The following is a 177500-nucleotide window of genomic DNA, read 5'->3' as shown; positions in this document are numbered from 1 at the left end:
GCTTCTCTATGTCTCTGCGACCTTCGGCGGCACGACACGCAATTTCTACCGCTTCCAGATGCAGGACGGCAGCACGGACTATTTCGACGAAGACGGCTCGAGCGCCCAGCAGTTCCTGCTGCGTAATCCGCTGCCCGCCGGAAAATTCCGCTCCGGCTTCGGCGCCCGCAAGCATCCGATCCTCGGCTATGTCCGCATGCACACAGGCGTCGACTGGGCAGCCCCGATCGGCACGCCGATCATCGCCGCCGGCAATGGCGTCATCGAGAAGGTCGGCTGGGCCGGCGGCTATGGCAAGCAGATCATCATTCGCCATGCCAATGGCTACGAGACCTCGTACAATCACCAGAGTGCCTTTGCCAAAGGTATGGAGCCGGGCATGCATGTGCGCCAGGGACAGACTATCGGCTATCTCGGCCAGACCGGCCTCGCCACAGGCCCGCACCTGCACTACGAGTTGATCGTCAATGGCACCAAAGTCGATCCGATGCGCGTCCGTCTACCGGTCGGCAAGGTGCTGAAGGGCGACGATCTCGTCGCCTTCAAGCGCGAGCGCGAGCGCATCGACGATCTGCTGAAACAGGAAGATGGCAATTCGCTGAAGGTCGCCAGCGCCAAGATCGAAGGCTGAGACTCAGCCTTCGCCCTGCCGAGGTTCGGCGCGCCGCGACCACGGCAGCGCTTCGCCCGAAATCGTCATCCAGGCAATGACAGCGGAAAGCAGGCATAGCAGCGCCGTCACCAAGGAGATGGCGGAAAAGGCTGCGTCGCTGGCGGCGATCCTCGCCGCATCGAGTGCCGGCGAAAGTCCTGCTGGTGGCGGTTCGCCGAAGCCAGGCACGCCGGGCGCGGCATTTACCTCCAGGGCATTGGCGTAGATCCAGGCAGCGAGCGACCCCATCGCCGCCACCGCGATCAAACCGCCGATGCGTGAGACGGCGTTGTTGATGCCGGAAGCCGCGCCGGTGTCCTTGTCTTCCACCGCCGTCATGATCGCGGTGGACAATGGCGATACGACCAACGCCATGCCGAGCCCCATCAGCGCCATCAAGGGGAAGATGCCGGTCCAGAAATGGTGAAAGCCGGCATAGGCGAGCAAGGCCAGCCCGGCGAAGGCAACCGCCACGATCAGGCTGCCGCAGGCAATGGGAAAACGGGGCCCGATCCGGTCCGACAGCTTGCCGACGGGTCCCGACAGAAGCGCGATCGCCGCCGACAGCGGCAGGAAGATGAAGCCGACCTCGGCGGTGCTCAGTCCCCAGCCTGCGATCAGCAGCATCGGCAGATAAAAAAGATTGGCTGACAGTGCGAAATAGAGAAAGAACGTCGCGACGTTGGCGCCGGCGAAAGCACCGATGCGAAACAGGCTGAGATCTATCATCGGCTCGCGCTGCCGCCGCTCGAACAGGATGAAGACGACAAGCAGCACGGCGCCGGCGGCAATGCTTGGACCGGCCATGTGGCTCTCGCCGCTGGCGCTCACTGAAGTCAGCCCATAGGCGAGCGCGCCGAAGGCCAGCGTCGCAAGCGCCCCGCCGGCAAGGTCAAGGCTGCGTTTCTCCGTCGGCGCATCGGCCGGAATCTTGGCGAGCAGCAGATAGATCGAGATCAGGCCGAGCGGCAGATTGACGGCAAAGATCGCCCGCCAGATGCCGCCGCCGAAAGCCGAGAGCACCAGGCCGCCGAGCACAGGGCCGAGAGCGGTGGTCAGCGCCGAGGCCGCCGCCCAGATGCCGATCGCCCTGCCGCGTTCCTTCTTCGGATAAGCCTTGGCGATAATGGCGAGACTGCCCGGCACCATGATCGCGGCGCCGATGCCCTGGAGCGCGCGAAATGCGATCAGCACGACAGCGTTCGGCGCCAGCGCGCAGGCAAGCGAGGTCACGACGAACAGCGCAATGCCGGCCACGAAAGCATGGCGCAGCCCGAACCGATCGCCTGCGGCACCGCCGGCAAGGATCAGCGCTGAGAGTGTCAGCGCATAGGCATTGGAAATCCACTGCGCCTCGGCAAGGCTGGCGCCGAGGTCGACGCGGATCGCCGGCATGGCTATCGCCAGGATCGATCCGTCGATGAAGCCGAGCGCCGAGGCCAGGATCGCCGCGATCAACACATAACGCCGCTGCGATTGCGGGCAGAACGTGCCGTTCGCGACCGGAGCGGTCAGCGGAACGGCGGCGGCTTGATTGGGCGCATGCATGCCACCCTCATTAGACCGTCGGCGCGGCGGCAACAACCGGCCAGCGGCTTGTTGTCCTTGAAACCAGCCATATTGCCAGGGATTGCATCTGCCCCGATGCAAACCGCGGCAGTCATGCTAATGCATGTCGCGCAGATGTGACCTCGGCTTTTGCGACAACGACATGCATCAGGCAAGATTTAAAGCGCGTCGCATGAATCCGTTTCGACGAGACGCGCTTTAGGTTTCCAGGACCCGCGGGCAGGAGAAATCGATGAAGCGTCCGCTCGAAGCATCGGTTGAGGGGCGCGGCCGTATTGTCGGTATCACCGATGGCGTGTTCGCCATCGCGCTCACCCTGATCGTGCTCGAGATCAGGGTGCCAGCGCATGAGGTGATCCACTCCGAACATGATCTGCTCGCCGCCATCGCGGCACTCGCGCCACGCTTCCTCACCTATGCCTTGAGCTTTCTGACCCTGACCATCTTCTGGTTCGGCCAGCAGGCCCAGCATGGTCTGATCGCCAAATCCGACAGACGGCTGGCCACGCTGAACCTCTGCTTTCTCGCCTTCATCGCGCTCTTGCCGTTCTCGACCGACCTTCTGGCCGATTTTCTGGAATTCAGGACCGCGGTGCTGGTTTACTGGCTCAACCTCTTGATGCTCGGCATCACGCTGTTCGTCAGCTGGCGGTATGCGGAGAAGAGCGGCCTTGTCGCGGAGGACGTCGACGCGGAAACGAAACGCACGGTCTACCTGCGCATCGTCAAGGCGCAGATCCTGTGGGCCGTCGGCGCCGCACTTTGCCTGATCACCCCGTTGGCGAGCGTAGGCTTCATTCTGGTGGTGCAGTTGATCTACGCGGCAACGCCGAATGTGAAGTGGGTGCGCAGGATCATTGGTTGAGATTTATGTTGAGATTCAGGTCAGGCCGGCATCGCCTGAATATCGACATACCTACTCGACGAACTCCACCGGCACGCCCGGCGAGACCAGCTTGGCCAATTCACGCGCGTCCCAATTAGTCAGGCGCACGCAGCCATGGCTCTCGGTCTTGCCTATCTTTGAGGGCTCTGGCGTGCCGTGGATGCCGTAAGTCGGCTTGTCCAGGGCGATCCACACCGATCCGACCGGGCCATTCGGCCCAGGCGGAATGGTCAGGATCTTGTTGTTCTCGCCCTGCTTGAAGTTGATGTTGGGGTTATAGGTGTAGTTCGGATCGAGCGCGACACGCGAAACGGCATGGATGCCGGTCGGCGACGGCGTGTCCGACGAGCCGATTGTGGCGGGGTAGGCCGCGACCAGCTTGCCGGACGCATCATAGGCAAAGACTTCCTTCTTGCCCTTGTCGGCGACGATGCGGGCAACCGGGGCAGAAACCAGTTTGCCGAAATTCGCGACCTTGATGATCGTGCCCGGACGATTGAAGTTGGCGTCCGGATTGAGCGCCTTGAGATAGTTCTCGTCCATGTGGAAGCGCTCGGCCAGCGCCTCGGTGACGGAGGTGAAGCCCATGCGGTCGAGTTGCGCCTTCTGGCTGTAGTCCTCCGGGATCGACGCGACATAGGGGCCGGCCGCATCCTCCGCGGTGATGGTGTAGTTGGCGAACGCGTCGCCACCGGACTGCGACAATGCGGCCTGGATGCCGACCGAATCGGTCGATTTGAGGCTGCTGCCGTTGATCTGATTGTAGGCCGCCAGCGCCTTGTCGACATTCGAACCGAAGCGCCCGTCGATGACGCCAGGCGAAGCCCCGCCCCGGTCGAGCAGCACCTGCAGCGCCGCGACATCCTGGCGTGCGCCCAACGAAAGCGACGGGTCGACCGACGTCTTGCCGCCGGCCTTTGGCGGCGATGCCGCCTGGTCGGAGGGCGCTGCCTGGTCCGTCGGGTCTGCCGGCCGGACGGGGTCTATCGACGCCTCGTTCAGCGGTTGGCGCTTGATTGTACCCGGCTGCGGCGCGTCGGGATAATTGTTGTCGTAGCTGCCGTCGTCCCGCGGTGCCGGCGGATAGGCATCGACTGAACCATTTCCGTCAGGATCGTATTCGTCGGCGGGCGGTGGAATGACCCGGCCTTCCTCTTCCAGCTGTCTGCGGCGGAAGCGGGCCATGTCCTGGGGATCGTCGAGATAGTAGCGGTCATCGTCGGCGGGTGCGCGGCCAAGTTCGCGCATCCGGCTCTCTCGGCGCAGCGCCCGCCGGTCGAGGCGTGTCTGTGGCGGCTGGATGGCGATCACCTTGCCGGTGTCCGAATCGACGATGACGCGATTGCCCCTGGCATCGTAATAAATGTCGAGATTGCCGTCCTGGGCGAGCAGAATGCCGCCGCTCCCGGACGTGCGGACAGGCTGGGCGGCACCGTCATGCGTCGGCGCGGCGAACGCACTGGAAAACACCAGTCCCGCGGCAAGCGCCGAAAGGGTGAAGATACTGCGCAGCATCGTGCGAAACTCTCCGGTCCGTATGTGCCGCCGCCCGGCATTGTTCAGTTCGGCGAACCCTTCGCCAGCAAACCAGTTACCCACCATATGGTTCCAACATGAACCGGGCATGAAGATGGCGGTTTTCCGGCGCCTCGGGGAATATTGGCTAGCTTGCGCCAAGCCCCAATTCCTTGCGCGCCTGCTTCGTCAGCTTAAGGGCAACAAGGCGGTGGCTCTCGCGCAGATAGTCCTCCAGCGCACCATCATCCATGCTCTGGCTTGTCTGACGCTGGATCCACTTCATGCCGCGGGAGGCAAGATAGGGCGCGGGGCGCAGGCCCGGCTGCTCCTTGAGCACGTCATAGGCGATGTCGGAGCATTTGAAGGTGACGAAGAGCTGCCGACCCTGATCCCAGCCACCGATCGCAAACACCTTGGTCCCGACCTTCCAGACATGGGCGCCGCCCCATTGCACCACGTGGTTCGTTGCAGGCAACGAAGCGCAGAAGCCGTTGTAGTCGTCCAGCGTCATCAATCCCCCGCCAATTGCATGAAAACGCCGCGCGTCCGGTGGACGCGCGGCGTTTGAATCAGGCCGCGACCTCGGCCGCGACGATCGCCGGCTTGGAGCGGAAATTCAGCCGGTCGGAACCGGCCGTGACCTTGACAGTCGAGCCGTCCAGGATCTCGCCGAGCAGGATCTTTTCCGCCAGCGGATCCTGCAGTTCCTTCTGCATCACCCGCTTCAGCGGCCGGGCACCATAAGCGGGGTCGTAACCCTTGGCCGCCAGCCACTCGATCGCCTCGGGATCCAGCGACAGCGTGATCTTGCGATCCGTCAGCAGGCTCTCGAGCCGCTTGAGCTGGATCTCGACGATACGGTCCATGTCCTTGCGGCGCAGCCGGTGGAACAGGATCACCTCGTCGACGCGATTGAGGAACTCCGGCCGGAACGATGCCCTGACCACGCCCATCACTTCGTCTCGTACGGCATCGACATCCTGATCCTCGCCGAGATTGACGAGATATTCGGCGCCCAAATTAGACGTCATGATGATCAGTGTGTTGCGGAAGTCGACGGTGCGGCCCTGCCCGTCGGTGAGCCGGCCGTCATCGAGCACCTGCAACAGCACGTTGAAGACATCCGGATGCGCCTTTTCGATCTCGTCGAACAGCACGACCTGATAGGGCCGGCGCCGCACCGCTTCGGTCAGCGCACCGCCTTCCTCATAGCCGACATAGCCGGGAGGCGCGCCGATCAGCCGGGCGACGGAGTGCTTCTCCATGTATTCGGACATGTCGATGCGCGCCAGCGCCGTCTCATCGTCGAACAGGAAATTGGCCAAAGCCTTGGTCAGTTCCGTCTTGCCGACGCCGGTAGGCCCGAGGAACATGAACGAGCCGATCGGCCGGTTCGGATCCTGAAGGCCCGCACGGGCACGCCGCACCGCCTTGGAAACGGCCTGCACCGCTTCGCCCTGGCCGACGACACGCTTGCCGATCTCGTCTTCCATGCGCAGCAGCTTGTCACGCTCGCCCTGCAGCATCTTGTCGACCGGAATGCCGGTCCAGCGCGACACGATATGGGCGACGTGGTCGGGCGTGACCACTTCCTCGACCATGCCGGCCTTGCCGTCCTGGGCTTCGGCCTCCTTCAGCTTCTTTTCCAGTTCCGGGATCTTGCCATAAGCAAGCTCGCCGGCGCGCTGGAACTCACCCTTGCGCTGGGCAATGGCAAGGTCGTTGCGCGCTTCGTCGAGCTGCTTCTTCAAGTCGGCCGCTAGCCCGAGCTTCTGCTTCTCGGCCTGCCACTTCGCGGTGATCTCTGTCGATTCCTCTTCCAGGCCGACAAGTTCCTTTTCCAGGCGGGCGAGCCGGTCCTTCGAGGCATCGTCCGTCTCGACCTTCAACGCTTCGCGTTCAATCTTGAGCTGCATGATGCGGCGGTCGATCTCGTCCAGTGCTTCGGGCTTGGAATCGACCTGCATCCTGAGCCGCGAGGCGGCTTCGTCGACGAGGTCGATCGCCTTGTCCGGCAGGAAGCGGTCGGCGATGTAGCGGTTGGACAATGTCGCCGCCGCCACCAGTGCCGAATCGGAGATACGCACCTTGTGGTGCTGCTCGTATTTCTCCTTCAGGCCACGCAGGATCGAGACCGTGTCCTCCACTGTCGGCTCGTCGACGAAGACGGGCTGGAAACGGCGGGCAAGGGCGGGATCCTTCTCGACATGCTTCCTGTATTCATCCAGCGTGGTGGCGCCGACGCAGTGCAGTTCGCCGCGCGCCAGCGCCGGCTTCAGGAGATTCGACGCGTCCATGGCGCCATCGGCCTTGCCGGCGCCGACCAGCGTGTGCATCTCATCGATGAACAGGATGATGTTGCCACTGGCCGAAGTGACCTCCGAAAGCACAGCCTTCAGCCGCTCCTCGAATTCGCCGCGATATTTGGCACCGGCAATCAGCGCGCCCATGTCGAGCGCCATCAACTGCTTGTCCTTCAGCGATTCCGGCACGTCGCCATTGACGATGCGCAGCGCCAGCCCTTCGGCGATCGCCGTCTTGCCGACGCCCGGCTCGCCGATCAGCACCGGGTTGTTCTTGGTGCGGCGCGACAGCACCTGGATGGTGCGTCGAATCTCGTCGTCGCGGCCAATCACGGGGTCGAGCTTGCCCGCGCGTGCGTCCGCGGTGAGGTCGCGTGCGTATTTCTTCAGCGCGTCATAGCCCTGTTCGGCACTCGCCGAATCGGCGGTGCGGCCCTTGCGGACGTCGTTGATGACCTGGTTCAGCGCCTGCGCGGTGACACCGGCCTTGGCCAGGATTTCGGCCGTCTTGGCCGATTTCTCCATGGCAAGCGCCTGCAGCAGCCGCTCGACGGTGACAAAGCTGTCGCCGGCCTTCTTAGCCAGGTCTTCGGCGGTCGAGAACACCTTGGCCAGCGGCTGTGCCAGATAGAGCTGGCCATTGCCGCCCTCCACCTTGGGCATCGCCTCGAGCGCCGTCTCGACGCCGAGCTTGACATCGCGGACATTGCCGCCGGCGCGCTCGATCAACGACGCGGCCAAGCCTTCGTCATCGTCGACGAGGACTTTCAGAATGTGTTCGGGGGTGAATTGCTGGTGGTTGCGCGAGAGCGCCATGGTCTGCGCGGACTGGATAAAGCCGCGCACGCGCTCTGAGTATTTCTCAAGGTTCATATTTGTCTCCTTCCATCACCGGCCCGCTTTGCGGCACCGGATCAGATTGCGGTGACGGACCCGCCCATTCGAGCCGGATCCTGTTCAGGCCAGATATGGTGCATGGACCCTTGCCCCTCAAGATGTCGCAATATGGCAGGTGCATAATATTCCACGTCAGCCCAAACGAAAACGGCGGAGATTTCTCTCCGCCGCTCAAGGTCTTGAATGCCGTTCGCTCAGTTGTCGATGTCGGAAACCACGGGTTCGGCACCGCCGCTGTCGGCCGGAGCCGCCGCTGTCCCGGCCGCGTCCCCATTTTCGCTGCTGCTCTCGACCTGATCGGCATTGGTGCGCGGACGGCGCGGACGCCGTGGACGGCGGGCAGCACCGCTTTCGGCGGCCGCCTCATTGAGTTCGGCCTGGGCGGCCAGACCTGCCGGTGAAAAATTCTCGAACCGTGGAGCCGGCTCGGCCGCCGCGACCGTCTCGGGCGGCGAAGCGGTCTCTGCCTGGACTTCCGTCTGCCCCGGGGCCTCGTTGCGCTGTTGCTGTCCGCCCTGTTCGGGTGAAGCGTAGTCGCGCTGGCCGTAGCCGCCATTGGGGCGGCGATCGCGATGGCGCCCGCCACCGTTGTCGCGGCCGCCATTGTTGCGACCGTTATTGTCGCGCCCGCTATTGTCGCGATTGTCGCGACCGTTTTCCCGGTTCAGCGCAACCTCCGCCGGCATGCCCTCGATCACCGGCTGCGGACCTGCGCCATGGTTGATCACGGGAAGCTGTGGATCGGAACCGGCATTGCCGCTGCTATTGCCCGCCCCACTGTTGCCGGCCCCACCGCCGGCATTGTCGAACTCGTCGCGATCGTCGTCGCCGTCCTCGTCGAACTCGTCGCGTGCCTGCTGGACGTTCTGGATCGGCATCTGCGCCTGCGCGGCGGCAATGATGCGATTGTAGTGTTCAGCGTGCTGGAGGTAGTTCTCCGCCATCACCCGGTCGCCGGAGCTGTGCGAGTCACGGGCAAGCGTGGCGTATTTTTCGGCGATCTGCTGAGCCGATCCACGGATTTTCACGTCTGGGCCGTTGCTCTCGTAGTTGCGCGTAAGCGGATTCGGCCCCTTGCGATTGTTGTTATTGTTGTTGTTATTGTTATTGCCACCGCCGCCGCCATTGTTGTTGCGACCGCGCATGCGCCTGTTCTGCTGTTGTGGCCTCATTCGACTCTCTTCATCTTGAAATTTTGAAAAACTCTTCACGAACGGAGGCGCTCATGCAGCCAGCCGTTTCGTTTCTTCACCGGCGTTCGCCCGCATCGATTGCGTTGGCGCCACGTGTCATCCTGTTTCCGGTTACATCACTTGCCGGACGATTCCCGCACGAAGCTTGGGCGTCGTTTGCGCAAGAAGGCAGCTATTTCCAAGGAAAAACCGAATCGCTAAGAGCACTGCCTGCTTCGTCTCATCCGGTTAGGCGACCCTAGCCGCATTCCCCGGTATTGCCAAGCGCTTTTTTTGCACTGCGTCAAGACGTTGCTCGTTGAAAAACAAGAACCCTGTCGTTTCCGCCGAGATCGCTAAAAACCTCGCCAGCCGCGTAACCGGCTGCGCGAAATATATCGTTGACTTCGTTGCTTTGCGTGTGGCCGATCTCGACCGCAATCCTGCCTTCGGCTTCCAGAAACCTTGCCGCCTCGGCGGCGATGATCCTGTAGGGGTTCAGCCCATCCACACCGCCATCAAGGGCAAGGCGCGGGTCGAAATCGCGGACTTCGTCCTGCAGATTTCCAATCTCTTGTGTTGGTATATAGGGAGGGTTTGCGGCAATTACATGGTACCGGCCGGAAACTTTTTTAAACCAGTCCGACTGAACCGCCGTGAACCGGCCGCCGAGGCCGAATTGCCCGGCATTGCGGGCCGCCGTGGCCAGAGCGCCGGCGGAGATGTCGACACCAGTGGCGGTCGCGGCCGGCACGACGCTCAGCAGCGCCAGGGCGATCGCGCCCGTGCCGGTGCCGAGATCGAGGATGCGGCATGTGCCCTCCCGCGTGGCTATTGCCTTGACGAAGGGCAGCACCGCCTCGACCAGCGTTTCGGTGTCAGGTCGCGGCTCCAGCGTCTCCGGCGACAGCGACAAGCGCAAACCGTAGAACTCGCGATAGCCGAGGATGCGATGCACCGGCTCGCCACGGGCTCGCCGTCTCAGGGCGCCGTCGATCGCGGCGATGGCGTTCCCGTCGATTTTGCACGCGGGGTCGGCGATTGCCTGGGTGCGCGTCGTGCCGGAATAGTGTTCGACGATCAGCCGCGCATCGAGCGCGGGATCGTCGATACCGGCTGCGGCAAGCCGGGTCCGCGCTTCCCGCAGCAGCGGCCCCAGCGCCGCGGGCGGATGGTCAGCCATCGATGTCGATATCGGCCAGCAGCTTCGACTGATGATCGGCGATCAGTGCGTCGACGATTTCGTCGAGTTCACCCATCATCACCCGGTCGAGTTTGTAGAGCGTCAAGTTGATGCGATGGTCGGTGACCCGGCCCTGCGGAAAATTGTAGGTGCGGATGCGCTCGGAGCGGTCGCCGGAACCGACCTGCGACTTGCGCGACTCGGAACGCTCCTCATCCGCCTTGCTGCGCTCCATGTCATAGAGCCGGGCGCGCAGGATCTGCATGGCCTTGGCCCGGTTCTGGTGCTGCGACTTCTCCGCCTGCACCACCATGATGCCGGTCGGCAGATGGGTGATGCGGACCGCGGAATCGGTGGTGTTGACGTGCTGGCCGCCGGAGCCGGAAGCACGCATCGTGTCGATGCGGATGTCCTCGGCCCTGATGTCGATGTCGACCTCTTCGGCTTCCGGCAGCACGGCGACTGTGGCGGCTGAAGTGTGGATGCGCCCGCTGGCCTCGGTGGCAGGCACGCGCTGGACGCGATGCACCCCGGATTCGAATTTCAGATGGGCGAACACACCTTTACCGGAGATCGTGGCGATGATTTCCTTGAAGCCGCCGGCATCGCCGTCGCTGGCCGATACCGTTTCGAACCGCCAGCCGCGTTCGGCGGCATAGCGTTCATACATGCGAAACAGGTCCCCGGCGAAGAGTGCCGCCTCATCGCCGCCGGTGCCGGCGCGGATTTCGAGAATGGCGTTCTTGTCGTCGGCGGCATCCCTGGGCAGGAGCAGGATCTGGATGTCTTTCTGCAGCGTCTCGATGCGCTCCTCGACGCCCGGCAGATCTGCCTCGGCAAGCGCCCGCATCTCGGCGTCGGTGCCCTTGTCGGCGAGCATCGCTTCAAGGTCGGCCTGCTCGTGCTCGGCAGAGCGCAATTCCCTGACCTTGGCCACCATCTCCTGCAACTCGGCATATTCCGATGCCATCCTCACATAGGCATCCGGCGCCGGCCCGGCCGACATCTGCGCTTCGAGCATCTCGAAACGCTTGACGACTTGATCCATACGATCGCGGGGCAAATTGACCATGATGAGGGTGCTACAACGGGATCGAGCGGTCGTCGGCGAAGGCCTGCAGCAATGCCCGCATCGGCAGCCCTTGCGCCGGCGCCATCAGATTGTCGTCGAAGAAAGCCTTCAGCTCCTCCAGCGGCAGCTCCGTCAGCATGGCCTTGACCGGACCGATCGAGGCCGGCGACATCGAGATCGAGCGGAAACCGAGGCCGATCAGCGCCATCGCCGAGATCGGCTTGCCGGCGAGTTCACCGCACAGGGTGACCGGCGTATGATTGCGGGCGCCGGCGTCGGCGATCTGCTTGAGCACGCGCAGGAATGGCGCCGACAACGTATCGAAGCGGTTGGCCAGTTGCGTGTTGCCGCGGTCGACCGCCATGACGAACTGGAACAGGTCGTTCGATCCGACCGAGACGAAGTCGACCGCCTTCATCAGTTCGTCGAGCTGGAACAAGAGCGACGGCACTTCCAGCATGGCGCCCAGCTTGAGACTGGTCGGCAGATGATGGGCAAAGCGTGAGAGATGCCGCACCTCGCGGTCGATGATTTCGCGCGCCTGGGCGATTTCGCCGAGCTCGGTCACCATCGGCAGCATCAGCTTGAGCTCGCGCCCGCCGCTGGCCTTGAGCAAGGCGCGGATCTGGGTGCGCAGCAAGCCCGGCCGATCTAGCGTCAGGCGGATCGCCCGCCAGCCGAGCGCCGGATTCTCTTCCTGGACCGCGCCCTTGAAATAGGGCAGCACCTTGTCGCCACCAATGTCGATGGTGCGGAAGGTGACCGGCTTGCCGCGCGCGGCCTCAAGCACGTCGCGGTAGAGTTTTTCCTGGGCTTCGGCGCGCGGAAAGGTCGACGCGACCATGAACTGCAGTTCCGTGCGGAACAGGCCAATGCCGGCGGCGCCCGCCTCCGCCAACTGCGGCAGGTCGACGGCAAGCCCGGCATTCATCAGCAGGTCGACCTGGACCCCGTCCCGGGTCGTCGACGGCTTCTTGCGCAGTTCGCGGTAGACCTCCTGCCGGCGCGCCCGGAACCGCACCTTCTCGGCATAGGCGGCTTCAAGATCGGATTGCGGCCGCAGATGGATCGCGCCTTCCTCGCCGTCGACGATGATGGCATCGCCGTTTTCCGCCATGGAAACGGCGCCCTTCATCTGTCCGGCGACGGGAATGCCCATGGCGCGCGCGACGATGACGACATGGCTGGTCGCCGCGCCATCCTCCAGCACCAGCCCGCGCAGCTTGTCGCGAGGATAGTCGAGCAGTTCGGCAGCGCCCATCGAGCGGGCGACGATGATGGCATCCTTGGGCAGCGACGCCGCGACATCCTCGGGCCCACGTCCCATCAGCTGGCGCAACAGCCGGTTGGCGAGATCGTCGAAATCGCTCATCCGCTCGCGCAGATAGGGATCGGTCATGTGCAGCATGCGGGCGCGCATGTCGCTCTGAACTTTTTCGACCGCCGCCTCGGCCGTCAGGCCGTTACGGATCGCCTCTTCCAGGCGCCGTACCCAGCCCCGGTCGTTGGCGAACATGCGGTAGGCTTCCAGCACCTGGCGATGCTCGCCCTCGAAGGCGACATCGCGGCGCTCCAGCATGTCGTCGATGGAAAGCCGCAGAGAACCAAGCGAGGCTTCGAGCCGCCGGACCTCCTCCTCGCTGTCCTCGTTGAACAAATTGGTGACGACGATACGCGGCTCGTGCAGCACGACATGACCGAGCCCGACGCCATCGTTGAAGGACAGGCCGGTGAAGCTGACCGGCCGGCGCAGGTCGAGTTCGAGGCCAGGCCGGGTCAGCCGCGCCAGATCGCCGGTGGCGATCATCTCGGCGATGACCATGGCCGTGGTTTCCAGCGCCTCGACCTCATCGTCGCGGTAGTGGCGCATGGTCTTGTTCTGGACGACCAGGACGCCCAGCGTGCGCCCTGCCCTGAGCACCGGCACGCCGAGGAAGGAATTGTAGATCTCCTCCCCGGTCTCCGGCAGGTAGGCGAAGGCCGGGTGTTCTTGCGCGTTGGACAGGTTGAGCGGCCTGGCACTCGCGGCAATGGTGCCGACCAGGCCTTGCCCTAGCCGCAGCTGCGCCAGGTGGACGGCGTTCGGGTTCAGACCTTCGGTGGCGTAGAGCTCCAGCACCGAATCGGCGCGCAGCACGTAGAGCGAGCAGACTTCCGCGACCATGTTGGAGGCGATGTCGCGCACAATCCGGTCGAGCCGCTCCTGCGGCTCCAGCGGCTCCTGCATGAGCTCGCGGAGCCGTTTCAGCAAAACGCGCGGGCCAACGGCCGTGTCACGCATCGCGGCTTCTTCTCCAATAGACTTCTTGCCGGGGCAGTTTCCGCCGCGCCCGGCAAGTGCGCAACAGCTGATTCAGTCCTGCTACTGCTTATCCAGACCGTAGATGGAATGCAAAGTGCGAACCGCAAGTTCCGTATAGGGACCGTCGATCAGTATCGAAATCTTGATCTCGGAGGTGGTGATGGCGCGGATGTTGATCGCCTTGTCGGCCAGCGCCTTGAAGGCGGTGGCGGCGACGCCGGCATGGCTCCGCATGCCGATGCCGATGACCGAAACCTTCGACATGCCAGCTTCCGACTGCACGACATCGTAGCCGATCTCGGCTTTCAGCCGGTCGAGCACGGCCAGCGCCTTGTCGACATCGCCCGACGGCACGGTGAAGGTCATGTCGGTCAGCTTGCCGTCCTCGGAAATGTTCTGGACGATCATGTCGACATTGATGTTGGCCTCGGCCAGCGGTCCGAAAATGCCGGCGGCAACGCCCGGCCGGTCGCCGACGCGGCGCAGCGAAATCTGGGCCTCGTCCTTGGCATAGGCAATTCCGGTGACGACCTGCTGTTCCACGATCTCTTCCTCGTCGCAAATAAGCGTTCCCGGAGGATTGAGCAAATCCCCCATTCCGGGCGCATCGGGATCGTCGAAGGACGACCGCACGAAGGTACGCACCCTGTGCACCATGGCAAGCTCGACCGAACGCACCTGCAGAACCTTGGCGCCGAGCGAGGCCATTTCAAGCATTTCCTCGAACGATATCTTGGCCAGCCGCCGCGCTTTGGGCTCGATGCGCGGGTCGGTGGTGTAGACCCCGTCGACGTCGGTGTAGATGTCGCAGCGGTCGGCCTTGACCGCGGCGGCGATCGCCACGGCGCTGGTATCGGAGCCGCCACGTCCGAGTGTCGCGATGCGGTTGTCCGGCCCGATGCCCTGGAAACCGGCGATGACAGCCACCTGGCCTTCGCCGAAGCGCTTGACCAGGAAGGCGCCGTCGATGTCGAGGATGCGCGCCGCGCCATGCGCGTTGTCGGTCTTGATCGGAATCTGCCAGCCCTGCCAGGAGCGCGCATGCACGCCCATGTTCTGCAAGGTGATGGCGAGAAGGCCAGCCGTGACCTGTTCGCCGGAAGCGACGACCGCGTCATATTCGCGGGCATCGTGCATCGGTGAGGCCTCGCGGGTCCAGCCGACCAGCTCGTTGGTCTTGCCGGCCATCGCAGAAACCACCACAGCCACCTCGTGACCGGCGTCGACCTCGCGTTTGACGTGACGTGCCACGTTGCGGATGCGAGCGATGTCGGCGACGGAGGTCCCGCCGAATTTCATCACGATACGCGCCATGGAAGCGAAATGCCTTTGACTGGAGCCGGCCCGCGGCCGAAAATGGAAGAAAAGCGCCCGGCTGCCGCCGGCCACTGAATGCGCGGCCTCCATAGCCAAATGAGGAAGGTTTCGCAAGGCTGACGGCGGATTGCACAACAGCACGGCATATTGCCTTCCGGCCCGGCGCCGCTTACCAAATGCTGCCCGCGGGAAATTGCTTTCGGTTCGGCATAACAGATGATTGCTCGGCTTCGGCGCGCCATGCGATTGCAATCGCTCCCGCTTGTCGCGGGCTTTGCGGTGCTGGCACTGATCGTCGGCACCCGTGCGGTGCTCGTCGAGAGCCAAAGGGCCAGTCGTGCCGCCGCACGTGAGACAATCGAGTACCAGGAGCAGCTTTCCGGGCTGCTTTCATTGGCGCAGGAGGCCCAGAGTGGTCAGCGCGGCTACCTGCTGACCGGTGAAAAATCCTATCTGGAGCCTTACCGGAAGGCCGTCGAGGCAATTCCGGGACAATTGGCGCGGGTCGACAGCGCGACCGCTCCCGACGATCAGATCGCCCAGCAGATCGGCCACATCAAGGACGCGCTTTCGCAACAGCAGGCCGACCTGGCCGAAACCATAGCTCTTTACGAGCGAGGGGATGCGGCAAAGGCCCTGCAACTGGTCCGCAGTGGCCAGGGCAAGGCCGCCATGGACGAGATGCGGGCCAGCATGGACACAATCCGGCGTATCGGCGCCGCCGCGGTGGCCGCGCGCGACGAGCGTACCGACCGGGTCGAGGCCTGGTTGCGGATCGGCTCACTGGCCGCGTTGCTGGCGACTTTCCTGCTTGCCGCCTACACCATACGTCAATCCCGTCGCCGCTTCCACGAGGTGGTCGTCGCCCAGCAAGAGCTGATGCGCAAGAACATCGAACTCGGCAACGAGATCCAGACGCGTGAAAAGGCCGAATCCCAGATACGCCAGATGCAGAAGATGGAGGCTGTCGGACAGCTGACAGGCGGCATCGCCCACGACTTCAACAACATGCTGGCGGTGATCCTCAGCGCCATGAACCTTGCCCAGCGCAAGCTGAAGCGGGGCGAGCATGACATCGAAAAACTCGTCGAGGCCGCGACCGACGCGGCCAGCCGCGCCGCCAACCTGACATCCCGCCTGCTTGCCTTCTCCCGCCTGCAGCCTCTGGCGCCGCAGGTTGTCGACATCAACGGGCTGTTGACCGGCATGTCCGATCTTCTGCGCCGGACCTTGGGTGAAGGCATCCGCATCGAGACAGTATTAGCGGGCGGCCTGTGGAAAACCCACGCCGATCCCAGCCAGATCGAGAACGCGATCCTCAATCTGGCCGTCAATTCCCGCGACGCCATGGACAATGAGGGCAAGCTGACCATTGAGACTGTCAACAGCCACCTCGACGACGGCTATGCATCGACGCACGCCGAAGTCACGCCTGGCCAATATGTGATGATCGCGGTAACCGACACCGGCGCGGGCATGTCGCCCGAGACCATCGCCAGGGCCTTCGAACCCTTCTTCACGACCAAGCCGGTCAACAAGGGCACGGGACTTGGGCTGAGCCAAGTGTTCGGCTTCGTCAAACAATCGGGCGGCCACGTCAAGATCTACTCCGAGCCCGGCGAAGGCACGACGATCAAGATCTACCTGCCCCGGTTTTTCGGAGCCGAGGAGCCGGCAGCGCCCGTCGGGCGCGACAAGAGCGCCGCCAAGGTCACCGAGACGATCCTCGTCGTCGAGGATGACCCCCGCGTGCGGGCCTCCACGACGGATGTCATGCGCGAACTCGGCTACATCGTCATCCATGCGGGAAGCGGACCGGAGGCCCTTCAGAAGCTCGCCGCGACACCAGGCATCGCCCTGCTTTTCACCGACATCGTCATGCCGGTGATGAACGGCCGCAAGCTCGCCGAGGAAGCGCTCGCGCGCCAGCCCGAGCTGAAAGTGGTCTTCACCACCGGCTTCACCAGGAATGCCGTGGTCCACAACGGCATGCTCGATCATGACGTGCACTTCCTGGCCAAGCCGTTCACCATCGAGCAGTTGGCGGCCAAGCTGCGTGATGTTCTGGACACGAAATAAACCGGGCCTTTGATCGCCCAGCCACTTTGTCAGCAGAGGAAAATGTTGCCTTGACATTCGATGCCTCACGCCCGACTTCCTAGCGCATGACCCCGAAATCGACTTCGATTTCGGAAAGGGATCATGCGCAGAATCAAAGTGCTACAGCGTCCTTTGCGCGTCCGAAGGACGCGCGGCGCTGTAGCGTCCGAGGAGACCAACCGATGCCAGAGCCCCGACGATCGACGATCGATGCCGGAGAGGTGGAACGCTTTTCCGCCCTTGCCGCCGAATGGTGGAACCCGAACGGCAAGTTTCGTCCGCTGCACAAATTCAATCCGGTCCGGCTTTCCTATATCCGCGACCAGATCGCGGCGCGCTTCGGCCGCGACCCACGGGCGGCGCGGCCGTTCGAGGGCCTGCGCATCCTCGACATCGGCTGCGGCGGTGGCCTTTTGTGCGAGCCGATGGCGCGGCTCGGTGCCGAGGTGGTCGGAGCGGACGCGTCCGAAACAAACATCGAAGTGGCGAAACTGCATGCCGCCGAGGGCAATGTCAGCGTCGACTATCGTGCCACGACGGCGGAAGATCTCGCCGAGGCCGGTGAAAAATTCGATGTCATCCTCAACATGGAAGTGGTCGAACATGTCGCCGATATCGACCTGTTCGTCGCCAAATGCGGCGAGATGGTCAAACCCGGCGGCATCATGTTCGTGGCCACTATCAACCGCACGCTCAAGGCGCTCGGCCTCGCCATCATCGGCGCCGAATATGTGTTGCGCTGGCTGCCGCGCGGCACCCACCAATTCGGCAAGCTGGTGCGCCCGGAAGAGCTGGAAAAGGCGCTGCGCGGCGCCGGCCTGACCATCATCGACCGCACCGGCGTCTCCTACAATCCGCTTGCCGACCGCTGGGCGCGGTCGAAGGACATGGACGTCAACTACATGGTGCTGGCGGAAAAGGAATCGGTCTGACAGCCAATCCTCGGCCAGCCGAGGCCGGAGCCCGGCGGTGACGCTGACGGCAGTGCGGCGTGCGCCTCGAAGCCATCAGGCTTTCTGGCTCTGCGCCTTGGTGGTGATGAACACGCCCGCGGTGATGATGACGGCGCCGACCCAGGTCAGCAGTTGATAGTGTTCACCAAGGAAGATCGTGCCGGCAAACAGTCCGACCGCTGCCGCGACATAGCCGATCTGGCTGAGATAGACCGGACCGCCAACCGCCTGCAGCCGGAAGAAGAAAGCAAACATCGCCGATGCCGAGGCCATCTGCGCCACGACGATGAGCGGCACGGCGCCAAGCTGGACGAAGGCCTTGCCTCCGAGCAAGGTCAGGATGCCGACGAGCAGCATCGCCGCGGACGCCAGATGGCTGCCGACCGCGAGTTCGATGGGACCGGTTCCTTCCGGCCAGTCGATGGTGCGGTAGATGTTGCCGGCGGCAAGGCTGACCGGGATCAGCAGCCCCGTCACCACCCAGAACAGATCGGCCGGCTGGCCAGCCTCGCCGCGCGTCACCGCCACCATGACGGCGCCGACGAAGCCGACGGCGATGCCTGATACGCCCAGCATGTTGGGGCGCCGGACGCCGAGCAGGATCGAAAACACCAATGTGATCACCGGCGACAGCGTGAACATGATGCCGGTGTAGCCGGCGCCCAGATGCGGAATGGCCGAAAACATCAGGAGATTGGGGACGGCATAGGACACTGCCGCGGTGACGAAGAAATAGCGCAGTTTGGGCGGGGTGAGCCGGATGCGCTGACCACGCGCCAGGAGCACGCCCAAAAGCACGCCGCCAGCGCCGAGCGAGATGACAAAGGCCCAGACCATGGCTGGCACGCCGGCCGCCGTGGCGAGCTTGCCGAAGGGCAGCGTCAGGCCCAGCAGGCCGCCGGTGACAACCAGCAGGCCGAGCGCCGAATCCCAGAGATATTTCATGATGGAACCCTATGGGTGGCACAGCCTCTTGGCCGGCGTTGAATATTGAGATAAGATAATGGAAAGATTCTTAACGTCAAGATACCTATGGTGAGATAGATGGACCGCGCTGGGAAAGCCATCGAGCAATGGCAGCGGGAACGGCCGGACCTGGATGTATCGCCGATGGCCGTGATCGGGCGTCTGAATGAGGTCTCCTCGCTGATAGCACGCGATCGCCTCGCCCCGCTGTTCGCCCGTTTCGGACTGCAGGCGGGAGAGTTCGATGTATTGGCGACGCTGCGCCGCTCCGGCTCGCCTTACGCGCTGACGCCGACCGCTCTCTATGAAGCGACGATGGTGACATCAGGCGCCATGACCAACCGGCTCGACCGGTTGGAAAAGGCCGGATTGATCCTGCGTGCACCGCACCCCAACGATCGGCGCGGCATCGTCGTGCGGCTGACCGAAAAGGGGCTCGCCTTGATCGACGAGGCCGTTGCAGCCCATGTGGCGAACGAGCATCAGATCCTGTCCGGTCTGACACAGACCGAACGGGAAACGCTTTCGCACCTGCTGGAAAAATTGATCGGCAGCGTGAGCTGATCGCTCAGTTCCGGTCATCCGGAAACACCGGGATCGGCATGAACTCGACGCCATCCTCGGCCAGGCTCTTGGCCTCTTCCAGCGTCGCCTCGCCATAGATGCCGCGCGCATCGGCTTCGCCGAAATGGATCTTGCGCGCTTCCTCGGCGAACTTGTCGCCGACATAGTCGGCGTTTTCGCGCACCTTCTCGGCCATCGCCTTCAGCTGCGCCAGCGCCTGCTTCTGCGCCTCGCCCATGGCAAGCGCTATGGTTTCCTGCTTGCGGGCCGTGGAAACGGCCGGGGCCATCAGCGCCTTCTCGACCTTGTGCGAGCCGCAGCTGGGGCAATCGACAAAACCGCGCTTCTTCTGCGTGTCGAAATCGTCATTGCTGCGAAACCAACCCTCGAACTCATGCTCGTTTTCGCAGATCAGGGAAAAGCGGATCAAGATGCGGCGCCCCTGAGACGCGGCCCCTCGCCGGTATTGATGGTGAAATCCCGCGCATTCCTGAGATTGGGGATCTTCTTGCGCGCGGCAAGCGACTGCGCCGGGTCGATCTCCGCGACAATCACCGCTGGCTCGTCATGCGCGGCTTCGGCGATGATGCGGCCCCACGGATCGACGATCAGCGAATGCCCATAGGTCTCGCGGCCGTCCTCGTGCAGGCCGCCTTGCGCGGCGGCGACGACATAGGCGCCGTTCTCAATGGCGCGTGCCCTGAGCAGCACATGCCAATGCGCTTCGCCGGTCTGGCGGGTGAAGGCCGCGGGCACGGTCAGCACCTCGGCGCCGGCCATCGCTTCGGCACGGAACAATTGCGGAAAACGCAGGTCGTAGCAGACGGCAAAGCCTAGTCTCGCATCGTTGATCGGAATAACGACGGCTTCGGTCCCCGGCTCATAGGCGGCGGATTCGCGCCAGCTTTCGCCGTTATCGAGGTCGACGTCGAACATGTGGATCTTGTCGTAGGTGGCGAGCGTCGCGCCATCGGGTCCGAACAGGAGCGCGCGGTTGGCGAGCTTGCCGTCGGCGCGCAGTATGGCGGTCGAGCCAACGTGCAGGAAGATGCCGAGCTCACTGGCGAGCTTCCGCGCGGTTGCGACAACGATGTCCTTGTCCTGCGAGGTGAAGGAGGCGGCACGCGCTTCCTTGTCGCGGATCAGCGCGCCGGTCATCTCCGGCGTCTGGATATAGGTCGCGCCCTGGCCCGCGGCCTCGCGCACCAGCCGCTCCATATCGGCCGCATTGCGCTCGGGGCTCTCGCCTGAACGCATCTGCACTGCCGCCGCCTTGAAAACACCCGCCGTCTTGAAAACACCCATTGTCATACCCTCAAATCGACGAGCCGTTGGCGAGCAGTTTGTCCAGTCGGCCTTCTGCCTCCAGATCATGGAGGTCGTCGCAGCCACCGACATGTGTGTCGCCTATGAAAATCTGCGGAAAGGTCGTGCGCCCGTGAGCTCGCGACATCATCTCCTGGCGCAGTTCCGGAGAGAAGGAAGCGTCGTGCTCGGTATAGGCGACGCCTTTGCGCTCCAGCAACCGCTTGGCCGCCGTGCAGTAGCCGCACATCATGCGCGTATAGATCGTGACATCGACCATGACGAATTCCGCTTCCGTTGCCGACTTATATAGTCACGGACTCGTCCGCCCGGAAGTCCCCCGGCAACACACGGGCAAAGGTCAGCACGTCGACGGCGGCCGCACCTCCCCTTTTCAGCGCCTTGGTGGCGGCACGCACGGTGGCGCCGGTGGTGTAGACATCGTCGATCAGAAGCACCCTGCGGCCGGCAATCTCGATCTCGGCCTCTGCCGGCACGCGAAAGGCGGCGCGTACGTTTTCCTCGCGCTCCTGCCGCTCCAGTCCGACCTGCTGGCGGGTGAGTTTCACGCGCCGCATGGCGGAGGGCGAGAAAGGCAGCCCGCTGAGCTCGCAAACCGCGCGCGCCAGTTCCGCCGATTGATTGAACCGCCGCCTGAAAAAACGGCGCCAATGCAGCGGCACCGGCACCACCACATCCGCGTCGGCGATGAGCTCGGCGCCCACACGGACCATCCAGCGCGCCATCCAGGGTGCGAGATCCGTGCGGTCCTGGTATTTCAGCCCTTGCACCATCTGGCGGGCAACGCCGGAGTAGACGACCGCGGCCCGTGCCCGTTCGAAGGGAGGCGGATCCGCGATCGCCTCCGCCGACAGAAAACCATCGCCCATGTGATGGGTGAACGGCGTGCCCATCACCGGACACCAGGGCCGCTCCAGCAGCCGCAGCTTCGGCCAGCAGCCGCCGCACAACACACCGGGCTGCGAGACCTGCCGGCGGCAACCGGCGCAGACCGGCGGAAACAGGATGCGCGCCGGCCAGCCCAGAGCCGACCGTGCAGCAGACCCGGCCAGCTTCCTGATCTCGACGGACTTGATCTTGGGCATCGGATCGGCCACGTGATTGGTTCCTCGGCGCCACCAATACCAATCACATCAAGGCGCCGACATACAAGGATCAATCCCTTGCAGCCTATAATGGACACCTCTCTGTGGCTGGCGCACAAGCGGCGCGCGCTCATCCATCCGGTTGACGGCGCCGACTTCCTCATGCGCCGTGCCGCCGAGGATCTCGCCGACCGGCTGGGCGCCGTCGAGCGAAAGTTCGCCAAGGCGGCGGTGCTGTTTTGCCAGACATCGGCCGCGGCCGATGTCCTTGCGCGGAGCGGCAAGGTGGCGGATCTCGCCCGTGTCGAGACGGCCGCGGCTTTCCTGAACGGTGCCGCCGGCCTGATTGCGCCGCCGGAGACCGTCCCGTTCGAGCCGCAAAGTCTTGATCTGGTGGTATCGCTTTTGTCGCTGCAGGCGATGAACGACATCCCGGGCATGTTGATCCAGATCCGTCGCGCGCTGCGGCCGGACGGACTTTTTCTCGGCGCTTTCGCAGGCGCCGGCACGCTTGCGGAACTGCGCGAAAGCCTGCTTGCCGCCGAGACAGAGCTCTACGGCGGCGTCAGCCCTCGCGTCATCCCCTTCACCGACGTACGCGATGCCGGTGCGTTGCTGCAGCGCGCCGGTTTCGCGCTGCCGGTCGCCGACGTCGAGACGGTGACGGTGCGCTATGCCAACCCGTTTGCCCTGATGGCGGATCTGCGTGCCATGGGCGAAACCAACGCGCTGGCCGATCGCAGCCGGCGGCCGGGCACGCGCCAGCTGTTTGCCCGCGCCGCGGAAATCTACGCCGAACGCTTTTCCGACCCCGACGGTCGTATCAGGGCAAGCTTCTCGACGGTCTGGATGTCCGGCTGGGCGCCCGATGCATCGCAGCAAAAGCCGCTGAAACCCGGTTCAGCCAAGGTTTCGCTGAAGACTATACTGGAGGGACCTGATGGGCATTGACCTATTCGCAGGCACCAGCCTCATTGCGCAAAGGCGTTGGCAAGCCTGCTGGAGTTGTCGCTGAACAGCCAGGTCAGCGAGTTGAAGACCTGGCCGATACCGCCGATGATCGTCAACGATAGCACGGCAATGATCAGACCGTATTCGACGACCGTGGCGCCGTTTTCGTCCTCCAGAAAACGCACCAGCACTGTTTTCATGACCTCGATCCCCGTTGCCGAAACTTTTACCGCGGATCTGTTAAGAAAGGTTAACGGCAAAGGCTTAACAGGCGGTGAAGTCGCCGACCGTCGGAAATGTCCTGGCCTTGTCAGCAGTCGCCACTGCTTTTGCCATCGGAACGGATAATGCAGACGCCTCCCGGATCGGCCTGCAGCACGCTGCGGCGTACCGTATAGGTGCTGCGATGGCTGATCGAACCGGTAGCCGTCATGTCCAGGCCGGGGAAACCGTCGCGGGCCGTTTGCGAACGCGCCTGGCTGTCGAGGAAAGGGGTCGCGATCAACGCCAGCGCCACGGCGGCCGATCCGAACAGCAGCGTGAGGCGCAGGACGCCCATGCCCGCATCAGCGACACGAAAGCCGCGCTCGGGCCGGATCGAATCCCAATCCCTGTCCAGGCTCATTCTATCGCTCCCCAGCGAAATGACGGCGGCCGCACGAAAAAACGGCCATGCATCAATTTTTCATGATGAGATAAATCTTCCATTAACGCTGGCTGATATGGACGGTGGTCCAATCAAATCCTCAAAGGAGATCGATCAGGAAGGGGATCAATGGCGCATCGGCCGGCGGCATCGGATAGTCGCGCATCTGTTTGGGCCGCACCCATTTCAGCGCCTGCCCTTCCCTTGGCTGGGCGATGCCGCGGAAGCGGCGGCAGACAAAAAGCGGCATCAGCAAGTGGAAGTCGTCATAGGAATGGCTGGCGAAGGTCAACGGCGCCAGGCATGGGATATCGGTCTCGATACCGATCTCCTCCTGCAGTTCACGGATAAGGCATTGTTCCGGCGTCTCGCCGGCCTCGACCTTGCCGCCGGGAAACTCCCACAGGCCTGCGAGTTGCTTGCCTTGCGGCCGCTGCGCCAGCAGCACCCGACCATCGGCATCGACCAGCGCGCAAGCGGCGACCAGAAGCAGGCGCTTGCCGCTGGATTGCACATCATTCATGCCCGATTTCACCCATGAACAGCGGGCCGGCGGTAGTGGTAGCGATAGACTTCCTCGAAGCCGAGCGCGCGGTAGAGCGCCAGCGCCGGCGCGTTGCCAGCCTCGACCTGCAGCCAGGCTTCCCGTGCGCCGCGCAGCCTCGCCCATTTCAGCGCCGACAGGATCAGGTTGCGGCCGTGGCCCTTGTTGCGCGCCGCCTTGTCGGTAGCGACCTCGAACAGGCCGGCCAGATCGCCGTCATGCACGCAGATCAGCGTCGCCAGCGGCTCCGTCCCATCCTCGAGTGCGAACAGCCCGGCTTCAGGCTGGATAGCGCCGATGATCTCCGACAGGCCCGGCCGCAGCGACACGTCCGAGCCGCTGACCTTGAGCAATGCGCCGATGAAGCGGCTGATGTCCTTGAGCGGGATCTGGTCCATGGCGGCGTCGAGCTGCGCGTCGGCCAGCGGCAGCCGCATGACCAGCGATTCGTCGAACCGACTCCAGCCCTCCTTGTCGAGATGACTGGCAAGATCGGGACCCGACAATGGCGACATGCGGAACGTCAGCGGCCGGCCGTACGCGTCGAAACGGCGGCTCGCGCGGCCGATGCGGTCGGCGATGTGCTGGATGTCGCCGGGATCGAGCGGATTGACCGAGTTGAGCCGCTTGGCCGGATGACCGGCGGTCAGGCGCACCACCCAGGTGCCGTCATAGTGGATGGCGGCCGCGGGCCAGGCGCGAAAGCCGGCCGCCTCGTAGCGGCGCACGGTCGCGAGCATGCTTGCGGGATGACGCGAAACCAAGGCGATCAGCTCCGGTAGTCGCCATTGATGGCGACATATTCCTTGGTGAGATCGCAGGTCCACACCGTCGCCTTGCCGCGGCCGATGCCGATATCGGCGCGAATGCGGATGTCGTCGCGCTTCATATAGGCCGAGGTCTTTTCTTCCGAATAGCTGGGGTCGCGCTCACCCTCATGCGCCAGCCTGTTGTCGCCGAACCAGATCGACAGCCGGTCGCGATCCGCGGGCTCGCCGGCCTTGCCGACGGCCATGACGACGCGGCCCCAATTGGCGTCCTCGCCGGCGACCGCCGTCTTGACCAGCGGCGAATTGGCGATCGACAGCGCAATGCGTTTGGCCGAGCGGGCCGACTTGGCCCCGGTGACGGTGACCTCGACCTGCTTGCGTGCGCCCTCGCCGTCGCGCACCACCTGCAACGCCAGCGACTTCAGCACCTTGCCGAGCGCCCGGCGGAACTGGCCAAGGCGGGCGTCCCTGGGATCGGTGATCTCGGGCGCGCCGCGCTTTGCCGCCTTGCCGGTGGCAAACAACAGCAGCGTGTCGCTGGTCGAGGTATCGCTGTCCACGGTGACAGCATTGAACGTCTTGGCCGTGCCGCGCGACAACAGGTCCTGCAGGACAGGAGCCGCGATCGGCGCGTCGGTGGCGATGAAGGACAGCATCGTCGCCATGTCGGGCGCGATCATGCCGGCGCCTTTGGAAATGCCATTGATGGTCACATCGGCGTCGCCGAGCTTGACCGTCGCCGTCGCCACTTTCGGATACGTATCCGTGGTCATGATGGCCTTTGCCGCCTCTGTCCACAGGTCCGGCTTGCCGTCGCTGACCAGCCCGGCGAGCAGATGGCTGAACTTGGCCGTGTCGAGCGGTTCGCCGATGACGCCGGTCGAGGCCAGGAAAACCTCGCCTGCCGTGCAGCCCGCGGCCTTCGCCGCCGCTTCGCCCGTCAGCGCTGTGGATTCGCGGCCCTTCTGCCCGGTGAAGGCGTTGGCGTTGCCGGAATTGACGACCAGCACCCGCGCCTTGCCCGAGCCAAGGTTCTGGCGGCAGAAATCAACCGGCGCCGAGGGACATTTCGACCTGGTGAACACGCCGGCGACCGCGGTGCCTGCATCGAACACCATGGCCAGCAGGTCGGTGCGGCCCTTGTACTTTATCCCTGCTTCGGCGGTGGCGATGCGCACCCCTTCGATTTCTGGCATTTTGGGGTATTTCTTCGGCGCAAGCGGGGAAATCGTCGTGGACATGCAGACCTCGGGCGCGAAAATCGCAAGGGAAGGCCGGTTTGCCCGATACGGCGAGCCGGTGCAAGCGCGTTTTCGTCGCTCCCGCGGAGGGCAAACCCGTTCAGGATCAAGCTTGCATTTCAAATCTGTTGGCGTCGCCGGGGTCCGTGGCGCTATGATCTTCCACATTGGCAGGCGGGATCACTTATCGTTGCCAGCGAATTGAAACGGGGACGACAGGCATGGCCGAGGAGGTGGATACGGCGCGCAGATCGATCGGTGCGCGGCGCAATCCCGACAGCGCGGACGCCATTCTGGAGGCGGCCGAGGCAGTGCTGGTCGAAGGCGGCTATGCCGGCTTCTCGATCGAGGCCGTGGCGCGCCGCGCGCGCGCCGGCAAGCCGACCATCTATCGCTGGTGGCCAAGCAAGGCGGCATTGCTGCTCGAAGTCTATCAGCGCCAGAAACGCGTCGACATCCCAGACAGCGGAAGCTTGGAAGAAGACCTCGTCGGCTTCCTGAAAAACCTGTTCGCGCATTGGCGCGACACGCCTTCGGGCAGCGTGTACAGGTCGCTGATTGCCGAGGCGCAATCGGACGAGACCGCCGGCGCGGCGCTCGCCGGCTATGCCACGGGGCGCCGGACTCACAACAGCCAGATCGTGGACCGCGCCAAGGCAAGGGGTGAAATTGCCGACGATATCGATTCAGAGGTGGTCGCCGATCTGATCGGGTCCTTCGCCTGGAAGCATCTTTTGACCAACCGCCTCGACGTGAATGAAGCCACGATACGAACCGCTGTTGGCTATGTCACGCGAGGCATCGTCACGCCCAGGCGCTAAAAAACGGCAAAAAAATAGGCGCGGCGAGCAATCACTCGCCGCGCCTTCACGATTGCGTCCTACTTGGCGCTTTCCAGCGTGTCGACGGCCTTCTTCAGATTGGCGTCGGGGATCTCGACCTTGGCGCCGGCGCGAAGCGACTTGACCAGCGCGAAATACTTGTCGCGGATGACCGCCTGCTTGGCCTGGTCCTTGACGTCGTCGAAGGCCGGCGGCTGCTTGGCGCGCTTGTCCTCGAGCTTGATGACATGCCAGCCGAACTGCGTCTGCACCGGCTCCTTGGTGTATTTGCCGACCTCGAGCGCGAAGGCCGCCTTGTCGAACTCCGGCACCATCTGGCCAGGTCCGAACCAGCCGAGATCGCCGCCATTGGACTTGCCCGAGGGATCGCTGGTGTGCTCGTTGGCGAGCTTCTGGAAATCACCGCCGCCGTCGAGCTGCTTGATGATCGCCTCGGCCTCTTCCTTCGTCTTCACGAGGATGTGACGGGCATGCACCTCGTTGACCGGCGGCGTGTTGGCGATTTCCTGGTCGTAGCGGGCGCGAACCTCGGCGTCGGTGACCTTGTCGACCACACCCTTCTCGACCATCTCGCCATGCAGCGCGCGCTGCTGCAGGAAAGCCATGCGGCGCTGGAAGTCAGGATCCTTGTCGAGACCGTCGGTGACGGCCTTGGCCGCCATGACGCGGATTTCGATGGCCGCCGAAAGTGCCGCGGCGCGGCGCTGCTCGGGCGGCAACTGCGCGAACTGCTGCGACAGCTCGCCTTCGGCAAGCACCAGATCGGCTTCGGTCAAGGGCTGGCCGTTGACGGTGGCGATCACCGTATTCGGGTCGACTGGCGCCGCGGCCGGGGCGGCCGGAGCGGGAGCGGTCTCCTGCGCCGTGACAGGCGACAGGCAAAGAGCCGACAGGCCGAGGGCCAGGCCAAGACTGGCAAGCGACGCACGGCTGAACAACAAGGACATAAGGATGACTCCGGTCAGGGATTGTAGGGAGGGTGGCTTCCAGATCAGCCAGATTGTGGCGGAATTTGGCGCGACCGGCAGGGCCAGCGCGGCGTTGACATCAGTTGAGCCCCCTCTTATCTGTCCATCGACTTGGCGTCCAGAACCGTTTTCCGGGCGCTTTTTGTGTTTGCCCGTATTCAGGCGGTGCGTTCACGTGGATGTGATGGGGCCGCCCGGCGCCTGTCTCAAGATTGAGAATTCTATCGAAAGGACCATTGGATGGTCAGTCTCGGCGGTCTCGCCCGTAAGGTTTTCGGTTCCTCCAACGACCGTCGGGTCAAATCGACCCGCCCCCGTGTCGAGGCGATCAACGCCATGGAAAACGAGATGCGGGCGCTCTCCGATGCCGAGCTTGCCGGCCGCACGGAAAAATTTCGCCAGGATATCGCCAACGGCGCCAGCCTCGACGATCTGCTGATCCCAGCCTTCGCAACCGCCCGCGAGGCCGCGCGCCGCGTGCTTGGCATGCGCCCCTTCGACGTCCAGCTGATCGGCGGCATGGTGCTGCACAATGGCGGCATCGCCGAGATGCGCACCGGCGAGGGCAAGACCCTGGTCGCGACGCTGCCGGTCTATCTCAACGCGCTCGCCGGCAACGGCGTCCATGTCGTTACCGTCAACGACTACCTCGCCACCCGCGACTCCGAATGGATGGGCCGCGTCTACAAGTTCCTCGGCCTCTCGGTCGGCGTTATCGTCCACGGCCTGTCGGACGAGGAGCGTCGCGTCGCCTACGCCTCCGACGTCACCTACGCCACCAACAATGAGCTCGGCTTCGACTATCTGCGCGACAACATGAAGTACGAGCGCGCCCAGATGGTGCAGCGCGGTCACAATTACGCGATCGTCGACGAGGTCGATTCCATTCTGGTCGACGAAGCGCGCACGCCGCTGATCATTTCCGGTCCGCTCGAGGACCGTTCGGAAATGTACAACACCATCGATACCTTCATCATCCAGCTGCAGCCGCAGGATTATGAGATCGACGAGAAGCAGAAGACCTCGATCTTTACGGAGGAAGGCACCGAGAAGCTGGAGAACATGCTGCGCGATGCCGACCTGCTCAAGGGCGAGTCGCTCTACGATGTCGAGAACGTCGCTATCGTCCACCACGTCAACAACGCGCTGAAGGCGCACCGGCTGTTCCAGCGCGACAAGGACTACATCGTGCGCAACGGCGAGATCGTCATCATCGACGAGTTCACCGGCCGCATGATGCCCGGCCGCCGCTATTCGGAAGGCCTGCACCAGGCGCTTGAAGCCAAGGAACACGTGGCGATCCAGCCGGAGAACCAGACGCTTGCTTCCGTCACCTTCCAGAACTACTTCCGCCTCTACAAGAAGCTTTCCGGCATGACCGGCACGGCGCTGACCGAAGCCGAGGAATTCGGCAACATCTACGGTCTCGAAGTCACCGAGATCCCGACCAACCTGCCGGTCATCCGCAAGGACGAGGACGACGAGGTCTACCGGACGGTCGAGGAGAAGTACAAGGCGATCGTCAGGGAGATCCGCGAAGCCAGCGCCAAGGGCCAGCCGACACTGGTCGGCACGACCTCGATCGAAAAGTCCGAGCAGTTGGCCGAGCGCCTGCGCAAGGAAGGCTTCACGGATTTCGAGGTTCTGAACGCCCGCCATCACGAGCGGGAAGCGGCAATCGTCGCCCAGGCGGGCAAGCCCGGCGCCATCACCATAGCCACCAACATGGCCGGCCGCGGCACCGACATCAAGCTCGGCGGCAATGCCGAGATGCGCATTGCCGAGGAGCTGGGCGACATGCCGGAAGGCCCCGAACGCGAAGCGCGCGAAAAGGAAATCAATGCCGACGTCGAGCGCCTGAAGGAAAAGGCGCTGGCCGCCGGCGGCCTCTACGTGCTTGCCACCGAGCGCCATGAATCGCGCCGCATCGACAATCAGCTCAGAGGCCGCTCTGGCCGCCAGGGCGACCCCGGCCGATCGAAATTCTTCCTGTCGCTGCAGGACGATCTGATGCGCATCTTCGGCTCCGAGCGCATGGACGGCATGCTGCAGAAGCTCGGCCTCAAGGAAGACGAGGCCATCATCCATCCCTGGATCAACAAGGCGCTGGAAAAGGCGCAGAAGAAGGTCGAGGCGCGCAACTTCGACATCCGCAAGAACCTGTTGAAATATGACGACGTCTCCAACGACCAGCGCAAGGTGGTGTTCGAGCAGCGCATCGAGCTGATGGACGGCGAGGGCCTTTCGGAGACCATCGGCGAGATGCGCGCGGGCGTCATCGACGAGATCGTCGCCAAGGCCATTCCCGAAAACGCCTATGCCGAACAGTGGGATGTCGCCGGCCTGAAGGCCGAGGTCGCCGAATTCCTCAATCTCGACCTGCCGATCGAGGATTGGGTCAAGGAAGAAGGCATCGCCGAGGACGACATCCGCGAGCGCATCTCTCAAGCCGCCGACGCCGCGGCAAAAGAACGCGCCGACCGTTTCGGTCCCGAGGTGATGAACTATGTCGAGCGCTCCGTGGTGCTGCAGACGCTCGACCATCTGTGGCGCGAACACATCGTCAATCTCGACCATCTGCGTTCGGTCGTCGGCTTCCGCGGCTACGCCCAGCGCGATCCGCTGCAGGAATACAAGAGCGAGGCGTTCGAGCTGTTCCAGGCGATGCTCGGCAATCTGCGCCAGGCCGTCACCGCGCAGCTGATGCGCGTCGAACTGGTCCGCCAGGCCGCCGAAGCGCCGCCGCCTGAAGCGCCCGACATGTTCGGCACGCATATTGACGGCACTACCGGCGAGAATGATTTCGAAGGCGGCGAAACGGCCCTTCTGGTACGCCAGGAAAGCACCGCCATCGTCGCTCCCGAGGACCGCGACCCTAACAACCCCGCAACCTGGGGCAAGGTCGGCCGCAACGAAGCCTGCCCCTGCGGCTCCGGCAAGAAATACAAGCACTGCCACGGGACTTTCGCGTAAAGACCTGCAGGATCGGTGTTCCCCGGACTTCTGATCCGGGGGCGGCTCCCATATTGTCAGATCAGCCCGGAATCGCGCGCCGCGGCGGTTGCCTCGCCGCGCGAAACGGCGTCCAGCTTGCCCAGCACCGCTGAGACATGATGATCGACGGTCTTCGGTGAGATGGTTAGGTGCTCGGCGATTCTCTTATTGGAGAAACCGCGCTCGATCAGGTGCAGAACCTCCATTTGGCGGAGCGTCAGGCCAGCGTGATTGGCGCGTGTGCTCTGCCGCGGTCCCCTGGCGATGTTATGGACGCCATTCTGCCGCATGACGGCGCGGACGTGCTGGGCCACCGGCCGGGCACCGAGCCCTTCGAATATGTCCAGAGCCAGGCGCAGCGCCGGCTCGTCGCCGTACAACAGGGCGAGCGCCCGTTCGAACGGAGCGCCCAGCCGGGCCCACAGCATCGCGGCACCACGCCAGTCGCCGGTGAGCAGCAGGCGATAGGGCTCCGCCATGCCGGTCGTGTCGCCAGGACTGCTTTCAGGTGACAAGAGCAGCCGCCAGACGGCCAACTCGGCGAACATTGCCCTCGTCGGCGACAGGCTTTCGGCCAGGTCGATCAGGCGAAGTGCCTCTTCGGTGTCGCCTTGCCCGAGCCATGCCAGTTCGGCCATCGACGCCGTGTAGGGGACCAGCCGCTGCAGCTCCATTCCTTTGTCTAGGAACCGCTTCATTTCGTCCAGCAAGGGCGCGGCCGGATCGCCTCGTCTTATGCGCAATTTCGCCAGCGCGACCAAGGATGGGTAACGCACCAGGGCCGTGGTCGCACTATCGTCGATGACGTCGTGAGCCATCGCGGCCGCATCGTCCCAAAGGCCGCGTCGCAAAAGCAATTGCGCCTGCACGCCCCGCATATAGTCGCGCCAGGTCGCGAGGTCATTCTCGACGCAATAGGCAATGCCCCGGTCGAGAAAGGATTGCGCCCGGACAAGGTCGAGCTGGTTCATTTCGGCGCAGGCGCAATTGGTGAAGCCGCGTGCGGCGTGCTCCTGGAAATTCTGCCCGAGCGCGATGTCAAGGCTGCGGGCGAGATGCAGACGGCCCTTGGCCAGGTCAAGCCACTGCTCGGCGGAGCCAAGATTGTTGAGCGCATGACAGACTATCTCCGGCTTGTTCAACCGTTCGGCCAAACCGACTGCCTTGCAGCCGAGCAGCAGGGTCTCGTCGAGCTTCTCGGCCAGCATCGCCAGCTGCGAGAGATTGGAATAGGCCATGGCAAGCTCCGGACTGGCCGGCGCCTGTTCCAGCAACTCCACCGCCTGTGCCCCGAACAGGTCCGCCTGTTCTCGGTCACCCACCAGATAGGCGAAGCGCGACAGGCATCTGAGGCTGTCGCCCTCCCTGAGCGTGTCGCCCAACGCCTGCTGCAACCGCCGCGCCTGGCCCTGCGCCTCGATGGCCATATCGATGCGGCCGATCAGATGGCATTCAAAGGCATAGCCTTCGTAAAGCCTCGCCCGGTCGCCCATGGGCAGGCTGTCGGCGTGCCGCAGGGCGACCTCGTAATAGCCGGCCGCATCGCGATGCGCGCCGACGCGGGAAGCCTCGCGCGCCGCAAGCGGGGCAAGCTCGCGCACCGCTTCCAAATTCTGGGCCTCCACCGCATGGTGGACAAGTCTTGCCGTAGCCACCTCGGCGTTTTCCTGCAGTGCGGAAAGCGCGCGCTGGTTGAATTCGCGCCGATGGCTTGGGGTCAGCGCCATCTCGACGGCGCGACGGGCGATCTCGTGGCGGAAGGCATAGCCATCGCCGAGATCGTCGAGCAGGCCATTCGAGACACATTCCGCCAGTTGGCCCGCGCTGGCGACACCACAGAGGCCGCGCAGCGCCCAGACATCGGCGCGGCGTGGAAACACCGACACCGCGTCGAGCATCGAGCGCCCGCCCGGCGACAGGCGCTCGGCACGCGCCAGCACAGCGTCGCGGACGCTGGCCGGCGGGATCATCTCGCTTTCGGCAGCCAGCAACTCGGTGACGAAGAAGGCGTTGCCCGCGGTGGCGCGATAGATTGCGCTGCCGTCGCGGTTGGCGGCTTCGGCAAGCGACAACACCGCCGCTTCGCTAAGCAGCGGCACTTCGATACGCTGGACGTTGGCGGCCGGAATTTCACCGAGCACCCGACGCGCGCGCATCTGCCCTTCGCTGCGGTCGGTGCGTGCCGTGAACAGCACCAGCATATGCGTGTTGGCGATGCGTCGGCCCAGGAAACGGACGAAATCCAGGGTCGCGTCGTCGGCCCAGTGCATATCCTCGATGACCAGCAGGCCCGGCCGAGACCTCGCCTCGAAAACCTCGAGAGCGTCTGAAAACAGGGGCAGCCGCTGGCCTTGCCGGTCATCGATCGCCCGGGGCAGTGCCCACTGCGCATCCCGGGCCAGATCGTAGAGGGGTCCCAGCGGATCGGGGATCGACAGATCCTCGCAGGCGCTGCGGAATATGGAAACGTGCTGCCCAACACCGCTTACGAACGCCTCGACGAGTGCCGTCTTGCCGGCGCCGGCCTCACCCAGCAATGCCGCCACGCGGCCGCGACCGCGCGCCGCCGCCGCGAGCAGTTCCTCCAACTGATCAAGTTGCGCCTGCCGCTCCAGAAGCATCGTTACTGGCCCATGAGTATCGTCGTCTGCCCCATCCCCCAGGATACCCACGCTTCGGTATCCGCAGTGTGGCTCCGAGATCGAACGTCGAAAACATAGGGAATCGTCCCGCGAAATATGGGGAAAGGCTCCGATGCGCGCTTTCGAAGGCCATGGTTTTTCTCCGACCGCGCTCATTTCGAGCGTGAATCAATCGTAAAAGGAAGCCATTCCATGCCTCGCTATCTGATCGAACGGACATTCCCCGACGGACTCAACCTGCCGATGAACGACATCGGCGCAACGGCGCTTGGCGGCATCATCATGCGCAATGCCGAGAAGGGGGTCACCTGGGTGCAGTCCTTCGTCTCGCCCGACAAGAGCAAGAGTTTCTGCATCTACGACGCCCCCTCGCCGGAGGCCATCCGCAGCACGGCGCAGAAGAATTCCCTGCCGGTGGACAAGATCACGGAGGTGAGGGTCCTGGACCCCTACTTTTATCGCTGATCCAATGGAGCAAGGATGGTGCCATGAGCGTGAAATTGTCCTGGGCAATGATAGCGGGCGGTTTTCCCTGTTGTTCCCTCCCGAAACGGCCGCCGGCATGGCGTTCGACCCTGCACCCCACCGGCGCGGTCTCGCATCGCGGATTGTCTGCGCGCTGCTATCGCCATTGCGAGGCCGGCGCGGGCGCCTGCCTCCGCAAGACGATTATTTGAGACGGGACGTCGGTCTGCCGGAGCACGAGATGCGGCGGGACTACTGGGAATACTGGTGGTGGCACCAATGAGACCGCTGCCCGGCTAGACGGGATGGACGAGGATCGAACCCGTCCCGTACTGCCAATCCCATGCCGCGGGCGTCTGCAGCCAGGCCTGGCCTTGCTGGCCGGCCTGGGCGCCTGCCGGATCATCAACAATCAATGGAGAACAAAATGAACGTCAATTTCTGGCGCCTTGCCGCGCTGTTCATCACGTCGATCGCCTCCACCGCCGCATCGGCGGGGAAGGACAATCCGCTTGCCGACGAGGTGCGGGCGGCCAATAGCCGCTTCGCGAACGTCGCGGCGGCCACCGCCGAGGGCTATGCGCCGATTCCTTGCGCCAGTGGCATCACTGGCGGCGCCATGGGCATCCATTACGTCAATGGCGCCTATCTGAAGGACGATGCGATCGACGTCGCCAAGCCGGAGGCCGTGATGTACGAGCCGATGTCCGATGGCACGCTGAAGCTGGTGGCCGTCGAATACATCACAGCGAAGGGTCCGGCCTCGCTCGGAGGCCACTTGTTCAACTTCAACAGCGCTCCCAACCGCTATGGCCTCGGCCCTTTCTACGAACTTCATGTCTGGGCCTGGAAGCAGAACCCGACCGGCGCCTTCGCCGACATGAACCCGAACGTCTCGTGCGACGCCATGAAAAAGGCCGACTGACGGCGCCGCCTGCCGGCCCGTGCCGGCAGGCTTTTCGCGCGCATCGCGAGGAGAAATCATGCCCGAAATCGACATCGTCCTGGCGAGGCCGCGCACCCGGCCTTCGCGCCTGATGGCCGTTATCGCTTGGCTTGCATACGGATGGCACCTGCGGCATGACCGGCGTCGCTTGGAGGCCATGCCCGGTTTCATGCTGAAGGACATCGGTATCAGCCGTTGCGCGATCGACCATGTTGCAAGGCGCGGCGAGACGTGACGCCGGTAGACCTGACTGATTGACAAACGGCGCTGCGCCTGTGTCGCCTTTGCGGCACCCTCACCCGTTCGTCGTCGCTCGACCCTCGGCTACTACGCACGCCCTCCCCACCCACGCTTTCTTAAGGTGTCTTCGCTACACCAAAGCCTGAAAAGAGGCGGAAAACGGAGAGAAATCGGGGTGCGCTTTTCCGCGGCCACGACTGCCGGGCGGTTCTTGCCGCAGCGTTTGGCGCTGCGCGTGGAGCCTTTGCTTGGCCGTCTGGACGCCGTGCTGTTCACCGCCGACGAACGCGGCGAAGCCGGGCGCATGTCGGTCATCGCCTTCTCCATCCGCATCGTCAGTGCCGTCATCGCCTTCATCAGCCAGGTGCTGATGGCGCGTTGGATGGGTTCCTTCGAATACGGCATCTTCGTGCTGGTCTGGGTGACGATGGTCATCGTCGGCAACCTCGCCTGCCTCGGCTTCCACACATCGGTCATCCGCTTCATCCCCGAATACCGCGAGCGCGGCCTGATGGATGAATTGCGCGGCATCGTCGTTGCGAGCCGCCTGTTCGTGCTGATCGCCTCGACGGTCATCGCCGGGCTCGGCGCCCTCGGCGTCTGGCTGGCCGCGCCCTGGATCGAAAACTACTACGTGATACCGTTCATCCTCGGCGTCATCTGCCTGCCGATGATCGCGCTGTCGGATTTGCTGCAAGGGCTGGCGCGCGCCAATTCATGGGCGTTGTTTGCGCTGTCGCCGACCTACCTGATCCGGCCGGTGCTGATCCTGCTGTTCATGGCGCTGATGCTTTGGGCGGGCTACGCCGCCGACGCGCGGACGGCGATCTTCGCCTCGATCGCCGCTACCTACGCCACCACGCTGACCCAGCTCATCGGGGTCACCCAGCGCATGGAAAGGCAAATTCCGGCCGGCCCGATGAAAGTGCATTTCGCGCAATGGTTCGTCGTCTCGCTGCCGATCTTCCTGGTCGAGAGCTTCTTCTTCCTGCTCACCAACGCCGATGTGCTGATGGTCGGCGCCTATATGGATCCCAATGACGTCGCCGTCTATTTCGCCACGGTCAAGACGCTGGCGCTGGTGCATTTCGTCTATTTCGCGGTCAAGGCCGGCGTTGCCCAGCGCTACGCGCAGTTCACCCATGGCGAGCCGCAAAAGCTTGCCGCCTTTGCCCGCGAGACGGTATCGTGGACCTTCTGGCCCTCGCTGCTGATGGCGTTCCTGGTGCTGGCGCTGGGCGAACCGATGCTGGTGCTGTTCGGCCCCGAATTCACGTCGGGCTATCCGCTTCTGTTCCTGCTCGTCTTCGGCGTCGTGGCGCGCGCCGCCGTTGGCCCCTGCGAAAGCCTGCTCACCATGAGCGGCAACCAGAATGTCTGCGCCGCCGTCTATGCCATGACACTGGCCTTCAACATCGGGCTCAACGTAGTGCTGATCCCGCTTTTCGGCCTTTGGGGCGCGGCCATGGCCACCGCCTTTGCCATGATCTTCGAGGCCGGCGCGCTGTCCTTCACGGTCTGGCGCAAGCTCGGCATCGTCATGGCGATCTTCGTGCCAGCCAAAGGAGCCGCCTGATGGCCGCCATCCCTCTGCTCGAGGAAACCAGCGGCGGTCCCGCCGGCGCCATGGTGTCCGGCCTTGCCGGGCTGGCGCGCGACGCCGATCCCGCCCATATCGAGATCCTCGCCAACAACCGGCCCGAGCGCAAACTCGCCATCTACCCGGCGTCGGCCGGCTTCGACCTGGTCGAGGAACTGGACTATCTCTGCGCCCGCACGATCGAGCCGAACGTCTTCTTCAACCCGCGTTTCCTGGCGCCGGCCATGCCCCGGCTGGAAGATCGCGAGGTGCGCCTTGCCGTGATCCGGGACGGCGATGAATACCGCAACCGGCTGCGCCTGCTGGTGCCGATCTCGGTGGAACGGCCGGTGGTGCCGCTCGGCGTGCCGGTCATGCGCACATGGTCGAGCCCGTTCGGCCCACTCGGCACGCCGCTGATCGACCGCGACGATCCGGTCGGCGTGGTCGAGGACTTCTTCTCGATGCTGTCGCGCCCGCATCTCAAAATGCCGAAAGTCCTGGTCCTGCCCGACATCAGGCTCGACGGTCCGGTGACGAGCCTGGTCGCCACCGTGGCCGAGACGCGCGGCCTGGCGCTGGTCACCACGGGCCAGACTTCACGCCCCGTGCTGGAGAGCGAACTCGACGGCGATGATTATCTCAAGGCTTCGCTGCGCGCGCACCATTATCGCGAATTCCGCCGCCTGAAGCGGCGCCTCGGCGATCTCGGCAAGCTCGAACATGTCGTGGCACGCGGCCCCGAGGAAATCCGCCACGCCATCGAGCACTTCCTGACGCTGGAGGCGTCCGGCTGGAAAGGCCGCGAGCGCACCGCCATGGCGATCGACCGCTTCCGCGCCGCCTTCGCCCGCGAGGCGGTGCACCGGCTCGCCGAACAGGACATGTGCCGCATCCATTCGCTGACGCTCGACGGCCGCACCATCGCTTGCCTGATCGTCTTCGTCGAGGCTGGCGTCGCCTACACCTGGAAGACGGCCTATGACGAGACGCTGGCCGCCTATTCGCCGGGCACGCTGCTGATGATCGAGGTCACCAGGCAGCATCTCGACGATCCCAACATCATGATGACCGATTCCTGCGCCGTGCCCGACCACCCGGTGATGAGCCGGCTGTGGAGCGAGCGCAAGCCGGTCGGCACATTGGTGATCGGGTTGACAAGGGACGCCGACCGTCTCGCCCGCCAGGCCGCCTCGCAGCTGCATCTCTACCGCGAAACCCGCAACATGGCGCGCCTGCTGCGCAACCGGATGAAGAGCTTGCTCAAGAGGCGCTAGACCTGCGCTGGCGTGGGTGATGCAAAACCGTAGATTGCGACAACTGCCCTGTGGGCCGCGCTGCTGGTCGGCCTTGCAATCCCATTCAGAAATGTCTTCTGGCATGGCGGACCCAGGGCAGTCGAACGGCCGACATGCGTTCGAGCGGCTGTCGTGTCCCGGGACGGCCTCCGCAGGCCGTCCTGATCTCGCAAGTCCGTCATGTTGGTGCAACGTCGACCCTCCCGTTTGACTGAGAGCAGGCGTTCTCGGAAGGAAGTACCTTCGCCAGATAGTCACCGACCAGGGTGGAACTCGCGGCATCGAAAGTGGCGCCGACATAGCCGTCCGGCCGGATGAGCAGGCAGCCGCCCTCGGCCAAGCTGAGCTGATTAGAGGGGTCGCGCAGTTCCGCGCCTTCGCCCACCGTGACCACTCGCAGGCCCGCGCGCGCAGCCACGATCGGCCAGTAGTCAGGGCTCGATAGAAGCAGGGTCCAGTGCATGCCGGTCATCACGTCGAACAGACGGCGGGGCTGTCCAGCGGCGCCAGTTAGGGTCGCGTCCGGCATGCGCTCACCGGCCCGCGGGCGTATCGTCTGACCACCTCCGTCGTGAGAAAGTGATGAGTGGGGATAGCCGATGTCGAGCTGATGTGTGTCGCGGCCGCGCCGCATGCCGCCTTGTTCGCGCTGACGGTCGAGCAACTGGGTCGAAAGCCCCAGGACATCCGCCGCAACGGCGCGTCGCTCCTCCTCATAGGTGTCTAACAGCCCTTCGGGGGCGCCAGCCAAGACTGCGGCCAATTTCCAACCGAGATTGTAGGCGTCCTGAACGCTGGTGTTGAGGCCCTGTCCGCCCGTTGGCGGATGGATATGCGCGGCGTCCCCGGTTAGCAAAACCCGTCCGACCCGGTAGCGGTCAGCCAGACGCGCGTTCATCGCGTAGGCGGATGCCCAGGCCACCGACTGAACATCGATGTCGCTACGGCCAGTCCGCTCGGCGATCATCCGCGTCAATCCATCCGCGGAAAGGTCAGGCTCGCCGTCCAGCGGGATCGGCGCCTGCAGCTGGAACAGGTCCGTGCCGGCGAGCGGGCAGATCATGACGAGCCGCTCCATGTCGCCGTCATTGAACTGGTGCCAGGCAGCGCGGTCGAGTCCGCTCAGATGGGCATCCGCCACGATAGCACGGACACCCAGCGTCTTACCGGGAAAGTCGATGCCGAGCGCACTGCGGATCGAGCTGCGGCCACCGTCAGCACCAACCAGATAGCGCGTATGGACCCGCTCCTCGCCGCCAGACGACTTGAGGCGGGCGCCGACGCCATCATCGTCCTGCTCGAAGTCGATCAATGCGGTGCCGAACTCGACACGATGGCCCAGCTCCGCGAGGCGCTCGCGCATCACGCCCTCTGTAAGGAACTGCGGGATCATGAGCGCGATGAAATAGGGGACGTCGGGCGAGGGTTCGGGCGCTTCGAAAACGGCCTTTTCGTCATAGCCGCCGTCGTTGCGATACTCCCTCATCGGCGGATAGACACCGCCGGCTGCCATGATGCGGTCGATTATGCCCAGATCCTCGAACACCTCCTGCGTGCGTGGCTGCAAGCCCTTGCCGCGCGAGCCGGCGAAGGGACGTTCCATCTGCTCAACGATGCGGAACAACACGCCTCGCCTCGCCAAGTCGATTGCAAGCGTCAGCCCGGCTGCTCCCGCGCCGCAGATCAGGACGTCAATTTCAGCTCGCTCTTCCATTTTCGGCTCCAATGTGCATAATGCACACATTAAAGGGAGCCAAGCCGGTGTCAATAAAGAAAGTGCATAACGCACATATTAAAGTGTTGTTGCCCGAGCTGCATCGCTCGCTGATTGACATCGTCACCATCATGAACCGACCCGAGCGGGACGTGGAATTGCTCACCAAGGCGGGCCTCACGCTCGAGCGCGCCCTCTTCCCGCTGCTCGTTCTTGTCGAGAGACTTGGCCCCATCGGCGTTGTCGATCTGGCTGGCCGCGTCGGTCGCGATTACACGACCGTCAGTCGACAGGTGTCACGACTGGAGGAGCTGGGACTGGTCACGCGGCGCTTGAGCGCCGCTGACAAGAGGGTTCGCGAGGCCGTTGTCACACCGCAGGGAAAAGCGGCGACAGACGCGCTGGATGCGGCGCGGGAGCAAATAGCCGTTGCCAAATTCGCCGACTGGGACCGCAAGGACTTCGACGATCTAGTCCGCTTGATGCGAATGCTCGTCGATACGATGAAGGATTAGACCATAACCAACAGCAAGTGTCGCACTTTGCAAGGATCGACCTGCGCTCTCACTCAGCAATGCGTGTGTTATACACGCGCCTGATGAAAAGTGCAGCAGGCGCGACATGTCTGCTTACGCTGCACTTTCTCGACAGAAGCGAGCGGCTGAAACCGGCGCGCGCCTTGTTGTCGCCCATCACAGCGTGCCGAACGGAACGGCGAAGCGCTGGTTGGCGCGTTCGTCCGCCTTCGCCGACCGCGCCGGCGTCGATCGGGGAAAGGCCGCGGCCTGGGCAGAAATGGCCGGCCGTTTGCCGCTGCTTTCCGGCGCCGAAGAGGATCTGCTTTGCGAGGCCGGGTTCTCGGATGTCGAGCTTCTTCTATGCCGCCTTCTCGTTCCGTGGCTAAGTGGCGGCGGCAAGCATGGCCTGAGCGCCTCCCGCGATAACTGCCCCCAAAATGGCTAAGCTTTGCTCTGATTTTGAAGGATGGTGCCCCTAGCCGGGATCGAACCAGCACTCCTTGCGGAACTCGATTTTGAGTCGAGCGCGTCTACCAATTCCGCCATAGGGGCTCAGGCCGCGCGGCCTGGATGGGCGCGGACTATACGGTCGGAGGCCTGTTCGTCAACAGGCCAATTTCCAAACCAGCCTCTGCCGCGACCAGACGGCACCTTTCCAATTTGTAAGACCGCAGCCATTGTGCAGCGCGAAAAACCTTTCTAGACAGACGGGCCGTTCCATAGGAGAGCCGATGCTTCGCGGACTGTATGACTGGACCCTGTCGCTGGCGGCGCGCAAATCCGCCGAATGGTGGCTGGCCTTCATCGCTTTCGTCGAGAGCTCGGTGTTCTTCATACCGGCAGACGTTCTGTTCCTGCCCATGGCGCTGGCGCGCCCCGAACGCGCCTATCGCTACGCGCTGACCGCCACCGTTGCGTCCGTGCTGGGCGGCATCGCCGGCTGGCTGATCGGCTACTATGCCTACGACACAATAGCACGGCCGATCCTGGAGCACTTCGGCGGCCTTGCCACGTTCGAGAAGTGGCAGTCTTCCGGCACCGGGCTAATGCTGGTGCTGCTCGTCACATCCGGCGTTGCGCACCTGCCGCCGATCAAGGTGGTCACTATTCTGGCCGGCGCGCTCCACATCAACCTTGTTGTCTTCATCGTCTCGGCCATCATCGCGCGCGGCGCCCGCTTCCTGCTGCTGGCGTGGCTTTTGCGCCGCTATGGCGAGCCAATCCGCGAATTCATCGAAAAGCGCCTGGGCCTGATCGTCGGCGCCGCCGCGGTCGCCCTGATTTTGCTCTATATCCTGATCAAATACGCCCTCTGAGGTTTGATGCTTAAAACCGCGCAACGGTTTTGGCAGCGCGGCGAGCAGACTTTGCGGACGGCGAACACAACGGACGAAAGACGCCATGACAGCGACCATGAATGCCGATACCGGCCACCAGCGGACACGCGCGGCCCTGTTTCTCGCCGTCGCGATGGCCGCGACCGTTGGCTCGGCGCTCGGCTTCCAGCACATTGGCGGCTACATCCCCTGCCACCTCTGCCTGGAACAGCGCACGCCGTATTACATCGGCGTGCCGTTGATGGTGCTGGCGGCGATCGCATCGATGCTGCGCGCACCCGCATGGCTGACGCGCGGCCTGTTGGCCATTGGCGGCCTCCTGATGCTGTACGGGCTCTATCTCGGCGTCTATCACTCCGGCGTCGAATGGGCATGGTGGCAGGGCCCGGCCGATTGCACCGCGGGCGCCGGCCCGGTCGACACCGGCGGCAAGGGCGTCCTCGACGCGCTTGACAAATTCGTGCCGCCCTCCTGCGACAAGGCCGCCTTGCGCATTCTCGGCCTGTCACTGGCCGGCTGGAACGCCATTGCCAGCCTTATCCTCGCCGCCGTCGCCTTCCGTGGCGCGCTGGCCCGCGATTGAGCTACAGAGCCGACGCGAGATCGTTCAAAGAATTCGGCAGGCTGAGTCGCATGGAGTGACTGTCGAGAACCGAAACGCAGCGGACATTTGGTCCGTGAACATCGGAAGCACAGACACTTGCTCCAGACGGCCAACCTCCCGAAATCTCGAACGAACTCAAGGCTCCAGTTCGACATCCCAGTAGAGATAATCCATCCAGCTTTCATGCAGATGGTTGGGCGGGAACAGGCGGCCGTTATTGTGCAGATCATGCACCGTCGGCTGAAACGGCTTCTGCAGCGGCCACATCTTGGCGTGAGCCGGCATCATGCCGCCCTTCCTCAGATTGCAGGGCGAACAGGCGGCGACGACATTCTCCCATGTCGTGGCGCCGCCACGGTGACGCGGGATGACATGGTCGAAGGTCAGGTCCTCGGGGGTACCGCAATACTGGCACTGGAAACGGTCGCGCAGGAAGACATTGAAGCGGGTGAAGGCCGGATGCCTGGAAGGCTTCACATAGGCCTTCAGGCTGACCACGCTCGGCAGCTTCATCGAGAAGGTCGGCGAGGATACGGCGTGCTCGTATTCGGCCACGATGTTCACCCTGTCGAGGAACACCGCCTTGATGGCGTCCTGCCAGGACCAGAGCGACAAGGGGTAATAGCTGAGCGGACGGTAATCCGCATTCAGCACCAGCGCTGGAAGCCCATCCGGAGATACGGCAACCGTCACCTTGTTGACCTCCTAGTTCTAGAACCGTTCGGCGTGGATACTGTAAGCCTGACATGACAGGGATGTGAAGCGGATTGTCGCTGGCACGAAGCGCCAAAAACACATGATTTTTAGGCTTTCTTGCGGATTCAGGCTGGCGGTGCGGCGTCCCGGCCCCTGGTTTCGCGATAATAGGACCAGAAAAGCCGCGATGCGACACCTCGCCACGGGCTCCATGATTCGGCCAGCGCGATCAGTGTTTTCTCCGCTGGACGCGGGTCGATGCCGAGCGCCTGACCAACAGCGCTCTGCAGGGCAACGTCGCGCGCCGGGAAAATGTCGGGGTGTCCGGCAGCAAACAACAGATACACTTCCGCCGTCCACGGACCGATACCGGGCACCGCCGTCATCCTGGCGATCGCCTCCACGGCATCGAGCGAACAGAGGTGATGCAGGTCGAGCCCATCGGCCACGGCCTGGGCAACCGCGATCAGGCCGCGCTGCTTGGGCCGCGACAGGCCGGCCTCGCGAAACATGTCCTCGCCGGCGGCAAGGATCGCCCGCGGCGTCAGCGGATCGACGAGTTTCGTCAGCCGGCCGAAGATCGCATCGGCGCTCGCCCGCGACACCTGCTGCGAGACGATGATCGAGGCTAGGCTCCTGAAGCCCGGCTCCGAAAGCCTGAGCGGCACCTCGCCGGCCATGCCGCGCACTTTCCCCAGGCGCGGGTCGATGAGGCAAAGCGCGTCCAGCCCCCGCTCAACGTCGTCCAGTGTCGCGATGCGCTGCATGGTATCCTTGTCCGAAGATGTGCAGCAAGGTAGCAACCGCCAAAACCACAGCACAACCCGATTGCCGCTCGAGACATGACGCTCCTGACATTCCGCTTCGCGCCCAGCCCCAACGGCGAACTGCATCTGGGCCACGCCTATTCGGCGCTGCTCAACCAGAAGCTCGCAAATACCAGTGGCGGCCGCTTGCTGCTGCGCATCGAGGATATCGACACCACGCGCTGCGCGCCAGAGTTCGAGGCGGGCATGATCGCCGATCTGAAATGGCTGGGCTTCGACTGGGAAAGGCCCGTGCGCCGCCAGTCCGAGCATTTTGCAGAATATGGAACGGTGCTCGGGCGCCTGATCCGCGAGGAACTCGTCTATCCCGCCTTCATGAGCCGCGGCGAGATACGCGCCTTCATCGCCGATGGCGAAAAGCGCGGGCGCGACTGGCCGCGCGATCCCGACGGTGTGCCGCTTTATCCCCCGGCCGACAAGGCGCTTTCGATGAAGGAACGCAAGCGGCGGATTGCCGAGAATGCGCCCTTCGCCTGGCGGCTGGACGTCGGCGCCGCCATGGCGCGTGCCGGCAGGGACCTGGCATGGGCCGAATTCAGCGACGGGACGCTGTCCACGACGCACTCCGTCGAGGCGCGTCCCCAGGATTGGGGCGACGTTATCGTGGCGCGCCGCGACATCCCGACCAGCTACCACCTCGCCGTAGTCATCGACGATGCCCTGCAAGGCGTCAGCCATGTCGTGCGCGGACAGGACCTGTTTTCCGCGACCGGGGTGCAACGCCTGCTGCAGGAGATTCTGGGATTGCAGCCACCCGCCTATTTCCATCATCGGCTGATCCTCGGGCCGGATGGGCGAAAACTGTCGAAGAGCTTCAGGGATACGGGCCTTGCCGCCTTGCGCGACGCAGGCGCCTCGCCGGAGGAAGTCAGAAGGATGATTGGGCTCTGACAGGAGAAACGCTCTCCGGACACGCCACCCGTTCAACCTCCTTGACGCATGGATCAATCGTTTCGTTTTGCGCGCGGGGTTGAACAGGACTAGAGCATCCTCACGGTCAATTCTCACCAGCGCGGCGATCCCGGAAAATGTCCAGCATCAAGCGGTTCATCCCCGCCACCTTCGTTGTCCTGTGGGCGACCGGCTTCATCGGCGCGCGTTACGCCATGCCATGGGCGGAGCCGTTCACCTTCCTCGCCGCGCGTTTCGTGCTCGCCGCCATCCTGCTGGCCGTGCTGATGCTGGTGCTGGGCTCGAAACGAGCCACCCGCGAGGAGGCTCTGCATGCCACCGGCGCCGGCGTGCTGATGCATGGCATCTATCTCGGCGCCGTCTTCTGGGCCATCCATCGAGGCATGCCGGCCGGTTTTTCGGCCCTGATCGTCGGCCTGCAGCCGCTGATCACCGCGGTGCTTGCCGGCAAGTTTCTGGGCGAGGCCATCCTGCCGCGCCACTGGCTTGGCCTCGCTATCGGGCTGGTCGGCATCGTCATCGTGCTGTGGCCGAAACTCGGGGCGCTCGGTGGCGGCGTGACGGCGGCGACACTGGCCGCCTCGCTGGTCTCGGTGCTCGGCATGAGCGCCGGCACGATCTGGCAAAAGCGTTTTGCGTCCGGAGGCGACCTCGTGGCGGCCACCATGTGGCAATATGTCGGCGGCGCTTCGCTGATGATCCTGGCTTCGCTTGCCTTCGAAACCCAAACCGTCGTCATCAATGGCGAATTGGTCTTCGCCATGGGCTGGCTGCTGCTGGTGCTGTCGCTCGGCGCCATCTTTCTCCTGATGGTGATGATCCGTGACGGCGAGATGTCGAAAGTGGCCTCGTTGTTCTACCTGGTGCCGGCGGTGACGGCCGTCATCGCCTGGGCCTTGTTCAACGAGCAGCTCAATGCGCTGCAGATCGTCGGCATGGCCATCACCACTTTCGGCGTGGGCCTGGCAACCGCCCGAACAGGCAAACTTCAGCCGACCCGGGCACGCGCCTCTAGATAACGGCTGATCGCGGCGTTGAGCTCGCCGCCGAGGATGAAGATCGCCGAGACGATGTAGAGGAAGACCACCGCGATCATGATCGAGGCGAGACCGGCATAGGTCGTCACATAGGACGAGAAATGGTCGAGATAGGTGGCGAACATGGTCGAGCCGATAAGCCATGCGGCCAGTGTGAAGATGATGCCGGGTATCAGCGAGACGAAACGGCGCTTGCCGGCCGGCAGCCAGTAATGGACGGCAAACAGTCCGCCGATGATGACGGTTGAGGCGATGACGTACCGCCACAGCGTGATCGTGCCCGTATAGGGTTTGATCCATTCGAAATGGGCTTCCGCCAGCCGCGCCAGCAGGGGCGCGAACACCAGCAGCACGCTTATCGCCAGGAACCCGGCGGTAGCGATCAGCACGAAGAAGATGCTTTGCACCCGGCGATAGATGATGCCGCGCGTTTCCGTGACCCGATAGGCGCGGTTCAGCGAGGTGCGCAGCGCCTCGATGCCGTTGGAGGCAAAGTAGGCGGCAAGCAGCACGCCATAAGTCAACAGATCACTGCGCCTGACGGTCAGCACGTTCAGCACCTCGTGCGCGATCGGCTTGGCGATCTGGTCCGGCCAGGTGTCGAAGACCAGGTGCACGGCTGTGTCGGCAAAGGCCTGGGCACCAAGGAAGCTCCCCAGCGTCGTGGCGAAGATCAGGAATGGAAACAGCGCCATCAGCGAGGTGATCGCCAGATGGCTGGCCATCGCCCAGCCGTCATCGGTGTTGAAGTGGCCGAGCGCGTCGTAGAGCACGCGGCGCAGGGCGACAATGTTCCGCAGCAAGGACGCGCGCTCCCCTCGATTGTCTCGACGCCGCGAATATGGGAAATGAATGCGGCAAATGGCAACCCTTCGTCAAACCCCGAATTCTCCAGCTGCAGACTTGCGCACCATCATCGTCACCGGCGCGTCTTCCGGCATAGGCGCCTATTGCACCCGTGCATTGAAGGCTGAGGGCTGGCGGGTGTTCGCGACGGCCCGCAAGCCGGAGGACATCGCCGCCCTCGAAGCCGACGGCATCGAGGCTTTTTACCTCGATTATAGCGAACCGGACTCCATAGCCGCCCTGGCGGCGGCGGTGCTCGATCGCACCGGCGGCAGGCTCGACGCGCTGTTCAACAACGGTGCCTACGCGCAGGCAGGCGCCGTCGAGGATCTGCCCGTTGCGGCGCTCAGGGAGCAGTTCGAGGCCAATTTCTTCGGCTGGCACGACCTGACCCGCCGCCTGGTTCCGGTGATGCGACGCCAGGGCCACGGCCGCCTCGTCCATTGCTCGTCGATCCTCGGTCTCGTGCCTGTGCGCTTCCGCGGCGCCTATTCGGCCTCCAAGCATGCCTTGGAGGCCCTGATGCTGTGCCAGCGCCAGGAACTGGCCGGCAGCGGCATCTATGTCTCGCTGATCGAGCCGGGGCCGGTGAAATCGAAGATCGCCAGCAATGGCCTGCCCTGGTTCCTCAGGAATATCGACCATGAGAATTCCGCGCATCGCGCAGACTATGCCGCGCAAGTGGAGCGCATGCGCGCCGGCGGCAGCAAATCGGCGCGGAAGCCCGGGCCTGAAGTGGTCTACAAGGTGCTTCGCCATGCACTTCTGTCGCGGCGCCCACGCCCGCACTATGTGGTAACAATGTCGGCCAGGATCGGTGCCATGCTCAAACGCGTCCTGCCGGCCTCGATGCTCCACCGCCTGCTCGCCAAGCGCGCCTGAACAAGCAAAGAACTGGAAACGCAAAAATGGCCACTGCCTTCAACATACTTGCCATTCTGGTCATGGCCGCCGTCGTGGTCGTGCTGATCAGGGGGCTCATCAACATGATGCGCGGCGGCTCCGGAGTGACCTCCAACAAGCTGATGCAGGCCCGCGTTCTGCTGCAGGCCGTGGCGCTGGCGCTGATCCTGCTGGCCGTGTATTTCACCCGCAAGTGAGGCTTTTCGGGAGGCGATGTGGTCAAGCTCAACAAGATCTACACCCGCACCGGCGATGATGGCACTACGGGCCTTGGCACTGGTGAGCGGCGGCTGAAATCCGATCTCAGGGTGGACGCCTACGGCACGGTCGACGAAGCCAATGCCTGCATCGGCATGGCTCGCGTGCATACCGAACAGAGCTACCAGGCGATCGACGCCATGCTCTCGCGCATCCAGAACGATCTCTTCGACCTCGGCGCCGATCTCGCCGTGCCTGATGACGGCAAGCCGCTTGGCTACGAGCCGTTGCGCATCGTTGCCACGCAGACCGACCGTGTCGAGCACGACATCGACGTCCTCAACAAGAAGCTCCAGCCGCTGAAATCCTTCGTGCTGAACGGCGGCACGCCGGCAGCGGCGGCGCTTCATCTCGCCCGCACGGTGGCACGGCGCGCCGAGCGGCTGATGGTCGCCCTGGCTCAGGACCCGGCCGAACACGTCAACCGCGACGGGCTGAAATACATCAACCGCGTCTCGGATTTCCTGTTTGTCGCCGCCCGGGCGGTCAATGACAACGGAAATGCCGACGTGCTATGGGTTCCCGGCAAGAACCGCTGAACGGACCAGAGGCGGGAGGGGCCGGCGACCGATGTTCATCCCGCTTTACGACACCAACAGGCTGCGCCACATCAGGCTGCAATATGTGACCATCGGTCTGATTGTCGCCAACGCCGTGATCTATTGCGCCACGGCGCTCGGCGGCGAGAACTTCACCAATGCCGCCGTGCTTGGTCTCGGCTTCATCCCGTCCGTCGTTCACGACACGGCCGAACTCGACCCCCGCTTTGTCATCATCCCCGAGAGCCTGAGCTATCTCACCTATTCCTTCCTGCATGCCGATATTTTCCATCTCGGCGGCAACATGCTGTTCCTTTGGGTTTTCGGCGACAATGTCGAGGACGCGCTCGGCCACATCCGCTACCTGATCTTCTATCTGCTGTGCGCCATCGCCGGAGCCGCCTTCCAGGGGCTGGTCGCCTGGGATTCGCAGGCGCCGTTGATCGGCGCGTCGGGTGCCATCGCCGGGGTGGTCGTCGCCTACCTGATCCTCTATCCCAGGGTGAAGGTGTGGGTGCTTGCCTTCGCCCGCATCCCTTTGCGCATTCCAGCCTTTATTCCGCTCATCCTGTGGGTGCTGTTCCAGATCGTGATGTTCGCGGCCGGCGGCGAGGATCAGATATCCTGGGCCTGCCACATCGGCGGCATCATTGCCGGCGCGGTTCTGGTGCTGGTCCTGCGCAGCCGCGGCGTGCCGCTGTTCGCACCCGCCGACGAGGATGCCGTGGTACCTACTCCTGAACAGCCGCCGGTGGTCGGCGAACCAGCGGCGCCCCAAACGGCCGCCACCACGACGCGCTGGGGACGTGGAAACCCTTCTGGCCCAAACTGAACCGATTTGAGCGGCTTTCAGCGTATTGACGGCACGGGTTGCCACAATTACGGAAACGTCTCCGCCGCGGCCCAAGGCGTTTAAGGAGCAGCCAGGGCGGGCAAAGACCAGAATTTCCATCCGGCCAGAATTCCGTCTGGCCGGAATTCAGTCAGGAATGTCGGCTTTCGACAACTCAGAAGGGGCGCAGGCTGCTATAGCGCGCCCAACTAGCGTGAAGAGGTGACAGGCAAATGAAGATCCTTGTGCCCGTGAAGCGGGTTGTGGACGCAAACGTCAAGGTGCGCGTGAAGGCTGATGGTTCGGCGGTGGAGCTGGCCAACGTAAAGATGGCGATGAACCCGTTCGACGAGATCGCGGTGGAAGAGGCGATCCGGATCAAGGAAGCCGGCAAGGCCGAAGAGATCATCGTCGTGTCGATCGGTCCGCAGCAGGCGCAGGAAACCTTGCGCACCGCACTCGCCATGGGCGCCGACCGCGCCATCCTGGTCAAGACCGACGAGCAGACCGAGCCGCTCGGTGTTGCCAAGGTGCTGAAGGGCGTCGTCGAGGCGGAACAGCCCGGCCTTGTCATTCTCGGCAAGCAGGCGATCGACGACGATTCCAACCAGACCGGCCAGATGCTGGCCGCCCTGCTCGGCTGGGCCCAGGGCACCTTCGCTTCCAAGGTCATCATCGACGGCGACAAGGCCAAGGTGACGCGCGAAGTTGACGGCGGACTGCAGACGGTGGAGTTGAAGATGCCGATAATCGTCACCGCCGACCTTCGCCTCAACCAGCCGCGCTATGCTTCCCTGCCCAACATCATGAAGGCCAAGAAGAAGCCGCTCGACGAGAAGAGCCCGGCCGATTACGGCGCCGACGTCAAGCCACGCCTCAAGGTGATCAAGACCGAGGAGCCGAGCGGCCGCAAGGCGGGTGTCAAGGTCAAGAGCGTCGCCGAACTGGTTGACAAGCTCAAGAACGAAGCCGGCGTGCTCTGAGATCGGAAGGAACAGACAACATGACAATTCTCCTCATCGCTGAACACGACAACGCTACCCTTTCCGACCAGACCGCCAAGGCGCTTTCGGCTGCCCTGCAGATCGGCTCGGACGTGCATGTGCTGGTGGCCGGCAAAGGCGCCAAGGCTGCCGCCGACGCAGCCGCCAAACTGAAGGGCGTCACCAAGGTGCTGCTCGCCGAAGCCGACGAACTCGCCGAGCGCCTGGCCGAGCCGACGGCGGCACTGGTCGTCTCGCTGGCTGGCGCCTACGACACGGTCATCGCGCCGGCGACGTCGGCCGGCAAGAACATCGCGCCGCGCGTGGCGGCCCTGCTCGATGTCGCGCAGGTCTCCGAGATCATCGAAGTGGTCTCGCCCGATACCTTCAAGCGGCCGATCTATGCCGGCAATGCCATCCAGACGGTGCAGTCGAGCGACGCCAAGAAGGTCATCACCGTGCGCACCGCCTCCTTCCAGGCCGCGCCCGACGGTGGCTCGGCTTCGGTCGAGACGGTCAATGCGGCAGCCAATCCCGGCCTGTCCACCTTCGTCGAGAACAAGCTGTCGGAGACCGACCGTCCGGAGTTGACCTCGGCCAAGATCATCATCTCGGGCGGCCGCGCGCTCGGTTCCTCGGAGAAATTCCAGGAGGTCATCCTGCCGGTCGCCGACAAGCTCGGTGCTGCCGTCGGCGCCTCCCGCGCCGCCGTCGATGCCGGGTACGCGCCGAACGACTGGCAGGTCGGCCAGACCGGCAAGGTCGTCGCCCCCGATCTCTACATCGCGGTCGGCATCTCCGGCGCCATCCAGCACCTTGCCGGCATGAAGGATTCCAAGGTCATCGTCGCCATCAACAAGGATGAGGAAGCGCCGATCTTCCAGGTCGCCGATTACGGCCTCGTCGGCGACCTCTTCGTCATCCTGCCGGAGTTGCAGAAGGCGCTTTGACGCTTCCGCGCAACCGTATTAAATTGTGAGGGGTGGGGTAGACGAAGTCGCCCCACCCTTTTAGTTTGCACCGCACAATAAGCACGCCACAAAGGCTGAGAGCAATTCCAGCGGCAGTGCGCAGGGGTTTTTGCGCCGGGAATTGCGGGAAAACAAAGAGATGGGGCGGTTCGCGATCCAGCGAAAAACGCTCCGGACGGGATCGGGTAATGAGCAAGATCGAGACGATCGGCATCATTGGTGCGGGCCAGATGGGCGGCGGCATCGCCCACGTCTCCGCGCTTTCGGGCTATAAGGTGCTGATCTACGATATATCGCCCGACCGCATCGAGAAGGGCATTGCCACAATCAGCGGCAACATGGCCCGTCAGGTGGGGTCCGGCAAGCTCGACGAGAAGCTGCGCAATCAGGCCATGGCACGCATCGCGTCGGCACCGACGATGGCCGATCTCGCCGGCGCCGATCTGGTGATCGAAGCGGCGACCGAGGACGAAACCGTCAAGCGCAAGATCTATGCGCAGCTCTGTCCTCAGCTCAATCCCGAAGCGATCCTGGCGACCAACACCTCGTCGATTTCGATCACACGGCTAGCTGCCCAGACCGACCGGCCGGAGCGGTTCATCGGCATACATTTCATGAACCCGGTACCGCTGATGAAGCTGGTCGAACTGGTGCGCGGCATCGCCACCGAGGACCAGACCTTCGAGGCGGCCAAGACCTATGTGAAGCAGCTCGACAAGACGATCACCGTCTCGGAAGATTTCCCGGCCTTCATCGTCAACCGCATCCTTCTGCCGATGATCAACGAAGCGATCTACACGCTCTATGAGGGCGTCGGCTCGGTCGATGCCATCGACACCGCCATGCGGCTCGGCGCCAACCATCCGATGGGACCGCTGCAGCTTGCCGATTTCATCGGCCTGGATACCTGCCTGTCGATCATGCAGGTGCTGCATGACGGCCTGTCGGATTCGAAGTACCGGCCTTGCCCGCTGCTGGTCAAATATGTCGAGGCCGGCTGGCTCGGCCGTAAGACCGGGCGCGGCTTCTACGATTATCGCGGCGAGCATCCCGTTCCGACGCGCTGACGTGATTGCCGCTCACGAGGCCGCGGCGAGTGGCTTGGGCGGTTCTGACCTGTAATCGTCGCTGACCTTGCCGTCCGGCGCCACCGAAACGCATCCCCGGCCGGCGGCCTTGGCTGCATAGCAAGCGGCGTCGGCCCTTGCGATGATCTCGTCGACTTCGCCGCAATTGGCGCAGATCGCGGTCAACCCGATGCTGGCGCCGATCCCGTGCGGCCGGCCATCCCAGGTGAAGTTCAGGCCCGCTATCGCATCGATGATGGAACGCGCCGCGATCCTCGCGTCGGTGGTGGAAGCCGATTTCAGGATCACGGCGAATTCGTCGCCACCCAGGCGCGCGACGATGTCTTCAGGACCAAGCACGCCGCGCACGGCGTCAGCGACCCGCTTCAGCAGGGCGTCTCCGGCAGCGTGACCTCCCGTGTCGTTGACCAGCTTGAAATGGTCGAGGTCGATGAACATGAACTGATGGCGGCCCCCTGTCGTCGTGCCGTCCTTGCGCGCCTGATCGACCATCCCCTCCATGGCGCGGATGAAGCTCGAGCGGTTGGCAAGGCCCGTCAGTGCGTCGTGCGCGGCGGCATGGGCAAGCTGTCGCTGCAGGGCACGCGCATCGGTGAAGTCCTGGAAGACGATCACCAGACCGCAGAATTCGTTGCGTTCGTTGAGGATCGGCGACACGACCTGGCGGATGCTGCAGCGCGTGTCGTCGCGGCGGATGAGCACCGCGCGGCTGTTCTGGTCGGAGCGCGCCTCTTCGCCTGTCACCGGCCGCGTCATCCCGATCCTGTGGCCCGTCTCCTCGTCGACTGCCCAGTAGACATGGCTCAGCGTCTTGCCCAGCGCATCGTCACTGGAAACGCCGGTCAACTTTTCGGCCACCGGGTTCATGAAAGTGACGCGGTTCGCGGCATCGGTGCAGATGACGGCATCACCGATCGATTGCAGCATCACCCTCAGCCGCTCCTTCTCGTCGGCCAGCATCGCTGCCGAGACGATGAGCCGTTCTTCGGCCTGCTTTCGCCGGGTAATGTCCATCAAGCTGCCGATCGCTCTGACCAGGTGTCCGTCCGCATCGCGCTCGATGGCCTTGCCGCGGTCGAGGATCCAGATCCAGCGGCCGTCCTTGTGGCGCATGCGGAACTCGGCTTCGAAAAATTCCGTCTCGCCGGCGAGATGGGCGCGATCGGCCTCCGCGACCGTGGCGCGATCGTCTGGATGGATCATCGTCAGCCAGCGATCGGGGTCACCATCGAGCTCGCCATCCCCGTAGCCCAGCATCTTGACCCAGGTGGAGGAATAGGTGGTGCCCCCCTTGCGCATGTCGAAATCCCAGACACCTTGACCGGCGCCGGCCAGCGCGAAGTTCCAGCGCGTTTCGGCCTCTGTGATGCGCGCCTCGGCCTGTTTGCGCGCGTCGATGTCCTCGATCTGCGAGACGAGATAGAGCGGCCGGCCGCTTTTCTCGTCGCGAATAACCGAGCCGGCAAGATGAGCCCAGACGGGTGTGCCGTCCTTCTTGAGATAACGCTTCTCGAAGTGGAAGGCATCGACGGTGCCCGCCTTCAGGCCGGCCATCGTTTCGCTGCCGATCTGCACATCGTCGGGATGCGTGAGCTGGAAGAAGGTCAGCGCCTCGATCTCGTCGCGGCTGTAGCCAAGCATGGCGGCAAAGGCCGGATTGGTCTGGAGAATACGCCCGTCGAGACCGACGATAGCGATGCCGATCGCCGAGTCCTCCATGGCCCGGCGGAACCGCTGCTCGCTATCCGTGATCTGCCGTCGATCCTCCGAGATTCGACCGATGAACAGATAGGCCGCGAAAAGCGCGCAGACCGTCACAGCGACCGATATTTGGAGGCAAAGTCTGAGGGCTTGCGCGCCAAGGTCCAGTCCTGACAGCACAAGCGAGGCGGCCACTACGGCCAGACCGGCCACAAGCAGCGCCAGAGCTGCATGCTTGTGCCGTCCCGGCCCGATGATACCTCGCAATGTCACGATTCGTGCCACCCCCGTGGGCAATCGCTTTTTCCCGTTAAAACCCTGAAGGATCGATTTTAAGGAAAGGTTGCGCCCAGGGCATAGGCGACATGGAAAACCGGCAAACAATTGCCGGCATGATTAAGGATCGGTATTCACGGGGTGTAGGCGTGAGTATCCTGCTACCAGCGCACGAAAAACCGCCCGCCGAGCGCGCCAAGCAGAGCGAGAGCCGCGATGGCGATCGTGTACCAGGTGGCAACGAAAAGCGGCGAATCGTCGAAGCAGTGCGCCGCATAGAAAGTCGCCGCCAGCCCGCCGGCAAGCAGCCCCGCGACCGCGCCGGCAAGCACCGGCCGTGTCGGCGCGCCATAGCGCAGCATCCACAGGAAGATGGCCAGCGGGCCGATGCCGATCAGCGGGATGAAGCCCATGCAGATCATCATGTTCGAGCCGATCATGCGCGTGCTCCACAGGGCCTGCGGCACCACGAAGAGCTCCAGCACCACGGCCACCGCGACCAGCAGCGGCGCCGCGATCATCGCCGCCATAGCCCGGCCTGTCGCCGCGCCCGGCGTCGACAGGGCACGGATCAGGGCAAAGGCGCTGATGGCGAGCACGATGGTGAAAACGAATTTGGACAGGAAACGCACCGTGTGCGCGGCCACCATGAAATCGGGGCGCGGCCCGATCGTCATCATGAAGACAGCGGCCGCGACCAAGGCGGCCGCGCCAGCCGCCAGCCACCAGGCCGAGCGCAATGGCATCGCCTTGCTGTGGGCATCGGCGTCGAGCGCCTTGATGAGATCGTCGGTCTTCATGTCATTCCCGCCCGAACCGCCCCTGCCCGAATCGCCTGGCTATGGCGGTAAGTCCCCGGTGCAGCGACACCCGCACCGCCGTCTCGCTGATGCCGAACTTAGCCGCCGTCTCGCCGATCGAGCGGCCCTCCACGGATACTGCTGAAACCACCGAACGCTGTGCCGGCGGCAGCCCGTCGAGCGCCCGGTTGATGTCCCGCTCGCTGACGGTTTCCGTTTCGGGCTCGGCGAACGTCTCGGCGATGTCGTCGACATCGATCTCGATGCGCCGTCCGCGCCGCCGGAACGCATCGATCAGCTTGAAACGGGCAATCGCATAGACCCAGGGCAGCACCGGCGCGTCCTGGCGCCAGGTGTGCCGTTTCACATGAATGGCCAGCAAGGTTTCCTGCACGACATCCTCGGGATCGACCCCGCCCTGCACGATCTTGCGCCTGACGAAACCGCGCACCAGCGCGGCAATCCGGTGCAGAAAGTCGGCATAGGCCTTTTCATCCCCCGCGATCGCGGCCCGCATCAGCCGGGAAAGCTCGGCCTCGTCCTTGCCGCTCACAAGAGTTCACTCCCCGATCTTCGCGCCTCGGCACTGATTTGTTACGTGGCCGGCGAAATAATGTCCAAGCCAAACTACGGGCAAATCACGAAAGTTTGCGGGATGGCTCGCTAAATTCCCGGACGGGTTCTCTGGTTCCCAGCTCATGCGTGAGGAGCGGCGCGGGACCAACCTTTGATTGACGTAAGGTAAACCCTTCTGTAGCGTCAAGGGATCGGAGGGCGGCCGAAATGGATTTCATTGAACGCATTTTTGGATTTTCTCCCGACAATGGCTCGGGAACTTTCGAGAGCAGCCTTGTCATTGCGGCCATAGTCCTTGTCGCCGCCGTCTACTTCTACAGAAGACAGGGATCACTGAAGAAATAGCCTCTGGACAACCGGCGGAGACAGGTCCGCCAGGAAAACATTACCGTTGCGTCCTCTCAGCGTGGGAAACACGACATGGCAGGATCTCTGGTCAACCACATCAGAACCGCGGCCTTGCTGTTGTTCGCCGCCGAATTCTGGAAGCGTCTGGCCGCCGGGCTGAAGGTGCTGTTTGCCACGATATGCAGGCTGCTGTGCCGGCTGGCCAAGGGCCAGCGGCTGCCCAGCCCGGCGCAGAACGACTGCTGCATCCAGCTGCCGCCCGACATCTACAAGCGCGCCGATCCTCTTCTATACGCCCAGTATTATCTGATGGCGCAGGGGCTCGCGGTCACCTGGGACAATCCCGACATCGACATTTTCGACGGCACCTTGCCGGTCAGCGGCGCGCTTCAGCCAGCACATGCATATCGCGTTCGCGTGCGCGTCTGGAACGGGTCCTATGACGCCCCAGCGGTGGGCGTCGGGGTGGCACTGTCCTACCTGTCATTCGGCGCCCAGACCATTTCCCGTCCGATCGCCAACGTCGCCATAAATCTCGGAGCCAAGGGCACGATCGATTGCCCTGCCTATGCCGAGTTCAGTTGGACCACGCCCGCCACCGGCGGCCACTACTGCCTTCAAGCACAGCTTTCCTGGGGCGATGACGCCAACCCCAGCAACAACCTTGGCCAGAAGAACGTCAACATTGCCGAGATGCGCTCACCGGCGAAGTTCGTCTTCAGCGTGCGCAACGAGGCCTCGGTCGTCCGGCGTTTCCAGATCGAGGCGGACTGCTACGCTCTGCCGAAGCTGCGGCCATGTATCCCGCCACGCGGCCAGGGTCGAGACGAGCGCACGGACACCCCACAGCCGCGGCTCGCCGAAAGCAAGGCGCGCTGGGCCGAGGCCCTCGAGGAACAGGCGTATGGCCGGTTTCCCGTGCCGGACGACTGGTCGGTCAGGATCGTCCCAAGAACGCTTTTGCTGCAGCCGCGCCAGCTGACCGAGATCGCTGTCGAAATCGAACCGAAGGACACCGCGTTCCGCGGCTCAAAGACCTTCAACGTCCACGTCTTCACGATCGGCGAGAGTGGATCGCGCACCATGACCGGCGGCGTGACGCTCACCGCCACGAAAGGCTGAGGCGCTCCGATGGCTTACAAGTACTATACGAGCTGCTTTCTCTATCCGGTCGGTGGCAAGCCCTACAACGAGGACGATCGGCTGGCTTTCCTCGCCGGCCAGGCGCTGCAGATCATCGTGATCACCGGGTTGGCGGCCGCCTTCGGCCTGCTGCTGGGGCCGGTCGGTGCGGCACTTGCCGCGGCAATCGCATTTCTGGCGTCCGCCACCGCGACGATCGACAAGGCCGCCGGGGAATGGCTCAACCACCGCCTGGTCTGCCTCGACAAGGACAATCCGAAATGCGCCGTCGGCATCGTCTCCTACAATCCGTTCCGCAGCGATCTCGGCGCCTTCGACAACGACCAGTATTTCGACGTCATACTGATGCCGCATCCGACGACGGAAATTCTCAACGCCGAGACCAACGAGGCGGCCTTGGCGGCGGCCAATCGCTACAATGCCGACGGCACCGTCGCGGCGGAATTCGCCGCCAGCGTCGCGGCCCATCCGGCCAACGATATTCTCAATGACGGCTTTCAGGGTCATGAGCTGCTGTTGCCGCGCGACGACCTGAAGACGGATCTGGGCTACGCACCGGCCGACGATCATGCCCGCTGGGGCCTGCACTGCGAGGCCGAGGGCGACTTCTGGATCAAGATGCGCCAATGGGCGCCGGCCATCGTCATCCTGCTGACGGCGGCCCTGGTCGTCACGGTGGCCGCGGCGGCTGCCGGCGCCAGTGCCGGAGCGGCTGTCGGCTGCGCCATAGGATCGTTCTTCCTGGGTGCGCTGGGCTGCGCCATCGGCTCGTTCCTGGGAGGATTGCTCGGAGCGGCCATTGGCGGCGCCATCGGCGGAGCGGCATCCTATTTCGGCGGGGTCAAGCCGGTCCTGCAGGGATTGTTCAACTGGAACCCCGGCAATGTCGAGGACGCCAATGTCGGCGACAAGGCGCTCGGTCCCATCAGGATGGGCGATCATGTCGCCGTCCTCGGCGAACATGTCTATGACGGCTACCACAAGGGCTGGCACGAGTTTCATCCGCTGATGGCGGTGGTCAAATTCGATGCGGCCGCCAGTGTCGACGCGAAACACTATCTGCAGTGGGATCCGGACTTTGCCGACACGGGCACGGTTCCGCCCAAACCGCCGGGCGAGACCACCGACCTGACCGCGCAGGATATCCGTGACGGGCTTGGCAGCGCAGCGTTCCGGGCGCGCTGCGACAATCTGCGCAGGACCTGGTGCGCCATGCTGAACGAAGCGTTCGATCCCGAGACCAAACGAACACAGCAGGGGCTGGACCAGCGGTGGACCATTCATCCGATGGTCGATGGCTGCATCCCGCAGGAGCAGCCACCAGCCCCGCATATCGGGTGATGCCATCGGCGTCCGACACGCGAAACCGTGATGATGCCCGTCGTCTTTCAATCTTGACTAGTGCATTCATGAATTGGTACTCGGACGCACCCCAGTGCGGGACAACCCGAGGAGTACCCTTATGAAATCCCCCCTTCTTGCCCTTGCCAGCGTAGCCGCGCTTGCAATCAGCCTCGCCGCTGGTCCGGCGACGGCCGAAGATGCCGGCATCGTCGTCTATAACGCCCAGCATGAAAGCCTGGCGAAGGAATGGGCGGAAGGGTTCACCAAGGAGACGGGGATAAAGGTCACCTTGCGCAACGGCGGTGACAGCGACTTCTCCAACCAGATCGTCGCCGAAGGCGCCGCCTCGCCCGCCGACGTGTTCCTGACGGAAAATTCGCCGGCCATGGTGCTGGTCGAAAATGCCGGCCTGTTCGCGCCGGTCGACGCCGATACGCTGGCTCAAGTCCCGCAAGACTATCAGGCCACCAGCGGCAAATGGGTGGGCGTGGCCGCGCGCAGCACCGTGTTTGCTTATAACACCACCAAGCTCAAGGCAGACCAGCTGCCCAAGTCGATGCTCGATCTCGCCGACCCGAGCTGGAAGGGCCGCTGGGCGGCTTCGCCTTCCGGCGCCGATTTCCAGGCCATCGTGAGCGCTTTGCTGCAGCTCAAGGGCGAGCCCGCCACGGCCGACTGGCTGAAGGCGATGAAGGAGAACTTCACCGCCTACAAGGGCAACAGCACCGTGATGAAGGCGGTCAATGCCGGTGAGATCGAAGGCGGCGTGATCTACCACTACTACTACTTTGGCGATCAGGCCAAAACCGGCGAAAACTCCAAGAACGTCGCGCTGCACTATTTCAAGAACCAGGATCCGGGCGCTTTCGTATCGGTTTCCGGCGGCGGCGTGCTGGCCTCGAGCAAGCATCCCAAGGAAGCCCAGGCCTTCCTGAAATGGGTGACCGGCAAGAACGGCCAGGACGTGCTGAAGAACGGAACCTCCTTCGAATACGCGGTCGGCAAGGGCGCGCAGTCCAATCCGAAGCTGGTGCCACTGGCCGACCTGCAGGCGCCGAAGGTCGATGCCACGACGCTGAACTCCAGGAAGGTCACCGACCTGATGACGGCAGCCGGCTTGCTTTAGTTGCCGTTCTTCCTAATAAGGACGTCAGATCGTGCTCCCGCGGGAATTCACCTTTCGCGGGAGCGTTTTGTTTCGAGATGCATTCGTCCATGACGACACGCTTCGTTCCTGACCGCGACCGTGGTCCCATGATTGCCGCTGCCGCGTCGCAACGGTATGGCGCCTGAACTGATGCAGTCCGAGGTCGATCTCGCGCGTCCCGGCCTGCCGCCCAAGATGCGTCGACGGGCGCAGCGGCGGGCTGCGCCTTGGCTTGTCGCCGCCGCCATATTTGTCTCCCTGCTGGCGCTACTGCCGCTCGCTTTCATCATCTGGATCGCGGTGCAGACCGGCTGGGAGACGGTCTCGGCACTGGTCTTTCGGCCGCGTGTCGGCGAACTGCTGGTCAACACCGGCCTGCTCGTCCTGCTGGCGGTGCCGATCGCCATCACCTTGTCGGTGACGCTGGCCTGGCTGACGGAACGCAGCGACCTGCCCGGTGCCCGGCTGTGGTCCTGGCTCTGCGTGGCGCCGCTCGCCATCCCCGCTTTCGTGCACTCCTATGCCTGGATCACCCTCGTGCCCGGGCTGCACGGCCTGTGGGCTGGCGTGCTGGTGTCCGTCATCGCCTATTTCCCTTTCCTCTATCTGCCGGTGTCGGCGGCCCTGCGCCGTCTCGATCCCGCTCTCGAGGACGCGGCCGCGGCACTTGGCCATGGACCCTGGCGCGTGTTCTGGCGCGTCGTGCTGCCGCAGCTCAGGCTCGCAATATGCGGCGGCTCGCTGTTGGTCGGCCTGCATCTGCTGGCCGAATATGGCCTCTATGTCTTCATTCGCTTCGACACCTTCACGACCGCGATCGTCGATCAGTTCCAGTCGACCTTCAACGGCCCGGCCGCCAACATGCTGGCCGGCGTGCTGGTGACCTGCTGCTTCGTGCTGCTCGGCCTCGAAGTGCTGGTCCGCGGCGAGGAGCGTTATGCCCGTGTCGGCTCGGGTGCCGCGCGATACCAGCAACGAATGAACCTCGGCCGCGCCACCCTGCCCAGCTTGCTGCTGCTCGCCGTCACCACATTGCTGGCGCTTGGCGTTCCGTTCGTGACCATCGGGCGCTGGCTCGCCGCCGGCGGCGCCGATGTCTGGCGCTTCGACGAGATCGGCCTGGCACTCGGCCAGACGCTGTTCCTGTCCCTCGCTGGCGCCCTGCTTGCCACTGTCGCGGCCATGCCGATGGCCTGGATCTCTATCCGCGCGCCGGGTCCGTTGCAGCGCTTGCTCGAGGGATGCAATTACATCGTCGGCTCGCTGCCCGGGGTCGTGATCGCGCTGGCGCTGGTCACCATCACGGTGCGCATCGCACTGCCGCTCTACCAGACCCTGTTCACTATCCTGGTCGCCTACGCACTGATGTTCCTGCCGCGCGCGCTGGTCAGCCTGCGTGCATCGATCGCGCAAGCGCCGGTCGAGCTCGAACGCGCCGCGTCCAGCCTCGGCCGGCGGCCGCTCGATGCGCTGTGGTCGACGACGATCCGCCTGTCGGCGCCCGGTGCGGCGGCTGGCATGGCGCTGGTGGCGCTCGGCATCATGAACGAACTGACCGCGACCCAGATGCTGGCGCCGAACGGCACCCGCACACTGGCCATGGCGTTCTGGTCCTACAGCAGCGAGATCGATTACGCCTCGGCGGCTCCTTACGCCTTCATCATGGTGGCGATGTCGCTGCCCCTGACCTGGCTGCTCTACGTCCAGTCGAAGCGGATGGCAGGACGATGAGCTTTCTCGAACTCGGCAATCTGCACAAGCACTACGGCCCGGTAGCCGCACTGGCCGGCGTCAACCTGAACGTCGCCAGCGGCAGCCGCACGGCGATCGTGGGACCTTCCGGCTGCGGCAAGACGACCTTGCTGCGGCTGATCGCCGGCTTCGAGGCGCCTGACCAAGGCCGCATCGTACTCGACGGGCAGGTGCTGGCCAATGGCGGCGCCGCTGTCCCGGCGCATCGCCGCGGCATCGGCGTGGTGGCGCAGGACGGCGCCCTGTTCCCGCATCTGACCATCTCGGACAATATCGGCTTCGGCATGGCACGGGACGACGACAGGCGCGCCGAGCGCATCGTCGAACTTGCCTACATCGTGGGACTCGACAAGGCGATCCTCAAACGCCGCCCGCACGAGCTCTCCGGCGGCCAGCAGCAGCGCGTGGCGCTGGCCCGGGCCATGGCGATGAAGCCGCGGCTGATGCTGCTCGACGAGCCGTTCTCGGCACTCGACACCGGCCTGCGCGCCTCGATGCGCAAGGCGGTGGCCGAACTTCTGGAGGCGGCTGGCATCACCACCATCCTGGTGACGCACGACCAGGCCGAGGCACTCTCCTTCGCCAGCCAGGTGGCGGTAATGCGCGATGGAAAATTTTCCCAGGTCGGCACGCCGCGCGAGCTCTATCTCAAGCCGAAGGACAGGATGATCGCCGAGTTCCTCGGCGATGCCATCATCCTGCCGGCGAGCATTTCGGGCGGCTTCGCCAGTTCGCCGCTGGGCCGCATCGCCGTCGACGCGCCGGACAGCCGCGATGTCGCCCGTATCATGCTGCGGCCGGAACAGATCGGCCTGAAACGCACCTCGCGCGAGGGCATGTCGGGCACATCGGACATGCCGTTCGGCGAGGTGACGGAATCGGAATTCGCCGGCTCGACATGCACGATCGCGGTGCGGCTCCTGAACAATTCCGATCCGCCCGACGCCGCGGCCATCGGCGGCACGCCGCTGATCCTGCGCAAATCCGGCATGGACGCGCCGGCGATCGGCGAGATCGTGCGGCTGACCGTATCGGGCAAGGCGCACGTCTTTGCCTGAGCCCGACGATTTTAAGCCCTTGAACCAAAGCGAAGTGGCAAGCTCACGCCGTGATGCGTTCGCCGGTTTCGGCTGAATAGATCGGCCATTGCTCGATAAAATCGCAACCGTGCACCACCACGCACGCGTTGGCGCTGTCGATGAGGATGACGGCGTAGGACGGCGGCGCTTGTTCGACGATCTCGCTCGATCGCTCGAGGGCGAGCTCGAAGCGGGCATGCAAGCCGCGCTGCGCCGAGAACGGAATGCCGGCAACGGTGCCGGCAATGTCGCGATGGACATGGCCGAAGAAGATATGGCGGACGTTGCCATGGCCCCGCAACAAGTCGAGCAACCGCTCGGGCTGTTGAAGCGCCAGCGGATCGAGTTGAGGCAGGCCGAGCGCGACCGGCGGATGATGCAGGAACACGTAAGCGGGCCGGCCGCCCGACCGTTCCAGCCGGGCTTCGAGCCAGGCAAGCCGCCTCTCGCACAGTTCGCCCTCGATGCGCCCTTCCGCCAGGCAGTCGAGAAACAACAGCACTTCGTTGCCGGTATCGTGGACCGACTGCACGAAGCCGTTTTCGTCGACCGGAACGTCGGGAAACGCGGCGATGAGATTTGCCCGCCGGTCATGGTTGCCCGGCAGCAGCCTGTACGGCACCGACAGCGTGGTCAGGGCAGCGCGCAGATCGGCATAGCTCCGCGGCGCACCGGTCTCCGTCAGGTCGCCGGTGAAGACGCAAAGCGCGGCGTCGGCGTGATGCGCATTGATGTGCGCGATGCACTGATCCAGCCGCTGGTGCAGGTCGGCCCCATAGCGGCGCTCACCTTGCCGACCGAGATGCACGTCGGTGACCTGGATGATTTTCATGTACGTCTCTTTGGCGGCGCGCGTGCTGGAAATCAAAGCGCTGGCTCTGGCACCGAAGCCTTGAAGACATCGAGACGGGTGCCTGTCTCCGACGAGAAGAAGTGCATGTCGTCAGGCGAGATCTTCAGGCCGACGGTGCTGCCGGGCTCGGGGTGAACGGGCTCCGAGGTCATCACCGAAAACGGCGCGCCGTCGAGGTCGACATAGATCACCCGCCCCGCGCCCAATTCCTCGACTAGGTCGACAGTCGCATCGAGCGCGCCCGGCGTTCCCGGCGCCACCAGCCGCACCGCCTCCGGCCGGATGCCCATCGCCACTTTCGTGCCGACCGGCAGGCCGGCGCGAGCCATCGCCAGGCGCCGGCTGCCGCCGAGCAGCGACAATCCGTCGAGTTCGGCGGTGCCTTCGAGGATGTTCATGGCCGGCGCGCCGACGAAGGTGGCGACGAAGCGGCTGGCCGGGCGGGTGTAGATTTCACCTGGCGTGCCGACCTGTTCGACCCGTCCCCCATTCATCACCACCAGTCGGTCGGCCAATGTCATGGCCTCTACCTGGTCGTGGGTGACGAAGACGGAGGTGGCATTCAGCCGGCGATGCAGCTTGCGGATCTCCGAACGCATCTGCACGCGCAGCTTGGCGTCGAGATTGGACAGAGGCTCGTCGAACAGGAACACCTTCGGCTCGCGGATCATGGCGCGGCCCATGGCGACGCGTTGCCTCTGGCCACCCGAAAGCGCCATCGGCTTGCGGTCGAGCAGTTGCTCGAGTTCCAGTGTGCGGGCCACCGCCTGGATGCGCTGGTTGCGCTCGGCCGAGGGAACACCGGCGACTTTCAGCGAATAGCCGATGTTCTGGGCCACGCTCATATGCGGATAAAGCGCGTAATTCTGGAACACCATGGCGCAGCCGCGCTCGCGTGGCTCGAGTTTGTTGACCACCGTGCCGTCTATGGCGATCGTGCCGTCGGAAATTTCTTCCAGCCCCGCGATCATCCTGAGCAGCGTGGACTTGCCGCAGCCGGACGGCCCGAGAATGACGACGAATTCGCCCGAGGCAAAGTCGAGATCCACGCCGTGCACGACCTGCGTCTTGGCATAGTTCTTCTTGACGCCGCGTATTGCGATGGAGGCCATTTTTTGTCTCCTTGTTACTTCTCGGTGGCGATCAGGCCGCGCACGAACCAGCGCTGCATCAGCACCACGACGATCATCGGCGGCAGCATAATGATGAGAGTGCCGGCCATGGCGATATGCCACTCCGGAGTGCCGCCGACGTTGGGGATGAGCTGCTTGAGCTCGGTCACCGCCATCGCATGCGACTGGTCGGTGGTGATGAGCAGCGGCCATAGATACTGGTTCCATGCCCACAGGAACATGATGGTCCCGAGCGCCGCCATGTTGTTGCGCGACAGCGGCAACAGGATATCGATGAAGAAGCGCAGTGGCCCGGCGCCATCCATGCGTGCGGCCTCCGTCAATTCGTCCGGCACGGTCAGGAAGAATTGGCGATAAAGGAACGTCCCGGTCGCCGTGGCGACCAGCGGCAGAATTAGGCCGGGATAGGAGTTGAGCAGCCCAACGCTGAGGTGGACCTGCACGCCCGAAACCGTTTCGATCAGCCAGCTCAGGCCGGTCACGTCCAGGATAGCCTGATACGGCTCGAGCACGTTGGCGACCACCGCGTAGGTCGGCACGATGCGCACTTCAAGCGGCAGCATCAGAGTGATGAAGATCAGCCAGAAGATCAGCGTGCGTCCGGGAAATCGGAAATAGACGATCGCGAAGGCGGTCAGCGCCGAGACGATCACTTTGCCTGCGGCAACGCCGGTCGCAACGATGAAGCTGTTCAGCAGCTTGGGACCAAGGTCGGCCGTCACCCAGGCGGTCTTGATGTTGATCCAGAAATCGCTACCCGGCAGCAGCGACATCGGCACGTCGTTGACATCCCTGAGATTATGCGAGGCCGCGATCGCCACGATGGCGAACGGCGCCACACAGAAAACGAAGCCGACGAACAAGATCAGGTGCGTGAAAAAATTGAGGAACGGGGTGCGCTCGACCATATCAGTCTCACCTGTAATGGACGCGCCGCTCGATGAAGCGGAACTGGAAAATGGTCAGCACGATGATGAGCAGCATCAGGATGATGCTCTGCGCGGCGGCACCGGAGTAATCGAGGCCTTTGAAGCCGTCGGAGTAGATCTTGTAGACCATCAGATTGGTGGCATTCGCCGGCCCACCGGACGTCATGATGTCGACGATGCCGAAGGAATCCTGGAAGCTTTCCGTGATGTTGATGACAAGCAGGAAGAAGATGGTCGGGGTGATCAGCGGAAACTGGATGTCCCAGAAGCGCCTCATGACACCAGAGCCGTCCATCGCGGCGGCTTCGATCAGGGAACGCGGGATCGCCTGGAACGCGGCGAGGAAGAAGATGAAGTTGTAGCCGACATACTTCCAGGAAAAGGCGATGATGATCGAAGCCATGGCGTCGGCGCCGTCCAGGCCGGGATCCCAGAAGCCGGGCCAGACCTGGTTGACGACGGCCATGAAGCCGGCTTCCGGCGCCAGGATGAAGCGGAATGCCAGCGCCAGGGCGGGCGCGGCGATGCCATAGGGCCAGATCAGCACCACGCGATACAGCCATGAGCCGGCTAGCTGGCGGTCGGTGAGCGCGGCGAGCACGAGCGCGACGAACATCGCAAGCCCGGTGCTGATGCCGGCAAAGACAAGGCTGGCGGTGATCGAGTTCCAGTAATCGGCGTTGGCCAGGATCGAGCGGAAATTGTCGAGACCGACCCAGATGTTGCCGCCGCCCCAGGGCTGCTGCAGCGTCAGCGACCAGTATACGGCCTGGCCGGCAGGCCAGTAGAAGAAGGTGAAGATCAGCAGGAGCTGCGGCACCGCGAAAAGAATGCCGATTGTCCAACTGCCGAAAGTGACGCGTTTTTCCATCGGTCCGCCGTTGCCGCAGGGTGGTCAGCTTAAAGCAAGCGAGAGATTAATAACGAAATGCCCGCCCGTCGACCCAGGCATGATCCCGAAAACTGGAAACCGGTCTTCGGGATCATGCTCAAATGGGTCGGCGGGCGGTCTGGGAAATCCCTGGATCAGGGCAGGGTCTTGCCTGGATATGTCTGCTGGAAGCGGTCGAGGATGGCGTCGCCGTTCTTGACCAGCGTATCGAGGCCTTCCTGCACGCTCACCTTGTTGGCGAAGATCGCCTGCATCTGGGTGCCGAACTCGGCGCGGATCTGGGTGAAATTGCCCAGGCGGATGCCGCGGGTGATTTCGGTCGGCTCGGAGGCGGTCAGGCTGGCGATCGCGACTTCGCGGCCCTTGTAAGGCGCCTTGTCGTAAAAGCCCTGGCCCTTCATGTAGTCGAAGCCCGACTTGGTCACCGGGATGTAACCGGTGTTGGTCGACCAGAACAGGGCGGTCTTCGGATCATGGATGAAGTTGAGGAACGCGGCCGCGCCCTTGTATTCAGCATCCGACTTGCCCGAGAGAACCCACAGCGATGCGCCGCCGACGAGCGAGTTCTTGCGCTCCGTGCCGGCATAGACGGGCAGTTCGCCGACGTCCCAGTTCATGCCTTCCTTCTGCGTACGGCCAACCGTGCCGTGATCGCCGACCGAGGTCAGGATGACCTGGCAGGTGCCGGTGGCAAAGGCCTGGACCATATCCTGGCCGAGATCCTTCGACTTGATCTTGATCAGGCCGGCATCATACCACTTCTTGAGGTCGGTGACGTACTGCACGAACTTGGTCTTGTTGACTTCGAGGCGGGCGTCGAGGCCGTCATAGCCATTGTTCTTGGTAGCGATCGGCTGGTTGTGAATGGCGGAGAACTGCTCCATCAGCTGCCAGCTTTCGTTGGCCGAGATGTTGATCGCCATCGGGCATTCATAGCCGGCGTCCTTCATTGCCTTGAGGTCGGCGCCGACGTCTTCCCAGGTCTTCGGGGCTTCGGTCTTGCCGATCTTGGCGAAGGCGTCCTTGTTCCAGTACATCAACGCCGTAGACGAGTTGAACGGGAAGGACAGCATCTCGCCTTTCGAGGTGGCGTAATAGCGGGCGATGCCTGGGAAATAATCGGCGTAGTCGATCTTGTAGCCATTTTCTTCCATGAGCTTGTCGGCCGGCTTGTAGGCACCCGACAGCATCATGGTGGCGGTGCCGACGTCATAGACCTGAACGACGGTGGGCTGCTTGCCGGCGCGGAAGGCGGCAATGGTGTTCTGCAAGGTGGCGTCGTAATTGCCCTGGCTGGTGCAGACGACTTCATAGTCCTTCTGCGAGGCGTTGAAATTCTTGCACAGCGTGTCCACGACCCGGGCGAGATCGCCCGAAAGACCAAACCAGAAATCGAATTTTGTCGGTTCCGCGAAGGCAGGCATCGCCAGCGCGGAGCTGAGCACGCCAGCGGCAAGGGCAGCAAAGCCCCGCTTGATGATCGTCATGATTTCTTCCCTCTTGAATGACTGTTGACAAGGGTCTTGCGCAAGTCCTTGCCCGCTCTCTTAGAGAAGGTATGTGACAGTTCTGTTGTGGCTCCCGGGCCTGTGCACAGCTGGTCTTTCCTCCCCTCCGGCGGCTACAGCGGCATGAAAACGTCACACCGGCGCCTTAGGTAGCTAGGGCGACTGCCAAGGACGTAAAGGCCGTCATTGTTACCCGGCTAAAGGGGATGATGAAATGCTGGTGAAGCAGCTGACGCACGTGCCCATTACCGACAGGCAGGCGATGCGCGAAGGCCCGCGCGACAGCGCCACCCATTTGCGGCATGCAGCCGCATTCCGGCTCTTGGCCAGATCGAAATCGGCGGCAAGGCGTCGCGCGCGAACGTCGGCGAGGCCTTGAAGGTGGTGGCCTGGAACGTCGAGCGGCTCCGTCATGTCGATGCCATTGCACGAACGCTTGCCGGGCAGGCCCCCGAAATCGTGCTGTTGTCCGAGGTGGACAAGGGCATGGCACGCTCCGGCAACGGCCATCCGCTCAGCGTGCTTGCCGACCGGCTCGGCCATGCCTTCGCCTATGGTGTCGAGTTCGTCGAACTCGCTGGCGGCAACGAGGCCGAGCGCATGGCAACCGGTGAAGCCGCCAACGCGGAAGGCTTTCACGGCAATGCCGTGACCAGTGGCATGCCGTTGCTGCGACCCTTCCTGGTGCGCCTGGACGCCGCCGGCGGCTGGTTTCGGCCGGAGCGCGGCCAACCGCGCATCGGCGGACGCATGGCGATCGGCGGCCAGGTGCGCATCGGCGACCGCAGGATGACGGTCGTCTCGGTGCACCTTGAAAACCGAACCGATCCGGCTGGCAGGGCAGCTCAGACACGCAAACTCCTCGACGCGATCGACAACTATGATGCGCAAGCGCCGGTACTGCTCGGCGGCGATTTCAACACGCTGACGGCAAGCCACGAGGAGCGCCATGACGACCCACGGGCGTGGATGGCTCGGGTCATGGCCGAACCGGACCGGCTGATCCATGCCGAGCGTCACGAGCCGCTGTTCGCGGCCCTTGCCGAGCGCGGCTATGATTGGCAGGCCGCCAACAATTTGGACCTGCCCACCCAGCGTCGGCCCGCCGGCACGCCGGTTGGCCGAATCGACTGGTTCTTCACGCGGGGCCTCGCGGCCAGCGCGCCGGCGGTTCTTCCGGCGGTGTTGCCGGATGGCAGCCCAAGCTCGGATCATGACGCCCTGACAGTGACCGTCCGCCTGAAATAACCGTCGTCTTCAATCGATGCGGCTGACCTAGCCTGTGCTCTTGCGGTCAGCTTGCGCCGCAAAAGCACGCTATGGTTGCAGGCGGCTTTATCGATCCTTCAACAGCCAAGCATTAATCAGTCATATTTCTTTCTTTATTTCCTGCGGGCCAGGGGGAATAAGATGCTGACGGTCTATAACTGCATCGTGAACCAGCACGATCTGAGGTTGGTTGCACTGGCAGCGCTGATTTGTGGAATTTCCTGTTTTTCAGCCGTCAATCTTCTTCATCACATAGGTCGCTCGACGGATCGAAATCGGCTTGCCTGGCTGACGATCGCCTCCACCTCGACCGGTTTCGGCATCTGGGCAACGCACTTCATCGCCATGCTTGCCTTCACGCCGGGAATCCCCAACGCCTATGATCCCGGACTTTCAGTACTCTCGCTCGCTGGCGCGGTGGCGGTTACGGCGGCCGGCATGTGGGTCGCCACCTTGCGCGACGAGCTTGATTACCATCTGGTCGGCGGCGCCGTTCTGGGCGGCGGTATTGCCGCCATGCACTACATCGGCATGGCGGCATTCGAGGTCGAGGGCCGGATCGAATGGAACCTGCTCCTCGTCGCCGTCTCCTTGCTGGCCGGCGTGACGCTCGCGGCGCTGGCTTTGCGCGTCGTCCTGCGCGGCTCGTCGCTGCCTGCGACGCTTGCCGGTGCGGTCTTGCTGACGCTGGCAATCTGCGGCCTGCACTTCATCGCCATGGCTGCCGTCTCGATCTTCCCGGATTCCTCGATCGCCATATCCCAACACACCGTCGCACCGACCTCGCAGGCCTTCGCCGCCGCTGCGGCCACTCTGGTGATCCTGGTGCTTTCGGCCACCGCGCTGTGGATCGACCTTCGCTTCCGCCGCCAAAAGCTTGAGGTCGACCGCATGCACGGCTTAGCCAACGCCGCGGTGGAAGGCCTGATCGTCTGCGATGGCAATCGCATCGTCAGTGTCAACGACAGCATGGCCAGGCTGACCGGCATGGTCGCCACGACACTGAACGGAAGGGAACTTGGCGACCTCTTCGATGAGCGCACCGCATCCGACCTGATCAACTTCCAGGGACAGCCGTGGGAGGCGGAACTAAGCAATCGCGACGGGATGAGAATTCCCGTCGAACTGATCGCCAGAAGCATCGACTATTGCGGCAAGCCTCACAATGTCGTCGCCGTCCGCGACATTCGCGAACGCAAGAAGGCGGAACAGGAAATCCTTCGCCTCGCTCATTTCGATCCGCTGACGGGGCTCGCCAACCGCCGTAGCTTTTCCAGCCGGCTTGATACCGAAATCGCCGCCACGAGCCGAGACGCAAAAGCCGGCAAGGGCGCGAGGGGCGGGCATCTTGCGCTTCTGCTGCTCGACCTCGACCGGTTCAAGGAGGTGAACGATCTTTATGGGCATGGCGCCGGCGACGCGATGCTTCAGAAGGTGGCGAACTGCGTCTCCGGCGTTCTTCGCCACGGACAGATGCTGGCGCGCCTGGGCGGCGACGAATTCGCCATCATCGCCCCCAACCTGCCCGACCCGCAGGCGGCGAGCCGGATCGCCGACGCGGTGCTCGCCGCGATGCGCGAGGAGAACCGGCTCTCGGCGGGTGGCGGGCTGGTATCGGGGAGCATCGGCATCGCGCTCTATCCGCTGGACGCGGAAGACCAGGCCAGCCTCATCAGCCATGCGGATACCGCGCTCTATCGCGCCAAGACCGAAGGCAGGGACACCTATCGCTATTTCGAGGCGTCGATGGGCGCCGAGGCTCGCGACAAGCGCGTCATGGAGCACGAACTGCGCCAGGCAGTAGCGCGCGACGAATTCTATCTCGTCTACCAGCCGCAGAAAGAGATCAGCAGCGGCAAAATGGTCGGCTTCGAAGCCTTGATCCGTTGGCGGCATCCCGAACGCGGCGATGTTCCCCCGTCCATATTCATTCCGCTGGCGGAGGACAGCGGCGCCATAGGCCAGATCGGAGATTGGGTGCTGACCGCAGCGTGCCAGGAGGCCGCCAGTTGGGAAAATCCACTGACGGTGGCCGTCAACGTCTCCGCGGTGCAGTTGCACAATCCGAACTTCAGCCGAAAGGTGCACGAGACCTTGCTCAAGTCCGGTCTCGCGGCAGCCAGGCTGGAACTCGAAATCACCGAGACGGCGCTGGTGAAGGACATGCCGCGCGCGCTGGCGAGTTTGCGACAGGTCAAGGCGCTTGGCGTGCGCGTGGCCATGGATGATTTCGGAACCGGCTATTCCTCCCTCTCCAACCTTCGCGCCTTCCCTTTCGACAAGATCAAGATCGACGGTTCCTTCATCAAGTCCGTCGACACCAACGGCCAGGTTGCGGCGATCGTGCGCGCCGTGCTCGGGCTGGGGCGCGGCCTGGGTCTGCCGGTGCTGGCGGAGGGCGTCGAGACGCTCGGCGAGTTGAAGTTCCTCGACGCCGAGGCCTGCGAGATCGGCCAGGGCTATTATCTCGGCAAGCCGGCGCCGATCGAGGCGTTCGGAGACCTGACCGGCCACGGCAAGCGTGTTCGGGCGCGAGGCGCCGACCGCCAGGATGGCAGCCTCGTATTGCTCAAGCCGAGCGTACGCTCGGCCTAGAGCTCTTTGTTTTTACGCAATTCCGGACGGAGAACCGTTACACACTATCCTGGAGGTGCTCTGGCTCACGACCCGAGCGCCGTCTCGACCAGCCGCTTTGCATCGGGGCCGGCCCATTCGGCTGGACCGTTCATGTGGGCGATCAGGCAGCCTTCGCCGTCGATCAGCATGGTGACGGGCAGGCCGAGCGCCAGACCGCGCGTCTTGAGGTCGTTGAACAGTGTCATCGTCGAATCGCGGTAGTAGCCGAGCGTGTGCACACCGGCATCGGCGAGAAACTTCTTCGGTTTCACGTCGTCGCCGGCATCGACGTTGACGGCGACGACCTGAAAGGCGTCGCTGCCTTTCTCCTTTTGTAGCGCATCGAGCGCCGGCATTTCGGCACGGCAGGGCGCGCACCATGTGGCCCAGAGATTGAGCAGCACGGTCTTGCCGGCATGATCGGCGATCGTCATCGGCTTGCCGTCCGGACCGTGGAAGGCGAGGCTCCTCATCGACTGCGGCGGATCGGCCGGCAAAAGTGCCGCGACCTCGCCGGTGGCCGCGGCCGCGACCTTCTTGGCGCGATCGCTCTTGGCGGCGCAGGCGACATCGTCCTTGCTGTCGCCGGCGGCTGCTTGGGGCGCGGCGTTGTTGCCAGACCGGCTCTCGCTGACATATACCGCGACCGCGCCGGCCAGCGCTCCCGCCACCAGGGCGGCGAGGATCAGGCGCCGGGCCGGGAAAAATCTGTTTCCGTCTGCCATATTCTCAAACTGCTCCGAAGCACGGGTTATAGCCATGAGCGACAAGAAGACCAGCAACCAGATGTGGGGCGGACGATTTGCCTCGGGTCCGGCCGCGATCATGGAAGCGATCAACGCGTCGATCTCGTTCGACCGCAAACTCTACGCGCAGGACATAAGAGGCTCGATCGCTCATAGCGAGATGCTGGCGCAAACGGGCATTATTTCGGCGGCCGATCAAGAAAAAATCGCTCACGGTCTGAACACGATCCTGAAAGAGATCGAGGGCGGCAGCTTCGAGTTTTCGACGCGGCTGGAAGACATCCACATGAACATAGAGGCCCGCCTTGCCGATCTCATCGGTCCGGCGGCCGGCCGGCTGCACACCGCCCGTTCGCGCAACGACCAGGTGGCCGTCGATCTGAGGCTCTGGGTCAAGGACGAATGCTTTCGTGTCGCCGAGGCGTTGAAAGGCTTGATCATGGCCCTCCTGGCGCGAGCCGAGGAACATGCGGCGACCGTCATGCCGGGTTTCACCCACATGCAGGCGGCGCAGCCGGTCACTTTCGGCCATCATTGCATGGCCTATGTCGAGATGTTTTCGCGCGACCTGTCACGCGTGCGCGACGCCATCGAACGGATGGACGAGAGCCCGCTCGGTGCCGCCGCCCTTGCCGGCACCAGCTTCCCGATCGACCGTCACCAGACCGCGAGCGCGCTCGGCTTTCGCGAGCCGATGCGCAATTCGCTGGACAGCGTCTCGGACCGCGATTTCGCGCTGGAATTCCTGGGACTGGCGGCGATATGCGCCACGCATCTGTCGCGGCTGGCGGAAGAAATCATCATCTGGTCGACGCCGCAATTCGGCTTCATCAGGCTGTCGGACAGCTTTTCGACCGGCTCCTCCATCATGCCGCAGAAGAAGAACCCCGATGCCGCCGAACTGGTGCGTGGCAAGACCGGGCGCGTCACCGGCCATCTGGTCGGCCTGCTGACGGTGATGAAGGGCATGCCTTTGACCTATGGCAAGGACATGCAGGAAGACAAGGAATCGGTGTTCGACGCGGCCGAGACGCTCGACCTGATGCTGGCCGCGATGACCGGCATGGTTGCGGACATGACGGTCAATGCCGCCGCGATGAAGAAGGCCGCCGGCTCCGGCCACGCCACCGCCACCGACCTCGCCGACTGGCTGGTGCGTACCTTGGGCCTGCCGTTCCGCGAGGCCCATCATGTCACCGGCCGCGCGGTGGCGCTGGCCGAACACAGGAAGGTCAGCCTGGAAAAGCTTTCGCTGGAGGATCTGCAGTCGATCAACCCAGGCATCACTTCCGACATATTCTCGGTGCTGGCGGTGCAGAACTCGGTCAAGAGCCGCACCAGCTTCGGCGGCACCGCACCGTCGGAAGTGAGAAAGCAGATCCGCTATTGGAAAAAGCGTCTCGCCAAGGCGTAATGCCGGATATCGCGATCAGCAATATCCGGGGTGCAATGCACCGAGAACTCGGCTAAAAGCAGCGGCGGACAGAGAGTTTCGGACGGATGGATCGATGACCGGAAGCAGGATTTTGGTGACGCTGACGCTGCTTGCGGCGCTTGCCTTCGTGACCGCCTGCGGCCGCAAGGCGGGCCTGGACACGCCCTATGAGGCGGCTGTCCAGGCACGCAAGGATGCCGAGAAGGCCCACCAGCCCGTGCCGCCGGAACCGGAAAAACCGGTCGTGGACAAGAAGTTCATTCTCGACCCGCTGATCTAGCTCCGATGAAGGCGGGATTGGTCTTTCCAAACCCGATCGCATCGTGCCTCAACTTCCGGAACCACTCTCGTGAACCATTTCGACTACCGCGACGGCGTGCTGCATGCCGAGGACGTGGCGATCCCTGACATCGCCGCACAGGTCGGCACGCCGTTCTACTGCTATTCGACGGCGACCCTGACTAGGCACTACCGTGTCTTCGTCCAGGCCTTTGCCGGGCTCGATACGCTGGTCTGCTACGCCATGAAGGCCAATTCCAACCAGGCGGTGCTGCGGACCTTGGCCAAGCTCGGCGCCGGCGCCGACGTCGTCTCGGAAGGCGAATTGCGCCGGGCTCTCGCCGCAGGAGTCCCGGCCGGCAGGATCCTGTTCTCGGGCGTCGGCAAGACCGCCCGCGAAATGGACTTTGCGCTCCAAGCCGGCATTCTCTGCTTCAACGTCGAATCCGAGCCGGAACTCGAGCTGTTGTCGGCACGTGCCGTGGCGCTCGGCAAGGTGGCGCCTATCTCGCTGCGCATCAATCCCGATGTCGACGCCAAGACCCACAAGAAAATCTCAACCGGCAAGGCTGAAAACAAGTTCGGCATTCCCTGGCAGCGGGCGCGCCAGGTCTATGCCCGCGCGGCAACGCTTCCGGGCATTAAGGTCACCGGCATCGATACCCATATCGGCAGCCAGATCACCGAGTTGCAGCCCTTCGACGACGCCTTCGCCTTGCTGGTCGACCTGGTCGGAGCGCTGCGCGGCGACGGCCACGCCATCGAGCATGTCGATCTCGGCGGCGGTCTCGGCATTCCCTACCGCGTCGACAACAACCCGCCCCCCTTGCCCGACGCCTATGCCCAGATCGTCCGCAAGCATGTCACCAAATTGGGTCTCAAGGTGATGTTCGAGCCGGGCCGGCTGATCGTTGGCAATGCCGGCATCCTGGTCTCGGAAGTGATTTTCGTGAAGGAAGGCGACGCCAAGAATTTCCTCGTTGTCGACGCTGCCATGAATGACCTGATCCGGCCGACGCTCTATGATGCCTTCCACGAGATCAGGCCGGTCGTGCAGCCGCCGGCCGACGCGCCGCGCATGATGGTCGACGTGGTCGGCCAAGTCTGCGAGACCGGCGATTATCTCGGCCTCGACCGCGACCTGCCCCGGCTGATGGCGGGCGATCTCGTCGCCGTTTCCACCGCCGGCGCCTATGGCGCGGTCCAGGCCGGCACCTACAACACTCGCCTGCTGGTGCCGGAGGTGCTGGTCGACGGCGACCGTTTCCATGTCGTGCGTCCGCGCCCGACCTATGACGAGCTGATCGGGCTGGATTCGGTGCCGGACTGGCTTGCGTAAGCCGCCCTGCCGCGACGCTATAACCGGTTCTGCGCTATAACCGGTTCTGGATGAGTGCCCTTGCGTCGGCGATCCTGTCCTCGTCGCGGCGGTAGAAGGTCCATTGCCTGATGCGCTTGGTTCTGAGCAGGCCGGCCTGGACGAGCACGCGCATATGCTCGGAAAGCGTCGCCTGAGTGATGCCGAGCTTCTCGGCGATCAGCAGCGCGCAGACGCCGTCCTCGACCAGATCGCCATCCGCCTGTGCCCGGAAATGCGCACGTGGATTCTTGAGCCAGTCGAGAATCTGCAGTCTGCGCTCGTTGGCGATCGCCTTGAAGACATCAACCTCTTGCATTTAGCCATTTTGCCAAGTTACTAATTGCTGTCAATCCCAAGGAGATTTTGATGTCGCAGGGCAACGTCGTCACACGCGGACGCATCGCCGCGATGGAACCGCGCATCCGCCCCTATATCAGGCACACACCGGTTCTGCGCGTCGACATGGCCGACTTCGATCGGGGGCCATTGGCGATCGACCTCAAGCTCGAATGCCTGCAGCATTCCGGCTCGTTCAAAGCCCGCGGCGCCTTCACCAACCTCCTGGAGCGGCCGGTTCCCGAGGCCGGCGTCGTCGCCGCATCGGGCGGCAATCATGGCGCTGCCGTCGCCTACGCCGCCATGCGGCTTGGCCACAGAGCAACCATCTTCGTTCCCGAAGTGAGCCCGCAGGCCAAGCTGGACCGCATCCGGGCCTATGGCGCCGACCTCGTTGTCGGCGGCGCCCGCTATGCCGAAGCGCTGGCCGCCAGCGAACGGTTCGCCGAGGAAACCGGCGCCTTGCAGATCCACGCCTTCAACCAGGAGGAGACGCTGGTCGGCCAAGGCACTCTCGGGCTCGAAATCGAAAGCGATCTGCCTGAGATCGACACGCTGCTGGTCGCCGTCGGTGGTGGCGGCCTGATCGGCGGCATCGCCGCCTGGTATGCCGGCCGCATCCGCATCGTCGCCGTAGAGCCCGAGGGTGCGCCGACGCTTCATCGCGCCTTCGAGGCCGGCCATCCGGTGGACGCGCCGGCGGAAGGCATCGCCGCCGATTCGCTGGCGCCCAAGCGGGTCGGCGAGATGATGTTCCCGATCGCCGAAGCCTTCGTCGAACGCTCCATCCTGGTCAGCGACGACGACATCATCGCCGCCCAGAAGGCGCTCTGGAACCGCGTGCGCATCATCTCGGAGCCGGGTGGTGCCGCCGCCTTTGCCGCGATCCTGTCCGGCCGCTACGCGCCGACACCGGGCGAACGGGTCGCCGTGCTGGTCTGTGGGGCCAACGCAAACCCCGCCAATTTCTGATTGCAACCATTTCGGCAGGCTTCACGTTTTCTCAAACTGCCTCGCCTTTGCCGTGTTTACTGGTATTCTTCGAGTCGTGAGGCTTGGGCTATCCCGTCCGCCTCGCCGCATGATCCCGAAAAATAGAATCCAAGTTTCGGAACAGATCATGCCAAAAGAGATAGAGCCCATTGCGGTCCTTCAGGACGGAACAGGGCTCCAGGAAGGGCCGATGACCGAACGACCCACCTTCAGCAGCAATCGCGGCCTGGCCGGACGCCTGGCCTTGAGCCGGCTGGCGACGCGGGTCTCGATGGCGATCGAGCGTGGCTGGCCGCTGCTGCTTCCGCTCATTGTCGTCGTCGGCCTGTTTCTCAGCGTCTCCTGGTTCGGTATTTTTCCCCGGCTGCCGGACGTGGTGCGCATCGGCCTTATCGCCATGTTTTGCCTGGCAGGTCTGGCGGCGCTTTATCCGCTGCGCTTTTTCCGCATACCTGGCGCGGCCGAGATCGATCGCCGCATCGAAGCCGCCAACAGACTGCTGCACAGCCCGGTGCAGGTGCAGAGCGACCGGCCCAGCGGCCAGGAAAGCAGTTTCTCGCAGGCGCTCTGGCGCGAGCACCAGAAGCGAATGGCTGGAAAGCTCGACAATCTCGGCGCCGATCTGCCGCGCACGCGCGTGCCGGAGCGCGACCCGTGGGGATTGCGCGCCGTGGCGGCGCTCCTGCTGGTCACTGCCTTTGCCTTCTCCTTCGGGCCGACCGGCGGCCGGCTGACAGATGGGTTCAGCGCACATGGCACGCTCGACGCCGTACCGCCGCGCATCGACGCATGGGTGACGCCGCCGGCCTATACCGGCAAGCCGCCGATCTTCCTGACTGCCGACGCCAACCAGGCGACGCCGACTTTTCATGTCCCCGAGGGAAGCGACGTCTCCCTGCGCGTTACCGGAGGCTCGGGCGAGGAAACGCTTGCCTATGCCGACAAGGACGGCAATGCGCGCGCCATCGACCCCGCAAGCCCGCAAGCCGCCGCCAAGCCGGCAGCAAGCCCGGCGGTGTCGTCCGCCTCGCCTTCGAAGGTGCGCCAGTTCGCCAGCAAGCTGACCGGCGACGGGACGCTGACGCTGAAATCGGGGGAGGATCAGCTTGGCCGCTGGGCTTTCGCCGTCATCCCGGACAAGCCGCCGCAGATCCGCTTCGTCGGCGAGCCCAAGCGCGCCGCCAACGGCGCCTTCGAGCTCAACTATCAGATCGATGACGATTACGGCGCCGCCACCGCCAAGGCGGTCTTCGCGCTGGCCGACCCGCAGCCGCCGGGTGCGCATCCGCTCTATGGTCCGCCCGAAATGCCGCTGACACTGCCGCGCCGCGGCGGCAAGTTGAATGCCGCCAAGACCACGAAAGACCTGACCGAGCATGTCTGGGCCGGCAGCAGCATCAAGCTGACGCTGGTCGCCACCGACGACGCCGGCCACACCGCCTCAAGCGAAACCAAGACGCTCGCGATGCCCGAGCGGCCGTTCACCAACCCGCTGGCACGCGCGGTGATCGAACAGCGCCGCCTGCTTGCGCTCGACGCCAATGCCAAGCCGCGCGTGCTCGACCTGATGGAGGCCATCACGCTGCGGCCTGAAGACACGTTCGATACCATGTCCCACTACCTCGCCATCATGAGCGCAATGAGCCGGCTGAAGCTGGCGGTGAACGACGATCAATTGCGCAGCGAGGTTGCCTACCTCTGGGAGATCGCGCTTGGTATCGAGGAGGGCAACCTCTCGGCGGCCGAAAAGCGGCTGCGCCAGGCCCAGCAGGCACTGCAGGACGCCATCAAGAATGGCGCCAGCGATGCCGAGATCGAGAAGGCGATGAAGGAACTGCGCGAGGCGATGAACCAGTTCCTGCAGGAGTTCGCCGAACGCGCCAAGCAGAACCCGAACGCGCCGCAGATGCAGCAGAACGGCCAGGAGCTGCGCCAGAGCGACATCGACCGCATGATGGACCAGATCGAAAATCTGGCGAAGTCCGGCGATCGCGACAAGGCCCAGCAATTGCTGTCTCAGTTGCAGGACATGATGAACAACCTCCAGGCCGGCCGCCAGCAGCAGGGGGGCGAGCAGGACAGCCAGATGCGTCAGCAGATGGACAAGCTTGGCGAGATCCTGCGGCGGCAGCAGGAGATGATGAACGACACCTTCCGCATGGATCAGATGCAGCGCGGCGAGCGCCAGCGCGGCCGCAACCGCGACGAGCAGCTTGGCCAGAACGATGAGCAAGGTCAATCTGGCGAAAACGGCAAGCCCGGCGAGAATGGCGAGCCAAAGCCTATGACGCCGCAGGAATTCGCCGATGCGCTGAAGCAGCTGCAGGAGGGCCAGGGCCAGCTGAAGAGCGATCTGGAGCAGCTGAAGAAAGGCCTCGAGGGCATGGGCATGGAGCCCAATGAAGGATTTGGCGAGGCCGGCAAGTCCATGGGCAGCGCCGAGCAGGCGCTTGGCGAGGGCCAGGGCGACGAGGCCGTCGGCCACCAGGGCCGGGCGCTCGAGGCGCTGCGCAAGGGCGCCAAGGACATGATGAAACAGATGCAGGCCATGCAGGGCGACCAGGGCGGCAGCCAGCAAGGCGGCCGCCAGCAGGATGCCGACCGCGACCCGCTCGGCCGGCCGCGCGCCAGCCAGGGTCCCGATTTTGGCGATTCGGTGAAAGTGCCCGACGAGATCGACGTTCAGCGCGCGCGCCAGATTCTGGAAGCGATCCGCAAGCGGCTCGGCAATGCGCTCAGCCCCGACATCGAGCGCAGCTATCTGGAACGGCTGCTGGAGCTGAAATAGGAAACGGCGAGAGCGACCAGCTTCATTTCCATGGAGCCGTCTACCTGTTGACGAACGCCTCGCGGATTGCCTCCTGCATGCCGTCGATTGCTTCGCCTGACGCATTCGGGTTGCGATGCATCACCACATTGGAGGAATCGATGTCGCCGAACCCGTCCGCGGACGTCAGCTCTCGGCAGTCCGCCGGAATGTTGCTGCGTGAGATCGGCGCGATCGCCAACCCCGAGGTGACGGCAAGCTTCAGGCCGCCATTGGTATCGCTTGTATAGGCGACGCGGTAGGCAAGGCCGCGCTGCTCCAGCGATTTGATGGCGAAGTCCTTACACCAGCCGGCGCGGTTATAGAGCGCGATCGGCACCGGGCGCTCCTCATGCATGTGATGCAGGTTCGACGTCACCCAGACAGTCGGATCATGCATCAGCACTTCGCCGCCGGAAGGATCCTGCCATTCGAACACCACGCATAAATCCAGCTCGCCGGCGGCGAGCGCCGCGATCTGCGCCTCCGAATGCGCGTAGCGTACGGTGACCTCGACCTTGGTGTGACGCTTCGAAAATGCGCCGAGCGCGCGCGACAGGATGGCGTGGCCATATTCCTCCGGAATGCCGATGCGAACCGGCCCACCGAGCGGCGCCGCCGCCATCGACGCCGCCGTTTCATCGAGCAGCGAAACGATACGGCGGGCATTGACGATGAGTTCGCCGCCACGCCGCGTCAGCGCGACGCCGCGTGAACCTCGCTCGAACAGGCTGTCGCCGACCAGCTCTTCGAGCTTCTTCATCTGCATCGACACGGCCGATTGCGTGCGGCCGGCCTGCTCGGCGGCCCTCGTGAAATTGCCGGCCTCGGCTATGGCGACAAAGGTACGCAGGAGATCACTGTCGAGGGTTGGCCGCATGGCATCCATCATAAGTAGATTTGATCGCTGGCATCATTCCAATTCGTTTGCAACATGTCAAACGCCGAACGATAATCGCCTCACCCATTGGATATGCAGTCGCGAAATCGGCTGCGGACCAATCAAGAGTCCTCACTCGTGCCCGCTACCCGAAAACGGTGGCGGGTTCTTTTTGATCTGGTGAGCGTCGCCGGATCGGATGCGCGGGAGCCTGAACGGATGCAGAATAGGATGGTGCGCGGCATCCTGAGCCTGTGCCTGGGCGTGCTGGTCTTCTCGCTGCAGGATCCGCTCGTCAAAGCCGTGTCGAGCGGCTACCCTGTGACCGAGGTGATGGCGATCCGCTCGATCGTAGCCTTGCCGATCCTGATCGTTCTGGTTCACGCCGATGTCGGGCTGCGGGCAATCCTGTCGAAACGGTTCGGCCTGCTGACGATACGCGCCTTCATCCAGTTCACCTCCTACACGGTCTATTACCTGGCCATCGCCGCCCTCCCGCTGGCCGACGCCGTGGCGCTCTATTTCATGGCGCCGCTCTGCATCATGGCGATGGCCGGCCCCTATCTCGGCGAGCGCGTTTCCTGGCAGACGCTGTCGACCGTGCTGATCGGGATGCTTGGCGTGCTGGTGATGCTGCGCCCCGGCGCCGGGCTGTTCGACTGGGCGGCCTTGCTGTCGCTGGGCTCGGCCGTGCTCTACGCCTTCTCGCAGCTGATGGCTCGCAAGATCGGCGATACCGAATCGTCCACTGTCATGGCCTTCTACCAGAACGGCGCCTATCTCGTCGGCGCGGCCGTCGTCGCCGGCACGTTCCACATTGCGGCCATAACCCACGCCGTCCACCCGAGCCTCGAATTCCTGGTGCGACCATGGATCGCGCCGACGCTGCCGGATTTTCTCAAGATGGCCGCCTGCGGTTTCGTCGCCTCGGCCGGCATGATCCTGCTCTCGCAAGGCTACCGGCTGGCGCCGGCCAACCGCGTCGCCACCTTCGAATATACCGGCATCCTGTGGTCGCCGCTGTGGGGTTTCCTGTTCTTCGCCGAGGTGCCCAGGTCAGCGACGGTGATCGGCGCGGCGCTCATCATCGGCGCCGGCCTGCTGGCACTCAACACCGAGCGCCGCGCCAGCCCGGCACCGGCGCTTGTCGCCAGGGATCCAGCCTGATCAGGCGAAGCAGATCAGCGCCCGTTCGACGCGAGAGCGAATCTCGGCGAGCGTGAAGGGCTTTTGCACGACATCGAGGATGATGCCGTTCAATTCATCGGCGCGCTCGCGCTGGTCGGCATAGCCGGTCATCAGCATGATCTTCATCGCGGGAAAAAGCGCGGCTGCCGCAACCGCCATCTCGATGCCGTCCATCTCCGGCATGCGTATGTCGGAGACGACGAGATCGTACCCGCCTTTTGCGGCGCGGATCAGCGAAAGCCCCTGCGCGCCATCGGCGGCGATATCGATTGCGTGGCCGGCGCGTTCGAGCGCGCGGGCTGCGAGGGTGCGGACGGACTCATCGTCCTCGACGATCAAAAGCTTTGCCATGGCCGGCATATTTGGTGGCGAAACGTTGACTTTTCCTGAAAACCCAGGCGCTCGCCCAGACTAATTTTCCTGACACCGTTAAGGCCTTTTTCAGGATTCACCGGTGCGAGGCACTCGCCTTACACATCGCCTTTCACCACACCCACGAACGGCAATTCACGGAAAGCATGCGCCACATCCATGCCATAGCCGACGACGAAATAATCGGGGCAGTCGAAGCCGACATAATCGGCATTCAACGCGGTCTGGCGGCGCATGCGCTTGTCGAGCAGCACGGCGATGGAACAGCTTTTCGCGCCGCGCGACAGCATCAGGTCGCGCGTGAAGCTCAGCGTCTTGCCCGATTCCAGAATGTCGTCGATCAACAGCACGTCGCGGCCGGCGACCTCGTTGTCGATGTCGCGCAGCACCCTCACCTCGCCGCTGGTTGTGCCGGCGCCATAACTGGAGATGAAGATGAACTCGACTTCCGGCGACAGGCCGACATCATGCATGGCGCGGATCAGGTCGGCGGCGAAGATGAACGAGCCTTTCAGCACCGAAATCACCAGGAGATCGTGATAGTCGTGCCCGGCAATCTCCTTGGCGAGTTCGAGATTGCGCCGCGCGATCGCCGATGCCGAAAACAGCACTTCGATGTCCTTGCCGCGCACGTTTGGCATTTCTCGCCCTCCAGTTTTTTTCCGAAACGCCTTCACACCGAGCGTGTGTTGAGAGTCAGGTCAGACCGAGCCGAAAGCAGTGGTTTCCGAGAACCGGAGCGGAGCGTACGTGAGCACCGGAAGCGCAGGGAACCACCGTTTGCAGGCCGGCTTCACCTGAATATCGACACACGCTATTCGGCGAAGGTGACCAAAACGGTCCTTACCCCGTTCTTAGGCACGTCGAGCCGGCTGGCAAAGCCGAATCTTTCGCCCGATGCCAGCGAATGGCCAGATGTCCCCAGCGTATAGCGGGTTGTGCGGCCGTCATTGCCCGTCACCCGGATTTCGAGTGGCGGCATTGTCGCGGGCCTCGTCCCGTCATTGGCGGCCTCGCCGTCGACGAACAGCACCGGATTGGCGCCGGAGGCATCGATGCGTGACGTCACGCCTGAAATGGTCAGCGCCGACGCTCGCGCGCCGGGCAGGAACGGTGCCTGGCGCACCAGCGCATGGCCGCCCGAGACCCAGAAGGCGGCAAGGGCGGCGCCGATGCCGGCGATCCAGAAGATCGGACCGCCGCGCGAGGCCGGCGGCCGTTCCGCTGGCATTTCCGGCTTGCGCAGCATGTCCATGCCTTCGATGGCCGGGGGGACAATCGCACGCGGCAGCGGCGTCACATTTCCGACTGGTGGGGCCGGCCGCGGCAACACCATATAATCCGCATCGATGATATCAGCCGCCGGGGCGCGCAAGATCCGGTCCGCCGCGGCAATTGCCGCGGGATCGGTCATGATTTCGCCGGAAACCGGGCGCGCGGTTCGTTCGTCAGCCATCATGGCCCCAGTATTGCGCGTGTTCGCTTTTCGTTTCTTTTGCGTAAACACAAATGGTTAACGCTTCCCCACCGGAGCCCTCTTGAAGAGCCTAAACGAGCCAGGAATTAACCGCCGGTTAACCATGCCGGCCGATGGTCTTTTCACAAAACAGGCCGGTTCGCCGCGGCCAGGAAATTCAGGTCGTCGAAATTGATTCGCTTCGAAAATGTCGGCCTCCGCTATGGCATGGGTCCGGAAATCCTCCGCGACATCTCCCTGCACATACCGGAGCGCTCCTTCCAGTTCTTGAGCGGGCCTTCGGGTGCCGGCAAGACGACATTGCTGCGCCTTTTGTTCATGTCGCTGAAACCGACGCGTGGACTGATCACCATCTTCGGCAAGGACCGCTCGCGCATCTCGCGCACCGAACTGCCGCATCTGCGCCGCCGCATCGGCGTGGTGTTCCAGGACTTTCGCCTGCTCGACCACATGACCACCTATGAGAATGTCGCGCTGCCGCTGCGCGTGCGCGGGCGCGAGGAAGCGAGCTACCGCACCGATGTCACCGAGTTGTTGAAATGGGTGGGGCTGGGCGAGCGCATGCATGTGCTGCCGCCGGTCCTGTCCGGAGGCGAGAAGCAGCGCGCCGCGATCGCGCGCGCCCTGATCGAGCAACCGGAGATCCTGCTCGCTGACGAGCCGACCGGCAATGTCGATCCGCCGCTGGCGCGGCGGCTGCTGCGGCTGTTCATCGAGCTCAACCGGCTTGGCACCGCCGTTGTGATCGCCACGCATGACCTTGGCCTGATGGAGCAGGTTGACGCGCGCCGCATGATCCTGGCCGGCGGAAGGCTTGATATCTATGACTGAGACCGAGCTATCGGCCGACCATTTCGAGGAGCAGGATGCCGAGGCGGTGGAGGCGAGGCCGCGCGCACAACGCAAGATGGCGCCGATCGTGCCGGCGCAGAACATTGCCGGCCGCGCGCTGGTGCTGGTCATCGCCATCATGACTTTCCTGTCCTGCCTGACTTTCGGCGCGGTGACCCTGGTGCGCGACACAGCCTCGGTTTGGGAAAACCAGATCTCGCGCGAGGCGACGATCCAGATCAAGCCGGCCGACGGCCTCGACATGGAGGCGGCGCTTACCCAGGCCTCGCGGATCGCCGGCGAATTCCCTGGCGTGAAGTCGACCCGGATCATCGACCGCGAAGCGACCGCAAGGCTGCTGGAGCCCTGGCTGGGTTCGGGCCTCAACATCGACGACCTGCCCGTGCCGCGCCTGATCATCGTCACCATCGACGAGAGCAGCCCGCCTGACTTCGCCGCCATGCGCGCCGCGATCACGCCGAAACTGCCGAGTGCATCGCTCGACGACCACCGCACCTGGGTCGACCGGCTGGTGGCCATGGCCCGCACCACGGTGACCATAGGCGTCGCCGTTCTGGCCCTGATGCTGTCGGCGACGGTGCTGACCGTGGTGTTCGCGACCCGTGGGGCCATGGACGGCAACGGCCACATCATCGAGGTGCTGCATTTCGTCGGCGCCGAGGCGCGCTTCATCGCACGCGAATTCCGCCGGCATTTTCTGGTCACCGGCATGAAGGGCGCGGCCGCCGGCGGAGCGGCGGCGGTGCTCGTCTTCATCGTGTTCTCCTGGTGGTCGTCACGCAACATGGCAACGCCGCAGGCCGATCAGGCGACCGCTTTGTTCGGCAACTTCGCCATCGGCTCGGCGGGTTACGCAGGTGTCGTCCTGATGGTGCTGGTGATTGGCGCGCTGACGGCGGCAACCTCGCACGTCACCGTCGTTGCCTATCTCAGCGACATCGACGTTCGCCAACCCGATGCATGAAAGGACCTCGTCTTGGCTTGGACGGAAACAGGGCGATCACGGAGAAAGAATTCGCGTAACGCAAAGTGCGTCTTTTACCTATCAAAGGCCGCATTTGAGGATTAACTATATGACCATGGACGTGCGGGATTCGACCGGGACGGCTGGACAGTTGCCAGTGGTGGTTGACCGTTGGCGCGGCCGTGGCAGGGTTAGCCATCTAAGGACCGCCCTGCGCTTCTCCGCTCTCTCCCTGCTTGTGCTTGCAACAGTGTTCGCTGGCGGCTTTGGCTGGTTCGCCAGCAAGGTCAGTCATCTGACCACGCCCGCCAACCCGGCCAAGGCCGACGCCATCATCGTGCTGACCGGCGGCCAGTCGCGCCTCGACGCCGCGATGGAGCTGCTCGCATCCGGCAAGGGCGAGCGGCTCTTGATCAGCGGCGTGCACCCCTCGGCCAGCCGGCGCCAGCTTCAGGCGGCGACCGGCGGCGACAAGAAACTGTTTTCCTGCTGCGTCGACATCGATCGCGCCGCGCTCGACACGATCGGCAATGCCGAGGAAAGCGCCAAATGGGTGGAAAACCATGCCTATGGCACGGTGATCCTGGTGACCAACAATTATCACATGCCGCGCAGCCTTTTGGAGATGGGCCGGCTGCTGCATGGCGCCAAGCTCGAACCCTACCCGGTGGTCAATTCCAACCTGGATAATGGCAGTTGGCTGACCAAGCCACGGGCAGTGCGCGTGCTGTTCACCGAATACACCAAGTACCTGCTGGCGCTGGCTCGCGGGTTTATCCCGGTGAAGCCGACGCCTGAGGGAATCGCCCTGGCCGAGACCGCCGCCGGCGGCTGAGCCGCGTCATTGCTTGGCGACAGCCCCTGAAACGCCCTTGAGGCGCGCGATCTCTTGTTCAAGGTCTTGGATGCGCCGGTCGCGCTCGCCAAGCGCGGCTGCCACATCAGCCGCCTCGAAGCGCTGCGGTATATGTTGCGGGCAATTGGCATCCCATGCCGAGACGGTGAACAGGATGATCTGCTCGGGACGCGCCTTGTAGTCCGGCGGCATCAGCCTCGCCGTCAACTCGGCATCGTCCTCGACAACGCGCGCCGTACCCCAGATCTTGATGCGCTGGCGCATCATGTAGTCGATCAGGAACAGGAAGGCCCTCGGATTGTCGGCCAGATTGCCCTGCGTGATGAATTGCCTGTTGCCGGAAAAATCCGCGAAGCCGATCGTCTTCTCGTCGAGCACCTTGAGAAAGCCGGCAGGGCCGCCGCGGTGCTGGATATAGGGCTGGCCGTCGCCATTGGCCGTCGACAGGAAGATGCTGGTCTGCATTTCGATGAATGCGGCGAGGTCCGGTGTGATCGCCGACTGCCAGCCGCCGCGCTCCTCGACGCGGGCGTAGGACTGGCGCGAGCCCTTGCGCGCCTGGATCGCCTTGACCGTCGGCGTGAAGGCGACATCGCTGGTAAAAGCGTGTGCGTTCATCGAAACCTCCTTTGCCTGAATGCTTCTAAAGACCGAGCTCCGACAGCGTCGGATGGTCGTCCGGCCGCCGGCCGAGCGGCCAGTGATATTTGCGCTCGGCCTCGGCGATCGGCAGGTCGTTGATGCTGGCGATGCGCAGCCGCATCAGCCCGTGCTCGTCGAACTCCCAGTTCTCGTTGCCGTAGCTGCGGAACCATGAGCCGCTGTCGTCGCGCCATTCATAGGCGAAGCGCACGGCGATGCGGTTGCCGTGAAAGGCCCAGACCTCCTTGATCAGCCGGTAGTCGAGTTCGCGGCTCCATTTGCGCGTAAGGAACGCCTGGATGGCATCGCGGCCTTGCAGGAACTCGGCGCGGTTGCGCCAACGGCTGTCCGCCGTATAGGCGAGCGCCACCCGCGCCGGATCGCGCGAGTTCCAGGCATCCTCGGCCATGCGCGCTTTCTGGGCTGACGTCTCGGCGGTGAAGGGCGGAAGCGGCGGGCGGCTCTCAGACATGGGATTTCCTCTGCGGCATGAAGGGTGGGGACCGGCGGGCACCGCCGCTCCTATCCGGATTCAGGCAGCATTGCGGGCGGAAACAACCGGAAAATCGATCTCGGTCTGGGCAACCTCATTGATATAGTTGGTCCAGACGTTCAGGGCGACATGCTGGACAATCTCGATGATCTCTCCGTCGTCATAGCCCGCGAGCCTGACAGCGGCGATATCCTCCTGGGCGATATGTCCGCGGCTTTGCGCAACCCGGGCTGCAAAACGCACCGCCGCGGCTGCCTTGGGGTCCATGGAGCCGCCATGGCGATTGGCCATCATCTCGGCATCGTCAAGGCTTGCGAGCGTCTTGCCGAGATAGGTGTGCGCGCACAGACAGTAGTTGCAGCCATTGATCTCGGCGATCGCCAGCGCGATGCGCTCGCGTGTCGGCGCCGGAAGCCGGCCCTTGGCCAGCGCGCCCATCATGCCGAGATAGCCTTCCAGCGCCGCCGGACTGTTGGCGACCATCCGAAACAGGTTCGGCACGACACCAAGCTGTTTTTCCACCACTTGCAGCATGGGCTGCGCGGCGGCGGGAGCGGCAGCGATGGACGAAGGCGTAGCGATGCGGGGCATAGAGATTTCCTGGTTGAGGTGTGCCCCCGTTATATGCAGCCTTCCATGTTGCGGATGTAGATGCCATATTTGCAACCAACCCTTCCATTTTCTGGAAGAAATGATGGATCGTCTCGAAGCCATGTCCCTTTTCGTCGCGGCGGCGGCGGGCGGCCGCCTTTCCCCCCCCCCGCGCCATTCGGACGTTCCGTTGGCAACAGTCAGCCGCAAGGTCTCCGAACTGGAGCGGTACCTGAAGACACGCCTGTTGAACCGCTCGACGCGGCGGCTGACACTGACCGACGCTGGCCATGCCTATCTCGCTGCCTGCCGCCGCATCCTCGACCAGGTCGGCGACGCCGAACGCACCGCCGGCGGCGAATACAGCGCCCCGACAGGGGAATTGATCATCACCGCGCCGATCGTCTTCGGCCGTCTTCACGTGCTGCCGGTCGTCACCGACTTCCTCGCCGCCTATCCCCTGGTGGATATCCGCCTGACGCTCGGCGACAGGATAAGCCAGTTGGCCGAGGATCATATCGACCTCGCCGTCCGTATCGGCAGGCTGCCGGATTCGCGCATGGTCGCCATCAGGGTCGGTTCGATCGGTCATGTTGTCTGCGCGAGCCCTGCCTATCTGGCCGGACGCGGCATTCCAGAAACTCCGGGAGATCTCGAGGCGCACAGCTGCATTACCTTCGAGGGCCTTGGCTCGCTCGCCACCTGGACCTTCACCGTGGACAAGGCTGATTTTGTCGTGCCGGTCCGATCAAGGCTCCGGGTCAACACCGCCGAGGCGGCGATTGATGCGGCGATCGCCGGCGTCGGAGTGACACGGGTGCTTTCCTACCAGATTGTCGCCGCCGCACGCTCGGGAACACTGCGCCCCGTGCTCAGGGATTTCGAACCCGAGCCTTGGCCGGTAAACCTGGTGCATGCGGGCCAGGGCCGGCTGCCGGTGAAACTGCGCGCCTTCCTCGACTTCGCCGCCCCCCGCCTGAGGGAACGCCTGGCGCAGGCGACCTGGTAGGACGGACAGTATCGCACCGTTCCTTTTTCTCCGCGCTTGGTGTAACCAACGCACACTTCCTCACCGGACCTCCCCCATGCTCTATGTCAGATCGCTGGCGTTCAATTTCGTCTTCTACGTCAATCTGATCGTCCAGATGATCCTCTGGACCCCGTACTATTTCCTGTCGCCCCGCCACCGCGCCTGGTTCGTGCCGAAATTCTGGTCGCGCACCTCGATGTGGCTCTATGACAAGATCGCCGGCACCAAAAACGACATCACCGGGCAGGAAAACCTGCCCGAGGGTTCCTTCATCCTGGCGCCCAAGCACCAGTCTTTCTGGGACGCCATCGCCTTCTTCCCCTTCCTCCAGGACCCGCTCTACATCCTCAAGCGCGAGCTGACCTGGATCCCCTTTTTCGGCTGGTACATCTTGAAGATGCGGATGATCCCGGTGCATCGCGGCAGCCGTTCCAAGGCCTTGAAGGCGGTGGTTGCGGCGACCAAGGAAGAAATGGCGCGCAACCCGCGCCAGCTGATCATCTATCCCGAGGGCACGCGCCGGGCGCCGGGCGACGAGCCGGCCTATAAATACGGCATCGTCGAAATCTATTCGCAGCTTGGCGTTCCGGTCGTGCCGGTCGCCCATGTCGCTGGCCTCTATTGGCCGCGCCGCAAGTTCCTGCGCTACCCCGGCACCGTCAAGGCGCGCTTCCTGCCGCCTATACCGCCTGGCCTGGGCAAGGACGAGTTCATGGCGCGGCTGATCGGTGAGACCGAAGCTGCCTGCGACCAGCTTCTCCTCGAGGCATCTCGCGCATCCAACCCGCCGGCCCTGCCGCCAACGGCGGTGAAACGGCTTCGGGAGCTCGGCGCGAAGGCCTGAAGCCTCCTGACCACGGGCCGTCAGCCGTACACCGCCAGCACCGTGGTCAGCACCAGCGTCGCAGCCTCAGGCGCTGGCCTTGTCGAGTTCGGCCATATCGTCCGCGGACAGCTTCAGCGACGCCGCGCGGATCAGGCTGTCCATCTGCTCAGGCTTGGTCGCACTGGCGATCGGCGCGGTGACGCCGGGCCGCGCGATAACCCAAGCAAGCGCCACTTCCGCCTGTTTGGCCGAATGCCTGGCCGACACCGCGTCCAGCGCCGCCAGGATGCGCATGCCACGCGCATTGAGGTAGTCTTTCACCCCGCCGCCGCGCTCGCTTTGGCCGAGATCGGCCTCGCTGCGGTACTTGCCGCTGAGAAAGCCCTTGGCCAGGCTGAAATAGGTGATGACGCCGATATCCTCCGCCACGCAGAGATCGCGCAGCGGGCCATCGAAGGAGGAGCGGTCATAGAGATTGTATTCCGGCTGCAGCACCTCGTAGCGCGGCAGGCCGCGCAGGCTTGCCACGTCAAGTGCCGCGCGCAACTGGCCGGCGTCGAGGTTGGAACAGCCGGCATAGCGGATCTTGCCCTTGGCGAGCAGTTTCTCATAGGCGCCGAGGGTTTCCTCATAGGGCGTGGTCGGATCCGGCCAGTGCGACAGGTAAAGGTCGATGAATTCGGTCTGCAGCCGCTTCAGCGATGCATCGACAGCCTTTTCGATATAGGCGGCCGACAGGTCCTTGTGGCCCTGCCCCATGTCTGAGCCGACCTTGGTGACCACCACGACCTTGTCGCGATTGCCACGATCCTTCATCCATTTGCCGATGATGGTTTCCGATTCACCGCCCTTGTTGCCGGGAACCCAGCGCGAATAGGCGTCGGCCGTGTCGATGGCATTGAGGCCGGCTCCGACAAAGCGATCGAGCAGATCGAAAGAAGTCTTCTCGTCGGCGGTCCAGCCGAAGACATTGCCACCCAGAACCAGCGGCGCGATGGAAAGGTCGGTGCGACCGAGACGGCGTTTCTGCAAGACGGATCTCCGTGGTGATTGGGACCGGGCGGATGCCGCCCGCTGGCTGGGTTCGGAGCCTAACCTAGGTCTTGCCGCATCGAGGTCAAAGGCCTGGCCACCCTTTTCCGCGGAGCCAGCGCTTCACAAAGTCGCTATCCGGTGCGCCACATCCTCCAGCCAGTGGTCGCGAATCTCGAGCGCTTCCAGATGCTTCAGCGTGCTCAGCACATAATCCTCGTTGTCACCGGATCGGCCGACCGCGCCGCGCACCACGGCCGCCGCCTCCGCCGCGTCCAGCGCGCCCGCATATTGCTCATGCTTGCGGTCGACGACGTAGGCCACGGCTTCCACCGTGCCACCGCCGTCGAGGCGAACCTTGAGCGTCCGCTCGAGATAGACGCTGGTGACGAGTTCGCGCTCGCGCAGATAGGCAATGACCTCGTCGCGCAATTCGCCAGGGACGCGGTACGCAAGGCCGACGCAGGAGCCGCCATGGTCGAGGCCAAGCACCAGTCCGGGCCGCTGGCGCGTGCCGCGATGCACGAAGGAATAGACGCAGAGCGAGCGGCGATAGCCATGCAGGCGGGCGCGTCGTGTCTCGACATGAGCGAAACCCGGCCGCCAGATCAGCGAACCGTAGCCGAACACCCAAAAATCGCCCATATCACCGCGCCTGATTGCAAAAAGAATGGCAGCACCGCACCGGTAACCGGTGTTTTTTCCATCCGTCTCTGTCTACCTAGTGTTCGGAACCTGAGAATCCGTCCACACCATCCATGCGTTAATGAGAGCCAAAGCATGACGTCAAGTGACGAACGCCAACCGGGTAACCGTCGCCGTCTGTGGTGGCTTGCCGCGTTCATCCTCGTGCTGTTCGCCATTTACAGCGCCGGCTGGTTCTATCTGGCCAACAGGGTCCGGTCCGAGGCCGACAAGGCGGTTGCCACGCTCAACAAGAGCGGCATCGAGGCCGGTTGCGCCAACCTCCAGGTCGGTGGCTATCCACTGAGCTTTGCCGTCTCTTGCGACAACCTCGCCTACGAGGACGACGCCAAGAGCATTGCTGCCTCGGCCGGCTCCTTCAACGCCGTCGCCCAGATCGTCCAGCCCTTGTCGCCTGTTGCCAATCTACGCGGTCCACTCCGGACCTCCGTCCCCGGCATGATGCCGCTCTGGATCGACTGGGACAATCTGCAGGCCAACGTCAAATTGTGGTACCCGCTGCCCCGGCGTGTAGCGCTGCAGGCCGAGGGCCTGTCGGGCCAGACCGACCCGGCCGACGACACCGATCCGGTGGAACTGTTCAGTGCCGGCAAGGCGTCAGGCCAATTGCAGCCCAACAACGGCGATCTCGATTATGTCGGCAGCTTTGGCGATCTCGAGATCGATGCCGACGCGATCGGCGGGCGGGTGTTGCCGGCGCTCGATGCCAGCGGCGACGTGACACTGAAGAACGGCGTGGCGCTGATCGGCACGCAGGTGAAAAGCCTGCGCGGCCAGCGGATCGAAATCCGCAACCTCGATCTGTCGTCCGGCACGGCGCGCGTCACCGTTTCCGGGCCGCTGTCAGTCGATGCCGAGGGTCTCGTCGACGCCGACCTGATGATCAGGATCAAGGATCCCAAGGCGGTGGCATCTATTCTTGCCGGCGCCATACCCGAGCAGAAGAATGCGATCGAGCAGGGTTTTGGCGCCCTGGCGCTGCTTGGCAGCGAACCGTCCATGCCGCTGAAAGTGGTCAAGGGCAAGGCTTCCCTCGGCTTCATTCCGCTGGGCAAGATCAAGCCGGTCAACTAACGGATGGCGGGGCCGGCAAAGCTGCTGAGCGTCGGCGCACTGACGCTTGACACCATTCTTCGTGTCGAATCACTGCCCACGCATCAGGGAAAATTCATCGCCTCGGACGGCATCCAGATCGCCTCGGGCATGGCGACGAGCGCGGCCTGCGCCGCGCATCGCCTGGGTGCCGAGGTGTCGCTATGGGCTAGCGCCGGCGACGATCCGGTCGGCGATCTGCTGATTGCCGGGATAGAGGCCGAGGGCGTCGATTGCAGCCATGTACGCCGCGTCAGCGGCGCCCGCTCGGCACTGGCCTCGATCCTGGTCGATGCGCATGGCGAGCGGATCATCGTGCCTTTCTACGACGCGCGCGCGCAGGCCGATCCCGAGGTTTTGCCGTTCACCGACATAACGGCATTCGACGCCGTACTGGCCGACGTGCGCTGGCCGGGCGCCGCGGCGCTTGCCCTTAAGGCGGCGCGCGCCGCCGGCCGCCCAGCCATACTCGATGCCGATACCGCGCCCCTGGCGGTACTGGAGCGATTATTGCCGCTCGCCTCGCACATCGTCGCCTCGGAGCCGGCGGTCCGCATCATATGCGGCCACGCGCTGGATCTGGAGACCGCCTGCACCGATTTGGCGTCCCGCACCGATGCGTTCGTCGCGGTCACCGGCGGCGCGGCGGGTACCTGGTGGTTCGACCGAAGCGCCGGATCATCCCGCCATGTCGAGGCACCGAGGGTCAAGGCGGTCGACACGCTGGCCGCCGGCGATGTCTTTCATGGCGCCTTTGCCGTCGGGCTGGCGGAAGCCATGGCGGTCGAGCACGCACTGCGCTTTGCCAGCGCGGCCGCCGCGCTCAAGTGCCTGCGCTTCGGCGGCCGGCTGGGCGCGCCGGATCGGGCGGAGACGCTCGCCATGATGGCAACCGCCTGGCCGGTTGAAATCACCTAGCTCTTTGCCGGATGCTCGACCGCCTGGCGGCCAAAATCGGGCGCGTCGATATCCTGGCCCGCCTCGATGATCGAGCGGCGCACGGCGCGGGTGCGGGTGAACAGGTCGAAGAGCTTGTCGCCGTCGCCCCAGCGGATGGCGCGCTGCAGGAACGCCAGGTCTTCCGAGAACCGCGCCAACATTTCCAGGATGGCATCCTTGTTGTGCAGGCACACGTCCCGCCACATGGTCGGATCGGAGGCAGCCAGACGCGTGAAATCGCGAAAACCGGAGGCGGAATATTTGATCACTTCCGTCTTGGTCACCGATTCCAGATCGTCGGCGGTGCCGACGATGTTGTAGGCGATGATGTGCGGCAGATGCGAGACGATGGCCAGCGTCATGTCGTGATGCTGCGGGTCCATCGTGTCGATGTTGGCGCCGCAGCGGCGCCAGAATTCCGACAGCCGTTCCAGCGCTTCCGGATCGGTGCCCGGCACCGGCGTGAAGATGCACCAGCGGTTGTCGAACAGGTCGGCAAACCCGGCATCCGGGCCGGATTTTTCGGTGCCCGCCAGCGGATGGCCAGGAATGAAATGGACGCCTTCAGGCACATGCGGCTGCATCTGCGCGATGACCGAGGCCTTGGTCGAGCCGACATCGGTGAGGATCGCCCCCTTTTTCAGCGCCGGCGCGATTTCCTCCGCTACAGCGCCGGATGAGCCGACCGGCACCGAGACAACGACCAGATCGGCATCACGCACCGCGTCCCCGGCATCGATGGTGTAGGAATCGCCAAGGCCCAGTTCCTCGGCTCGCTTGAGCGTTGCCGCACTGCGCGTCGAGATGGCGACATGGCGAGCCAAGCCCTCGCGTCGGATGACGCGGGCCAGAGACGAGCCGATCAGGCCGATACCGACCAGCGCGATCTTTTCGAACATCGGTGATGCCATGGTGTTCCAGCTCTTTAGACGTTCTAGCTTTTCAGGAATGTCGTGAGCGCGGCGACAACGCCGCGATTGGCCTCTTCAGTGCCGACGGTCATGCGAAGCGCGTTGGGAAAGCCGTAACCTGAAACGCGCCGCAGAATATAGCCGCGCGCGCTCAGATAATCGTCAGCCGCCGCCGCGGAATGCTTCTGATCGTCGGGAAAATGAATGAGCAGGAAATTGCCAACGCTCGGCGTCACGCGCAGCCCGAGCCCGGTCATTTCGCCGCTCAGCCAGGTGAGCCAGGTCTCGTTATGCGCCACGCTACGCTCGACATGGGCACGGTCGCGGATCGCGGCGATGCCGGCCTCGATCGCTGTCGCATTGACGTTGAAGGGGCCGCGTACACGATTGATGGCGTCGACGATATGCAGGGGACCATACATCCAGCCGATGCGCGCGCCGCCGAGCCCGATCTTGGAGAAGGTGCGGGTCATCACCACGTTCTCGGCGCTGCCGGCCAGCTCGATGCCGGCTTCGTAATCGTTGCGGCGGACATATTCGGCGTAGGCCGCGTCGAGCACCAGCAGCACATTTCCCGGCAGTCCGGCATGAAGGCGGCGCACCTCCTGGAAAGGGACATAGGTGCCGGTCGGGTTGTTGGGATTGGCCAGGAACACGATTTTCGTGCGCGGCGTGACGGCCGCCAGCATCGCATCGATGTCGGCGCGCTCGTCGGTCTCCTTGACCACGACCGGGGTGGCGCCTGCCGACTGGATGTAGATCTTGTAGACCATGAAGGCGTGTTCGGTGAACATAGCCTCGTCACCCGGCGCGAGATAGGTCTGCGCCAACAGGCCGAGGATCTCGTCCGACCCGTTGGAGCAGATGATGTTTTGCGCGTTGAGGCCATGCACCTCGGCGATAGCCTCGCGCAACCGCCTGGCGCTGCCGTCGGGATAGATGTCGAGTTTGCCGGCGACCTCGCGCGCGGCCTCGATCGCCTTCGGCGAAGGCCCAAGCGGATTCTCGTTCGACGACAGCTTGTAGACCTTGGCCACACCGGCGGCCGCCGAGCTTTTGCCGGGCACATAGGCCTCTATATCCATGATGCCCGCGCGCGGAGTTGGACGTGCCTGATCCGGTGTCTGGTTCATATCTTGCAAAATCCGTCGAAAACCCCTCCATCCGGAGGCCGCTGCGGAGATACAAGCCATGGCACGCAATGTCGAGAGGTGGCAGCGGTGCCAGCCGCCGCCATTGACGGCGAGGCAGGCGGGTTCTAGAAAGACGATGACAGTTCCGTGGTGATTTGGCCGGTCGGCTTGCAGCCACGTTAAACAATTCGCTAAAGGGCCGTTTGCGTGACGTAACCGGCTTTGCGAAGGCAATGCCGGTTTTTTGTTGTCCGCGACCGGCCGGACGGACGCATCGGCGGCGGAGATCGGCAGCGATTTCCACGAGCGCACGGTGCAGCAAGAGAGACGTGATGGCCGCTCTGCGTGCAGGAAAGACCAACAACGAGGCCGACCAACCGTCGAGCCCGGTGTTGCGGTTCGGGCCCGACAAGCCGCTCAAGCTCGATGCGGGTACGTTGCTGTCGCCGTTCCAGATCGCCTACCAGACCTATGGCACGCTGAACGATGCCCGCTCCAATGCCATCCTCGTCTGCCATGCGCTGACCGGCGACCAGCATGTCGCCAGCACAAATCCGGTAACCGGCAAGCCCGGTTGGTGGGAAGTGCTGATCGGACCGGGCAAGATCATCGATACCAGCCGTTTCTTCGTCATCTGCTCCAATGTCATCGGCGGCTGCCTGGGTTCCACCGGTCCGGCCTCTACCAACCCGGCCACGGGTAAACCCTATGGCCTCGACCTGCCGGTCATCACCATCCGCGACATGGTGCGCGCGCAGCAGATGCTGATCGACCATTTCGGCATCGAGAAACTGTTCTGCGTGCTCGGCGGCTCGATGGGCGGCATGCAGGTTCTGGAATGGGCGTCGAGCTATCCCGAGCGCGTGTTCTCGGCGCTGCCGATCGCCACCGGGGCGCGCCATTCGTCACAGAACATCGCCTTCCACGAAGTCGGGCGGCAGGCTGTGATGGCCGATCCGGACTGGCATGGCGGCAAATATTTCGAGCACGGCAAGCGTCCGGAGAAAGGGCTGGCGGTGGCGCGCATGGCCGCCCACATCACCTATCTGTCGGAAGCCGCCCTGCACCGAAAATTCGGCCGCAATTTGCAGGACCGCGAAGCGCTGACCTTCGGCTTCGACGCCGACTTCCAGATCGAGAGCTATCTGCGCCACCAGGGCATGACCTTCGTCGACCGCTTCGATGCCAACTCCTATCTCTACATGACGCGGTCGATGGATTATTTCGACCTCGCCGCCGACCATGGCGGCCGGCTGGCCGACGCCTTCGCCGGCACGAAAACCCGTTTTTGCTTGGTGTCCTTCACATCGGACTGGCTGTTCCCGACAGAAGAGAGCCGCTCCATCGTCCACGCACTCAACGCCGCCGGCGCCTCGGTATCCTTCGTCGAGATCGAGACCGATCGCGGCCACGACGCCTTCCTGCTCGACGAGCCGGAACTGTTTGCCGCCATCAACGGCTTCATCGGCTCGGCCGCGCGCGCCAGGGGGCTCAGCGCATGACCCCGAAAAGTTGCAGACGTTTCGGACCAAGGCCATGCGCCGTCCACGAGGCGAAGCCATGAGCGTCAACGGCAGCCAACGCGTCGACCTCGAGGTCGTCGCCAACCTCATCCCGCCGCAATCGCGTGTGCTCGACGTCGGCTCGGGCGACGGCTCATTGCTCGAATTGCTGCAGGACACCAAGCAGGTCGATGGTCGCGGACTCGAGCTGTCGCAGCGTGGCGTCAACGAATGCGTGGCGCGCGGTCTCAGTGTCATCCAGGGCGACGCCGACACCGATCTCGAATTCTATCCCGACAAGGGCTTTGACTTCGTTGTCCTGTCGCAGACCCTGCAGGCCACCCGCAACCCGAAGCTGGTGCTCGACGAGCTGCTCAGGATCGGCAACCGGGCAATCGTGTCTTTCCCCAATTTCGGTCACTGGCGGGTGCGCCTGTCGCTGTTCGTCAAGGGCCGCATGCCTGTGACCAGCGACCTGCCCTATTCCTGGTACGACACGCCCAACATCCACTTCTGCACGATCCGAGACTTCGTCAATTTGTGCGAAGAGCTTGGCGCGACAGTGGAGAAGGCGACCGCGCTCGACGCCAACGGCCAGAAGATCGGCCTGTCGATGCCATGGTGGTTCTGGAATTTCTTTGGCCAACAAGCAGTGTTCCTGCTGAAGCGATAATGAAATGGGCGACGCCCGCAGGCGCGACTGCCAATCCTTGAGGGTGGCCGCGCGTCTTTCAGCGGGTGCGAAAGTGTTGCAGTTGAAGCGCCATGAGCTGGAATTCATCATACCTGGTCGGTCGAACGACGGCACGACGGGGTGACATGGCAGGTTGTTTTTTGTAGCGTCGCACCGAATCCGATGAGGCCCATCCAGGGGGAAGTCCGATCCATTTAGCCATCCCGATGATCAAAGGACCTGGCGCGAAGGGTGTTTACGCGCTGGAGGCGGCCTACGTGATATGATCGGGAAGACCGAACAGGCGCCCCTCGTCACGGTGATCACGCCGACTCACAACCGGCGCGAAACGGTGCTCCGCGCCGTCGAAAGCGTGCTTTCCCAGAGCATGCCGCGATTTGAACATATCGTCGTCGACGATGGTTCGACGGACGGGACCGAGGCGGCGCTCGCCCGCATCCATGACCCCCGGCTGATCTATGTCGGCGCGAAGTGGCGCGGCGCCAATGCCGCCAGGAATGCCGGCATCGAGCTAGCCCGGGCGCCCGTGGTGACTTTTCTTGATTCGGACGATCTCTTCCTGCCGCACCGGCTCGAACGGACGCTGGCATGGTTCGACGACAATCCAGCGCTCGAAGTCCTGCTCTCCTCATATGTCTCGGTGAAGGGTGGCCGCGGCACCGCCTGCGTCAACCGCGGCGCTTTCCTGAACCCGCCAATGCTGGAGCGGGCGGTGGTCGCGCAGACGGCCTTCATAGCCGGATCGGCTATAACAGCCAGACGCGAGGCTTTGCTGGCCATCGGCGGCTATGACAGCGACATTCCCCGGATGCAGGACCGCGAGCTTCTGCTGCGCTTCGCACAGCGCTTCGGCGCGCAATTATCGGAAGATATCGACTGGACGAAGCACAATTCGCAGAATTCGATTTCAGGCCGCAGGGACGGCTATGTCGAAGCCTACGCGATCCTGATGAGTAAGCATCCGCACATCGCTCGCTCCTACCCCCATGTCCCTCCCTTTATGATCACGCGGCAGATCATCGCCGATATTCTCCGGGGGCGAATACCACAGGCATTTGCAGGATACATGGCCAACCGCTCGTCTGATGCGCTTGGTTATTCATTGCCGGAACTGATCAACGGTTATCTCCACGGCCGCCGCTGGCGGCGCGACCTCTACGACGAAGTTCGTGGCAAGTTTGGAATTCCACCGGCCTGACCGGCGACAGCTCAGCGATCGAGCACGGAGCGTTGCAGGGCGCATTCCTTCTCGTCCGGCAGCGAGATGCCGACCGCCAGGGCCTTGGCGGCCAGGCAACGGGCCGCAACGGGGGAAAACTGCTACTTCCTGTGGTGGAGGCTTGCCGCGGCTGGCGGCGGCTCGATGGCACCCGCCCTGACGTGGGCAGGTTTCAGCGCGGGCGCGTCGGAATCCTTAACGATCGTCAGGGAACGCGGGAAGAACTGATTGTTGTGCTGGCCGCGCCCGATGTTGATGATCGCGGCGCCGGGCAGGCGCTTCTCCAGCAGCGACAGCACGCGCCGCAGCGAGGGTCCGTCGAACGCATCCATGGCTTCGTCGATGATCACCCATTTTGGCTGTCGCAAGGCGAGCCTGGCCACGCCAAGCAATCGCTGTTCGTCATCGCCCAACTCATGGTCCCAGCGTCCGACGCGGTCGAGCGACGACGACAGCCGTCCAAGACCGACCTCGGCAAGCACCGCTGAAATGTCGGCGTCGTTCGCCGGCGCATGCCCGTTCGGGTGATTGAGGACCTCGCGCAGCGTGCCGGCTGGCAAATAGGGCACACGCGGCACGAAGATGATGGTTTCCCCCGCCGGCAGGCCGATCCGCCCGCTGCCCCACGGCCACAGCCCGGCAATGGCGCGGAAGAACAGCGTCTTGCCGGCGCCCGGTTCACCGGTGATCATGACGCGCTCGCCGGCATGGATTTCGACATGCTGGTCGGCGAGCTTGGTGCATCCGTCCGGCGATGCCACCTGAAGCTTCTCGAACGTCAGGTTGCCATTGGCGTTGTCGGCGAATTCGATGCGCTTCTCCTTGTCGTGCAGCACATCGGTTTCATCGAGCGCGATGCGGAAGTCGGCGACACGCATCAGCGTGGCGCGCCAGTCGGCAATGCTGCCGATGTTGTTGATGAACCAACGCAGGGAGGAGTGGACCTGGTTGAAGGCCCCGACCGCCATCATCAGCCCGCCAAAGCTGATATCCCCCGAGAAATAGACCGGCGAGGCGACCAGGATCGGCGCCACGACCGTGATCCAGCCATAAGTATCGGTTACCCAGGACAGATTGATCTGGGCGGTGTAGATGCGCCGCATGGCGCCCAGCACCGTGCCGAGGTCGAGTTGCAGCCGTCGCTTGGCGTCATCCTCCCCACGGTACAGCGCGATGGCATCGACATTCTCGTTGACGCGCACCATCGAGGAGCGCAGCTCCGCTTCGCGCGTATAGCGGTCGCTGTTGAGGCTGATGAGCGGCCGCCCGACCAGCCAGCTCAGCCACGAGGCGGTACCGGCATAGAGGAACGCGGCCCAAACCATGTAGCCCGGTATCGCCAGCGACCAGCCGTTGACGTGGAAGACGAAGCCCGAAGACAGTTCCCACAGCACACCGACAAAGGACACGAGCAGGATGAACGACTGCAGCAGGCCGACACCAAGATCGGTCGACAGGTCCGAGAGATGCGCGGCATCCTGTTGCATGCGCTGGTCGGGATTGACGCCGATGGCGCCGGCATTGGCCAGCCGGAAGGCGCGCGCCGGCCGCATCCATTGGTCGATCAGGTCCAGCGTCAGCGCCTCGCGCAACTTCAGCCGGATCATCTGGTTGAGCCAGGTCTGGCCGATATTGAGCACCAGCAGTCCGCCGGCGATCATGGCAAAGACCATCAGCTGATGCAGGAAGGCCGCCATGTCGCGGCGCGCGAGGGCATCGTAGAAGGGCTGGTTCCAGCGGTTGAGCAAGACCTGGCCGATCGACGTCGCGATAATGACGCCCATGATGCCGAGCGACGTCCACAGCAACCACTTGCGAACCGGCGATCCGATCAGCGCCCGCTTGATCGTCGCCACCTGATCGCGCAGGCTGCTGGCGACGGCGACCGGCTGAATGGTGGCCTGATTGTCCAATTGATCAGCCATGGCCGAGGTCCTTGCGTTCAGTAGCGAAGCTGAAACCGGATGAAGGGAGCCGACGGCGGCAGCCCCTCAACCACTCCGCGAGCCCAGCACGACAGATAGGTCGGAAAGACGCGGCGCGATGCAAGTTTCCATCGCGATCACGAAGGTGTCACTTGCCGGGGCGATGCCACACCCCTTGCCTCGGCCCGCCGGCCGAGCCGTGTCGCGCCATGCGGCGACAGCACCGGCACGAAGACGCGGCGGGACGCACGCTGGGCCACCGGCACGCCTTGATAGAGCCGTTTCTGCGCTTCGACGACAATGACGCCGGAAAAGATCGGCCACAGCCTCCGGCCGGCGCGCTCCAGCACATTGTGGAAGCGCATCATGAAACGCCGCCGCGATGGCGGGAAGAACAGCGCATCCGACCAGGCGGCGGGCGTGAAATTCGCCTCACGCAGCAATTCGGTGAGCTGCCCGCGTGAGAAGGGCCGCCCATTGCCGAACGGCGTATGTTCGAAGCGCGCCCAGACACCGCGCCGGTTTGGCACGACGATGACGACGCGCCCGGCCGGCGACAGCACCCGCCAGATCTCGTTCAGCGTTTCACGCGGGTTTTCGACGTGTTCGAGCGAATGGACGAGCAGCATGCGGTCGATGCAGGAATCGACCAGTGGCAGTTCCTCGTCGAACACCAGGGCCGTCGCCGTTGGCCCGGCCGCCGGCCAGACCACGGCGCCCTGGGTCGCCGGCATGAAGGCGAAGACCCGCTCGGCGTCGGTGCCGAAGCGTTCCAGCCAGGGCAAGGTATAGCCCAGGCCGACCAGCCGCTCATTGGGCACCGCGGCCCATATCGACGACAGCGCCATGGTGATCGAGCGCTCGGCGAACCGGCCGAGCGTTGTCGAATAGAAGGAACGAAGGTCGACGATGTCGGAATGCATGTCAGGGATGTAGCCGTGATGTCAGCCGGATTCAACAAAAGGCCAAAGCGGCCGGCACGGCGGATGTCAATTTGACATCCCACGATAACATTCGCTTTGCTCGCCATCCGGGATGACATTCGCTTTCTCATCCGGGATGACATTCACGCAGCGGCGCCCTATGTCTGCGGCGGCAAATGGAGAAATGCGATGCCGGTCGAAATCGAACAGTTCATGTGCCGCACCGACAATTTCGGCGTGCTGGTGCATGACCCCGAAAGCGGCCAGACCGCGATTATCGACGCGCCCGAGGAAGCGCCGATCCTGGCCGCGATCAAGCGCACCGGCTGGACGCCGACGATGATCCTGACCACGCATCATCATATGGATCACGTCGAGGCCAATCTGGCGCTCAAGGAGCGCTTCAAGCTGCGCATCGTCGGCCCGGAGGCGGAAAAGGCCAAGATCCCCGGCATCGATGAAACCGTCGAAGAAGGCTCCGTCCTGCATCTCGGCCATGAGCGCATCGAAGTGATCGCCACGCCCGGGCATACCGCTGGCCATGTCTCCTACCATCTGCCGTTATCGAAAGTGGCGTTCACCGCGGATACGCTGTTTGCGCTGGGTTGTGGACGGCTGTTCGAATGCAAGCCGCCGGTGATGTACGAATCGCTGCGGAAGCTCGCGGCCCTTCCCGCCGAGACGACAATCTATTGCGGCCACGAATACACGCTCGCCAATGCCCGTTTCGCGCTGAGCGTCGACCCCACCAATTCGGCGTTGAAGGAGCGCGCCGCGCGGATCGAGGCGCTGCGGGTCGACAACAAGCCGACGCTGCCGACGACGATCGGCGAGGAACTGTCGACCAATCCCTTCCTGCGCTGGCACGATCCGGCAATCCGCAAGCATCTCGGCATGGAAAAGGCCGGGGATGCCGAGGTCTTCGCCGAAATCCGCAAGCGCAAGGACAATTTCTGACCACCATGCCAGCTATCTGCCGATGACCAGTTCCGCGGAAATCATAGCAACGCTCGCCCTGAAGCCGCATCCGGAAGGCGGCTGGTACGCGGAAACCTTTCGCGACGAAGCCGGTGGTGCGCGCGGCCATTCGACCGCCATCTATTTCCTGCTGGAACAGCATCAGGTTTCGGCCTGGCATCGGGTCAGGGACGCCGCCGAGCTTTGGCACTTTTATGCCGGCGCGCCTCTGGCGCTGTCGATGTGGGAAGAAGGCGGCGCCATTATCGAGCAGGTTCTCGGCGTCGAGCTCGCGGCGGGTGAACGGCCGCAGATCATCGTGCCGGCGGGCTGGTGGCAATCGGCGCGCACACTGGGCGAATGGACGCTGGTCGGCTGCACGGTGGCGCCGGGTTTTGATTTCGCCGCCTTCGAACTGGCCGAGCCGGGCTGGCAGCCGAAGCCGATTTAACCCAGCAGGAATCCCAGCGTGACCGCCAGTTGGGCGGCATAGTACAGAACCCACACGGTGAAACGCATCCAGGCGCGATGCTGCGAGACGGCGGCCACTAAAAATTTCTCCATGGCGAGCAGCCCGTCCGATGCCATGAACAGCACGGCGCCACCGATCACCCAGACATTGCTTGTCGTTAGCGCCGACATGCCCATCGCCAGGATCGCCACGACATAGACGGCAATCGGTATATGTAAGCCGGGACCAACGCGGCGCCAAAGCGCGGCCAGCATGACGATCGCGAACACCGCCATGGCCAGCGCGATCGCGCTGCGCCAGGGCTCGGCGCCAAGCAACTCCAATCCGGCACCGCTGCGCAGCAACAACGCGACATAGACGATATGGGCGACGAGAAAACTGGCCAGTCCACCCAGAAAGGCTTTTTCGCCGTCGCGCGACAAGAAGGCATCGCCAATGGCGCTCAGCGCAAGGGCGGCGACCAGCAGCAGCGGCCCGCCTTGTATTGCGGCAAGTACCGCGAGCATCGCGACGGCAAGTGTCTTTGCCGCCGAGCGGCCCAGCGTCGGCGGCGTGCCAAGCGTGAAGCCATAGATCACCGCCGCCACCAGCGAAAAGATCAGCGTCGCATTGGCGTTGCCGTCGATGCCCCCGGCAAACGGCATCGTCATACCCTGGCTCCGCCTTCGGATGCCCTGGCTCCGCCTTCGGATGTCCCGGCTCCGCTCTCCGTGGCCGGCTTGCGCAGGAACAGCGATTTTGCCGCTAGCGCCGCGCCGCCGGTGATGAGCACACAGGCGACCAGAATGCGCAGCGACGGTTCGGCGACGCCGGCCGCGATCAGCACCAGCGTCGACAGCAGCGGCGCCGCGTAGCTCGCGGCACCCAGCACCTGGATGTTGCCGCGCTTGACACCGATGTCCCAGGCATAGAAGGCCGCGCCCACCGGCATCAGGCCGAGCCCGAGCACGGCCAGCCACTGGCCGGCGCCGTCAGGCAGAACCGTTTGTTCCAGCGCCAGGTGGCAGACGAGCGACAGCACGGCGGTTGCCGCGCAGAACCAGGTGACGATGCTGGTCGGCACCGACGGGAAACGTCGTGACAGCAAGGAATAGGACGACCATAGCAGGGCGCAGACGGCGGCCATGGCGTAACCGAAGGCGTAGCGCGCATCGAAGGCCAGGCCGCCGCCCTTGGTGACGATCAGCACAGTGCCGGCAAGGCCGAGCAGCGCGCCGACGACATGGTTCCAGGCCAGCTTCTCGCCCGGCATCAGCGCCGAGCCCAGCACGATCAGCAACGGCCAGAGATAGGCAATCAGGCTCGCCTCGACCGCCGGCGCGTTGCGCAGCGCGGTGAAGTAGAAGAAGTGGTAGCCGAAGAGGCCGGCAATGCCGATCACCCAGACCTGAGGAGGGATCTTTTGGCTCCTGTCGGTGGCCGGCATGAACAGTCGCGCGACAAACCCTACGCCTGTGCCGATCGAGAAGGTGATGGCCGACAACAGGAATGGCGGCACCTTGCCGGACGCATCCGTCAGCAACGCGAGCAATGCCCACATGGCGACCGCCGAAAAGCCGATCAGTGTCGCGCGCCCCATTTTGTCTCCAGTGGCGCGCCCGTTCTGTCCCGGTGGCGTGCCTTATTGTACCGCTTCGAACCGTCTGGCGCTGATGGTCAAGGTGCCGATCTGCGTTCCGACCGTGGCGTGGATCGGCGCATATACGCCGGTTTGGCCGAGCGGTGCAAACGTCACCATCATGCGGCTTTTGTTCTTGAGATAATTGAGCGCCTTGCGGCCCTTGCGATAGCCCGCCACCGGCTCGAAACCCATCTGGCAGGTGACGGTGTCGCCCTTGTAGCCCGGCACCGAGATCGTTCCTTTCGAGGCGTAGGTCAGCGTCAGGTCGGCGCGCATCTCACCATCGTAGAACTTGACCTTGCGGCCACAGACCTGGTCGAGGCTGTCGGCATGGATGACGGTCGCCGCCATCGGATCGAGCACCGATGCCAGGTCGCCGGCGCCGAGCGGCACCCAGGCCTTGGGATCGCGCTTGCCCGGAGCGGGGATCACCCGCGTCGAGGTCACGTTGCCATTGCTAAAGCGAATGTCGATCGAAGACGCCTTCTTGCCGGAAGTGTAGTCGGCCCGAAACGCCTGCGGCACCATTTTCTGGCCCGAAATCGTGCCTTTTGACGAGATCGTGCCCCGCGTGTCGTCGAACAGCTTGGCCAGACCCGCCGCCGAGACACTGCCTTCGATCGCGTAGGCACCGTTCTCATAATGGCTGGAAAAGGTCGATCTGGCGATCGAGAGACCAAGGAACGACACCGTGTATTCGCCCTTGAACGACTGCGGCGAGGCAGCGGACGCAGCGGTCGGCAAGGCAATGACAAGCGCGGCAACAAGCGCGTGAGACGAACGAGGCATGGCGGGATCGGATCCTTGGTTTCGGCCGGAGGCGGGCGACTCCGGTCTGGCGTGTCCCTATGAGACCGCTTATACGGTGAAATCCGGCCTTAATATGAAAAGCCGGGCGCTTCCGTGCGGAAGCCGGAGCTTGACGACCCGGTGAAATGCAACTATGGAACGCCAACTTTTCCATAAGGCCGCCTGACCAGAACCGCGCGCCACCCGGCGCGGGTACAAAGGTTTGGCAGGCCCCGAGAGAACTGAAGGTTAGAACCATGTCCCGCACCTGCGAACTCACTGCCAAGGCAGTCCAGACCGGCAACAATGTGAGCCACGCCAACAACAAGACCAAGCGTCGCTTCCTGCCGAACCTCGTCAATGTGACGCTCATTTCGGAAGCGCTGAACCAGAATGTACGCCTGCGCATCTCGGCCAACGCGCTGCGTTCGGTCGAACATCGCGGCGGCCTCGACGCCTTCCTGGCCAAGGCCGACGTCAAGGAACTGTCGCAGCGCGCGCGTCTCTTGAAGAAGCAGATCGCCAAGAAGCTTGCCGAGCAGGTCGCTGCGTAACATCCAGATAAAGGCGGGGGACGACCGCCTGGCCAACCTCCTTGCTGGCCGCTGAGCATCGGATAGATCCGCAAGGTTCGACACTCCGATGCTCAATTACGAAGCGAGCGCTGCCTCGGCATGATGCTCCGCTGGTTCCATTACCCAGGATAAAAAAATGTCTTCTTTTTCGCGGTACCTGCCTTTCGTGGCTGCCATGGCGCTTGTCGTCGTGGCATCGAACATCCTCGTGCAGTTTCCCATGCAGGGAAACGTCGGCGGCCTGTCGCTCGCCGACGTTTTGACCTGGGGCGCTTTCACCTATCCCTTCTCTTTCCTGGTCACGGACCTCGCCAACCGCCGTTACGGGCCTGCCGTGGCGCGCCGGATCGTCTTTGTCGGCTTCATGACGGCGGTGGTCTGCTCGATCCTCGTCCCGCCCTTCCTGTTCCGCCATGGCCTGATCGAATTCGAGACATCAGCCGACCGGCTGGTGCGCATCGCGGCGGCTTCCGGAGCGGCGTTCCTGTCCGCGCAATTGCTCGATGTGACCGTGTTCAACCGTTTGCGCCGGCAGAGCTGGTGGCGGGCGCCGATCGTCGGCACGCTGGTCGGATCGGTGTTCGACACCCTCGTGTTCTTCGGCGTCGCCTTTTCAGCCGCCTTTGCCTTCGTCGGCCCAAGCGACGGGTTTGCGCTGGAGAGCGCCCCATTGATGGGCGTGTTTCATGTCGACGCCATGCGCTGGGTGTCCTGGGCGCTCGGCGACCTCAGCGTGAAACTGATCATCGCTGTCGTGGCTCTGATCCCTTACCGGCTGCTCGCCGCCCGCTGGAGCCAGCCGGCCGCCGCCGCGGCCTAGCCGTGATTCCCTGGATCCAGCTGGAGTCCGCGAAAACGCCTGATGGCCAGCAGGAACTGCGGCTGAAACAGCGCGGTTCTGAATTCTCGATCATGCTCGGTACCAACGAGCTGATGAACAGCCGGCTGAGCGGCTCCGAGGACGCGCTGGCAAAACTGTCCTGCCAGCGGATTGCGGGTCATCGTCGGCCGAGAATCCTGATCGGCGGGCTCGGCATGGGTTTTACGCTGCGCGCTGCCCTCGCCGAATTGGGCGACAATGCCGAGATCGTCGTCGCGGAGCTGGTGCCGGCCGTCGTCGCCTGGGCGCGCGGCCCGATGGCCGAGATTTTTGCCGGCTCGCTCGATGATCCCCGCGTCACCATCCACGAAACCGATGTCGGTCAGCTCGTACGGTCCGCACCCATTGCCTGGGACGCGATCCTGCTCGACGTCGACAATGGCCCCGAAGGCATCGTCCACAAGGGCAATGACGCGCTCTACAGCGTGGCTGGCCTCGCCGCCGCACGCACCGCCCTAAGACCGGGCGGAGTCCTGGCCGTATGGTCGCAAGGGCCGGATGCCGGCTTCACGCGGCGGTTGAAACAGGCAGGTTTCGCTGTCGAGGAAGTCAACACGCGCGCCAACGGCAAGCGCGGCGCGCGCCATGTCATCTGGATCGCCACCAACAGCTAGCGGTCCAGACCAGAGCCGTCAGCAGCAGTGTTTGGACCTGTCTGGACTTGTCGAGCTCCGCGCAACCCCTGGCTTGTCAGGGCAGGATTCTCGGAAATGGCCGACGCATAAAAAATCGCCAATGAGCGTCGCGAAGGGGCTGCCCCTCAATCCTGGTGCAGAATGAATTCCAGATAGAGATTGCGCTGCAGGATCGAGTGGTTGTCGTCGGAGATCAGCGACACCATCAACGCGCCGTCATCCCGGCTCCAGACATCGAGCCCTTCCATATTGTCGATCTGGTAGCCCATGTCGGCTTGCAGCAGCACCGGCCCGTCGGCGACCGCGCCCTTCTCGACGCTCTCTCCATAAATGCGCCGCAGCCGCATCTTGAGGCCCCCCGCCATCGTGAAACTGCGCTCCAGCAGCAAGAGGTCGCCATCCGGCAGGAAGGCGCCGTCGGTGATGTCGAAATCGTCGTTGCGCTTGACAGTGAAGACGCCCCTATGCGGGCCTTCGATAATGGCGGCGTAGATGTTGCCTGATTTGTCGAGGCTCTTCTCCGAGACCACGACTAGGCCGCCTTCATGCTGGCCATTGGCATTTGAATGGGTGACTGTCTCGAAGCCGCGGTTCTGCCGCAACTCCCACGCCGGCACCAGGAAATCCAGCTGCCTGAATGGCGCCTTCATGTTGTCCGGGTCGATCTTGAACTGGGAGACGCGGTGGTTGCGCTCGAAACCGACAGTGGCAATACCGTCCTTGACCGCGAGGCCTTCGGCGTCGACTTCCCATTTTTCGTCGATCGGCTGCCCGCTCTGGTTGGCCATCTGCTGCATGCGAAAATTCTGGATGCCGAGGGGGCGCCTGTCGGCGTCGCGGGCCACCGAGCCGAAGAACCAGTAACCGGTGTCGGCAACACCGATGAAATCGCTGCCGGCTTTCAGAAACCGAAAGGCCGACAACGCGCCGAAATCGCGCGATGGCGAGGTCATTTCCAGCCCACCGACGAATTCGAGCGGACCGAATTGCTTGTCGGCGCGGCCAATGTGGAATTCGGTGATCGGGCGTGCCGAGACGGCGACAGGTTCAACTGGAGCCGAGCCGGCCGAACCTGCCGGAGCCACACCGGCGAGCAGGACGATGGCGGCGAAAAGCGTTTGCCTAAACCCGCCTCGCGAAAAGATCATCCGGCGCGCCGCATGCCGCCGCGACGCGTATCCTTCGCGCTTTCCTCGGCAAACAGCGAAGCCAGCTGCTCGGTCATGGCGCCGGCCAGTTCCTCGGCATCGACGATGGTGACGGCGCGCCTGTAGTAGCGCGTGACGTCATGGCCTATGCCGATGGCCAGCAGCTCGACCGGTGAGCGCGTCTCGATCAATTCGATGACGGCGCGCAGATGCCGCTCGAGATAATTGCCCGGATTGACCGACAGCGTGGAATCGTCGACCGGCGCGCCGTCCGAGATCATCATCAGGATCTTGCGCTGTTCGGGCCGGGCAATCAGCCGGTTGTGGGCCCACAGCAGCGCCTCGCCGTCGATATTCTCCTTGAGCAGGCCTTCACGCATCATCAGGCCAAGGTTGCGGCGTGCCCGCCGCCATGGATGATCGGCGGATTTGTAGATGATATGACGCAGATCGTTGAGGCGGCCGGGGTTCGGCGGCTTGCCGTCCTTCAGCCACTTCTCGCGCGCCTGTCCGCCCTTCCAGGCCCGCGTGGTGAAGCCGAGGATCTCGACCGAGACGCCGCAGCGCTCCAGCGTGCGCGCCAGAATGTCGGCACAGGTGGCGGCGACCGTGATCGGCCGGCCACGCATCGAGCCGGAATTGTCGAGCACCAGCGTCACCACCGTGTCGCGGAACTTGGTGTCGCGCTCCTGCTTGAACGACAACGGCTGCATCGGATCGATGACGACGCGCACCAGCCGCGCCGGGTCGAGATAGCCCTCTTCCAGGTCGAAATCCCAGGACCGGTTCTGCTGCGCCATCAGCCGGCGCTGCAGCCGGTTGGCGAGCCGTCCGACCACGCCCGACAGATTGGCAAGTTGCTTGTCGAGGAAAGCGCGCAGCCGGTCGAGTTCTTCCTCTTCGCAGAGCTCCTCCGCGCCGACCGTCTCGTCGAAAGCTGACGTGTAAACCTTGTAGTCGATTTCCTTCGGCAGATTGGTGAAGGGATTGTCGTTGCGCCTAGCCTCGCCGGGCGTCTCGGCATCGGCATCGTCATCGTCGGACAGATCGTCGGCGGTGGAATCGGAGGCTTCCGTCTCCGCCGATTGCTCGTCGTCGGCCGATGCCTCGGCATCCTCGGACTGCGACTGTTCTGAGCCGGAATCGTCCTCGCCGCCTTCCTCGCTCTGTTCCTCGCCTTGCGGCTGGTTGTCGTCATTGTCCTCGGAATCTTCGGTCTCCTGGTCGTCGCCGAGTTCCTCGGCCATTTCCATGGAGGCAAGCATCTCGCGCACGACGCGGGCGAAGGCCTGCTGGTCCTCGAGCTTTTCCGACAGGCCGTCGAGATCGGCCTTTGCCTTCTCCTCGACCCAGGGCCGCCAGAGTTCTACCAACCGCTCGCCGCTCTTCGGCACCGGCCGGCCGGTCAGCTTTTCGCGCACCATCAGCGCCAGCGCCTCCTCGATGGGCGCGTCGGCCTTGTCCTTGACGTCGACGAGGTTGGCCTTGGTGTATTTGTCCTCCAGCATCGAGCCGATATTATCGGCGACGCCCTGCATGGCGCGGCTGCCGATCGCCTCGACGCGGGCCTGTTCGACCGCGTCGTAGATGGCACGGGCGGCCTTGCCTTCCGGCGCCAGTCTGCTGTGGATGCGCACATCATGGCAGGCGCGCTTCAACGCCATGGAATCGCCGAGCCCGCGGGTAATCGCGATGTCGGACTTCGATGCCTTCTTGGGCAGTTCGGGCAGCCGCGCGCGGCTGCCCGCCAGCGCCGGCCGATCCTTGGCGAAGCCGACTTCCATTTCCTTGTCGCCGGCAATGGCGCGCATGCAGACGGTGACGGCGCGCTTGAAGCTGTCGGCTTCAGACCCCGTTTTCGACTTGTTGCGCGTGTTGTCGCCCGGACCCGCCATCGAGGCTCTGCTTAGCCCAGCACCACATTGGCCGCGCTCTCGGGCAGATCCTGGCCGAAGGCGCGCTGGTAGAACTCGGCAACCACCGAACGCTCCAGCTCGTCGCACTTGTTGAGGAAGGTCAGCCGGAACGCCATGCCGACATCGCCGAAGATCTCGGCATTCTCGGCCCAGGTGATGACGGTACGCGGGCTCATCACCGTCGACAGGTCGCCATTGATGAAGGCCGAGCGCGTCATGTCGGCGACGCGCACCATCTTGTTGACGATGTCCTTGCCCTTGGTGTCGCGATAATGCTTGGCCTTGGCCAGCACGATGTTCACTTCATTGTCGTGCGGCAGATAATTCAACGTGGTAACGATCGACCAGCGGTCCATCTGCGCCTGGTTGATCTGCTGGGTGCCGTGATAAAGGCCGGTGGTGTCGCCCAGACCAACCGTATTTGCGGTCGAAAACAGCCGGAACGCCGGATGCGGGCGGATGACCCGGCTCTGGTCGAGCAGCGTCAGGCGGCCGGACGATTCCAGTACGCGCTGGATGACGAACATCACGTCCGGACGGCCGGCGTCATACTCGTCGAAGCAAAGCGCGACATTGTGCTGGTAGGCCCAGGGCAGGATGCCGTCGCGAAATTCGGTGATCTGCAGGCCGTCCTTGACCACGATCGCGTCCTTGCCGACAAGATCGATACGGCTGACATGGCTGTCGAGATTGACGCGCACGCAAGGCCAGTTGAGGCGGGCGGCGACCTGTTCGATATGGGTCGACTTGCCGGTGCCGTGATAGCCCGACACCATGACGCGGCGGTTGTAGGCAAAGCCGGCGAGGATCGCCAAGGTCGTCGCCTTGTCGAACAGATAATCGGGATCGACATCGGGCACATGCTCGCTGGTGACCGAGTACGCTGGCACCACCATCTTGGACTCGAAACCGAATTTCTCCTTCACCGACACCGTCGTGTCGGGCAGGTTGGCGATGTCGCGATCGACCTTGTTCATATCTCTCAACGTCTCCACGGGCGAAACGTCGCGTTTCGCCGGCAATCCATTTTGTTCGGGGGCGGTCTTAGAGCCTTTTCCAACCTTATGAAAGTTGGAAAACGACACGAACCATAGGGTCGCTCAGCACAGGCCCGCCTGTTTGAGCACGCGATAGGCCTGAAGCACATCGCGGAACCGGTCTTCCGAACCTCTGTCGCCGCCATTCGCATCCGGATGGTGACGCTTCACCAGTTCCTTATAGCGCGCCTTGATGTCCTTGCCAGTCGCCTTTGTATCAAGGCCAAGCGTTTCCAGCGCCTTGGCCTCAAGCGGCTTGGCCTTGCGCTCGCGCGCCTCGCGCGGATCCTTCGGTCCCTTGAACAGGTCGAACGGATCGCGCATGCGGTTGTAGTAGCCTGCGCGGCCGGAGCGCATCTGCGCCATGTCGGGCGAGGAACGCGTCGAGGCGCCGTTGACGCCCATCTTCCAGGTCGGCCGGTGGCCGGTCATCGCTTCCTTCTGGAAGCGCGCCACCTCGGTGTCCGGCACGCCGGAGAAGTAGTTGAAGCCCTTGTTGTACTCACGCACATGGTCGAAGCAGAAGCGGAAATACTCGCCCTCCTTCATGCGGCCGACCGGCGCGCGATGCGTGCCCGCCTCCTTGCAGCCATCCCACTGGCAGATCGGCGCGTGCGCCTTCACCTCCGCGTCCTTGTCGGGGCGGACGCGAATCTTCTCGAAATATTTGGGATACGGCTTCATCTCACCCATTTATGGGGCGTTCGCAGATGCGAAACAAGAATTGACATTTTCGCGATGATCGCCCTAACCGCTGAATCGCGGCTTAAAGCAGGCGGATGACCGATTTTGTTGCGCGCCAGCGGCCCGGCGAAACCTATTTCGGGTTTTCACGGCGGCGCGCCGACCATATGTGGTGAAGGGAGAAGACGATGTCCATACAGGCGACCATGGAAGACAAGCTCAACAAGGCATTTTCGCCCGAGCGGCTGGTCATCCTCAACGAAAGCCATCTCCACGCCGGCCATCATCATGTGGAATCCGGTCACCACGCTGAGTTCGATGGTACCGGCGAGACACATTTCCGTGTCCGCATCGTCTCGGTGAATTTCGTTGGCATGAGCCGCGTTGAGCGCCACCGCGCCGTCAACGAACTGCTGGCCGACGAGTTGAAGGCGGGCGTTCACGCGCTGGCTATCGAGCCCGCGGCGCCCGGCGAACAGACCCGCTGGTGAGCCAAGTCCCCGAGTTGGTCCTGTAGCTCGTCTCGCGCTGCTCAGATTATCGCTTCGATCAGGAATGGCCCGCGCCGCGACAGGGCAGCATCGAGCAGCGCGTCGAACCGCTCGCAGGTGTCAGCACGCGCCGCCTCCACGCCCATGCCTTTGGCCAGCGAAACCCAGTCCAGCGCCGGATGGTCGAGGTCGAGCATGCGCCTAGCATTTTCGCCGATCGAGTTCACCCCGACATTGCGCATCTCGCCATGGAGGATCGCATAGGTGCGGTTGGAAAAGACGATCGTCACCACGTCGAGCTTTTCCCGCGCCTGCGTCCACAGGCCCTGCACCGTGTACATGCCGCTGCCGTCGGCCTCCAGATTGATCACCTTGCGGCCGGGACAGGCGATCGCCGCGCCTGTCGCCAGCGGAATGCCGCCGCCGATCGACCCGCCCGTGCCCATCATGTAGTCGTGCGGCGCGGCAAAGGCCGACAGCGCGAAGAAACGTCGCGCCGAAGTGACGGCCTCGTCGCAGACGATCGCGTCGCCCGGCAGCTTTTTGGCCACCGAGAGTGCAATGGCATCTTCCGTCAAGCTGCCGGTTGGCGTTGCTTCCTCGGGAAAGGCGCTTGCAACCAACGCCGGCTGCGATTGCCTGACGCCCAGTTCGTCGCCAAGCGCCTCCAGTGCCGCATGCAGATCCTGACCATGGGCGGCGAGCGTCAGCACCGGGCAATCGTCACGAACAAGCCTTCCCGGTTTTCCCGGATAGGCGAAGAAGGCGACCGGCTCCTTGCCGCCGACCAGCACAAGGACATCGATATCCCTGAGCGCTGCCGTCGCCGCGTCGACCGGATAGGGAATGCGCGTCGGCGCGACGCGCCCGCGCCCGCGCTGCATACGCGCGATCAAAACCTCGCTGAACAGCCTGACATCGCAGGCCGCTGAAATCTGGCCGGCGATCTCGAGGGCATCGGCCCGCGCCGCCCGTCCCCGAACGATCATGCCGGCGCGCCCGGGAGCGGCACGGATCGCGGTAGCCACCGCTCGCACGGCGTCGATGTCGACGGCTGGCGGCGATGCGAGTTCCACCTTGCCGGGCGAAACCGGGTCGGCGTCGCCCCAGGCCGCGTCCGCCGGCAGGATCAGCGTGGTGACACCCGGCGGTGTCAGCGAGGCGCGAAAGGCCGCCTCCGTGGCCGGTTGGACATCGGCGGGCCCTCCGATGCGGCGCACCCACTTCGACATCGGCGCCGCCAGCCCCTCGATATCGCTGGTGAGCGGCGCGTCGAGCGGCAGATGGTAGGAGGCATGGTCCCCGACGATATTGATCATCGGGCTGAAGGCGCGCCTTGCATTGTGCATGTTGGCCAGCCCATTGGCGAGGCCCGGGCCGGTGTGCAGCAGCGTCGCGGCGGGACGATCGGTCATGCGCGCATAGCCGTCGGCCGCACCCGTCACCACCCCCTCGAACAGGCCGAGCACGCAGCGCATCGCCGGCTTGCGGTCGAGGGCCGCGACGAAATGCATTTCGGATGTGCCGGGATTGGCGAAGCAGACATTCACGTCATTGGCCAACAGCACGTCGCACAGAACATCGGCGCCATTCATGCGAATTTTCTCCCATTCACGAAGAGCAATTGCACCCGCGGATATCGGCACGGCAATATCCCGCCGCCGTTTTTGGCATGATCCAGCCACGGAATGGGCGAGCGACGGTCGGCAGGATCAGGCGACCGTCGATTTCAGGAACGCTGGCGCGGCGGCGTTCGGCGCATTGCCATCTCCGCCGAAATCGCGGTTGATGGACGGCCATTCGGGCCGGAGCGACGGAACAAACAATGCCTTCCCGCAGTTGAATATGCGAGCCCCATCAGAATGGCTCCGAAGGCAACGATCATGCGTGAGAACCAATCCGACGTCTTCCATCTCTTTTCGGAAATTTATGCGAACGCCGCCCAGGAAGAGATAAGTCTCCAGCAATATCTGCTCGCCTGCCGCGAGGACAAATCGATGTATGCCTCGGCGCCGGAACGAATGGTCGAGGCGATCGGCGAGCCAAACCTGGTCGACACCAGCAAGGACGAGCGGCTAGGCCGTATCTTCTCGAACCGGACCGTCAAGATATATCCCTCCTTCTCCGACTTTTACGGGATGGAGGATACGATCGAGCGCATCGCCGGATATTTCCGCTATGCCTCCCAGGGCCTCGAGGAGCGCAAGCAGATCCTCTACCTCCTGGGTCCGGTCGGCGGCGGCAAATCCTCCTTGGCCGAACGGTTGAAGAAATTGATGGAGGAGCGCCCGATCTACACGCTGAAGGTCGGCAACCAGATCAGTCCGGTTTTCGAATCGCCGCTTGGCCTGTTCCACCCCGATCGCATGAGCGATCTCCTGGAGGACAAATACGGGATAGCCCGGCGCCGCCTGAACGGACTTATCTCGCCATGGGCGGCCAAGCGCCTCGACGAACTGTCCGGCGACATTTCCAAATTCAGCGTGGTCAAACTGATGCCGTCGCGGCTGCGCCAGATCGGCATCGCCAAGACCGAGCCTGGCGACGAGAACAACCAGGACGTCTCGGCCCTGGTTGGCAAGGTCGACATCAGGCAATTGGAAAATTTCAGCCAGTCCGACCCCGACGCCTATTCCTACAGCGGCGGACTGAACCGAACGACGCAAGGCCTGCTCGAATTCGTCGAGATGTTCAAGGCGCCCATCAAGGTGCTGCATCCATTGCTGACGGCGACCCAGGAAGGCAGTTACAACGGCACCGAGAATTTTGGTGCCTTTCCCTACCAGGGCATCATCGTTGCCCATTCCAACGAATCCGAGTGGCAACAGTTCAAGAACAACAAGAACAATGAGGCGTTTCTCGATCGCATCCTCGTGGTCAAGGTGCCGTATTGCCTGCGCATCACCGAAGAGAGGCAAATCTACGAGAAGCTGCTGCGCGAGAGTGAATTGGCCGCCAGCCCTTGCGCGCCCGAGGTGTTGGACATCCTCAGCCGGTTCAGCGTCTCGACCCGCCTTGCCGAGCACGACAATTCGCCGCTGCACACCAAAATGCGCGCCTATGATGGTGAGAACCTCAAGGAAGTCGACCCGAGGGCGAAGTCAGTCCAGGAATATCGCGACGCCGCCGGCGTCGACGAAGGCATGACCGGCGTCAGCACGCGCTTCGCCTTCAAGATCCTGTCGCAGACGTTCAACTACGATACCAACGAGGTCGCGGCGGACCCCGTGCATCTTATGTACATCCTGGAAGAAGCGATCAAACGGGAGCAGTTTCCGAAGGAGACGGAAGCCGCCTATCTCGAATTCATCAAGTCGGAACTGGCCGCCCGTTACGCCGAGTTCATCGGCCACGAGATCCAGAAGGCCTATCTGGAATCCTATAGCGAATATGGCCAGAACCTGTTCGACCGCTACATCGCCTATGCCGATGCCTGGATCGAGGACCAGGACTACAAGGACCCGGACACCGGCCAGATCCTCAACCGCGAGGTGTTGGACAACGAACTGTCGCAGGTCGAAAAGCCGGCAGGCATCGCCAATCCGAAGGACTTCCGCAACGAAGTGGTGAAGTTCACGCTGCGTGCCCGGGCGCGCAACCATGGCCGCAACCCTTCATGGACGAGCTACGAGAAGCTGCGCGAGGTCATCGAAAAGCGCATGTTCGGCCAGGTCGAGGATCTCCTGCCGGTGATCAGCTTCGGCTCCAAGCAGGATAGCGTCACCGAAAAGCGGCACAATGAATTCGTCCAGCGGATGGTGGAGCGCGGCTATACGGAACGGCAGGTGCGCCGGCTGGTCGATTGGTACATGCGGGTGAACAAGGCGGGCTGAGAGCAGTCCGAATGGTTGCATGCCGATCTTTATCGACCGCCGCCTGAATCCGAAGGACAAAAGCCTTGGCAACCGCCAGCGCTTTCTCAGGCGTGCCCGCGAGGAGCTCAAGCGCAGCATTCGCGATCAGATCCGCGCTGGGCGGATCGCCGACGTGGACGCGGAGCACGTCGTGCCGATGCCCGAAAGAGGCACTGGCGAGCCGACCTTCAACGACGCCAGGGACACCGGCCGGCGCCGGCACATCCTGCCGGGCAACAGGCAATTCTCCCAAGGCGACCTGATCCCCAAGCCCGGCCAGGGCGGAGGCATGGGCGGTTCGTCACCGGGAAAAACCGCATCCGAGGACGACTTTCGTTTCGTGCTTTCGCGCGAGGAGGTGCTGGATCTCTTTTTCGAGGATCTCGAACTGCCCGACCTGGTCAAGCTCAACCTCAAGGAGATCCTTGCCTTCAAGCCGCGCCGGGCGGGTTTCGCCGCCACCGGTTCGCCAACCAACATCAACGTCGGCCGCACGATGCGCAACAGCCACGGCCGCCGCATTGCGCTCAGGCGTCCCAAGCAAGCGGCGGTCGACGCGATCATGCAGGAACTCGCCTTGCTGGAGGCCGCACCGCCTGATGCTCAAACGCGCGAGCGCGTCGTGGCGCTCAAAGAAGAGATCGAGCGGCTGGAGCGCCGGCGCCGGCGGATTGCCTTCGTCGACCCGGTCGACATCCGGTTCAACCGCTTCGACCAGCGCCCGGTGCCGAATGCGAAAGCGGTCATGTTCTGCCTGATGGATGTGTCGGGCTCGATGGGCGAGCGCGAGAAGGACCTGGCCAAGCGCTTCTTCGTGCTGCTGCACCTGTTCCTGAAGCGACGCTATGAACGCACCGAAATCGTCTTCATCCGCCACACGCACGAGGCGCAGGAGGTCGATGAGGAAACCTTCTTCTACTGCACGCAAAGCGGTGGCACCGTCGTTTCCACCGCGCTCGAGGAGATGCATCGCGTCATCGAGCAGCGTTACCCCGCGAGCGAGTGGAACATCTACGCCGCCCAGGCCTCGGACGGCGACAATTTCGCCACCGATTCCGAGCGCTGCATCGCCCTGCTGAACGGCAAGCTCATGCGCCTGTGCCAGTATTTCGCCTATGTCGAGATCATCGACGAACGCGAGAGTCACATCTTCGGCGCGACTGAAAACGGGACGTCGCTCTGGCGAGCCTACAGCGCCATCGAATCGAACTGGCCGAACTTCCAGATGAGCCGCATAGCCACGGCCGCCGATATCTATCCTGTCTTTCGTCAGCTCTTCGCCAAACAGCCCGCGCTCAGGAAGAGCGCCTGAGGGGAAACCATGGCCAGGACAGCCAGCAAACCGGGTTTGCTCTTTTCCGGATCCGACTGGGACTTCCAGAAATTGTCGCACGCCTACGACGCGATCGCGGCAATCGCCATCGAGGAACTCAAGCTGGACACCTATCCGGTGCAGATGGAAATCATTTCCTCGCAACAGATGCTCGACGCCTATTCATCGGTCGGCATGCCGCTGATGTACCGTCATTGGTCGTTCGGCAAGCATTTCCTGTACCAGGATTTTCTCTACCGCAAGGGTGGACGGGGCCTGGCTTACGAACTGGTCATCAACTCCAATCCCTGCATCATCTACCTGATGGAGGAAAACACCATGGCCTTGCAGGCCCTTGTGACGGCGCATGCCGCGCTCGGACACAATCATTTCTTCAAGAACAATCATCTGTTCCGGCAGTGGACCGACGCCGGGGGGATTCTGAGCTATCTGGAGTTCGCCAAGGGCTACATTGCCCGATGCGAGGAGCGGCACGGACTGTCGGCCGTGGAAAGCATTCTCGACTGCGCCCACGCGCTGATGGAACAAGGCGTGTTCCGATACCACAGGCCGCCAAAGCTGTCGTCGGAGCGGCAGCGTGAAGGGCTGCGCGAGCGCCTGGAATATGAAGAACGTTCCTACAACGACTTGTGGCGCACGCTGCCTCCCTCGCAGGACAGCAGCAAGACCGGGAAGAAGGACGAAGGCTTGGCGGAGCGGAAGAAATCGCTCAATCTGCCCGAGGAAAATCTGCTCTATTTCCTCGAGAAGAACAGCCTTGTCCTCGAGCCCTGGCAGCGCGAGATCATCCGAATCGTGCGTATCGTCGCGCAGTATTTCTATCCGCAGCGGCAAACGCAGGTGATGAATGAAGGCTGCGCCACCTTCGTGCACTACACCCTCATGAACGCATTGTTCGACCGCGGCCAGATCAGCGAGGGCGCCATGCTCGAGGTCCTGCGCAACCATTCCAATGTGATCTTCCAGCCGGCCTTCGACGACCCCCGGTTCTCCGGTATCAACCCATACGCGCTCGGCCTCGACATGATGCAGGACATACAGCGCATTTCGACCGCGCCGACGGCGGAGGACCGCGACTGGTTTCCCGACATCGCGGGCCGCGGTGACTGGCGCGATGTGCTCCTGGACGCCTGGGCCAACCACCGCGACGAATCCTTCATCCGCCAGCACCTCAGCCCAGCCCTCATACGGAAATGGCGAATGTTTGTCCTCGCCGATCAGGCCGACGACGCCCATTACGAGGTGGCCTCGATCCACAATGAGCGCGGCTACCAAAAGATACGTGCCGCGCTGGCCCAGAGCTACGACATCGGCGCGAGCCGGCCGGATATCCAGGTGGTGGATGTCGACCTGCTCGGTAACCGGCATTTGCGGCTGCAGCACAAGGTGAAGGAGGGCGTACTGCTCGACAGTGGCAGCCGCGACGCGACCCTGCGCCATGTCCGAAGCCTCTGGGGCTATGAGGTCAGCCTCGCTTCGGTCGACGCCGAAGCCGGTGCGACGCTCAGCGAACGGTCAAGCAATGACTGTTGAATTTCCGCCCGGCCGCATCGGCGGTGCCAGGCACAACGAGTGGAACACGCCACGGACAGCCGGTGCGCTCAACCGACCGTCGATTTCAGGAACGCCAGCGCGGCAGCGGTCAGCGCGTCGCCGTCCTCGCCGAAATCGCGGTTGATCGACATGTGCGTATAGGCACTGCCGTCGAACAGCGTCACCTCGGTGCCGCTGGCGCGCAGGCGCTGGGCAAAGGCCGTGGACTGCTCGCCGCGACCGTCGGCGCGGGAATAGGCGATGAAGGTCGGCGGATGCTTGCGGCCGTCGACATAGCTCGCCGGTGACAGTGCCGCCCACTGCGAAGGATCGGAAAAGACACGCGAATAGGCCCTTACCATGCCGCCACTTCCGGCAAGGGCGGCGAGATCGTAGGCCCTTGTATCGTCGAGAAGCAGGCCAGCGACGCCGGGCAATCCGCCGCGCATGCCGGTCAGGGCAACCAGATGGCAGCCGGCCGAATGCCCCATGCCGACGATGCGGTCGGGGTCGCCGCCATGTTGGGCGATGTTGGTCCTGACATAGGCATAGGCCCTCTCCACGTCGCCCGCCTGGATGGCGACATCAGCCTGCGGCAGCATGCGGTAGTCGATGGAGACGAAGCAGAAGCCGTTGGCAAGCAGGAAGGCCGGCTTGGCGTTCACCTGGCTGCGTTTGCCGGTCCGCCAGGCGCCGCCATGGACGAAGAAGACCACCGGCAGGTCTTTCGCGCCATCGGGCGCATAGATATCGAGCTTGGCCGGACCGTAGTCGACAGTTTCGGCGGATGGCGTATCTCGCGCCGCTCTCGTGCCGGTTGGCAACAAGGCAGCCACCGAGGCCAGGAGCAAGGTTCGCCGATCGATCGTCATCGGCGAAGAATGCATCCCGGCGGGCGGGAGTTCCAACGAAGGATTGGCAAGGCGACGGCTCGATGGCAATTCCAGGAAAAGTGCGCAGCGGTTTCCCGTCTGGAATTGCGTAAGAACAAAGAGTTAGAGCGGCTCGGAGATCCTACCAACACTGAAACGCTTTAACTGTCGCCGGCCGGCCGGATCCTGACCCTGGCAATCCGGTTCTTGTCGCGTTTCATGACGACGAAGCGCTTGCCGTGGAAGGTAAAAGCCTGCTTCTCCTCGGGGATCGATTGCGCCTCGTGGATGACGAGGCCGGCGATGGTCGTCGCCTCTTCGTCCGGCAGGTTCCAGTCGAGCGCCCGGTTGAGGTCGCGGATCGGCACCGTGCCTTCGACGACGACGGAGCCGTCCGCCTCCTGCTTGACGCCCTGGATGTCGACATCGTGCTCGTCGGCGATCTCGCCGACAATCTCCTCGATAATGTCCTCCAGCGTCACCAGCCCTTCGACCTCACCATATTCATCGACGACGACGGCAAAATGCGTCTTGCGGCGCAGGAAGGCGTTGAGCTGTTCCTGCAAAGTCGTGGTGTCGGGCACGAACCACGGTTTTGACGCGATCTTCATCACGTCGATCCGCGAGAAATCATTGCCGACTTCGTTCAGCGCGCGCAGCAGATCCTTGGCGTGCAGCACGCCGACGATGTTGTCGAGTGAACCTTTCCAAAGCGGCATGCGGGTGTGCGGGCTCTGCAGGATCTCGCGCACCACCGCTTCCGGCGCATTGTCGGCATTGACCGAGCGCATATTCGTGCGGTGGACCATGACGTCGGAAACTTCGAGCTCTTCGAGGTCGAACAGGCCGCCGACGCGGTCGCGATCCTCACGCACCACCTGGCCGTCGCGGCGAAAATCGTCGACCGCGCCGCGCAACTCGTCCTGGCTCGACCGCTGCGGCTCGATGCGCGACAGTTCATAGCCGAACATGGCAAGCAGGCGGGTGCGCACGGCAACGACCAGGATGACGAGGATGGCAAGAACGGCGAAGACGACCCAGCCAGTGTCCATCTCAGCCGGCTTTCCCGTTGCCTGGATGGTTTTCCCTGAGGAACGCCAGCACTTCCGAGGCCGGCACATCCTTGGCGATGAAGGCCTCGCCGATGCCGCGCGTCAGAATGAAGGTCAGCGCGCCGCGCGACACTTTCTTGTCCTGCGTGATGAATGAAAGCAGCGCATCCGCATCGGGCAAGTCGCCCGGAATGTCGGCCATCCGCCACGGCAGCCCGACGGCACGCAGATGCGCCTCGACGCGGGCCGCGTCGTCGGGGCTGGCGAGATTGAGCCGAGAGGAGAACCGGTACGCCAGCGCCATGCCGATGGCGACCCCCTCGCCGTGGACGAGGCGCGTCCCGTCATACTGCGTGGCGGCTTCGAGCGCGTGCCCGAACGTATGGCCGAGGTTGAGCAGAGCGCGGTCGCCGGTCTCGAACTCGTCGCTGGCAACGACATCGGCCTTGGCACGGCAGGCTTCGGCAATGGCCTCGACCCGCTCCGGTCCGCCGGCGAACACCTTTTCCCAATTCGTTTCCAGCCAGGCGAAGAAATCCGGCCGGTCGATCAGCCCGTATTTGGCAAGCTCGGCATAGCCGGCGCGAAATTCGCGGATCGGCAGCGTGTCGAGCACTTCGGTATCGGCCAGCACCAGCTTGGGCTGGAGGAAGACGCCGACGAGGTTCTTGCCGCGCGGGCTGTTGATGCCGGTCTTGCCGCCGACCGAGGAATCGACCTGCGCCAGAAGCGATGTCGGAACCTGCACGAAATTCATGCCACGCCGCACGATCCCGGCGGCAAAACCGGTGAGATCGCCGATGACGCCGCCGCCAAGCGCGATGACGACGTCGCCGCGCTCCAGCCTGGCGGCCAGGACGCCGTCGACCACCGCCTCGAGATGGGCAAAGCTCTTGGTCTTCTCGCCGGGCGGCATCGTAATGATCGCGGGCTGGATGCCACTCTTCTCGAGCCCGGTCCTCAGCGTATCGAGATGCGCGGCGGCGACGTTCTCGTCGGTCACCACAGCGGCGCGCGTGCCCGGCAGCCGGCGCGAAATCTCAGCGCCGGCACGCGACAGCAGGCCGGAGCCGATCAATATGTCGTAGGCGCGGTCGCCCAGACCGACTTCGACTGTGACTGGCTGATCCGCGCTCATGATTCGACCTCGCCCGTCGCGGCTATCGCATCGATGCCGAAATGCAGGCAGAGCGCCTCGATTACCTCGGCCGCGATGACCTCCTTGCGATCGTCGCGGGTCGGCACGGTGACGTCAGAGGTCGCATAGACCGGATAGCGTTCCGCCATCAGCCGCTCCAGCACGGCGCGGGGATCGGCGCTTTTCAAGAGCGGCCGGTTCTGCTTTTTGGAAACGCGGTCCATCAGAAGGTCGAGCTCGGCCTTCAGCCAAACCGAGACACCGTGCGCGGCGACGGCCTCGCGCGTCTGCGCATTCATGAAGGCACCGCCGCCGGTCGACAAAACCTGCGGGCCGTTTTCCAGCACGCGCAGGATGACACGCTGTTCCAGGGCCCTGAACTCGGTTTCGCCATAGCGCTCGAACAGCTCCGGAACCGTCATCCGCGACACGCTTTCGATCTCCTGGTCGCTGTCGATGAAGGGCAGCGAAAGCATGGTCGCCACCTTGCGGCCGATCGCCGTCTTGCCGGCGCCCATCAGCCCGACAAAGACGATGGACCGGCTGCCCAGCCGGCCAAGCAGCGCGGCATGGGTCTCGCCTGGGGAATTTGCCTGTAGCGCGTTCATCGGCTGCTTCTTTGGGCCTCTTTGCCGGCGTATCGACATGAAAAGCCGGTTTGCGTCAAGCGTGCCAAGTGCGATGGGCCGATATGGACAGAGCGACGCTTGCATCGGAAGTTGCTAACAGGGGTCCGCTTCTTCCTTGAATTGGCCGGATTGGCGTCCCATAAGGGCACAGGGTTTGGAAACGCAGAACAAGAAGACGGGCGAGAACTGAATGCCGACACTGTTTCGCTTTGTCGTGACCCTCGCGATTCTGGCCGGCATTGCCTATGGTACGATGTTCGCGCTGGTGATGTTCGTCGAGCCGAAAAAAGCCGAGATGAGCGTGCGTATTCCGCCGGAAAAGCTCAATCCGAAGAAAAACTGAACCCCAAGAAGACCGACTCGGAACCGCCTCAAGGACATGAACAGCGCCGCTCGCATCGAGGCCTTCCTGGAAATGATGAGCGCCGAGCGGGGAGCGGCGGAGAACACGCTTTCCTCCTATCGCCGCGATCTCGAGGATGCTTCCGGCGGGATCGGTGGCGGACTTGCCCGCGCCGGCGCCGCCGACATCAGGGCCTATCTCGACGATATCGCCGCGCGCGGCTTCGCGCCGACCTCGCAGGCGCGCAAACTGTCGGCGATCCGCCAGTTCTTCAAGTTCCTCTACGCCGAGGGCCTGCGCGCGGATGACCCCACCGGCACGCTGGACAGCCCGAAAAAAGGCCGTCCGCTGCCCAAGACGATGAGCGAGGCCGAAACCGGCCGGCTGATCGATCGCGCCGCGCAGGAAGCCGGCGATGACGGGCTCGGTCACGCCGACAGGCTGGCGGCCTTGCGCCTGCATGCGCTGGTCGAAGTGCTCTACGCCACCGGACTGCGCGTTTCCGAGCTGGTCGGCCTGCCGGTGACAGTGGCGCAGCGCGACGATCGTTTCTTCATGGTACGCGGCAAGGGCGACAAGGAACGCATGGTGCCGCTGTCGGCCAAGGCGCGTGCGGCGATGCGGAGCTGGCTTGACGCCCGGGCCAAGCTGCCCGCTTTCGCCAACAGCCCGTTCCTGTTTCCGGCGGCATCCGACAGCGGCTATCTCTCGCGCCAGGTCTTTGCCCGTGACCTGAAAGGATTGGCCGCGCGCGCCGGCATCGCCTCGGCCAAGATCTCGCCGCATGTGCTGCGCCATGCTTTCGCCAGCCATCTCCTGCAGAACGGCGCCGACCTGAGAGCCGTTCAGCAACTGCTTGGCCATGCCGACATATCGACGACACAGATTTACACCCATGTGCTGGAAGAGCGGCTGGTGCGGCTGGTCAACGATCATCATCCGCTTGCCGACTAGGCCTCATATCGCTATGTGAGGACGACATTTCACCGCCCGGAGCCTTGGTTTCAACGGTTCCGCGGTCATTGCCTTCCGACGTATCGGTCCGCCCAAGCATGTACAATTACCTCGATTTCGAAAAGCCGGTGCAGGATCTTGAGCTCAAGATCCTCGAGCTCAAGAAGCTTGCCGAGAACGGCGAGGCGGTCGATGTCGCCGATGAGATCACCAGGCTCGAGAAGCGCTCGCGCGACGCGCTGCGCGAACTCTACAAGGCGCTGACGCCGTGGCAGAAGGTGCAGGTGGCGCGCCACTCCGACCGGCCGCACTGCATCGACTACATCAAGGGCCTGTTCAGCGACTTCACGCCACTCGCCGGCGACCGCAATTTCGGCGAGGACCAGGCGATCGTCGGCGGCTTTGCCCGTTTCCGCGGCGAGCCCATCGCGATTCTCGGCCAGGAAAAGGGTTCGGACACGGCGAGCCGCCTGAAGCACAATTTCGGTTCGGTGCGCCCCGAAGGCTATCGCAAGGCGGTGCGGCTGATGGAACTGGCCGACCGTTTCAAGATCCCGCTTTTGACACTGGTCGACACGGCCGGCGCCTATCCCGGCGTTGGCGCCGAGGAGCGCGGCCAGGCCGAAGCCATTGCCCGATCGACCTCGGCCTGCCTTGGCCTGAAAGTACCGTCCATCTCGGTGGTCATCGGCGAAGGCGGTTCGGGCGGCGCCATCGCGATTGCCACCGCCAACCGCGTCTACATGCTCGAACACGCCATCTATTCGGTGATTTCGCCCGAGGGTGCCGCCTCCATCCTGTGGCGCGACACGACGCGCTCCAAGGACGCGGCGACCAACATGAAGATCACCGCGCAGGATCTTTTGGAACTGAAGGTCATCGACGCCATCATCCCCGAGCCGATGGGCGGCGCCCAGCGCGCGCCCGAAACGGTGATTGCCGCGACCGGCGATCTCATCGCCAAGACGATGAAGGAATTCGCCGGCGCCAACATCGATTTCCGCGAACAGCGCCGCGAGAAATACCTGGCGATGGGCCGCAGCCTCTGACGCCGCTTGGGCGGCGGAACAGGGCTGACGGAAGCTGTCTGTCCACCCCAAATGTGGCGGCGATGAGCAGTTTCGCCACAAAAATGCCGCCCCATTCGGTTCAATGAAATCACCGCGGGAGATTGGCCGAGCCTTGCGGTAAGGAATTTTCAAGGTTAACGGGCTTAGGGTCCGTCAGTGTTCAGCATGCGGGTGTGGCCGTTTCGAAGCCATTGGCCCGAAAGAAAAGACATAGCCTTATCCATGTTTGCCAAGCTTGCTCGTACTGGAGTTCTTGCCGCCTCGATTGCCGTCGCGGGCTGTAACGATTCGTCGATGAAGGACTTTGCCCCGGAAGCCAACAAGCCGCTGCCCGACAAGATCCTTGCCGATATGAGAGCCAAGGGCATGGTCCGCACCTCTTCGGTAATGGCGCGCATCTTCAAGGAAGAAGGCAAGCTCGAGATCTGGAAGGCCAAGACCAACGGTCGCTACGACATGGTGGCGAGCTACGACATCTGCAAATGGTCGGGCAAGCTCGGGCCGAAATACACCGAAGGCGACCGCCAGGCGCCGGAAGGTTTTTACACGGTTCGCCCGTCGCAGATGAATCCGCGCTCGAATTACCATCTGTCGTTCAACATCGGCTTTCCCAACGCCTATGATCGTGCCAATGGCCGCACCGGCCAGAACCTGATGGTCCATGGCGCCTGCTCTTCATCGGGCTGCTATTCGATGACCGACGCCCAGATCGAGCAGATCTACGCCTTCGGCCGCGACGCCTTCCAGGGTGGCCAGACCGAGTTCCAGATCCAGGCTTTTCCGTTCCGCATGACCGCCGCCAACATGGCGCGCTACCGCAACGACCCGAATTACGAATTCTGGAAGATGCTCAAGGTCGGCTACGACAATTTCGAGGTCACCAAGGTGCCACCGAAAGTCGACGTCTGCGAGAAGCGCTACGTCTTCAACCAGGTCGCTCCCGATGGGCAGACCTTCAATCCGACCGGCCCCTGCCCGGCGACCACGCAGCCGGATTCGCTTAAGAGCGCCTATAACGCCTATCAAAGCACCTATGACGCGGCCTTCAATAGCGCGCTCAAGGCCAGCGTGCCGCCACCCAAGCCGACGATTGCCGGCATCAAGGAAGCCAGCATCGTCTCCGACTGGTCCAAGCGCCGGGCGCGTGGCGAGCGCGTGCCGATCGATCCGCCGTCGCTCAACACCGACGGTTCGGTCACCGAGACGGCGCGCATGGGCCGCATCGATTCGCCCGCCGGTCGCAAGATGGCCGCGCTCGAGGCCGAAAAGGCCGCCAAGGAGAAGGCCGAGCGAGAGCGGGTGGCGGCCATAGAAGCGGCAAAAGCGGCGAAGGAGGCCGCCAAGGCGCAAGCGTTGGCCGAAAAGGAAGCTGCCAAGGCGCAAGCCGTGGCTGCGAAGGAAGCGGCCAAGGCCGCCAAGGAAGCTCCGGTTGCCACCGCGACCATCGCGGCTCCGGCGGAGGCCGCGCCGGCAGCCGAGACGCAGGCTGCGAGCGCCGACGAAAGCCGGGTTACGAAGCTGAAGAACAAGCTGCTCGGCATGTTCGGCGGCTGAGGTTTTCACCTTGGCCGAACTGATAGCTATCTACGACCTCAAGGGGCTGAACTGCCCTTTGCCGGTCCTCAAGGCGAAAAAGCGCCTGGCCGGGATGCAGCCCGGCAGCAGGCTCTGGCTCGAAACCACCGACCCTCTGGCTGTTATCGATATTCCTGCCTTCTGCGCCGACAGCGGACATCAATTGATCGAGACGGCGGCGATGTCCGGAGGCCATCGCTTTCTGGTCGAACGCGGCGAATACCAATCGTAGGAGGCTAACGTCCGGCGATCGCCAGCGGATTGTTTTCCAGCGCCGCGCGGTCGGGCGTGTCGACCGACGGCCGGTTGGTGAAGGCGGCGAACAGCCGGCGCACATAGTCTTCCGGCATGTCGAGCGTAATCAGCACCAGCCGCGTGCCGCGCTGGCTGTCCGGCCAGAACGGCAATCGCACCGGCGGATGCAGGATCTTCTGGACGCCATGCACGACCAAGGGCCGCAACGGATCCTCCTGCAATTCGATGACGCCCTTCATCCGCAGCAGGTGCTCGCCATGTGTGGAACGCAGGAGATCGAGGAACATCTCGATGGCTGAAAACGGCACCGGCCCGTCATGCACCAGCGAATGGGTTTTTACGCGCTGATCGTGGCGATGGGCATGGTCATGCCCTTCATGGTCATGGTGGTGGTGATCATGCGCGGCTTCTTCGCCGAGCCAGCGCCGCACGTCGGCGGACTTGGTCGCAGGATTGTAGAGACCGCAGTCGAACAATGCGGCCACCCCGGTTTTCGTCTCCCCGGCATCGAGCAGTCGCGCCCAAGGATTGATCTGCCGCAACCGCGCCCTTAGCATGGCGAGGTCTCCGTGATCGGTGGCCAGATCGGCCTTGGAGAGCACGATGCGGTCGGCCACGGCGACCTGCTTGACCGCCTCGACATGCGCATCGAGCGTAGCATTGCCGTTGACCGAATCCACCAGGGTGATGACGCCGTCGAGCCGAAAGGCCTGGACCAGCGCCGGATGGGCCATGATCGACTGCAGCACCGGCGCCGGGTCGGCCAATCCCGTGGTCTCGACGATGACGCGGCCAAGCCGGGCGATACGGCCGGTCTGCAGCCGGTCGACCAGGTCGGCCAGCGTGTCGACAAGTTCGCCGCGCACCGTGCAGCACAGACAGCCGTCGGAAAGCTGGATGATGCCGTCGGAGGCCTGCTCGACCAGCAGATGGTCGATCGCCACCTCACCGAACTCGTTGATGATGACCGCGGTGTCGGCGAGCGCCGGATCCTTAAGGAGCCGGTTGAGCAAAGTCGTCTTGCCGGCGCCGAGAAAGCCGGTCAGCACCGAGACTGGGATCGGGAAACCGCTCATCTGGTTGTGTCTTCTAATTTGAGCATGATCTCTCGCGAAAGCCGGATTTCACTTTTTGGATCCTGCTCTAATTCGCGGCCTTGGCCGGCTGGTCGCCTTGGGCGGCGGCACCCACGACTTTCGGGCCCGTGCCGGCGGGTACCGGCTTGTCGGGCCGCCAGGTCGGGATTGGCACGTCGGCATATTCCTGCGCGCCCTCGTCAAGGATCGCCTTCGGCGCCGGACCCGTGGCGCCGCCAAGGCCGACGGCAACCAGTGTAGGCACATGGTCGAGCTTCTCCCGATAGGGCGATTTAGGCTGGTCCTTGGCGGCGGCCGGCGGCGGCGCCTCGGACTGCTCCGCCTTCCTCTTCTTCTTGCAGACTTCGTCATGCATGTCGTTGGGCGAGATCAGATCACCGTAGGGAGCGAGCGTGGTGACGGTGGTGGACCCGGCGGCAGGTGCGTCAAAGCCCTGATCGAGCAATTTGGCCGCGGCTTCGGCGCGGCTGACCGCCGACTTCTCGCCAAGCACGACCGCCACCAGCGTACGTCCGTTGCGGGTCGCCGACCCGATCATGTTGAAGCCCGACGGGCAGACAAAGCCGGTCTTCATGCCGTCGGCGCCGGGATACCGGCCGATCAGGAGATTGTAGTTCGGAATGGCCCTATTGCCGACCGCGAGCCCCTCGATCGAGAACCACGGCGCATATTGCGGGAACTCGCGGCGGATCGCCATCACCAGGATCGAAAGGTCGCGTGCCGTCGTGTACTGGTCGGGCGAGTAAAGGCCGTTCGGGTTGACGAAATGGGTGCCGTTCATGCCGAGCCTGGCCGCCTCGGCATTCATCCTTTCAGCGAAGGCGGCCTGCGAGCCGCCGACATTCTCGCCGACCGCCATGGCGATGTCGTTGGCCGACTTGACCAGCATCATCTTCAGCGCATTGTCGAGCCGCATCACCGAGCCGGGCTTGAAACCCATCTTGCTTGGCGGTTCGCCGGCGGAATGTTTGGTCACCTTGATCGGCGAATCGAGCTGGACTTCTCCGGCCGCGATCGCCCGGAAGGTCACATAGGCGGTCATCAGCTTGCTGAGCGAGGCCGGATACCAGCGCTTGAAGGCATCCTGGTGCTGCAGGATCTGGCCGCTCTTCAGGTCGAAGACCACCACCGGATTGGCCAGCGCTGGCCCAGCCAGGACGGACAGCATGATTGCGCCAGCCGGGAATAGTTTGAGGAAATGCCTGTACCGCATGATCGAATCCGAAATCGCCTCTTGCCCTGATTGCCCCTGGCTCCGTAAGATTTCATTACGTGACCGCCAGCATAAGGATCCGACCCTCAAAAACCGGACCGCATTATTGCGGTGCTATTTACCCTATGTGACGCCAACATGGCAAAGCGCCTGACAATCACAATTGCAAGGCACCCCGGGCCCAATTGCAAACCACCAGGCTGAAGCCGGCTGCACCAACAACGAAATGGAACCATCATGCCAATCCTCAACCGCGCCGCCGAAATGCAGGACGAAGTCGCCGGCTGGCGACGGCATTTGCACCAGACGCCAGAACTGAACTTCGATGTCTTCAAGACGGCGGCCTTCGTCACCGAAAAGCTGAAAGAGTTCGGCTGCGACGATGTGGTGACCGGCCTCGGCAAGACGGGCGTCGTCGGCATCATTCGCGGCCGTCAGGGGGAAGGTCGCACAATCGGATTGCGCGCCGACATGGATGCACTGCCGCTCAAGGAGATCACCGGCAAGCCCTACGCGTCCACCGTTCCGGGCAAGATGCATGCCTGCGGCCATGACGGCCACACCGCGATGCTGCTCGGTGCGGCGAAATATCTCGCCGAGACGCGCAATTTCACGGGCTCCGTGGCGGTGATTTTCCAGCCGGCCGAAGAAGGCGGCGGCGGCGGCAACGAGATGGTCAAGGACGGCATGATGGAGCGTTTCGACATCGCTAAAGTGTTCGGCATGCACAACATGCCCGGCCTGCCGGTCGGCCAGTTCGCCATCCGTCCGGGCCCGATCATGGCGGCGACGGCCGAATTCACCATCACCGTGAAAGGCCGGGGCGGCCATGCGGCGATGCCGCACGGCACCATCGATCCGATCGTCATCACCAGCCAGTTGGTCGGCGCCTTGCAGACGATCGCCTCGCGCAGCACCGATCCGGTCGAGGCGGTGGTGGTCTCGGTGACCAAGTTCCACGCCGGCGACGCCTACAACATCATCCCGGAATCGGCCGAGATCGCCGGCACCGTGCGCACGCTGAAGAAGGAAGTGGCCAGGAAATCGGAAGAGCGTATCCGCGCCATCTGCGCGGGACTTGCCACCGCCTATGGCGCGACGATCGAGGTCGACTACGACGCGAACTACCCAGTGACGTTCAATCATGCGGATGAGACGGTCTTCGCCAGCGATGTGGCCGCCGACGTGGCGGGCGATGCCCAGGTGCACCGCGAGATCCAGCCGGTGATGGGCGGCGAGGATTTCTCCTACATGCTGGAAGCCCGGCCTGGAGCCTTCATCTTCATCGGCAATGGCGAGACCGCCGGTCTCCACAATCCGGCCTACGACTTCAACGACGAAGCCATCCCGCACGGCATGAGCTATTGGGTGAAACTGGCGGAGACGGCGCTAGCCGCCTGAGGCCGGTCTTATAAAGCGCCGGCCGAATTGCGTTCGGCCGGCCCTCTTGGCGAAACGATCCGAAGCGGCTATGTGTCGGGCCGCGTGGTCCCGTAGCTCAGTAGGATAGAGCGGCAGATTCCTAATCTGTAGGTCACAGGTTCGATTCCTGTCGGGATCACCATGCTTTCAATTTTACGATGGCTACGTGCAGTAAGCTGCCCGGTTGGCGACCCGCTTTCTACACGTCACTTGCCGACATAGGCGGCCAATTCATCGGGCGTCCCGATCGGGAATGCCTGCTTGAGGTAATCGAGGAACGCGGACACCCTAGCGCTTAGCAGCCGCCTGGACGGGTAGAGCGCCCACAAGGTGATGTCGCCTCCCTCGACATCACCCCAATGGATCAGCGAGCCGTCGGCTATGTCGTGACTGACAAGCGACACGGGGAGGCGGCCCGCACCGACCCCCGCTCGCACCGCACCCCGGACCATGATCAGCGATGACAGGGTCAGAACTGGCTGGATCGCGATAGTTGCCCGGCCAGTGGGCGTCTTCACGGCCCAGATCGGTCGATCGCCGGCCGTGCGCACGACCGCGGGAGCGGGGTGGTGTCCGGGCGGCCGCGCGAGGTCAGGGCTTGCCACGACCACCAGCCGATCGCGCAGGAAGACTCGTCCGACAAGGCTGTCATCCGGATCGGGATTGACCCTGATCACCAGATCAAATCCCTCCTCGATCATGTCGACGGAGCGGTCTTCCGTCGACACATCGAGCCTCACTTCCGGATACTTCAGCGCGAACCCGGCGGCGATCTTTCCCATCGCGGTCTGCGAAAAAACCAGTGGCGCGCTGATCCGCAACCTGCCTCGCGGCCTTTCACCTCCCGAGGAGATCGCTGCGGCTGTCTCGTCGAGTTCGGTAAGCAGCCGACCCGCACGTTCGTACAGCGCGCGTCCTTCCTCCGTCAGCTTGAGCATGCGTGCGCCGCGTTCGAACAGGCGCAGACCAAGGCTGGCCTCAAGCTCCGCGACCCGACGCGACAGCGTCGCCTTAGGGCGAGCGGCAGCGCGGGCGGCACGCCCGAAGCCGCCGTGGCGCGCCACGATGACGAAATCAGCGAGAGCAACCAGATCCATGTGTTCCACCAGTGATACGCTGCGTTCAAATATCACACCTATTGGCCCATGTGTGAACCACTCATATTGGGGTCGTCAAGCAACCCAACTCGGAGAAACAATCATGACTATCCTCGTTACCGGCGCCACTGGCCGTGTCGGCCGCCAAGTCGTCCAGCAGCTCGTCAAGCGCGGCGCCGATGTGCGCGTCCTCGTTCGCGACATCTCGAAGGCTGACTTTCCGGCCATTGTAGAGGTCGTGCAAGGCGAACTGCTCGACATCGACGCGCTGCGCAAAGCGTTTGCCGGCGTCAACACACTGTTCCTGCTCAACGCGGTGTCGGGGGACGAATTCACCCAGGCGCTCATCACCCTGAACATTGCCCGCGAGTCGGGCGTCGAGCGGGTTGTCTACCTGTCGGTGATCCACAGCGATCGTTTCGTCAACGTGCCGCATTTCGCCGTGAAGTCCGGCGCGGAGCGGATGATCGAACAGATGGGCTTCAGCGCCACTATCCTGCGCCCGGCCTACTTCATCGACAATGAACTCATGATCAAGGATGTCATCTTCAACCATGGCGTCTATCCGATGCCGATCGGAGCCAAGGGCATCGCCATGGTCGACGCCCGCGACATTGCCGAGGTCGCAGCCGTCGAGCTGGTCCGTCGTGACCAGGCCCCGGGCAAGCTGCCGATCGAAATCATCAATCTGGTCGGCCCCGATACGCTGACTGGCTCGGATGTAGCGGCGATCTGGTCGGATGTCCTGGGCCGCCCGATTGCCTATGGCGGCGATGATCCTACCGGGTTCGAGCAGAATCTGGCGAACATCATGCCCAAGTGGATGGCCTATGAAATGCGCCTGATGGCCGAGCGCTATGTCGCCGACGGCATGCTTCCTGGGGCCGGCGACGTCGAGCGTTTGACAGGGATCCTGGGCCGCCCGCTGCACTCCTATCGCAACTTCGCGACTGAGCTTGCAGCATCGGTCTGAGGCCAACCGCATTCGCGCTCAGCCTCAAGCAGCTGGTAGTTCTATGGCTGGAATCAATCCCTACTTGGGCTTGTCGCTCGGCGTCCATTTGAAGTGGTCGCCGTCTTTCTCGATCTGCCCAATACCGGGGAACGGAAAGTGCGGTGCGAAGATCATCTCGTGGTCCTTGGCCAGCGTGGCCAAGGTCTTGGCCCTGTTCTGCTCACCTTCCGGCTTGTCGCCGTCGAACGCCACGGCCCAGTCCGGCTTGGCGAGCGAGATGATTGAGCTGTGCACCGTGTCGCCGATATCGAACAGCCGTTCTTTTCCGGACTTTATCTGATAGCCGACATGGCCGGGTGTGTGTCCCTTGAGCGCCACCGAGGTGATGCCAGGCGCGACCTCGGCGCCGGCCTTGAACGGTTTCACATGGTCGGCAATGACCTTGACGAGATCGGCCGCATCCTTGTTGGACTTGGCAAAATCCCACTCCACGTCAGACATCCTTATCGTGGCGTTGGGAAAAGCCAGTTTGTCGTCCTTGACCAGCCCTCCAATGTGGTCGGGATGAGAATGGGTGATCAATATCTCGCTGACGTCAGCGGGTTTGATGCCGGCCTTGGCCAGGCTGTCCTGCAGCGCGCCGCCGACACCCGTGTCGATCAACACGACACTGGTCTTCGATTTGACCAGTAGGGCGTCGACGCTCAGCGTGATGGTATCGGTCGGCGCTCCCGCCGCCTTGAGCAGTTCGCCGACTTCCGCGGGGCTGTGATCGAGGCCGAAGGTCTTGCCGTCGTTGGGCTTGACGAACTGGGCGTCGTGCAGGGCGACGATGTCGAGTGTGCCAAGTTTGAATGACTTGGCATCCGGCTGCTGCGCCGGCATCTGCGCCATTGCCAGCCCCTGATGGAGCAGCACCAAAGTCGTTGTGGCCAACAGCCTGGTGGAATTGAACCTTGTCATGCGGGTATCCTCTGGCCGCGGAGGCGCGACCGTACCGGGAAGACAGCTGGTGCGGCGGACAATTCCGGGGTTGGCCGATCACAAATTCGCTAGGGATATAGGGCACGGTCCGGCAATGGCGACCCGTCGCCGATAGCCCCTTCCTGGGACGGCTCGGCAGGCTGGGCATGGCGCATAGCCCAGAGGGCCCTATTCGTCCGCGCTCAGTGTCGGCTCACTTCGCCTGGACCATCGGCGACGCCCACGCGATGACGGTAGACCATTTCCCAGCCCTTCCAGCCCGTGAACAGAAGAATGAGAACCACGATCAGCGAGAGGACCAGGCCGGTGGGTACCACCGCCGTCTCGCCATGGGCATAGCGAGAGTACCAGTTGTAGAGTTCGATCAGGACGACGAGCACATTGCCGCCGGCGTGGAGCCACGCGTCACGCAAATTGCGGATTTGAACATCGCCAAGGACATCGGTCAGCCCGGCAAGAGCTGCCAAGGCGGCCATTATCAGGCCAGCCCCAAGCAGCCAGAGACTGGCGCTCACCCATCCCGGATTGCCTGTTCGCCAGAAGATCAGGTCGCAAACGAAGGTGGCGACGAAGAAAGCGATCGGGAAAGGGATCAGCATGGGATGGATCGGGTGGCCGCCAATGCTTGCCGTGCTTTGCGGGTTGCGGGCCATGGTAATGCCTCCAAAGGCAGTCGCGCGCGACTGCGGTGCATCTCTGAAAGACAGTGTGACGTAAAACGCCGGCTGCAGCTGAATGTTCCACAACCCAAAGCGGCAGAGCTCCGAAGCGGAAAGGCGCGCGGGAACAAACCGGTCAGGTGGCGGAGCTGGTTGAGTGAAGTCGTGGGCGGATAGCTTGCCGCAATAGGCGCAAAGCAATCCGTACTTACCCGCCATGGCGAATCATGGCGGGCTTGCTTCGGCTGTGATCGGGCCGGCTCAGCCGACCCGCACGACAAAATGCTTGGTCACCGGCTCGATGATCTTCCAGGTGCCCTTGAAATCGGCTTCCACCACGAAGGCGTCGCCGGGGCCGACCTCGACCGGCGTGCCGCCGTCGGGCGTGATGATGATGCGGCCGGCGATCATGTGCACGAACTCATAATCGGTGTAGGTCGCATGATAAGTGCCGGGCGACGCACGCCAGGTTCCCGATATCACCTTGCCATCCGAAGTCGTGTGCTGGACGGCGGTCTGCATGGTCGGTTGGCCCTCGACCGCGATCCAGCCAGGCAGATCGCCAGCTTCCGCGTGCTCGACCGCGCCGAATTTCAGGATGGTCTTGTTCGTCATGCCGGGCTCCGTTTGCTTCATGTGTGCTGCGGGTCGGATAGCCGATGCACATGACGGGGGCAATGCCGTGCCATGCGAAACAGGCACGGCCGCACATTCGGGCTGACCGGCGCGAGCTGGAGTGGTTATGGCTTGTGCCGTGCCGAGACCAGCTCTGCCTTGCGTTGCGCCGTTTCCAGCCCAAGGCCGATGAAGGCACGCGCGTGCTTGGCGAGCGCCATGTTGTCGGTCCACAGATTGCGCCAGATCGCCGTCTTCTTCGACAGGTTCTCGTCGACAATCTCCGAGGAGAAGGATTCGAAGCTGAGATCGTCGGCATAGCCGATTGCGGTCAGCGCATCGAAAATCCCCGCGAAATCGATGTTGCCGGTGCCGAGGAAGCCGCGATGGCTTTCGCCGATATGGACATAGCCGATCTTGGCCGCGGCGTGGCGGATGGCGAGCCCGACATCGGCTTCCTCGATGTTCATGTGGAACGTGTCGAGATGCAGGAAGATGTTGTCCGACCCGGTGTCCTCGATGAAGGCCAACCCTTGCGCGGCGGTGTTGAGCAGGTTGCTTTCGAAGCGGTTGACGATTTCGAGGTTGAGCGTGACGCCGGCTGCCTTCGCCGTCTCGGCGACCTTTGCCAGCGTTGCCGCGCTGCGGTTCCATTGATCGCGTGTCGGTGCCTCGATCTGCAAGCCATGGCTGGTCGAAAGAATGCCGGCGACCTTGCTGCCGCCAAGGTCGCGCGTCAGCGCGACGGTGTCGCTGAGGATCTCGACGCCGCGCGTGGCGATCGCCTTGTCGGCGCTCGAAATATCGCCGTCACCAGGCAATCCGATGCTGATCGCGACGCCGAGACCAAGATCGGCGATGCGTTTGGCAAGCCCGTCAATATCGACATTGGCGGGGTCGAGATAAGAGAATTCGATCAGGTCGAAACCGGCCTCCCTGGTATTGGCCAGCGTGCGTTCGAGTTCGCCCTGCGCCGAGCTTGCCGACCAGACGAAGGAATGGATTCCGATGCGCGACATGATCGTCTCCGGTTAAAGCAATTCTCCGTCCGGAATTGCGTAAAACAAAGAGTTAAGCGGCGAGGAGAATGGTGCGGCCGGATCGCGCCGGCCGCACCGGCCTTGGGAGGCTTAGCGGGCCGCGGTCCAGCCCTTGTAGTCCTTCAGGTTCTCGGCCGTGATCAGCTTCGGGTCGAGCAGTACGGTGGCCTCGGCCGGCTTCTTGCCGGCGAGCAGGTCGGCCGCCATGGTGAGCGACTGGCCGGCCATCACATAGGGATCCTGCGAGGCCGAGGCCTTGATCATCGATTTGCCGGAAGAAAGTTCCTTCTCGATATCCGGCGCGCCGTCGACCGCGGTGAAGATGAACTCCGAACGGTTGAGCTGCTTGGCGGCGAGCTCCGCGCCGATCGCCGTCGGATCGTTGATTGCGAACACCGCGTCGATCTTGTCGAAACGGGTGAGCAGCGACTGGAACACTTTCAAGCCGCCATCGCGGGAGCCTTCGGCGTTCTGGTCGTCGGACAGGATCTTGATGTCGGGATGCTGGGCAAGCACGTTCTTGCAGCCTTTCACCCGTTCCAGGATCGACGACGACGCCGGCCCGTTGAGGATGACGTAGTCGCCCTTGCCGCCGGTGTGGTCGACCAGGTATTGGCAGGCTTCCTCGCCGGCCTTGACGTTGTTGGTCATCACCGTGACGTCGGCACCGGGCGCCGAAACGTCGAAGGCCGCGACGATGATGCCGGCGGCCTGCGCCTTCTTCACCGCCGGAGCGATCGCCTTGGCATCGACCGCGTTCAGCATGATCACGTCGACGCCGGCGGCGATGAAGGAATCGACCTGCGAGACCTGCTTGTTGAGGTCGTAGTCGGCCGATACCGACGTCACCTCGACCTTCGGATTGATCTTCCTGGCCGCGTCCTCGATGCCCTTGATGGTGGCGACAAAGAAGGGGTTGCCGAGCAGGCCGACCGAGATGCCGACCTTGTTGAGGTCCTTGGCCGATGCCGGCGCGATGGCGACGGCCGCAAGGGCGGCGCCGCAGAGCAGTTTGGCGATGGTCTTCATTACGCTTACTTCCTCCTGATGCCCCGCGCCTCTCACGGTGCGTTACACAAGCCGGTCGTTGATGCCGGCGACTAGGTCACTCACGTTCTTGCCCCTGCCTGGAGCCGGTAGCGGTCGAGGGCGACCGCCACGATGATGACCAATCCCTTGATGATGTACTGCCAGATGTCAGAGACACCGGCCAAGATGAGGCCGTTGGAGAGCACCGCGATGATCAGGCCGCCGATCAGCGTGCCCCAGATCGAGCCGACGCCGCCGACGAAACTGGTGCCGCCGAGAATGACGGCGGCGATGGCGTCGAGTTCGTAGCTTTGCCCGAGCTGCAGGCCGTTGGCGGCGTAGAGCCTTGCCGCCGACATGGCGCCGCCAAGGCCGGCCAGCAGGCCGGAAACGCCATAGACGAAGAGCAGCACCAGCGGCACCTTGATGCCGGTCAGTCGAGCTGCCTCGGCGTTGCCGCCGACGGCATAAATCCAGGTGCCGAGCACCGTCCGCTTCAGCACCAGCCAGGACAGCACCACCACCGACAGGGCAATGACGACGAGCCAGGGAATGCCGAGTACCGAGCCGTTGCCGATGAAGTCGAACGGCAGGTCGGAGTTGAACACCGTCGTGTCCTGCCCGAGCAGGCGGGCAATGCCGCGCACGGCTGTCAGCGAACCCAGCGTGACGATAAACGGCGGAAGCCTGATATAGGCGATGAGCAGCCCGTTGATGAGCCCGAAGCCGAGCCCCGCCAGAATGGCCGCCGGCACGCCGAGCAGGCCCCAGTCCGGCACCAGCGACACCAGCACCGCCACCATCGCGGCCGCCGCGAGGATAGAGCCGACCGACAGGTCGATGCCGCCGGTCAGGATGACGAATGTCATGCCGGCGGCAAGCACGATGTTGATCGACGATTGCTGCGTGACGATGAGCAGGTTGGTGCCGGTGAGGAAGCGCGGGTTGATGAACTGGAAGCCGGCCGCCAGCAGCACCAGCACGGGCAGCATGCCAAGGGCGGCAAGCGTGGTGCGCAGCCGCCGGCTCCTGACCGCCGCCTGATCCGCACTCTTCGTCGCGGTCGTCCTGTCTGTCATCGCTGAGACGCTCCCGTCGCAAGTTCCATGATCGCTTCCTGACGAAGCGGCTCGCCTTCGGATGCCGTCACCTCGCCTGATATGGCGCCGTCGCGCATCACCAGCACGCGGTCGGCGACGCCGATCACCTCGGGCAATTCGCTTGATATCATCAGGATGGCGATGCCCCGGTTGGCGAGATTGTCGATCAGCCGATAGATTTCCGACTTGGCCCCGACATCGACGCCGCGGGTCGGCTCGTCGAGGATGACGACCTTCGGCTCGGTCTCCAGAAGGCGCGCGAGCAGCACCTTCTGCTGGTTGCCGCCCGACAGCGAGCCGGCATTGGCCTGCGCCGAGTTGGTGCGGATCGACAGGTCGGCGATGGCCTTTGCCGCACGCCTGTCGGCGGCCGTGAAATCGCGAAGGCCGCCGGCTCGCGCGTCCCTGACAAGTACGCCCATGCTGATGTTGTCCGAAATGGACATATCGAGGAACAGGCCGAGTTCCTTGCGGTCCTCGGTGAGGTAAGCGATGCCGGCATCGAGCGCCTCGCGCGGCGAGCCGATGGTTATGGGCTTGCCATCGAGCTCCATCGTGCCGGCGCTGCGTTTGTCGGCGCCGAAGATCAGCCGGGCAAGCTCCGTGCGGCCCGAGCCGACGAGGCCGGCCAATGCCAGCACCTCGCCGTGATGAAGATCGAACGAACAGTTCTTCAGCAGATGCGCGTCGGACATGCCGCGCACCGAGAGCGCGATGGCGCGTTTTCCGTCTGGAGGGCGATGATCCTTCTTGTAAAAGGCGGAAAGATCGCGGCCGACCATCATCGACACTAGGCGCGAGGCATTGAGGTCGGCGCGCTCGAGCGTACCGACATAGCCGCTGTCGCGCAGCACGCTGACGCGGTCGGCAAGTTGGTAGACCTCTTCCATGCGATGGCTGATGTAGATGATGGCGATGCCTTGCGCCTTCAGCGTCGCGATCACCTCGAAAAGGCGGTCGGTCTCGCGCGAGGTCAGCGATGTGGTCGGCTCGTCCATGACGATGATGCGCGCATTGGTCGACAGCGCCCGTGCGATCTCGACCAGTTGGCGCTCGCCGAGCGACAGGCCGGAGACCAGCGCACGCGCCGAGAACGAGACACCCAGCCGATCGACGATCTCTGCGGCGCGCCGGTTGCACTGGTCGCGGTCGACGATGCCGAAGCGGCGCGGTTCGTTGCCGAGGAAGATGTTCTGCGCCACCGTCAGGTTCGGCGCCAGCGACAGTTCCTGATAGATCACCGCGATGCCGGCGGCACGCGCCTTGATCGGATCGCCCGTCGCGGCGGGCGCGCCATCGATCAGGATCTCGCCGCCGGGATCCGGCCGATAGGCGCCGGACAGCACCTTCATCAGCGTCGACTTGCCGGCGCCGTTCTCGCCCATCAGCGCATGCAGTTCGCCGGCGTGGACGCTGAGCGAGACGTCCTGCAGGGCACGGATCGCGCCGAAGGTCTTCGAGATGTGGCGCATCTCCAGCACCGGCTGGCGCGCCGCTAGCGTCCGCACCGCCGCGCTCATCGTGCACCACCCGCCGCCTTGGCGGCGGCACCATGCCCGGCAATGAGATCGCGCCAGGCGTCGCGATAGCCGGCAAGCCCGCCGAATCGCGTCGCCTGCACCGGCTCCGGCGGCTCGGCGGCGAAGTCGCGCCCCACGCTCTCGAAGGCGAGCGCGGCGGCACCCGTGGCGCTGCCTTCGAGCGAAGCACCTTGCAGGAAACCCTGGCCGGGACGCAGCTGCGCCAGCAGCCCGGCGAGCAAGCCGCCAGTGTTCAGCCCGCCATCGACGATGACGGTATTGTCGGAATGGATGAGGTCGAGGCAGAGATCGATCATCAGCGCCACATAGAGCAGCGCCACGGCAGCGCGTTCACCGGCATCGGGCGTGCGCCCGGCCAACCGGCCGGGGCGATCCGGCATCGGCCCGCCCGCCGCGAAGCTCGGAAGCGCCATGAGGCCGGCATCGATCGCCTGTTGGATCGAGCGATGCGGGATCGCGCCTTGCCAGTCGCAGCTTATGACGGCGAATTCGCGCCCGCCCATGAAGCGGATGGTCGGCACTGGACCACCGTCGACATCGACATTGACCAGCATGTCGCGCTCACGGTCGAGCGCTTCGAGCGGACAGTCGGGGTTGAGCACGACGACCCAGGTGCCGGTCGACACGACAGTCAGCGGGCCGAGCTCCTGGCGTCGATAGGCATGCAGCGCCGCATTGGAGTCGTGAACGCCGTTGTGGATGGCGACCGGGCGCCCGGCACCACCGAAGCGCTGCTCGCCGATGACGGCGCCGGCACGTTCGAAAGCCGGCATCTGGCCACGCCAGCCCTCGGCGTCGACCAGCGAGGAGAAATCACGTTTGCGCGGGGCCCACAAATGCGAATGGCAGCCGAGATAGGAGACCTCGCAGACCGGCCGGCCGCCAAGGCGCCAGCTCCAGTATTGGGGATAGCCGAGGATCCATTTCGCCGCCGCGAACGCGTCGGGATCGACTTCCTGCAGCCATAGCATGTGACGGCCATAGTTGAAGCCGAGCGGCAGGCGGGGAGAGAACGTCTCGCCGAAATCCGGGATGCGGCGGTCGATCCGCGCGGCAATTTCGGCCGGTGGCTCCTGTTCGTAGTCGAGGATCGGATGGGTCAGCGCCTTGTCGTCGACAAGAGCGAAGGTACAGCCATGGCCCGACACCATCACCCCTTCGACACCATGGTTTTCGACCGCGTCGGCGACGGCACCGAACGCCCAGTTATGGAGGGCGGCCTCGTCGAGCACGCTGAAGCCGCCTTGGCGCGCCCATTTCGGTTGCGTCCGGCGCTCGTCGAGAATGCGTCCGTCCTGGCCGAAGACGAACAGCTTCGAATTGGTCTTGCCGAAGTCGAGCACCGCCACGTTCACGCGAGGGCTCCCGAGGTTGAAGCGATCCGCACCATGACGCCGGCATCCTCCAGCATGCGCGCATCGGCATCGGAGAGCCCGTCATCGGTCACCAGCGTGCCGATGCGCGACAGCGGCAGCGCGACGTTGCGCGCGTGGATCGACAGCTTGCGGCTGTCGGCCAGCACCACGATCTGGTCGGCGCACAGGCTGAGCTCGACGATGGACCGCACCAGCAGCGGATGCGATTCCAGCAGCCCTTCCTGGTTGAGCCCCTGTGTGCCGAGAAAGAATTTCGAGGCATAGAAGGACGTCGCCTGGGTCGGCGAATGGATGATGCCGGGTTCACGGTGCAGGTCGCCGCCGGCAACCGTCAGGCTGCAATGGCCATGGTCGCTGAGATAGGCCGCGAGCGGCATCGAATTGGTGTAGAGCCGGATGTTGCGGTCGGCGAGCTTGACGCCGAGATGGAAGCAGGTCGAGCCGCCATGGACGATGACCGCGTCGCCATCGCGCACCATGGTCGCGGCGACCGCCGCGATCTGCCGTTTGGCTTCGACGGCAAGGTCGCGGTTCTCGTCATAGGGCCGGGCATAGGCGACGCCCGCATGCGAGGCGCCATCGAGCGCCGAAATGCCGCCATAGACCTTGCGGGCCTCACCGGCCTCGTCGATCCGGTCGATATCGCGCCTGACCGTCGCCGCCGAAACGCCGAGCCGCTCCTGCAACTCGCGCACGGAGGCAAACGGGCGATCCCGCAGCAATTCGACGATCTGACGCTGGCGGCCGAGGTCGCTCAACCTTTCCTCCCTGACGCCATTTCTATGGCAATTGGTGCAACTTACTCAACATTAGTTGGATTGCAAGCTGCTTTTGACGATAGTAGATCACTATTGACGCAGATCACTCACATCTGCGATACCAACGCCAACACCGGTCCCGACGACGGGATTTTGTGCAAGCGTTGGAGAAAAGGGCCATGGCAACCCAAGCTGATGCACAGGAACTGGCCGCCTTGCGGGCGCTTTCGGCCAGCATCGGGCTGAACCCGCATATGACGCAGGCGGCGGGCGGAAACACCTCGCTGAAGGCCGGCGACACGCTGTGGATCAAGGCTTCGGGCACCTGGCTGAAGGACGCGCTCAGCGACGACATCATGGTGCCGGTGGCGATGGCGCCGTTGCTGGAGGCCGTCGACCGGCGCGACCCGGCCGCCGACAAGCCACAGGCTTTCGCCATCGAAGACCTCAATCCGCGTGGCCTGCGTCCGTCGATCGAGACCACGGTGCATGCCTTGATGCCGCAACGCGTGGTTCTGCACGTCCACTGCGTCGACACGATTTCGCTGGCCGTGCAAGCCGATGGCGAGGCCGAGGTCGCCAAGCGGCTGGGCGGCATCGAATGGGCCTGGGTGCCCTATTTCCGGCCGGGCCTGCCGCTCGCCCGTGGCATTGCCGAGAGATTGCGACCCGGCGTCGACGTACTGATCCTTGGCAATCACGGACTGGTGGTCGCCGCGGAAACCGTCCCCGACGCACAGGCCTTGCTGCACCGCGTCCGGTCGCTGCTGGCGCGGCCGGCGCGCGCGACCGCCGCACCCGACATCGCCGCCCTGACGACGCTAGCCGGCGACTACCGGTTACCGGCGGATATCGAAGCGCATGCTGTCGCGATCGATGCGGAAAGCCTGCACATGGCCGAGGCCGGCAGCCTCTATCCGGACCATGTCATATTCCTTGGCCAGGGCTCGGTCCTGGCGAGGCCGGGCGAGGACGTGGCCGGCGTCGTCGCGCGCCTCGGCGCGGCGCCCGCGGCCATCCTGTTTCCCGGCGCCGGCGTGCTGATGCGCGGCGACGCCAGCGCCGGTGCCGACGCCATGCAGCGTTGCCTGGCCGACGTGACCGCGCGCGTGGATGGCAAGGCGCGGCTGAACTATCTCACGGCCGCCGAGAATGACGAACTGGTCAACTGGGACGCCGAGCAGTATCGCCAGAAGCTCAACGCCGCCGGCACGGCCTGACAAGGAACGGACGACATGACGCCACTTGTCGTCGGCATCGACATCGGCACCTCCGGCGCCCGAGCGGTCGCCATGCGCCAGGATTTTTCCATTGCCGCCCAATCCGCCGTGCCTCTCGACAGGTTCGGCCCGAACCCTCGCGATCCCCGGACATGGTGGCAAGCGGTCCAGGCGGCGCTGGCCGGGCTGCTTTCAAGCATAGACCGTGCCACGGTCCGCGCCATCGCCGTCGACGGCACATCGGGCACGCTGCTGCCGGTCGACACTGATGGGCGGCCCCTGGCCGAGCCGCTGATGTACAACGACAAGGTCGATGACGGAGACATCCTGGCCATTGTCGCCCGCGAGGCGCCGGAAACGAGCGCCGCCCACGGGCCGACTTCAGGCCTCGCCAAGGCGCTCCGATTCCAGCGTCTGCCTGGCGCGGCGGCCGTGCTGCACCAGGCCGACTGGATCGCCGGCAACCTGTCCGGACGCTTCGACGTCAGCGACGAGAACAATGCGCTCAAGACCGGCTATGACGTCGAGGCCCGCCGCTGGCCGGATTGGATCGCGGCCACCGGCATGCGCATGAATTTACTGCCTGATGTCGTCGAGCCGGGCGAGGTCAGCGGCACGCTTACCACGGCCGCCGCCGCGCTTTTCGGCCTGCCGCGCGATGTGGTTGTGGTTGCCGGCACCACGGACGGCTGCGCCTCATTCCTGGCGACGGGCGCTACGGCAGCCGGCGACGGCGTCACCGCATTGGGTTCCTCGCTGACCATCAAGATCCTGTCCGACCGGCCGATCTCGGCGCCGCGCTTCGGCATCTACAGCCATCGTCTTGGCGACACCTGGCTGGCCGGCGGCGCATCGAATTCCGGTGGCAAGGTGCTGGCGCGGCATTTTCCGCTCGCGCGCATCATCGAGCTCAGTGCCATGATCGATCCCGCGACCGAGACCGGCCTCGACTACTATCCGCTTGGGACGACTGGCGAACGGTTCCCCATCGCCGATCCGGCGCTCCCCCCGCGCCTCGTCCCGCGCCCGGCGGATGATGCCGACTATCTCAAGGCGATGTTCGAAGGCATGGCCGCGATCGAAGCGCTCGGCTATCGCCGGCTTGGCGAGCTCGGCGCGCCGGCGCTGACTTCGGTGCGCAGCGTCGGCGGCGGCGCGGCAAATCCGGCGTGGAGCGCGATCCGGCAGCGTAAGCTCGGCGTTGCGTTCTTGCCGGCTTTGTCGGACGAGGCCGCTGCCGGAGCGGCGCGCCTGGCGTTGAAGGGTGCGAACGAGGCGGGGCTGCTATGAGCGGGAAACTGGCTGAACGCCTCGACGGCATCGGACCGCTGGAGGAGCGCTACCAGGTCTTCCTGGTCGACCAGTTCGGCGTGCTGCATGACGGCTCGGCCCCCTATCCCGGTGCGGTGGTGGCCTTGGCGGCACTGAAGCGCGCCGGAAAGACCGTGGTGCTGGTCTCCAACTCCGGCAGGCGCGCCAAGCCCAACGAAGACCGTTTGCTGAGGCTCGGCTTCGAGCCCGGAAGCTGGGATCATTTCGTTTCCTCCGGCGAGGTGGCGTGGCGATCCTTCCACGAAATGGCGGCGACCGGAGCGTTGCGCCCCGGCACGAACTGCCTGTTGATCAGCCGCGATAATGACCGCACAGCGATCGAGGGCCTGCCTTTTGTATTGACCGGAACCGGCGATACCGCCAACCTGGTACTGATCGCGGCCAGCGAGGGCGACCGCTACGACCTCGAGCATTATCGCCGCTTGCTGGCCCCGGCGGCGGCGCGAAAAGTGCCATGCTTCTGCACCAATCCCGACAAGATCATGCTGACGGCGGTCGGGCCCCGCTTCGGCGCCGGCGAGATCGCCGATCTTTACGAGAGCCTGGGCGGCAGCGTCACCCGCATCGGCAAGCCCGGCCCGGCGATCTTCGAAGCGGCGCTCGCGCTCGCCGGCGAACCAAAGCGCGGCAGCGTGGTCTGCGTCGGCGACAGCGTCGAACACGATATTGCAGGCGGCAATGGCGTCGGCATCGCGACGGCACTGGTGATGGGTGGGATATTGGCCGACACGCCTGACCTCGCCGCTGTCTTCGATGAGCATAAGGCCTGGCCGGACTATACGATGGGGTCCTTCAGCTTTCGCTGACCGCCGCCAGAATCCGCCTTGCACTCTCCTCGTCGGTGATCAGGATTGTGGGCGCAATCAGGTTCATTGCGCCGAGCAGGGCGTCGGTCTTCTCCGCGCCGCCGGAGGTCAGAATGCGGATTGGCGCCTTGCGCAGCCGGTCGACATCCACCGACATCACATGGTTGTTGACGGGATGGTCGACCAGATCGCCATTGCGGTCGTAGAAGTGGAACAGGAGGTCCCCGACGGCGCCGCGCGCCAGCAGCGCCTCCCGGTCCGCTTCCCTGAGGAAGCCGCCGCGCGAGAAGGTGGTGGCCGAAGCGATCCCGCCGACACTCAGCAGAACGGCGTCGAGCGCGTCGGCCATTTCAAAAACCTCCTGCAGGCCGCAGCGTTCGATCAGCGCGATCTTGGTCTCGACGCTGTCGACGACGGCTGGCGTCGGCATCAGATAGCCGTCGCCCTGGAAGATCTGGGCGAAGCGCCAGGCGAACTCGGCCGGGTTGACCCGGCGCGCGACGCCGACGCCGCCAAGCAGCGAAATCACCTTGAAATCGGTCAGCGATTTGGCGCTGATGAACGGCAAGGTGTGGAACAGCGTATTGCCCCAGCCGACACCGACCTGCATGCCGGATTTCATAGCGTCGGACAGGAACATGCCGGTCTTGGCGGCTATTGCCGGGATCGGATCGGCACTGGCCGCCGTCAGCGGCGCCACCAGCGCCTGCTGGAGGCCGAAGGTCTTTTCCAGCGCGCGCTCCAGCCGCACGATCTCTAGAAGCTCGCTCTCGATGGTGATCTTGACCTCGTTGCGCGACCGCGCCTCCGCCAGCATGCGCACGATGGTGACGCGGCCGACGCCGAGCACATCGGCGATCTCGTTCTGCGTCATCTGCTCGACGAAATACATCCAGGCGGCGCGGATCCTGAGGCGGTCCGTGCGGCTCTCGCTGACGATCTGCTCGGTCGCTTCCGCTCCTGCCCGCCTTTCGTCGGTCCGCCTTTCCTCGGGCCGTCTTTCCACGATTTGTCGTCCCCTGGCCAATCATCCCTCCCCCGCGGCGGACGAGTGCGCCGTCGCCGATTCTGCATGCTGGTCTAGTATCGCCTATTGATCTACCAATCGATAGGAACAATGTAGAGTCGGTGGTGCCCGTCGCAGGTGGCGCCGCACGGCACATTCGAGGCTAACCGCGATGCTCCGACAAATCTCCGAAGATGTCCGCGTCAACCTCAAGGACCGGCTGCGGGAAGTCCGCGACATCATCCGCCAGAGCCGCCACGACGGCGCCAGCGAGGCCAGCCTGCTGCGCGAAGCAACCAGCCATCTGCCGCCATTTCCGGGCAAAGGCATCGAAGGCCTGCTCAGCCATGCCGCGAGTGCCGTCGACGAAGCGCTGTCGATCGCCGAATCCTTCGTCCCGCACGAGCGCCCGATAAGAGTGGATGGAACGACCGTAAAAGGCCTCGCCACCTATTTCCCGGCCTGTGACGAAGACCAGCAATTGAGCGCCGAGCGCCTGTTCCGGCGCGACATGTACTATCTGACCAAGGCAGTGCTTGCCGGGCTGAAGATCGACCACGCCCGTATCCATGAAGCCGGGTTCGCCGCCGTCCACGCGGCCATGCGCAAGCGCCATGGCGAATTGTTGGCTGCGCTGGCCGCGCCGGGTGCCGGACTGCAGGCCATCGCGGCCATCTGCGCGGCACTGCTGGTCGAGTTGCTCAACCAGCGTCCGGTCCGCTTTGGCGAAGCCGCGCCGGAAACGAGCGCTGCCGGCGGCCAGGCGCTCGACGTAAGCTGCCTGGCGCCGGTCGTCCTGGCCTGCGGCCTGGCGACCACCGGTCGTGACGGCGCGCCGGAGCCCGACATGCTGGAAATCGCGATTCTGGCGGCCGACATACGTCATGAGCGCATTGCCCAAGCCTGCGCCAAGGCGAGCCCGGTCGATGAATTGGCACCTGTGTTCGCCACCTTGCTTGCGCATCTGCCGTAAGCTCCAGCGGCGATTGCGGGAACTACTCCCCGGCTGCCATCGCCGTGATCGTCTTCTTGGCGCGCTGGATCGAGGCCGGGCTCATCGACAGCTCGGTCAGGCCCATCTCCAGGAAGGCCGGAATGAGATCCGGCCGGCCCGCCGCTTCGCCGCACATGCCTACCATGATGCCGGCGGCGACGCCGGACTTGGCCGTCAGCTCGATCGCCGACATGACCGCCGGATTGGTGACGTCGTTGAGCTTCGCAACGGTCGGGTTGAGCCGGTCGGCCGCCATGATGTACTGGGTCAGGTCGTTGGTGCCGATCGAGAAGAAAGCTACTTCCTTGGCCAGTGCCGGAGCGATCAGCACGGCGGCCGGGGTTTCGATCATCACGCCGAGATCGAACGTCGCATGCGGCACGCCTTCGGCCTTGAGTTCGGCGGCGCATTCGTCGACAAGAACGCGCGTCTGCCGCACCTCGCCAAGATCGGAGACCATCGGCAGCATCACCTTGATGTTGCCGTGCACGGCGGCCCTCAGCAGCGCCCTGAGCTGGCGCTTGAAGATATCGGGCCGGTCGAGGCACATGCGGATGCCGCGCCAACCGAGGAAGGGGTTCTCCTCGTCAGGGAACTCGATGCCGGCAATCGGCTTGTCGCCGCCGATGTCGAGCGTGCGCACGATGACCGGATAGGGTGCGAAGGCCTTGGCCAGCGCCGCATAGGTCTCGGCCTGCATGTCCTCCGACGGAAGGTGCATATGGCGCATGAACAGGAGCTCGGTGCGGAACAGGCCGACACCCATGGCGCCGGCCTCTTGCGCTGCCTCGATCTCTTCCAGCGAGCCGATATTGGCCGCGACCTCGATGACCCTGCCGTCCGCCAGCTTCGGCGTTACCGTCTTGAAAGCCGCAAGGCCGGCACGCTCCTTCGCCGCCGCTTGGACACGACCGGCGAAATCGGCGCGCGTCGCCGCGTCGGGGTCGATGATCACCTGACCGCTGTTGCCGTCGAGCGCCACCTCTTGCGCCGTGCGCAAGAGGTGGATCCGGTCGCCAAGGCCGAGCACCGCCGGAATGCCATGCGAGCGGGCGATGATGGCGATGTGCGAGGTGGCGCCGCCATGGCCGCACACCACGCCGCCGATGCGTTTCAGCGGCGCCCGCGCCAGATCCCAGGCCCCGATATCATCGGCGATCAGGATCGCACCTTGCGGGATGTTCTCGAGGCTGACGTCGTCCTGGCCAAGCAGCACTAGGCTGATCTGCCGTCCGACCGCATGGACATCGTCCGCCCGCGCATTGAGATAATGATCGTCGACGGCGCTGAAATCGGCGGCGATGGTGGAGGCGGCGGTTATCGTGGCCGAGACCGCGTCGTTGCCGCCCTTGATTGCCTTCTCGGCCTCGCCGGTCAGGCTGTCGTCGGCGGCGATATCTCTCAGCGCCGCGACGATGCCGCGGTCACCGGCCGACAGACCATCCTGTGCCAAAGCCCGGTCCATGCGGGCCTGGACGGCGGCGACGGCGGCGCGAAACCTGTCGATCTCGCCGGCGATCTCATCGGCCTGCAGCATGCGGCCCTGCCCGGCGATGTCAGGCGGGAAATGTGCAAAAGCCGGCCCGATGGCGACGCCCTCGCTTGCGGCGACACCGCGCAAACCACTGCTTGCTTCGCCTGATGCAGCTGGCGCGGACCGGGGCGCTGGCGCGAGTGCCGCTTCCTTGCCCTGGTCATTGGCTGGAGCGTGGGTGTCTTCGTCGTCGAGACCCGCCTTGGGGTTCTCGAGATAGCCGATCAGCGCCTCGATCGCCTCGATGGCGTCGGCGCCGTTCGCCCGCACGGTGACTTCCTGGTTTTCCTTGACCGCCAGCAGCATCAGCTTGACCGAACTCTTGGCACTGACCGCCTTGCCGTCCTTGACCAGTTCGACGTCGGATTCGAAAGCCTTGGCGAGCTTGACGAAGCGCGTGGCGGGACGGGCGTGCAAACCTTCATGCACTCTGACGATGGTCGAGCGTTCCATGGCAAATACTCTGCTTTTTTGGGCGCCAAAGCCAGACTGGCTGGGCGCGAATGCTTTCAGGCGGCGATGGTGATGATCGCGTCTGTCTTCAGCGCTGCCACGAGGGCTTGCGTATCGACCTGCGACGCGCAGATCTCGCCTGGCCTTTCGGCCTCGGTGGCGCCGTTGAACGAGATGACGACGTGGCCCATCTCGAGCACCTTGCTCCAGGCGCTTGAGCCGACGGCGGTTATGACAGCCGAAACGGGGCCAAGGGTGATCGACGCGCCCTTTTCAGGCGCGCCGTCGCTGGGTCCGATCTCCGTCTTGTGGAGCACCGAGACCTCGGCAAGCTCCGGTGGCGAGCCATCCGCGAACAGGATGACCACGCCGCCCTCGGCGAGGTCCGCCACTTCGGGTCCTATTGCCGTGACCCGTGTCTTGAGAAGAACCGACATATGGCGAACCTCGTTATTTCTGGTGTTTAGAACACGATCAGGGAAACGACCCAGGCGATCAGCACCGAGACCGGACCCATGATCTGGCGGCTGATGAGCACCGCCGGCACGCCGATTTCGATGGTTTTCGGCTTGGCTTCACCCAGTGCGAGGCCGACGGGAACGAAGTCGCAGCCCACCTGGGTGTTGTAGGCAAACAGAGCCGGCAGCGCCATCGCCGGAGAGATCGTACCGTTGGCAATCTGCGGGCCGATGATAGCGACGCCGATAACCTGCGCGATGACAGCGCCTGGGCCCAGAATGGGCGACAGGAACGGCAGGCCGCAAATGGCCGAGATGATCAGCAGGCCGACGATATTGTTGGCCAGCGGACCCATCGGCTGCGCCAGCACGTCACCGACGCCGGTATACAGGATCAGGCCGATGAGCATGGTCACGAAGGCCATGAACGGCAGCACGTTGCGGACGACCTGGTCGATGGTGCGGCGGCCGGCGTTGAAGAAGATGCCGACGACACGCCCCATGACGCGGCCGATCGTGCTGATGAAACCGATCAGGCCACCCTCGCTGGGCAGCGCCGTCGGCGTCGCTGTGTTGTTGGTCGAACCCATCGATGCTGCTCCCCCTGCAGTCGTGACCGCCTCGGACCCGTCCGCCATTGTGACGTCGGCCGGCTTGACGCCCGAAACATAGATATCCTCGGTGATGAACTGGGCGAGCGGCCCGGACTGTCCGACCGGCGTCAGGTTGACGGTCGGGATACGCTTGCGCGGATAGACGCCGCATCGTGCGGTGCCGCCGCAGTCGACGACGACAACCGCCATTTCGCTTTCGATCGGCGGCGCCTTGAAGCCGTCGACGGCTTCAGCGCCGGTCATATCGGCGATGAGCTGTGCCACCGGATGAATGCCTCCACCGGTGACGGAAACAACCTTGCTGCGCTGTTCGGTCGGCTCGATCACAAGCGGACCGCCCCACCCTGTTTTGCCCCGGGTGATCCGTACGGCTTTGTATGTCTTGGCCATGATGTCCTCCCCGCCCTTACAGCTCGACGCCCTGGCGGCGTGCCATGATGGCGGTGATGCGCTCGGTCAGCATGCCCTTGAGCAGGATGACGACGAGGCCGACGATGGCGTACCAGATGGCAACCTTGACATGATAGCCGGCGGCGATGACGCCGCGCTTCTCGAGATCGAGCAAGGCCACGAGCATGCCTCCCCAGACGAAATATTCGCCAGGGTTGATGTGCGGAAAGAGGCCGAGCGGCGGATGCACGTAGGACACGGCCGCGTCATAGAAGGCCGGCTTGTGCTTTTCTTCCAGGAACGAGCCGAAGGTGTAAGCCATCGGGTTGGTGAGGAAGAACACCGCCAGCAGCGGCAGCACGGTGTAGCGGGTCAGCGCGATGCGGCCAGCGCCACGCGCCAGACCGTGGACCCGCTCTTCGCCGACCAGTTCGGTGACGGCGTAAAAGGCAGTCATCAGCACCACAAGCGTCGGGATGATGCCGGTGACAAAGCCGGCGAAAACCTCGCCGCCCTTCTGGAAAATGCCGATGAAGTACTTGCCGATGGCAGTCAGCCAGCCAAGCTGCTCTTCCTGCTGCACGTTTTTCAGCTGCTCCTTCAGCTGATCGGCGGTGACCGGCCCGCTGTCGGTCTGCGCCTGCGCCAGGACCACGAGATGATCGGAAGCATGCTCGACGGCGAGCTTGCCATGCAATGCAGCATCCGAGACCATGGCACCCGCGACATGCAAATTGTGCACGGCCATGTCGGCATGCTGCGCCAACAACGAAAATACAGACATTTCTCCTCCTTATGCCGGCCCGCCGGTTGATCCCAGTCGGCGCACGGCCTCCTCTATGCCCTTGCTACATTCAAGCCGGCCAGACCCGGCTTCTTCCCCGGCTCCGACCGTGCTTTGTCGATCTGTTCGATCGCCCGCTTCACGGCCTCGGCCACACCGGGTTCCCCCTCCCCCATGATCGCAGGGTTGGACCGGAGTCGATCGAGGGGAACGCCCTCGAATTCTTCATGTCGCTTGAATTTGGTGAACACGGAACGGCCGCTCATCACCATCATGCGGCGCACGATCAAGTCGGGCGTAACCACGACCAGCGCGATCGTTCCCTTGGCAAATCGGCCGCGAAAATTGCCGGCTCCGACGAAGCCGTCCTTGTACTGGTCGGTGACGCCCCGGAAGACATCCGAATAGTGCCGCATCTGCAGCCAGACGCCGAGCGACTGCAACGCCCACACAATAACCAGCAGAAGCAGTCCCCACTGCCAAATCGCCATTCGGTTCTCCTCCCGAAGCCTCAGTCGAGGCGCACCTTGGACCGGCGCACGACAACAGCAAAGTGAGAACATTTGTTTCCGCGAATGTCAATATGTATGATATTGACCTCAACCACGGTCATCCACAGGGCCGCCGCGCGATTACGGCGGGGGCACGACTGTGCTAACCTGTGGGGAAACGGGATACAGGAAATGGAACTGCCCTTCAGGGATGAACTGGCCCTCATGCCCGACCTGCGCCACCGGCTGCGGCAGTTGCGCTGGTTCCGCGCCACCTTCCGCGGCAGCGCCAAGGTGGTCTCGGACACATTCGGCGTACGCTTCGAAATCGACGAGGCGAAGCTGACCCGGGCTTTTCTCGACTGGGTCGAGGTCATGGAAGCGCAGAAGCGCTTTGCCGCGATCGACCGCGCCGATTTCATCGTCTTTGCCGCCGGCCTCGTGCTGCGCGAACTGATAAAACAGGCGCCGGCAAGGGAAATCTCCGGCCTCACCCAGCTCATCGAAACGGATCAGAATGCCGGCACGCTGGACATCATCCGTTTCTGGCCGGAAGGCTTTCTCTACACCAACTACTGTGTCTCGGTGATTTCGGCGATCTACGAGCAGGAGTTTGGCTCGGCGCCCAGTATCGACAAATGCGCCGACGACCTGCGCACCTGGTGGTCCTATCGCGAGAACGTCACCGAAATGCCGGCCTATGCCGTGGCTTTCCTCGACCGCTTCCTGGGGGCGGAACCGAACTGGATCACGCCCGATCGCGCACAGTCGCGGCAGGCCATGCAGCGGGCGCTGGGGTCCTCCCGCGCCAGCGACGTCTTGCGCCAGCTTTGAATTGGCCTCTATTACCCCCTATCCACGAGGCCGAGCGCGCCCGCTATTGAACATTTGACTTTTTGTCGATAGCGATGTGCGAATTCTGACAGAGGCCGGGAGAAACGCGTGGCGCCGTCAAGACTGATCATTTTCGATTGCGACGGCGTTCTCGTCGACAGCGAGCCACTGGCCGCCAAGGCCTATGAACGTGTCTACGATAAGCATGGCATGCCGGGCGTTCACGGCGGCATCATCGCCCAGTGCGTCGGCATGAAACAGGCCGACATCATCGTCAGGATCAAGGAGTTGACCGGCCATCAGTTTCCCGCGTCGGCCGACGGCGATATCTGGGCCGAGACCAAGGTGCTTTTCACCGAAGAGTTGAAGCCAACGCCTGGAATAGGCTCGTTTCTGGAAACGCTTGCCGGCGACCGCTGCGTTGCCTCCTCGTCCTCCATCGAGCGTATAAACCACAGCCTGGCGGTGACCGGATTGGCACGCTTCTTCGGCGATGCGATCTACAGTTCCTCGATGGTCAAGAACGGCAAGCCGGCGCCGGACATCTTCCTTTTCGCGGCTGCCAGGATGGGCGCCAAACCAGCCGACTGCATCGTCATCGAGGATTCGCCTTTCGGCATCCAGGGCGCGGTCGCCGCCGGCATGACGGCGATCGGCTATACCGGCGGCGGTCATACTTATGCCGAGCATGCCGCACGGCTGACGGCGGCCGGTGCCGATCTCGTCTGCGCCGACTGGCATGAAGTTAGCCGGCAATTGGCTGGACTTGGTGTGCCAGCCTAAGTGGCAGAGACTAAAGAGGATGGTTTGGCGGCCATTCGCTGCGTGGAATCTCGGAGCCGACACGGAAGCCGAACGACAGGACCCTGGTCGCATCGGTATCCACCTCGCATCGGAAGCTCAGTTGGTACCATGTGGTTGTCGTGCTGAAGGCCGCTTCGGGGCGGTCGAGAACATTGCCGGCCTTCAGCGGAATCGTCGGCAGCCATTTGGGAGAATAGTCGGCACCCTGCAGCTCCTGGTCCAGCACGTTGGCGCAAAGGGTCGCAACGCGCTGACTGCGAGGTACGCCGCTCATGGAACTCGTGGCCAACGCGTCGCCGGTAGCGCCCTGCGAGTAGAGTTTCCGAACCCCCGGAAGACCGGAATACATTGGTGATCCAGCACCTGCGTCGTTCGTGGAATTTGAGGCGGTGGCTTTTCCGGCCCGGGACTTCAGGGCTTTTTCAGACTTGAACTTCATCGTCTTGACGACTTTGGCCTTGGGCTTTTCGGTCGCGGCCCCGGTCTTGGCGTCGCTCTCGGCTGGCGACGGCTTTGGCTCTACGGCTGCTTGCTGATCGGAAGCTTTTGGCGCAGCCTGCTGTTTATCAGCGTCTTCCGTGACCTGCTTTTCCTCGCTCGGCGTGGGCTTGGTGACGGTCGGCTCGGTTGGCGGATTCTCATCGGCTTTGCTCGCATCCGGCCGCTGCTCCGCGTTTGCCGTCGCTGCAGGCTTGTTCTCGGCGGACTTGGGCACGACCGGAGGCTTCGAGGCCTCATCCTTTGCAGGCGACGGCGCATTGTCCTTGGCCGCCCCTCCATCCAGGGATTTCTTCGGTCCTGTATCTTTGTCGCCAAACTGAAAAACGCGCTTCAAAGCGGTGTCGTCAGGTTGTTTGCGCGGCTGTTCGGGTGGCTTTTCAACCTTCTGCTCGGGGGGCTTATCAGCCTTAGGTTCCGGCGGCTTCTCGGCTTTGAGCGGCTGCGGTTTTGGCTTGTCGGGCGGAGGCACGAGCGCGACGCTTATCGGTTGCTCCTGCTGGGGCTCTTGTGAGGCTTTTGACAGGCCGTAGATGAAGAACGATGCGACAAGCGCATGCAGGACCAGCGATGCGGCCAAGGCCCACAGCAGATTCCGGCGCCATTCGCGTGTCTGATCCTTCATCTCTTCCGATGTGGAATGAAATAGCGGCGGCTTCAAGCATAAGCACCGGATTGACGCCATTTAGCCGCTGACAGCTTGGTGATCTGGAGGATGCCGCGCAGGGAGATCGGCTAGCTTTGCCGCCAGCGTGGGATTCCGTCCAGAAATCCCTCGTCCAGCCGCGTTTCCCCAAACCAGTTCAGCCGGTTGATGCTGACGAAACCCGCATCGATCGCGGCGTTTTCATCCCCCGGTTCGCTTGCATGGGCTCGGCCACGCGGCACCGTGATGATCGTGCGATCCCCGGCGCTTTCCACCACCTCGGCCGTGCGGCCGATCTTGTCGCGGCCGATGCGCGGCTGGCGAATTTCGGCCGGCAGCGCGGTCGGCAAGTTGACGCTCAGCCAATGGCCCTCGGTCGCCCAATCGGCACGCGCTTGCCAGAGCGAGGCGATCAGCTTGCCAAGCCATTCGTCGTCGGCAGCGCCGAAGTCAGGATTTTTCACGCGCGAAAAGCCGATCGCGGGTATGCCCCAGAAACTCGCTTCGCGGGCAATACCCAGTGTGCCGGAATAGGCGATATCCTCGGCGACGTTGCGGCCGTCATTGATGCCCGACAATACGAGGTCAGGCTTCGGTTCATCAGCGAATAGCCACGTCATGGCGCTCACCACGCAATCGGCTGGCGTGCCCGAGCACGAATACCAGTTCGGCTTGACGCGCCGCATCGTCAGCGGCCTGGCGATGGTCAGCGACGAGCCGGCGGCGGTGCGCTTGCCGTCCGGCGCGACCACCCAGACATCGTCGCTCAACCCGAGGGCGGCATTGACCAGACGGGCAAGACCCGGCGCTTCGATGCCGTCATCGTTGCAGATCAGGATTCTCATGATGCGCTTCCTTGCCCCACCGTGATGCGTTGACCCGTACGGCATTGCGTGAGCAAGGACGGAATATGGCTTTTCAACTCGCCCAGAAGATCGGGCGCGCAGGAATGGCCCAGCGCCCTGGGGCGTCCCGCCTTCTCCCAGATGCCGACATTGCCCGACAGTGTCGGGTGGGTGGGCATGCGTATCCAGTCCGCCCGGCCGGCCTTGTGCATGAGATCGGCCGGAGAGCCCAAAGGCAGATGCCCGGTGAGCAACACCGGAAACCCGGCATCGTCGGCGCGAGGCAAAAGGTGCGACGACGGGCCAGCCTCGCCCATGCCGTCATTGGCCAGCAGGGGCAGCGAAGGCAGCGGGTCGGCATCGCTCCAGTCGGCCGCGCTTCGCAGGCGGGCAAGCAAAAGCTCGGAAATGCCCGGCAACAGGGACGCGGTCGCGCCGATCTGCGCTTCCAGCGACGAACGCATGCCGGCATGGACGGCGAACGACCCCGGCAAGGCCGCGATCAGTTCCAGCGATCGGCCAGACAGCGGCGTCGGCAACAGGCATCCCTGCGGATGCCGCGCCACCCATTCGGAAATTTCTTGCGCCCGGGCAGCCCCCGGCACGGGATCCGCCCCGTAGGAGGCATCGAAGACCAGGAGATCGCAATGCGGGATCGTGTCCATGACGAACACATTGCTGTCAGGCACCACATCGGCCGAATAGGCGATGCGGCTTGTCCCGTCGTCGACGGCGAACCAGACCCCGCCGACGACGTGACCTGAACGTCCCGTGCTGACTACGAAATTGCCGCTAGTGAGTGTGTCGCCTGGTTCGAAGAGTTCGATGCGGTTTTCAGGCAAGGGAAATCGCCTGAAATCCTCCGGCTCGGCATAGGCGGCAAGCGTGGCCGGCGCCTCGGCACGGGTCTCCGCCGTCATGAAGATCGGGCCGCTATAGCCCCGCGACAACAGCCAGCTCAGCGCGCCGACATGATCCTCATGGGCATGCGAAACAAAAACAGCATCGATGTCGTCGCTCGACCCGTTGAGCGCTGGATAGTATTCCGCCCCGGAAGCGCCGACCTTGATGCCGACATCGAGCAGGATGCGATTGTCGCCGCTGTTGACGGCGAGGCTGGTGCGGCCCTTTTCTCCGAAGCCGCCGGCAAGGTCCAGTATCATCACGAGGCTGTCCCCGCCGCCGGGATCAGCCAGCCGGATTTTATGCGCAGGCGCGCTTGCGCCCCGTTCTCCAGCACAACCGGATCGGGTTGCTCGAAATGCAAGGTGAGGTCGGGACCAGCGGTCGGCGCGAATTCAATCCGCGCCCCGCCGCCCTGATAGATCGCCCGCTTGACGAGACCATCGAAGCCCGAGGCATCGGCCGAAAGCTCGATATCGGCGGGGCGGCAGCAGATCTTGGCGCCGGCGCGCGGCCGCTCGCCAGGCCGGCAACGGACCACCAGCTCGGTTCCGAGAACCCGGACCTTGCAATGGCCGTTGTCCTCGCTGGCCAACACGTCCGCCGGAAGCAGAATGCCTTGCGAAATGAAGGAGGCCACCATCTCATTTGCCGGCTTATGATAGAGTTCACGCGGGGTGGCGAGCTGCGCCAAGCGTCCATGGTCCATCACCGCGATGCGGTCGGCCAGCGCCATCGCCTCGGCCTGGTCATGGGTTATGTAGACGATGGTCGTGCCGGTGCGCTTGTGGAAGGCGGCGAACTCGTCCTCCATCGAGGCCCTGAGATGGACGTCGAGATTGGCGAGTGGCTCGTCGAACAGCACCAGCGAAGGTGTCGCCACCAGGCAACGCGCCAAGGCCACCCGCTGGCGCTGGCCGCCGGAAAGATTGGCGGGCCGGCGCTCGCCCAGACCCTGAAGATTGACAAGGGCAAGCGCGTCTTCCACTTTTTGGCGCGCAACCGCCTTGTCGAGCTTGGCCACCTTCAGCGCATAGCCGATATTCTCGGCGACGCTCATATGCGGCCACAGCGCGTAATTCTGGAAGACGATGCCGACGCGCCGCTTTTCCGGCGCGACGCTGCCGCCGCTGTTCGACACGACATCGCTGCCGATGCGGATTTCGCCCGAGGTCACCTTTTCGAAACCGGCGACCAGCCGCAGCAATGTCGTCTTGCCACAGCCGGAGGGGCCGAGCACCGCCAGAAATTCGCCGTCAGCGACATCGATCGAAACGTCCTTGACCGCATCGAACTCGGCGAAGCTCTTGGTCACATGGTCCAGGGTCAATCGCGCCATGGCAGAACTCCGCTCGGAAGATGAGGGGCAAGCAGGTTGGTCACCAGCATCAGCACGAAGGTGACCGCGACCGTGATGACCGACATCGCCGCCGCGTAGTTGGAATCGCCGCCCTGCTCGAAGGAAAACATGACAACGCCGATGGTCTCCGAGCCCGACGACCACAGCAGCGCCGAGACGGTGAGTTCGCTGAGGGCCGTCATGAAGATCAGCAGGCCGCCGGCGATCGCCGCCGGCGCGACCAGCGGAAAGACGATGGTGCGCATGCGCGTGAACAGGCCGGCGCCCGCAACTTGTGCGGCTTCTTCGAGTGCCCGATCGATCTGGTGATAGCCGCTGATGGTCGGCCGCAAGGCCAGCACCAGGAAGCGGGCGAGATAGGCATAGAGGATGATCCAGACGGTGTTGTAGAGCTGGACGCCGGTCAGCGGGATGGGGCGCAGGAACAAGAGCAGCGAGGCGATCGCCAGCACCACGCCGGGCAAGGCATACGGCAGTTCGACTGAAAGATTGAGCAGCCGCACCCAGCGCTGCTTGCCCCAAGCGATGAGATAGCCGATCGGCACGGCGACGAGGACCGCGAAGAAAGCGGCAGCGATCGACAGCCAGAAACTGTTGAAGAAGGCGCGGCTGGCGGCATCATGCTCGAACAGCACGAAACGGTAATTGTCGAGCGTCGCCGTCTTGGCGGTGAGCGCGATGCCGTAGCCCGGCACCAGCGACGTCAGCACCAGCCCGAACAGCGGCAGGACCAGCACCAGCACGATGAGCAGCCACATGCCGGCCTGGACGACCGGCCGCCAGCGGCCCAGTTCATAAGGTTCGGCCGGCAGCGACGTCGAGGAGATGCGGTAGTCGCGGCGGCGGCTCATCACCTCCTGGGCAAGAATGCCGGCCATGGCGATGATGCCGATCAGCACCGACAGGAACGCGGTCTCGCCGAGTACCGCCGGGCCCCCGCCGGCCAGCTTCTGATAGATGAGCGTCGGCAGCACCAGGTAGTTGGCGGGGATGCCGAGAAAGGCCGGAATGCCGAAATTGCCGACGCAGGAGACGAAGGCAAGCGCGGCCGCCGCCATGATCGACGGCGTCATCAAGGGCAGCACGATGGTGATCAGTACGGTGAACCAATTCGCACCGCCGGCGCGCGCCGCTTCGACCAGTTCGCGCGGCAGCTTGCGCAGGCCTGCACGCACCAGCAGGAAGACCAGCGGCCCGTATTGGACGCCAAGCAGCAGGATGATGCCCGAGGTCGAGTAGAGCGGGTTCTTCGTGCCGAGCGGCGGCGCCGCCCCGAAAAGCTTGAGGAATGGGCTGGCAGGGCCGAACAGTTGCAGCCAGGCCAGCGCCGTCACCTGTGGCGCGATCATCAGCGGCATGACGTAGCAGAGCACCAGGGCGCTTCGGCCGCGTATGTCGGTCAGCGATACAAGCACGGCCACCCACGTTCCCGACAGCACCGCCAGAAGAGTGCCGCCGATGCCGACGACCAGCGTATGCCATGTCGCGATCCAGGTTGACGGGCTTCTCAGCCCGGCCTCCACGGCCACCGTCGACAAGACACCGCCGGGTGCCACGATCTCCTTGACGAGGCGCAGCATGGGCAGCAGCGAAAGCAGGACGATGACGACGGCCACCGCCGCCGTCAGGACCATTTCCTGGCCCCGGCTCTCCCTGATACGTGTCGGCATGATTGCGTTTCCTGGGATCGGTCAGCGGTGCGGCCGGGCTCACCTGAACTGACGAGATGCCGTCGAGACGGCATCTCGCGGGGATCGACGGCTCAGCCGCCGAACAGGTCCTGGAACTTCGCCTTGTCGGCGTCGGTCTCGGCGACGATCGCCTTGGTGTCGAACGGCATCACCTTGACCTTGACGCCTTCCGGCAGCCAGTCGGGACGACCGACCGAAGCGCGTGCCGGCAGGTAACCCATCGACAGCGCCAGCTTCTGGCCTTCATCGGACAGAATGAAGTCGACGAATTTTTTCGCACCGTCGACGTTCTTGGCGGTCTTCATGATGGCCACCGGTTCGGTCACGGCGGGCACGCCCTCCGAGGGGAACACGAATTCGACGGGCGAACCCTTCTTCTTGGCGTTCATCGCCATGAAATCGACGAGGATGCCATAGGGCTTCTCGCCCGACGCCACCGACTTCAGCACCGCGCCATTGCCGCGCACGCTGACGGTGTTGTTGGTCTTCAGCTTCTGGAAGAAATCCCAGCCATAATTGCTGTCGCCGGCGAAGCCCGAAAGCAGGTAGGCGGCGGCACCGGAATAGAGCGGGCTCGGCATGACCAGGCCATCGGCATAGGCCGGCTTGGCGAGGTCCGCCCAATGCTGCGGCTTTTCGGCGGCAGCGGTGTTGTAGACGATGCCGGTAGTGATCAGCTTGCTGCCGAAATAAGTCTTGTCGGCGTCATAGGCATCCGCCTCGATGCCGTCGAGCTTGGCCTCGGGATAGGCCAGCAGCCGGTCGTCCTTCTTCAGCAGTTCCATCGACACCGCGTCGGCGATCAGCAGCACGTCGGGCTGCGGGCTGCCTGCGGCGAACTCGGCCGCCATCTTGGTCAGGATGTCGCTGGTTCCGGAGCGATAGATGGTGACGTCGATGCCGGGCTGTGCCTTCTTGAAGGCATCCACGGTCTTGGCTGCGTCTGCCTCGGGCTGGGATGTGTAGAGCGTCAGTGTTTCGGCATTTGCCACGCCGGCAAACAAAGTTGCCGCGAGCGCCAGCTGGCTGGCCAGCAGCTGGATGAATAGCGTCTTCATGAGACCTCCTGTCTTGTCTGTGCATGACCGGTCTGGCCCCTGGCCAGCACCCCGTCTCTTCCTCCCTGCACGGCGCATATGACTGGTGGATGACACAGCGCGTGAAACCAACAAAATATGTTCATATGTACGATGTCAATTACAAATGATCACAGCTGTGCGATAATCGGCCTGCCGCGAACCCGGCATCCGATTGACGTAAGAGCGGCCTTGCCGGATGAGGACAACCGTCGGCCATGACACATGAGGGACGACATCCATGCCCACGCAAAAGCCCGCACCGGCTCGCCTGCCGATGGTCTCGTCGGACCTCAGCGTCAAGACGGCATGGCTCTATTATGTCGAGGGCTTCACGCAGGAGCAGATCGCCGAAAAGCTCGATGTCTCCAGGGTGAAGGTCATGCGTACGCTGGCCGCCTGTACCGCCGAGGGCATCGTCGTTACCATGATCAACGCGCCGACAGCCGAACAGGTGGCGCTTGAGCGGGAACTGGAAAAACGCTGGGGCCTCAACGCCGCCGTCGTCATCCCGACACCTTCGGTTCACGACCATCTGGAGAAGGCCATCGGCCACGCCGTGGCGGCCTATCTCGGCGAGCAGATGCAGGATGGCATGACGCTGGCGATCGGCGGTGGCGCCACACTGCACGCCAGCCTGGGTTTCCTCGCCCGCCGGCACTTGAAGCGCGCCTCGGTGGTGGCGCTTGTCGGCAGCCTGCCGCATTCGCAATGGATCAACCCGTCGATCGTGGCCGCCAAGGTCGCCGATGTGTTCGAGGTGGACAGCTATCAGATCACGGCGCCGGTGATGGTGGACGACCCCTCGCTGCGCGATCTCCTGTGGGCGCAGCCGACGCTGCAGGATGTGCGCCGGCGCGCCGCGGCGGCCGACATCGCATTGCTCACCGTCGGCGACATATCGCCCGATGCCACCATCTTTCGGCATGACATCGTGCCGTCATCGCTGATTACACCCTTGAAGGCAAAAGGCGCGGTCGCCAACATGCTATGCTATTTCGTCGATGCCGCCGGCAGGCTCGTCGATCACGAAGTCAACCGGCGCGTCATGGCGATCGACCTCGATGTTGTCGCCCATGTGCCGAATGTCGTGCTGGCCGCCGGCGGAAAGCGCAAGGTGGCGGCAATCCTCGCCGCGCTCAAGGCTGTCAACACCAATGTGCTGATCACCGACAGCGACACCGCTATGGCGCTGCTAGCCAAGGCCGGCTGAGATGCCTGGGTTTAAATCAACCCGCGCTCGCGCAAAAAATCCTCGACGCCGACATGGGTCATGGATTCGAATTCGGCGATCGCTTCGGCCACGCGTCTGCGCTGCCCCGCCAGCAGGGTGAACACCTGCTTCATCTCGCCCGAAACGCCAAAACGGCTCCAGCGCTCGGCGATATGCGCGGGCAGGCCGATATCACTGCAGAACGCATCGAGGCTGTCATAGCCTAGGCTGACGACAAGCTGCCTTGTCTCTTCCGCCGACATGCGTGGCTCGAAAGCATGATCGTGCAGGCGCTGCGCCACCAGCTTGATGTCGGAAGGCGACGCGCCCATGACCCTGCCGAACAAGGTTTTGACGTCAGACGGGTCGAATGCAGGCATGTTGGCCTCCCTTGGTCGCGATCACCAGAGAACATGGGTCAAGGTTCGGTGCCTGACAAGTCGTTTCATCATAAGCCGGCGCATCATTGGCGCCGGCTTACGGCAGGAGCCTAGACCAGCATGCCCATCGGATTCTCGATCAGCTTCTTGAAGGCGACCAGCAGTTCGGCTCCCAGCGCGCCATCAACCGCACGATGGTCAGTCGACAGCGTCACCGACATCACGGTGGCTATTCTGATCTCGCCGTTCCTGACCACCGCCCGCTCCTCGCCGGCGCCGACCGCCAGGATCGTCGCATGCGGCGGGTTGATGACGGCGGCAAAGTCCTTGATGCCGAACATGCCGAGATTGGAGACGGCGGTCGTGCCGCCTTGATATTCCTCCGGCTTCAGCTTGCGGCTGCGCGCGCGGCTGGCCAGGTCCTTCATCTCGTTGGAGATGACCGACAGCGTCTTTTCATCGGCATGCCGGATGATCGGCGTGATCAGGCCACCGGGGATCGAAACGGCGACGCCGACATCGGCATGCCTGTGCATGACCATGGCGCTCTCGGTCCATGAGGCATTGGCATCCGGCACCGCCTTCAAGGCCATCGCCATCGCCTTGATGACCATGTCGTTGACCGACAGCTTGTAGACGGGCGCCTCACCCTTGTCGGTCTTTTTCACCGGTGCCGCGGCATTGAGCTGAGTGCGCAAAGCCAGCAGCGCGTCGAGTTCGCAGTCGAGCGTCAGATAGAAATGCGGGATGGAGGTTTTTGCTTCGACCAGACGCCGCGCGATGGTCTTGCGCATATTGTCGTGCGGGACGAGTTCGTAGGAGCCTTGCTCGAACAGGCGCAACACATCCCCCTCCCCCTTGAGGGGAGGGTGGCCGGCCGCAGGCCGGTCGGGTGGGGTCGGTTGGACCGGACTCGGCGCAAAAGCGGTGCCTCCTGAGGCGACCCCCTCCGTCCGCTTCGCGGACACCTCCCCCTCGAGGGGGGAGGAGAGTACCGCATCGATATCCGCCTTTACGACGCGGCCATGTGGGCCTGTGCCTGATATGCCGGAGAGATTCAGTCCTGCTTCACGAGCCAATCGACGCGCCAAGGGTGTAGCGCGGGTTTTCCCCTCCCCCTCGAGGGGAGGGTGGCCGGCCAAAGGCCGGTCGGGTGGGGTCGGTTCGACCGGACTCAACGCGAGGGCGGTGCCTTCTGAGGCAACCCCCTCTGTCGACTTCGTCGACATCTCCCCCTCAAGGGGTGAGATTGGCGCCTTGTCCTTATAAGCCTCGCCGTCAGCATAAATCCAAGCCACCGCCGATCCGACCGCGATATCGACTCCTTCCTTGCCGGTCACGTCGCGCAACACACCACTGGCCGGAGCGTCGATCTCCATCGCGGCCTTGTCGGTCTCGATCTCGAACAGCACGTCGCCCTTCTTGACCGTGGCGCCTTCCTCGGCGAACCAGCGCGAAATCTGTCCGGTCGCCATATCCATGTCGACCTTGGGAAGAATGACTTCGGTCGGCATGGATCAGCGAACCCCTTTGACGAGGTCGCGCGCGGCGGTGACGATGTCGGGAACCTGCGGCACCGTCGCTTTTTCCAGCTCCGGATTGTAGGGGATCGGCGTTTCCGCACCGCCCAGCCGCACGATCGGCGCATCGAGATAGTCGAACGCCTCGCTTTCGGCGATCATGGCGCTGACCTCGGCGCCGATGCCCAGCGTCTTGACCGCCTCATAGACGCACATCAGCCGCGAGGTCTTCTTGACGCTGTCGATAACGGTCTGCTTGTCCATCGGCCGAATGGTCCGGAGGTCCACGACTTCGACGTCGATGCCGTCGGCCTCCAGTGCGGCGGCGGCGTCGAGCGCCTTCTGCACCATGATCGAGGTGGCGACGATGGTGAGATCACGGCCCTCGCGGCGGATATCTGCCTTGCCGATCGGCACGGTGTAATAGCCTTCGGGCACCGGGCCCTTCATCTTGTAGAGCAGCTTGTGCTCGAAGATCATCACCGGATCGGGATCGGCGACCGCAGCCAGAAGCATGCCTTTGGCATCATGGGGCGTCGACGGCTGGATAACCTTCAGGCCCGGCACATGGCCAAGCCAAGCTTCCAGGCTCTGGCTGTGCTGCGCGGCGGCACCGGTACCGGAGCCGGCGGGAAAGCGCATCACGACGGGCACCGAAACCTCGCCGCCCAGCATGAAGCGCATCTTGGCAGCCTGGTTGACGATCTGCTCCATCGCCAGCGTGGCGAAATCGGAGAACTGGAATTCGAAGATCGGCCGCATGCCGGTCAGCGCGGCGCCGACAGCGACCCCCGCACCGCCCAGTTCGGAAATCGGCGTGTCCAGCACCCGGTCCGCGCCGTAACGATCGACGAGGTCGCCGGTCACCTGGAAGGCGCCGCCATAGACGCCGATGTCCTCGCCCATCAGGAAGACGCGCTCGTCCATGTCCATGGCGATCGCCATGGCTTCCTGGATCGCCTGGGCGTAGCTCAGTTCACGCACCATCGCGTCCATCACGCCTGCTCCGTATACACGTAATTGCCGGTCTCGCTGACGTCAGGCGACGGGCTCCCCTTGGCGAACTCGATGCCGTCGGCGATCTCCCGCGCCACCACCTCGCGGATGGCTTCGATGCCCTTGTCGTCGATGAATCCGAATTCCCGCAATTCGTTCTCGAACAGTGTGATCGGATCGCGGTTCGACATCCAGTCCTCGATCTCTTCCTTGGTCCGGTAGCGATTGCGGTCGCTCTTGGAATGGCCGCGATGGCGATAGGTCTTGGACTCGATCAGCGTCGGCCCCTCACCCGCCCGTGCCCGCTCGACCGCCTTGTACGAAGCCTCGGCGACCTCGGAGAAGATGTTGCCGTTGACGATGACGCCCGGCATCGAATAGGCGGCGGCGCGGTCGGCGATGTTCTTGACCGCGGTGGACCGGGCAGTCGACGTCGACATGCCGTAGCCATTGTTCTCGCAGACGAAAATCACCGGCAGCTTCCAGACCGCGGCCATGTTGAGCGCCTCGTGGAAGGCGCCTTCATTGTTGGCACCGTCGCCGAAGAAGGAGACGACAACCTTGCCGGTCTTCATCATCTTGGCGGACAGCGCGGCGCCGACGGCAATCGGAATGCCGCCGCCGACAATGCCATTGGCGCCGAGATTGCCCTTGGCGACATCGGCGATGTGCATCGAACCGCCGCGGCCCTTGCAATAGCCGGTGGTCTTGCCGAAGAATTCCGCGAACATGCGCTTCACCTCGGCGCCCTTGGCGATGCAGTGGCCGTGGCCGCGATGGGTCGAGGTGATCTGGTCGTCCTCGCCAAGCGGCATGCAGATGCCCATGGCGCTCGCCTCCTGGCCGATCGACAGATGCATGGTGCCGTGGATGAGGCCGCGCGTGTAGCTTTCTTCCGCGCCCTCCTCGAAGCGGCGGATCAGGTACATCTTGTAGAGCACCTGCTTCAGCTGCTCGGCGCTGTACTGGCGATAGACGAAGGGCAGGTTGGCGCGGCTGTCCGCGACGGCTTTGCTGGCTCCGGCCATGGTTACGCCTCCACGGTTCCGTAGACGAGCTTGTCCTGACGGGCGCGCAGTTCGGCGATCTTGGAGCCCGCTGCCGGGGCGGCATTGGCGTAGGTGATGAGCTCACCCTTCTTGATCGGCGCCGTCACCGACCCGCCCTGCAGCAGGCCGCATGGAATGGCCCTCGCGGCATGCGCTTCCGGTGCAGTCATGATCCAGGCGCGGTAGCAATATTCGCCGATCGCATCGAGCTTCTCGCCGGGCTGCATGTCCTTCTTGGCCACGGCGGCCACTTCGGCTACCGGCTTGGCCAGCGGCACCATGTCGGCCTTGCCGTAGAGCACGACGCGGGCGCAGGTCAGCGGCACTTCGAGCGAGGTCAGGTGATAGGGACGATGGAACGTGAAGTACGGGCCCTTGCCCATCTTCAAATCTTCCATGCGCTCCGAAATGCGCGGATGCGACATGTCGGCGACGACGAAGACACCGGGCGCGACACCCTTGCCGATCGAATAGTCGACGACGCCGACCCTCGACAGCACGCCGCCATCCTTCTGCGGCACCAGCACCTTGTTCAATTCGCCGAGCGTCGCGGCCGGGCCATGCATGCCGGCCTTGTCGGGCACCAGCCCGGTGGCGTTGGCGATCGCCGCCATCTCGACCATGGTCTTGGAGCCGTCGACGAACTCCACCAGCATGCGCACATTCATGTGCCGGCGCATGGCCTCCTCCTCATAGGCGGGCGGCGTGGCGTCGATGTTGAGCGGGTTGTTCTTGCCCTTGCCGGCGGCGACGATCGGGTGGCCCATCGCCGAGACGAACTCGATCAGTTCCATGCAGGAGGACGGCTCGTCGCCGGCGCCGAGCGAATAGGTGACGCCGAGCCGGTCGGCCTCGCTCTTGAGATAGGCGCCGATGGTGACGTCGGCCTCGACATTCATCATCACCAGATGCTTGCCGTGCTCCATGGCGCGCAAGCCGATTTCGGCGCCGACGGCGGGAACGCCGGTGGCATCGATGACGACGTCGATAAGATCGTTGTTGATGACCAGGCTGGCGTCGTTTGTCACCGCCACCTTGCCGGCTTCCATGGCGGCCGTCATCGCCGAGGCGTTCGATACCTCGCGCGCATGGCCGGTTTCCTGGAAGGCGATATCCACCGCCTTGCTGGCGGCGGGCAGGTTCAGCTCGGAGATCGCGCCGATCTCTATGCCCGACATATGGGCGACGCGGGTGACGATGTCGGTTCCCATTTCGCCCGAGCCGATCAGCCCGATCCGGATCGGCTTGCCCGATTTGCCGCGTTCCTCGAGATCGCGGGCAAGGCCCGTCAACGAAACATTGGACGCCATACCGCTCATTCCTCCCATAACGCAGGCTTGTTCAATTGCCTGACGGGTATTGAACATCTGTATTTCTGTCAAGACTAATGTCCAAATCTGCGTGCTTTTGCAACACTTACACAACTGGACAAAAGGCCGTTGCGGAGCCGGCAAATCGCGACTTTCCGCGTTGCCGTGGCGAGACAAGCACGCCAGCGGCGGCTCGACGCGCGGCGCACAGGACACTTGTTAGGGGCTCTCACCCTGCGTAAAAGCGTTAGCAGTGAACATCCGTCGGTTAGGGGCTTTTCCGATGAACGTCCAACAACGGGTTAGACCTGTGCCACCGCCGGGCGATGGACCGGCCCATGCGATTGCCGGCATCTTCGCCGCGGAATTGAAGGTGCCGGCCGTCGGCTTCGACGACAATTTCTTCGATCTCGGCGGCGATTCGCTGATGGCGGAGACTCTAGTGCTTGCCGTGCAGAAGCGGTTCGGCGTGAGATTGCAGACTTCCATCCTGCTCGAAGCGCAGACACCGCGGGAATTCGGCCGGTTGATCGCATCGCTGGTGCCGGAGCATCCGGCCCGTGAGCTGATCGTGCCGGTGTCCGGCAGCGTCGGCCAGGAGCCGATCGCGATGATCCACGGCATCACCGGCTCGGCCTTGTTCGCCAATCGCTTCAGCAGGCGTCTGAAAGAGAAATACGCGATCATGGCGGTGCGCGGCATGGGCACGGAACCCGGCGAGACGCCCTATTCCACCATGGCCGAAATCGGCACCAACTATTTTGAAGCCTTCACCTCGGTAACAGGCAGGCACCCCGAAGTCATCGGCGGCATATGCGTGGGTGGCCTGCTCGCGATCGAGGTCGGCCGGCTGAGCCATGAGGCGACGGGCAAGCGGCCGGCGATCGTGCTCATCGATCCGCCGTCGCCAGGTTCGGCCTGGCTGAAGCCGATGCCCGACGATCGCCTCACCGAGAGGAGGCGGCGCGATATCGTGCGCAAGGTGGTCTACTGGCGCCTGTTGCGGGACACGCTGAAGGCGGTCGGTCTCGGACAGACACGCCTGGGGCGCCATCTGCGCAAGAAGGCATACAAGAGCGCGCTGCTGCAGGCCGCAGCCGGTTTTGTGCCCTCGTCCTACCCCTGCGACATCCTCATCCTCGCCAGTTCCGAATGGGGAGCCACCACCGTGAAGGACTACAAGGGCTGGGCGTCTAACGAGGCCAGCGTGAAAACGGTCGTCATGCCGGGTACGCACAACAAATTCCGCAAGGCCAACATGGACGCGATCGACGCGGAGATCTTGACGTTCCTCTCCGCCCGAAGCGAGGCCCCACGCGAAAACCCGCATCGTCAATGAGTTTTGGTTGGCAGATACTGGAGGCCTTCGCTGCCCATGGCGACAAGGTCGCGATGGTCAGCGGCCGGTCTGATATCACCTATTCCCAGGCCCTGACGCAGAGCGGACATCTTGCAGCCAATTTCGGCGCATCGGGCATCCGACCGGGCGACCGCGTCGGCCTCGCCATGCTCGACAACATCGACGTGATCCTTTCGATCCTCGCCTGCTGGAAAATCGGCGCGACCCCTGTTGTCGTCGACTTTCGAACTCCCAGGAGTCAGCGAGCCAGGCAGGCCCGCGACTTCGATCTGAGAATGGTTTTTGAAAGCCGCGCCATGCCGGGCAATGAGGTCTATCCGAACGCCCTTTTCGAGGCTGGCTGGAAATCGGATTCGGCGCCGGGATCCGACATCCGCCCCCCGGCGAGCGATGCCGTCCCGGCCTTTTTGATCTTTTCGTCCGGCACGACGGGCGATCCAAAGGCCTACACCCAGTCGCATGAGGCACTCGCCAGGCGCATCGCGGCGCGCCGCGGCGTTGTGGAGGGAACCGCCAAACGATTCCTGACGCCGATGGCCCTGTCATACTCGGCAATGCGTCACCAGGTCTTCGGTTATCTGCTTTACGGGGGAATCGTTCGGTTCTTTCCTCCCTTGTTCACCCCCTCGGAGCTCATCGAGGCGCTGCTCTCGTTCCAGGCAAGCGGCACGGCGCTGGCGCCATCAGTCATTGCCCGGATGGTCAAGGAGGTGGGCGAACGCGCAACCCACCTGCTTCCCCAGCTTTCCGTTCTCTACAGCGTAGGCGGACCGGCCAGAGGCGAAGACAAGATCGCTGCCTACCGCTATCTCTCCTCTGGATACCGGATAAGCTACTCATCGAGCCTTACCGGCATCATATCCTCGCTATGGGGTGAGGATATTCTGGCAAAGCCCGAAAGCGCCGGCCGTCCGGTCGCCGGCGCACAGGTCGAAATCCTCGGTGCCGATGGCCGCGTGTTGCCGCAAGGTGAGCGCGGGCTGATCAAGGCATGGACGCCGACCATGGCATCCGCGGTCCTGATGCCCGGCAACCGCCTGTTCGTCGATCCGCAGATCATGAGCTCCGACTGGGGCATCCCCGGTGATATCGGATTTCTGGACGCCGACGGATTTATCACGATCGTCGATCGGGAGGCCGATATGATCGTTCGCGGCGGCGTCAGTGTCGCGCCGCAGGAGCTTGAAAAACTGATCCGCACCCATGCCAAGGTGCAGGACGTCGCCGTGGCCGGCTTTCCAGATGAGACCATGGGGCAGGAAATCGCCGCCTTCATCGTCTCAGACTGCGGAACCGTCGAGGAATTCCAGGCCTTCATGCGCACCAACATCGCGCCCGACCGGCGGCCGCGCGAGATCAGGCTGGTCGCCTCGTTGCCTTACAGCGGCAACGGCAAGCTGCTACGCCGCCAACTGGTCGAAACGCTGGCGCCGCATAAGGGGTCTTAGAAAATCCCGCTAATGCCTGTGAGCCACGGAGTCGGCCAGGGCTGGGATGCCAGCATGTCGAAGACCGAATAGACGAAGGCCGTCGCGGCGGCAGCGATCACCAGGGATGACCGCCTCGACTTCGTCCCAAGCACCGTGATGCTGCCGGCAACGAAGATGAAGGTCGCTGCCAGGTGACCGACCAACAGGATGAGAAAGGCGAGGGCCAGGCAAAGGCCGATGATCGCGAGATTGCCTTTCATGGTGGGTTCCGAAACCGGAGACCATTCGCCTGGTATCGCGGCAGGCGCGGATAGGACAGGCGTGGCCCGCCTGCGCCATCGCAGCGACGCCTGCACTGTGGTCACCAGCGAAAACACCATCAGGAATCCAGCCGTGATGACCGGGAAAATGGCGGCCTCGAAGGGAAAGCCGGTCACAGCCGTCACCAACGCCGCGAACGCCAGCAATGTCATGGTGGCACCTGCGACAATGTCGGGCAGCGCGGGGGGCAGCGGCCCGCCGGGATTTCTGGCCCTGATCCACGACAGCGTCTGCCTGACGAGACCGACCACGGCCAGTCCAAGCAGGATGAGCACCAGCGGCTGGGCAAGCCACGACCAGCCGGAAATCTGATAGGCGAGAAAGAAATAGTTCTCGAGGCTCGGGCCGAGCACGAATCCCAATGAAAAGGCCGAGCGCGGCCAGTTGAGTTCCTTCATCGCCATGCCGACGGCGCCGACGCCGATGACCAGCGCGAAATCGAAGGCGCTCATATTGGTCTGGTATGCACCAACCACGATGAAGGTGACCACCAGCGGCACCAGGATGGCGGCCGGAACCTGCGCGACGCGCGCCAGAGGCCGGGTCAGCACAAGGCAGGTCACCGCGCCTACGATATTTGCCACGGCGATGCTGAACACCATCGACATGGTGAGCGCGGCATTCTTGCCCAGCATGTCGGGGCCGGGAACGAGCCCATGGACGACAAAGGCGCCGAGCAGGATGCTCATCGAGGCCGAACCCGGCACGCCGAAGGCGATGGTCGGGATGAGCGAGCCGCCTTCCTTGGCATTGTTGGCGCTCTCGGGCGCGATGACGCCCCTGACATTGCCTTCGCCGAATTTCGGTCCCGAGCCAGGCCGCCGTGACGCATGGCCATAGGCGATCCAGTCCAGCACCGCGATGCCGACACCGGGAACTGCGCCCAGCAGCGAACCGATGCTGCTGCATCGCAGCACCAGCGGCCACTCCCGCAGCGTGTCCCTGATGCCTTGCCACATGCCCGCATAAGTCGGTCGCTCCGCATTGCCCTGGATGGAACCTCGCAACAGGAGCGAAGCCAGCTCCGGTAGGCCGAACAGGCCGAGAAACACCAGGGCCACCGGCAGACCGTCCCAGAGATAGATTTCACCAAAGGTCCACCGGTCGATGCCGGCGATCTTATCGATGCCGACAAATGAGGCGAGCATGCCGAGCATTGCCGCGGCCAGCCCCTTCAGCGGCTGGCTCCCGGCCAGCATCGCGACGATGGAGAGGCCGAAGGCGCAGATGGCGAAGAAGTCCGGCGTCTTTAGATAGAGAACAAGCGGTCGCATGATGGGAATAGCCGCGGCAAGCACCAGAGCGCCAAACACGCCGCCAATCATCGACGCGGAATAGGAGGCGCCGAAGGCGCGCGCGGCTTCGCCTTTCTTGGCCATGGCATGGCCGTCGAGCACCGTCGCCGCCGCTCCGACCGAGCCCGGAACCCCAAACAGGATGGCCGGGATCGTATCGGAGGTGGTATTGACCGATCCCATACCGAGCAGGAGCGCGAAGGCGGCATAGGCGTCCATGTTGTAGGTCATCGGGATGAGCAGGGCCATCGCGAACAGCCCGCCAATGCCCGGGACAACGCCGACGACGAGGCCGACGAAAACGCCGGTCACCAGCATCAGCATGCGAAACGGCTGGGCCATCTCGACGACGGCGGTGAGTATCAGATCCACCGTTGAGCCTCGCCGGGAATCTACTTCACCAGATTTCTGGCGGTCTCGAACACATCCGGATCCACCTTCAACTGCTCCGAGACAAGCCGGCTTATGTCTTCGCCGCTGGTGGCGTTGACGGTCATTTCGCTAAGCTTGTCGATGTCGGCCAGGAACGCCTTATCCCTGACCATCTCCATATATCCCTTGCGCAGCGCTTCGACCGTCTCCTTGGGCGTGCCCGGTGGGACAACCAACGGATGATGGAACTGCAAAGCCGTCTCGATCAGCGCGGCCGCTTCACGGACCTTCGGGTCGTCGATCCTAGCAGTGAACTTCTCCTGGCCTGCAACGATGCCTTGGCCGAAGGTACCAATGAGGTTGAGCGCGTCGCGGTTTTCGGAGATGTTGTAACTGGAGACTCCGCACATTCCGGCGATCTCGCCTCGCTGCATCGCCAGTTCGATATCGGCCGTGCCTTCAAAGCCGGTGACGACCTTGAACTTTGCCTTCAAGCCGTTCTTGACCAGCGCCGCGAAAATATAGGTCACGCTGCTCTTGCCGGTCGCCCCAATCAGGAAATCGGACTGCAGGAACTTGTCCATCGTGTCGACGCCGGAACTCTTGGCCGTCAGGCAATAGGCCGGCTCGTTGACGAGCGAGCCAATCCATTGCAGGGCAAGCGGATCGAAATTGGCGTTCTGGGGATCGAGCACCGGCGCATATGACATGGCTTCGCTGACGGAAGCGATGACGCTGCCGTCGGCCGGCTCGCTGCGCAACACCATCTTGGTGAGCTTCAGGCTGCCGCCCCCGGGCACATTCTGGACGACTATATCCGGATTGCCGGGAAGGAACCGGCCGAAGTGGCGAGCGATCAGCCGCGATGTCTGGTCATAGCCCCCGCCGGGGCCATAGCCGACCTTGATCGTGATTGTCTTGAATTCGACCGCTTGCGCCCGGGCGCCCGTGGCAAAGGCAATGCTGGCGGCAACGAAGGGAATGGCGCGCAATGCGCGGAAGATCGCAACCAACATATCAACCCCGTGCAGAACCCGGATGGCGTTTTAGCGCTACGATGTCGCGATTGATAGCGCCCGCGACCAGATCAGGTTGAAATACAGCATGCGTGTACGACAAGCCGGTGGTCGCAAAAATTCGCGGTTCAAGGCCGGGGTTGTGGGAAGATGAGCTTCGCCTTATGGGAGCATGCATCCGATTTGGAGCAATGGCGAAGTTTGTAATGAGCTGGAAGCCGGCCAAGGGCCTTGTTGATCTGCTGAACCACAACTGGCCTGTCAGAAAGGCCAAGGCTTTTCGCAACGCCTTGATTGAGCGTGATTTTCGCGGGCGCGGCGTTGCCGAAGGCCTGAAATTCACCGAGGAGCTGCTGCAAACCGGTTCCCGGCGCTTCTGCTTTGTCATAGCCTTCAACACGCCCTGGGTCATCGATGCGCTCACCCGAGCCTGGCAATTGTATTCCTCTGGGATGACGCTGGTGGTCATCGACAATTCATCCGATCGATCGGCAAGGGTGCGTATCGCGGACATCTGCCGGGCGCGAAAAACCGCTTATTTCGGTTTGCCTCGGAACCGGGAAAGCCATCCCAACCGGTCGCACGGGATATCCATGAACTGGATCTTCCACAACATCGTTCGGCCTTTGCGGCCGGAGCTTTTCGGATTTCTGGATCACGACTGCTTTCCGACCGTCCCCGTGGACATCGCCGCGACGATGGAGGGAAAAATCGTCCACGGCTCAAAGCGCCCAGCGCAAGCGGACCCCGAGGCCTGGTTCATGTGGGCTGGGTTCTGCTTCTTCCGCTTCAGCGCCGTGCAAGGACTGGACCTGGACTTCACACCGCGTTTTGTCAGCGGAATGGACACCGGCGGCGGAAACTGGAGCCTGCTGTATCGCGGACTTGGCGAGAACGATGTTTCCGATGCGCAAAAGACGGCAGCCGATCTCGATGTTGATGGGATGGAAGCGGACCATCGGATGCTGGGCGGCGCCTTTTTCCACGTCGGCGGCGCCTCGCACAGAAAATTGGTCATGACCCCACAGTATCGGCGGCTGATCTCCGATTATGTATGGGAGACCCATCTTGGCGGCGGCGAAAGCCGCCTCGTCAAGGATCCTTGACCGGCTCGGGCCGGCCCGTCTCAAAATCGTGGAAATGGACGACCACTCCATCCGCATCGATGAAGATGACGGCATAGGCGGGCGGCTCGTGGCCCAGCCGCCAGCTGTCCGAAAAATCGAGGGCGCTCTGATGATTGGTGCTGCGCAGCGTGCTGACCGGTATGCCGCGCCAGCTGCCGGCGATCAGCCTGTGGACATGGCCGGCAAAGATGTGGCCGACATTGCCGTGGCGCCGGAGATTGTCATGGAAGGCATCGGCGTCGGCGAGCCTGACCTCGTCGAGCACCGGCATGTGAATGCGGAACGGCGGGTGGTGCATGAAGAGGAAGACCGGCCTGTCGCGCGCTTCGTGCAGCTTCTCGTCCAGCCAGTCGAGACGGGCCGCGCACAGCCTGCCCTCGACATGTCCGCTGTCCAGCGTGTCGAGCAGGATCAGGCGGCCATCGCCGCCATCGAAAACGCTCTGGACAAACCCGCGCTCGGCCGGCGCTTCCGGGAACATTTCGAGAAAAAGCGCCCTGTCGTCGTGGTTGCCGAGCATCAGCCGGCAAGGCGGCACGAACCGCGCCAGCGCCTCTCGCAACGCCGCATAGGCGGCGCGCTCGCCATCATTGCTCAGGTCGCCTGATATCACCACCAGGTCGGCATCGGCATGGTTCCTGCCGATATCCGCCAGGCAGGCTTCCAGCCGCGCGAGCGGATCCGAACCGTAGAGATAACCACCGAGCGCCATCAGATGCGGATCGGAGAGCTGGATGATTTTCATGGGCCGCGCACTGCCTTCCCGCCGGCGCCCTGGCGTTGGCCCTGAAGGCGGCATGTTTCGACCAATTTACTGTGCCGTCCAGCCGCCATCCATCGGTAACGTCGTGCCGGTGATCTGCCTGGCCGCATCCGAGCACAGGAACAATGCCAGTGCCGCAAGCTCTTCGACAGTAACGAATTCCTTGGTCGGCTGCGCCGCCAGCAGCACGTCGTGCTTGACCTGTTCCTCGGTCATGCCGCGCGCCTTCATCGTGTCGGGGATCTGCTTTTCGACCAGCGGCGTCCAGACATAGCCGGGCGCGATCGCGTTCACGGTGATGCCGTCCTGCGCGACTTCCAGCGCCACCGTCTTGGTCAGGCCTGATATGCCGTGCTTGGCCGAGACATAGGCCGACTTGAACGGCGAGGCGACCAGCGCGTGCGCGGAAGCCGTGTTGACGATGCGGCCCCATTTGCGTGCCTTCATGCCGGGCACCACCGCCTTGATGGCGTAGAAGGCGGCCAAAAGGTTGATGCGGATGATGGCTTCCCATTTGTCGTCGGGAAACTCCTCGATCGGCGCCACATGCTGGATGCCGGCATTGTTGACCAGTATGTCGAGGCTGCCGAGCGCCTCTTCCGCGTCATGGATCATGGCTGTGACCGCGGCGCCATCCATCATGTTGGCATCGGAATAGCGGCACTTGACGCCGAAATCCTTCTCGATGCCGGCGCGCTCCCGCTCGATGGCGGCAGCATCGCCAAGACCGTTGATGGTGACGTTGGTGCCCTCGGCGGCAAAGGCGCGGGCGATTGCCAGGCCGATACCGCTGGTCGAGCCGGTGACGAGGGCATTCTTCGAAGACAGGGAACCCATGGGAGATCTCGCGCGAGGTGGGAGGGAACATGACGATATAATTGTGCGTCGCAGCATGACAATGGCAGAGCCATGTGTCGATGCGATTACAGCCAGACGACAACGCCTGCTTGTCCTCGCCCGGTTCGGAAACCTGGTCGTTAGGCTGACACGGCACTGTCATGGTGCCGTGCAACATAATCGTTGCGCATTCGCGCGATCCTTCCTGAACGAATTCGTCCGACAGAACCTTGGGGCACCAGCATGGAAATCGCCGATGTCGTGAAGCGCGCCTATGCGATGCCGCTCACCAATCCCTCGTTCCCGCCAGGGCCCTATCGCTTCTTCGACCGCGAATACATCATCATCACCTATCGCACGACACGCGAGGCGCTCGAGGCCGTCGTGCCGGCGCCGCTTGAAATCGACGAGCCGCTGGTCAAGTACGAATTCATCCGCATGCCGGACTCCACCGGCTTCGGCGACTACACCGAGACCGGCCAGGTCATCCCGGTGCGCTACAAGGGCCAGCATGGCGGCTACGTCCATTCGATGTATCTCGACGATGACGCGCCGATCGCCGGCGGCCGCGAGTTGTGGGGGTTTCCAAAGAAACTCGCCAATCCCAAGATCGTCCATGAAGGCGAGGTAATCGTCGGCACGCTGCACTATGGCAGGGTTCTGTGCGCCACCGGCACGATGGGCTACAAGCATCGTGAGGCCGATCATGACCAGGTGCTCGCCTCGCTCGCCGCCCCCAATTTCCTCATCAAGATCATCCCCCATGTCGACGGCACGCCGCGCATCTGCGAGCTGGTCCGCTACTACCTCACCGATATCACGCTGAAGGAAGCCTGGACGGCGCCCGCCGCGCTCGATCTGCGGCCCCATGTCATGGCCGACGTGGCGAAGCTGCCCGTGCTCGACATCGTGTCGGCGGTTCACTTCAAGGCCGATCTGACGCTCGGCCTGGGCGAAGTCGTGCATGATTACCTCGCTGACCACAGCCGATCCGCTGCCAGCGCAACCCAGCTGGAGAAAGTCAGTGCTTGATCGTAACCGCAACAAGGCAGCCGTCGCCACCATCGAGGAAATCACGGCGCAGTATGACCGTATCGCGCTGGTCTTTCAGGGCGGCGGCGCGCTCGGCGCCTATCAGGCCGGGGTCTATCAGGCGCTGGCCGATGCCGGCTGCGAGCCGACCTGGCTATCCGGCGTCTCCATCGGCGCCATCAATGCCGCGATCATCGCAGGCAACGAGCCGAGCCGCCGGCTGCAGCGGCTGGAACAGTTCTGGCAGACGATTTCCGGCCGCAAGATCTGGTCCTATACGCCCGAAGGCGACATCTACCGCGATATCCGCAACCAGACCTCGTCGTTGATGACGATGACGATGGGCCAGCCCGGCTTCTTCAAGCCGCGCAATCCCAATCCCTGGTTCCAGCTGTCGGGCGCCGCAGGCGCCCCCCGC

At 63.7% G+C, this 177500-nt stretch carries 170 protein-coding genes, 2 tRNA genes and 1 riboswitch (1 of these 173 running past the window's edge); of the genes, 78 read left to right on the top strand and 94 right to left on the bottom strand.

Annotated features, from left to right (window positions below; genetic code table 11):
- Positions 1-631, top strand: the final stretch of a protein-coding gene (locus LB555_RS25370) for a M23 family metallopeptidase (RefSeq protein WP_181166413.1). The gene continues 1340 nt to the left of window position 1, outside the view; the window shows 631 of its 1971 coding nt (coding positions 1341-1971); its start codon lies beyond the left edge, outside the window; the stop codon is at positions 629-631.
- Between the two features lie 3 nt (positions 632-634).
- Here LB555_RS25370 and LB555_RS25365 read toward each other — a convergent pair whose 3' ends face one another.
- Positions 635-2200: an MFS transporter gene (locus tag LB555_RS25365; RefSeq protein WP_015315609.1), complete on the bottom strand. Its 1566-nt coding sequence runs from the start codon at positions 2198-2200 to the stop codon at positions 635-637.
- Positions 2201-2453: 253 nt separating this feature from the next.
- Between LB555_RS25365 and LB555_RS25360 the strand changes: the two genes are divergently transcribed.
- On the top strand, positions 2454-3086 hold the full coding sequence (locus tag LB555_RS25360) for a TMEM175 family protein (protein WP_015315608.1): 633 nt from the start codon (positions 2454-2456) through the stop codon (positions 3084-3086).
- 51 nt (positions 3087-3137) lie between these two features.
- Here the strand turns inward: LB555_RS25360 and LB555_RS25355 are convergent, their stop codons facing one another.
- The 8 genes from LB555_RS25355 to LB555_RS25320 all read right to left on the bottom strand — a co-directional run bounded on the left by LB555_RS25355 (position 3138) and on the right by LB555_RS25320 (position 14868).
- Complete coding sequence (locus LB555_RS25355) at positions 3138-4622, bottom strand: L,D-transpeptidase family protein (RefSeq protein WP_041163664.1); 1485 nt, start codon at positions 4620-4622, stop codon at positions 3138-3140.
- A 148-nt stretch (positions 4623-4770) separates the two neighbouring features.
- Positions 4771-5136, bottom strand: a complete 366-nt coding sequence (locus LB555_RS25350; RefSeq protein ID WP_015315606.1) for an MmcQ/YjbR family DNA-binding protein — start codon at positions 5134-5136, stop codon at positions 4771-4773.
- Between the two features lie 58 nt (positions 5137-5194).
- Positions 5195-7801: an ATP-dependent chaperone ClpB gene (gene clpB / locus LB555_RS25345; protein ID WP_140875011.1), complete on the bottom strand. Its 2607-nt coding sequence runs from the start codon at positions 7799-7801 to the stop codon at positions 5195-5197.
- Between the two features lie 218 nt (positions 7802-8019).
- Complete coding sequence (locus LB555_RS25340; protein WP_224684055.1) at positions 8020-8997, bottom strand: DUF4167 domain-containing protein; 978 nt, start codon at positions 8995-8997, stop codon at positions 8020-8022.
- Between the two features lie 304 nt (positions 8998-9301).
- Entirely contained in the window at positions 9302-10180 is an 879-nt protein-coding gene (gene prmC / locus LB555_RS25335; RefSeq protein ID WP_224684054.1) for a peptide chain release factor N(5)-glutamine methyltransferase, read from the bottom strand.
- Complete coding sequence (gene prfA / locus LB555_RS25330) at positions 10173-11252, bottom strand: peptide chain release factor 1 (RefSeq protein ID WP_140875005.1); 1080 nt, start codon at positions 11250-11252, stop codon at positions 10173-10175. The genes prmC and prfA overlap by 8 nt, the downstream gene beginning before the upstream one ends.
- A gap of 10 nt (positions 11253-11262) precedes the next feature.
- Positions 11263-13533, bottom strand: coding sequence for a phosphoenolpyruvate--protein phosphotransferase (ptsP, locus tag LB555_RS25325; protein WP_140662767.1), 2271 nt, complete (start codon positions 13531-13533; stop codon positions 11263-11265).
- A gap of 81 nt (positions 13534-13614) precedes the next feature.
- On the bottom strand, positions 13615-14868 hold the full coding sequence (locus tag LB555_RS25320; RefSeq protein ID WP_224684053.1) for an aspartate kinase: 1254 nt from the start codon (positions 14866-14868) through the stop codon (positions 13615-13617).
- 243 nt (positions 14869-15111) lie between these two features.
- On the opposite strand from LB555_RS25320, the gene LB555_RS25315 reads away from it, so the two are divergent.
- Together LB555_RS25315 and ubiG are read left to right on the top strand one after the other, a co-directional pair.
- Positions 15112-16950, top strand: a complete 1839-nt coding sequence (locus LB555_RS25315; RefSeq protein ID WP_224684052.1) for a CHASE3 domain-containing protein — start codon at positions 15112-15114, stop codon at positions 16948-16950.
- Between the two features lie 203 nt (positions 16951-17153).
- The gene (gene ubiG, locus LB555_RS25310) at positions 17154-17903 is read left to right on the top strand and encodes a bifunctional 2-polyprenyl-6-hydroxyphenol methylase/3-demethylubiquinol 3-O-methyltransferase UbiG (RefSeq protein WP_015315598.1); all 750 of its coding nucleotides are present in this window, start codon (positions 17154-17156) and stop codon (positions 17901-17903) included.
- 75 nt (positions 17904-17978) lie between these two features.
- Here the strand turns inward: ubiG and LB555_RS25305 are convergent, their stop codons facing one another.
- Positions 17979-18869: a DMT family transporter gene (locus tag LB555_RS25305; protein ID WP_224684051.1), complete on the bottom strand. Its 891-nt coding sequence runs from the start codon at positions 18867-18869 to the stop codon at positions 17979-17981.
- Between the two features lie 99 nt (positions 18870-18968).
- Here LB555_RS25305 and LB555_RS25300 point away from each other — a divergent pair, with 99 nt between their 5' ends.
- Positions 18969-19454: a MarR family winged helix-turn-helix transcriptional regulator gene (locus LB555_RS25300; RefSeq protein ID WP_015315596.1), complete on the top strand. Its 486-nt coding sequence runs from the start codon at positions 18969-18971 to the stop codon at positions 19452-19454.
- 4 nt (positions 19455-19458) lie between these two features.
- Here LB555_RS25300 and LB555_RS25295 read toward each other — a convergent pair whose 3' ends face one another.
- From LB555_RS25295 to LB555_RS25280, 4 genes are read right to left on the bottom strand one after another with little or no spacing between them, the layout of a single operon-like run.
- A complete protein-coding gene (locus LB555_RS25295) occupies positions 19459-19884 on the bottom strand; it encodes a DUF1178 family protein (RefSeq protein WP_140720285.1) in 426 nt (141 codons plus the stop codon).
- On the bottom strand, positions 19881-20759 hold the full coding sequence (locus LB555_RS25290) for a carbon-nitrogen hydrolase family protein (protein WP_224684050.1): 879 nt from the start codon (positions 20757-20759) through the stop codon (positions 19881-19883). The genes LB555_RS25295 and LB555_RS25290 overlap by 4 nt, the downstream gene beginning before the upstream one ends.
- A 10-nt stretch (positions 20760-20769) precedes the next feature.
- Positions 20770-21039 (bottom strand): glutaredoxin 3, encoded by a 270-nt coding sequence (gene grxC, locus LB555_RS25285; protein ID WP_127280365.1) that lies wholly within the window; start codon positions 21037-21039, stop codon positions 20770-20772.
- 25 nt (positions 21040-21064) lie between these two features.
- The gene (locus LB555_RS25280) at positions 21065-21877 is read right to left on the bottom strand and encodes a ComF family protein (RefSeq protein WP_015315592.1); all 813 of its coding nucleotides are present in this window, start codon (positions 21875-21877) and stop codon (positions 21065-21067) included.
- 66 nt (positions 21878-21943) lie between these two features.
- Between LB555_RS25280 and LB555_RS25275 the strand changes: the two genes are divergently transcribed.
- Entirely contained in the window at positions 21944-22816 is an 873-nt protein-coding gene (locus LB555_RS25275) for a methyltransferase domain-containing protein (protein WP_140713095.1), read from the top strand.
- Between the two features lie 20 nt (positions 22817-22836).
- Here LB555_RS25275 and LB555_RS25270 read toward each other — a convergent pair whose 3' ends face one another.
- The 5 genes from LB555_RS25270 to argJ form a co-directional block, all read right to left on the bottom strand.
- Complete coding sequence (locus tag LB555_RS25270) at positions 22837-23016, bottom strand: Flp family type IVb pilin (protein WP_015315590.1); 180 nt, start codon at positions 23014-23016, stop codon at positions 22837-22839.
- A gap of 110 nt (positions 23017-23126) precedes the next feature.
- On the bottom strand, positions 23127-23441 hold the full coding sequence (locus tag LB555_RS25265) for a hypothetical protein (RefSeq protein WP_015315589.1): 315 nt from the start codon (positions 23439-23441) through the stop codon (positions 23127-23129).
- Between the two features lie 121 nt (positions 23442-23562).
- Entirely contained in the window at positions 23563-23985 is a 423-nt protein-coding gene (locus tag LB555_RS25260; protein ID WP_224684049.1) for a (deoxy)nucleoside triphosphate pyrophosphohydrolase, read from the bottom strand.
- 8 nt (positions 23986-23993) lie between these two features.
- Entirely contained in the window at positions 23994-24746 is a 753-nt protein-coding gene (locus LB555_RS25255; protein ID WP_224684059.1) for a GNAT family N-acetyltransferase, read from the bottom strand.
- 29 nt (positions 24747-24775) lie between these two features.
- On the bottom strand, positions 24776-26017 hold the full coding sequence (gene argJ / locus LB555_RS25250) for a bifunctional glutamate N-acetyltransferase/amino-acid acetyltransferase ArgJ (RefSeq protein ID WP_015315586.1): 1242 nt from the start codon (positions 26015-26017) through the stop codon (positions 24776-24778).
- Between the two features lie 221 nt (positions 26018-26238).
- On the opposite strand from argJ, the gene LB555_RS25245 reads away from it, so the two are divergent.
- A complete protein-coding gene (locus tag LB555_RS25245) occupies positions 26239-26838 on the top strand; it encodes a TetR/AcrR family transcriptional regulator (RefSeq protein WP_224684048.1) in 600 nt (199 codons plus the stop codon).
- Between the two features lie 59 nt (positions 26839-26897).
- On the opposite strand, the gene LB555_RS25240 is transcribed toward LB555_RS25245, so the two are convergent.
- Positions 26898-27806, bottom strand: a complete 909-nt coding sequence (locus tag LB555_RS25240; RefSeq protein ID WP_140823953.1) for a peptidylprolyl isomerase — start codon at positions 27804-27806, stop codon at positions 26898-26900.
- 261 nt (positions 27807-28067) lie between these two features.
- Between LB555_RS25240 and secA the strand changes: the two genes are divergently transcribed.
- Complete coding sequence (secA, locus tag LB555_RS25235) at positions 28068-30800, top strand: preprotein translocase subunit SecA (protein ID WP_015315583.1); 2733 nt, start codon at positions 28068-28070, stop codon at positions 30798-30800.
- Positions 30801-30856: 56 nt separating this feature from the next.
- Here secA and LB555_RS25230 read toward each other — a convergent pair whose 3' ends face one another.
- On the bottom strand, positions 30857-33442 hold the full coding sequence (locus LB555_RS25230) for a helix-turn-helix transcriptional regulator (RefSeq protein ID WP_140720275.1): 2586 nt from the start codon (positions 33440-33442) through the stop codon (positions 30857-30859).
- 213 nt (positions 33443-33655) lie between these two features.
- Here LB555_RS25230 and LB555_RS25225 point away from each other — a divergent pair, with 213 nt between their 5' ends.
- The 5 genes from LB555_RS25225 (at position 33656) to LB555_RS25205 (ending at position 37970) form a co-directional block, all read left to right on the top strand.
- Positions 33656-33928 (top strand): DUF4242 domain-containing protein, encoded by a 273-nt coding sequence (locus LB555_RS25225; RefSeq protein WP_023770749.1) that lies wholly within the window; start codon positions 33656-33658, stop codon positions 33926-33928.
- A gap of 427 nt (positions 33929-34355) precedes the next feature.
- Complete coding sequence (locus tag LB555_RS25220) at positions 34356-34853, top strand: hypothetical protein (protein ID WP_224684047.1); 498 nt, start codon at positions 34356-34358, stop codon at positions 34851-34853.
- A gap of 58 nt (positions 34854-34911) precedes the next feature.
- The gene (locus LB555_RS25215; protein ID WP_224684046.1) at positions 34912-35109 is read left to right on the top strand and encodes a DUF1127 domain-containing protein; all 198 of its coding nucleotides are present in this window, start codon (positions 34912-34914) and stop codon (positions 35107-35109) included.
- A 180-nt stretch (positions 35110-35289) separates the two neighbouring features.
- Positions 35290-36690: an oligosaccharide flippase family protein gene (locus LB555_RS25210; RefSeq protein ID WP_015315578.1), complete on the top strand. Its 1401-nt coding sequence runs from the start codon at positions 35290-35292 to the stop codon at positions 36688-36690.
- Positions 36690-37970 (top strand): GNAT family N-acetyltransferase, encoded by a 1281-nt coding sequence (locus LB555_RS25205; RefSeq protein WP_224684045.1) that lies wholly within the window; start codon positions 36690-36692, stop codon positions 37968-37970. Before LB555_RS25210 ends, LB555_RS25205 begins: the two co-directional genes overlap by 1 nt.
- Before the next feature lie 199 nt (positions 37971-38169).
- Here the strand turns inward: LB555_RS25205 and LB555_RS25200 are convergent, their stop codons facing one another.
- A complete protein-coding gene (locus tag LB555_RS25200; protein ID WP_224684044.1) occupies positions 38170-39705 on the bottom strand; it encodes an FAD-dependent oxidoreductase in 1536 nt (511 codons plus the stop codon).
- 20 nt (positions 39706-39725) lie between these two features.
- Here LB555_RS25200 and LB555_RS25195 point away from each other — a divergent pair, with 20 nt between their 5' ends.
- Together LB555_RS25195 and LB555_RS25190 are read left to right on the top strand one after the other, a co-directional pair.
- Positions 39726-40220, top strand: coding sequence for a MarR family transcriptional regulator (locus tag LB555_RS25195; RefSeq protein WP_263489297.1), 495 nt, complete (start codon positions 39726-39728; stop codon positions 40218-40220).
- Positions 40221-40326: 106 nt separating this feature from the next.
- Positions 40327-40668, top strand: a complete 342-nt coding sequence (locus LB555_RS25190) for a hypothetical protein (protein WP_224684043.1) — start codon at positions 40327-40329, stop codon at positions 40666-40668.
- A 22-nt stretch (positions 40669-40690) separates the two neighbouring features.
- On the opposite strand, the gene LB555_RS25185 is transcribed toward LB555_RS25190, so the two are convergent.
- A tRNA-Leu gene (locus LB555_RS25185) sits at positions 40691-40775 on the bottom strand.
- 179 nt (positions 40776-40954) lie between these two features.
- Here LB555_RS25185 and LB555_RS25180 point away from each other — a divergent pair.
- A complete protein-coding gene (locus LB555_RS25180; RefSeq protein ID WP_015315574.1) occupies positions 40955-41539 on the top strand; it encodes a YqaA family protein in 585 nt (194 codons plus the stop codon).
- Between the two features lie 85 nt (positions 41540-41624).
- Entirely contained in the window at positions 41625-42143 is a 519-nt protein-coding gene (locus tag LB555_RS25175; protein ID WP_140616849.1) for a disulfide bond formation protein B, read from the top strand.
- A gap of 156 nt (positions 42144-42299) precedes the next feature.
- On the opposite strand, the gene LB555_RS25170 is transcribed toward LB555_RS25175, so the two are convergent.
- On the bottom strand, positions 42300-42857 hold the full coding sequence (locus LB555_RS25170; protein ID WP_006328497.1) for an HNH endonuclease: 558 nt from the start codon (positions 42855-42857) through the stop codon (positions 42300-42302).
- Positions 42858-42985: 128 nt separating this feature from the next.
- A complete protein-coding gene (locus tag LB555_RS25165) occupies positions 42986-43627 on the bottom strand; it encodes a DNA-3-methyladenine glycosylase family protein (RefSeq protein WP_140712912.1) in 642 nt (213 codons plus the stop codon).
- 75 nt (positions 43628-43702) lie between these two features.
- Between LB555_RS25165 and gluQRS the strand changes: the two genes are divergently transcribed.
- Together gluQRS and LB555_RS25155 are read left to right on the top strand one after the other, a co-directional pair.
- Positions 43703-44578 carry a tRNA glutamyl-Q(34) synthetase GluQRS gene (gene gluQRS / locus LB555_RS25160; RefSeq protein WP_224684042.1) on the top strand — a complete coding sequence of 292 codons (876 nt, stop codon included), beginning with the start codon at positions 43703-43705 and terminating at the stop codon, positions 44576-44578.
- A 137-nt stretch (positions 44579-44715) separates the two neighbouring features.
- The gene (locus LB555_RS25155) at positions 44716-45618 is read left to right on the top strand and encodes a DMT family transporter (RefSeq protein ID WP_140662803.1); all 903 of its coding nucleotides are present in this window, start codon (positions 44716-44718) and stop codon (positions 45616-45618) included.
- On the opposite strand, the gene LB555_RS25150 is transcribed toward LB555_RS25155, so the two are convergent.
- Positions 45588-46439 (bottom strand): YihY/virulence factor BrkB family protein, encoded by an 852-nt coding sequence (locus LB555_RS25150; protein WP_015315569.1) that lies wholly within the window; start codon positions 46437-46439, stop codon positions 45588-45590. The two genes, LB555_RS25155 and LB555_RS25150, sit on opposite strands and share 31 nt — an antisense overlap.
- A gap of 58 nt (positions 46440-46497) precedes the next feature.
- On the opposite strand from LB555_RS25150, the gene LB555_RS25145 reads away from it, so the two are divergent.
- The 7 genes from LB555_RS25145 to LB555_RS25115 all read left to right on the top strand — a co-directional run bounded on the left by LB555_RS25145 (position 46498) and on the right by LB555_RS25115 (position 52035).
- On the top strand, positions 46498-47364 hold the full coding sequence (locus LB555_RS25145) for an SDR family oxidoreductase (RefSeq protein WP_224684041.1): 867 nt from the start codon (positions 46498-46500) through the stop codon (positions 47362-47364).
- Positions 47365-47390: 26 nt separating this feature from the next.
- Complete coding sequence (locus LB555_RS25140) at positions 47391-47582, top strand: twin transmembrane helix small protein (protein WP_015315567.1); 192 nt, start codon at positions 47391-47393, stop codon at positions 47580-47582.
- A gap of 18 nt (positions 47583-47600) precedes the next feature.
- The gene (locus LB555_RS25135; protein WP_015315566.1) at positions 47601-48182 is read left to right on the top strand and encodes a cob(I)yrinic acid a,c-diamide adenosyltransferase; all 582 of its coding nucleotides are present in this window, start codon (positions 47601-47603) and stop codon (positions 48180-48182) included.
- Between the two features lie 31 nt (positions 48183-48213).
- Entirely contained in the window at positions 48214-49014 is an 801-nt protein-coding gene (locus LB555_RS25130; RefSeq protein ID WP_140712902.1) for a rhomboid family intramembrane serine protease, read from the top strand.
- Between the two features lie 233 nt (positions 49015-49247).
- Positions 49248-49997 (top strand): electron transfer flavoprotein subunit beta/FixA family protein, encoded by a 750-nt coding sequence (locus LB555_RS25125; protein ID WP_224684040.1) that lies wholly within the window; start codon positions 49248-49250, stop codon positions 49995-49997.
- Positions 49998-50017: 20 nt separating this feature from the next.
- Positions 50018-50947 carry an electron transfer flavoprotein subunit alpha/FixB family protein gene (locus tag LB555_RS25120; protein WP_224684039.1) on the top strand — a complete coding sequence of 310 codons (930 nt, stop codon included), beginning with the start codon at positions 50018-50020 and terminating at the stop codon, positions 50945-50947.
- A gap of 209 nt (positions 50948-51156) precedes the next feature.
- Positions 51157-52035 carry a 3-hydroxybutyryl-CoA dehydrogenase gene (locus LB555_RS25115; protein ID WP_015315562.1) on the top strand — a complete coding sequence of 293 codons (879 nt, stop codon included), beginning with the start codon at positions 51157-51159 and terminating at the stop codon, positions 52033-52035.
- A gap of 12 nt (positions 52036-52047) precedes the next feature.
- Here the strand turns inward: LB555_RS25115 and LB555_RS25110 are convergent, their stop codons facing one another.
- The 3 genes from LB555_RS25110 to LB555_RS25100 form a co-directional block, all read right to left on the bottom strand.
- Positions 52048-54030 (bottom strand): PAS domain S-box protein, encoded by a 1983-nt coding sequence (locus LB555_RS25110; RefSeq protein WP_224684038.1) that lies wholly within the window; start codon positions 54028-54030, stop codon positions 52048-52050.
- 164 nt (positions 54031-54194) lie between these two features.
- Positions 54195-54833 (bottom strand): NrsF family protein, encoded by a 639-nt coding sequence (locus LB555_RS25105; protein ID WP_224684037.1) that lies wholly within the window; start codon positions 54831-54833, stop codon positions 54195-54197.
- A 1-nt stretch (position 54834) separates the two neighbouring features.
- The gene (locus tag LB555_RS25100) at positions 54835-55386 is read right to left on the bottom strand and encodes a sigma-70 family RNA polymerase sigma factor (protein ID WP_015315559.1); all 552 of its coding nucleotides are present in this window, start codon (positions 55384-55386) and stop codon (positions 54835-54837) included.
- Between the two features lie 443 nt (positions 55387-55829).
- Between LB555_RS25100 and LB555_RS25095 the strand changes: the two genes are divergently transcribed.
- The 5 genes from LB555_RS25095 (at position 55830) to LB555_RS25075 (ending at position 62201) form a co-directional block, all read left to right on the top strand.
- Entirely contained in the window at positions 55830-56879 is a 1050-nt protein-coding gene (locus LB555_RS25095; RefSeq protein ID WP_140720256.1) for a hypothetical protein, read from the top strand.
- Between the two features lie 9 nt (positions 56880-56888).
- A complete protein-coding gene (locus LB555_RS25090; RefSeq protein WP_224684036.1) occupies positions 56889-58241 on the top strand; it encodes a hypothetical protein in 1353 nt (450 codons plus the stop codon).
- Between the two features lie 121 nt (positions 58242-58362).
- Entirely contained in the window at positions 58363-59370 is a 1008-nt protein-coding gene (locus tag LB555_RS25085; protein ID WP_015315555.1) for an iron ABC transporter substrate-binding protein, read from the top strand.
- Positions 59371-59541: 171 nt separating this feature from the next.
- The gene (locus LB555_RS25080; protein WP_411970794.1) at positions 59542-61122 is read left to right on the top strand and encodes an ABC transporter permease; all 1581 of its coding nucleotides are present in this window, start codon (positions 59542-59544) and stop codon (positions 61120-61122) included.
- Positions 61119-62201: an ABC transporter ATP-binding protein gene (locus LB555_RS25075; RefSeq protein ID WP_224684035.1), complete on the top strand. Its 1083-nt coding sequence runs from the start codon at positions 61119-61121 to the stop codon at positions 62199-62201. Before LB555_RS25080 ends, LB555_RS25075 begins: the two co-directional genes overlap by 4 nt.
- A gap of 43 nt (positions 62202-62244) precedes the next feature.
- On the opposite strand, the gene LB555_RS25070 is transcribed toward LB555_RS25075, so the two are convergent.
- From LB555_RS25070 to LB555_RS25050, 5 genes are all read right to left on the bottom strand, one after another.
- The gene (locus LB555_RS25070; protein WP_015315552.1) at positions 62245-63054 is read right to left on the bottom strand and encodes a phosphodiesterase; all 810 of its coding nucleotides are present in this window, start codon (positions 63052-63054) and stop codon (positions 62245-62247) included.
- A 32-nt stretch (positions 63055-63086) separates the two neighbouring features.
- On the bottom strand, positions 63087-64187 hold the full coding sequence (locus tag LB555_RS25065) for a sn-glycerol-3-phosphate import ATP-binding protein UgpC (protein WP_015315551.1): 1101 nt from the start codon (positions 64185-64187) through the stop codon (positions 63087-63089).
- 14 nt (positions 64188-64201) lie between these two features.
- Complete coding sequence (locus LB555_RS25060) at positions 64202-65116, bottom strand: ABC transporter permease subunit (protein ID WP_015315550.1); 915 nt, start codon at positions 65114-65116, stop codon at positions 64202-64204.
- A gap of 7 nt (positions 65117-65123) precedes the next feature.
- On the bottom strand, positions 65124-66008 hold the full coding sequence (locus LB555_RS25055) for a carbohydrate ABC transporter permease (RefSeq protein WP_015315549.1): 885 nt from the start codon (positions 66006-66008) through the stop codon (positions 65124-65126).
- Positions 66009-66163: 155 nt separating this feature from the next.
- Entirely contained in the window at positions 66164-67516 is a 1353-nt protein-coding gene (locus tag LB555_RS25050) for an extracellular solute-binding protein (protein ID WP_224684034.1), read from the bottom strand.
- A gap of 402 nt (positions 67517-67918) precedes the next feature.
- Between LB555_RS25050 and LB555_RS25045 the strand changes: the two genes are divergently transcribed.
- On the top strand, positions 67919-68785 hold the full coding sequence (locus LB555_RS25045; RefSeq protein ID WP_224684057.1) for an endonuclease/exonuclease/phosphatase family protein: 867 nt from the start codon (positions 67919-67921) through the stop codon (positions 68783-68785).
- 162 nt (positions 68786-68947) lie between these two features.
- Positions 68948-71401 carry an EAL domain-containing protein gene (locus LB555_RS25040; RefSeq protein ID WP_140616835.1) on the top strand — a complete coding sequence of 818 codons (2454 nt, stop codon included), beginning with the start codon at positions 68948-68950 and terminating at the stop codon, positions 71399-71401.
- A gap of 65 nt (positions 71402-71466) precedes the next feature.
- Here the strand turns inward: LB555_RS25040 and tlpA are convergent, their stop codons facing one another.
- The gene (gene tlpA / locus LB555_RS25035; protein ID WP_224684033.1) at positions 71467-72147 is read right to left on the bottom strand and encodes a thiol:disulfide interchange protein TlpA; all 681 of its coding nucleotides are present in this window, start codon (positions 72145-72147) and stop codon (positions 71467-71469) included.
- Positions 72148-72181: 34 nt separating this feature from the next.
- Between tlpA and argH the strand changes: the two genes are divergently transcribed.
- The 3 genes from argH (at position 72182) to lysA (ending at position 75221) form a co-directional block, all read left to right on the top strand.
- Positions 72182-73582 carry an argininosuccinate lyase gene (gene argH, locus LB555_RS25030; RefSeq protein ID WP_224684032.1) on the top strand — a complete coding sequence of 467 codons (1401 nt, stop codon included), beginning with the start codon at positions 72182-72184 and terminating at the stop codon, positions 73580-73582.
- Positions 73583-73676: 94 nt separating this feature from the next.
- A complete protein-coding gene (locus LB555_RS25025) occupies positions 73677-73883 on the top strand; it encodes a lipoprotein (RefSeq protein ID WP_023770782.1) in 207 nt (68 codons plus the stop codon).
- Between the two features lie 69 nt (positions 73884-73952).
- Positions 73953-75221, top strand: a complete 1269-nt coding sequence (gene lysA / locus LB555_RS25020) for a diaminopimelate decarboxylase (RefSeq protein ID WP_224642106.1) — start codon at positions 73953-73955, stop codon at positions 75219-75221.
- A gap of 34 nt (positions 75222-75255) precedes the next feature.
- Here the strand turns inward: lysA and LB555_RS25015 are convergent, their stop codons facing one another.
- Positions 75256-75558 (bottom strand): ArsR/SmtB family transcription factor, encoded by a 303-nt coding sequence (locus tag LB555_RS25015; protein WP_015315541.1) that lies wholly within the window; start codon positions 75556-75558, stop codon positions 75256-75258.
- A 50-nt stretch (positions 75559-75608) separates the two neighbouring features.
- Between LB555_RS25015 and LB555_RS25010 the strand changes: the two genes are divergently transcribed.
- On the top strand, positions 75609-76550 hold the full coding sequence (locus LB555_RS25010) for a threonine/serine dehydratase (RefSeq protein WP_140662836.1): 942 nt from the start codon (positions 75609-75611) through the stop codon (positions 76548-76550).
- A 211-nt stretch (positions 76551-76761) separates the two neighbouring features.
- The gene (locus tag LB555_RS25005) at positions 76762-79359 is read left to right on the top strand and encodes a TIGR02302 family protein (RefSeq protein ID WP_224684031.1); all 2598 of its coding nucleotides are present in this window, start codon (positions 76762-76764) and stop codon (positions 79357-79359) included.
- A 40-nt stretch (positions 79360-79399) separates the two neighbouring features.
- Here the strand turns inward: LB555_RS25005 and LB555_RS25000 are convergent, their stop codons facing one another.
- The gene (locus LB555_RS25000) at positions 79400-80257 is read right to left on the bottom strand and encodes a LysR family transcriptional regulator (RefSeq protein WP_015315538.1); all 858 of its coding nucleotides are present in this window, start codon (positions 80255-80257) and stop codon (positions 79400-79402) included.
- 219 nt (positions 80258-80476) lie between these two features.
- Here LB555_RS25000 and LB555_RS24995 point away from each other — a divergent pair, with 219 nt between their 5' ends.
- The gene (locus tag LB555_RS24995; RefSeq protein ID WP_224684030.1) at positions 80477-81424 is read left to right on the top strand and encodes a DMT family transporter; all 948 of its coding nucleotides are present in this window, start codon (positions 80477-80479) and stop codon (positions 81422-81424) included.
- Here LB555_RS24995 and LB555_RS24990 read toward each other — a convergent pair whose 3' ends face one another.
- From LB555_RS24990 to LB555_RS24980, 3 genes are all read right to left on the bottom strand, one after another.
- A complete protein-coding gene (locus LB555_RS24990) occupies positions 81425-81796 on the bottom strand; it encodes a response regulator (RefSeq protein WP_015315536.1) in 372 nt (123 codons plus the stop codon). It abuts the gene before it with no gap.
- 119 nt (positions 81797-81915) lie between these two features.
- Complete coding sequence (hpt, locus tag LB555_RS24985) at positions 81916-82458, bottom strand: hypoxanthine phosphoribosyltransferase (protein ID WP_015315535.1); 543 nt, start codon at positions 82456-82458, stop codon at positions 81916-81918.
- A 173-nt stretch (positions 82459-82631) separates the two neighbouring features.
- Complete coding sequence (locus tag LB555_RS24980) at positions 82632-83276, bottom strand: cadherin-like beta sandwich domain-containing protein (RefSeq protein WP_140712861.1); 645 nt, start codon at positions 83274-83276, stop codon at positions 82632-82634.
- Positions 83277-83465: 189 nt separating this feature from the next.
- On the opposite strand from LB555_RS24980, the gene ftsE reads away from it, so the two are divergent.
- The 3 genes from ftsE (at position 83466) to LB555_RS24965 (ending at position 85945) form a co-directional block, all read left to right on the top strand.
- The gene (gene ftsE, locus LB555_RS24975) at positions 83466-84125 is read left to right on the top strand and encodes a cell division ATP-binding protein FtsE (RefSeq protein WP_010911739.1); all 660 of its coding nucleotides are present in this window, start codon (positions 83466-83468) and stop codon (positions 84123-84125) included.
- Positions 84118-85110 carry a cell division protein FtsX gene (locus LB555_RS24970; RefSeq protein WP_140662845.1) on the top strand — a complete coding sequence of 331 codons (993 nt, stop codon included), beginning with the start codon at positions 84118-84120 and terminating at the stop codon, positions 85108-85110. Before ftsE ends, LB555_RS24970 begins: the two co-directional genes overlap by 8 nt.
- Positions 85111-85219: 109 nt before the next feature.
- Positions 85220-85945, top strand: coding sequence for a YdcF family protein (locus LB555_RS24965; RefSeq protein ID WP_140616823.1), 726 nt, complete (start codon positions 85220-85222; stop codon positions 85943-85945).
- A gap of 6 nt (positions 85946-85951) precedes the next feature.
- On the opposite strand, the gene LB555_RS24960 is transcribed toward LB555_RS24965, so the two are convergent.
- Genes LB555_RS24960 through LB555_RS24950 form a run of 3 tightly spaced genes read right to left on the bottom strand, consistent with a single transcriptional unit; the run spans position 85952 to position 87692 of the window.
- Positions 85952-86584: a pyridoxamine 5'-phosphate oxidase family protein gene (locus tag LB555_RS24960; protein ID WP_140712857.1), complete on the bottom strand. Its 633-nt coding sequence runs from the start codon at positions 86582-86584 to the stop codon at positions 85952-85954.
- A 25-nt stretch (positions 86585-86609) separates the two neighbouring features.
- Positions 86610-87080: a DUF1348 family protein gene (locus LB555_RS24955; RefSeq protein ID WP_023770795.1), complete on the bottom strand. Its 471-nt coding sequence runs from the start codon at positions 87078-87080 to the stop codon at positions 86610-86612.
- A 60-nt stretch (positions 87081-87140) separates the two neighbouring features.
- Positions 87141-87692 (bottom strand): carboxymuconolactone decarboxylase family protein, encoded by a 552-nt coding sequence (locus tag LB555_RS24950; RefSeq protein ID WP_224684029.1) that lies wholly within the window; start codon positions 87690-87692, stop codon positions 87141-87143.
- A 103-nt stretch (positions 87693-87795) separates the two neighbouring features.
- On the opposite strand from LB555_RS24950, the gene LB555_RS24945 reads away from it, so the two are divergent.
- Both LB555_RS24945 and LB555_RS24940 read left to right on the top strand, forming a co-directional pair.
- Complete coding sequence (locus tag LB555_RS24945; protein WP_224684028.1) at positions 87796-88701, top strand: LysR substrate-binding domain-containing protein; 906 nt, start codon at positions 87796-87798, stop codon at positions 88699-88701.
- 76 nt (positions 88702-88777) lie between these two features.
- Positions 88778-89566 carry a lysophospholipid acyltransferase family protein gene (locus tag LB555_RS24940; RefSeq protein ID WP_015315527.1) on the top strand — a complete coding sequence of 263 codons (789 nt, stop codon included), beginning with the start codon at positions 88778-88780 and terminating at the stop codon, positions 89564-89566.
- Between the two features lie 66 nt (positions 89567-89632).
- Here the strand turns inward: LB555_RS24940 and LB555_RS24935 are convergent, their stop codons facing one another.
- Complete coding sequence (locus LB555_RS24935) at positions 89633-90580, bottom strand: aldo/keto reductase (RefSeq protein ID WP_140662851.1); 948 nt, start codon at positions 90578-90580, stop codon at positions 89633-89635.
- A gap of 123 nt (positions 90581-90703) precedes the next feature.
- On the bottom strand, positions 90704-91225 hold the full coding sequence (locus LB555_RS24930; RefSeq protein ID WP_015315525.1) for a gamma-glutamylcyclotransferase: 522 nt from the start codon (positions 91223-91225) through the stop codon (positions 90704-90706).
- A 135-nt stretch (positions 91226-91360) separates the two neighbouring features.
- Between LB555_RS24930 and LB555_RS24925 the strand changes: the two genes are divergently transcribed.
- Entirely contained in the window at positions 91361-92359 is a 999-nt protein-coding gene (locus tag LB555_RS24925; protein WP_140662853.1) for a DUF2125 domain-containing protein, read from the top strand.
- A gap of 3 nt (positions 92360-92362) precedes the next feature.
- Positions 92363-93295: a sugar kinase gene (locus LB555_RS24920; RefSeq protein ID WP_015315523.1), complete on the top strand. Its 933-nt coding sequence runs from the start codon at positions 92363-92365 to the stop codon at positions 93293-93295.
- On the opposite strand, the gene LB555_RS24915 is transcribed toward LB555_RS24920, so the two are convergent.
- Both LB555_RS24915 and hisC read right to left on the bottom strand, forming a co-directional pair.
- Positions 93292-94227: a prephenate/arogenate dehydrogenase family protein gene (locus LB555_RS24915; RefSeq protein WP_015315522.1), complete on the bottom strand. Its 936-nt coding sequence runs from the start codon at positions 94225-94227 to the stop codon at positions 93292-93294. The genes LB555_RS24920 and LB555_RS24915 overlap by 4 nt on opposite strands.
- A 23-nt stretch (positions 94228-94250) precedes the next feature.
- A complete protein-coding gene (gene hisC, locus LB555_RS24910; protein WP_224684027.1) occupies positions 94251-95360 on the bottom strand; it encodes a histidinol-phosphate transaminase in 1110 nt (369 codons plus the stop codon).
- 137 nt (positions 95361-95497) lie between these two features.
- Positions 95498-95575, top strand: a riboswitch (SAM riboswitch).
- Positions 95576-95692: 117 nt separating this feature from the next.
- Between hisC and metX the strand changes: the two genes are divergently transcribed.
- The 3 genes from metX to LB555_RS24895 all read left to right on the top strand — a co-directional run bounded on the left by metX (position 95693) and on the right by LB555_RS24895 (position 98754).
- Positions 95693-96862, top strand: coding sequence for a homoserine O-acetyltransferase MetX (metX, locus tag LB555_RS24905; RefSeq protein ID WP_023770805.1), 1170 nt, complete (start codon positions 95693-95695; stop codon positions 96860-96862).
- Between the two features lie 58 nt (positions 96863-96920).
- A complete protein-coding gene (gene metW / locus LB555_RS24900; protein WP_015315519.1) occupies positions 96921-97535 on the top strand; it encodes a methionine biosynthesis protein MetW in 615 nt (204 codons plus the stop codon).
- Positions 97536-97818: 283 nt separating this feature from the next.
- Positions 97819-98754, top strand: a complete 936-nt coding sequence (locus tag LB555_RS24895; RefSeq protein ID WP_140616813.1) for a glycosyltransferase family 2 protein — start codon at positions 97819-97821, stop codon at positions 98752-98754.
- Between the two features lie 122 nt (positions 98755-98876).
- On the opposite strand, the gene LB555_RS24890 is transcribed toward LB555_RS24895, so the two are convergent.
- Both LB555_RS24890 and LB555_RS24885 read right to left on the bottom strand, forming a co-directional pair.
- Complete coding sequence (locus LB555_RS24890; RefSeq protein ID WP_015315517.1) at positions 98877-100700, bottom strand: ABC transporter ATP-binding protein/permease; 1824 nt, start codon at positions 100698-100700, stop codon at positions 98877-98879.
- A 137-nt stretch (positions 100701-100837) separates the two neighbouring features.
- On the bottom strand, positions 100838-101623 hold the full coding sequence (locus tag LB555_RS24885; protein WP_015315516.1) for a class I SAM-dependent methyltransferase: 786 nt from the start codon (positions 101621-101623) through the stop codon (positions 100838-100840).
- A gap of 189 nt (positions 101624-101812) precedes the next feature.
- On the opposite strand from LB555_RS24885, the gene gloB reads away from it, so the two are divergent.
- Positions 101813-102580, top strand: a complete 768-nt coding sequence (gene gloB, locus LB555_RS24880) for a hydroxyacylglutathione hydrolase (RefSeq protein ID WP_224684026.1) — start codon at positions 101813-101815, stop codon at positions 102578-102580.
- A 22-nt stretch (positions 102581-102602) separates the two neighbouring features.
- The gene (locus tag LB555_RS24875) at positions 102603-103031 is read left to right on the top strand and encodes a cupin domain-containing protein (RefSeq protein WP_224684025.1); all 429 of its coding nucleotides are present in this window, start codon (positions 102603-102605) and stop codon (positions 103029-103031) included.
- Here LB555_RS24875 and LB555_RS24870 read toward each other — a convergent pair.
- The 3 genes from LB555_RS24870 to LB555_RS24860 are packed head-to-tail and all read right to left on the bottom strand — an operon-like array spanning position 103028 to position 105462.
- Complete coding sequence (locus tag LB555_RS24870) at positions 103028-103702, bottom strand: lysoplasmalogenase family protein (RefSeq protein ID WP_224684024.1); 675 nt, start codon at positions 103700-103702, stop codon at positions 103028-103030. The genes LB555_RS24875 and LB555_RS24870 overlap by 4 nt on opposite strands.
- Entirely contained in the window at positions 103699-104631 is a 933-nt protein-coding gene (locus LB555_RS24865) for a DMT family transporter (RefSeq protein WP_140874954.1), read from the bottom strand. The genes LB555_RS24870 and LB555_RS24865 overlap by 4 nt, the downstream gene beginning before the upstream one ends.
- Before the next feature lie 42 nt (positions 104632-104673).
- Positions 104674-105462 (bottom strand): DUF3108 domain-containing protein, encoded by a 789-nt coding sequence (locus LB555_RS24860; RefSeq protein WP_015315511.1) that lies wholly within the window; start codon positions 105460-105462, stop codon positions 104674-104676.
- A 257-nt stretch (positions 105463-105719) separates the two neighbouring features.
- On the opposite strand from LB555_RS24860, the gene rpmB reads away from it, so the two are divergent.
- The 3 genes from rpmB to LB555_RS24845 all read left to right on the top strand — a co-directional run bounded on the left by rpmB (position 105720) and on the right by LB555_RS24845 (position 107531).
- Positions 105720-106016, top strand: coding sequence for a 50S ribosomal protein L28 (gene rpmB / locus LB555_RS24855; protein ID WP_010911765.1), 297 nt, complete (start codon positions 105720-105722; stop codon positions 106014-106016).
- A gap of 157 nt (positions 106017-106173) precedes the next feature.
- The gene (locus LB555_RS24850) at positions 106174-106857 is read left to right on the top strand and encodes a queuosine precursor transporter (RefSeq protein WP_140712837.1); all 684 of its coding nucleotides are present in this window, start codon (positions 106174-106176) and stop codon (positions 106855-106857) included.
- A 2-nt stretch (positions 106858-106859) separates the two neighbouring features.
- The gene (locus LB555_RS24845) at positions 106860-107531 is read left to right on the top strand and encodes a spermidine synthase (RefSeq protein ID WP_224599195.1); all 672 of its coding nucleotides are present in this window, start codon (positions 106860-106862) and stop codon (positions 107529-107531) included.
- Between the two features lie 146 nt (positions 107532-107677).
- Here LB555_RS24845 and LB555_RS24840 read toward each other — a convergent pair whose 3' ends face one another.
- The 4 genes from LB555_RS24840 to LB555_RS24825 all read right to left on the bottom strand — a co-directional run bounded on the left by LB555_RS24840 (position 107678) and on the right by LB555_RS24825 (position 112346).
- Complete coding sequence (locus LB555_RS24840) at positions 107678-108700, bottom strand: esterase-like activity of phytase family protein (RefSeq protein WP_224684023.1); 1023 nt, start codon at positions 108698-108700, stop codon at positions 107678-107680.
- Entirely contained in the window at positions 108697-110595 is a 1899-nt protein-coding gene (cobT, locus tag LB555_RS24835) for a cobaltochelatase subunit CobT (protein ID WP_224684022.1), read from the bottom strand. The genes LB555_RS24840 and cobT overlap by 4 nt, the downstream gene beginning before the upstream one ends.
- Positions 110596-110606: 11 nt before the next feature.
- Positions 110607-111593 carry a cobaltochelatase subunit CobS gene (cobS, locus tag LB555_RS24830; RefSeq protein WP_015315506.1) on the bottom strand — a complete coding sequence of 329 codons (987 nt, stop codon included), beginning with the start codon at positions 111591-111593 and terminating at the stop codon, positions 110607-110609.
- A 123-nt stretch (positions 111594-111716) separates the two neighbouring features.
- On the bottom strand, positions 111717-112346 hold the full coding sequence (locus LB555_RS24825; RefSeq protein ID WP_032922426.1) for a J domain-containing protein: 630 nt from the start codon (positions 112344-112346) through the stop codon (positions 111717-111719).
- A 179-nt stretch (positions 112347-112525) separates the two neighbouring features.
- On the opposite strand from LB555_RS24825, the gene LB555_RS24820 reads away from it, so the two are divergent.
- A complete protein-coding gene (locus LB555_RS24820) occupies positions 112526-112828 on the top strand; it encodes a BolA family protein (RefSeq protein WP_224684021.1) in 303 nt (100 codons plus the stop codon).
- Between the two features lie 41 nt (positions 112829-112869).
- On the opposite strand, the gene LB555_RS24815 is transcribed toward LB555_RS24820, so the two are convergent.
- Complete coding sequence (locus LB555_RS24815) at positions 112870-114423, bottom strand: acetolactate synthase large subunit (RefSeq protein WP_224684020.1); 1554 nt, start codon at positions 114421-114423, stop codon at positions 112870-112872.
- Between the two features lie 288 nt (positions 114424-114711).
- On the opposite strand from LB555_RS24815, the gene LB555_RS24810 reads away from it, so the two are divergent.
- Genes LB555_RS24810 through LB555_RS24800 form a run of 3 tightly spaced genes read left to right on the top strand, consistent with a single transcriptional unit; the run spans position 114712 to position 119548 of the window.
- Positions 114712-116661, top strand: a complete 1950-nt coding sequence (locus LB555_RS24810) for a PrkA family serine protein kinase (protein WP_140616802.1) — start codon at positions 114712-114714, stop codon at positions 116659-116661.
- Between the two features lie 19 nt (positions 116662-116680).
- The gene (locus LB555_RS24805; RefSeq protein WP_015315501.1) at positions 116681-117994 is read left to right on the top strand and encodes a YeaH/YhbH family protein; all 1314 of its coding nucleotides are present in this window, start codon (positions 116681-116683) and stop codon (positions 117992-117994) included.
- A 9-nt stretch (positions 117995-118003) separates the two neighbouring features.
- Positions 118004-119548: a SpoVR family protein gene (locus LB555_RS24800; protein WP_224684019.1), complete on the top strand. Its 1545-nt coding sequence runs from the start codon at positions 118004-118006 to the stop codon at positions 119546-119548.
- Between the two features lie 68 nt (positions 119549-119616).
- On the opposite strand, the gene LB555_RS24795 is transcribed toward LB555_RS24800, so the two are convergent.
- From LB555_RS24795 to LB555_RS24780, 4 genes are all read right to left on the bottom strand, one after another.
- Entirely contained in the window at positions 119617-120420 is an 804-nt protein-coding gene (locus LB555_RS24795; RefSeq protein WP_224684018.1) for an alpha/beta hydrolase, read from the bottom strand.
- Between the two features lie 161 nt (positions 120421-120581).
- The gene (locus LB555_RS24790; RefSeq protein WP_141906886.1) at positions 120582-121472 is read right to left on the bottom strand and encodes an HlyC/CorC family transporter; all 891 of its coding nucleotides are present in this window, start codon (positions 121470-121472) and stop codon (positions 120582-120584) included.
- A gap of 1 nt (position 121473) precedes the next feature.
- Complete coding sequence (aroB, locus tag LB555_RS24785; protein ID WP_224684017.1) at positions 121474-122610, bottom strand: 3-dehydroquinate synthase; 1137 nt, start codon at positions 122608-122610, stop codon at positions 121474-121476.
- Positions 122607-123218, bottom strand: coding sequence for a shikimate kinase (locus tag LB555_RS24780; RefSeq protein ID WP_224684016.1), 612 nt, complete (start codon positions 123216-123218; stop codon positions 122607-122609). Before LB555_RS24780 ends, aroB begins: the two co-directional genes overlap by 4 nt.
- A 211-nt stretch (positions 123219-123429) precedes the next feature.
- Here LB555_RS24780 and LB555_RS24775 point away from each other — a divergent pair, with 211 nt between their 5' ends.
- The 5 genes from LB555_RS24775 to LB555_RS24755 all read left to right on the top strand — a co-directional run bounded on the left by LB555_RS24775 (position 123430) and on the right by LB555_RS24755 (position 127413).
- The gene (locus LB555_RS24775; RefSeq protein WP_015315495.1) at positions 123430-123582 is read left to right on the top strand and encodes a hypothetical protein; all 153 of its coding nucleotides are present in this window, start codon (positions 123430-123432) and stop codon (positions 123580-123582) included.
- A gap of 36 nt (positions 123583-123618) precedes the next feature.
- Complete coding sequence (locus tag LB555_RS24770) at positions 123619-124536, top strand: site-specific tyrosine recombinase XerD (RefSeq protein WP_224684015.1); 918 nt, start codon at positions 123619-123621, stop codon at positions 124534-124536.
- A 98-nt stretch (positions 124537-124634) separates the two neighbouring features.
- Positions 124635-125585, top strand: coding sequence for an acetyl-CoA carboxylase carboxyltransferase subunit alpha (locus LB555_RS24765; RefSeq protein ID WP_140616795.1), 951 nt, complete (start codon positions 124635-124637; stop codon positions 125583-125585).
- 243 nt (positions 125586-125828) lie between these two features.
- The gene (locus LB555_RS24760; protein ID WP_140874938.1) at positions 125829-127160 is read left to right on the top strand and encodes a murein L,D-transpeptidase family protein; all 1332 of its coding nucleotides are present in this window, start codon (positions 125829-125831) and stop codon (positions 127158-127160) included.
- Positions 127161-127170: 10 nt separating this feature from the next.
- The gene (locus tag LB555_RS24755) at positions 127171-127413 is read left to right on the top strand and encodes a sulfurtransferase TusA family protein (RefSeq protein ID WP_015315491.1); all 243 of its coding nucleotides are present in this window, start codon (positions 127171-127173) and stop codon (positions 127411-127413) included.
- Positions 127414-127417: 4 nt separating this feature from the next.
- Here the strand turns inward: LB555_RS24755 and LB555_RS24750 are convergent, their stop codons facing one another.
- Positions 127418-128512 (bottom strand): CobW family GTP-binding protein, encoded by a 1095-nt coding sequence (locus LB555_RS24750; protein ID WP_224684014.1) that lies wholly within the window; start codon positions 128510-128512, stop codon positions 127418-127420.
- Positions 128513-128579: 67 nt separating this feature from the next.
- Entirely contained in the window at positions 128580-129746 is a 1167-nt protein-coding gene (locus LB555_RS24745) for a D-alanyl-D-alanine carboxypeptidase family protein (protein WP_224684013.1), read from the bottom strand.
- Between the two features lie 237 nt (positions 129747-129983).
- Here LB555_RS24745 and LB555_RS24740 point away from each other — a divergent pair, with 237 nt between their 5' ends.
- Together LB555_RS24740 and LB555_RS24735 are read left to right on the top strand one after the other, a co-directional pair.
- A complete protein-coding gene (locus LB555_RS24740; RefSeq protein ID WP_140616792.1) occupies positions 129984-131147 on the top strand; it encodes a M20 aminoacylase family protein in 1164 nt (387 codons plus the stop codon).
- 86 nt (positions 131148-131233) lie between these two features.
- Positions 131234-131310, top strand: a tRNA-Arg gene (locus LB555_RS24735).
- 64 nt (positions 131311-131374) lie between these two features.
- Here the strand turns inward: LB555_RS24735 and LB555_RS24730 are convergent.
- Positions 131375-132265, bottom strand: coding sequence for a LysR family transcriptional regulator (locus tag LB555_RS24730; RefSeq protein ID WP_224684012.1), 891 nt, complete (start codon positions 132263-132265; stop codon positions 131375-131377).
- Between the two features lie 103 nt (positions 132266-132368).
- Here LB555_RS24730 and LB555_RS24725 point away from each other — a divergent pair, with 103 nt between their 5' ends.
- Positions 132369-133238, top strand: a complete 870-nt coding sequence (locus LB555_RS24725; protein WP_015315486.1) for an SDR family oxidoreductase — start codon at positions 132369-132371, stop codon at positions 133236-133238.
- A gap of 60 nt (positions 133239-133298) precedes the next feature.
- Here LB555_RS24725 and LB555_RS24720 read toward each other — a convergent pair whose 3' ends face one another.
- The 9 genes from LB555_RS24720 to LB555_RS24680 all read right to left on the bottom strand — a co-directional run bounded on the left by LB555_RS24720 (position 133299) and on the right by LB555_RS24680 (position 142322).
- Positions 133299-134183, bottom strand: coding sequence for an MBL fold metallo-hydrolase (locus tag LB555_RS24720; RefSeq protein ID WP_224684011.1), 885 nt, complete (start codon positions 134181-134183; stop codon positions 133299-133301).
- A gap of 203 nt (positions 134184-134386) precedes the next feature.
- Entirely contained in the window at positions 134387-134857 is a 471-nt protein-coding gene (locus LB555_RS24715; RefSeq protein ID WP_015315484.1) for a DUF2231 domain-containing protein, read from the bottom strand.
- 267 nt (positions 134858-135124) lie between these two features.
- Positions 135125-135478, bottom strand: a complete 354-nt coding sequence (locus LB555_RS24710) for a cupin domain-containing protein (RefSeq protein ID WP_015315483.1) — start codon at positions 135476-135478, stop codon at positions 135125-135127.
- Between the two features lie 125 nt (positions 135479-135603).
- Entirely contained in the window at positions 135604-136497 is an 894-nt protein-coding gene (locus LB555_RS24705) for a sugar phosphate isomerase/epimerase family protein (protein ID WP_224684010.1), read from the bottom strand.
- Positions 136498-136608: 111 nt separating this feature from the next.
- Positions 136609-137547 (bottom strand): ABC transporter substrate-binding protein, encoded by a 939-nt coding sequence (locus LB555_RS24700; protein ID WP_015315481.1) that lies wholly within the window; start codon positions 137545-137547, stop codon positions 136609-136611.
- Positions 137548-137627: 80 nt separating this feature from the next.
- A complete protein-coding gene (locus LB555_RS24695; RefSeq protein ID WP_140712807.1) occupies positions 137628-138626 on the bottom strand; it encodes an ABC transporter permease subunit in 999 nt (332 codons plus the stop codon).
- Positions 138623-140167: a sugar ABC transporter ATP-binding protein gene (locus tag LB555_RS24690; protein WP_140616788.1), complete on the bottom strand. Its 1545-nt coding sequence runs from the start codon at positions 140165-140167 to the stop codon at positions 138623-138625. Before LB555_RS24690 ends, LB555_RS24695 begins: the two co-directional genes overlap by 4 nt.
- Positions 140164-141543: an FGGY-family carbohydrate kinase gene (locus tag LB555_RS24685; RefSeq protein ID WP_224526430.1), complete on the bottom strand. Its 1380-nt coding sequence runs from the start codon at positions 141541-141543 to the stop codon at positions 140164-140166. The genes LB555_RS24690 and LB555_RS24685 overlap by 4 nt, the downstream gene beginning before the upstream one ends.
- On the bottom strand, positions 141540-142322 hold the full coding sequence (locus LB555_RS24680) for a DeoR/GlpR family DNA-binding transcription regulator (protein ID WP_015315477.1): 783 nt from the start codon (positions 142320-142322) through the stop codon (positions 141540-141542). Before LB555_RS24680 ends, LB555_RS24685 begins: the two co-directional genes overlap by 4 nt.
- Before the next feature lie 179 nt (positions 142323-142501).
- On the opposite strand from LB555_RS24680, the gene LB555_RS24675 reads away from it, so the two are divergent.
- Genes LB555_RS24675 through LB555_RS24665 form a run of 3 tightly spaced genes read left to right on the top strand, consistent with a single transcriptional unit; the run spans position 142502 to position 145680 of the window.
- Positions 142502-143542 carry a class II aldolase/adducin family protein gene (locus LB555_RS24675; RefSeq protein WP_224684009.1) on the top strand — a complete coding sequence of 347 codons (1041 nt, stop codon included), beginning with the start codon at positions 142502-142504 and terminating at the stop codon, positions 143540-143542.
- Between the two features lie 15 nt (positions 143543-143557).
- Positions 143558-144832 (top strand): FGGY-family carbohydrate kinase, encoded by a 1275-nt coding sequence (locus LB555_RS24670; protein ID WP_224684008.1) that lies wholly within the window; start codon positions 143558-143560, stop codon positions 144830-144832.
- A complete protein-coding gene (locus tag LB555_RS24665) occupies positions 144829-145680 on the top strand; it encodes a TIGR01459 family HAD-type hydrolase (protein ID WP_015315474.1) in 852 nt (283 codons plus the stop codon). The genes LB555_RS24670 and LB555_RS24665 overlap by 4 nt, the downstream gene beginning before the upstream one ends.
- On the opposite strand, the gene LB555_RS24660 is transcribed toward LB555_RS24665, so the two are convergent.
- Complete coding sequence (locus LB555_RS24660) at positions 145667-146686, bottom strand: sugar-binding transcriptional regulator (protein ID WP_051041246.1); 1020 nt, start codon at positions 146684-146686, stop codon at positions 145667-145669. The two genes, LB555_RS24665 and LB555_RS24660, sit on opposite strands and share 14 nt — an antisense overlap.
- Before the next feature lie 172 nt (positions 146687-146858).
- Between LB555_RS24660 and LB555_RS24655 the strand changes: the two genes are divergently transcribed.
- Positions 146859-147659 (top strand): hypothetical protein, encoded by an 801-nt coding sequence (locus LB555_RS24655; RefSeq protein ID WP_224684007.1) that lies wholly within the window; start codon positions 146859-146861, stop codon positions 147657-147659.
- 22 nt (positions 147660-147681) lie between these two features.
- Here LB555_RS24655 and ptsP (LB555_RS24650) read toward each other — a convergent pair whose 3' ends face one another.
- From ptsP (LB555_RS24650) to LB555_RS24630, 5 genes are read right to left on the bottom strand one after another with little or no spacing between them, the layout of a single operon-like run.
- Complete coding sequence (gene ptsP, locus LB555_RS24650) at positions 147682-149667, bottom strand: phosphoenolpyruvate--protein phosphotransferase (RefSeq protein WP_140712797.1); 1986 nt, start codon at positions 149665-149667, stop codon at positions 147682-147684.
- Positions 149668-149723: 56 nt separating this feature from the next.
- Positions 149724-150104: a PTS glucitol/sorbitol transporter subunit IIA gene (locus tag LB555_RS24645; protein ID WP_140616782.1), complete on the bottom strand. Its 381-nt coding sequence runs from the start codon at positions 150102-150104 to the stop codon at positions 149724-149726.
- Between the two features lie 26 nt (positions 150105-150130).
- The gene (locus tag LB555_RS24640; protein WP_224684006.1) at positions 150131-151129 is read right to left on the bottom strand and encodes a PTS glucitol/sorbitol transporter subunit IIB; all 999 of its coding nucleotides are present in this window, start codon (positions 151127-151129) and stop codon (positions 150131-150133) included.
- A gap of 16 nt (positions 151130-151145) precedes the next feature.
- Positions 151146-151913 (bottom strand): PTS glucitol/sorbitol transporter subunit IIC, encoded by a 768-nt coding sequence (locus LB555_RS24635; protein WP_140616781.1) that lies wholly within the window; start codon positions 151911-151913, stop codon positions 151146-151148.
- Between the two features lie 53 nt (positions 151914-151966).
- Positions 151967-152404, bottom strand: a complete 438-nt coding sequence (locus LB555_RS24630; protein WP_015315467.1) for a transcriptional regulator GutM — start codon at positions 152402-152404, stop codon at positions 151967-151969.
- 192 nt (positions 152405-152596) lie between these two features.
- On the opposite strand from LB555_RS24630, the gene LB555_RS24625 reads away from it, so the two are divergent.
- Both LB555_RS24625 and LB555_RS24620 read left to right on the top strand, forming a co-directional pair.
- Complete coding sequence (locus tag LB555_RS24625; protein WP_140616780.1) at positions 152597-153238, top strand: hypothetical protein; 642 nt, start codon at positions 152597-152599, stop codon at positions 153236-153238.
- Between the two features lie 108 nt (positions 153239-153346).
- Positions 153347-154021 carry an HAD family hydrolase gene (locus LB555_RS24620; protein WP_140616779.1) on the top strand — a complete coding sequence of 225 codons (675 nt, stop codon included), beginning with the start codon at positions 153347-153349 and terminating at the stop codon, positions 154019-154021.
- Between the two features lie 10 nt (positions 154022-154031).
- On the opposite strand, the gene LB555_RS24615 is transcribed toward LB555_RS24620, so the two are convergent.
- The 6 genes from LB555_RS24615 to LB555_RS24590 form a co-directional block, all read right to left on the bottom strand.
- Positions 154032-155165, bottom strand: coding sequence for a DUF930 domain-containing protein (locus LB555_RS24615; protein ID WP_224684005.1), 1134 nt, complete (start codon positions 155163-155165; stop codon positions 154032-154034).
- Positions 155166-155275: 110 nt separating this feature from the next.
- A complete protein-coding gene (locus LB555_RS24610; protein WP_140616778.1) occupies positions 155276-156031 on the bottom strand; it encodes a 5'/3'-nucleotidase SurE in 756 nt (251 codons plus the stop codon).
- Positions 156028-157194, bottom strand: a complete 1167-nt coding sequence (locus LB555_RS24605) for an MBL fold metallo-hydrolase (RefSeq protein ID WP_224684056.1) — start codon at positions 157192-157194, stop codon at positions 156028-156030. Before LB555_RS24605 ends, LB555_RS24610 begins: the two co-directional genes overlap by 4 nt.
- Positions 157194-158273, bottom strand: coding sequence for an ABC transporter ATP-binding protein (locus tag LB555_RS24600; protein WP_224684004.1), 1080 nt, complete (start codon positions 158271-158273; stop codon positions 157194-157196). The genes LB555_RS24605 and LB555_RS24600 overlap by 1 nt, the downstream gene beginning before the upstream one ends.
- On the bottom strand, positions 158261-159964 hold the full coding sequence (locus LB555_RS24595) for an ABC transporter permease (protein ID WP_224684003.1): 1704 nt from the start codon (positions 159962-159964) through the stop codon (positions 158261-158263). The genes LB555_RS24600 and LB555_RS24595 overlap by 13 nt, the downstream gene beginning before the upstream one ends.
- Positions 159965-160056: 92 nt before the next feature.
- Positions 160057-161043 (bottom strand): ABC transporter substrate-binding protein, encoded by a 987-nt coding sequence (locus tag LB555_RS24590; RefSeq protein ID WP_015315459.1) that lies wholly within the window; start codon positions 161041-161043, stop codon positions 160057-160059.
- A gap of 259 nt (positions 161044-161302) precedes the next feature.
- Here LB555_RS24590 and LB555_RS24585 point away from each other — a divergent pair, with 259 nt between their 5' ends.
- Positions 161303-162274 (top strand): sugar-binding transcriptional regulator, encoded by a 972-nt coding sequence (locus tag LB555_RS24585; protein WP_015315458.1) that lies wholly within the window; start codon positions 161303-161305, stop codon positions 162272-162274.
- An 11-nt stretch (positions 162275-162285) separates the two neighbouring features.
- Here the strand turns inward: LB555_RS24585 and LB555_RS24580 are convergent, their stop codons facing one another.
- The 5 genes from LB555_RS24580 to LB555_RS24560 all read right to left on the bottom strand — a co-directional run bounded on the left by LB555_RS24580 (position 162286) and on the right by LB555_RS24560 (position 167529).
- On the bottom strand, positions 162286-162654 hold the full coding sequence (locus LB555_RS24580) for a hypothetical protein (protein WP_015315457.1): 369 nt from the start codon (positions 162652-162654) through the stop codon (positions 162286-162288).
- Positions 162655-162764: 110 nt separating this feature from the next.
- A complete protein-coding gene (locus tag LB555_RS24575; RefSeq protein WP_224684002.1) occupies positions 162765-164168 on the bottom strand; it encodes a pyruvate dehydrogenase complex dihydrolipoamide acetyltransferase in 1404 nt (467 codons plus the stop codon).
- Between the two features lie 3 nt (positions 164169-164171).
- A complete protein-coding gene (locus tag LB555_RS24570) occupies positions 164172-165170 on the bottom strand; it encodes an alpha-ketoacid dehydrogenase subunit beta (protein ID WP_224643024.1) in 999 nt (332 codons plus the stop codon).
- Positions 165170-166198 (bottom strand): thiamine pyrophosphate-dependent dehydrogenase E1 component subunit alpha, encoded by a 1029-nt coding sequence (locus tag LB555_RS24565; protein WP_140874904.1) that lies wholly within the window; start codon positions 166196-166198, stop codon positions 165170-165172. The genes LB555_RS24570 and LB555_RS24565 overlap by 1 nt, the downstream gene beginning before the upstream one ends.
- A gap of 2 nt (positions 166199-166200) precedes the next feature.
- Positions 166201-167529 carry an NAD(P)H-dependent oxidoreductase gene (locus LB555_RS24560; RefSeq protein ID WP_140662917.1) on the bottom strand — a complete coding sequence of 443 codons (1329 nt, stop codon included), beginning with the start codon at positions 167527-167529 and terminating at the stop codon, positions 166201-166203.
- A gap of 283 nt (positions 167530-167812) precedes the next feature.
- Between LB555_RS24560 and LB555_RS24555 the strand changes: the two genes are divergently transcribed.
- Positions 167813-168868 (top strand): phosphopantetheine-binding protein, encoded by a 1056-nt coding sequence (locus LB555_RS24555; RefSeq protein WP_140712777.1) that lies wholly within the window; start codon positions 167813-167815, stop codon positions 168866-168868.
- On the top strand, positions 168865-170337 hold the full coding sequence (locus LB555_RS24550) for a class I adenylate-forming enzyme family protein (RefSeq protein ID WP_224684001.1): 1473 nt from the start codon (positions 168865-168867) through the stop codon (positions 170335-170337). Before LB555_RS24555 ends, LB555_RS24550 begins: the two co-directional genes overlap by 4 nt.
- Here the strand turns inward: LB555_RS24550 and LB555_RS24545 are convergent.
- Both LB555_RS24545 and LB555_RS24540 read right to left on the bottom strand, forming a co-directional pair.
- Entirely contained in the window at positions 170334-172307 is a 1974-nt protein-coding gene (locus LB555_RS24545; RefSeq protein WP_224684000.1) for a tripartite tricarboxylate transporter permease, read from the bottom strand. The genes LB555_RS24550 and LB555_RS24545 overlap by 4 nt on opposite strands.
- 20 nt (positions 172308-172327) lie before the next feature.
- On the bottom strand, positions 172328-173323 hold the full coding sequence (locus LB555_RS24540; protein WP_224683999.1) for a Bug family tripartite tricarboxylate transporter substrate binding protein: 996 nt from the start codon (positions 173321-173323) through the stop codon (positions 172328-172330).
- A 206-nt stretch (positions 173324-173529) separates the two neighbouring features.
- Here LB555_RS24540 and LB555_RS24535 point away from each other — a divergent pair, with 206 nt between their 5' ends.
- Positions 173530-174429, top strand: a complete 900-nt coding sequence (locus LB555_RS24535; protein ID WP_224683998.1) for a hypothetical protein — start codon at positions 173530-173532, stop codon at positions 174427-174429.
- Here the strand turns inward: LB555_RS24535 and LB555_RS24530 are convergent.
- Together LB555_RS24530 and LB555_RS24525 are read right to left on the bottom strand one after the other, a co-directional pair.
- Entirely contained in the window at positions 174416-175195 is a 780-nt protein-coding gene (locus LB555_RS24530) for a phosphodiesterase (protein WP_015315447.1), read from the bottom strand. The genes LB555_RS24535 and LB555_RS24530 overlap by 14 nt on opposite strands.
- 66 nt (positions 175196-175261) lie before the next feature.
- Positions 175262-176050, bottom strand: a complete 789-nt coding sequence (locus LB555_RS24525; RefSeq protein ID WP_015315446.1) for a 3-hydroxybutyrate dehydrogenase — start codon at positions 176048-176050, stop codon at positions 175262-175264.
- 243 nt (positions 176051-176293) lie between these two features.
- On the opposite strand from LB555_RS24525, the gene LB555_RS24520 reads away from it, so the two are divergent.
- Together LB555_RS24520 and LB555_RS24515 are read left to right on the top strand one after the other, a co-directional pair.
- Positions 176294-177082 (top strand): acetoacetate decarboxylase, encoded by a 789-nt coding sequence (locus tag LB555_RS24520; RefSeq protein ID WP_015315445.1) that lies wholly within the window; start codon positions 176294-176296, stop codon positions 177080-177082.
- Positions 177075-177500 (top strand): patatin-like phospholipase family protein (locus tag LB555_RS24515; RefSeq protein WP_224683997.1); only part of this gene is annotated, 426 nt, incomplete at its 3' end. The genes LB555_RS24520 and LB555_RS24515, both read left to right, overlap by 8 nt.

Source organism: Mesorhizobium sp. BR-1-1-10, assembly GCF_020165595.1.
Taxonomy (GTDB): domain Bacteria; phylum Pseudomonadota; class Alphaproteobacteria; order Rhizobiales; family Rhizobiaceae; genus Mesorhizobium; species Mesorhizobium australicum.
Note: the sequence above shows the minus strand (reverse complement) of the source record. Positions and strands in the feature narration are given on the sequence as shown.

Excerpts from the sequence above, each read along its gene's own strand:
- LB555_RS25365 (WP_015315609.1), bottom strand. The coding sequence starts at position 2,200 with ATGCATGCGCCCAATCAAGCCGCCGCCGTTCCGCTGACCGCTCCGGTC.
- LB555_RS25360 (WP_015315608.1), top strand. The coding sequence starts at position 2,454 with ATGAAGCGTCCGCTCGAAGCATCGGTTGAGGGGCGCGGCCGTATTGTC.
- LB555_RS25355 (WP_041163664.1), bottom strand. The coding sequence starts at position 4,622 with ATGCTGCGCAGTATCTTCACCCTTTCGGCGCTTGCCGCGGGACTGGTG.
- LB555_RS25350 (WP_015315606.1), bottom strand. The coding sequence starts at position 5,136 with ATGACGCTGGACGACTACAACGGCTTCTGCGCTTCGTTGCCTGCAACG.
- clpB (WP_140875011.1), bottom strand. The coding sequence starts at position 7,801 with ATGAACCTTGAGAAATACTCAGAGCGCGTGCGCGGCTTTATCCAGTCC.
- LB555_RS25340 (WP_224684055.1), bottom strand. The coding sequence starts at position 8,997 with ATGAGGCCACAACAGCAGAACAGGCGCATGCGCGGTCGCAACAACAAT.
- prmC (WP_224684054.1), bottom strand. The coding sequence starts at position 10,180 with ATGGCTGACCATCCGCCCGCGGCGCTGGGGCCGCTGCTGCGGGAAGCG.
- prfA (WP_140875005.1), bottom strand. The coding sequence starts at position 11,252 with ATGGTCAATTTGCCCCGCGATCGTATGGATCAAGTCGTCAAGCGTTTC.
- ptsP (WP_140662767.1), bottom strand. The coding sequence starts at position 13,533 with ATGCGTGACACGGCCGTTGGCCCGCGCGTTTTGCTGAAACGGCTCCGC.
- LB555_RS25320 (WP_224684053.1), bottom strand. The coding sequence starts at position 14,868 with ATGGCGCGTATCGTGATGAAATTCGGCGGGACCTCCGTCGCCGACATC.
- LB555_RS25315 (WP_224684052.1), top strand. The coding sequence starts at position 15,112 with ATGCGATTGCAATCGCTCCCGCTTGTCGCGGGCTTTGCGGTGCTGGCA.
- ubiG (WP_015315598.1), top strand. The coding sequence starts at position 17,154 with ATGCCAGAGCCCCGACGATCGACGATCGATGCCGGAGAGGTGGAACGC.
- LB555_RS25305 (WP_224684051.1), bottom strand. The coding sequence starts at position 18,869 with ATGAAATATCTCTGGGATTCGGCGCTCGGCCTGCTGGTTGTCACCGGC.
- LB555_RS25300 (WP_015315596.1), top strand. The coding sequence starts at position 18,969 with ATGGACCGCGCTGGGAAAGCCATCGAGCAATGGCAGCGGGAACGGCCG.
- LB555_RS25290 (WP_224684050.1), bottom strand. The coding sequence starts at position 20,759 with ATGGGTGTTTTCAAGACGGCGGGTGTTTTCAAGGCGGCGGCAGTGCAG.
- grxC (WP_127280365.1), bottom strand. The coding sequence starts at position 21,039 with ATGGTCGATGTCACGATCTATACGCGCATGATGTGCGGCTACTGCACG.
- LB555_RS25270 (WP_015315590.1), bottom strand. The coding sequence starts at position 23,016 with ATGAAAACAGTGCTGGTGCGTTTTCTGGAGGACGAAAACGGCGCCACG.
- LB555_RS25265 (WP_015315589.1), bottom strand. The coding sequence starts at position 23,441 with ATGAGCCTGGACAGGGATTGGGATTCGATCCGGCCCGAGCGCGGCTTT.
- LB555_RS25260 (WP_224684049.1), bottom strand. The coding sequence starts at position 23,985 with ATGAATGATGTGCAATCCAGCGGCAAGCGCCTGCTTCTGGTCGCCGCT.
- LB555_RS25255 (WP_224684059.1), bottom strand. The coding sequence starts at position 24,746 with ATGCTCGCGACCGTGCGCCGCTACGAGGCGGCCGGCTTTCGCGCCTGG.
- argJ (WP_015315586.1), bottom strand. The coding sequence starts at position 26,017 with ATGTCCACGACGATTTCCCCGCTTGCGCCGAAGAAATACCCCAAAATG.
- LB555_RS25245 (WP_224684048.1), top strand. The coding sequence starts at position 26,239 with ATGGCCGAGGAGGTGGATACGGCGCGCAGATCGATCGGTGCGCGGCGC.
- LB555_RS25240 (WP_140823953.1), bottom strand. The coding sequence starts at position 27,806 with ATGTCCTTGTTGTTCAGCCGTGCGTCGCTTGCCAGTCTTGGCCTGGCC.
- secA (WP_015315583.1), top strand. The coding sequence starts at position 28,068 with ATGGTCAGTCTCGGCGGTCTCGCCCGTAAGGTTTTCGGTTCCTCCAAC.
- LB555_RS25230 (WP_140720275.1), bottom strand. The coding sequence starts at position 33,442 with ATGCTTCTGGAGCGGCAGGCGCAACTTGATCAGTTGGAGGAACTGCTC.
- LB555_RS25225 (WP_023770749.1), top strand. The coding sequence starts at position 33,656 with ATGCCTCGCTATCTGATCGAACGGACATTCCCCGACGGACTCAACCTG.
- LB555_RS25220 (WP_224684047.1), top strand. The coding sequence starts at position 34,356 with ATGAACGTCAATTTCTGGCGCCTTGCCGCGCTGTTCATCACGTCGATC.
- LB555_RS25215 (WP_224684046.1), top strand. The coding sequence starts at position 34,912 with ATGCCCGAAATCGACATCGTCCTGGCGAGGCCGCGCACCCGGCCTTCG.
- LB555_RS25205 (WP_224684045.1), top strand. The coding sequence starts at position 36,690 with ATGGCCGCCATCCCTCTGCTCGAGGAAACCAGCGGCGGTCCCGCCGGC.
- LB555_RS25200 (WP_224684044.1), bottom strand. The coding sequence starts at position 39,705 with ATGGAAGAGCGAGCTGAAATTGACGTCCTGATCTGCGGCGCGGGAGCA.
- LB555_RS25195 (WP_263489297.1), top strand. The coding sequence starts at position 39,726 with ATGCACACATTAAAGGGAGCCAAGCCGGTGTCAATAAAGAAAGTGCAT.
- LB555_RS25190 (WP_224684043.1), top strand. The coding sequence starts at position 40,327 with ATGTCTGCTTACGCTGCACTTTCTCGACAGAAGCGAGCGGCTGAAACC.
- LB555_RS25180 (WP_015315574.1), top strand. The coding sequence starts at position 40,955 with ATGCTTCGCGGACTGTATGACTGGACCCTGTCGCTGGCGGCGCGCAAA.
- LB555_RS25175 (WP_140616849.1), top strand. The coding sequence starts at position 41,625 with ATGACAGCGACCATGAATGCCGATACCGGCCACCAGCGGACACGCGCG.
- LB555_RS25165 (WP_140712912.1), bottom strand. The coding sequence starts at position 43,627 with ATGCAGCGCATCGCGACACTGGACGACGTTGAGCGGGGGCTGGACGCG.
- gluQRS (WP_224684042.1), top strand. The coding sequence starts at position 43,703 with ATGACGCTCCTGACATTCCGCTTCGCGCCCAGCCCCAACGGCGAACTG.
- LB555_RS25155 (WP_140662803.1), top strand. The coding sequence starts at position 44,716 with ATGTCCAGCATCAAGCGGTTCATCCCCGCCACCTTCGTTGTCCTGTGG.
- LB555_RS25145 (WP_224684041.1), top strand. The coding sequence starts at position 46,498 with ATGGCAACCCTTCGTCAAACCCCGAATTCTCCAGCTGCAGACTTGCGC.
- LB555_RS25140 (WP_015315567.1), top strand. The coding sequence starts at position 47,391 with ATGGCCACTGCCTTCAACATACTTGCCATTCTGGTCATGGCCGCCGTC.
- LB555_RS25130 (WP_140712902.1), top strand. The coding sequence starts at position 48,214 with ATGTTCATCCCGCTTTACGACACCAACAGGCTGCGCCACATCAGGCTG.
- LB555_RS25125 (WP_224684040.1), top strand. The coding sequence starts at position 49,248 with ATGAAGATCCTTGTGCCCGTGAAGCGGGTTGTGGACGCAAACGTCAAG.
- LB555_RS25120 (WP_224684039.1), top strand. The coding sequence starts at position 50,018 with ATGACAATTCTCCTCATCGCTGAACACGACAACGCTACCCTTTCCGAC.
- LB555_RS25115 (WP_015315562.1), top strand. The coding sequence starts at position 51,157 with ATGAGCAAGATCGAGACGATCGGCATCATTGGTGCGGGCCAGATGGGC.
- LB555_RS25105 (WP_224684037.1), bottom strand. The coding sequence starts at position 54,833 with ATGAAGACCGACGATCTCATCAAGGCGCTCGACGCCGATGCCCACAGC.
- LB555_RS25095 (WP_140720256.1), top strand. The coding sequence starts at position 55,830 with ATGGCAGGATCTCTGGTCAACCACATCAGAACCGCGGCCTTGCTGTTG.
- LB555_RS25090 (WP_224684036.1), top strand. The coding sequence starts at position 56,889 with ATGGCTTACAAGTACTATACGAGCTGCTTTCTCTATCCGGTCGGTGGC.
- LB555_RS25085 (WP_015315555.1), top strand. The coding sequence starts at position 58,363 with ATGAAATCCCCCCTTCTTGCCCTTGCCAGCGTAGCCGCGCTTGCAATC.
- LB555_RS25080 (WP_411970794.1), top strand. The coding sequence starts at position 59,542 with ATGCAGTCCGAGGTCGATCTCGCGCGTCCCGGCCTGCCGCCCAAGATG.
- LB555_RS25075 (WP_224684035.1), top strand. The coding sequence starts at position 61,119 with ATGAGCTTTCTCGAACTCGGCAATCTGCACAAGCACTACGGCCCGGTA.
- LB555_RS25070 (WP_015315552.1), bottom strand. The coding sequence starts at position 63,054 with ATGAAAATCATCCAGGTCACCGACGTGCATCTCGGTCGGCAAGGTGAG.
- LB555_RS25065 (WP_015315551.1), bottom strand. The coding sequence starts at position 64,187 with ATGGCCTCCATCGCAATACGCGGCGTCAAGAAGAACTATGCCAAGACG.
- LB555_RS25060 (WP_015315550.1), bottom strand. The coding sequence starts at position 65,116 with ATGGTCGAGCGCACCCCGTTCCTCAATTTTTTCACGCACCTGATCTTG.
- LB555_RS25055 (WP_015315549.1), bottom strand. The coding sequence starts at position 66,008 with ATGGAAAAACGCGTCACTTTCGGCAGTTGGACAATCGGCATTCTTTTC.
- LB555_RS25050 (WP_224684034.1), bottom strand. The coding sequence starts at position 67,516 with ATGACGATCATCAAGCGGGGCTTTGCTGCCCTTGCCGCTGGCGTGCTC.
- LB555_RS25040 (WP_140616835.1), top strand. The coding sequence starts at position 68,948 with ATGCTGACGGTCTATAACTGCATCGTGAACCAGCACGATCTGAGGTTG.
- tlpA (WP_224684033.1), bottom strand. The coding sequence starts at position 72,147 with ATGGCAGACGGAAACAGATTTTTCCCGGCCCGGCGCCTGATCCTCGCC.
- argH (WP_224684032.1), top strand. The coding sequence starts at position 72,182 with ATGAGCGACAAGAAGACCAGCAACCAGATGTGGGGCGGACGATTTGCC.
- LB555_RS25025 (WP_023770782.1), top strand. The coding sequence starts at position 73,677 with ATGACCGGAAGCAGGATTTTGGTGACGCTGACGCTGCTTGCGGCGCTT.
- LB555_RS25015 (WP_015315541.1), bottom strand. The coding sequence starts at position 75,558 with ATGCAAGAGGTTGATGTCTTCAAGGCGATCGCCAACGAGCGCAGACTG.
- LB555_RS25010 (WP_140662836.1), top strand. The coding sequence starts at position 75,609 with ATGTCGCAGGGCAACGTCGTCACACGCGGACGCATCGCCGCGATGGAA.
- LB555_RS25005 (WP_224684031.1), top strand. The coding sequence starts at position 76,762 with ATGACCGAACGACCCACCTTCAGCAGCAATCGCGGCCTGGCCGGACGC.
- LB555_RS25000 (WP_015315538.1), bottom strand. The coding sequence starts at position 80,257 with ATGCGGCCAACCCTCGACAGTGATCTCCTGCGTACCTTTGTCGCCATA.
- LB555_RS24995 (WP_224684030.1), top strand. The coding sequence starts at position 80,477 with ATGCAGAATAGGATGGTGCGCGGCATCCTGAGCCTGTGCCTGGGCGTG.
- LB555_RS24990 (WP_015315536.1), bottom strand. The coding sequence starts at position 81,796 with ATGGCAAAGCTTTTGATCGTCGAGGACGATGAGTCCGTCCGCACCCTC.
- hpt (WP_015315535.1), bottom strand. The coding sequence starts at position 82,458 with ATGCCAAACGTGCGCGGCAAGGACATCGAAGTGCTGTTTTCGGCATCG.
- LB555_RS24980 (WP_140712861.1), bottom strand. The coding sequence starts at position 83,276 with ATGATGGCTGACGAACGAACCGCGCGCCCGGTTTCCGGCGAAATCATG.
- LB555_RS24970 (WP_140662845.1), top strand. The coding sequence starts at position 84,118 with ATGACTGAGACCGAGCTATCGGCCGACCATTTCGAGGAGCAGGATGCC.
- LB555_RS24965 (WP_140616823.1), top strand. The coding sequence starts at position 85,220 with ATGACCATGGACGTGCGGGATTCGACCGGGACGGCTGGACAGTTGCCA.
- LB555_RS24960 (WP_140712857.1), bottom strand. The coding sequence starts at position 86,584 with ATGAACGCACACGCTTTTACCAGCGATGTCGCCTTCACGCCGACGGTC.
- LB555_RS24955 (WP_023770795.1), bottom strand. The coding sequence starts at position 87,080 with ATGTCTGAGAGCCGCCCGCCGCTTCCGCCCTTCACCGCCGAGACGTCA.
- LB555_RS24950 (WP_224684029.1), bottom strand. The coding sequence starts at position 87,692 with ATGCCCCGCATCGCTACGCCTTCGTCCATCGCTGCCGCTCCCGCCGCC.
- LB555_RS24945 (WP_224684028.1), top strand. The coding sequence starts at position 87,796 with ATGGATCGTCTCGAAGCCATGTCCCTTTTCGTCGCGGCGGCGGCGGGC.
- LB555_RS24940 (WP_015315527.1), top strand. The coding sequence starts at position 88,778 with ATGCTCTATGTCAGATCGCTGGCGTTCAATTTCGTCTTCTACGTCAAT.
- LB555_RS24930 (WP_015315525.1), bottom strand. The coding sequence starts at position 91,225 with ATGGGCGATTTTTGGGTGTTCGGCTACGGTTCGCTGATCTGGCGGCCG.
- LB555_RS24925 (WP_140662853.1), top strand. The coding sequence starts at position 91,361 with ATGACGTCAAGTGACGAACGCCAACCGGGTAACCGTCGCCGTCTGTGG.
- LB555_RS24920 (WP_015315523.1), top strand. The coding sequence starts at position 92,363 with ATGGCGGGGCCGGCAAAGCTGCTGAGCGTCGGCGCACTGACGCTTGAC.
- LB555_RS24915 (WP_015315522.1), bottom strand. The coding sequence starts at position 94,227 with ATGGCATCACCGATGTTCGAAAAGATCGCGCTGGTCGGTATCGGCCTG.
- hisC (WP_224684027.1), bottom strand. The coding sequence starts at position 95,360 with ATGAACCAGACACCGGATCAGGCACGTCCAACTCCGCGCGCGGGCATC.
- metX (WP_023770805.1), top strand. The coding sequence starts at position 95,693 with ATGGCCGCTCTGCGTGCAGGAAAGACCAACAACGAGGCCGACCAACCG.
- metW (WP_015315519.1), top strand. The coding sequence starts at position 96,921 with ATGAGCGTCAACGGCAGCCAACGCGTCGACCTCGAGGTCGTCGCCAAC.
- LB555_RS24895 (WP_140616813.1), top strand. The coding sequence starts at position 97,819 with ATGATCGGGAAGACCGAACAGGCGCCCCTCGTCACGGTGATCACGCCG.
- LB555_RS24890 (WP_015315517.1), bottom strand. The coding sequence starts at position 100,700 with ATGGCTGATCAATTGGACAATCAGGCCACCATTCAGCCGGTCGCCGTC.
- LB555_RS24885 (WP_015315516.1), bottom strand. The coding sequence starts at position 101,623 with ATGCATTCCGACATCGTCGACCTTCGTTCCTTCTATTCGACAACGCTC.
- gloB (WP_224684026.1), top strand. The coding sequence starts at position 101,813 with ATGCCGGTCGAAATCGAACAGTTCATGTGCCGCACCGACAATTTCGGC.
- LB555_RS24875 (WP_224684025.1), top strand. The coding sequence starts at position 102,603 with ATGACCAGTTCCGCGGAAATCATAGCAACGCTCGCCCTGAAGCCGCAT.
- LB555_RS24870 (WP_224684024.1), bottom strand. The coding sequence starts at position 103,702 with ATGACGATGCCGTTTGCCGGGGGCATCGACGGCAACGCCAATGCGACG.
- LB555_RS24865 (WP_140874954.1), bottom strand. The coding sequence starts at position 104,631 with ATGGGGCGCGCGACACTGATCGGCTTTTCGGCGGTCGCCATGTGGGCA.
- LB555_RS24860 (WP_015315511.1), bottom strand. The coding sequence starts at position 105,462 with ATGCCTCGTTCGTCTCACGCGCTTGTTGCCGCGCTTGTCATTGCCTTG.
- rpmB (WP_010911765.1), top strand. The coding sequence starts at position 105,720 with ATGTCCCGCACCTGCGAACTCACTGCCAAGGCAGTCCAGACCGGCAAC.
- LB555_RS24850 (WP_140712837.1), top strand. The coding sequence starts at position 106,174 with ATGTCTTCTTTTTCGCGGTACCTGCCTTTCGTGGCTGCCATGGCGCTT.
- LB555_RS24840 (WP_224684023.1), bottom strand. The coding sequence starts at position 108,700 with ATGATCTTTTCGCGAGGCGGGTTTAGGCAAACGCTTTTCGCCGCCATC.
- cobT (WP_224684022.1), bottom strand. The coding sequence starts at position 110,595 with ATGGCGGGTCCGGGCGACAACACGCGCAACAAGTCGAAAACGGGGTCT.
- cobS (WP_015315506.1), bottom strand. The coding sequence starts at position 111,593 with ATGAACAAGGTCGATCGCGACATCGCCAACCTGCCCGACACGACGGTG.
- LB555_RS24825 (WP_032922426.1), bottom strand. The coding sequence starts at position 112,346 with ATGGGTGAGATGAAGCCGTATCCCAAATATTTCGAGAAGATTCGCGTC.
- LB555_RS24820 (WP_224684021.1), top strand. The coding sequence starts at position 112,526 with ATGTCCATACAGGCGACCATGGAAGACAAGCTCAACAAGGCATTTTCG.
- LB555_RS24815 (WP_224684020.1), bottom strand. The coding sequence starts at position 114,423 with ATGAATGGCGCCGATGTTCTGTGCGACGTGCTGTTGGCCAATGACGTG.
- LB555_RS24810 (WP_140616802.1), top strand. The coding sequence starts at position 114,712 with ATGCGTGAGAACCAATCCGACGTCTTCCATCTCTTTTCGGAAATTTAT.
- LB555_RS24805 (WP_015315501.1), top strand. The coding sequence starts at position 116,681 with ATGCCGATCTTTATCGACCGCCGCCTGAATCCGAAGGACAAAAGCCTT.
- LB555_RS24800 (WP_224684019.1), top strand. The coding sequence starts at position 118,004 with ATGGCCAGGACAGCCAGCAAACCGGGTTTGCTCTTTTCCGGATCCGAC.
- LB555_RS24795 (WP_224684018.1), bottom strand. The coding sequence starts at position 120,420 with ATGACGATCGATCGGCGAACCTTGCTCCTGGCCTCGGTGGCTGCCTTG.
- LB555_RS24790 (WP_141906886.1), bottom strand. The coding sequence starts at position 121,472 with ATGGACACTGGCTGGGTCGTCTTCGCCGTTCTTGCCATCCTCGTCATC.
- aroB (WP_224684017.1), bottom strand. The coding sequence starts at position 122,610 with ATGAGCGCGGATCAGCCAGTCACAGTCGAAGTCGGTCTGGGCGACCGC.
- LB555_RS24780 (WP_224684016.1), bottom strand. The coding sequence starts at position 123,218 with ATGAACGCGCTACAGGCAAATTCCCCAGGCGAGACCCATGCCGCGCTG.
- LB555_RS24775 (WP_015315495.1), top strand. The coding sequence starts at position 123,430 with ATGCCGACACTGTTTCGCTTTGTCGTGACCCTCGCGATTCTGGCCGGC.
- LB555_RS24770 (WP_224684015.1), top strand. The coding sequence starts at position 123,619 with ATGAACAGCGCCGCTCGCATCGAGGCCTTCCTGGAAATGATGAGCGCC.
- LB555_RS24765 (WP_140616795.1), top strand. The coding sequence starts at position 124,635 with ATGTACAATTACCTCGATTTCGAAAAGCCGGTGCAGGATCTTGAGCTC.
- LB555_RS24760 (WP_140874938.1), top strand. The coding sequence starts at position 125,829 with ATGTTTGCCAAGCTTGCTCGTACTGGAGTTCTTGCCGCCTCGATTGCC.
- LB555_RS24750 (WP_224684014.1), bottom strand. The coding sequence starts at position 128,512 with ATGAGCGGTTTCCCGATCCCAGTCTCGGTGCTGACCGGCTTTCTCGGC.
- LB555_RS24745 (WP_224684013.1), bottom strand. The coding sequence starts at position 129,746 with ATGCGGTACAGGCATTTCCTCAAACTATTCCCGGCTGGCGCAATCATG.
- LB555_RS24740 (WP_140616792.1), top strand. The coding sequence starts at position 129,984 with ATGCCAATCCTCAACCGCGCCGCCGAAATGCAGGACGAAGTCGCCGGC.
- LB555_RS24730 (WP_224684012.1), bottom strand. The coding sequence starts at position 132,265 with ATGGATCTGGTTGCTCTCGCTGATTTCGTCATCGTGGCGCGCCACGGC.
- LB555_RS24725 (WP_015315486.1), top strand. The coding sequence starts at position 132,369 with ATGACTATCCTCGTTACCGGCGCCACTGGCCGTGTCGGCCGCCAAGTC.
- LB555_RS24720 (WP_224684011.1), bottom strand. The coding sequence starts at position 134,183 with ATGACAAGGTTCAATTCCACCAGGCTGTTGGCCACAACGACTTTGGTG.
- LB555_RS24715 (WP_015315484.1), bottom strand. The coding sequence starts at position 134,857 with ATGGCCCGCAACCCGCAAAGCACGGCAAGCATTGGCGGCCACCCGATC.
- LB555_RS24710 (WP_015315483.1), bottom strand. The coding sequence starts at position 135,478 with ATGACGAACAAGACCATCCTGAAATTCGGCGCGGTCGAGCACGCGGAA.
- LB555_RS24705 (WP_224684010.1), bottom strand. The coding sequence starts at position 136,497 with ATGTCGCGCATCGGAATCCATTCCTTCGTCTGGTCGGCAAGCTCGGCG.
- LB555_RS24700 (WP_015315481.1), bottom strand. The coding sequence starts at position 137,547 with ATGAAGACCATCGCCAAACTGCTCTGCGGCGCCGCCCTTGCGGCCGTC.
- LB555_RS24695 (WP_140712807.1), bottom strand. The coding sequence starts at position 138,626 with ATGACAGACAGGACGACCGCGACGAAGAGTGCGGATCAGGCGGCGGTC.
- LB555_RS24690 (WP_140616788.1), bottom strand. The coding sequence starts at position 140,167 with ATGAGCGCGGCGGTGCGGACGCTAGCGGCGCGCCAGCCGGTGCTGGAG.
- LB555_RS24675 (WP_224684009.1), top strand. The coding sequence starts at position 142,502 with ATGGCAACCCAAGCTGATGCACAGGAACTGGCCGCCTTGCGGGCGCTT.
- LB555_RS24670 (WP_224684008.1), top strand. The coding sequence starts at position 143,558 with ATGACGCCACTTGTCGTCGGCATCGACATCGGCACCTCCGGCGCCCGA.
- LB555_RS24665 (WP_015315474.1), top strand. The coding sequence starts at position 144,829 with ATGAGCGGGAAACTGGCTGAACGCCTCGACGGCATCGGACCGCTGGAG.
- LB555_RS24655 (WP_224684007.1), top strand. The coding sequence starts at position 146,859 with ATGCTCCGACAAATCTCCGAAGATGTCCGCGTCAACCTCAAGGACCGG.
- ptsP (WP_140712797.1), bottom strand. The coding sequence starts at position 149,667 with ATGGAACGCTCGACCATCGTCAGAGTGCATGAAGGTTTGCACGCCCGT.
- LB555_RS24645 (WP_140616782.1), bottom strand. The coding sequence starts at position 150,104 with ATGTCGGTTCTTCTCAAGACACGGGTCACGGCAATAGGACCCGAAGTG.
- LB555_RS24640 (WP_224684006.1), bottom strand. The coding sequence starts at position 151,129 with ATGGCCAAGACATACAAAGCCGTACGGATCACCCGGGGCAAAACAGGG.
- LB555_RS24635 (WP_140616781.1), bottom strand. The coding sequence starts at position 151,913 with ATGTCTGTATTTTCGTTGTTGGCGCAGCATGCCGACATGGCCGTGCAC.
- LB555_RS24630 (WP_015315467.1), bottom strand. The coding sequence starts at position 152,404 with ATGGCGATTTGGCAGTGGGGACTGCTTCTGCTGGTTATTGTGTGGGCG.
- LB555_RS24625 (WP_140616780.1), top strand. The coding sequence starts at position 152,597 with ATGGAACTGCCCTTCAGGGATGAACTGGCCCTCATGCCCGACCTGCGC.
- LB555_RS24615 (WP_224684005.1), bottom strand. The coding sequence starts at position 155,165 with ATGAAGGATCAGACACGCGAATGGCGCCGGAATCTGCTGTGGGCCTTG.
- LB555_RS24610 (WP_140616778.1), bottom strand. The coding sequence starts at position 156,031 with ATGAGAATCCTGATCTGCAACGATGACGGCATCGAAGCGCCGGGTCTT.
- LB555_RS24605 (WP_224684056.1), bottom strand. The coding sequence starts at position 157,194 with ATGATACTGGACCTTGCCGGCGGCTTCGGAGAAAAGGGCCGCACCAGC.
- LB555_RS24600 (WP_224684004.1), bottom strand. The coding sequence starts at position 158,273 with ATGGCGCGATTGACCCTGGACCATGTGACCAAGAGCTTCGCCGAGTTC.
- LB555_RS24595 (WP_224684003.1), bottom strand. The coding sequence starts at position 159,964 with ATGCCGACACGTATCAGGGAGAGCCGGGGCCAGGAAATGGTCCTGACG.
- LB555_RS24590 (WP_015315459.1), bottom strand. The coding sequence starts at position 161,043 with ATGAAGACGCTATTCATCCAGCTGCTGGCCAGCCAGCTGGCGCTCGCG.
- LB555_RS24585 (WP_015315458.1), top strand. The coding sequence starts at position 161,303 with ATGCCCACGCAAAAGCCCGCACCGGCTCGCCTGCCGATGGTCTCGTCG.
- LB555_RS24580 (WP_015315457.1), bottom strand. The coding sequence starts at position 162,654 with ATGCCTGCATTCGACCCGTCTGACGTCAAAACCTTGTTCGGCAGGGTC.
- LB555_RS24575 (WP_224684002.1), bottom strand. The coding sequence starts at position 164,168 with ATGCCGACCGAAGTCATTCTTCCCAAGGTCGACATGGATATGGCGACC.
- LB555_RS24570 (WP_224643024.1), bottom strand. The coding sequence starts at position 165,170 with ATGGACGCGATGGTGCGTGAACTGAGCTACGCCCAGGCGATCCAGGAA.
- LB555_RS24565 (WP_140874904.1), bottom strand. The coding sequence starts at position 166,198 with ATGGCCGGAGCCAGCAAAGCCGTCGCGGACAGCCGCGCCAACCTGCCC.
- LB555_RS24560 (WP_140662917.1), bottom strand. The coding sequence starts at position 167,529 with ATGGCGTCCAATGTTTCGTTGACGGGCCTTGCCCGCGATCTCGAGGAA.
- LB555_RS24555 (WP_140712777.1), top strand. The coding sequence starts at position 167,813 with ATGAACGTCCAACAACGGGTTAGACCTGTGCCACCGCCGGGCGATGGA.
- LB555_RS24550 (WP_224684001.1), top strand. The coding sequence starts at position 168,865 with ATGAGTTTTGGTTGGCAGATACTGGAGGCCTTCGCTGCCCATGGCGAC.
- LB555_RS24540 (WP_224683999.1), bottom strand. The coding sequence starts at position 173,323 with ATGTTGGTTGCGATCTTCCGCGCATTGCGCGCCATTCCCTTCGTTGCC.
- LB555_RS24535 (WP_224683998.1), top strand. The coding sequence starts at position 173,530 with ATGAGCTGGAAGCCGGCCAAGGGCCTTGTTGATCTGCTGAACCACAAC.
- LB555_RS24530 (WP_015315447.1), bottom strand. The coding sequence starts at position 175,195 with ATGAAAATCATCCAGCTCTCCGATCCGCATCTGATGGCGCTCGGTGGT.
- LB555_RS24525 (WP_015315446.1), bottom strand. The coding sequence starts at position 176,050 with ATGGGTTCCCTGTCTTCGAAGAATGCCCTCGTCACCGGCTCGACCAGC.
- LB555_RS24520 (WP_015315445.1), top strand. The coding sequence starts at position 176,294 with ATGGAAATCGCCGATGTCGTGAAGCGCGCCTATGCGATGCCGCTCACC.